This is a genomic window from Sphingobium sp. B7D2B (assembly GCF_025961895.1).
GTDB lineage: Bacteria > Pseudomonadota > Alphaproteobacteria > Sphingomonadales > Sphingomonadaceae > Sphingobium.
In genome coordinates, this window is the sequence record NZ_JAOQOM010000001.1 from 1482840 (window position 1) to 1711606 (window position 228767).

Here is a 228767-nt window from a genome sequence, read left to right on the forward strand (position 1 = left end):
GCGATCTTTCAGCAGTTCGTCGGCATCAATGTGGTCTTCTATTATGGCGCCACCTTGTGGGAGGCCGTCGGCTTCTCGGAGGATTATGCGCTGCAGACCAATATCCTCTCGGGCGTGCTCTCCATCGGGGCCTGCATCGCCACCATGTTCCTGGTGGACAAGATCGGCCGCAAGCCGCTGCTGCTTTTCGGATCGGCGGGCATGGCCGTCACACTGGCGATCGTGGCCTATGCCTTCTCCACGGCGGTCACGGGCGCCGATGGTGGCGTGATGCTGCCGGGCAGCAATGGCATCGTCGCGCTGATTTCGGCCAATCTCTACGTGATCTTCTTCAACCTGAGCTGGGGGCCGATCATGTGGGTGATGCTGGGCGAGATGTTCCCCAACCAGATCCGCGGCTCGGGCCTGGCGGTGGCGGGGCTGGCGCAGTGGCTGGCGAACGCCCTCGTTTCGGTGAGCTTCCCCTCGCTGGTGATCAGCCCTGGCCTTGCGGTGGCCTATTTCGGCTATGCCTTCTTTGCCGCCGTCTCCTTCTTCTTCGTCCGCGCCATGGTGCGCGAGACCAAGGGCCGGGAACTGGAGCAGATGGAAGGCTGATCGCTCACCCAATCATACGCTCGGCCCGGTCACGCTTATGCGTCGCCGGGCCGTTCGCTTTTCAGGGCTTGGGCTGGGGCGGGGGGCCGTCGCTCTCGCGCGCGATCAGCGTGTAGGGCGTCACGACATGGGGATGGTCCACGCCCTTCGATGAGGCGTTGCGCATCCGGATTTCCCGGGTCAGCAGCGCCACCGCCTGCTGCGCCATATCGGTGATCGGCTGGCGGATCGTGGTCAGCTCCGGCCAGCTTGTCAGCGCCAGAGCGGTATCGTCGAAGCCGCAGATGGTCAGCATTTGCGGCACATCGATGCCGCGCCGGTGCGCGATGGTCAGCGCAGCTGCGGCCATATCGTCGTTGGAAGCGAAGATCGCCGTTGGCGGCTCGGGCAGGTCGAGCAGGCGCGTGGCTGCCTCCAGGCCGGAGCGGAAGGTGAAGAAGCCCTGCTCTATCAGCTCGGGCTGCGGCGCGATGCCGTGCTTCTCCAGCGCGGAGCGATAGCCCTCCAGCCGTTCGGCGCTGGCCGTCTGGTTGGGGTGGCCGGTGATGAAGCCGATGCGCTGATGCCCGAGCAGGATCAGATGATCGGTCATGGCGTGGGCGGCCGCCTTGTCATCGATGCTCACCGAGAGCGCCCAGTCGGGCGCGCGCCCGGTGGCGACCGCGACGACCGGCACACCGGCGCCCTCCAGCACGGCGAGCACGGAGGGGGAATCGCTCAGCGGCGGAGGCAGGACGATCCCGTCCACCCGGCCCTTGAGCAGCGCCTCGATGGCCTTGTCCTCTGCGCCTTCCTCATTGCACTCCTTGACGATCAACTGCGCGCCGGTGCGGCTGGTCTCCGCCAATATGCCGACCAGAAACTCGCTGAGATAGGCAAAGCTCGGGTTGGAGTGGAGCAGCCCGATGCGCGTGTCCTCGCCACCCGCGAGGGTGCGGGCGGCGATGTTGGGCGCATAGTTCAGCTCGGCAATCGCGGCCTCGACCGCCAGGCGCTTGTCCTCACGGACATTGGTGCCCTTGTTGATCACGCGGCTCACGGTCATCGGCGAAACGCCGGCCAGGCGGGCGACATCCTCGATCTTGGGACCAGAGCTCTGCCGACGGGACGAGCGGGAACTGCGGTTGGTGACCATCGCCTGACTTGTTCGCCTTCCTATCCGGAGCTGGGCGAGACCTCTCCCAATATCGTGCGTTCATCGCAACAGATAAGATGAGGGGGCGATCTTGCTTTGGCTCCGCGCCGTTGTCGTCTCTTTGTGCCGATCTATGGGCACGGCAATTTCGGTTTCGTTAGCGCCTGGGCGAGAAGATAGCAAAAAAAGAGGTGGCCGCCGTAGCGACCACCTCATCAGTGACCTGACCCGGCGAAGAGGAAGCGCCCGGGTCCGGCATGGCTCAGATGAAGCGATTGACGAGATTTTCGATCCGCTCCTGCCTTCCGGAGGCAGGCTTGGGGTCGAGCGCGCGGGTCACGGCGAGGTCAGCGATCCCGGCGAGGTCGAGCGCAGCGATCTCCTTGCCCAGCGGACCATCCCAGCCCGCATAGCGCTGATTGCGCAGGGCATCGATGCGGCCATCCTCGATGATCGCGGCGGCATTCAACAGCCCGCGCGCCACCGTATCGATGCCGCCGATATGGCCGTAGAACAGGTCAACCGGGTCCATCGACTGGCGCCGGACCTTGGAATCGAAGTTGAACCCGCCGGTGGTGAAGCCGCCGGCGCGGATCACCTCGATCATCGCGACGGTGAGTTCTTCCACCGAATTGGGAAACTGGTCGGTGTCCCAGCCATTCTGGTGGTCGCCGCGATTGGCGTCGATCGAGCCGAAGATGCCCAGCGCGTTCGCCGTCGCCAGCTCATGCTCGAAGGTGTGGCCGGCGAGCGTGGCATGATTGGCTTCGATGTTCACGCGCACTTCGTTCTCCAGCCCGTAGCGCTTGAGGAAGCCGTAAACCGTGGCGGTGTCGAAATCATATTGATGCTTGGTCGGCTCGTGCGGCTTGGGCTCGATGAGGATGGTGCCGGAAAAGCCGATCTTGTGCTTGTGCTCGACCACCAGCGTCAGGAAGCGCCCGAAATTATCGAGCTCGCGCTTGAGATTGGTATTGTGCAGCGTCTCATAGCCCTCACGGCCGCCCCAGAGCACATAGTTGACGCCGCCCAGGCGATGCGTCGCCTCCAGCGCATCGCGCACCTGCATGGCGGCGAAGGCATAGACTTCCGGGTCCGGATTTGTCGCGGCGCCGGCAGCAAAGCGGGGATGGCCGAACAGATTGGCGGTGCCCCACAGCAGCTTGCGCCCGCTCGAAGCCTGCAGCTCTTCCAGATGATCGATGGCCTCGGCGAGGTAGCGGCGATGCTCGGCCACGCTTTCGGCCTGCGCCATCACGTCGACATCGTGGAAGCAGTAGAAGGGGACATCGAGCTTTTTGAAGAAATCGAAGGCGACTTCGCGCTTCTGGGCCGCAGCGGCGCCGTTATTGGCGCCAGCATGCCAGGGGCGGTTGAAGGTGCCGGCGCCGAACACGTCCGAGCCCGGCCAGCAGAATGTGTGCCAGAAGCATACGGCAAAGCGGAGATGATCCTCCATCCGCTTGCCGAGCACGACGCGATCCTTGTCATACCAGCGATAGGCCAGCTCGTCGTCGGTATCCGGGCCTTTATAGGTGATGGGGGCAATGTCTGCGAAATAGTCGGTGGCCATCAGGCGCTCCCTGTCGGTTTCAAGAATGTCAGCTCTGTGCGGCGCGAATGGCGGGGTAGGCGCGGCGGAAGGCCTCGCGCTTGGGGGCCAGTCGTTCGGCGGTCAGCGGGTCGGGCTCGATCACATGGGCGACCGGCGGCGTCGTGCAGATGTCGGCGGGTGCGCCGCCTGTCACGCCGATCTGGGCCAGGCGGGCCGCGCCCATTGCCGGGCCGACCTCTCCGCCCTTGAGGTAGTTGAGGCGCGTGCCGAGCGCAGCGGCGATGATCTGGCCCCAATAGCGCGACCGCGCGCCACCGCCGATCACGGCCAGTTCCTCCACATCGCTGCCGGCGTCGCGCAGCGCATCCAGCCCATCGGCAAAGGCAAAGGCAACGCCCTCCAGCACCGCCTGCGCCAGCCGCTCCGGCCCGCTATCATGATCGAGATTGAGGAAGGCGCCGCGCACCTGCGGGTCGTTATGCGGTGTGCGTTCGCCCGAGAGATAGGGGAGGAAGAGTTCCGGTCCGCACGCGGCGCCAACGGACTCCGCGCGGGAAAAGAGGTCGGCGGCGCCGGCTGCACCGGAGAGGCGTGCAGCAAAGTCTATGCACGACGCCGCCGACAGGTGCACGGCCATCTGATGCCAGTGTGCAGGCAGGCAGTGACAGAAGGCGTGCACGGTTCGGTCTGGATTGGGTTTGAACTGATCGTTGGCGATGAAGATCACGCCCGATGTGCCAAGGGAGAGCAGCCCGTCGCCATCGCTGACGATGCCGATGCCGGCCGCGCCGGCGGCATTGTCGCTCCCCCCGGCGGCGACCGGAACGGGAGACATGCCCCAGAGTTGCGCCACGTCCGGCCGCAACGTGCCGGTCAACGCGGTGCCCTCGTACAGTGCCGGCATGTGCGCAAGGCTGAGGCCGGTCGCGTCCAGCAGTGCTTCCGCCCAGCGCCGCGCGGCAACATCCAGCCACAGGGTGCCGGCGGCGTCGGACATGTCCGTGGCTTTGTCGCCGGTCATTTGCAGGCGGATATAGTCCTTGGGCAGCAACACGGTGCGTATGGCGGCGAAGATCTCCGGCTCGTGCCGGGCGACCCAGGCGAGCTTTGGTGCGGTGAAGCCGGGCATGACGATGTTGCCGCCGATCGTGCGGAAGGCGTCGGTCTTGTCTTCCAGCGCGATGCATTCCGCATGGCTGCGCCCGTCATTCCACAGGATCGCGGGACGCAGCGGCTGACCGTCCGCACCGAGCAGCGTGGCGCCATGCATCTGGCCGGCGAGCCCGACGCCCAGCACGGCGCGCCGCACGGCGGGGTCGATGGCCTGCACGGCTGCGGTGGTGGCGGCCCACCACGCCGCCGGGTCCTGTTCGGACCAGAGCGGTTGCGGCCGTTGCACGGTGAGCGCTGCCGTTCCCTGGCCGACAACGGCGCCATGCTGGTCGATGACGACCGCTTTCACGCCGGAGGTGCCGATGTCGATGCCGAGGAACATGCCGGTCAGTCGCGGAACGGATTGATCGTCTGGATCGTGCCGTCGGCGTTGAAGGTCAGCTCGGTGACCTTCACGTTGCGCAGGTGGTTTTTGCCGCTCAGCTGCGTGTCGTGGTAGAAGAGCCAGGTCTTGCCGCCCCAGTCCACAATCGAGTGGTGGGTAGTCCAGCCCTGCACCGGTTCCATGATCTTGCCGCGATAGGTGAACGGACCATAAGGCGTCTTGCCCGTGGCGTAGACGAGGAAGTGCGTGTCGCCGGTCGAGTAGGTCAGGTAGTAAGTGTCGCCGCGCTTGTACATCCATGTGCCCTCGAAGAAGCGGCGATCATGGTCGCCACCAAGCAGCGGCTTGCCTTTTTCGTCGAGGATCACGGCATCGCGCGGCGCTTCGGCATAGCTCCTCATATCGGCCGACATTTTAGCGACCTTGGGCATGAGGGCCGGCTGGTCGTCCGCCTTGAGGTCGGTCACGCCGACCGCGGCATCATATTTGCCCTTGGCCCAGTTCTGCAGCTGGCCGCCCCAGATGCCGCCGAAATACATGTAGCTGGTCCCGTCCGTGTCCGTGAACACATTGGGGTCCATGGAGAAGCTGCCGGCAATCGGCTTGGGCTCGGCCTTGAACGGACCCATGGGCGTGCTGCTGGTCGCCACGCCGATGTGGAAGATGCCGTCCTTGTCCTTGGCCGGGAAGTACAAATAGTAGGTGCCATTCTTGAACGCGGCGTCGGGTGCCCACATCTGCTTGGCTGCCCAGGGCACATCCTTCACGTCCAGCGCGACCGGGCCGATCTTCACCGGACCGCCGATCTTGTCCATCTCCAGCACGCGATAGTCGTGCATGGCGTATTGGTTGCCCAGGTCATCGTCCGGGATGCCGGCGTCGACATCATGGCTGGGATAGACGTAGATCTTGCCGTTGAAGACATGGGCCGAAGGATCGGCGGTGAAAATCTCCGTCACGAGCGGCTGGGAGAGGAAGCGCTTGCCGTCAGCTGAGATGCCATCCGATTCATGGGCCGCGCCAGTCGCGCCATTGTTTGCAGCGGCCGGTTCATCCGAGGAGCAGGCGGAAAGGGCGGTGGCGAGACCAAGCACGACAAGGCTGGTCCGGAGCATCGGGACTTTCGACAAGGGGGCTCTCCTTCGTTTATCTTGCGCGCCGCTTATGGTTGTGCGGCGTTGTTAAGGTAGCGCTACCATCATGGATGCGGGGCGGTCAAATGGATTCCGCTCGGGCATGAATTTGCCCTGTTTGGAGCAAGATACGCGCTCGCGTGCATAAAACAGGCTGGGCAAGGAGAAATGGGAGCGCTACCAATATGACGCAGGGCCGCGATTCCGCACAGGATCAGCGTGCCGTCAAACAGGAGAGGGATGATGAAGATCGCGGCGGGACTGTGGGCGCGTGGGTGGATGGCCGCAGCGCTGGCCTTGATGCCTGCCGCAGCATGGGCAGGGCCGGAGGCCCGCTTTGCCAGTTTCGATTATGACGGGCAGTCCATCGAGCAGGTAACGGTCAAGCCCGGCGCCTATCGCAACCCAATCCTTTCAGGCTATTATCCCGATCCCTCGATTACGCGGGTGGGGGAGGATTATTATCTCGTCACCTCATCCTTCGCGCATTTTCCGGGGCTTCCGGTTTGGCATTCCAGGGATCTGGTGAACTGGACGCAGATCGGCAATGCGATCGACCGGCCCGATCAGCTCAACCTTGCCGGCCGGGGCGTGTCCGAGGCCGTGTTCGCGCCGGACATCAGTTTTCATGATGGCATCTTCTACATCGTCAACACATGCGTGGGATGCCGGGACAATTTCGTCATCACCGCCAAGAACCCCGCCGGGCCGTGGTCCGATCCCATCTGGCTGCCGTTCGAGGGGATCGACCCGTCGATCTATTGGGAAGGCGACAAAGCCTATATCGTCAACAATCGCGGGCCGGATGAGACGCCGCGCTATGAGGGGCACCGCGCGATCTGGATTCAGGAATATGACTGGCGGGCCGGCAAGATGGTCGGGCCGAGCACCCAGCTCGTCAATGGCGGGGTGGACCTGAGCAAGAAGCCGATCTGGATCGAGGGGCCGCACATTCTGCGCAAGGATGGCTGGTATTATCTGACCGCGGCGGAAGGTGGCACCAGCGTCGATCACTCCCAGGTGGTGTTCCGCTCGCGCAAGCTGCGCGGACCTTATGTGCCGCACAAGGATAACCCCATCCTCACCCAGCGCGACCTCGACCCCGCGCGGCTCGATCCGATCACCTCCGCCGGCCATGCCAAGCTGGTCCAGACCCCGGCAGGCGACTGGTGGGCAACCTTTCTGGCGGTGCGGCCTTACGCCGACAATTATTACAATATCGGTCGCGAGACCTTCCTGCTGCCGGTGCAGTGGAAGGACGGCTGGCCGGTCATCCTGCCCCATGGCGAGACGATCCCGTTCGCGCCCAAGGCGCCCGCGCTGCCTCCACAGGTCCGGCCGCCGCTGCCGACCAGCGGCGATTTCGCGTATGCCGACAGCTTCGAGGGCGACCGGCTGACGATGCAATGGGTCGGCGTCCGCACGCCGGATCACCCGTTCTATCGGCTTGAGCGTGGCGATCTGGTGCTGGCCAGTGCCGCGCCGCTCGGTGACAAGGCCGGAACGCCCGCCTTCCTCGGGCGGCGCCAGCAGCATCATGTCGCGACGATGCGCACGGTCGTGACCTTCTCGCCGGAGCAGGAAGGCGACCGCGCCGGCCTTGCCGCGATGCAAAGCGACGACGCCTGGCTGTTCTTCGGCCTTACGCGGCTGAACGGGCAGGATGCAATTGCGCTGTATACTCGCGCCAAAGGGAAGGAGCAGCTGGTCGCCTCCGCGCCTATCGCCAACCGGAGCCCGATGACTTTGACGATCCGCGCGAACGGGGGGACCATGTCCTTCCACTATGCCGGGGCAGGGGGCATGGGCCGGCTCGCGGCGGATTTGGATGCCCGGTTCCTCAGCACACAGGATGCCGGCGGGTTCACCGGCACCATCGTGGGGCCTTATGTCTGGACCGCTAGCCGAAAGGACCGCTGAGCGATGGTCACGCGCCGCGATGTGCTCGAAGGCTCGCTGCTGCTCGCCGCCAATGCCTGTTTGCCGGGCGCCGCCGTGGCCGCGTCCGAGAGCGACAGACCCTTGCGCGACCGGCTTTGTTATCGGCGCCCGGCGACAGAATGGACGCAGGCCCTGCCGGTCGGCAATGGCCGGATCGGCGCGATGGTGTTCGGCGGCGTCGGCACCGAGCGGCTGCAACTCAACGAGGATACCTTATGGTCCGGCGGGCCTTATGATCCGGTCAATCCCGCTGCCCGTGCCGCCTTGCCGGAGGTGCGCAGGCTGATCGCGCAGGAGGATTACGCGCAGGCGCACGACCTCGCGAACCGCACGCTGATCGGCCAGCCGGTGCAGCAGATGGCCTATCAGAGCTTCGGCGATCTGTTGCTCAGCCTGCCGGGCATGGCGTCCGCTACAGTCCCTGAGGATTATAGGCGCGTGCTCGACCTCGACAGCGCCACGGCAACGACGACGTTCACGCTGGCGGGCACCCGGCATGAGCGCACGGTCTTTGCCTCGCCCGTGCGACAGGTGATCGTGCTGCGCCACGAGGTGGATGGCCCGGCATCGCTCGATCTCGATATCGGCTTCACGCCGGCGCAGGAGGCGCAGGTGGAGGCTCGCGGCGGGCTGCTGCTCATCCGGGGGCGCAATCGTGGCGCGCATGGCGTCGACGGTGCGCTGAAGCTGGCAGGGCTGGTGCGCGTGATCTCGGACGGCGGCTCGCTCACCGCGCAGGGCGATCATCTGGCGCTGCGCGGCGCGCGCGCGGTGACGGTGCTGGTCGCGATGGCGACGAGCTTCCGCCGTTTCGACGATGTCTCCGGCGATCCGGATGCGCTTGTGCGCGGCTGGATCGTCGATGCGATGGCGCGCAGTTCCGAGCAACTCCATGGTGAAGCGGTCGCCGCCCATCGCGCCCTGTACCGCCGCGTCGAGATCGACCTTGGCGATGACAGCGCCGCCGCGCTGCCCACCGATGAGCGCGTGATCGCCGCGCAAAGCCGCGACGACCCCGGCCTTGCTGCGCTCTATTTCAATTATGGACGCTATCTGCTGATTGCCTCGTCGCGCCCCGGCTCCCAGGCCGCGAACCTGCAGGGCATCTGGAATGAGAGCGTCGATCCGCCTTGGGGATCGAAATACACGATCAACATCAACACGCAGATGAATTACTGGCCGGCCAAGATCACGGCCTTGCCCGAATGCACCGAGCCGCTGGTCCGGATGGTGCGGGAGCTGGCGGAAAGCGGCGCCCGTACCGCGCGGGAGATGTATGGCGCGCGCGGCTGGGTGGCGCATCATAACAGCGATATCTGGCGCGCCACCGCGCCGGTGGATGGCGCGCGGTGGGGGATATGGCCGACCGGCGGGGCGTGGCTGTGCACCCATTTGTGGGATCGCTGGGATTATGGGCGCGACAAGACCTTCCTGCGCGATGTGTATCCGCTCATGCGCGGGGCGGCGCTGTTCTTTGTCGATACGCTGCAGGTCGATCCCGAGACCGGCGCCCTCGTTACCAGCCCGTCGCTCTCTCCCGAAAACGCTCATCATGGCGACATCGCGATCTGCGCCGGGCCGGCGATGGACCAGCAGATTTTGCGCGACCTGTTCGATCAAACGGCGCAGGCCGCCGATTTGCTCGGCATCGACAGCGCGTTCGCGGCGGAGCTTCGCGCCTTGCGCCGCCGCCTCGCGCCGGATCGCATCGGCGCGCAAGGGCAGTTGCAGGAATGGCAGCAGGATTGGGATGCGCAGGCGCCCGAGCCGGACCATCGCCACGTCTCGCATCTCTACGGGCTGTTCCCGAGCCAGCAGATCGATCTGGACGACACGCCAGCGCTCGCGGCGGCGGCGCGCCGCTCGCTGGAATTGCGCGGGGATCTCGGAACGGGCTGGGCGACGGCCTGGCGGATCAACCTGTGGGCGCGGCTTGGCGAGGGCGATCGCGCCCACCGCATCCTGCGCTTTTTGCTCGGGCCGGAGCGGACCTATCCCAATTTATTCGATGCCCATCCGCCTTTCCAGATCGACGGGAATTTCGGCGGCACCGCTGGCATCGCGCATATGCTCATGCGCAGCCGGGGTGATGAGATCCATCTCCTGCCGGCTCTGCCCTCGGCCTGGCCGACCGGCGCTGTGCGCGGGCTGCGGGCGCGGGGGGCCTGCAGCGTCGATCTCAGCTGGGCGCAGTCCCGGCCGCGCACGCTCACGCTCACCAGCGCGATCGATGCGGAGCGGACCATTCGCTTCGCCAGCCAGCGCCTGATCGTGCGGCTGAAGGCTGGCCGCCCACAGCAGGTCGACGTGAGCGGCTGGCTGGGCCTCCCGCCTATTTCGGCAGGGTGACGCCGGTGGCGATGGCGAAGTCCGCGCTCTGCACCGGCAGGCCGCTATCGGGCTGAGCCGAGCCGACCGACACGCGATACGCACCGGGGAAGACCTGCCGCACGCCCTCCAGCGACACCGCGCTCATATCGCGCGGCGAGAGATCGAAGCTGATTTGGCGGGATTCGCCCGGCTTCAGCTCCACGCGCTGAAAGCCACGCAAGGCGATACGCGGGGTGCCGGGCAGATCCGGGAAATCGAGATAGAGCTGCGCCACCTCTTCGCCCGCTCGCTGCCCGCTATTGCGCAGGGTGGTCGAGACCCGCACGCCTTGCGCAGCATCGCCCGAGGCCTGCACCTGCAGCGGCTCATAGGCGAATTGCGTGTAGCTCAGGCCATAGCCGAAGCCGTAAACCGGCGTGCCGGTGAAGTAGCGGTAGGTGCGCCCGGCCATGCTGTAGTCGCCGAACGGCGGCAACTCATCCACGCTGCGATAGAAGGTGAGGGGCAGGCGCCCTGAGGGATTGGTCTTGCCGGAGAGGACATTGGCGACCGCGAGGCCGCCATTCTGCCCCGGATACCAGGCCTCCACGATGCCCGCCGCATGGTCCTTCGCCCAGGCGAGGTTGATCGGACTGCCGTTCATCGCCACGATGACCAGCGGTTTACCCAGCGCGCGGGCCTTTTCCAGCATGGCAAGCTGCTCGGCCGGCAGATCGAGCGTGGTCTTGTCGCCACCCTCAAAGCCCGGCACCTTCACCGGCGTTTCCTCGGCTTCGAGATCCGAGGTGAGGCCCACGACCGCGACGACCACGTCCGATTGCGCCGCCGCAGCGGCAAGCGCCGCATCGGCATCGGGGGAGACGCGCTTCCACATCAGGTCGATGCCCGTGTTGATGTGCGAGGTCATGGTGATCTCGATCGGGTAGCGCTTGCCCTTCTCCAGCGTCAGCGTCTTCATCGTCGGCAGGCTGTTCCAGCGCGAGTTTTTGAGGTCCACGAACGGCTTGCCCTCGAGCAGCATCTCGCCGTTGGAGCCGGACAGGCCAAGCCGGTAGGTGCCGCTCTCCGGTGGGACGAGGAAGCCGGTCCAGACCACGCGGTGATGGTCGGAGACGTTCGCGAGATCGAGGCTGCGCCCGGCCACATCGGCCTCCCTGCGGGTCACGACCGGCTTGGTCTGGAAGGTCATCGCCTTGGTCGCGCTGTCGAACGTGCCCGGCGCGAAGCGGGCCGGCGGCGTCTGCGTGGGATTATAATAGCGCGCCAGCAGCCCGGGCTTGCCATCCGGCGCGACGAGCGCCGTCGTCGGCACGCGGTCGCCGTCGGTAAAGGTCTCGGCGAAGGGGGCATGGTGGATCGTCGCGCCGGGCATCGCCTGGCGCAGCCCCTCCAGCACGGATATCGGCGGGCCGGAGAGGGTGGAGGAATAATTGCCGCGCAGCACGCGGGTGGCGTCCGCCAGCGGGCCGATGACGGCGATGCGGGCATCGGGCTTGAGCGGCAGCGCGCCATCATTTTTGAGCAACACCAGGCTCTTTTCGGCGGCCTTCAACGCCAGCGCATTGTGGTCCGGCGCGCCGATGACGGATGGTGCGATGGCCGGCCGCGGCGCAAGACCAGGCAGGTCACCATTGCGCAGGCGGGCGGAGAACAGCCGCACGAGCGCGGTATCGACATCGCTCTGGGTGATGAGATTGCGGTTCAGCGCATCGAGATAGGGCTGGCCCAGCCCGGCGGTGTCGCTCAGCGTCGCGCCATTGCACTCGCTATCGACCCCGGCGCGCATCGCGGCGGCGACCGCCGTGGCGGCATCCGGCGCGTAATGGTGGTTGCGGTTGATATCGGTCACCGCATCGCAATCGGAGACGACATAGCCCTTGAAGCCCCAGGCATCGCGCAGGTGTGTCTTGAGCAACTCGTCACTGGCGCACGCCGGCTGCCCGTTCACGCGGTTATAGGCGCACATGATCGATCCCGCTTTGGCCTCCACGATGGCGGCACGGAACGCGGGCAGATAGGTGTCCTCCATATCATGGCGAGAGACATAGACATTGGCATGATGGCGCGTCGATTCCGGGCCGCTGTGCACGGCATAATGCTTGGGTGTGGCGATGATGTTAGGCCGCGCCGGGTCCGGCCCCTGCATGCCGGTGATGAACGCCTTGCCGATCTCGGCCGTGAGGAAGGGATCCTCGCCATAGGTTTCCTGCCCGCGCCCCCATCGCGGATCGCGGAAGATGTTGATGTTGGGCGACCATGTGTCCAGCCCCGTGCCGATGCGCCCCAGGCGTCCGGTCTGCCGCGCCAGCGTATGCAGCCCCCGCATCTCGACGCTGATGATGTTGGCGACTTCATGGACCAGCGGCGCATCGAAGGTGGCGGCAAGGCCGATCGGTTCGGGGAAATTGGTGGTCGGCAATGTGCCCATCGCGCCATGCAGCGACTCCGTCCACCAGTTGTAGCCGGGAATACCAAGGCGCGGGATGGCGGGCGCGACATTGAGAAGCTGGTCCGCTTTCTCCTGCGGCGTGAGCTTCGCCACGATCTCCGTCGCCTGCCGCTCGGACTGCGCCATGACCGTGCCGGCATCGCCCGTCTGAGCGGCCAATGGTAGGGCGAACATAGCGGCGCCGGCGAGAATGAGAGCGCGTAGGGAGGGGGCGGGGGTCATGGTCTGTCTCCAGCGTCTGAATCGGCGAAAGGATGGGGAAGGGTGGTCATGGCGGGGTGCCGTCCATCTGCACCCCGGCGCGTGAGATGACGGCGCGCGCCTCGGGCGGCCAGGCCTGCCCGTTGACGGCGATGTTATCGGCGAGGTGGTTGTTCAGATAGGCTGACCAATTGCCATTGGCCTTGCCGCTGTTGAACCAGTTGCCGGTCGCAATATTATCCAGATTGGTTCGACGTGGCCGGGCATCGTCCTGCGCATTGAGGTTCACCCACAGACCCACGCCGTCGATGACATTGTGGCGGACGGTGACGTAGCGCGAGCCTTCATCCAGATAGACGCCGATGCCGCCGGGGACATCGTAGATGTGGTTTTCCGCAATCAGCGCGCCCGGATCGGCGGAGAGATGGTAGATCGCGCCACCGTCCGGAAACCAGCGTTTCACGCCGTGAATGCGGTTGCCGAAGATCACCGTGTCGCGCAGGATCGTCGGCGTCTCATAGATGCGATTGCCGGGCTGATCATAATAGCCGCGCGCCCGAGTCATATAGGCGGTGTTGCCGCCGGGATCATTCGTCCCCCAGCCCCAACCGACATCGATGCCATCATAAGGCGCATCGGAAACATCATTGTGCAGGATGAGCGTGGCCGAGGCGTAGGTAACCAGAATGGCTGCCTGCTCGCGATAATCCTGCGATACCGTCTCGATGTGATTGTTGCGGATCAGTATGTCGCGGACGGCCATGTCCGGCGTTGAGGGATGGTGGGCATCGACGGTCGTTCCCCCAACCATGATCGCGCCGCCGGCCAGCGGGCCGAAGCGCGAGCCGCTGACCTCGATCGACTGCGCGGCAAGCCCCGGGCCGCGCACATTCGCCTCCGGATTATTGCCGATGCCAAGAGCGATCTGCCCCAGTTGCGCGAAGGTGACATTGCGGAACGTGATCCGGCGCGCGGCGGAAATCTGCACGGCGGCGGGCTGCTGGCGCCAGTGGTTGCGTTGCGCCTCGAACGCGGCACAGCCCCAGCTGCAATCGCGAATTGGATCGGCGGGATAATTGGCGATGTCGCCTGCGAGATAGCTCCCGCTCTGCTGGCTGGCATAGCCCTCGGCGCTGCTGGGCCCGCGCCAGCTTGTGTGGCGGAAGGCCAGTCCCTCGAAGAGAATGTCGGACACCGGCGCCTCCGCGCTCCCGGCGATCGTGATGAGCGCCTCCCGTCGCGGCACGACGATCTCATGGGCCTCGGGCGACTGGCCATCCTGCGGCTTGTAGTAGAGCACGCCTTTCGCCGGATCGGCGTACCAGTCCCCGGCTGCGCGCATGAAGGCCAGGGCATTGGCGATGAAGAAGCGGGCCTTGGTCCCGGAGACCGGCTTGGCGAAGGTATCGTAGCCGATCAGATTGTTCCGCCAGCCCGGCTGCTTGAGCAGGATGCGATCGCCCTCGATCCGGTCGATGACGGCCCGTCGATCGGTGAAAAAGCCGGTGTTCTCCACCTCCATGCGGCTCTGGTCGGGCAGGGTCGCAAGGAAGCGCCACGCCGAATCGACGATCTGAATGCCCCAATCGAAAAAGGCGAAGGCGCTCCGAGGCGCCTCGACAGCGGCGCGATGGGCGAGGCGGCCATCGACCCATAATTGGCGCGGATCGCTGCCCTTGCCGATCGACGCCGTCCAGATGTTGCGGTCGCGGTCGGCGAGCGTCCAACCCTGCACGATCGACCCGCCGGAGAGCGTCGGCTGCGCGCCCGGCGCGGCTTCCCAGCGGACGATATGGCCGGCATGACCGCCATCCTCCGCGCCAAAGTGCAAAGGCGCGTCGAGGGAATAGACGCCGTCGGCGAGCTGGACGGTAACCGGCCTGTCGCGGTTCAGCCGCCGCACCGCCGCCTGCGCCTGCACCAGCGTGCCGAACGGACGCGCGGCGCTACCATCGCCGATCTCGTTTCCGAGCGGCGCGACATAGAGCACCACCGGCTCGGCCTCCGGTCGGGGGGATATCTGCACATTGGCGAAGGCATCTTCCGAATTGGGTGCGCCTCGCGCAGGCATTGCGGGGATGACGGGCGCAGGCGGCAATTGCGCGGCGACGACGCACGGCCATCCGCAGGTCAATGCGATCAGGACGCGAAGTGGTGGAAGAAAGGCGCTACCCAATAAGCGTGGGACGTGGGGTCGAATGCCGGAAGCCTGTCTCATGCCCCCAAAGCTCAGACGGGCTGGAGGCCGTAGTCGCGAATCTTGCGCAGCAGTTCGCGATGGCGCGGGAGGCTGGTGCGCAGCCGGTCGGTCTGGCGGCTGTTCTCACGGATCGCCTGCATGGCGACGGCGGCCTCGGGCGTCAGCGCTTCGGGCGCGACCTCGGTGCGGAAGCCCATGCCGTACAGCACATATTGGTAGCTCGCGGCGGGGAAGACCTCCTCGATGCGGTCGAACTCGTCATGGAACCAGGGCGACTGGTAACGCCAGAGGTGCAGCAGGTCCTGCAATCGGTCCGGAATGGTCTCCGGCAGCAGATTGTCCCGCCAGAAGGCGCTGTCGGTGCGCTTGGTCAGCACATAATGCAGCTTGAGGAAATCGATGATCCGGCCCCAGCGATAGCTGGTGGTCTCGTTGAAGCGTCGGGCGATGATGTCCATCACCTCGCGGCAGGCCGGCATCTGCTCGGCGATCATCTTGGCGGAGAGTTCCACCAGCACGATGGCGGAGGCTTCCAGCGGCTCGAGGAAACCGGCGGCGAGGCCCACCGCGACGCAATTGCGCTTCCAGAAGATTTCGCGATGGCCCGAGCGGATGTCGAGCTTCCGCAACGGCAGGTCCGCGCCCGCCGGGCCGAGATAGGCGCGCAACTCGCGCTCGGCCTCCTCCTGCGTAATGTGGCGGCTTGAATAGACATGACCGATGCCCCGGCGGGAGGGCAGGCCGATGTCCCAGATCCAGCCGGCGCTTTGCGCGGTGGAGATGGTGTGCGTCGCGACCGGGCTGCTCTCGCTCTCATAGGGCAGTTGCACGGCCAGCGCGGTGTCGCAGAACAGGATGTCGCCGCAATCCTTGAACGGCACGCCCAGCGCATCGCCCAGCAGCAGGCTGCGAAAGCCTGTGCAGTCGATGAACAGATCCCCTTCGATTTCGCCGGCCTGCTCGGTGTCGATGGCGCGGATGTCGCCATCCTCCGCCAGCAGCACTTGCCGCACATCGGCCAGCACATGCCTCACGCCCAAGGTCTCGCAGCAATGGCGCTGCAGGAAGGGCGCGAACTTTCCGGCATCGAGATGATAGGCGTAGTTGGCGGCGCCTTCATATTCCGCCGTGGTGATGGATTTGGGCCCTAGATTCTCGTCGCAGATCACGCCCTGCGGACACACCGTGTCGCAAAAGCTCTGGCCTTTTCCGTTGGCGAGCCAGTGGGGGACGAGATTGACCCGGGCAAAACCCTCCGGGAGAACGAGCGGGTGATAATAGCCGTCATCGGCCGCGCCGGTGGTCCAGCGGTTGAAGCGCGCGCCCTGTTTGAACGCCGCATCGCATTCGCGGAAGAAGTCGGTTTCGGAGACGCCCATGGTCTTGAGCGTTGAGCGCAAGGTGGGCCAGGTACCTTCCCCAACACCGATGATCGGCGTGTTCGGCGATTCCACGAGCGTGACGGTGAAGCTGTGCGGGATGCGGCCGCGATGTCTCGCCGCGATGATCCCAGCCGTCAGCCACCCGGCGGTGCCGCCGCCGACGATCACGATATTCTTGACCGGATGAACCATGACCACTCACATGAACGATGCGGGGGAGCGCAGGAGTGCGCTCCCCCGGCAAGAAGTCAACCCGATCAGTACTTCACGCGGACACCGGCCGAGAAGCGGCGTCCGTAGGAGAAGACATCCAGCGTCTGATTGCTGAACCGCCCGTGCGTGCTGTAGGTCGAATTGTTGAGGTTGTTGGCCTCGACAAAGACCGTCGCGAAAGGCGTGACGTCATAGCTGGCCGAGGCATCGATCTGCAGTTGCTGATCGACATAGACCGGCTCCGCACCGAAGGTACCGCCCTGATCCTGACCGAGCCGGACCAGATATTCGTCACGCCAGTTGAGGGCGCCACGGATCTGGAAACCGTCCTTGTCATAGAAGGCGATCAAGTTGGCCGACTTGGCAAGGCCGGTGATCGAGAAGGCCGAGCCGTCCGTGCTGGTGGGATCGTAATTGCGGTTGCTCCACGGGAAGGTGGCATTGGCCTGGAAGCCGAAGCCGCTCTCGCCAAAGACGTGCTGCACCGCGATTTCCACGCCCTTCACGGTCGCTTCCGGCCCGTTGACCTGGCTGTTCACGTTGAAGCGCGCAATCCGGCCGGTGCTGGGATCGACCGCATCGTCAATCGACTGCACCGACACACCGCCGACCACGAAGTTGGTGATGTGCTTGAGGTAGAAGTTGGCCGAAACATAGGAGTTGCGCTGATAGTACCACTCCGCCGCCGCATCGAAGTTATCGGAGAGATATGGCTTCAAGTCGGGGTTACCGCCACTGGCCGAGAGGCTGCCCACGCGCAACGTTCCCAGCGTGACGGTGGGACGCAGCGCGGCGAGGCCCGGACGAGTGAGGGTCCGCGAGGCACTCATGCGCAGCAGCAGGTTGGGCATCACCTCCAGCTTCGCATCCAGGCTGGGCAGGAGGAAGGTGTAGTTGGAGCTGCGCGAGATGGTGGTGGGATCGGAGAAGCCGTTGGTCCCCAAGGCCGGGTTCGGCTGGATGAGGGTCGGATCGCCCGACGGGATCGACAGGCCTAGCAGACGGCGCCCGATTGCGTTGGACGTCAGATGCGTGCCCTCGTGCCGCAGACCGGCCGTCAGGCTGAACGGCATGCCGCCCAGATCGGTGTCGAAGGTCGCCCGGAAGAAGATGGCATAGGTCTTCTCGCGGATTTCATACACGCTGGCCGGATCGAGCGTGGGCGCCACTGATCCACCCGAGGCTTCGAGCAGCTTGTAGACCTGATACGGGTCATAGACGATGACCGAAGGCCCGAGATTACCCTGATAGCCCGGGATCCAGTTCGCGGTGCTGATGATGCCCTGATAGACGCTGGCCGGCAGTGGCGCGATGCCGCCGCTTGATCCGCCGGGGCGTCCGGAAGGCGTGCCATAGCCCGAGCGGCTGGCGAACACGCCATTGCTGAACGTGCTGGTGTTCTCGCCGTACAGCTTGTCTTCCATATACTGGCCACCGAAGGCCAGCTTGACGTTGTCCTGATCCCAGCGAAGAACGGCCCGCAATTGCTTGACGGTGTCGGCATTGTAGGGCGCGCCGCGCACGATCACGTGCGAACCGATCACGCTCGTGTCGGTAAAGCGCGAGACATTGCCTGCCGGACCGATGTCGTGGATCTGCGGCAGATAGTCCTTGCTGGGGCCGAGGATTGTGACGCCGGTATTGGCCCCCAGGATGGTCGTGCCGCCAGCATTGGTGCCACCGTAACCGATGTCCATGCTGTCATTATAGCCGTTCCGACCCGGATTGCGGGTGCTGCGGGAAATGAAGCCGTCAACATCCAGCTTCAGGTTTTCGCTAACATCCCATTTGACGTTCGCACCGACGGTGTTCGTTTCGAGAATGGTGCGGGTGTAGTTGGCGTTGAAGTCCATCGGCGTACCGAATTGCGAGAAATCGACGACCGTGCCGTTCTCGTCATACTTCACGTTGCGCAGGTCACTGCCGTTGAACCAGGCGGCATAGCCGAACGCATTGCTGTGCACGGTCTGACGGCTGAAATTGTCGTCGACTGTGATGAGCAGATTGTCCGAGGGCTGCCACTGAAGGGCAATTCGCGCATCGAGGCGCTCGTCCTTGGTATGGATCTGCTCGATCCCCGTTTGCTGCGGGAACCAGTTCAGCACCGAATTGCGATTTGAGGGCGTCGCCCAGGCGGCGCTGGTCGGATCGCTGGTCGGCGTGCAGGTCGGCACATTCGGGCCGGCCTGGCAGGGCGCGAAATTGGCGCCGATCCAGCCCGGTACGAACACGCGGTTGGAGGTGGTGTCCGTGCGCTTGTAGTTGACGTTGCCGAGGATGCCGATGGTGTCATCCGCGAAGGTGTTGGAGATCAGCAGGCCGGCAGACGGCGTCACATCCTTGCTGCGCGACTGGTACGAGCCGGAGGCGCGGCCGATGACCTGGAAACCCGGACGGTCGAACGGCTTGGGCATCTCCACATTGATGAAGCCGCCGATGGCGCTGGTGGAGAGTTCGACATTGGGCGTCTTGTAGACGTTCAGCCGGCCGACGAAGTCCGAGCCGATGGTGGTGAAGTCGACACCGCGGTTGCCGATGGCGGTCGAAATGTGGCGGCCATCGACCAGCGTGTCGATGAAGTCGCCGCCAAAGCCGCGGATAGTGACGCCGTCCGCCTCGCCACGGCGACCGTTGCGCTGCACGGAGACGCCGGGCAGGCGCTGCAGGGCGGCCGCGACGTTAGGATCGGGGAATTTGCCGATGTCCTCGGCCGAGATCGCTTCCACGACGCCTGCGGACTCGCGCTTGATGTCGAGATTCTGCTGGAGCGAGGCGCGGTAACCGGTGACGATGATGTCTTCAGTCGATACGCTCTGGGGCGCTGCGCTGCTTTGGGCCATCGCCGGTGCCGAGACGATCAGCGCCAGGGCACTGGGGGCGCCGAGCAGGACCGCCTTGAGAATTGCAGGACGATTGAGATAATCGAAGTTAGGCTGAATGCCTTTCATAACCCCCTCCACTTGTAATCATCGAACGGCTCCGCTGGCCGGTTTCCCGGACAGAAGACGCCACGAAACGGCATTGCTGCCGCCGGTTTTCACATGATGCGGATAAAGTGGTCCCTTGTCGGCGTGACACGTCACGCTTACACCCTCTCCAGACATCGTGTTTTTCTATGCTTGAACGTTAGTGCGAAAAGGTAGCGCTATCAAGCTCAAATTTTCGGTGTATATATGGCCCACCAAAGGGCTGGATTATCGACCGAAAACGTCCGATTCCTGCGGTGAATTGCAGCGATTGGACTTGCGGTGCGGAGAATGGCGTCAAGAAGCGCGCTCCCGCCATCGCAAGAAAAATGAGGAGAGGGATGGCATGGAAGCAGCACTCGAAATTCTGGATTCGCAGGCCCATCGGCACCTGCGTTTAGGCGCGATTTCGCCGGAAACGCGCAACTTCGTGCCGGTCCTGCCGTCGGAATTTGCGGCTGCTGCTGCGGTCTGCCCGATTCTCTTTGCGAAGAACCCGGAAACCGGCGCTTTCTATGTCGGTGCCCTGTTCGGCTTCAAGGAAGGCGAAAATCTGCTGGTCGACTCGCATTCCGGCAAGGCGCCTTTCCGCTCGCTCGATGAGCAGCGTGAGGCCTTTTTCGTCTCCGGCGAGAATATCGCGATCGACCGGGCCAGCCCGCGCCTGAGCGAAGTATCCGGCGAGCCTTTGTTCGATGAGGATGGCGGGGCGACATCGACCACGCGGCATATGCAGCGGTTGCTTGGGCAGATCGTCGCCGGCCAGCAGGAGGCCGAGCGCTTCATCGCCACGCTCAATCGCCTGGGCATCATTCAGCCGATCGACATCTCGCTGCGGTTCGACGATGGCGAAACCATCGAGCTGGCTGGGCTGTACACGGTCAGCCTCGATCGGTTGCACGATCTTGACGATGCCAGCGTGCTGGCGCTGTTCCGCAATGGCGATCTTCAACTGGCCTATTGCGTCGCCGCATCGCTCAAGCAGGTTCCGGTGCTGGCCGAGCGTCGCAACCAGATGCTGACCCGGGCCGGTTGATCGGAGAAGCTCGATGGCCGCTGCCATTGCCGAGCTGGACCGGGAGGCACTCACCGACGCCGGCGCGTTTCGGCGCCTGCTGGTCGAGCCCTGCCAGCCTGCGGTCGTTCGCGGTCTGTGCGCCGATTGGCCCGTCGTCCGCGCGGCCGCGCAGGCGGACGGTGCGCTCGCGGACTATCTGGACCGTTTCGCCACAGACCGGCCGGGAGAAATCTTCGTCGGCGCGCCGGACATTGCCGGGCGCTATTTTTACGACGATGGCCTGGAGGGCTTCAATTTCGAGCGGCGCGAGGTGCCTCTGCGTGAGGGCTTGCGGCAGATCCTCGCGCGCGCCGAGACCTCCGGCGATGGCACGGTGTATATGGGCTCTCTGCCGACCAGCAGCTATGTGCCGGGCTTTGAGGCGGACAATGCCCTGCCATTCATGCCGCAGGGCGTGGTGCCGCGCATCTGGCTGGGCAACGCATCCCATGTGAGCTGCCATTACGACACGTTCGAGAATCTGGCTTGCGTGGTGGCGGGCCGGCGGTGCTTCACGCTGTTTCCGCCCGATGCGATTGGCGACCTGTACGTCGGGCCGATCGATCGCACCTTGTCCGGTCCGCCCGTCAGTCTCGCTGCTTCGGCGTCGGAGGGCGATCCCCGTTACCCCCGCATGGCGCAGGCCCGCGCGCGGGCCATGACGGTCGAGCTTCTGCCGGGCGACGCGCTCTACCTCCCCAAATTGTGGTGGCATCAGGTGGAGGCGACCGCACCCTTCAACATGCTCGTCAATTACTGGTGGGATGCCTTCTCCGCCGGCCCGGATGCGCCGATGACGGCGATGATGCTGGCGATGATCGCCATCGCCGAGCGTCCGGCGGCTGAGCGGGAAGCATGGCGCGCCTATTTCGACCATTATGTCTTTCAGCGCGACGGGCATCCGCTTGCCCATCTGCCGGAGGCGCAGCGCGGGTTGTTGGGGCCGCTGCGGCAGGGGAATTACGCGCGCATCCGGGCGCTCGTCATGCAGCAACTGCGCGGTGGCTGACTGGCTGCCGCTGATAAACACCAAAACAGGAGGATGGGATGACTATGAAGACAAGCGCAATTCACGCGGCCCTGCTGGCAGGTCTGTGCCTGGCGATGCCTGCCGCGCCGGCTCTGGCGCAGGTTGCCACCAACGCGCCGGCGCCGGTGCCGGGTGCGCCGAAGGTGACGCTGGAGCGTATCAAGGTCCATTCCCCGGCCATCGCAGGGAATCTCGAAGGCGAGTCTGCCGATCGCGATGTCATCGTCGTCCTGCCGCCCAGTTATGCCGCCAATCGGGCCAAGCGATATCCGGTCGTCTACGCTCTGCACGGCTATTCCATCGGCGCTGAGCAGTGGATCGGCGAAATCCATGTGCCGCAAGTGATCGAGGGTGCGCTGGCCAAGGGCGCGCAGGAGATGATCCTGGTCTTCCCGGACAGCAAGACCATCCACAATGGCTCGATGTACTCAAGCTCGGCGACAACCGGCGACTTTGAGCGGTTCATCTCGCACGATCTCATCGCCTATATCGACAGTCACTATCGCACGCTGGCGAGCCCGCAGAGCCGGGGCCTCGTCGGCCATTCCATGGGCGGTTATGGCGCGGCGCGGATCGGCATGAAGCACGCCGATCAGTTTGGGGCGCTCTATCTGATGAGCCCTTGCTGCCTGTCCGCGCGCGATGCCTTTGCGCTGGATGAAGCCGGGTTGGCGCAGATCGCGGCGGTCAAAGCTCCCGCTGATTCGGCCAACCTGCCATTCCCGCTGCGGGCGCAACTCGCGGTCGGCGCGGCCTGGTCGCCCAATCCAAAGAAACCGCCGCTCTATCTCGATCTGCCAGGCGGCGATGAGGCGCAGCGCAACGCCATTCTGGCGAAATGGGCCGCCAATGCGCCCTTGGCCTTTGTCGACCAATATATCGGCGTGCTCAAAGGCTATGCCGCGATCGCGATGGACGTCGGTGATCAGGATAGTCTCAAGACCGACACCGAGACGCTGCACAAGATCCTCGATTCCTACGGCATCGCCAACAGCTTCACCCTCTATGAGGGCACGCACACCAGCCATGTCGCGTTCCGCTTCCAGGATCATGTGCTGCCGTTCTTCAGCACGCATCTGGTCGCCAAGTCCGGCGCGGCACGATGATGGTCCGGCGTGCGTCCCGTCTGTGGCTGGCGGTAGGTGCGGCAGCGGTGGCGCTGGCAGCGACGCAGGCCGTCGCCCAGACAGCCCCCGCCACACCGTCGGGTGCCGCCCGCAGCGCTACGGTTGATCCGCTGGCGCCAACGGGGCGCTGGAGCATCTATAGCGGCGGGCACGCCCCGCTGCCGCCAATGGGCTGGAACAGTTGGAACGCCTTCACCAGCGATATCGACGAAGCCAAGCTGATGGCCTCGGCGCGGGTAATCGTGGAGAGCGGCCTCGCCGCAAAAGGCTATCGCTACATCAACATCGATGATGGCTGGTGGCTCAAGCGCCGCCAGCCGGATGGCCGGATGCTCATCAGGACCGAGACTTTTCCCTCGGCGGCGACCGCAGGCGGCGGCAACAGCTTTCGGCCGCTCACCGACAAGCTGCACGCCATGGGCCTCAAGGCCGGCATTTATTCCGATATCGGCCGTAATTCCTGCGGACAGGTATTCACATCGACCTTCCCCAACCAGCCCGAAGGCACGGTGCTGGAGCGCGAGGTGGGCCTTTACGGCCATGTCGATCAAGACATCGCGCTCTACTTCAAGGAATGGGGCTTCGACCTCATCAAGGTCGACGCCTGCGGCATTCGCGGGCTGCCACCCAGCGACCCGCGCGTGAAGGCAGGGCAGTATCGCGGCCTCGATCCGCTGATCGACGTGGAGTCGCTCGGGCGTACCGACATTCCGGCCGTCAAGGCGCTGTATGACGACGTGCGGCAGGCGCTGGAGCGGCATAATCCCGACCAGGATTATGTCTATTCGCTGTGCCTGTGGGGATCGGCGGACTCGCGGGCATGGTCCCGGACGGTCGGCAACATGTCGCGCACCAGCGAGGATATCTTTCCCACCTGGACCCGGATGCTGCACAATCTCGACAGCGTCGCGCATCGCCCGCTTTATGCTCACCCCGGCTCCTGGAACGACCCCGACATGCTGTTCGTCGGCACCGGGGATTTCGACATGACCAACCCCGTCCGTGCGCGCTCGCACATGGCGCTGTGGGCCATGGTCAATGCGCCGCTGATCATCGGCTATGATCTGCGCAAGGCCTCGCCGCAGATGCTGGCGATCCTCGGCAATGAGCGGATTGTCGCGCTCAATCAGGACCCGGCCGGCAATCAGGCGGTGCTCGCCTTCGATTCGCAGGATGTGCAGATTTTCGTGAAGACGCTTGCCGATGGCGACAAGGCGGTCGCGGTTTTCAACCGCACGGCAGCGCTCGCCAAGGCGGTGCTGACGGCGGATCATCTGAAGTTTGCGACCAGTGCGCCGGTCAGGCTGACCGATCTCTGGCAGGGCGCAGACCGCCAGTTCACGGGCGAGCAAGCCCTCGACCTCGCGCCCTATGAGACACTGATCTTTCGCGCAAAGGGCGCGCGGCGGCTCGCTGGCGGGCTTTATCTTTCCGAGCAGCCGTCACGGGTCAATCCTGCGGAGGATGGCGTGGTCGTGCCGGAGGCGGACCCGCAGGTGCATCGCGGACTCCTCCCCTGGCGGGGGACCAAGGGTGGAGGCGAGCGCACGCAATATGGCGGCTGGGGCGGGGCACGGTTGGACCAGACGCCGTTCGGGCAGGCCCTGTCCATTGCAGGCACGCACTTCGAGACCGGTCTTGGCATTCTCGCCAATTCGCGGGTGGAGGTGCGCAATGAAGGGTTCCGGCGCTTCGTCGCCTCCGTGGGAGTGGATGACTCCGCGCGCTCCCGCCAGCAGCCGGTGACATTCTTGGTCTACGGCGATGGCAAGCTGCTCGCGCGCTCCAGGCCGGCCCAAGCGGGAGAAGCGGCGCAGTCGTTCGATGTCCCCGTTGACGGGGTCCGCATCATTGAGCTGGTCGCCCGGACGGCGCAGGCTGAGCGCTTTCCCGACCCGGTGACCTGGGGTGATGCGGCGCTGATGGAATAGGCGCCGACACGCTGCCATGAGGCATGCCTTCGCTGTCCTCGCCGAGCGAGGCGGACCCTGTTGCACGTTCGTCGGTCATCGCATTTCTGTGCGCCTGCATCGCCGAGTTGAGTCGGCGCAAAGTCGTCCTGCCGCATGATCCACTCTGGTTACCGGTGGTTAACGTGGGGGGAGGGGAACCGTTCATCTATGCGCAAGGTTCCCCTGAACACGCAGGAACTCGTGGTGCTTCCTGCGCCGCATTGAAAGGTTCGGAGAGTTCATGACGGAGGGGTTTCTGACAGTCGAATACGCACCTCGCGAGCGGCGGTCGGATGATGCTGCGATCCTGCAGACCCCGGCCGATCGACGAGTAGGAGAAACGCAATGAATACCCTTTCCACCAGTTCCAAGCTTCTTATGACGCTGGCCTTGATGACGGGCGTGGCGTCCGGCAGCGTGCTCGCGCAGACGGAAACCGCGCCTGAGGCGGATGTCTCGACGACGGTTTACACCGATTCCGCGCAGATGACGGCGGGCCCGGAGATCGAGGGGATTATCTCCGCGCGCAATGGCGACCAGCTGCAGATCACCTCGACCGATGGCACGCGCAATACGGTTACCGTTAACAGTTCGACCCGCATTACCGCCAGCGGCGGCTTCCTCGGCCTCAACCGCGATCAGCTGGGTGCCGATCAGCTCCTGAACGGCCTGCCGGTCAAGGTCGACACGCTGCAGGGCGGCGGCGGTCTCGTCGCCAGCAAGATCGACCTCAAGAACCGCGATCTGCGCACGGCGGAAATGATCCGCAATGGCACCTCGCAGCGCTTTGAGGAGCAGACGGCCGCGACGGACGCCCTGCGCGCCCGCATGGGTGATATCGACAAGTACAACATCAAGAGCACGACCAACGTGAACTTCGACACCGGCAAGGCGGTGCTCTCGCCGATGGCCAAGCAGAACCTCTGCGCCACTGCGGCGCAGGCTGAGGCCACCGAGAATGCCCTGCTGCTCGTGGTCGGCTATACGGACTCGACCGGCGACCCGGAATTCAACCAGACGCTGAGCGAGAAGCGTGCGGCGAGCGTGCTCAATTATCTGCAGCAGACCTGCAAGTGGAAGCCATACCGCATGCTCGCCCCGGCCGGCATGTCGCTTTCCGATCCGGTCGCTGATAACGCCACGCCGGAAGGCAAAGCCCAGAACCGTCGCGTGGAAGTCCATGTGCTGGTCAGCAAGGCGGTCGACGGCGCCTAAGTCAGGATCGCTCCGGCCCCGTCCATTTCTGGCTCAGGCGAGCCGGCGGTGGCGGGGCCGATCTGCGTTCGGAAGCGTTAGGTGAGGTCGCTTGGCTCGCCCTCCGCCGGACGCTGCATCGCCGCCCGTGTATCATCGAGGGCGAGCTGCACGAGAACCTGCATGGCCTCCGCCGCCGCATCTGCGTCCCCGGCGGCAATCGCATCGTACACGCGCATATGATCGGGCACCGGGTCGCGCGGAAGGCCGACGGACCGCTGCTTGAACTGCGTCGTCCAGTTGACCGCCGCACCGATACTGGCGCTGAGCGTCATCAACACGGCGTTGCCGGTGCAGGCAAGCAAGGCGCTGTGGAAATCCCGGTCCGCTTCCCGCCCTTGCTCGGTCGCCAGCGTGAAGCGGCGCATTCGGGTCAGCGCATCCTTCATCGCGGCAACATCATTGCGATCCCGCCGCTTGGCGGCGAGGCGCGCGGCCTCCGGCTCGACGATTGCCCGCAGCTCGAACAGGTCGCGCACATAATTCACATCCGGCTCGCCGCCGAAGGCCCAGGCCAGCACCATCGGATCGAGCAGGTTCCAGTGACTGCGCGGCAATACGCGCGTGCCGGCCTTGGGGCGGCTTTCCACCAGCCCTTTGGCGGTCAGCACCTGAATGGCCTCGCGATAGGCACTGCGAGAAACGTCCAGCGCCTCGGCATTCTCAATCTCGCCCGTCAGCCGCTCGCCCGGCGCGATCCGTCCGGAGACGATGGCCGAGCCGAGATAATGAGCCACAGCCCCGCGGAGCCGCCGGCCCGATCCCTTGGCCGAGCGGGGGAGCCCGGTCGGGGTCTCGCCTAAACCTCCGTTCCCGGCCGTGCTGTTGTCCTGCGTGCTGATAGTCATGCCCCTGTTGCCGCCAGATCGTCTGGACGTTGCTGGAGGCTCAATTAGCGGGACTTGGGGCCTTGTGGCAACAGGAGGGCTGGCGCGGGCGCGATCATGCGCGCCCGCGCGGCTTTTCCATCAGGGTTCCAGCGCGATCACCGCGACGGACTTGGCTGGCATGTCGATCGTCAGCTTGCCACCGCGCACGCTGCCCGCAATCGACTTGGGGCTGACGGTATTGGGGGCGGCGAAGCTGTTGATGCTGTCCACCTTTGGCGCGGTCAGCACCTCGCCGCGCGCCGAGCGCACGTTCAGCCCCGCGACGTTCACCGTCACCGGCGCGGCGCGCTGGGTGTCGACATTGGTCAGCGCCAGCCACAATTTGCCCTGCCTGTCCTTCGCTGCCACGGCATCGATGCGCGGCATGGTGATGTCTCCATGCTGGTACGTTCCGGCCTGGAAATTGACCGGAATGAAGGTCGCATCCTGGAAAGGCACATACATTTTGAAGACGTGATAGGTGGGCGTGAGCACCATCTTCTCTTCATCGGTGAGGATCATCGCCTGCAGCACGTTGATCATCTGTGCGATGGCGGTCAGCTTCACCCGGTCTGCATGGCGGGCGAAGATGTTGATGTTGAGCGCCGCGATGATGGCGTCGCGCAGCGAGTTCTGCTGCTGAAGGAAGCCGGGATTGGTGCCGGGCAGAGGCTTGAGCCACACGCCCCATTCATCGACGGCGAGCGAGACCTTCTTCTCGGGATCATATTTGTCCATCACCGCCGCATTGGCCTTGATAAAGCCGTCCATCCCAAGCGTTTCCTTGACCAGCCGGGCATAGGCACCCTCATCGAAGGCGTCGCTGGGGTAGGAGGGCGGCCAGCCGCCGGTCGTGTAGCGGTGGAGCGAAAGGCTCTCGATCGACCACGCCCAGTCGTGCTGCTTCCAGGTCTTCATCACCTCCTCGGTGTAGGCGGTATTGTCATCGCCCGGCCCGACGGCGACGCGCAGCATGGCATCGGGTTTTCCCTCGCCCTGTTCGGGGTGATAGTTGCGCACGAAGCGCGCATAGAGCTTCATCTGGTCGGCATAGAATTCCGGCCGCATCGCGCCGCCACAGCTCCAGCTCTCATTGCCGAGGCCGAGATACTTGATCTTGTAAGGCTCGCGATGGCCATTGTCGGCACGCTCCTTGCCGGCCGATGTGGTGGGATCGGCGGTCATATAGGCGACCCAATCTGCCGCTTCCTTCACCGTTCCGGAGCCGACATTGACGTTGAGATAGACCTCAGCGCCCACCTGGCCGACGAAATCCATGAACTCGTCGGTGCCGAATGCGCTGGTCTCGACCGAGCCGCCCCAGTTCGAATTGATCGAGCTGCGGCGGTTCTTGGCCGGGCCGACGCCGTCGCGCCAATGATATTCGTCCGCAAAGCAGCCGCCCGGCCAGCGCACCAGCGGGGTACGAATGGCGCGCAGGGCGTTGACGACATCGGTGCGGATGCCGCGGACATTGGGAATCTTGCTGTCCTTGCCGACCCATACGCCGCCATAGATGCCGGTGCCGAGATGTTCGGCAAACTGGCCGAAGATGTCGCGGCTGATCGTCGCGCCCGGCTTGGTGGCGTCGATCCGCACCTCGACCGGATCGCCGGCGCGAGCCTGCGCGGCGGCGGGCGTGGTCGCGGCGGTGAAAGCCGGGATGCTCATGGCTGTGGCCAGCAGGGCCAATGTTGGAAATCTCAAAGTCTCTCTCCCCTATTTGAATGTCTTGAGTGCGAATGATCTTTTGTCAGGGCTGCGCCTCGCTGCGGATCGGCAGTTCAAAGCCGGGAACGGGCAGCGCGCGGCCATCGAAGAGATTGACGACGGGGCTGTCGCCCCACGCATAGCGCACCCGGCTGGCGGCGCGGCCATCGTCCTCGAGCCACACGTCCGCTCCCGAGATGCGCGCCTGCGCATAGCGGCAGCTCTCCTGCGTATCGCCGCATAGCTCGAAGCCGATGGGCGCAGCGGCGCTCCATGCGGCGAGGCTGCCCTCGATCCCTGAGAAGCTGATCCTGATCCGCCCCCGCGTGCGCAAGGCTTGCATGGGCATCGGCAAAGGCGTTCCCTGCGCGGCCATGGCCAAGCGGGCGCCGAGCAGCGCCTTATTGGCAGGGTGGATATCGGTGCGCTCGCCGATGTCGATGGCGGTCACCAAGGCGGCATTGGCATCGCTGTTGACGAAGGCGCGCTGGTCTTCACGGACGGTCGCCCAACCGGACGCTGCCGGCGCCAGTTGTGCTGGCCCGTAATTGGCAAGCTGCACCACCAGCATCCGCATGTCCTTGCCAAACTGGTGGTGCCATCCTGCCGCAAGCGCGGTGAGGCGGCGGGCATAGCCGGGCACGTCCACGTCGCTCTCGCCCTGATACCATGCAGCGCCGCGCAGGGCGATCTGCCCCAAAGGCGCGACCATGGCATTGTGCATGACGCCCAGGCCGCCATTGCCGTCCCATGGCGGGCGCGGCGGGAAGCTGGGGACGGGGGCGATGCTGTAGCGCCAGCCTTGCGCGAGGGGGACCTCAGCACCGCCTGCGATCGTCAGCTTCAGCCGTTCCGGACCGGTGGTGAAACCGCCCTTGTCCCAGCTGTTGCTGATCGCGACCATGATCTCATTATCGCCCGCGTGGAGAAACGCAGGGGGGACGGCGTAGCGGCGCGCCTCGTCCCAGCTGAACGTATTGCCCACCGCGCGGCCATTGACGAAGGTCATGTCCATGTCGTCGATGATGCCCAGTTCCAGCGTCGCGCCGGCCCTGGCCTGTGCGCCGGTCAGCCGCACGGTGCGGCGCAGCCAGACGGTGCCGGTGGCATCCTTCGCGAGCCGCGTGCCTGTCCAGTCGTTCCACACGCCGATGGCGGGCACATCCTGCCAGCTGAGGATATCCGGCTTGCGCCAGGGCTCGCTCTTCTCGGCTTCGTCCCGATACCAGCGCTCCCATTGCGGGGCGAAGGCGGTGACGGCGCCGAGCGGATCGGTGGCATGTTGGCGCAGCATCGCGAGATCGGCCTTGCCGTCCAGGGCTTCGGCGGCATCCGGTGTGAGCCAGGGCCGCAGCCGCGAGCCGCCCCAGCTCGCATGGATGAGGCCGATGGGGATCTGTTGCTGCGCCCGCAACGCCTTGCCCATGAAGTAGCAGGCAGCGGAGAATTCCGGCGTCGATTGCGGCGCTGCGGCTGTCCATGCCGTCGGGCTGCCGAAGCGCGTTGCGGGCAGGCTGGCGGTCGCCTTGGGAATTTGCAGCAGGCGCAGGCCGGGGTCGCCCGACTGCATGACGACCATCGGGCCGTTCAATGCTCGCGCGACCGGGAACTCCATGTTGGACTGGCCCGAGCACAGCCACACATCGCCGACCAGCAGATCGCGCACTGTCACGGCGCTGCCATCTGCGCCCGAGAGCTGAAGCGTCAGCGGTGTTTCGCTGGCCGGGCGTGGAGGGAAGTGTAGGGTGAAGGCGCCATTGGCATCCGCCGTGGCTGCGGCCTGTTCACTGCCGAGAGTGGCGCGGATTGTCTCGCCTCGGGCGGCGGTTCCCACGATGACGATAGGCTCGTCGCGCTGGATGACGGCCTGATCCGTCCAGACCGGGGAAAGCTGAGGGGCGGCCAATGCGCCGCTGGCCGTAAGCAGACAGCCGAGCGCCAGAACAGGTCGGGCATATCCCAAGCCCCGCCTCGCGCCGCACACGCTCATCGTCCTCTCCCCACTCTTTGTTGGTAGCGTTATCATGATTGGCCGATCAGGATTCGGCAACCCCTTACAGTCAGATTTTCCGGCTCAATCCTCGAAGGCTTCCACCTGCACGCGTTGGCCGCGCAGGAAACTGTCGGCGACAATGCAGAGCGGCGCGGCGTCAACATCGCTGCGCCCATCGCGCACCAGTTCGGCGAATCGAGCATAGAGGCCGGGATATTCGACATCGGGGCTCTCGACCGTGCCCTTGGGCAGGGAGAGCACAGCGCCGCCCTTCGCCAGATGCACAGTCCCGGCGTCGGTCTCTATGATGATGTCCCAGCTCTGCGGCCCGGTCTGGCGCCAGTCGAGATCCATGTGGATCGGCGTGCCGAGCGTGTCGGACAAGCGCAGATCGGCGGCGATCGGCGCCGCCCGGTTCTCGGGAAATTGCAGCGTGGCATCCTTGAGGAACACCGGGTTGGGCAGGATCTGCGTGAGGATCGAGAGGGCATTGATGCCGGGATCGAACACCCCAAGGCCACCGGGTTGCCAGATCCAGTCCTGCCCCGGATGCCACACGCGCACATCCTCGCGCCAGATGATCGACACATGCTCGATCCGCCGCTCGGCCAGCCACTGGCGCGCCGGCTCCACGCCGGCGGCATAGCGCGAATGCCAGGAGGCGAAGAGGGTGACGCCTGCCGCCTCCGCCAGACCTTGCAGCGCAATGACTTCCGACAGGGTGGCGCCGGGCGGCTTCTCGAGGAACACATGCAGACCCGCCTCGATGGCGCGGGCGGCGAGCGCATAGCGTACCTGCGGCGGTGTGCAGAGCGCGACTGCATCCACCGCCGGGCCATGGGCGATCAGCGCCTCAAGATCGCTGAAATGGGGGATATCGTCCAGGCCGGCGGGATGGCGGCTGACGGTTGCGGTCAGGGCGAAATCGGGATTGGCGGCAATGGCGGGAAAATGCTGGTCGCGCGCGATCTTGCCCACGCCTTGCAGCGCGATGCGGATGGGGCTGGCGCTCATTACAGCACGCCCGGGCTGATGCGGGTTTCTGCCATGCGCGTAAGCGGGTTGGAGACCGGCAGCGTGAAGGGAGCCGCGCTGATCTCGAACACGTCACCTTCCTGCGCGCTCACGCCATCGCTGAAGGACAAAGTGGCCGTGCCGAAGAAATGCACGTGCAGGTCACCCGGCCGGCGGAACAGCGCATATTTGAAGTGATGATGCTCGAGATTGGCGATGCTGTGGGACATGTTCGCCTCGCCCGAGAGGAAAGGCTTCTCCCAGATCACCTCATTCCCCCGGCGAATGCGGCTGGTTCCCTCGATATGGGCTGGGGAAGGGCCGAGCAGCAATTCCGGCCCGAGCGCGGCCTTGCGGAGCTTGGAGTGGGCGAGCCAGAGATAATTGTGCCGCTCGGTCACATGATCGCTGAACTCGTTGGCAAGCGCGAAGCCGAGCCGCCACGGCTTTCCGTCTGCATCGATGATGTAGATGCCGGCCAGTTCCGGTTCTTCGCCGCCATCCTGCGCGAAGGCTGGCATGTCCAGGGGCTGGTGCGGGCCGAGGAGCTGGGAGCCATCGCCCTTATAGAACCATTCCGGCTGCTGGCCGATCTGACCGGGCGCTGGCTTGCCGCCTTCCAGCCCTTCCAGGAAGATGCGCATCGAGTCTGTCAGCGTTTCGGCCTGCAGCGCCTGCTTGTGCATCTTGTCCCGCCCTTCCGCGGAGCCGAGATGGGTAAGACCGGTGCCGGTCATCAGCAGATGGGCCGGGTCTTCATGATCGATCGGCGCGAGCAATTCGCCGGCCGAGAAGGCGGCGGCGAGATCCACAGAGGCACCTTTGGCATAATGCTGCACGGTCTCCAGCAGGGACTGACGCCGCGCGAGAGCGTCCTGAGCAAGTGCCCGGATGCTGCTGCTGCCCTGCAGCAGCCAGGCCTCATCATCCACGGCGAGGATCACGGATCGCGCGCCGGAAGGTGCCTGATGTTGCAGCAAACGCGTGGCCATTGGACGTCCTCTTCCATTCCTCATGCGCCGCGCGGGCGCCGGTTCGTGCTGTCTCGTCGGGGATTGCCGGCCTCAGCGACCGGCGAGCAAAGTGCCATCATACAGGCGCGGGATGCCATCCCCCAGCGCGGTATCGCGCAGCGGCTCTGGCAGCACCGACTGGGCGAGATTCTGGTAGCTCACCGGCCGCAGGAAGCGATCGATGGCGAGGCTCCCCACCGAGGTGGTGCGCCCGTCCGACGTGGCCGGGAAGGGGCCGCCATGGACCATGGCGTGGCAGACCTCCACACCGGTCGGCCAGCCATTGGCGAGGATACGCCCCACCTTGCGCTCCAGCACCGGCAACAGCCGCGCAGCAACCGGCTCATCCTCGGCGTCCATATGGAGCGTTGCGGTGAGCTGACCTTCGAGCGCCTTGAGGATCGCCATGACCTCGGCCTCATCGGCGCAGCGCACCAGAATGCCGCTCGCGCCGAACACCTCGTCGGCGAGATCGGGATTGGCGAGGAAAGCCTGCGCGCTGGTCTGGAACAAGATGGCGCCGCCGCTCGTGCCTTCACCGGGATCGCCACTGGCCAATGTCTCGACGGCCGCATGATCGGTTAGCGCCGCAACGCCTTTCCCATAGGCATCACGAATGCCGGTGGTGAGCATGGTCTGTGGGGCGGCCGTTGCCACGCCCTCGGTTGCGCTGGCAATGAAGGCATCGAGCCCGTCGCCCTCCATGGCGATCAGCAGGCCTGGATTGGTGCAGAACTGGCCGGCGCCCATCGTCAGCGAGCCGACGAAGGCGGTGCCCAGCGCCGCGCCGCGCGCCTTGAGGGCTTGCGGGAGAAGCAGAACCGGGTTGATGCTCGACATCTCTGCATAGACCGGAATCGGAACCGGGCGGGCCTGCGCCAACTTGACCAGCGCGAGGCCGCCAACGCGCGAGCCGGTGAAGCCGACCGCCGTGATGCGCGGGTCTTGGACGAGCGCGGCGCCGAGTTCGTGCGACGGCCCCATGATCTGGCTGAACACGCCCGCCGGCAGATCGCAGGCCTTCACCGCCGCCGTCAGCGCCTGTGCCATCAGCGAGGCCGTGACCGGGTGGGCCGGGTGGCCCTTGACGACGACCGGGCAACCCGCCGCGAGCGCAGAGGCCGTGTCGCCACCGGCAGTCGAGAAGGCGAGGGGGAAGTTGGAGGCGCCAAACACCGCGACGGGGCCGAGCGGGATCATCCGCATCCGCAGATCGGGGCGGGGCAGGGGTTGCCGCTCGGGCATCGCCGGATCGACGCGCAACTGCTGCCACCAGCCTTTGCGCACGACATCGGCGAACAAGCGCAGTTGGCCCACGGTGCGTCCACGCTCGCCTTCGAGCCGGGCGCGCGGCAGGCCGCTCTCGCGCATGGCGGTTTCGATCAGGCCATCGCCCAGCGCCACGATCTCCTCGCCGCAACGCTCAAGAAAACGCGCACGATCTTCGCGGCTCGTCGCGCGATAGACCCCGAAGGCCTCCTCGGCGGCCGCGCAGGCGGCGGCGACATCCTGCGGGCCGTGAACGGGCAGCGGGTCACCATAAGGCGCACCGGTTTCGGCAGTGATCGAGCGGAATTTGGTCATGAGGGACTCCCTTTATTACTCCGACATATGAGGCCGGGCGCGCAAAGGCAACGGGGCGCGGCTGCGCTCGGGAAGTTTTTGTATCGCCGAATTTCCGATGCCTCCCCAGCTCGCCGGGCAATCCATAGGCAGCGCATAGCCGCTTTTTTGTTGGGCCAGACGCGCCAGTTGGCCATTCACAGGCGCTGCAGTCCTCGCTTTCAATGATAACGCTACCATGGTAGCTTCCGATCAGGCGCGGGACAAGCGGGCCATCGGGGAGGACATATGGAGCAGGGCGCGATGCAGCAATCGCTTTGGGGTGAACTGGGCCGTGTCTTGACGCCCCACGGCCCCGCCGTTCAGTCCGCTTTGAGCTTTACACCATCCGACTACAGCGTGCACTTCTTCCTGCAGATCGCCGTCATCCTTGTGACCTGCCGGGTGGTTGGATGGCTCGGCCGCACCTTGTTCCGGCAACCGCAGGTGGTCGGGGAAATGATCGCCGGCGTCGTGCTGGGTCCGTCGCTCTTCGGCCTGTTTGCGCCGGATCTGCAGGCCGCCGTTTTCCCCAAGGAAACCAGCAACGTCCTTTATGTCGGCGCGCAGCTTGGCGTGGGCCTCTATATGTTTCTGGTCGGCTTGACGCTCCGGCTCGATCACGTCCGCTCAAAGGCGCGGGCGGCCGGCGCCGTGTCGGCGGCGGGCATCGCGGTGCCGTTCATGCTGGCGGCGGTGATCACCCCCTGGCTGTTGACGATCGACGGGCTGTTCACGGTCGGGGTGGGACGGGGGAGCGCCACCTTGTTCCTCGGCGCGTGCATCGCGCTCACAGCCTTTCCCATGCTGGCGCGGATCATCAACGAGCGCGGCCTCGCCAACACGTCGCTGGGCACGCTCTCGCTGACGGCGGGCGCCTTTGACGATGCCGCCTCCTGGTGCGTGCTCGCGGTCGTGCTGGCGACCTTCGGCGCCGGGCCGGGGGTCGCGGTGATCGCCATTGTCGGCGCGCTGCTCTATGCGGGGTTCATGCTGATCTGGGGCCGTCGGCTGCTCGTCCCGCTCGGGCGCCTCGTGGAGGCGGAGGGCGGGCTGAGCATGACGGTACTCGCCATCGTCCTTGCGCTGTTCAGCCTCTCGGCGTTTCTCATGGATGCAATCGGCATACACGCGATCTTCGGCGGTTTCCTCCTCGGCGCCTGTATGCCGCGCGGGCTGATTGCGCTGGAAATCAAGCGCAAGATCGAGCCGCTGGTGGTGGTGTTGCTGTTGCCGATGTTCTTTACTTATTCCGGCCTGAACACGCGGATGGACATGGTGAACTCCGTGCCGCTGCTCCTGACAGCGCTGGCGATTCTGCTCGTTTCGGTGATCGCCAAATTCGGGGCGTGCTGGGCCGCCGCGCGGCTGGCGGGGGAGGATCATCGCACGGCGCTGGGCATCGGCGCCCTGATGAATGCCCGGGGGCTGATGGAGCTCATCATCATCAACATCGGCCTGCAAAAGGGCATTATCGGTCCGACGCTGTTCGCGATGCTGGTGCTGATGGCCATCGTCACGACGGTGATGGCGGGTCCGCTGTTTGAACTGGTCTACGGTCGGCAGGCACGAGCACGCGGCGATCTGGCGGCGCTGGACGAGGCAAATGGTCCATCGACCGCCATGGCCCCGGCGGAGTGACGCTGGCGCGCCCAGAGGGGCTGCGCTTGATAATGTGGGAAAGTCTGAGTGGTGACCCCTACGGGAATCGAACCCGTGTTTCAGCCGTGAAAGGGCCGCGTCCTAACCGCTAGACGAAGGGGCCATCCATGTCGGTCCGTTGCGGAGCCGTCATCAGGTCCGGCGCCTATGCCGTGGGATGGCCGGAGTGGCAACCCCAAAAAGGCGGACCGGTCCACAGAAAATGCGTCTTCCCGCCGCGCGGCTTAAGCCGGGGAGGGAGCGATAGCGTGGCTGGAAGAAAAATCCCTGGTGGAGCTGAGCGGGATCGAACCGCTGACCTCGTCATTGCGAACGACGCGCTCTCCCAACTGAGCTACAGCCCCCAGGGAGGGCTGCCTATAGGCAAGGCCCGCGTCGATTGCAATCGGGTTTTGCGTGTTGGTGGCGCGTCGCGTTTCGATAGCGACGTGCGTGTCGGATAGCACCGAAATCGCCGGTTCGCGCATCGCCAGTTGGCAGGCATGGAGGCGCGCTGCCGCGTCCCCGAGTCTCCCGTTTGTATCGTCGGCAGGTTTAGTTGTTGAAGCCTACGGAGAGGAAATCCGGCATGGGGCCGTTCCATCCGTCATCCGGCTCCTGATCCGCGCGATTGCGCTGCTGCGGGGCCTTGGGACGCTCAGCGTCAGACCGGGCATCCTGGCGCCGTGGCTCGGGCTGGCGGTCCTCACGGGTCTCACGCGGCGGGCGCGCATCCTCACGGGCGGGGCGTGCCTCGCGAGCTGGCGATTCGGTTTCACGATCACCCTTGGCGTCGGCGCCACGCTCACGCCGAGCGGGTGCCTTGGCAGGACGCTTGGATGCGCCTTTCGCGCCACCGCGACGATCGCGTCCGCGCCCTTCGTCCTCATCATCGTCGACGGCCTGCGTGCCCATGTCGAGGCGCGGGATTTTCGTGCCGATCAGCTTTTCGATATTCTCGACAGCTTCGGCATCGCTGTTGGTGATGAAGGTGAATGCCTTGCCGGTCGCGCCGGCACGGCCCGTGCGGCCGATGCGGTGCACATAATCGTCCGGATGCCAGGGCGCATCGAAGTTGAAGACGTGACTGACGCCCTTGATATCCAGCCCGCGCGCGGCAACGTCGGAGGCGACCAGCAGGTTGATCTCGCCGGACTTGAAGCGATCCAGCTCCGCGATGCGCGCGGCTTGATCGATATCGCCGTGGATTTCACCGGAGCGGAAGCCGTGGCGCTTGAGGCTCTTGTTCAGCTCCCGCACCATCGTCTTGCGATTGCAGAAGATGATCGCGCTCTCGGCGCTCTCGCTCCGGAGCAGCGAGCGCAGCGTCTCGCGCTTGGCCCGCTCGGCGACGGGCACGAGCATCTGCGTGATGTTGGCGCTGGCGGTTGCCGGGCGCGCTACCTCGATGGACTTGGGATTGCTCAGGAAGCGATCCGAAAGCTTCTTGATCGGCGGCGGCATCGTCGCCGAGAACAGCAGCGTCTGCCGGTTCGCGGGGAGCTTGGTGCAGATATTCTCGATATCGGGGATGAATCCCATGTCGAGCATCCGGTCGGCCTCGTCGATGACCAGCAGTGAGCAGCCGGTCAGCAGGATATTGCCCCGCTCGAACAGGTCCATCAGGCGACCAGGCGTCGCGATCAGCACGTCGACGCCCTTTTCGAGCGCTTTGATCTGGTCGCCCATCGAGACGCCACCGATGAGCAACGCCATCGAGAGCTTGTGATATTTGCCGTATTTCTCGAAATTCTCGGCGACCTGCGCTGCGAGTTCGCGCGTCGGCTCGAGAATGAGGCTGCGCGGCATCCGCGCGCGGCTGCGGCCCTGCGCCAGAATGTCGATCATCGGGAGGACGAAACTGGCCGTCTTGCCGGTGCCGGTCTGCGCGATGCCGATGATGTCCCGCATCATCAGGACGGAGGGAATTGCCTGCGCTTGAATCGGAGTCGGCTCTGAATACCCCGCCTCGCCGACGGCTTGCAGCAATTCGTTCGAAAGGCCGAGATCGGCAAAGGGCATCAGAATTCCGTGAATAGAGGGCGCGTGACTCTTGTGGATCACACGGGCAACCGCTTGCGCCATGATGAAGGCGGGCGCGGATGTCAAGATTTTCTAGGGATGCGGGCGCTCTTCGAGGCTTTGTCACGGCCCGCGTCTGCGCGACCCTGGCCTGTCCGAGGCGAAGGAGGGGATCTGGCACCACCGGGCTAGCAGCATCTAAAATAGCCTGATGGTGCCAGATCTGCCCGTTAAACGAGCTATAGACGGGTTCGTTCCGGCCTTCGAAAACTTTCTCGCTTAATTTGGCAGAGAATGGTTTTCGCTTATTAACCCTCTGAATAATCGTCTGATTCTTCAGTGTCTCGCTGCGCGCGCCATGCGAGATATCCCACCGTCGCAGCGGTCAGTCCGACGGCAACGAGCAGGGCGGGGTGGCGGCGGACGAACCGGGCGGCCTGCGAAGCCGCGAGCCCTGAGGGTTTCATGCCGGGCACATGATCGCGCACATTCTCAACGAGCGATTTCGAGCCCTTCGAAACCTTGCGCGCTGTGTCCTTCCCCAACCGGGATGCCCGGCGGCCGGCCTCGTCCGCCAGCGTTGTTGCCCTGGCAAGACCACGCTCGGCAATATCCTCCGCGCGGGAGCGAAGCGTTATGATCACGTCGCGGCCGTCTTCCAGAGGCGTGGAACGGTTTGTGCGAATGTGCATGGCTTAACTCCTCGTGATAACCTTCCTGAACCCAACGGTGGTTCGGACGGATGGTTCCTCGCCGCGCGCGTACGGGCTCAGCAGAGGAAGGACGGGAGATAATGTGGGGTGGTTGACCGGTTTCCGCGCTTTGGGGGGGTGAGGAGGAGCGGAAACCGGTCAAGTGACGCTGACATTATCGGGGGCAGACTAATGTCAATGCTGATCCTCAAATGCACCTGAATCGCGTTGGTTCCCGAGGTTTGCAAAAATAAATTTCTTGTGGGGAACCCTGTCGAAACCGTACATTCCGCGCACTTTTGGTGCTCCACCGCGTCATGCGGTGTTCTTGGTTGTGGGCGCTGGCTGAAATGCAGGAGACACGTTCATATGGCTCTATCCGACCTTATCGCGCGGCAACTTCCTTATCTGCGGCGATATGCTCGAATTCTGACGGGGTCTCAGTCGCTGGGTGACAGTTTCGTGCGGGAGCTTCTGGAGGCGGCGTTGGCCGATTCCAGCCTTCGCGAGCAAATCTCCACGTCGCGGACCGGGCTGTTCAGTGCCTTCTCGCGCATCTACGCTTCAGCCGGCGCCGAGCTGTCGATGAGCGGCGGCCTTGGTTCGGATGAGGGCACGGCTGCCAGCAATCGCCTCGAACTGGTGACGCCACTGGCACGTCAGGCGCTGCTGCTGAACGCCGTGGAAGATTTTTCGGAAAGCGAGATCGCTGAGATTCTCGACTGCCCTGAGGACGATGTTCGCGAGATGATCGACAGCGCGCTGGCGGATATCGATTCCAGCAGCCGCCTCAACGTGCTGATTATCGAGGATGAGCCGCTCATCGCCTTCCAGATCGAGGAGATCGTGACCTCCATCGGCCATGTTGCGGTGGGCACCGCTGCGACGCACGCGCAGGCGGTCGCGCTGTTCGATCAGCACCGGCCGGATCTCGTGCTGGCCGATATTCAGCTGGCGGACGGCAGTTCGGGGATCGATGCGGTCAACGAGATCCTGGGCAAGTTCTCGGTCCCGGTGATCTTCATCACCGCTTTCCCGGAACGCCTGCTCACCGGCGAACGCCCAGAGCCGACCTATCTGATCACCAAGCCGTTTAGCGACGACTTCGTTCGCGCGACGATCGGGCAGGTTGCGTTCTTCGGATCAACGGCGCCGCTGCGTTAAGCGGCGCCATCCTTCCTGCGCAACTGGAACGATTTCGGTTTGCGCAGGGGGATATCGAACGTGCACATGAGGCCGCTCGACAAAAAGTCGATGCGGATCGGCGTCCCCAACTCGTGGGCCAAAGCCCGCTCGATCAGGTTCAGGCCAAAGCCGCGCTTGACCGGCTCCACGACCGGCGGACCGCCGCGCTCTTCCCACGATACCGAGATCTTCTCATCTCCCACCGACCAGTGCAGATGCACTTCGCCCTGATCGGCGGACAAGGCGCCATATCGTGTCGCGTTGGTGAGCAGTTCGTGCAGTGCCAGGCCGATGGACAGCGCGTCGTTGGGCGAGATCAGCACATTGGGGCCATCGGACACGATGCGACCGCGGGCGTGGCCATGCGATCCCAATTGCGTCTCGATCAACGCCTTAAGGTCCGTTGGCCCCCATTGCGCGCCATCCAGCAATGAGTGGCTGGCAGCCAGCGCGCGCACCCGCTCCATCAGATTGTCGGCAAAGCTATTGATGTCGGTCGCGTTTCGACGGGTGAGGGCGATGATTGACGTGACGTTGGAGAGCGAGTTCTTCACCCGGTGGTTGAGTTCGCGCACGAAGGCGGCGCGTTCCGCCTCGCGCTCGGCCTGCGCATTGACGAGCGCGACGAGATCCTCGTTGCGGCGCTGCACGAGCAGAATGTAGGCGAGCAGCAACATCGAAAAGGAGACGCCGCCGACCAGTACGACCAGTGTGAGGGGGTAGAGCCAGTGCTCACCGGCCGGATAGAAGCGCACGGACCATTGCTGATCGAACAGGGAAAAGCGCTGCTCCAGCGGCCTTTCCACTCTCTCGCTATCGCCGGCGGCAAAGATGCGCTCCTGCCCATCCGGTGTGGTATCGAAAATCTCGATCCGGCCGGTTTCCAGCAGGGATGGTTTCACAGCGGCGCGAATGAATTCCTCGACCCGGATGGCGCCATAGATGAAGCCATTGACTGGGCCCTCATCATTCTGCGCGACCGGGAGCAGAACGACGATGCCGGTGTTGTGGTCGGCATTCTCGTCGACCTTCAGCTTGACCGGGTCTGTTGCGGCCATCGAGCGGGTGCGCAGAGCCCGGTCGATGGCAGCAGCGCGCCGTGCGTCGCTGTGAATATCGAAGCCGAGAACGCGGCGATTGGCCAAGGAATTGGGCTCGACGATGGTGATGATATACATCGGCTGCTTGGATTGCGCGGGGGCCGGGTTGACGGCAAAGTTCTCATATCCCGCTTCCCGCATTCTTGAGGTCAGTTCCGGCAGTTCCGCGGCTGTGGTGTGGCGCGCCCAGCCAATGGCCACGACACCCGTAAAATCATAATCCTGGCGCAGCCGGGTGATGAAGTCGCGAAAGAACTCGGGGCTGACCCCGTCTGCGCTGAGAAAGAGCGCGCTGGTGGCCTGGAAATAGGCGGAACTGGCGGCTGCCTGCCGCTGCAGAGCGGCTACGATCTCCCCGGCCTGCATGACGGCGGCCGCTCGCCGCGTCCGCTCGGACGCGACTTCGACAGACCACGCGCTGGCCCCAACAAGCGTAAGCGAAAACAGGAAGACCCCGATCGGCGTCGCCCGGGGATACTCTCTTAACCAGCTATCGAAGCGTCGCTTGGCACGTTTGCCAATATCCCAATTCACCATGAACCCAAATTACCAAAGAGGTGCCAAAGCGCCGTGATCCGTTAGATCGGAACTCTTTCCCCTTGGGATCGTTCCCCCACTCGTACGCCCCCAGCGGAGATCAGTGATGGCGAATAGCGCCCTGAATGCAAAGCCCAAAGATGCGGCCTTCAACACCGGGATCGATCGGCAGAATGTCGATGCGATTGCCGACAAGCTTGCCGATGCTCTGGCTGACAGTTTCTCGCTGTATCTCAAGACGCTGGGTGTGCATTGGAACATCGTCGGGCCGAGCTTCTTTGGTCTGCACAAGCTGACCGAAGCCCAATATGAGGATCTGGCGCTGGCCATCGACGCGCTGGCGGAGCGCATTCGGGCGCTTGGCCACATCGCTCCTGCAGCCTTTGGCGACTACGCCGAGCGCAGCGTGGTGGAGAGCAGCAAGACGGTCCAGTCCTCCGCCGAGATGATTGATGCGCTGATCAAGGATAACGAAGCGGTCGCCAGGCGTCTTCGCGAGGCTGTCGCGGTCGCCGAAGAAGGCGACGATGTCTTTAGTGCAGACATGTTGACAGCTCGCATCGGAAAGCATGAGGAAAATGTCTGGATGTTGCGCGCTGTCGCGGCGTGAGCTGCGCTTCGGAACGCACATCAGTCACTTTACGAGGGGGCGGGAATTGGATTTCAGAGGTTTTGGGAACGGTTGTGCAGTCACATCTCAACAATTCTATATTCTGCGAGGCAAGTAGGGGCATGTCCAGCACGCCTGAAAAGCCCGGAAAGAACTCCGTGCAGCGCAGCGGTCGCGCAAAACCCGTTTGGGCCGAAGGCTTGAGGCGGATGTACGATGAAGTCGTCGACGAGCAATTGCCGGACGATTTCGTGGCGCTCCTCAAGAAGCTGGATAAAAGCGGTGACAGCCAGTAACATCCCGAAAAATTATGATTTTCGTACGGAGATGACCGGCGTTCTTCCGCACCTTCGCGCTTTCGCGAGAGGTTTGTGCGGTCGCCCGGACTATGCCGACGACCTCGTTCAGGAAACGATGCTCAAGGCTTGGGCCGCGCGGGATTCCTTCCAGCCCGGCACGAGCATGCGCAGCTGGACGTTCGTCATTCTGCGCAACGTCTATCTGAGCGAAGCGCGACGCAACCGGTTCCGCGGCGATTATGATCCCGACCTTGCCGAAAAGCTGCTGAGCCAGCCCGCCGGGCAGGAAGACGGCCTTCACATGGGCGATCTGCGGGCCGCGATGATGCGCCTGTCGCCCGAACGTCGCGAGGCCTTGCTGCTCGTCGGGGCCGGTGGCTTCAGCTATGAGGAAGCCGCGGACATCGCCCAATGTGCGGTCGGCACGATGAAAAGCCGCGTGGCCCGCGCGCGCCGGAGCCTGGAAGATATGCTCGGCGACGAGGGTGAGAAGGGCGGGCGCTCGAAGAGCCGCGCCGTCTCTCACACGGAGATGCTGGCGGATCTCGACAAGGTCGCCAGCCTTTAATCTCGAAACAAGCGTAAAGACCCGCACTTGGTTCGGTCCATCGCAACGCTATGGATCGCCTCGGGCGGGTGCGCATAATTAACCTGTCAATCCTTGCTAACAGGCTCGCCCTTGTCGCCACGCCCCCACGCCGTTCTTCTGGTCGAAGATAATCCGATCATCGCGATGAATACCGAAGCCCTGCTCGAAGACCTGGGCATCACGGATGTGCGGGTGGCCGCCAACCTCGCCGAGGCGCTGGCATTCGTGAACGAGGTCGCGTTCGATTTCGGGCTGCTCGATCTCAAGCTAGGCGATGAGGAAGACAGCCTTCCCGTCGCGGCGCGTCTCGCGGACAAGGGCATCCCGTTCGCTTTCGCGACGGGCGCGGGTGACGCGATGGACGGGGCGGAGCATCGGAACGCGGTCGCCATTCTCAAGAAGCCCTATCGCCTCGAAGACTTGCGGCGCGTGATCGAGGCGCAATTGGGCCTGTAACTTGTGTAAAGTTACGGCCGCAAGATGGGCCCATGTCGCACCCTGTACTTGATTAAAGATGACGGCCTTTGTCGACTATCCGTTCAGCAAGAACGGAACGAATTCCTCAGACAATTGTTTTGCCTTCAACATCACTGAGGGAGACGGAATATGGGCCTTATCATTCTTCTTATTGTCGGTGGCATTGTTGGTTGGCTTGCCAGCCTGATCATGCGCACCGATGCCCAGCAGGGCATTTTGCTGAATATCGTGGTGGGTATTGTCGGTGCGGTTCTTGCCGGCTTCCTGCTGTCGCCGATCCTCGGCGCCGCCCCGATCACGTCGGGCGTGATCAATCTGACCTCGATCATCGTTTCGCTGCTTGGCGCCATTGTGCTGCTCGCGATCGTCAATCTGGTTCGTCGCGGTTCGGTACGGTAAATAGACCGACATAAATGCCAAAAGGGCGCCGGGTCTCATGGCCCGGCGCCTTTTTCTTTGCCTGTTAGGCTGCGGAAAGGGCGCTCTTGCGGGCCCGGCTCGCAGCCTTGCGGTTCGCCGCCTGCAGATTGGCGAGAAAGTCGGGAAGCGCCACCGGGCGACCGATATGATAGCCTTGGATGATGTCGCATTCCATGGCGGCCAGTGCCTGCAGGACATTCTCGTCCTCCACGCCCTCGGCAACCACCTGCATGTCGAGCTCATGGGCCAGCTTGATGGTGGAATTGATCAACACAGCATCGCTGCGGCTGGTGAGGATTTGCCGCACGAAGCTCTGGTCGATCTTGAGTTCGGACGCCGGCAAGCGCTTGAGATAGGATAGCGTTGATTGGCCGGTGCCATAGTCATCGATGGAGATATGCACGCCCATCGCCCGGAGCGACTCCAGTTCGGCGATGCCCTGTTCGTCCGCCATGCTGGCCGATTCTGTAATCTCCAGCGTAAGATTTTCGGCAGGCATTCCGTAGGTATCCAGCAGCAGGCGAAGTGGCGCCTCCAGTTTGTTCTTGCCGACCATGCGCATGGAGAGATTGACTGCGACCGAGAGATTGAGCGGCGCGAAGTCGGCAATGGCGCGTTCGAGCACATAGAGCGTCAGCCGCTCGATCCGCCCTGCATCCTCGATGGCGCGGACGAACCGGTCCGGCCGGATAAAGCCGCGCTCGGGGTGAATCCAGCGGATCAGCGCTTCGGCGCTGGTGATGCGATTGCCGTGCAGGTCCAGCTTGGGCTGGTAAGCGACCCACACATCGCCGCGGCGCAATGCCTGCTCGAACTCGTTGAGGATGGAGAGCTTCCAGAACAGCTCGTCCTCCTCGGTCTCGTAGCGCTCCCACAAGATGCCGCGATTGGTGGCGTTGGTCGCCGCGAGGACTGCCTTGGGAATGGCTTCGGACACGCTCATGTCCGGCTTGTCGCAAAAGCCGGCGTGCAGGGTGATGTCGACCGTGAGCTGTTCGACCTGAACCCCCGGCGCGAACAGCGCTTCCAGACCCTCGAGACTGTCGACCACCTGCGGCACATCCTCCCGGCTCCGCCAGGCAAAGCTGTGATTGTCGATCTGGTAGATCCGCTCGTGGCCTGCGGCGAGGATGAGGCGGTCGCGAATCTTGGCGAGCAGCGTGCCCTGCGCCGCGAGGCCAAGCAGCGCCGTCGTTTCCACATAATTGCGCAGGCTGACAACGATCGTCACGCCTTCTTCGCCCTCGTTGAGAACCATGGCGGCCAGATTTGGGAGCCCCGCTTCAGCCGACTTGGTGCTGCGATCCAGCAAGGCCTGCGCGACACTGAGGAGCGACTGTGCGACCAGCGCCGCGACCAGCGTAAGGATCGCCGGGCCGACATCCGGCCGCCAGAGGGTCAGATGTTCCGTGTAAATCTGCGCGGGCACCAGCCCTATGGTTCCGGCCAGATAGAGCGGATAACGAAAGCGGGGCTTGAGCAGGAAGGAGAGGCCGATCAGCGCCAGCGCGAGTAGCATGGCCGGCCACGGCCCCACCTCGACCGGCAGTCCGGCGATCAGCGTTTCCGCTGCGGCGGCAAAGACATAAAGGCTGGAGAGCTTCTCGTGATAGGGGACGTTGAACTGGTCGCCGAAGCCGAAGGCATCGATACCGACCAGAACTTTCTTGCCCTTGAAAAAGTCCTTGGGGAATTTGCCGGCCAGCACGTCCGAATAGGAAATATGGTCGATCTGGTTCCACCAATAGGACCAGTCGATGGGGAAGGAGCCTTCACCCGGATAGCTGGTGCCGGCAAGCGCCTGGGAGATATCGCGCAATTCCGTCCCGAGGACCGGGGCATTGAGCACCAATCGCCGATAATATTGGTCGGGGTCGCTATGCAGCCACACGTTGACGGGCGTGACGTAGGGCAGCAACGCCTCCGTCGGCAACGCCTCGTAGGTTGCCCGCCCATTGGAGCGATTTTCCAGCAGCGCGGCCAGATAGACATCGGCCTTCGAGGCTGCGAGCGCCTTGATGAGCCGGTCGTCTTGTGCCGGGTCCGCTGCGGGTTGGTCGAAAATGATGTTGGAGACGATGCGCTCGGCGCCCGCGCGATTCAGGGCATCGATCAGCTCGCCATGGCGCCCGCGCGGCCAGGGCCACGTGCCCAGCGCCTTGATGCTGGGCGTGTCGATCTTAACGATAACCAGCTCGCCGCTCGGCTTCTTGGGGAAGTGCTGGTAGCGCTCGGTGCGGGTCAAGTTGTCCAGCGACGTGCCGGCGCCACTCATCATCACGATCATGCCAATGAGGCATGCCGCGGCGAGGATGAGGCTGCGAGCCGACCGGGTCAGTCTCGCAAGGAGGCGCAATCGCAACATTGGTCCACACTCGGGCGGTTCAGTCGCCAGTGGACGTCAATGTCAGGAAACTATGAACAAGTTGTTCACAAGAGATGGAAAGGCTTGCGAGAGTGGACAGGCCGCGAGATTGTTGCGGCGGTCTTCGATAGCTTGGGCCGACTGTCGTCGCGACGCGCTAGCGCACCGTCTGCGATATGAAACTGGCGTTATGCTTGCTCTAGCTTGTCGTCGACCGCGACTGACTATCGCTCGTGACCACCCCGTTCTCCACCCTGGTCACCCTGTCGGCGGCAGCAATCGTCTCTGGCCGATGCGCGATAATGAGCCGGGTGATGCCCAATGCAGCGACGGCGCGATTAACCATGGCCTCATGCTTCAGGTCGAGATGGGCGGTGCCTTCATCCAGCAGTAGGAGTGCCGGCTGACGGTAGAGCGCGCGGGCGAGCAGGATGCGCTGTTTCTGTCCGCCAGACAGGGTTGAGCCCATATCCCCAACCAGCGTCTCGGTCCGCATCGGCATCGCCTCGATGTCTTCCAGAATGGCGGCGGCTTTGAGGCAATCCCGCAGGCGATCCGGGTCGATCTCCCCAAATGCCGCGACATTATCGGCGATGGACCCGGCATAGAGCACGTCGTCCTGCAGCACCGCGGCGACATGCTGGCGAAAGGCGCGGCGGCCGAACTGCGGCAGTGGCTGGCCGTCGATCAGCACCTCCCCCTTGGTCGGATCGATCAGGCCAAGGATGATCTTGGCGAGCGTGGTCTTGCCGCTGCCGGAAGCGCCGGTGATCGCGACATGATCGCCCGGCTCGATGACGAGATCGACGCCCCGCAGCACCGGCGGATCGTGCGGGCCATAGGAGAAATGGACATCGCGCAGTTCTATTCGGCCGGAGAAATCGGCGTGGTTCAGCGGTTCGGCAAAGCCCGCATCCTCCTCGCTCTGCACAATGTCCGCGAGCTGATCGAGATGGAGTTCGAGCAGGCGAAGCTTGACACCTTCATCGAGAAGGGACTGGCCGGCCTGCACAAATTGCGTGCGAAAGGCGAGATAGGCGAACAGGGTGCCGAGCGTGAGGGCGCCGTCCATATTGGCGCGCACGGCGACGAAAATGACGATCACCAGCTCCAGCGCGGGGATCATCGTCTTGGCGGTCTCGTGCCAGGCCTTGACGCGCTCATGCTGGTAGCGCGCGCCGAGCGCCTCGGTCAGCCGGTTCTGCCAGTAGCTGTGGCGCATCGCTTCGCGGCCGGCGAGGCGCAGCGTGACCATGCCGCGCAATGTCTCGATGAGCGTGCCCTGTTCACGGGCGAGGGCCTTCACATATTCCGCCTCACGCTGCTTCTCGCGTGCGAGCAAGGCGAGCCGAACGCCGGAATAGAGGACGAGCCCGACCAGCGTGATCGGCGCAAGGTTGGGCGCGATCAGGAACATCATCACCAGGGTGAGGACCGAGAGCGTGCCGTCGATCAGCGCGAGCGGTGCGCTTTCGATGAGGAAGCGCTGGATCGGCAGCACGGATTGCACGCGGGTGAGAATGTCTCCCACCTTGCGTTTCTCGAACCAGGCGATGGGCAGGCGGAAGAGGTGGCGGACGATGTTGGAGGTGATGCCGAAGGACAGCAGAGCGCCTGACGACAGCAGCACATATTTCCGCAGCAGCGCCGCGCCGGCGCCGATGAGCGCAAGCGCGCCAAATCCCAGCGCCAGCGTGAGCAGCAGGCCGCCGTCCTGCGCAGGCAGAACCTCATCGACGGCGGTGCGCAGATAGAAGGGGCTGGCGAGAATGAAGACCTGCATGACGATGGAGAGGATGACCGTCTGCGCAAAGGTGCGGCGTGCGCCGGTCATGCCGCTCCACAGATCGCGAAAGCGCAGCCGCCGCCTAGCCCGGACGGACTGGAAGTCCTGCGAGGTGCGCAGTTCCAGCGCGACACCGCTGAAATGGCGTCCCAGCTCGTCGAACTTGTACCAACGCGAGATGCCCACCGGGTCGACGACATAGGCACGGCCCGGCTCGACGCGTTCGAGCACGACAAAGTGGTTCAGATCCCAATGGAGGATGGCGGGCAGATGCAGAAGATGCAGTCCGGCCAGATCGAGTTTTAGCGGGCGCGGCAGCAGCTGCATGTCATCCGCAGTCTGCATCAATTGGCGCAGGGTCATGCCCCGCGCGCTCACGCCAAAGCGCTGGCGCAGGGCATTGAGATCAAGCTCATGCCCGTGCCAGTTGGCGACCATTGCCAGCGAGGCGAGGCCGCATTCCGCCGCCTCGGTCTGCAGGATCGGGCGAATGCGCCGCCGGCCCGTAAGTTTGGCAATCAGCGCGTTCATCTAGGGCTCGCTGCGGGGAAGGACCGGCGCGAACAGCCAGCGCCACAGGCGGACCCGTTCGATGAGGAGGGTCGCGGTGACAGGCTGTCCGTCAATCGCCCTGACCCTGACGTTGCCCGGCTCTGCGCCTGGCGGTGTCAGGCGGATATCGACCGGCACCGTTGTTTCGCCGGGGTCCATGCGCGTCGCGATCGTCGTAATCGTGCCGCTCAGCATCGTCGCGTCGGCAGCGCTGCCGCCAGCAAGCGAGACCCGGGCTGGCTGGCCCTGCTGAACATCCTTGATCTGGGCGAGCGGGACGGTCACGCGGGCCGTCCACTCCGGCGAGGGGCGCGCTGCGGGTTGGGAAGGGGAGGGCGACTGCATGTCTGACATGTGCAGGCTTCCCTCGGCCTTGATGGTCCGGCTGAAGCTGCCGAACGCGAGACAGGCTACACCGGCACAGACCAGACCCAGCAACAGCCAGCCGATGGCCTGCCAGCGCAGTGGAGGGACGAGGAAAATGTCTCCGTGCAGCCGGTTGTGATGATCGAGTGCTTGTCGCCTGAAGAGTGGCATCCGGTCCCCCTGAGCGGCTTTCTAGGATGCTCTGCTGTCCCGAGGCGATGAAAAAATGCCGTGTCAGGTCATGGCAAATAAAAACCGGGCGGACGATCGCTTATTCGCGCGCGCCCCCCCGGCCATAGGATCAATCTGATCGTGGTGACCAGAAGCGACTGACAAATCAGCCGCGAATGCCACCGCTCGATTCGTGGCTCGGACCACCGCCCGCAACCAGATCGACTTCCTGCTCGCTGAGTTCTTCAACGATCACTTCGTTTACCATCGACGACTCCTGTATTTGGTCGGATCACCCGACCTCGACGACAATAAACTATGGTTAACAAGACGTAAACCAAGTTTACCTTTTTGCACTTAAGGAGGCGCTTGCGTGGCAATTCCACTAAAAATCACAGAAATTTAGATACTTAACGAAATTTTGACTGGCCTCGCTAATCGTTGGCCGTCTCAGGGTGAAACAGAGGCGGCCCTGGCGGCCGATTTCATGATTCGTTCTATCGCCTTGGCCTATGCAGGGCGCTGCCGGGCGCTATGTTGTGGCTGCAAGAGGAGAGAGGCCGGATGACCCAAGCAACGCTGGACGAGCGCGGACAAGGCTTCGCGGACGAAGCCCAGCGCGGTGCCCATGTCATCGCGCGCCTCCGCCAAGCCTTGGGCGCTGATATCGTGAAGGATCGGACGGACGGCGATTTCGCGCGCCATGTCTCTGATTTCACGAATGTCATGCCGGCGGACATTCCGCTCCCCGGCATCGCCTATCCGCGCACGACCGAGCAGGTCTCGCAGATCATGGCGATCTGCAATGAGGAGCGCTGGCCGGTCGTGCCACAGGGCGGCTTGACCAGCCTGTGCGCGGGCGGCCTCGCGGATCGGCCCTGCTTGTTGCTGTCCCTGGAACGGATGCGCGGCATCGAGGAACTGGACGAGGCTGGCCGCACGATGACCGTGCTGGCGGGGACCGTGCTGGAGACCGTTCAACGCGCCGCCGATGAGGCCGGCTTTCTGTTTCCGCTCGATCTTGGCGGACGCGGAACGGCGCAGGTCGGCGGCAATGCCGCGACCAATGCCGGCGGCAACCGCGTGCTGCGCTATGGCATGATGCGCGATCTCATTCTGGGTGTGGAAGCGGTGCTGCCGGATGGCACGATCATCTCGTCGCTCAATGTAATGATCAAGAACAACGCCGGTTACGATCTCAAGCATCTCTTCATCGGCAGCGAGGGTACGCTCGGTGTCATCACCCGGCTGGTGCTGCGGATGTTCCCCAAGCCGCGCAGCGCCTGCACCGCCGTGGTGGCGGTCGAGGATTATGCGGCCACGCTGGAGTTGCTCAAACAATGCAATTCGGCATTCGCGAGCACCTTGTCCGCCTTTGAGGTGATGTGGCCGGACTTCTACCAGATCGGCACGACGGCGCTCGGTCGCCAGCCGCCCTTGCCGCACGGTTACAGCGTCTATGCGCTGGTCGAGGTGCTTGGGACCGACCCGGAGCGCGATCCCGAGCGGTTTGAGGAAGTGCTCGGCGGCATGATCGAAGCCGGCCTGGTGAAGGATGCCGTCATCGCCCAGTCGGACAAGCAGCGGCAGGAGATCTGGGCGGTGCGCGATTGCCCGGGCGAGTGGCACAAGGGCGTGCACTGGCCGCAAGTGGCCTTCGATGTGAGCCTGCCGACGCGCAAGATCGGCGATTTCATCCCTTATGTGCGGAATCTGCTGCTGGAGCGCTGGCCGGACTGCGTGACGGTTTTCTTCGGCCACCTTGCCGATTCCAACCTCCACCTCTCCGCGCGCGTCCCGCGCGACCCGATGCCCGAGCATGAGATGGAGGCGCTGGTTTACAAGGCGGTCGGCGAATGGGGCGGCTCGATCACCGCCGAGCATGGCATCGGCAGCATCAAGCGCGAATTTCTCCACCACTGCCGCACGCCAGAAGAGCTGGCGCTGATGCGCACGCTCAAGCGCGCGATGGACCCGAACAATATCCTCAACCCCGGCAAGGTGATCTGAAGCGCTGGCCCGGCTGGGGGCGGCTTTGCGATTCCTTAAACGGAGAAGCCCAGTCTATAGGCCCGTTGAGGGCCGGAGCGAGTCGCGGCTGATCATCCATTATCCAGTCGAGAAGGACCGCAGCCGATGGTAAGCCCAACCCCCGCCGGTCATGCTCTGCTCGATGCGTTCGATGTCATCCGGATCATCAATCTTCCTCACCGGGCCGATCGGCGCCGCGAGATGGCCGCGCAGTTCAGGCGTCTGGGGCTGGACCTCGATCATCCGAAAATCGCGTTCTTCACGGCGAAGCGCTTTTCGGATGCCGCAGGGTTTCCGACCCCGGGGACGCGAGGGTGCTTCGATAGCCATATGAGCGTGCTGCGCGAGGTGGCGGAGGCGAGGCATCGATCCGTTCTGGTGCTGGAGGATGACTTCGATTTCCATGACCGGATCGAGACGGTTCTGCCGGCCGCTCTGGCCAAGCTGGGCGAGGTGGAATGGGACATCTTTTTCGGCAGCCTTCTGCCGGGGCAATATGAAGCGACCGAGCGCCCGCTTGAGCTGATCCCACCCGGCAAAGGGCTCGCCGGATGCCATTTCTACGCGGTGCGTGGAGACACGATCGGTTTTGCCGCTCACTATTTGGCAGCGATGCTGGAGCGCCCCGCAGGCGGGCGGCATCCGGATGGCGAGCCGATGCATTATGATGGGGCGCTGTCTGTCCTGCGCAACCGCCATCCGGAACTGCGCACCTATGTCGCCAACCCTGACCTTGGGCACCAGCGCCTCTCGCGCACGGACATCCACGATGTTCGCTTTTACGACCGCCTACCGGTCTTGCGCACCTTTGCATCCTTGCTGCGCCGCGCGATCCGCCTGAGCGGGCGGACCCGGCAAATGGGGCGCAAGTCCGTTTAAACCGCAGGGGTGGGGCGATCCTCCCTGCAACAGGCCTGGTAAATGGCCTTGGCGAGCTGGTGCTCGCCAAATGGTTTGCTCAGGCGATGGATCTGCCCTTCTGGCAAGACCAGCCCCTCGCCATATCCGCTTGCGATGATGATCGGCATGTCGCTCTGCACGGCGGTGATGGCCGCGGCGAGGTCCGTCCCGGTCATGCCGGGCATGGCCTGATCGGTGATGACCAAGTCGAAGCCGCCATCCTTGAATTTTGAAAGGGCATGAGCGCCGTTGACTGCGCTGACGACCTCGTGCCCCAGATCCTCCAGCAGCGCGACCGTGTTCATCAATACCAGTGCATCGTCATCCACGGCCAGCACTCGGCACTTGGTCTGCGGCGGCAGCGGAGGCTCCTGCACAGCGGGTGCGGGGGTTTGCGACTGCTCGGCGGCCTGCGGTAGCCACAATTGCGCGGATGTTCCCTTGCCCGGCGCGCTGGTGAGCGTGAACGCACCGCCGATCTGGCGTGCAAAGCCATGGATCATGGGCAGGCCAAGGCCCGTACCCTTGCCGACGCCCTTCGTCGTGAAAAAGGGTTCGGTCGCGCGCCTGAGCGTCTCGGCATCCATGCCGATGCCGCTGTCCACCACAGTCAGAACCACATAATGCCCCGCTTCCAGATCGGCGATCTCGTTGCTCCGCACGGTCTGGCGGTTCGCCTTGATGATGATCGCCCCGCCATCGGGCATCGCATCGCGCGCATTCACGGCCAGGTTGAGGATGGCCATTTCCAGCTGATTGGCATCCGCCTTCACAGCCTGCAGGCCTAGCGGGATGATCATGCTCACGGGCCATTCCGGCCCGATGGTGCGCTGGACCAGTTCGGTCATGCCGCGCAACAATTCGGGAATATGCACGCGGCCGATAGACAGCTCCTGCCGCCGCGCGAAGGCGAGCATGCGCTGGGTCAGCGTCGCGCCTCGATCGACTGCCTGCATGGCATTGTCGAGCAGGCGTTGCGTCTCGGCCTGTTCCGGAATCCGTCTGCGCAGCAGGATGAGGCTGCTGTTGATCGCCATCAGCAGATTGTTGAAATCATGCGCCACGCCGCCGGTGAGCTGGCCAAGCGCTTCCATCTTCTGAGCCTGGCCCAGCGCCTCGCGCGCTTCGTCCAGCGCGCGCTGGGCTGCCTCCCGCTCCGTGACGTCGCGGGTGATCTTGGCGAAGCCCACCAGCGCCCCTGTCTCATCGCGCAGCGCCTCGATAACGACGCTCGCGCGGAAGCGTTCGCCGCCCTTGCGGACGCGCCAGCCTTCCGCCGTGAAACGACCTTCCGACCGCGCGGTCTCCAGGGCACGTTGCGGCTCGCCGGCTGTGCGATCTTCTTCTTGATAGAATTGCGAGAAATGCTGCCCGAGCACTTCGTCCTTGCGATAGCCCTTGATCCGCTCCGCACCGGCATTCCAGCTGGAAACCATGCCCTCTGGGTCCAGCATGTAGATGGCGTAATCGGTGACCGACTGGACGAGCAGGGCGAACTGTTCTTCGCTTTTACGCAGCGCCTGCTCTGCGAGTTTGCGCTCGGTGAGGTCGCGAGTGATCCCGGCATAGCCGATCAGCGCGCCGTGTGCGTCCCGAACCGGATCGATGACGACATGCGCCCAGAAGCGCGAGCCATCCTTGCGCAGTCGCCAGCCCTCGGATTCGTGCTTGCCCTGCGTCGCGGCGATCTCCAGCGCGCGCTCGGGCATGCCCTTTTCCACGTCTTCGGCTGTGTAGAAGCGCGAAAAATGCACGCCGATAATGTCTTCCGGCCGGAAGCCCTTGAGCTTTTGCGCGCCTGCGTTCCAGTTCGTGATGTGGCCCGTGCGATCCAGCATGCACATGGCATAATCGGTGGTGCTTTCGACCAACTGCCGATAGCTCTCCAACGATGCTGCCCTGAGGTCTTCGGATGCCTGCACGTCTCGAACCCGCCGTCTGTTCCCAGTTATGCGCCACAACGCGCGAGCATCGACCCCTGTTCCTTCATTTCTTGGCGCAAGTCGAGCGTGGGGCGCGCAAGACAATTGCATCCGACGGTTCTGCAAGGCAGAGGAGAGCCGCGCCGCCGCACGCATTTGGTCTGATCATTGCCATCCGGCATCATGCGAGCGCGCGACACTGGTCTTGAGAGAGAGAACTGGAGGAACGCCATGGAGTTTAGCCGCAACAATCCGATGACGGGCGAGGTCGCATCCTCGGCTACTGCGATGAAGGCCGCCGATATCGCGCCGATCGCCGCCAAGGCTGCGGAAGGGTTCCAGAGCTGGTCGGTCATGGGGCCGAATGCGCGCCGCGCTGTGCTGATGAAAGCCGCCACCGCGCTGGAATCCAAGAAGGACGCGTTCGTCGAAGCGATGATGGGCGAGATTGGCGCCACGGCGGGCTGGGCGATGTTCAACCTCGGCCTTGCTGCCAGCATGATCCGTGAAGCGGCCGCGCTCACGACGCAGATCAATGGCGAGGTCATTCCCTCGGACAAGCCCGGCTGCCTCTCCATGGCGCTGCGCGAGCCGGTGGGCGTCATCCTCGGCATCGCGCCGTGGAACGCGCCGATCATTCTCGGCGTGCGCGCCATCGCCGTGCCGCTCGCCTGCGGGAACAGCGTCATCCTTAAGGCGTCCGAATCCTGCCCGCGTACCCACGCGCTCATCATCGAGGCGTTTGCCGAGGCCGGCTTCCCCGAGGGCGTGGTGAACGTCGTCACCAACGCACCGGAAGACGCGGCCGATGTCGTGGGCGCTCTGATCGACGCACCGCAGGTCCGCCGCATCAACTTCACCGGCTCCACCGCCGTCGGCAAGATCATCGCCAAGCGCGCTGCCGAGCACTTGAAGCCCGTTCTGCTCGAACTGGGCGGCAAGGCGCCGCTGGTCATTCTGGAGGATGCCGATCTCGATGAAGCGGTGAAGGCCGCGGCCTTCGGCGCATTCATGAATCAGGGCCAGATCTGCATGTCGACCGAGCGGATCATCGTGGTCGATGCTGTCGCTGATGCCTTCGCCGCCAAGTTCAAGGAGAAGGTCGCCTCCATGCCCGTGGGCGATCCGCGTCAGGGCAACACCCCGCTCGGCGCGGTGGTGGACGCCAAGACTGTGGCGCACTGCCAGAGCCTGATCGAGGACGCGCTGGCTAAGGGTGCGACGCAGCTCACCGGTGGCGAGACGACGCACAATGTGCTGATGCCCGCCCATGTCATCGACAAGGTGACGCAGGACATGAAGCTGTTCCGCGATGAGAGCTTCGGGCCGGTCGTCGGCATCATTCGCGCCCGCGACACCGAGCATGCGGTCGAACTGGCCAACGACACCGAGTATGGCCTCTCGGCGTCGGTGTTCACCAAGGATATCGCCAAGGGCCTCGGCATCGCGCGGCGCATTCAGTCCGGAATCTGCCACGTCAACGGTCCGACCGTGCATGACGAAGCGCAGATGCCCTTCGGCGGCGTCAAGGGTTCGGGCTACGGCCGCTTCGGCGGCAAGGCCGGCATCGACAGCTTCACCGAGCTGCGCTGGGTAACGGTGGAAACCCAGCCGGGCCACTTCCCGATCTGATCGGAGCGCGATCATAGCGCCAAAGAGCCCGCGCCTTCCGAAGGGGAGGGCGCGGGCTTCTTTCATTTAGGGCGCGCTGTTCGTCCATTCTTTCATTCCCGTTCGTGTCGAGCGAAGTCGAGACACGGCAAGCACAGGTCCTGAGTGCCTCGACTTCGCTCGACATGAAATGCGCGCTTGGTGCTGCGGAACGTCGCGCCGGTCCTGCTTCCTTCAGTGCTCCTGCGCAGGCAGGAGCCTAGGGCCCAGCCGCAGTGCCCTTGCGCCCTGGGTTCCTGCCTCCGCAGGAACACGGCAGGGGTGCGCGACAAGTCAAAGCCAGTGCTCGTGAGAAGGCAGGAGCCCAGGGCTCAGCCGCCCGACCATCGCGTCCTACTTTTGGCCGCCGCTACCCCGCAGCAGCCGGCATACGATTGATCCCACCACATTGCCACTGCGCCCCCACGACGGTACAGCGCTCCCCTCGGGCAGATGAGGCGCCGGCGCGGGTCGGCTGGGTTAGGCCCGCACGGAAAGGGCAATATTTTCGATGACGCACGACCATGTCTTGATCGCCGGTGGCGGCATTGGCGGCCTCGTCCTGGCGCTCACGCTTCATCAGATCGGTGTGCCTTGCACGGTGTTCGAGAGCGTGCGCGAATTGAAGCCGCTCGGTGTGGGCATCAACATCCAGCCCAATGCCATTCGCGAACTGGAAGATCTCGGCATAAGCGAGGCGGATCTGGACCAGGTCGGGATTCCCGCGCGGGAATGGGCGCTGGTCGGGCTGAATGGCCGCGAGATTTATTCCGAGCCGCGCGGCAAGGTCGCCGGCTATGACTGGCATCAATATGCTGTCCACCGGGGTGCCTTCCACCTGATGCTCTGCCGCAAGGTGGTCGAGCGGCTCGGCCCGGAGGCGCTGAAGCTCGGCCATAAGGTGACCGGCTATCGCAAGCGGGCGGAGGGTGGCGTCACCGCGCTGGTCGATCTCGCCGGCGGCGGCAAGGTCGAGGTCGATGGCACCCTGCTGTTCGGAGCCGATGGCATCCATTCCAGCGTCCGCGCCCAGATGCACCCGGATCAACCGCCGATCCACTGGGGCGGCACGATCATGTGGCGCGGCACCGCGCGCGGCGTGCCGATCCGCACCGGATCGTCCTTCGTGGGCCTAGGCACCAGCCGGCACCGCGTGGTGATCTACCCGATCTCGCATCCCGACGAGGAGGGGCTGGCCGATATCAACTGGATCGCCGAGAAGACCTACGATACCGATCATGACTGGCGCAAATCCGGTTGGTTCCGCCCGGTCGAACTCGCCGAATTCGCGCATGAGTTCGACGGGTTTGTCTATGACTGGCTGAATCTGCCGGAGCTGCTGGCCAAGTCGGATGTCGCCTATGAGAACCCGATGATCGACCGCGATCCGCTGCCGACCTGGGTCGATGGTCCGGTCGCGCTGATGGGGGATGCCGCGCATCCCATGTATCCGACCGGCTCAAACGGCGCGTCGCAGGCCATCGTCGATGCGCGGGTGATCGGCCGTGAATTGCTGGTGCATGGCGTAACGCCGGCCGCGCTGCGCGCCTTTGACGAGAAGCTCTGCGGTCCCATCGGGCAGGTCGCCATGCGCAATCGCGGCTCCGGCCCCTTCGGGCTGCTGGACCTGGTCGAGGAGCGCTGCGGCGGTGCGTTCGAGGACATTGAGGATGTGCTGCCCGCCGCCGAGCGCTCTGCCTTCATGCTCGCCTATCAGCAGGCGGCTGGCTTCGCGCGCGATACGCTCAACGCCGCGCCGCCCACCATTGAGCCGGGCGCGCTGGTCGCAGAGGTCGCAGCATGACGCTGCCCGCGCCGGGCCTCTCGCACGTCTGCGATTTCGAGATCCGGCTCGATCCTCCGCATGAGATGGGCATCACACCGGCTGGCACACGGCGGATCATCCCGGTGGTCGGCGGCACGGTGACAGGGCCGTTGCTCAATGGCACGCTGCTGAACGTCGGCGCGGACTGGCAAACCGTGCAACCCGGCGGCGTGGCGCAACTCGATGCCCGCTATGCCATGGAAACGCACGACGGCGCGGTCATCGAGATCGTGGGCGTCGGCATCCGCCATGCCTCGCCCGAGGTCGCGGCCCGCATCGCGTCCGGCGAACAGGTGCCGCCGTCCGACTATTACATGCGATCTTTTATTCGGCTGGAGACGGGCCATGGGGGGTACGACTGGGTAAACCGCGCCCTGTTTGTCGCGACAGGCGGCAAGGTCGGCCCGACGGTTCGGCTTTCGGTTTATCGGATCGATTGAGTAGCGCTGAACACCTCTCACGGATCATCGCATCTTATGCGATGAAACGAATGAATTTTTAATATCTGTTAACCTCCTGCCTCCACTTGCGGGATCACCATACCAGCAAGGGAATCGGGGATTTGCTAAACAATTTCAAACATGTTGCCTTCGGGGCAGCAGCGCTTCTGCTCGCCTCCGCGTCGACCAGCGCGATGGCGGCCGCGGGTGACGTCATTATTGTTACGAACAGCACGGGCCCGAATGTCAGTGCATCAAATGGCCTCAAAGAGCGTCTGGAGGCGGCCGGCTACTCGGTCACGATCCAGCAGGACGCCGCCAACATCAACGGCAGCAGCCCGATCGCGCAGGTATGGGACGTGCGTTACGATGCCGCGCTCTCGGGAGGTGAGCAGACCGATTATTTGACCTATCTGAGTAACGCGGGCGGGCTTTTTCTTCTGGGTGAAAACCCAGGTCAGGTCCTGCGGAACAATTCCATTTCAAGCTTCATCAGTGCTGCCGGTGGCGGCAATGTCACGGTCGACGCCACTGATGTGACAAACCAGTATGTAACCGATCTGTTCAACGGCAGTGGGTTGATCGTAGCTGATGCAGCCACGGAGTTCTTTGTGCCCTGGGCGGGCGCATTCACGAGTCCAGGCACCGGAACGTTCTTCACAACCACGGGCCCGAATGGGACCGGATTTGGCACTGGTCTAGCCTTTGGCGCCGGGTCGCTGGCTAATGCGCCTGCCGGTCGTTTGCTAAGCTATCTTGATGTGAACACGTTCCAGGCGGCTGCCTGGACGGATACGCCGGCTCTGCGCTCGCTGGTAGACCGGATGATTGGCTTCGTCGCCGGTGATTTCCAGATTGATCCCAACTTGCCGCCAGTCGGCGGCACCCCTGTCATCGATGACAGTCAGCCGAGCTTCAACTTGGGTGACAGCGCGGCGACCGGCAGCACGATCAGCTTCGATGGCGGCACGCTGGATCTGACCGGTGGTAGCGATCCGGCCAATCTGGTGACGGCGGACGTTTCGATCACCGACAATGGGGCGTTCATCGATACGGCCGGCAATAGCGGCACGTTTGCGGGCACCATCACCGGTGTCGGCGGGTTGATCGTTTCCGGGCAAGGCTCGCTCGCCTTGACCGGCACCAACACATTTGAGGGCGGCACGGTGATCACCGACAGCTCCACTGTCGAGATCGCCAGCGCGGATGCGCTGGGCACGGGTGGCGTGGTGCTGATGCAGGGTCGCCTGCGCTTCGGGGCGGACGGCACGGTCAATGTGCCCGTCACCCTTATGGCTGGCCTCAATGCGCTTGATACGGGCGCCAACGACGTCTCGATGGGCGGCGAAATCACCGGCAGCGGCAGCTTCGTGAAGACCGGAAGCGGCACGCTCGTGCTGACCGGCGCGAACAGCTACACCGGCGGCACCACGATCGCTGCCGGCACGCTGCAGGCCAGCAGCACGACCCTTGGCACGGGCAATGTGCTCAACGGCGGCACGTTGGTGATGGACCAGACCGTCGATGGTAGCTTCGGGGGTGCGGTGGCTGGCAACGGCAATCTCGTCAAGACTGGCAGCGGTACCCTGACTTTGACCGGTGCGAACAGCTACACTGGCGGCACCACGATCGCAGCCGGCACGCTGCAGGCCAGCAGCACGACGATCGGCACCGGCAATGTGCTTAACGCCGGCACGTTGGTGATGGACCAGTCTGTCGATGGCAGCTTCGGTGGCGCGGTGTCTGGCACTGGCAGCTTCGTCAAAACGGGCGAGGGCAAGTTGAACCTCACTGGGACCAGCAGCTACTCCGGCGCGACCATCGTGGAGGAGGGCCGGCTGGCCGTGAATGGCTCCATCGCCAACTCCGGCGTGATCGTCGAGAGCGGCGGGTCGATCGGCGGCAACGGCACAGTGGGCGGCCTCATCGTGCGCACCAACGCCACGGCAGCGCCTGGCAACTCGATCGGTCAGCTTCAAGCGGCTACCACTGTCCTGTTCGAGCAGGGCTCGGTGTTCGAGGTCGAGGTTGATGCCTCAGGCGCGAGCGACCGTGTTGTGGCCTCGGGCGTCGCGACGCTGCAAGGCGGCACCGTGCAGGTGCTGGCTGCCAATGGCGATTACCGCCCGCAGACCAGCTACCAGATCCTCACGGCGGCTGGTGGCGTTGTCGGCGAGTTCGAGGATGTGACCAGCAACCTCGCCTTCCTGCTCCCGAACCTGACCTATGGCGCCAATGCCGTGACGCTGACGCTGACCCGCAACGACGTGCAGTTCGCCGATGTCGCCGTGACGGCCAACCAGCGGGCCACCGCTGGGGCGCTCGGCACCAGCTTCTCGGCCGCGACTCCGGTCTATCTGGAGCTGGTCGGCGAGTCCGCTCAGGGTGCCCAGGCGGCGTTCGACAGCCTCTCGGGCGAGGTCCATGCCTCCACGCTGACCGTGGTCGCGCAGCAGGCGGACGAGATGCGGCGCGCGCTGCTCTCCCGCATGGCGGCGCCTGCCGGAGAAGGCCTGACCCTGTGGACGGATGTTCACCGCTCCTGGAACCAGCTCGATGGCAACCGCAACGTGGCGGACGTTTCGAGCGATGCCTATGGCTTCCAGGTCGGGCTGGAGACGCAGATGGGCGCCCTGCGCATCGGCGTGGCCGGCGGCTATGCGAATGGCGATACCTCGATCGGGGCGCGCCAGTCCCAAGCGGATACCGAAACCGTCAGCGGCGCGATCTATGCCGGCGGCGACGTCGGCCGCCTTGCCCTGCGGGCCGGCGCAAGCTATAGCGACTACGACTTCAAGACGCGTCGTACTGCTGTGGTTGGCGATATCGCCCAGACGCTGACCGCCAATTATGGCGGCCGCGCGATCCAGGCTTTCGGTGAAGCCGGCACGGCGGTTCCGCTCGGCATCGGCACGGTCGAGCCGTTCGTTGGCGTGAATGCAATCTGGCTGAAGAACGATGCGTTCACCGAGGCAGGTGGTTCGCTCGCGCTGACCGGTGAAGAGAAGGAGCGTCGCCGCGCCTGGGCCACGCTCGGCCTCAAGGCCAGCGTTCCGCTCAATGTCGGATCGCCGGTGAGCATCGGTGCGAAGCTGGGCTGGCAACATGCTCTGACCGGCCGGTCGGTTACGTCCGATCTCGCCTTCGTGGCGGGGGGAGCGGACTTCCGCATCGAGGGCGTGCCGCTCGCACGCAATGCGGCGCTGGTCGATGCGGGCATCCGCTGGTCGGCCACGCGCAACCTGAGCCTGGGCGTCACCTACACCGGCAGCATTGCCGACCAGGGCCAGTCCCACGCCGCGCGCGCCGTGCTGGCCGCCAGCTTCTGAAGACCAGACAAAGGATCGGGCGCGGCATCTTGCTGCGCCCGGTTCATCTCCTCGCGGGGCCGTTCATCAGATCGATGAGGTCTTGCGCATGGGCCATTCCGGCCGCCTGCACCGCCGTTTCGAGCTGCCGATAGGCTTCCAGGACCGCCCGACCGTGATTGGTGAGGCGCGATCCGCCGCCGCTGGCGCCACCCTTGGCGGTTTCAATCAACGCGGCGCCCCATCCCGTGTTGAGAATATCGACCATGTCGCGGGTGCGGCGATAGCTCGTGCCCACCGCCCGGCCTGCCGCCGCGATTGACCCTGTTCGCGCGATCTCCGCGAGCAACTGCGCCTTGCCCGGCCCGATGGCGATCACGCCATCGGCGATGACCTGCACCTTGATCTTCAGCGTCGTTCCGCCGTCCTCACTCACGCCTTGCCGACCTCCTCCGCGCGCCTCTTGCGCATTCAGGACACTTGACACAGCGCCCCGCAGACGTCGATGTGCGCAATGTTATACATCGATCGAAGGGCGGACCTCTCATGACTCATCTGCTGCGCCGTTGCGCCGTGCTGCTCGGCCTGCTGGCGCTCGTCGCATGCGGCAAGCCGGAGCCAGCGCCGCAGATCGCTGCCGCCGCCGACCTCCGTCTGGCCCTCACCGATGCGGCGGCCGCGTTCGAGAAAGAGACCGGTGAGAAGGTGGTGCTCAACTTCGGCGCCTCGGGAAATCTCACGCGGCAATTGCAGCAGGGCGCGCCGTTTCAGCTCTTTCTTTCCGCCGATGAAAGCTACGTGACGCAACTCGCCAAGGCCGGCAAAACCCGCGATGAAGGCCGGCTCTACGCCATCGGGCGCCTGGCGCTGATCGCGCCCAAGGGATCGCCGCTCAGGCTCGATTCCCAGCTTGCGGGTCTGCGTGAGGCGCTGGCGCGCGGGGACATCAGCCGCTTTGCCATCGCCAATCCCGAACATGCGCCTTATGGTCGCCGCGCGCAGGAGGCGCTGGATCATGCCGGCCTGTGGAAGCCGCTTCAGGATAAGCTCGTGCTGGGGGAAAATGTGTCGCAGGCGCTGCAGTTCGCCACGGAGGGCGGGGCGCAGGGCGGCATCGTCGCGCATTCGCTGGTGCTCGATCCTGCTGTGAAGGGCAGGGCGGCCTATGTGCTGATCCCCGCCAACTGGCACACACCGCTGCGCCAGCGCATGGTGCTGATGAAGGCAGCGGGGCCGGTGGCCGAGCGCTTCTATGCCTATCTGGCCGAGCCTGCTGCCAAGGCGATCTTCGCCAAATACGGCTTCACCCTGCCGGCCGGAGCACTTTGACCGGCGATGGACTGGCAAGCGCTCAATCTCTCGCTCCTGCTCGGCGCGTTCACCGTCGCGATCCTGCTGCCGCTGGCGCTGGTGCTCGGGCGCTGGCTGGCGCTGGCGCGCTTTCGCGGGCGAGCGGTGATCGAGGCGCTGGTGACGCTCCCGCTGGTCCTGCCACCCACGGTGATTGGCTTTTACCTGCTCTCCGCCATGGGGCCGCAAAGCTGGATCGGGCGGGTATGGAGTGCGCTATTCGGTAGCGGGCTGGCCTTCAGCTTCGAGGCGATCCTTGTCGCCTCGGTGTTGGTCAATCTCCCCTTTGCGGTTCAGCCGGTGCAGCGGGCCTTCGAGAGCATCGCCGGCGATCTGCGCGATGCCGCGGCGACCTGCGGCCATTCGCTCTGGCGCAGCCTGTGGCGGATCGAACTGCCGCTCGCCTGGCCGGGCATCCTCACCGGCGCCGTGCTGACCTTCGCTCATACGCTGGGGGAGTTCGGCGTGGTGCTGATGGTCGGCGGATCGATCCCCGGCAAGACTCGCACGCTAGCGCTCTCACTCTATGATCGCGTGCAGGCGTTCGACATGGCGTCAGCCAATGAGATGGCGCTGCTGCTGATGGCCGTCTCGCTGGTGGCGGTCAGCCTTGTCTTCCTGCTGGGGCAGAGGGGGCGCCGACATGGCTGAGGCGAGCAGCGAGGGCGTGACCCTGCATCTGCGCCATCATGCGCCAATCGCGCTGGACGTGGCACTCACTCTGGCGCGTGGACGGACCTTGGCGCTCGTCGGTCCTTCGGGCGCGGGGAAAACCTCTATCCTGCGCGCGATTGCGGGGTTGCTGACGCCTGCTACCGGGCGGATCAGCGTCAACGGCCAATGCTGGCTGGATACGCACACCGGCGTGCAGGTGCGCGCGCGGGACCGGCATGTCGGCTTCGTGTTCCAATCCTACGCTCTGTTCCCGCACATGAGCGCGCGGCAGAATGTGATGGAAGCGTTGCTGGATATCCCCGCGACGCAGCGGCAGGGGCGGGCGGATGCGCTGCTGGCGCAGGTCCATCTCGAAGGGCTTGAGGACCGGCGCCCCCGTGAACTCTCCGGCGGACAGCAACAGCGTGTCGCGCTGGCCCGGGCGCTCGCGCGCGATCCGCAGGTGCTGCTGCTCGATGAGCCTTTCTCGGCTGTCGATCACCCGACCCGCCGGGCGCTCCATCGCCTGCTGGTCGAATTGCGCGCCCGCTCGGACATTCCCATCATTCTCGTGTCCCATGATGTGCGCGATGCCGCCGACGCCGCCGACGAGGTCGCACTGGTGCTGGACGGCCGGATCGTTGAGCAGGGCGATCCGCATAGCCTCATGAGCGATCCGCAGCGCCGCTTGTCGCGCTGGCTTGCCGGCTAAGCTTGGCTGGCTACCTCCGGAAAGCCCGCCACCAGCGCATCCAGCCCCGGCTCAAAGCTCCCTTCAAAGTCCAATATGCGATCGAGGAAACTGTGCATCGGCCCGTTCGCCTCGAAGGCCGACCATCCCAGCACGAAGGAAATGACTGCGGCCTGCCGGGCAAGGACATGCTGCTGTGGCAGGCCCAGCGCCAATAGCGGCGCGGCGATGCGGTGCGCGTGGACCGCTGGATCGGCCTCCGCCGGCGGGCGAGACACTGCACAGAGCAGCGCGCCATCGCGATGGGCAAGGAAGCTGCGCCGCAGAGCCCGCCCGAACTGCCGCAGCCAGTCGCGCCAATCCTCGGCGTGGGTAACGTCCGCATAAGCCCGGCCATGAATGCGGCGGGCCATCAGACCCAGCAACTCGGCCTTGTCCTTGACATGCCAATAAATCGCCGGGGCTTGCACATTGAGGCGCGCGGCCAGCTTGCGCATGCTCAGCGCATCCAGCCCGTCAGCCTCCAGCTGGGCAAATGCCGCCTGCAGCAAGCGCTCGATATCCAGCGGGACGGAGATGGGGGAAGCCATAGAGGATCATTGACTCCTTAACACTGTTAAGTCAATTTGCGTGCAGTGTTTGAAACTGGAGAGGCGCCTGTCATGGCCTATGTTCGCAATGCCTGGTATGTCGCGGGATGGTCGCATGAACTGGAGGCGGAGAAGCCCTTCGCCATCTCGATCCTCGGCGAGCGGATCGTCCTCTGGCGCACGGCGTCCGGCGCGCTCCACGCATTGGAAGACCGCTGCGTCCACCGCCTCGCGCCTCTTTCGCTGGGGCGCTGCGAGGGGGAGCGGCTGCGCTGCATGTATCATGGCGTGCTGTTCGCTGCGGACGGGCAGGTCGTCGAGATCCCCGGTCAGGCGCAGATCCCGCCGCAGGCCCGCGTGCGCCGCTATGCCGTGGTCGAGCGGCATAGCTGGCTGTGGGTCTGGATGGGCGATGTCGACGCCGCCGATGAGCGCCTGATTCCGCCCGCAGTGGGGCTGGACCATCCCGATTACATCCTCGGCCACGGCCATCTCGATTATGCTGCGGAAGCGCGCCTCATCAACGACAATCTGCTCGATTTCAGCCATTTGACCTTCGTCCATGCAGAGAGCTTCGGCTCCGGGCCGCAATTTGCCGAGACGCCGGCGCGCATCACGCCGCTGGAGCGGGGAATCCGCTATGAGCGCTGGACGGAGAACGCCATCGGATCGGCCTCGCGCCGCAGTCCCGAGCCGATGGACAGTTTCATGAGCTATGATTTCCTCATTCCCGGGGTCCTGCTGATGACCGGCGGTGTCTTCCCGCTCGGCACCGCCAAGGCTTGCGACTATGGCCAGCCGGATCTCTCTCAGGCGGTGAGCGGCGTCACCTTCACCAGCCAGGCGGTGACGCCGATGCGCGACAAGAGCGCGCGCTATTTCTTCTCCTGGGGGCCGCATCGCAGCCACGGGGATGAGGCGCTGCGCGACGTTTTGATGCGCATGGCCGATCAGGCCTTCGCCGAGGACAAGGTGATGATCGAGGCCCAGCAGCGCGTGATCGATGACACGGAAGAGGTGCAAGTGATGCCCACCGTGCACGATCGCGGCGTGACCCTGTTTAATCGTCTGGTCGAGAAGCTGGCGCGGCAGGAGAGCGGGGCGGAGCGGGCGGCCGCCTGACGCGGTGCGTCTCACACGTTCTCACGCCGTTTCTCCAGGCCTGGTGCCCGTCCGGTCATCCGCTTGTAGAAGCGCGAGAAATAAGATGGGTCGTCGAAACCAAGCTCCGCCGCCACCTCGTAGCAGCCGGCATTGGTGAAGCGCAGCAACCGCCGCGCCTCGAACAGCAGCCGGCGGTTGATCATCTGCAGCGGCGTCATGCCGAAGCTGGCCTGCGTCTGGCGCGAGAGCGTGCGGACCGTGCAATGCAGCCGCTGCGCATAATGCTCGATCGGTCGATGCTCGCGATAAGTCGCTTCGACCATTACGCGAAAACGCTCGGCGCGGGTAGACCGCGCGGCATCCGGCGGTGCGCCTGCGGCAAGGGTCGTGCGTAGCCAGGCTTCGGCAAGCGCATGATGCAGCCGCTGGCCGTTGGGTGCGAACCGGTCCTGCTCGGCCTCGACCAGAGCGGTGCCCAAAGCTTCCAGACGCGCGGTCAGCGCTGCGTCCGGTCGCAGGATCGCCGACGTCCGGAGATGTTGCCCCAGCGCATCCTGCCGGGTGAGACTGTCCACAAAATCCTGTGAGGCCGTCACGACAAATCCCTCGACATCGGGCGAGAAGCCGAAGCCATGCACAATTCCGCTCGGCGCGCAGACCAGCAAAGGACCGGCCTCCCGCCGATCCTCCCCCGCAAGATGCAGCCGCACCTCGCCCCGTGCCACACACAGCATCTGCGTGAGCGAAGCATGGGTATGGGGCGCAATTTCCCAGTCATAGCGCCGGCTGCGCACGGCAATCGTCTCGGCGTGGAAAAAGTCCTCGCGCCGTGCCGCCTTGTCCTCGCCATAGAGATCGTAAGCTGGGATGATCGCTTCGCGGGAATGGCGTTGGGGATGGGGGAGGGCAGTCATGTCCGGAAAATACCAGAGCTTGTCGCAACTGTCCCTTCCCAAATGCGCGCGGCCATGCGGATATGAGGCCAAGAGTCTGCGAGGAGGATGGAATGACACAGGTGTGCATCGTTGGCGCCGGGCCGGCGGGTCTGCTGCTGGGGCATCTGCTGCGGGCTGAGGGCATCGACTGCGTGGTGCTGGAGCGCCAGACGCCGGACTATGTGCTCGGCCGCATCCGCGCCGGCGTGCTGGAGCGCGTCATCGTCGAGCTGATGGAACGCCTTGGCCTTGATGCGCGGCTGAAGGCCGAGGGTCTGGTGCACGATGGCTTCAACCTGGCCCATGGCGAGCGGCTGATCCGCATCGATATCGCCAAGCTCACCGGCGGCCATGTCGTCGTCTACGGCCAGACCGAGCTGACCAAGGATCTCATGGATGCCTGTGACGAGCGCGGGCTGGAGGTCATCTATGGCGCTGCCGATGTCGCCCTGCACGAGATCGAGAGCGACACGCCTTATGTTACCTATAGCAAGGACGGTCGCGAACACCGCGTGGATGCGCGCATCATCGTCGGTTGCGATGGCTATCATGGCCCCAGCCGTCAGGCGATCCCGGCCAGCGCCGGCCAGTCCTATGAGCGGGAATATCCCTTCGGCTGGCTCGGCATCCTCGCCGATGTGCCGCCCTGCAATCACGAGCTGATCTACGCCAATCACGAGCGCGGTTTCGCGCTGGCCTCCATGCGCAGCGAGACGCGCAGCCGCTATTATGTCGACGTGCCGCTGACCGAGAAGATCGAGGACTGGCCGGATGAGCGCGTGTGGGACGAGCTGGCGATCCGCCTCGGGCCGGATGCCGCCGCGCACATCACCCGGGGCCCGGCGTTGGAGAAGTCCATCGCGCCACTGCGCTCCTTCGTCTTCGCGCCGATGCGCCATGGCAGCCTGCTGCTCTGCGGCGACAGCGCCCATATTGTGCCGCCCACCGGCGCCAAGGGCCTTAACCTTGCCGCCAGCGACGTGCATTATGCCGCCTCAGCGCTCAGCGCCTTCTTCAAGCGCAACGATGCCGATGCCGTCGCTGGCTATTCGGACAAGGCTCTGGCCCGCGTCTGGAAGGCCGAGCGGTTCAGCTGGTCGCTGACGCGCCTCATGCACCGCTTCCCCGAAGACGGCCCCTTCGAGCGCGCCATGCAGGTCGCTGAGCTGGATTATATCGCCGGCAGCGTCGCCGCGCAGACCAGCATCGCCGAGAATTATGTAGGGCTGCCGGTGTAATCGGTAACGGCGTCATACGTGGGGAACCACGTGGCTGCATCAGCGCACGCTCCACCGCAATCATATTGTCAACTTAAACGTTAGACATTATACCGCAAGATGATCGGGACGTAGACCGAGCCGACTGATCTGCCCTGAGAACAGGAGTTTTGATCATGGATCATGTCACACCCACATCGTCGACCCCGCTGGTCCTCACCGTGCCGGGATTGGACAGCAGCGGCCCCGCCCATTGGCAGAGCATTTGGGAGCGTGAGAGCGACTATTGCGTCCGTGTCGACCTCGGCAATTGGGCGCGGCCCAACCGCACCCACTGGGTGAGTAAGCTCAATCTGGCGATCCGCAGCGCGGGCCGTCCGGTCATTCTGGCGGCGCACAGTCTGGGGTGCCACGCCGTCGCTGCCTGGGCTGCGATGGAGCGGCCGGACTTTGGCTATCCGGTTGTCGGCGCGCTGCTCGTTGCGCCGCCCGAGCTGGATCTGGCGCCGCTGGATGAGCGGCTGGAGCCGTTCGCTCCGGCCTCGCGCGCTCCATTGCCTTTCCCCTCGATTTTGGTGGCGAGCCGCGACGATCCATACATCCAGTACCACCGGGCAAGGCGTCTCGCCCAGTTCTGGGGCAGCCGCTTTGCCGATGCCGGCGCGGTCGGCCACATCAACGCGGCGTCTGGCCTCGGCAGCTGGGGATTTGGGCGCTTCCTCCTGGCCCGGCTCCACGGGGCAGGGCGCAAAGATAGGCACGGAACCGCCGCTTCGGTCTGGCCGATGGAAAGCGCAAGCGTCGATCTCTCGGCCTGATCCTGCTCGAAGGCCCGACTCCCGAGGCTAAAGCTCGACGCAGCCGCCGTCCACATACAGGTCGATGCCGGTGATGAAGCTGGCTTCGTCCGAGGCGAGGAACAGCACCGGGCGCGCAATCTCCTCTGGCGTGCCCATACGCTTCATCGGGATGGCGTCGGTCATCATCGCGCGCATGCCCGCCACGGCCTCGGGTGGCAGGCCGGAGCGGTTGATGATCGGCGTTTCGGTGGGGCCGGGGCTGACCATGTTGACGCGAATGCCCCGCCCGATCAGCTCAGCAGCGAGCGTACGCGCGACCGCGCGCAGCCCTGCCTTCGCAGCCGCATACATGGTATTGCCAGGCACTGCTGCGACCGACCCGATCGAGCCGGTGATGACGATAGCGCCGCCCGGTGTCTGCCCCATCAGCGGTAGGGCCTTCTGAACGGCAAAGAAGCAACCGCGCAGATTGACGTTGTGCACCTCGTCCCACTGCGCCGGCGTCACCTCTTCCACGGGAGCGAAGGCACCGATTCCGGCATTCACGAACAATATGTCGATCCGCCCATGCGCCGCGCGGATGGCATCCAGCACGGCATCGTTGCTGTCGATCTGAGCGATATCCGCCTGGAAGCCCTGTGCGCCGGGAATCGCCGCAACGGTCTCATCGATGGTCGCCTGCGACCGCCCGGTGAGGAACACATATGCACCCTCGGCAGCAAATCCTTGCGCAGCAGCACGCCCGATGCCGCTGTTGCCGCCAATGACGAGCACCACCTTGTCCTGAAACCGCATCGCTCTCTCCCGTTGATTTTGTCCGGAGCCTAAACGGATGAGGGCGAAAGGCAAATGAGGGATTTGAGGCTATCCCTCGGCGAGCATTGACCGCCTTCATTCGACCACTTTCAGCACCTGCATCCCCTTGGTCCGGCTGGTGAGGTGATATTGGCGGCAGAGAGCGCAGCGATAGGGGCGGAGCGTAATCGCTGCGCGGAGCGCCACCGCGCGGGCGTCCGCTTCGGTCGCATAGCGCTGCTTTTTCGCGCAAATCCCGGCTCTTGTTCGCATTCGTCCCTCGTTCCGGGTGGCTTGCAGGCTGACGGCAGCCCCGACGCAATTGCCAGCGCACGACTTCCCATGCAGTTTGGCGCGGATGAGCGAGAATCACCAGCCTGCCGCCACCAGCCTTCCCATCAGCCAGCGCGATCCCGAGACGCTGCCCTGGTGGCAGGGCGCGACGATCTACCAGATCTATCCGCGTAGCTTTGCCGATTCCAACGATGACGGCGTCGGTGATCTACCGGGGATCACCGCGCATCTGGATCATGTCGCCAGCCTGGGCGTGGACGCGATCTGGCTCTCGCCCTTCTTCACCTCGCCGATGCGGGACTTCGGGTATGACGTCGCGGATTATTGCGATGTCGACCCGATCTTCGGCACGCTCGCCGACTTCGATGCCCTGCTGGGCCGCGCCCATGAGCTCGGACTGCGGGTGATCATCGATCAGGTCTTTGCTCATACCTCCGATCGGCACCCCTGGTTCCAGGCCAGCCGATCCGATCGGCAGGGCGACCATGCCGGGTGGTACGTCTGGGCGGACCCTAAGGCGGACGGCTCGCCGCCTTCCAACTGGCAGAGCGTGTTCGGCGGACCGGCCTGGACGTGGGATGCCCGGCGGCGGCAATATTATTTCCACAATTTCTTGCGCGAACAGCCGCAGCTCAACGGGCATCATCCGCAGGTCCAGAAGGCCTTGCTCGATGTTTCGCGCTTCTGGCTGGAGCGCGGGGTGGACGGCTTCCGGCTGGATGCGCTCAACTTCCTGATGCACGATCCGCGCCTGCGCCCCAATCCGCCGCATCCGAACCAGGCCGGCCAGCGCACGCGGCCGTTCGACTATCAGCAGCGGCGCTACAATCAAGGGCACCGCCATATTCCGCGCTTCATCGAGCGGGTGCGCGCGCTGATGGACAGCTATGATGACCGGTTCACGGTCGCCGAGATCGGTGGGGACGAGGCCCTGCGCGAGATGAAGCTCTACACCAGCGGCGAGAACCGGCTGAACACCAGCTACGGCTTCGATTTTCTCTATGCCGACGCGCTGACCCCGCGCGTGGTGGCGGATGCGATCGGCCAGTGGCCGGACCGTGCCGGCATGGGCTGGCCGAGCTGGGCATTCGAGAACCATGATGCGCCCCGCGCCGTCACCCGCTGGCTGTCTGACGGCGCTGAGCCCGAGACGCGAGCGCGGTTCGCGGCGATGAAGATGCTGCTGCTCACCTGCTTGCGCGGCAACATCTTCCTCTATCAGGGCGAGGAACTCGGGCTGACGCAGGTGGATGTGGCGTTCGAGGATTTGCAGGATCCCGAGGCCATCGCCAACTGGCCGCTGACCCTCAGCCGCGACGGCGCCCGCACGCCGATGCCGTGGAAGGGGGACGCGCCTCATGCCGGCTTTTCAAGTGTGAAGCCATGGCTGCCGGTGGGGGCCGACCATCCGGCCTTGGCTGTCGACAAGCAGGAGGCAGAGGAGGGATCGTTGCTCCACCTCACCCGCGCGCTGTTCGCCTTCCGCAAGGGGCAGCCCGCTTTGCGCTGGGGCGCCATCCGCTTTCTGCAGGTCGATGAGCAGGTGCTGCTGTTCGAGCGGCGCTTTGGCGAGCAGCGCCGGCTTTGCCTGTTCAATCTGGGGGCTGAGCCTGCGCCTTGGCCAAAGCGGCTCGGTCGGGCGGCGCCATTGATGCAGGTCGGCGGCGCAGGACAGGGCGATCTGCCGGGCTATTCGGGCTGGGTCCTGGAATCCTGATCGCCTGCGCTTGGGGCGGGTCCGGGGAGATCGCTTGTCCGTCAGCCGGGGCAATCCGGTATCGCTGCAGCACGAAAACGGCCGGGAAGGCCGGGCTGACGGACAAGGCCATCGCTCTCATGCATGAATTAGCTTAACCGGAGCCTAACGGGAACTTTCGCGATAGAAAAATGTGCGAAAAGGCACGGCGACCCGCAGCAGAAGAGGCGGCGGCGTGCCTTCAATCCTTGCGGGAGACCATGCCGGTGTGATCCGGCATCGCCAGCGCTGCTGCCACGCCCGGGCGGGCCTTCATCCGCGCCATCCACGCCATGGCCTGCGGCGTGCGGGTCTCGCTCCACAGATCGGGGTAGCTGCGCGGCATGGAGACGGCCATGGCGAAGACGGCGATGTCCGCCAGCGTGAACATGCCGCCGACCAGCCAGTCATGGCCTGCCAAAGCCTTCTCCACCCGGTCGGTCACATCCTCCAGATTGGCCCGCCATCCCTCAAGCTCTCGCTCGGAAAAGCCGCCCTTGGCCGCCAGCTCCCATTTGTCGCGCTTTTCCTTGAGCGGGATGCGCTTGAGTCGCGCCTCGAACTCGCCCTCGGGCAGCGCCTTGGCCATGCCGGGGATCACCCGATGCCAGGCGAGGAAGGAGAGGGACGGGCGGAACACCTCATCGACATATTTGGTCCAGATTCGCATCTGCCCCTGCAGATAGGGATCGGCCGGCTTGAGCGGCGGGCCATCGAAGGCATCGTCAATATATTCGTTGATGACCGTCGATTCCGTCAGCACCCGGCCGTCGTGCACCAGCGTCGGCACCTGTCCCGCGGGGTTGATCGCGACATAGGCCGGCGCATGCTGCTCGAACTTCATCAGGTTGATGTAATGGCTGGTGAACGGCACGCCTTTCTCATGAATGGCCTGCAAGACCTTCAGGCTGTTGGAAGCCGGCTCGCCATGATAGAGGTCCACGGTCATTGGTTGTAAATCCCCATAATAAGAGTGGTAGCCATGAGGCGAGGAGAGGCATGAAGACAGTAGCAGGCACAATGGCCTTCATCACCGGCGGTGCGAGCGGCATCGGCCTTGGCATGGCGCGCGCGCTGGCGGCGCAGGGCGCCAGGATCGCGGTGTGCGATGTGCGCGCCGATCATCTGGCGCAGGCGGCGCAGGTCGCGGCGGACGAAGGCTGGGCGGATCGCTTCCGCGCGCTCCAACTCGATGTGCGCGACCGCGACGCCTTCGCCGCTGCGCTGGACGAGGCCGAGGCCGCGCTCGGCCCGCTGCAGATACTCATCAACAATGCCGGCATCGGCATCCAGGGCCCGGTCGATGAAGCGACCTATGCGGATTGGGATTGGGCCATCGGCGTCAATCTGATGGGCGTGGTCAACGGCCTCGTCTCGGGCCTCCCACGCATCAAGGCGCACGGGCTGGGCGGGCATGTCGTCAACACCGCCTCGCAGGGGGCGATCATGCAGGCGCGGGCCACGCGCGGCGTCTACGCGCCCACCAAGGCGGCGGTCATTTCCATGACCGAGCATCTCAAGCTGGAGCTCGATGTAAAGGGCGGCGCGATCGGCGCCACGGTGGTGTGCCCCGGCCCGGTCCGCACCAATATCGAGGAGACCGAGCAGCACCGCCCGGCGGAGTTTCAGGTGGATACGCCCTTCCGCCACCGGGACGAAACGCCGCCGCCCGGCGCCCTGCCGCCGACGGCACCGGGTTTCTGGCTCGATCCGCTGACCGTCGGGGAGATGACCGTGGACGCGATCCTCACCGGCAAGCTCTATGTCATCACCCACCCGGCCTTCATCGGCTCGGTGAAGGCCCGTCATGCCGGCATCGAGGCGGCGATGGCGGAGGATTATCTGCCGCGCTGAACCCTCGGCGCGCGCCGGGGCGCCAAGCCGGCCATTACCGGGCATGGCGCCAGTGAGCGCGCCGTTGAGGCCCAGACCGGCGCTCAGTGCGCCGCCTCGGCCTGACGCCGGCGGAACTCATAGGTGTCGCCTTCCTCGCCGCTCTCGTTGAGCGTCGCGCGGCGCATGTCGCGGCGATACTGGTCCGTCTCCAGCGGTGTCGCGGCGTGCAGCGCAAAGCGATTGTCCCAGATCACGATGTCGCCGACCGTCCACTGATGGCGATGGATATATTTGGGCTGGGTCACATGAGCGTACAGCTCTTCCACAAAGGCATGGCCCTCATCGTCGCTCATGCCGACCACGCCCACGCAATGCCCGCCCACGAACAGTGCCTTGCGCCCTAGCGGCGCCTCACGCACCAGCGGATGGTGCACCGGCGGCATCGGCATTGCGGCCTTCATTTCCTCGGTGACCTCAAGCCCGGCATATTGGCGGCCGCGCCAGAAATCGTGGATGCCGGTCATGCCATCCACTCTGTCCTTCATTGCCTGCGGCAGATCGTCATAAGCCGCGCGTAGATCGAGGAACAGTGTGTCGCCGCCAACCTCCGAGGGCGGACATTCGACGCCGCGTAGCATCGACCATTTGGAGGGCAGGGGGTTGAACGAGCTGTCCGCATGAAAGCGCTCGGCGCCCTTGGCGATGTTCGCATTGGCCGGGGTCAGCGGCTTGATATTGCCATCAGGATCGAGATTGCCGGCCGAGAACAGCTCCGGCGCGATCCGGCCCGCCGGGCGCTTGCCATAATTGGGCGGATATTCCAGCGGCCCGAACAGCCGGGCGAAGCGGATATGCTCCTCATCCGTAATCGGCCCCTGCCGCACGACGCAGACGATGTGCTTGTCCATCGCATCCTGCACAGCCTGGCGCAAATCCTCGGTCGGCTCGGCCTTGAGGTCCGCCCCGACGATCTCGCCGAAGAACAGGGGATGAAGCTGATTGACGGTGATCATGGGCGTCCTCTCTCGTATCTCCCGCCTGTGCTTGCTTGAGTCTGCGGCGGTTATCGGCGCGGAGTGTGAGCCGGTTGTGGCTCTGAGTCAATATGGTTGTAAAATACAACCATTGCATGTCTTGGTGTCATGTTCGGATTGGGAAACATTCCTCTCTCCGTCATTCCCGCGAAAGCGGGAATCCAGCAGCAACGCGGCAATGAGACCCGGCGTTGATCCCTATGTTTACCTGCAGGTATCCCCTCGCAACGGCACGCTCTATCTCGGCGTCACGTCCAATCTAGTGCAGCGCGTCGCCCAGCATCGCGCGGAAACTCTCGGCGGCTTCACCGAGCAACGCAGGGTCAAGCTGCTGGTCTGGTGCGAGCAGCGCGCAACGATGGAGCATGCGATCTTCCGGGAGGAGCAGGTCCAGATATGGCGCAGAGCGTGGAAACTCGATCTGATCGAGCAGGCGAACCCAGACTGGGAGGACCTTGCCATCAGCCTTGGCATCGCGTCGCTAGGCAGACTGGATTCCCGCGTTCGCGGGAATGACGGAGTAATTCTGGACGGTCAGCTAGTGCCGAGGCGAAGCGCACTCCGCCTCGGCTTAGATTGATCAGACGGCGAGACGCTCGATAAGATCCCGACCGCGCTTACCTGTGTTGATCTCAGACACTCGTCCCTGATTGACGCCGAACGCGGCGGCAATCTCATGCTGGAAATCACCACGTCGAAGGCGCCGCCAGATAATGATAATGTCTTCGTCTGAGAGTAGACGCCGCTGTCGGCGGCCTTGGTGTCGTGCTTTCATCGTTTCATCGCCTTTCTATCAAGACGACCGTTGACGATAAGGCCCGAGCAAGTGCACAAAGGCACCGCTCGGGGTAATACCGGCTCCGCTTCGGTCAAAAGGTTGCAGAGCTAATTCCGGCATGAAAGCTCGGCGTTGGCCCGCCGGGCTTTCGTTTTTTTGCCGAAACTGTTGTTAGTCATGAATGCCCTCGCATTCGGCGTAAAGCCCTTGACCACAAAAAAACTGCGGATTTCATCGATAAAAAGACTCGGTTGGCCGCCGATCTGCATCGCTGCGGCGCGGCGACCTGCGCCGGCTCCTTGCATGGCGCGAAGTCAATATTGAAAATGAATGGCTGCAAATATTCCTGTGGAAGAGTGCCGATCTGCGCGTTTTATTCGCACATGTCCAAATTGAGTTCCTTGACCAACGCATTGCTTCCCGAGTCGCGGCGCATTCTGACGAATTTTGCTAAGTCTTAGACCGACCGCGATTATTTCAGACAAAGTCAACATAACTGCCGGTTAAATACCGCTTTCCCCTTGCGCACCCGCCCGCAATCCTTAGCATCCGCGCCATCGAATCCGGCGGCGTGCAGGTCGCCAGAATCCGGGCAGTCCGCTCCCCAGAAGGCGGCGGCGCCGGGCTATGAATTGAAGGAGAGAGAGCGTGGCAGGACATAATCCCGAAGGCGTGTTCGTGAAGGAGCCGGGCAAGGTCTGGGTCAACGGGCAATGGCGCGCGCCCAATAGCGGGCGGTTCATCGAGCTGGTTTCGCCCAATACCGAGCAGGTTGTCGGTGCCGTGGCGGAAGCCGATGAGGCGGACATGGACGCTGCCGTTGCCGCCGCCCGCGCTGCCTTCGACCACGGTCCGTGGCCGCGCATGAGCGTTGCTGAGCGCAACGAGATCATGAAGAAGATCACTGCGCATCTGCAGAGCCGCGCGAGCGAGTTGGCCAAGGCCTGGACCGCGCAGATGGGTGGCCTCGCGAGCTTCGCGCCCGGCATGGTCGCCGGCGCAACCATGCAGTTCGATCAGACCCGCGAGGTGGGTGCCAATTTCCAATATGTCCAGCAGCGCGAGACGCAGGCCGCAGCCGCCGCCTATCTCGTCTATGAGCCGGTCGGCGTGGTCGCTTCCATCGCGCCGTGGAACGGGCCTTATGGCATCATGGCCTCCAAGGTCGCCAATGCGCTCATCACGGGCTGCACGGTCATCATGAAGCCCTCGCCGGAGACGCCGCTGGAGGCCTATATCATCGCTGAGGCGTGCGAGGCGGCGGGCGTGCCGGCGGGCGTCGTCAATCTCGTCTGCGGGCATCGCGAGGCGAGCGATTACCTCGTCTGCAATCCCGGCGTGGACAAGGTGAGCTTCACCGGCTCCACCGTGGCCGGCAAGCGCATTGCCAGCGTGTGCGGCGAGCGGATCGCGCGCTGCACGCTGGAGCTGGGCGGCAAGTCCGCTGCCATCGTGCGAGACGATTTTTCCGCCGAGGAGACCGCCAAGCTGATGACGCAAACGATCAGCCTGCTCTCCGGGCAGGTCTGCGCGATGCTCAGCCGGCTGATCGTCCCACGCGGCCGGCAGGACGAGATTGCCGATGCCATTGCGGCGGAAATGCAGAAGGTGAAGATTGGCTATTCGGACGATCCGACGACGCAGCTCGGCCCGCTCGCGATGAAGCGCCAGCTCGAGCGCGTGGAAAGCTATATCGAGGAAGGCAAGAAGACGGCCGATCTGGTGACCGGTGGCAACCGCCCCAAGCATCTCAACCAAGGCTATTTCATCGAGCCAACGCTGTTCAAGAATGTCGATAACAAGTCGAAGATCGCCCAGGAGGAAATCTTCGGCCCGGTCCTCAGCATCATCCCGGTGGATAATGAGGAGGAGGCCATCGCCGTCGCCAATGACAGCAATTACGGCCTCTCGGGCTCAGTGCTGACCAAGGATGCGCAGGCTGCTTTCGACGTCGCCCGGCGCATCCGCACCGGCGGCATCGGCCAGAACGGGCTGAAGGTCGATTGGGGCCTGCCCTTCGGCGGTTACAAGCAGTCCGGCATCGGCCGCGAAGGCGGCGTGGACGGGCTGATGGCCTATCTGGAGATCAAGGCCATGTACATGGACGCGCCGGTCAACGCGGCGTGAGCCAAAAGGGGATGAGCCGCGCGGCGCTGTATGTCTCGCTGGAGGCCTATCTCGCGGCGCTGGGGCGCAAAGACCCCGGCGCCGTGAACTGGGCGCCCGAGCCGTTCATCACCGAGAATAATGTCCGCCTGAAGCCGGACGATGGCCTGTGGGGCACCATCGAGCGGCTGGGCGACTATCGCCTCATGTTCGCCGACGAACAGACGCGACAGGTCGGCTTTTTCGGCACGGCGGTCGAGCCGCTGGACGAGAGCGCATACACCGTGCGCCTGGGGCTGGACGAGGCGGGCCGGGTAGCGGAGGTCGAGACCATCGTGGTGCGGCAGGTGGACAGCTCGCCGGTGTTCGAGAACCAGCGATTTGACGACAAGCCGATCCTCAACGCCACCGTTGAGGCGCCCGTCTCCCGCGCAGAAATGATCGCCTTGTCAGACGGTTATTTCGAGACCTTACAACTGAATGACGGCACGATCCGCACGAAATTCCATCCCGATTGCAACCGCGTCGAAAATGGCGTGCAGACCACCAACAACCCCGAGTTCGCCAAGCTGGTGCCGGTCGCCGGCCTGCCTTGCGAGGCGCAGTTCCGCACCGGCAATTACCGCTATGACGATCGCCTGCGCGGCCGCCGCTTTCCGCTGGTGGACGAGGAGCGGGGGCTGGTGCTGGCCTATGGTTTCATCGATCATTGCGGGCGGCTGGATCATTACACGCTGACCGACGGCACGCAGGTCCGCTCGCACATCCGCCGGCCGCATAGTTATTATCTCGCTGAGCTGTTCAAGATCGATCACGGCATGATCTGCCAGATCGAGGCCAATTTCATCACCGTGCCCTATCATATGCCCAGCCCGTGGGATGCCCGCCCGGAGGCGGGCGCCCGCGCCGCCTGATTACCCGCCGCCTGATCGCGCGCCATTTGATCGTCCAAGGAGCCGCCATGTCCTTCTCGACCCTCGACCAGCCCGTGCTTGAGTTCGCCTTCGAGTGCCGCCTCATGTTCACGCGGGTCTTCGGCGTGCCCAATGTCCACAATGGCGGCTTCCGTTCGGCGGTGCTCGTGGATGAAGGGCATTTCGAGGGGCCGCGGCTGCGGGGGCGGGCCGTGCCCAATTCCGGCGGCGATTACGCCCATTTCCGCGATGACGATACCGCCGTGTTCGATGCCCGCTATCTGCTGGAAACCGACGATGGCGAGATCATCTACATGCAGAACAAGGGCTATCTGTGGGGTCGCAAGCCGGACTCCATGGCCAGGCTGCGGGCCTGGGCCTTCGAGGGCGGCGAGCCGGTCGCGCATGAGGATTATTATCTGCGCGCGCAGCCGACCTTCGAGACGAGCAAGGGCAAATATGACTGGATGACCCGCCATGTCTTCGTAGGCGTGGGCGAGCGCAAGCCGGACGGCAATCTGGTGCGCTATTATGCGCTGACCTGATCCACGCGCGGTGCGCTGGGCCGTTGCCGGGGCGATTGCGTGCGACAGATGACACATTAGCTGCTAGGGCGGCGCCATTAGCGCGAACCCTGCTCGCAAGCTGTCGCGATAACTGAGAGACCGTCGTGCTCCCGCTTGCCGTGTCGGGAGACGCTCATGGAAGATTTCAATCGCCTTTTGCACGATCAGCAGCGCGCGCTGATCGACGCCCAGTTCGCTGGCTGCAGCCAGCGCCATCATGCCGCACGGGAAGCCGCATGCTCTGTGTCCGCCCGCATCAAGGCGCATCCCTATCCCTACCGTCTGCGCTCGGCCACGGCCATGCGCGCGGTGTTCGCGCAGCAGGGGAGCCTCGCCGCATGAGCCGCGTCGTCATCCTCGCCGCCCCGGAGGCGGATGTGCTGGCTTATTGTGCCAAGGCTGGCATCGGTCTTTCTGTGGTCGAGCCACTGCCGAGCGGCCAGACCCGCGCGGTTCTCAACAATGTCATCGATGCCGACAAGGTGCGCAAGGGCATGAAGGCGATGGTCGTCAGCGGCCCGGTCGCGCGCTCGCCGCTCTATGTGAGCCGCACGCAGTCGCCCTATCGCTAAAGCGGCTCGCCGCGCCGGTCAGTCGGGCGGCGGCGCCAGGGCGCAGGCCACGTCGGCAATCAGCCCATCGCGCAGGGTGTAGAAGATGAACTGCCGCATCTCCTGCACCTCGCCGGCCTTGATCGGGAACAACCCGCCCGCGCCATTGGCATCGAGCATTGCCCGGTCGAGGTCGCGATAGGCCTCGATGCGCACGATGGCGTCGACGGCCGTCAGGGTGTCGCTCGACGCGAAATTGAGCACCCGCACGCTCTCATGAACATGGGCGTGGAGAAAGCTGTAGAAGCGCTTCATGTCCTCGCGGGATCGCAGCGCGACGCCGAAGAAGCGCATGTCCATCGGCTCTGCGTAAAAGTCGCAGACCGCGTCATAATCCTTGGCATTGAACGCCGCGAGATAGCGCTCGTAATCGGCGCGGTTCATGCCGGTTGCGCCGCCGCCGCGCCACGGGCGGCCTCGACCAGCATCGCGCGATTTTCCTCGATCATCTGGCGGACGGAGCGGGCGGGGCGGCCGGTCAACGTCTGCACGTCATCGGTGCGCAATTCCAGATAGCGTTCGCGGATCGCGCGGCCGAAGGTCACCATATCGTCGCTGTTCCAGGGAATGCCGCTCACATATTGGTCGTCCACCGGGCGCCGCGGAATGCCCATGCTGTCGAAGATGGCATATTGCTGCGCGTCGTCGACGGGAATGTGCTCTACCGGACAGCCGGTGATCTGCGTGATGAGCGCGGCGACCTCGCCAAAGGTCTGCAGTTCCGGCCCGGTGATGTTGTAGACCTTGTTCTCATGGCCGGGCGTCGTCATCGCGGCGACCGCGCAGTCCACGCAATCGTCGCGCCACACCATCGCCTCGCGCCCATCGCCGGCATTGCTGAACCACTTGCCGGTGGCGAGCACATTCGGCCCGGCCATCAGGATCATGGCGTCGGCATAATGCGCGTCGCGCAGCGCCGTCCACGCCATGCCGGAGGCGCGCATCGCCTGTTCCGTCTCGATATGGTCGTGGCGCACTTCCGCCGGGTTGTTCGGGTCATCGATGCCGATGAAGCTGGTGTAGAGAATATGGCGGACGCCGGCGGCCGCTGCCGCATCGATCGCCGCCTTGTGCTGGACGACGCGGGCCCCGACCCGCGTGCCGGAGATGAGCAGCATTTTTTCCGCGCCCTGCACGGCGGCGGCCAGCGTTGCGGGCTTGTCATAATCGCCATAGCGCACCTCGCAGCCCTGCGCGGTACGGTCCGCCAGTCTGTCCGGCGAGCGGCTGATGAGGATGAGCCGGTCTGCCAGCCCTTTCTCGATCAGCCGATCCGTGGCGGCCCGGCCATATTGGCCCGAGGCACCGGTAATGACGATCTTGCCTGACATGCGTAGCCTCTCCTTATCCGGTCATGCTTGTTGCGACCGATTCAGAGCCAGTCTAGCGATCCTGCGGAGCAGGGCAACGGGTGGCCGGGCCGGGATCGAGATCGAGGCAGCGGCCATCGATCCGGTCTGCGGGCACGGTGACGCCGATCTGCGCCGCGAGGGTGGGGAGGATGTCTACCGTCTCGACTGCCTGGGGCTGTTCCATGTGCATCAGGCCCTTGCGCCAGAACAGCATCGGCACCCGGCGATCATAGCCCCACGGGCTGCCATGCGTCGAAACATAGCCCGGCGCCGGTGTGGCGATGGGCATGATGCGCGGCTTGAGCAGAAGGACGAGATCGCCCGACCGCTCCGGATCGTAGCTGGCCTTGGCGATCGTCGCGAGTGACCAGCTTTCCGGCGATCCGGCGGGGGCCGGCGCGGCCTCGATATCCTTGCGGATGAAGACGGCCTCGACTTGCCGGTGAGCGGCGTAGAACGCCTTGGCCTCGGCAATGACGCGGGTACGCTGGGCGGCGGTCAGAGCGGCATTCACATAGATGTCGCCAAAGGGATTGGTGCCGAGCAGCAAGGGACCCTGCGGCACGGTGATGCCGGTGCGCGCGCTGATCGCCGCACTCACCGCGCTCGGGTACAAGGCGGGGTCCGCGCGCTCGGCGTCGGTAACGGCCTGTTCGCGCAGCCGCTCGGGAATGTCCGGCCCGCCATGGTCGGCAGTGAGCATCACCATATAATCGAGGCCGGTCGCATCCAGCCGATCCAGGAAGCTGGCGAGGGCATCGTCCAGCGCGAACATCTGGATGCACATTTCCGCGCCGCGATTGCCATAGCTATGGCCGATATAGTCGGTGGCCGAGAGGCCGACGATCAGCAGGTCGGTGGTGTCGCCGCGCCCGAGCTGCTGCGCCTCCAGCTGCTTGACGGCGAGCGCCAGAACGGCGGCATCGGCTTCCGGCGAGGTGCGGAAGGCGCGGACGTCGCCACCGGCGCGAGCGAAATGCCCGTCACCGACGCTGAGCGTGTCGGTCAGGCGGACGGCGCGGTCATTGGCCTTGCAGAAGGCGGGCACGTCCATCGCCGGGCGGGGCTGGTCGAAGGTCTTGCGCACGCCGGCGTTCACCTGCTCGATCAAAGGGGTGAGCGGCGTCCCCCGATAGCTGGTGAAGCCATTGCCGCCCCACCACCAGATCTGATCGACCACCGGCCCGCCCATCATGATCGCCGAGCGATCCTTGCCGGAGACGGACACCACCTTGGCCGCCGGATTCTGCGCCTTCATATAGCCCCCGAGTGTCGGCACGCGGAGCATCTTCACGGACGGGGCATAATCCCGCGAGCTCGTGCCGGGCACGTCTGGGTCTTCGGCGCAGTAGACCGTCTTGTCGGCACGGGCGATCTTCTGGTCGATCCAGTCATTGCCGATGATGCCGGTGCGGGCGGGGCGGCTACCGGTCAGGATGGTCGAGTGGCCCGGGCAGGTCTCCGTGGCGGCGTGGCCCTGATAGCCATTGGGAAAGACGACGCCCTGCTGCAGGCGGGCCAAGCCGCCGGTGAAGGCGCTGCGATAGGCGCCGAACAGGTCGGTCGAGAACTGATCGACGGAGATGACGACGAGCAGCTTGGGTGGGCTCTGCGGCGCCTCGGATGCGGGAGCAGCGGGCGCGGCTGGAGTCTGCGCGGGCTGGGCCAGCGCCGGGCCACTCAGGGCCAGCGTTGCGGCAAGGCACAGGCAAGCAGGGAAACGCATAGATTCTCCTTGGGGTCGGGGCGGCGCGCGCTTACAGAACGGCCAATGATCCGTTTCATGGCTTTTCCTGTGCGCCGGCTCAATGGCGTTTTGATGACGCTATGGGTTCTTCTGGCAGCATTGCTGGTCAGCTCAGCCGCTTTTGCGCAATCTGCGGCCCCAGCCGATGGCGGTGCGTTCGGGCAGCGCGGGGCACCGAATATCACCGCGAGCCTTATCGCCGAGACGGATCGCCCGGCGGCCGGGAGCACCGTCACGCTCGCTATCGTGATGAAACCCAAAGCCGGCTGGCATGGCTATTGGGGCAATCCGGGCGATGCCGGGCAGGGGATGCAGGTCGCGTGGGATTTGCCGGCGGGCAGCGGCCTGAAGATCGGCGATTTCCGCTATCCGGTGCCGGATCGGCTGCTGATCGCCGGGCTGATGAACCATGTCTATGAGCATGACTATGCCGTGCTGGTCGATCTTTCGGTGCCCGCGGGCCTGTGGGCTGGCACCGTCTTGCCGGTGCGCGGCACGGCGCGCTGGCTCGCCTGCACGGACGCGATTTGCGTGCCGGAGCAGGGCGAGATCGCGACCACGCTGACCATTGGCGATGGTGCTACGACGGCGGCGTCCCGCAAGATCTTCGACGGATTTCGCGCGGCTCTCCCCCGTCCGCTCGATCAGCCTGCGCGATATGCTGTGGCCGGCGGGACGCTGAGCATCGCGGTGCCCTATCCGCAGGCGGCGCCAATGGGCGCGCCATGGTTCTTTGCGACGACACAGGACGTCGTGCGCTATGCGCAACCGCAGACCGTGCGTCGCGCGGGTGACTGGCTTGTGGTCGAGGTCGCGCTGGCCGAGGGCGCATCCGTCCCCGGCGCGGTGGAAGGGGTGCTCGCGGTTTCACCCGGCGTCGCGCTCGCGATCAGGGCCACACCCGGTGCTGTGCCCGAGGGTGGCGAGCGACTGACGGTGGCCCCGGACGGCGCCACGACGGCTGAGCCGGCCGAGAAGACCGGGCTTGGGGCGGTCCTGCTGATCCTCGGTGGCGCCTTTCTGGGCGGACTGATCCTCAATGTGATGCCGTGCGTTTTCCCGATTCTCAGCCTCAAGGCGATCAGCCTTGCCAAGGCGGGCGGGGATGAGCGGCAGGCCAGGCGCGACGCGCTGGCTTACACCGCCGGCATTCTCGTCACCTGCCTCGCGCTCGGGGCGCTGATGCTGGCGATCCGGGCCGGCGGCACGCAGGTCGGCTGGGCCTTCCAGTTGCAGGACCCGCGCGTGATCGCGGTGCTGCTGATGCTGATGGTGGCGATCACGCTCAATCTTCTCGGCGGGTTCGAGATCGCCTCGCTTTCGGTCGGGCAGGGGCGGGCCGGGCAAGGCGGGCAGGCGGGCGCGTTCTGGACTGGCGCGCTGGCCGCCTTCGTGGCGACGCCCTGCACCGGGCCGTTCATGGGCGCGGCCATGGGCGCCGCGCTGGTGCTGCCCTGGCCGCTGGCTCTGGCGGTGTTCGCAGGCCTCGGCCTCGGGCTGGCCTCGCCGTTCATCGCCATTGCCTGGGTTCCGGCACTGCGCCGGCTGATGCCCCGTCCCGGCGCCTGGATGACCCGCTTTAGGCGCATCATGGCAGTGCCGATGGGGCTGACGGCGCTCGCACTGCTCTGGCTGCTCTCCCGGCAGCTTGGTGCCGGTGGCGTGGTGCTGGGCGTGCTGCTGGCGGGCGGCGTGATCCTGGCCCTCCTGCTGCTGGGGCGTCGCCAGCGCGCCGGCGCTGGCGTCAACTGGGCCTTGGGCGGACTCGTAGCCCTGCTGCTGAGCGGCGCTGCAATCGCGGCGCCTGCGCTGGTCCGTGGGGATCGCCCGGTTGCGGGCGAGGGGCTGATGGGCGAGCCGTTCAGCGAGGCCCGGCTGGCCGCGCTGCGGGCGCAGAACAAGCCGGTTTTCCTCTATTTCACAGCCGACTGGTGCCTGACCTGCAAGGTCAATGAGGCCAATGCGATCGATACGCAGGCGGTGCGCGATGCCTTCGAGGCGGACGGAGTCACAGCGATGGTCGGCGACTGGACCAATGCCGACCCGGCGATCAGTCGCTTCCTCGAAGCGCATGGCCGCTCCGGCGTGCCGCTCTATCTCTTCTACGCACCCGGCGCCGCGACGCCACAGGTTCTCCCGCAAGTGCTGACATCCGGCACGCTCACCGCTTTGGCGAAACGCTGAGGATGGCCAAGAAGCGCCTCGATCAATTGCTCGTCGAGCGCGGCCTTGCCGAGAGCCGCACCCGCGCGCAGGCCCTCATCATGAGCGGCAATGTGCTGGTCGGCGACAAGCCGGTCGACAAGGCGGGGCAGGCGGTGCCGGAGGAGGCGGAGATCGTCCTCAAGGGGCGCGATCATCCCTGGGTCTCGCGTGGCGGACTCAAGTTGGCGCACGCGCTGGAGGCGTTCGACATCGATGTGACCGGACTGGTGGCAATGGACGTCGGCAGTTCCACGGGCGGCTTTACGGACGTGCTGCTGACCAACGGCGCGGCGCGGGTCTATGCCATCGATAGCGGCACCAACCAGCTTGCGTGGAAGCTGCGGCAAGACCCCCGCGTCATCGTTCACGAGCAGACCAGCGCGCGTATTCTGACTGCCACGCATGTGCCTGAGCCGGTCGACATCATCGTCTGCGATGCCAGCTTCATCAGCCTCGCCAAGGTGCTGGAGCGCCCGCTGACCTTCGCGGCGCCCGCCGCCCGGCTCGTTGCGCTCATCAAGCCGCAGTTCGAGGCCGGGCGCGAAGAGGTCGGCAAGGGCGGCGTGGTGCGGGATCCGGCGGTCCACGCCCGCGTCTGCGCGGAGGTGGAGGCCTGGCTGGCGGCACAGCCGGGCTGGCAGGTCACCGGCCTCACCACCAGCCCGATCACCGGGCCGGAGGGCAATGTGGAGTTCTTGATTGCCGGCGCACGCGTGCCAGGATGAAGCAGGCGCGATCCTCTCCCGTGCAATCGGCATGCGGGAAGGGCTGGCGCGGCGCAACGCCATCGTTAAAGTCATGTCAACGCTGTGGGGATTCGGCATGAAGTGGGAGCGCGCGTGAACCAGATTGCATCGCGAAGTCAGTTGCGGATGTCTTTCCTCCGCTGGGCGCTTGTCACCATCCCCGCCATCGAGTTTCTCGGCTTTGTGTCGGGCTATCTGTCCAACAGCGGTTATGACAATCGCTGGTTCGATGCGCTGAGCAAGCCGGCATTGGTGCCGCCCGGCTGGGTGTTCGGCACGGTGTGGCCGACCCTCTATCTGCTCATGGCCCTGGCGCTGGCGATGATCCTTCACGCGCGCGGCGCGAGGGGGCGGGGGCTCGCCATCACGCTCTTCATCGTCCAGCTCTGCATCAACCTCGTCTGGTCACCCTTGTTCTTCGGCGCACATCAGGCGACGTTGGCCTTCTATCTGATCCTCGTCATTCTCGCGCTGGCGACGATCACCACGATCCTCTTCGGGCGGATTCGGTCTGTCGCGGCGTGGCTGATGGTGCCCTATCTTTGCTGGTTGGGCTTTGCGAGCGGGCTTGCCTTCGATATCGACCGGATGAACCCGGATGCCGAAACCCTTGTTCCGGCCGCCGTGCGTACCCAAATCTAGGCGATGGCCGCCATCAGCGGCGGCGAAGGATCAGACCCATGCAAAGTGAAAACCGCTTTTTCGACGACCTGTCCAAGATCATTAACGGCGCGGCCGGGACCGTGGCCGGGGTGGGGCGCGAGTTTGAGAGCAACGCCCGGGAGCGCGCGCGCGAGTGGATCGGCGGGCTCGATTTCGTAAGCCGCGAAGAGTTCGAGGCGGTCAAGGCCATGGCGGCGCAGGCGCGTGAGCAGGTCGAAGCGCTCGAGGCGCGGCTGGCTGCGCTGGAGGGCGGTGCGCCGAAGACCGGCAAGCCGTCGGACAAGGCCGCAAGCTGAGTTTTCGACCGGTTATCCCGCATTTATCCACAACTTATTCACAGCACATAACGCATTCCGGACAGGTTGGGCGCGGCTTCGCCGCCGCCTGCCTTTCCGGTTGCGCTGTGTCGTGCTACGAAGGGCTGTCCAGCAGGGGCAGGACGGCGCTGGCCGTTACAGGAAGTGGACTGACGGTTTTTGAGTATGATCGACCGGGATGAATTTACAGGCGGCGAGCAGGAAGCCGAGCCGATCGACATGCTGGCGGCCTATTTCGAGGCGCATGACTGGCCCTTCGAGCATGTCGGCGAGGACGAGCTGGTCGCGCGGCATCGCGGCAGCTGGACCGAATACGAGGTTCGGGCGATCTGGCGTGACGATGACATGGTGCTGCAGCTTCTCGTGCTGCCGGACATTCGCGTCGCCGATGACAAGCGCCTTGCGATCTGCGAAACCATCGCGCTCATCAACGAGCAGCTCTGGCTCGGCCATTTCGAGCTGTGGTCGGCGAGTAGCACGCTGCTGTTCCGTCATGGCGCCTTGCTCGGCCCCAGCGGATCGCTGACGCTCGATCAGGCGCAGTTGCTGGTGGAAAGCGCAATCGACGAGTGCGAGCGCTTCTACCCCGTCTTCCAGTTCGTGCTGTGGGGCGGCAAGAATCCCGCTGAAGCCATGGCCGCCAGCCTGATCGAGACGCATGGCGAAGCCTGAGGCTGGCCCGATGTGGCCTTCGCACCTTCTTCTGCTGGGTTGCGGCAACATGGCCGGGGCCATGCTGCTGCGCTGGCTCGACGAGGGCCTGCCCGCGGAGCGCGTGACGGTCGTGCGCCCCAGCGGCAAGGCGGTTGCGCCGGGCGTGCGGGTTCTGACCGCGCTCGATGGGCCGGTGGAGGGTGACACGCTGGTGATGCTCGGCTGCAAGCCGCAGCAACTGGCAGACGTTGCCGGGACAACGGCACCGCTTCTTGGGCCTGAGACGAGACTGCTTTCGATCCTCGCGGGCGTACCGATCGCGCGCATTCGGGATGCTTTACCGGCCGTCCAGTCGATTGTCCGCTGCATGCCCAATCTGCCCGTTCGGGTCGGCAAGGGTGTCAGCATTCTCAAGGTGGAAGACGCGGCTGACGAACGCGCGCGCTATCTGATCGATGCCATGTGCAGTCGCCTTGGTCTGGTCGAATGGCTGGACAATGAGCAACTGTTCGATGCCGCGACGGCGCTCGCAGGCTGCGGCCCGGCCTTCGTCTATCGCTTCATCGATGCGTTGGCTGACGCCGGCGCCGAACTTGGCCTTGCGCCGGATGCGGCCGCGCGCATGGCGCTCAAGACCGTGGAAGGCGCCGCGTTGAGCGCAGCGGCGGCGGATCGCCCGCCTGCCGATCTGGCGGATGCAGTCGCCAGCAAGGGCGGCATGACCCGCGAAGGGCTGGACGTGCTGGATCGGTCCGACGGCCTCGCCCCGCTCGTCATGGAGACGCTGAAGGCTGCACGGGATCGAGGCGCGGTTCTTGCTGCCTTGTCCAGCAAGGCCAGCTGAACCGTCAGCGCGCGATCTGTAGGGCGGCGACCAGTCGCTGGGTTTCAGGATCGAGCAGACTTTCCAGCACCCGCCAGAAACCTGTGACGGAGGATTGGCCCGCTGCCGAATAGGCCGCTGCAAACCGCTCGCGCACGGCATCGAACAACGCCTGCTCGATGGCCTGCCCGGCAGGCGTCAGTTTCAGCAGCTTCTGCCGGCGGTCGCGGTCGCCTTTGTTGACGACGAGCAACTCGCGCTCGATCAGCTCATCGAGCACGCGCCCCAGCGACTGCTTGGTCACGCCCAGCAGCGCGATGAGCGCCGACACGCTGAGATTGGGCCGCCGCGCGATGAAGTAGAGCGCCCGTTGATGCGCGCGGCCGAGCCGATGCTCATCCAAAATCGGGTCCATGGCCTGCGCGAACGCCATATGACCAAATTGCAGCAGTTCGATCCCGCGACGAATCTCCTCCTCGCGCAGGAACAGGGGGGAAGCTGCGGGACTGGATGGGGCGTTGCTCATGCGCCGTTTCATAAGGCCTGTGGGCAGGCGATGGAACTTCGTTCCGCACCCCGCTCGCGGCTTTCGCAAGCAGGGCGCGCAAGGGAGGATGCTCACCGAAAGAGATCGCCAAACCACCGTTTCTCCGGCTTGGCATTTGCGCCCGGCCCTGTATATGGGCCGCTCGCAGCGCGAGATGCTGGGGCGTAGCCAAGCGGTAAGGCAGCGGTTTTTGGTACCGCCATGCGGAGGTTCGAATCCTCCCGCCCCAGCCAATATTCCTTCCTTAGACATCAGAACGGCAGAAATCTGCGTTTCCGCCCAAGCGAAAGCTTGGCTGGGTCGGCGCTGTATCAGGTCACTGTATTAAGTGCCTGTCGCGAGTATCGCATGTCCGGATTGCATAATCTGTTTCGCCGTGGTGCTACCTATTGGTGGCGTCGGACCCTCACCTTCTCGAATTTGCTCAACGAACCTATAACCTTGGGACTTAGCCTCCTCACGAAGGAGCTGAGGATCGCGCGCGGAGCAGACGCTGCGTCAGATCAAATGGGCGGCCTTCCTGTTTGAAAAGTCGCTGCCTGCCGGTACCCCGCTCTGGTGCGTAGATACCGAAGACATCAAGACGTTCGATAAATGGCTTGATAAGCTGCCAAATAACGTCGGCAAATCACCGGCCGACCGGCGAGACGATACGTCTCTGGAAGAGATCTGTGCGCGCGCAGAAGACCGCGTTGAGGCCGGAGAAATCGAGGCGGGCGAAATCGGCCTGATGGTACCGACCTCCAACAAGCATTACCGGAAGCTCGCGCAAATCCATGCCTATCTGCGCTCTAAGGTGCCGGGCCTCGCTGAGTTGCCTTGGCAGCGTTTCTTGCAGCCTGACAATCGGGATGATCGGGATCTACGGCAACGAATCTCGGTCGAGCAGGGTCGTGCGATTTTTACCTTGCCGCCATGGACGGGCTGTCAGTCGGAAAAGGAGCGTCTCGAAGCGGGCAGCGTCATCATTCACGATAGCCTTTTCTTCGTGTTGCTGTTGGTCTGGTACACCGGTGCGCGCCGAGAGGAGATCTGTAAGCTGCTGACGGCCGATGTCGACTGCCTTAACGACATCTGGTTCCTGCGCATTGACACTACCTCTAGGCTTTTGGCCATCCGCACCACGCGCGGCGAAGAAATGAATTGCCACGTCGACGGCCGGCAGGCGCTTCCGACGCACGGCTAACCGGACGCCAGACAACAGGTGGTCGCTATGACTTTCAATAATGACTTGGACACCAGCGGCGGCGAAGTGGGCCAATATGTGACCCATTGCCGACTGGGCGCTAGGATGCAAATGCGCTTCTGGGCTATCGACGATAAATATTTGCCCGGGCATCGCGCACATGAGCGCGACGAGGATCGGGAAAGCATAGCTTAGGCCGTAACCAACATTGGCCGGCCGCCGCCAGTCAGATCCTTTGCCGACGCGGAATTCAACTTTAGCGAGCGCCAACCCTTCAATTTCAGTGGCATTCACGCTGGCACCTGGAAACAGCTCTCCGAGCCATGCCTCCACTTGTGCTCTCACGGTTACGCGGCTGTCATGCGGGTGACGGCGAAGAAGGGGGACTTCTTCATCCGCCTGGCGCACAAACCAATAACCCGCGTATCGGCCGTCGACGCCCACGTCACCCATGACGAGTGAAGGGTTATCGGGATAAGGCTGCGCTTCATTGAACGGATCGCGAACAGCGCCGAGGAAAATAACGTCGCGGATTCCAGCGATGAGACTATTAGGCGCTACTGGAATCCAGTGCGGTTCGCGGCGCCCCTCCACAGGATATTGCGAGTACTTAAGCCGCAATTCCTGGCGCCCCAAGTCGCGGTCGTGCGCGAACGCCCAGGTCACGCTGTCGGTATTTTTGTCGGTGATGCGGATCATCAGGTCGCCGTTGACGTTCGCATTGACCACGTCGCCAGCACTACCCAGTCGCACCAGCGGGCCGCTCAAGGGCAAGACAGTATCGATGGGTAGTTGGCGCAGTGCCTGTGCGAGTAGCAACAGAGGTTGGATCGAGCTCGACTTGCCAGCAGCGTTGTAACCAGTCAGCAGCGTGAGCTGACCGAGCGCTAACTCAATCGCGTCGAAGCACTTGAAGCGCTCGATGTAAATTTTGCTGATCACACCATCATCCAGGGTTTGAGCGCCTCCATTAGCATCGTATAACGCGTACGAACTTGTACGGTGCTATTGGTGGAATAGGTTACCGCATAGCTAAATTCTTCATCTCCCAGGAGTTCGATCACTTCTTCTATGATACTATTCTTGTCTTTCTTCACGACATCATCGGGAATTCGAGAAAAGCAAACAGAGAAGGTGTCGAACATTGATATGTTGATGATCGATCGAGCGGCCTTGTCATCGCATTCGGCCAATGACTTCCTGAACGCATGTCGCCCAAACAATTTCTGATTGCGCCGCATGCTACCCTGAAAATCATTGGTGAGCGATTTGATACCGTTGGCGTCGAACGTATTTATCATCGATAGTGCCTTGGCCAAAAATTGGTCCATATCACCGTTGTAGTCTTCCCACCCCATAACCTCAAAAGCGGCAAAGCGATTAATCGCCTCACGGTCCCGCATGGTTAGTCGCGATAAGGATTCGCCTGTGGCGGACAAAAATGTGGGGTCTTGAGCCATCGTGGCAAGCCAACGCGTCGCTGGGCCGTTGTAAAGCGCGTTGCGCATTTGCTGACGGCTGAGCGCGATTCCGCTGTTCACTCTATCGAAAATGTCCAAGCGCGCCGCTTCGGGGGCATCCTTGTCCAAGATATATAGCGTCAGCTGCGTGTCTTCGATGCGCTCCTGCAGCTGCACGGACAAGTCCTTGTAACGCTTCCCTTCCAGCGGGTGCTCCTTGCCTAGTCCTGTTAGTTTCAGCTTGTTGGTCAAGAAAGCTTGGAATGTGCTGAGCCTCTGCAGTCCATCTACCACGGTGATCCGGCCATCTTCGCCCTCGGCGACATAGAGCACCGGCAGCGGTATACGCATGACACAGCTTTCGATAAGCTTCGACTGCTTATCGGGTTTCCAGACGAAATCACGCTGAAAATCAGGATTCATGGAGTAACGACCCGCAGTAATTCGGTTCACGACGTCGGCAACCGTCCTGGTGTCTTTACGGACCATGATGTCATCCAACGGATAGTTGGACATTTCTTCCGGCAATCGCTCCTTCTGCAGGCCTTCAATTTCTTCCTCGTCAAATGGTCCCGCCATTTTTTGCCCTCTAATTCCGATGCTTGAGCGTCTTGTGATGCATTGTCTTATCCCTCGCGAGTACGTCCGTCACCGGTCCAGATTTCGCGTGCACGACTGACTATGAGATCTTACTGCTGCCAGGGAGTTGGGTCTAACAGCAATAGTGTTTCAGGTCGCAGCGGCCACGCAAGCGACGGTCTGGGAAGCGCTTCCGTTGGTCAAGGTCGAAATGGAACGGATAAGGGCCAATCCGCCAAAACCAATCCTCTATTAGGTCAAACGTCCAGCGCCGCCCCGTTTGTCCTAAGCCATTCCTTCCGTTCCCTATAGCCTGGCACAATCTTATCGACTTCGTTCCAAAACGCATCGGAATGATCACGGTGTCGCAAAGCTTCGGCGATAGACGTTCACGTCATCCCATTGTAGCTTGCCTGTGTATCAACTTTCTGTAACAAGTTGCCGCCGACCGATCGGCGCCAATCGCAGATTTCTGCCATTTCTTATGCACGAAATTCTTGGCTGGGCCTCCTCCCGCCCCAGCCATATTTTTCAGATCAGTTCATATGTGAAGCGCCAATGCGGCAGGCGAGCGCCGCGCTGGCGTCATTGCGCGGCGCAAGCGCTCCGTCGGAGCTCAGCCCTGCAGTGCGGCCATGGCGAGCGCGATGGCGCCCATTGGGCCGGCTTCGTCGCCGAGGCCTGCGAGGCACAGACGTTGCTCGACCGTCTCATGCGTGAGGAAGGGCAGATAGCCGCCCAGATCCCGCAGCAACGTGGCGCGCACGGTGGGCAGGAGCGCAGCGCGGCTGGTGGCGACGGTTCCGCCGAGCAGGATGCGTTCTGCGGCCGTGGTAAGGAACAGCGTAGCGGCCAGTTGGGCGAGGTCGGACGCCACGAAATCCCAGCGCGGATCGTCATCGGCGACATGCTCTGGACTTGTGCCGAAGCGGGAGGCGAGGGCGGGGCCGCTCACCAGTCCTTCGATGCAGTCGCCATGGAACGGGCAGGCACCGGCAAAGCTGTCGCCCGCCGCGCGCCGCACATGGATGTGGCCGATTTCCGGGTGCATGGCGCCGTGCACCGGCTTGCCGTCAACGAGCAGACCGCCGCCGAGTCCGGTGCCGATGGTGATATACCAGAAGCAATCGAGATCGCGACCGGCACCCCAGCGATGCTCGGCCAGGGCCGCGCCGTTGACATCCGTGTCGATGGCCATCGGGCAATCAAGGCCGCGCGTCAGCCCGCCGGCAATGTCGGCGCCCGCCCAGCCGGGCTTGGGGGTGGGCAGCATATGGCCGAAATTATCGGATTTGCGGGACAGAGCGATGGGGCCGAAAGATGCGATGCCAATCGCGGCAATCGGCGCATCCGCGTGCCAAGCGCGCAATTGTTCGTTGGCGGCGGCCAGCGTCTCGTCAGGCTGCGTCGTCGGAATGCGAACCCGCTCGACGATGCGATCACCTTGAGCGAGCAGGACGAAGGTCTTCGTCCCACCCAGCTCGACCCCGGCAAGGCGCGCGCTCGACATGGCTCAGTCGATAATCCGCGTCGTCTCGCTATCCAAGGCGAGACGAAGGAACGGCCCGAAGGTGCCGGCAAAGCGCTTAGCACCCTCGGCAGCCTCGCCACGGCCCCAATCGTCCGCGAAGGCGGTGACGGAGAGATCGGGCAGCACCAGCCAGCTATAAGCCTGACGCGGCGCTTCCGGCGGGTTGGCGATGACGAGGCCGGAACCGTTCAAGGGTTTCCACCCGTGCGTGATCTGCTCGGACACCATGCCGTAGAGGCCCGTCGGGGCACGGGGGGCTTCCGGGTTGAACACATGGGTCTGTGTGGACCAGAACAGATAGTAAAGTCCATTGGCCAGCACGATGTGCGGCCGCTCCAGCTCATTGTTGAGGCCATCGGCGCTGATGATCGGCGCGGTCACCTCCCACTGGCCGAGGGCATCGGGCTTGGCCCGCGCCGCGCCGATCACGCCATTATAGGCAGATTGCGAGGTGGCCAGCGAGCCGGTGAATAGCAGCCAATGCTCGCCGCTCGCCGGATCGAGGAGATAGCCGGGATCGCGAAAGGCCTTGATGGTGCCGAGGCCGCCACCGGCTGACAGCGGATCGGCATAAAAGCGCGGGTCGCGCGGGAAGGATTCGCGCAGATTGCGGCAATTCTCGACGGACCAGCCGCCATCCTTGCCGACCAGATCGGCCTCGACCTCGAACAGGCGTTGCTCGAAGCTGAGTTCGCTCTCGCCGCGAAAGCCGGCGGCAGTGAAATAGAGCGTCAACCGGCGCCCGTCATTCTCCAGATAGGCCGAGCCGGACCATTCCCGGCTGCCGGGCGAGAAGCCATCGGGCATCACCGGGCCATAATGCCGCCAATCATCCCCCCGCCGCTCGAACAAATGAATGCGGGCATGACCGTGACGGTCATCCGGGTCGGCAAACCAGGGGGAGGCGAGCGCCATCCACAAATCGGCCGGCGCCGGCGAACCGTCGCGCTGCAGGATGGGCCAGGCATCCCACACGCACACATCCTCACTGATCCGTTCCACATCGGCCTCGCCGATGAGCGGCGCCACGCAGGATGGGGTCAGTTTGAGGTGATTAAGCTGTTCGATCGCCCAGCGGGTCGTGCTGATATCGTTCATGGAGAGCCAGTTAGGTCAGAGAAAGAAGAGGGCGCGAGTGCGCAGGAGGCCGGGGCAGGCGATGTCCGGAAAGGAGGCGTTCGCAACTGTGTTGCAAGGCCATGGGCTCCTCGCGCCATGCTGCAAATATGCGCGCGATTGCGCCTGAATTTCGATCATTGTCCCCGTTCCTCAAGTCCTCGCAACCAATACGCCATTGGCAATCGATTACAACCATTTTGGAATAGGGTGTCGCAGCGGAAAATCGGTCCGTCAGGTGGAGCCGCGCACCACCAGAGCGGGGTTGAGAATGATCGAACCGGTCTGTCGGCCCTCGATGCGCTTGAGCAGGCAATCGACCATCTGCGTGGCGCCGCTGGCGATATCCTGGTGGATCGTGGTCAGCGGCGGCACGATGCTTTGCGCAATCGGGAGGTCATCGAAGCCGACGATTCGCACATCGTCGGGGATCGACATGCCCCGGCTGATGACGGTCTGGACGGCGGCGAGGGCGATCATGTCCGAGGCCGCGAAAATGCCGTCGGGCAATTGATCCACCTGGTCGAGATAGGCGTTGATGTCCGGCGCGCTGAGTTCCGGCGCGAGATGGGTCGGCACTTCGGTCAGCATCACGTCCGCCGCGTGATCCTGCTGCACCGCGCGTGCGCCCTGTAAGCGCTGGGCGATCTCGATGGCGCGGGGATTGCCGAGGAACGCCACGCGCTTGCAACCGCGCTCGATCAGGTGGCGCATCGCCATCTGGCCGCCGAGGAAATTGTCGGTGCCGACCGAGCAATGGCTCTGCCCTTGGGTGAAGGCGCCCCAGGCGACCATCGGCAGATAATGACCGGCGGCGGCATTAAGGACCGCGGACTGGTCGGACTGGCCGATGATGATGAGGCCATCCACCCGAGCGGTTTTGATGATACCCTCCAGCCAGTCGTCCCGGTCCGGGATGACCCGCGACAGCATCAGGTCAAAGCCGCGCTCGGTGAGTTCATCGGCCAGAAAGCCGATGATCGTCATGAAGAAGGGGTCGGAGATATGCTGAGCGCGCTCATGGCCGAGCGGGATGACCACGCCGATCGCCCCGGTCTTGCGCGTGCGCAGGTTGCGGGCCAGCGGGCTCGGCTGAAAACCATGTTGTTGCGCCAGCTTGCGGATGCGCTCGGCAGTCTCGGAATTGACCACGGCCTTGCCGGCCAGCGCGCGGGAGACGGTCGCGGCGGAGACACCGGCGAGCTCTGCCAGATCGTAGATTGTCCGAACCTGCTTGGGTTTCAACGCTCCTGTGTCCTCTCGCATCCAAAGGCCAAACAAATGGCATCTCTAGGGCGCAGGCGGGTTTTGCCAAAGCATTTTTCCGGCGCGGGCCGCAGCGTCCGCGCCGGGAGAGCCCGTCAGGCGGTCGGGCCGGTGTCGCCGATGATGACTTCCTTGCGGTAATCGGCGCTGTTGCGCTCGGCGAGACGGCTCGCAAACGGCTGCTTACGCCAGTTCCAGATGCACTGGACGGCAAGGCCGGTCGCCATCAGCGCGCCAAGCGCGATGCTGTAGCGCGCGTCACCCAGCCCGTCGCCGATCAGCGCCATCGCAAGCGGGGCGACGACAGCGCTGAGGCAGGTGAAGAACAGCAGCAGCCCCGCAACCGAGCCGTGGCGCGCCTTCTCGAAGCAGCTGATGCCGGTCGAGTTGATTGTGGGGTAAAGCACGGACATGAACAGGCCGGTGGCGGGCAGGGCGTAGATGGCGACGCCCCGATCCCCCAGCACGGCGATCCAGAACAGGATCGTCATTGCGACGGTGCACACGGCGAGCACGGCGGTCCAATCGTAACGGGCGAGCAGCCACACGCCGAGGAAGCGACCGGCAGCGCGAAGCACGAAGAAGATCGAGACGGCATAGACCGCGAGCCACGCGTTCGAGCCCTCGTAACTGGCGAGGAATGTCGGCGTCCACACGTAGATCGCGGCTTCCGCGCCGACATACAGCATCAGGGCGGTGGCGAAGAACATGGCGGTGGGATCGGTCATCATCCGGGCAGCATCGCGCGGATCGGCAGGCTTTTCATCGGCCCGCACCGGGGTCGGGAAGCGCGCGCCGAATGCGCCCAGCACGAGCAGGGCGCAGATGCCTGCGGCGAGGAAGTAGACCCACTTCCAGCTTAACCCTTCCTGCAGCGACCAAGCGACGACGGCCGGGCCGACAATCGCGCCAGCGCCGAAGAAGCCCTCGACCAAGTTCATGATCGTCGAATGCTCGCGCGTCGAGCGGGAGATGTCGCCGATCAGCGCGAGCGCGCCGGCCTTGAAGATGCCGATGCCGATGCCGGAGATGAACAGCAAGGCGACGAAGAACAGAAAGTCATGCCCGGCTGCGAAGGCGACAGAACTGAGGCCAAAGAGCGTGAGGCCGATCAGGATCGTCGCCTTACGGCCGATGCGGTCTGCCAGAAAGCCGAGCGAAATGGCCGAAATAGCGATGCCGGACATCGTCGCATATTGGAACGATCCGGCCGCCGTCATGCCCAGATTGAACTCGCGGATGATCTGCGGAATCACCGTGCCGACCGAATCGGTGGTCATCGCGAACATCGCGAACATCAGGAAGACCAGCCATTTCAGCAGGGCCGATGCGTTGCTCGGCTGGATATGGGGGCGTTCCGTCACTTCGCGATCCTCTCGGCCTTATTGTTCCATCGCAGCGTCGGTCGAACCAGGCTGCCTGCAGATTATCATTCCGCAGCAAGGCGGCGGATGAGGCATGGCTGTAATCGATTGCTTCCGCAATGTCGATTGGCTCGGCGTCCGCAGATTTGGCAATTGGCTCTCACTAGCCGGACGGTTTGCAATGCAATCGATTACCGCTAGTGTCCGCGGCGATGTGAACATAAGCCGGCTCAGCGGCGACGATGATGGGACAGGACTGATGGCGAAGGAAGACGGCGCACTGGATCGCAGGGGCTTTCTGGCGGCAGCGGGCATTGCGGCAGCCGTGGCCGGTGCAGGAAGCGTGCCGATGGCCGCTGCCCAGCCGCCGGCCGGGATGCCGCCTCGCGTCATTCCGCCTTCCTGGACCGCCGCGCCGACCATCGACCTGTGGACAGGCGCGCCGCCCGAAAGCGGCTTTTCTGCACGTCCTCTGCCGATGGACAAGGCGCCGCCGGTCTTCATGCACAATGTCGACAAGCCCTATCTGCGCGTTTTCCGCCCGGCCAAGTCCAATGGCCGCGCGGTGCTGGTCATTCCCGGCGGTGCCTACATCTTCATTTCTATCGACAATGAAGGGGCGGAAGTCGGGCAGGCGCTCTCGGGGCAGGGCTATACCGTCTTCGTCCTCGTCCACCGGCTGCCGGGGGAAGGCTGGACGAACCGGTTCGACGTGCCACTGCAGGATGCCCAGCGGGCCATGCGGCTCATCAAGTCGATGGCCGGGACCTATGGCATCGATCGTGATCAGGTGTCGGTGCTCGGCTTCTCGGCCGGCGGGCATCTGGCGGCGACGCTCATCACCGATTTCGCGCAGCCGGTTTACGCCCCGCGCGATGCCATCGACCGGCTCGATGCGAGGCCGCGCACTGCCGGGCTGATCTATCCGGTCATCAGCATGCGCGTGCCGGATACCCACGCGGATTCGCGCAAATATCTGCTGGGCGAGAAGCCCGATCCCGCATTGGTCGCCCGGCGCTCGCCGGCCGCCCATGTCGGGTCGCAGACGCCGCCCACGTTCTTGATGCACGCGCTCGACGATCCGGCGGTGCCGCCCTCAAACAGTCTGGAGATGCTGCAGGCGCTGCGTGTCGCGGGGCGGCCGGTGGAGGCGCATTTCTTCGAGGAAGGCGGCCACGGCTTCGGGCTGGGCTGGCCGCAACTGCCGGTCCGCCAGTGGCTGGGGCTTTTCGTGGCCTTTCTGGATCGGCACGCCCGGCCGGAGGGCTGAGGAAGGCTCGCAGTTGGCCCCTCTTCTTCAGAGGAGGGGACCAGGGCTGGCGGGCTAAAAGACTGCGATGAGGCGCGCAATAAAACGCGTCCGGACACCACCATTCTCCCGCCAGACCTTGGCGGTGCGTACCGCTTTTGATATCGCTGCCGGCATGGCCATAAGCGACATCATCGATGCCAGTTCGACCGCAGCGGTGATCAGCAATCCCCGGCTGCCCGATAATCCCATCATCGCCTGCAATGAGGCGTTTCTGCGTCTTACCGGCTATAGCCGCGCGGAAATTCTCGGACGCAATTGCCGCTTCCTGCACGGGGCCGAAACGGAAGCCGCATCAAGCGAATTGCTGCGCTCGGCTATCCGGCAGAAGAAGCCGGCTATTGTGGAGATCACCAATTATCGCAAGGATGGCTCGCCGTTCCGCAATGCGGTGATGATCGCGCCGATGTTCGACACCGATGGCGGGCTGGAATATTTTCTGGGGTCTCAGGTCGAGGTTGCGGCCGTGGCATCCGCCGGGCCGGACAGCCGCAAGGGCATGGCCACCGCACGCGTCTCGGCACTCACCGAACGGCAAAGGCGAATCCTGGTGCTGATGTCTGCCGGAAAGCTCAACAAGCAGATCGCATTCGACCTTGGTCTCAGTGAGCGGACCGTGAAAATGCACCGCGCCGCGCTGTTTCAGGCGCTGGGCGTCCGAACCGGAGCGGATGCCATCCGACTGGCTGTCGAAGCCGGTTACTGATCTCGCGATCAGCCCCGGCTTCGAGAAAATCACCTAAACGCGCGGTCAGGCGCCCGCTTGGAAGACGCCGCACGCAATGCGCCCGCCGCTATCGCCAGACGGATCGGTGCGCTGGTCGTCCGTGCCTTCATGCACGACGATCGCCGAGCCATCGGTATCCATCAAGCCGGCCATCGTGGCGCCTTTGAGCGTGTATTCGAGCGTACCCCGGCCATCCTCGCCAATGTCGATGTTCGGCATGTCGCCGGCATGCTGACCCTGCGGGTTCTCCAGCCCATGCTTGGTGCTGGCAGGATTCCAGTGGCCACCCGCCGTGGTGAAGTCGGGCGCATCGCACTTGCCGGTCATATGCACATGGACGCCCTTGCTCCCCGAGGGCAGGCCCTGCAGGGCGAGCATGATCTGCAAGCCGCCATCCATGGCGCGGATAGTCGCGGTGCCGGCCGGCGCGCCCTGCGCGGTCTGCAGGGTCGCGGTGGCGCTTTCGCCGGCCGCCATGTTGCCCGTAGCATTGCCCATCATGGCATTGTCGGCAACATTATTGGCGGGCACGGCGTTGTTCTGCGTGTGATCGGGGCTGCTACAGGCTGCCAAACCCAGCGTGGCGATTGCGGCCACGGCGTAAATCCTTGCAGTCACGGCATTACTCCCATTGCTTACGGATATAGAGCGAACACGAGAGGGAAGCGGATCGTTCCCGAAAAGATTGGCAGCGCCCCCGGCGACCCCGCTCAATGCGCCTTGTTGGCGGCCCGATCGGCGTCGCGCCGGCGCTTCTTTTCGAGCAATATACGGCTGGCATCATTCACCGCCAGATTGTCTGCCATTACCGCGCCGCGATGGCCGATCGGGCGATCCGGCCCGATGGTGGAATCGACCATCGTCTGCCGCTCCATCTCGCTATTCACCTCAGCGCCGATCAGCACCGCAAAGGCGGAAAGGAACAGCCACATGAGGAAGATGACGACGGCGGCAAGCGAGCCATAGGTGGCGTTATAATTGGTCAGATTGGCGACGTAGAAGCCGAAGCCTAGCGTGATCCCCACCCACAGCAGGGTGGAGAGCACCGACCCCACAGAGAGCCAGCGCCATTTCGCGGCTCTGCGGTCCGGCGCATAGCGATAGAACACGGCGAAGGTAAGGCTGATCAAAAGGCCCGCGAAAATCCAGGTCGCCAACTGGATGATCAGCGCCGAACCGCTTCCGATATAATCGGAGAGCACGCGCCCGGCATAAGTGAACAGCGAGATCGCCAAGGTGCCGATCACACCCACCGCGACCATGCCGACGGTGATGCCGGCGGCCACGCCGGTGGTCCGGAAGAAATTGCGCGTCTCATGCTCTTCATAGATGATGTTGAGGGCCGCGATCATCGCCGTCGCCGAGCGCATGGCGCCATAGATCGAAAAGGCGAGGGCCAGCACCAGACCGAAGCCCTGCGCCGCCTTGCTGGTCGTCACAATGGCGAGAAGCTGCTCTTCCAGGATGGTGAGCACCTCCGGCGGCACGAAGCCGCGCAGAAGGTTCACGTTGCTGGCGACGATCTGCGGATCGCCGATGAGGCCGTAAAGCAGAACGATCGAGGCGATGAGCGGCACGAAAGCAAGGAAGGAGAAGAAAGCGACCCCGGCGGCGAGCAGGCTGAGATTATGGAAGCCGATCATCACGTAGATGCGCTTGAGGATCGCCCACCACGCTTTGGGCGGCAGAGAGAGCGGCGAATCGCCCTTCGCGCCGGGGATTTCTTCGGCAAGCACTTCGAGTTCCTGGGCAGAGATCGGGCGGTCCTCCTTGTCTTGGTCGGTGTCGGTCTGGCTGGTCATGGTTGGGCCGTGGCGTTGTCGGCCACATCATTTTCATCGATGGGGAGGGCGAGGCGGCCGGCCGCGGCAGAGGCATTGAGTTGCTCGTCGAGCTGCGCCTGCATATTGGCCGCCATGCCCTCGATCCGGTTGGATTCGGTAGCGTAGCGCTCATCGAAGCTCGGCTCCTTGCTGCACCCCGCCAGCCCGAGCGCTGCCAGCATCGACAGGATCATGGCCGCGCGCATCAATAATCCTTCCGGTAGCGCAGGTTCACGCCGGACCCGCCGAAGTTGCTGACCGAACTCAACACCGAGAGCGCTTTCGAGAGGCTGATTTCCAGCTGCGTGGCGGTATGGCCGCGCGCATCGGTGATGATCTCCACATAGACATCATTGCTGATATACTGACCCACCGCGAGCGACGTGCCCCGGCCCGTCTCCTCATCGGCCCCGAGCAGGCGCAGCCGGTCGATGCCACCGGCCGATTGCAGCACGCCCAGCGGATTGAGGCCGCCCGAGCCGCCACGCAGCGAGTTGAGCGAGGCGGCCAGCTGCACGGCCTGGATGGCGCTCAGCTCGCCCACCGAATTGCCGAACAGGATGCGCGCCATCAGTTCGTCCTGCGGCAGGCTGGGCGTGGAGGTGAACGCGATCTGCGGATCCTGAGCATTGCCGGTGATCGTGATGGTGATCGTCACGTCCTCGACCTCGCCGCTCGCGACGATGCGCAGCTGCGGGTTGGTCATCTCGGGTCCGCTGAAGGTGATCCGGCCCTGCTGAAGCTCGAACGAGCGCCCGGCAAAGCCCAGCGTGCCGCGCACGAGGTTGACGCCGCCGGTGATCTGCGGCGCTGCGCTGGTGCCGGCGACGCGCAAATCCGCCGCCCATTCGGACTCGAGCCCCATGCCGCTCACATAGATCTGGTTATCCGCCTGCACCCGCAGGTCCAGCCGCCAGTCAGAAGGTATGGTCTTCATCGGCTCGGGCGCGCCGGAGATGCGCTCGCGCTTGAGCGTCGGCTTGCGCCGCACGCCGGTCAGCGTCGGGACTTCCGCGCTGCCCTGGAAGACGATGCGATAGCGCGTCTCGGGCAGGGTGAGGCGCCCCGTGATCGTCGGTGGCTGGTTGGGGCCGTTGACCACCTGGATCTGGCCGGTCGCCCGCGCCTGCAGGCCATCGCTGCGCGCCAGCTGCGCATTGTTCATGTCGATGCCGAGCTGGATCGGGAAGCCCTGATCGGAATTGAGCGAGACCGATCCGCTGGCGCTGACCGTGCCATTGCCGGCATTGGCGGTGAGGCTCTCGACCTCCAGCCGGTCGTTGGTGAAGCGCCCGCGCACGGCCATGTTGGTGAGGCGGGTGCCGTAGCTGGTGTTCTCATAGGTGAGGTTGCTGGCCCGCACGACCCCCGTGAGTTGCGGCGACCGGACCCGTCCGCTGAAATCGGCGGCGACCCCGACTGGCCCCTTGAGACTCTGGTCCGGCAGCGCGGCTAGCGAGAAGAGCACGTCGGCCGGGCCGTTGTAGCGCAAGCCGCCGGACAGAGGCGCGGCGAGCAGGCGGGTCGACCAGCTACCCGCGCCCGGCCCGAGCGGCTGGAGGCTGACCTTCATGCGGCCGATCGCGGCGCCGCGCCGGCGGATGAGCGCATTCGCCTCACCACCTTGCGGGATCAGCCGGCCGGCGAACTGGATATCGACCGGTTCGGAGACGGCCGCGAGGCTGGTGCGGGTGAAATCATCGATCGTCAGGCGGGCGTCGGCGGCGGGGAAGGCCGTCTCGCTGGCCTGGGTGAAATCGAGGCTGCCGGTGGCCTTTCCGCCGAGGCCAAGGCCGGGCATGAAGGGGTTGGCGATGGCGAGGTTGAGATCCTGCATCCGCGCCTGCACGGCCATGCCGTCGCCATAATGGCCGGCGAGGTGCAAGGTGCCGCCGCCGACCGTGAGGCGCGTCGGAGCGAGTGTATAGCGTCCGTTCGATGGCACGATCCGCATCGGCGAGCTTGTCTTGACGTCGACGCCGTTGAAGCGACCGTCCAGCGCGAGCTGCCACAGGTCCCGCGCCATGCGGGCGTTGGCAGCCAGGCGGAACGGATAGCGCGTGCGCCCCTCGACCAGCAGCTTCGCCTGACCGCCCCCGTCGCGATAGTTCAGCGTGCCGCGCGCGACCGCGATGGTGAGATCGCCCATCCGCGTGCCGGCAAGCTGCGCATCGGCAACGACCTGCGGCTGCTCGGTCAACAGAATGTCCGCCTTGATGAGCGCCTGCTCCACAGTGAGGCCGGCCTTGCCGGGCAGGCTGGCGTTGCGCGCGGTGGCATCTACCAGCGCGCGCTGCACGGGGCCCTGCGCGGAAAGCGCAACCCGCCCATTGATGCCGGACCCATCGGCCAGCAATGTACCCTCGAACGGGCCGGCGCGGCTTTGCGAGATGCGCCCGGAGAGGCCGACGCCGCCGAAGCTCGTGCCTTGGCGCACATCGACGGTCAAAGGCCCGCGCGCAGTCATTACAGCCAGATTGAGGTCCAGCGGTCCGTAGTCGGAGGCGCCTTCGCCCTGCACCAGATAGGTGCCGTTGTCGCCCCGCACGGTCGCCGTCAGATTGGCGAGGCCAATGCCAAGGCCCGGCCGCTCGGCTGCCAGCCGGACCAGCGGGCGATTGACCGTGCCTGTGACCTCGACGCCCAGCGGGCCATATTGATCCGAGCTTCCGCGCCCGGAGAAGCGCACGCTGCCATCAGCGCCGTAGCGACCGCGCGCGCCGGTCATACGGAATTGTGGCGCCGAGACGTTCAGCCGCTCGACGCTGGCCACGCCATTGCTGTCATAGCCGACATCCGCGACGATCAATGCATTGCCGCCGAGGAAGCTTTGCAGCCCGTCGTTCAGCAGGCGTGTCGAGCGCGCGGTGACGCGGCCGCCGAGGCGGAAAGAACCGTTCTGGCCGGTTTTGAGGTCCATGTCGGTTTGGAGGTTGAAGATGCCCACGCTCTCGACCTGATAGCCATTCACCCGGCCATTCAGGGCGCCTGTGTAGAGCGCGGTGTTGAGGTCGGCCACGATCACGGCGGTGGCGTCGATCCGGTCGGACCGCAGCCGCATATTGTCCGAGAGGATGCGGCCATTGGCATAAGCCAGGTCGCCGTCCAGGCTGACATTGGTGAGCAGTGGCTCGATGCTGGCATTGACGCCGCTGATCCGCTGGGCGCGTCCCTCGACGGGGATCATCCAGCGGTCCTTGTCCAGCGTCGCGCTGCCCGAGACGGCGAGGCCTTCGATCAGCGTGGCGCCGAAGCCAATCTGGCGGGCGTTCACGCCATAGCGGATCGTGGGGGCGACGAAGGCGCCGTTGAGCGTGGCGTTCATCGCGATGTCCGCGCCGCGCAGGTTTTCGGCGATTACGCTGGGCTTGGTGAGCCGGAAGGCGAGATTGAGATTCTCCATGCGGCTGGCACCCAGATCGATGAGGCCTTGGGCACCGAAGGTGAAGTTGTCGCTGGCCAGTCCGCCACGAATCCGGGCGCGGCGGTCTGCGAGGGCAGCGGTCATGTCGATCTGCGTTACCGGCTCGAGCATGTTGCGAGCCGGGCCGGTGAGAAAAAGGCCGGGCCGGAAGGGTCCACGCACCGTGAAGGTGCCGTCGCGGCCCGTGATCGCGACATTGGCGAGGCTTTCGCTGCCCATCCGGCCCGTCAGCTTGCCGGTCCAGCTCTGCCAGTCACCCTTGCCCGCCAGCGCAATGGCTGTTGGCTGCGCGATGCCGGTGTAGCTCGCCAGCAACCCCTGCGCTGGCGCCGTCACGCGCAAATCGACCGCCAGGCGGTTGGTTTCCGGTACGGCATCGAGCAGCAGCGCGAGCCTGTCGCCACCCGCAACGCCCGGCGCCACAAGGGCGCGCCCGTCTGCCTTGATCCGCGCGCGGCGGTCCGCAATGTGGACCGTCCCGGCGAGGCCGAGCAGGTGCTTGCGGCCGGTCACCGGCGTGTCGATCTGCAGGCGCCCGATGTCGAGCCGGTTTACGTCGATGTCGAGATCGGGCAGCAGCGGCCCATCGCTGGATGGCGTCGGCTTGAATTCCGGCGAGCGATGCAGCCGGGCGGTAGGGATCAACAGGGAGCGGATGTCGACATGGCTGCGCGCATAGGCGAGCGGCCGCCAGTCCATCTCGATGAGCGGCGCGCTCAGGAATACGCCCTTTGTGTCCCGCACCTCTACATTGCGCAGGCGCATGGCGCCGAAGATCGAGCCATCGATCCGCCCGATGCCGATCGACATGCCGTTCTCGAACTTGAGCCCGGTGATCTGCCGGGTGACGAACCCCCGCCCACTGTCGCTGTTCAGCCAGGCATAGCCGCCAATGATGACGACCAGCAGCAAGGCGAGCAGTGCGCCGATGCCGATCAGCACGCGGCGCGGCCAATTCCGGCGGCGCACGATCACGGTTTCGGCAGTCGTCTCTTCCGGCAGATCCGGGGCGATCGGCGCGGGGGGCGGGGTCGGATCAGCCATCAGAAAGCCTGCCCGATGGAGACGTAGACGGAGATACGGGATTCTCCCGGCTGGCGGTTGATCGGTGTGGCGACATCGAGCCGCATCGGGCCGAAATTGGTGTAGAAGCGACCGCCTATGCCGACGCCGAAGCGCCAATCGTCAAAGCGTGGCACCTGGCTGGTATAGACCTGGCCGCCATCGATGAAGCCGACGATGCCATAATCGCCGAAGCGATAGCGCACTTCCGCTGCGGCCTCGACGAGGCTGCGGCCGCCGATCGGCCGGGCATCGGGATCCTTGGGGCCGAGTTCCTGATAGCCAAAGCCGCGCACCGATCCGCCGCCGCCGCCGTAGAAGCGCCGCGAGGGTGCGATCTGCTCACGCGCCGCGCCGCCGATCATACCGACGCGCGCGCGGCCGGCCAGCACGAAGCCGTCCGAGATGGGATAGTAGCCCGTGCCTTCCAGCAGCGCGCGGGCGTAGGTCTGTGCGCCGCTGCCCAGCGATGCCTCTGGGGAGAGCCAGGCCGAGATCCGGAAGCCACGGGTCGGGTCGAGCAGGGAGTTGGATGTGTCGAACGTCACCTGACCCGGCAGCGCCGCGACATAATAGGTCCGCCGCCGCAGCTCACCGGCGTCGAAATTATAATCCTGCTCGTTGGAGCCGAGCAGCTCGAAGCCGAAATTATAGGTCAGCCGCTTCTGCCAGATGGGCGTGCTTTCGTAGGCGATGCGGCCATAAAGACGGCCCGTGAACGCCTCGAACGCGTCGAAATTGCTGTGCCGGGCATCGATACCCAGTTCCACGCTGCGGTCCCGCTTGCCGGCATTCGAGCGACGGAAGGAGACGCCGAGGCCTTGCTCCAATGTGCCGGCCGTACCCTGAACAATGAGCGCGCCCTCGGGTGGGAACATGTTCCGGTGCGTCCAGCTCCCCTCGACCTTGACGCCCTGGCCCGTGCCATAGCCGGCTTGGGCGGCGAGGGTGCGGGCGGGGCCGGCCTCCTGATTGACGACGAGGGTCGCATAGTCCGTGCCGTCGCCCGCGGGCTCGCCGCTCGGGCGGGGCGTCACGGATCCCACGGAGAGCAGGCCGGTGGCGATCAGCGCCTGGCGAAGATCATCGATCTTGCGGCTGTCATACAGCTCCCCTTTGCGGAAGCGGGCGATCTTCTGGATATGGTCCGGCTCGAACACCGGCTTCTCGCCCTCGACCACGATGTCGCCGAAGCTGCTGCGGGGACCGGGGGTGATCGGCAGCGTGTAGTCGCCGGCCTCCGTCTCCGGATCGAGCACGATATCGCGCTGGCCGACATTCACGAACGGATAGCCGTTCTCGGGCAAGGTCACGGCGATATTGGCTTCCGCGCCGAGAATGCGTTCGGCCACGATGGGGTCGCCGCTGCGGGGCCGGAAGGCGCGCGTAATGAGGTCCTCGGGCTGTACTGGCGTCGCATCGAAACGGATCTCGCCAAGATGATAGCGCGGGCCGGGGGTGGCCTGCAGGATGACCGTGATCGGTCCCTTGCTGTCCTGCTCGGGAAGCTCTAGCGAACCCCGCACCGTGGCATCGAAAAAGCCCTGCGAGGAGAGGATATCGACCAGCAATTTCTGGTCTTCCTCCAGCCGGGCATTGATCATGGCGCCATTGTCGGCCTTGCCATCGCCATCTTCGAGGGCGGAGAGCGACTTGAACTGGCTGACAATGTCCCCGCCATCGACGGGCAGCACCGGGCCGGCACCGTCCAGCGCGGAGAGACCCTCGATCTTGTAGCTGTAGCGCAGCGAAGGGGCGGGCCCCTCGTCAGCCTCGGTATACTGGCTCTCATCGAAGGTTTCGACATCGAAGGCGTTGAGCGGGGTGAGAGGCCGGTCGAGCTCTTCATCCAGTTCCGGCGGAGCAGGCAGGCCCTCATCCGCCGTCGATTGTTCGGTGGGGGTCGGCTCGGCGCTCACGCTGGCATCTCGGCCGGTGCTGGCCGCGCGCCGGTCTGCCTCGGCTTCCCATGCCTGGACGCTGCCAAGGGGCGCGCTTTCATCGATCGGCGGAATGCTGGCGTCGAACTCTTCGTCTGAAATGACCGGCTCAACAGGAGCCCCGTCTGAACTCCGCATCGGCTGCGTCTGCTCGGTCGCTGGGGTCTGGGCCTGTGCGGGATGGGCGAGCAGGCACAGCATCCCGGCACTCGCCAGCAAGCTTCCACGCCAGGCTTTTCCAAAGTTCTGCGTGCTTGGCTTCAAGCCTGCCTTCGGTAATCTTAGTCGCAACGACGGCTCCCCTGTCGCGATTGACGCGACGTCCGCGAGCCTTGAGGCTCCCCGTCATGATAATGCTGCGGCGGCGATATGGTTTCTGGCCTCGAACGCGGGAAGCGAAATTCTGCCCCGCTTATCGGCAGTTATCGGTCAGACCGCGCGCGCCTTGGCTCGTCGTCAGGCTCGGCGTGCACAACCTGGGGCGTGAGGCGCGAGAAGCGCTCGATCTCGCAGGCGGAGCCATTGCGAGCATGCAGCATGTCCCGTCCGGCGCACAGCACCCCATCCTTGTCGGGCGAGATGTAGAAGCCGGAATAGAAGTCCGCCGCCCGGCAGGCCCGCCCCAGATGGGCGCGGTAGCGCTCGGTGTTGCTCACCACCATCGTCACGCCATCGGCATGCGTCACCACCGCTGCGCGGATCAGGTTGAGCGGCAGGCAACGCGGGCCGCGGCCTTCCTTCCACTGGATGACCGGCGGCGCCGGTGCGGCTGTCCGGGGTTGCGCCGGCATCGTCGGGATGCGGATGATCACTCGCTGTTCGATGGAGAGCTGGGCGAGCTGGACCTGCTCCATGCGCGCCATGCGGCTCATCTCCGGGCCCGCCAGGCGCTGCTCGGCCTCTACGGCCTGCGATGCTCCCAAAAGCAGGAGCGGCAGCAAAATGGTTGGCGACGATGCTGGCAATGAACTGACCCCAGGGTAGGAAAATGCCCTAACCCTTACCGCTTGAACAGCCGATTAATTGTATGATCAACAACGAAGACGCGCGCTTCGCAAGCATTTTTGCGCGCCGATGGTGGCCATACGGCGGCGCAGAGGGCATATAGGCGGGCATGATCTCCGAGACAGTTCTGGACGCCTTTCGTGCGATTGCCGGCCCCCGTGGCCTGATAGAGGATCGCGATCTGATCGTGCCTTGGCTGGGTGACTGGCGCGGCAAATATCATGGCGATGCGGTCGCCATTTTGACCCCGCGCTCCACGCAGGAGGTGGCCGCGATAGTCCGCTGCGCGCACGATCATGGCGTCCCCTTGGTACCGCAGGGCGGGAACACCTCCATGGTCGGCGGCGCGACGCCCCCGGCCGATGGCAGCGCCCTCATCCTCTCACTCCGCGCGATGAACCGGATTCGCGCGATCGATCCTGCCGCCAATCTTGCCGTGTGCGAGGCGGGCGTCATTCTCTCGACGCTGCATGAGGCGGCAGCGGCGGTCGGCCGGCGGTTTCCGCTGAGCCTGGGCGCCAAGGGATCGGCAACGGTTGGCGGGCTCGTCTCGACCAATGCCGGCGGGACGCAGGTGCTGCGGCACGGGACGATGCGCGCGCTGGTGGAGGGTATCGAGGCAGTGCTGCCGGATGGATCGATCCACGATGGGATTGCCGCGCTCAAGAAGGACAATCGCGGTTACGATCTCAAGCAGCTGCTCATCGGGGCGGAAGGAACGCTGGGGATCGTGACTGCTGCGAGTCTCCGTCTGGTGCCGGCCATTGCCGATCGGGCCGTGGCCTGGGCTGGTGTGGAAGACCCCGTGCAGGCGCTGGCGCTGCTGCGATTTCTCGAGCGGCGTCTGGGGTCCGTCGTCGAGGGATTCGAGGTCATGGCGCGCGATACGCTCGGCCATGTGCTCGATGTGATCCCCGATACCCGCGCGCCGATCGAAACCCGAACGCCGTGGAACGCGCTAATCGAGGTGGATCTGGACGCGGCCGACGAGGAAGAGAGCGCGGCTGCCCGGCTGGAGGCTGCTCTGGCCGAGGCCTTCGAGCAAGGTCTGGTCGTCGATGCGGCCATCGCCGCCAGCGAGGCGCAGGCCGAAGCGTTCTGGAAGCTGCGGGAAAGCGGATCGGAGGCGGAGCGGGCGCAGGGGCCTGCGCTGCAGTTCGATGTGAGCGTGCCGATTGCGGACATGCCCCGCTTCATGATCGAAGCGGCAGCGGCGTGCGAGGCGCGGTTCCCGGGGGCGACGGCTTCGTCCTTCGGGCACCTTGGCGACGGCAATGTGCACTTCCATGTCCGCGCGCCGGCCGGCACCGGCCCAGGGCAGGGGGCGGACTGGCTCGGCTCGCACGGAGAAGAGGCGACGCGCTTCGTCAACGACATCGTCGTCGCGATGCACGGATCCATCTCGGCCGAGCACGGGATCGGCCAGATGAAGATCGCGGAGTTTGCGCGTCTTACGCCACCCGCCCAGCTGAATGCGGTGCGGGCGATCAAGCGGGCGTTCGATCCACAGGGCCTATTCAATCCCGGCAAGCTTGTGCCCCTTGCCTAGGCCCGAGCGGCCCTTTATGGCCGGGCGTCATTCAGCCGGCCCATCGGGAACGGGCTGATCCATGTCCGTTTCAGGAGACCGATGTCATGGCCAGCGCGCCACAAGCCCAGAATTTGCCTCTGCTTTACAACGATCTGGTGCCGCTCAATGTGGAGCAGCACGGCAAGTACACGCTGCGCAACTATGACACCGCGCCGCATATCGTGGGCGTCCACGCCGTCCCGCTGACGCTCGACGAGTTCGCGCAGGCCCAGCGTTTCCTGCCGATCGTCTTCTCCAGCGGCCCCAATCCCGTGCCGCTGGCGCTGATGGGCCTCAACGAGGGCGTCAACACGCTGGTCGACAGCGAGGGCAAGCTGCGCCGCGAGGACGGCTATGTTCCCGCCTATATCCGTCGCTACCCCTGGATGCTGGTGCGCCTGCGTCCGGATTCCGACGAGCTGTCGCTGTGCTTCGATCCGACCAGCGAAATCGTCGGGGAGTATGAGGACGGTCGTCCGCTCATCGAAAATGGCGAGGCCAGCGAGCTGACCAAGGAATTGCTCGCCTTCTGCCAGCAGTTTGAGGAAGCGGCGATGCGCACCGGCCAGTTCGTCAAGGAACTGCAGGAGCAGGAGCTTCTGATGGACGGCGAGCTGAGCATCCAGATTCCCGATCAAGAGCAGCCCTTCGTTTATCGCGGCTTCCAGATGGTCAACGAGGAAAAGCTGCGCGAGCTGCGCGGCGATCAGCTGCGCAAGTTCAACCAGAGCGGTGCGCTTCCGCTCATCCATGCGCATCTGTTCTCGCTGCAGGGCATGCGCGAGCTGTTCTTCGCTCAGCGTGCCCTCGGCCTCGGGCCGGTGCCGGCCTACCAGATCAGCTAAATCACGCCCTTCGTTCAGCCGCTCGATTTTTTCGGCGGGGCGAGGCGATAAGTTGAAAAAATCATCTACCTCTTACGGCCCGGGCTTGAAAAGGCTCGGGCCGTGCCTTAACTTCAAAATACGTAATGGCTTGTTCCCCCTTTCGAGCCGTTGCGTGGGCGTCCCGCCCTTTCGGGACGTCTCCTCCCTGAACCTGGGCCACCCTGTGCATCGCACGGGGTGGTTTTTTATGGTTAAACGAAGATGGCTCGGGTTGCGCTATTCGGCCGCCAGCGGCCGGGCAAAGTCAATCAGCTCGCGCGAGAGATGCTCGGCCAATGTCACGAGAAGGGCCTGCACATCGGCAAGGCCAGGGCCGGGTTCGGCCATTGTCGCATTAAGATAGAGCGAGCGATCGAATTCGATCTGAATGGCGTGAACGTCCCGCTCGGGCCGGCCATGTCGCTCGAGAATATGGTTACCGGCATAGGGCGCGTTGATCGCAACCGGCAGCCGGTGCCGGCGAATGACGTCCGCACACAGGTCGGTCAGCCGATCCGTTGCGCTCCGCCCGAATCGGTCGCCGATCACCACGCGCGGAGTCGGTGTGTCGGCCGTGGTGGCCTTGAGCGGTGGCATGGAATGAATGTCGAGCAGCAGCGCGATGCCATAGCGCCGGCGCGTCACGTCAAGCGCAGCCGCCAGCGCGGCGTGGTAGGGGCGATGGACCTGCTCGATATGCTGGCACAGGGCGGCATAGGGCAGAGGATCGCGCCAGAGACCGCCCGTCGTCGCCAGCCGCTCAGGGATCAGGCCCAGGCCACCGCGCAATTTTGCGCTGCTTTGGCCACGAAAGCTCCATGGCGCCCCCTGGATGCCTCGCAGATCGACTTCCCGCTCGTCGCGATTGAGATCGATCAGGGCGCGCGGCTGGCGCGCGATCAGCACATGATGGGCTTGCTCGATGAGCCGTTCCACCAGCAGATCGGCATAGCGGTCCTCCAGCCCTTGCAACGCCTTTTGCGAAACGCGGGCCCGCGCGAGCAGGGCAGGGGAATAATCCCGCCCCGCGTGAGGGACGGCGAACACCAGAGGACCGCAATCACCGGCCACGCCGTAGTGATGAAACGCGTCATGACTCCGGGCAGGCTTGGGTCGCAATGGTCCTCCAAAGGGCCGCTTGCGGCTGCGAAATTTTCCGCAATTGGCCGCAACTGATGGAAATTCTTAATCGCTTTTCGCATAAAGCAAGGGGTGACGCCAAGGCCTATCAGGCTTTATGGCGGTGTGATCGACGAGTATCCCGGAGGCTTCGGCACGCGCATGTTTCGCATTTTGTTGGCGGAAGACGATGACTCGATGCGGCAGTATCTCGTCCGTGCGCTCGAACGTTCCGGCTATGAGGTCGTGGCGGTGGACCGGGGCACGGCGGCGGTGCCGATCATCGAGGCCGAGCATTTCGATCTGCTGCTGACCGACATCGTGATGCCGGAAATGGACGGCATTGAGCTGGCCCAGCATGTCGCGTCCGTCTCGCCGCATACGCGCGTGATGTTCATCACAGGCTTTGCAGCGGTGACCCTGCGCGCGGGGCGCGTCGCGCCGGAAGCCAAGGTTCTCTCCAAGCCGTTTCACTTGCGCGATCTGGTGATGGAGGTCGACCGAATGTTCAATCGCACCAGCGCGGAGAACCTTCTCTGATATTTGCGCTTGCGCCGCCCTCGCGCGTTGCGTAAGGGCCTCTCCTCTCAAGTGGGCGTGTAGCTCAGTGGTAGAGCACTGTGTTGACATCGCAGGGGTCGCAAGTTCAATCCTTGCCACGCCCACCATGGAAAACCCCGCCAGGTTCAACGACTTGGCGGGGTTTTTCTATGCTTGTCGCGCCGCTCCGAGAGGCGCTGCGACAGGAATGCTCCTTCGCTAAATGGTGACTCCGGCAACGGGGGCGGAATTGATCTCACCCACATCATTCGGCTCTGCGCCCTCGGTCGGCAGACGGTCTCCCAGGATCGCCTGCGGGGTGCCGATCCAGAGCGCGTCCTCCAGATGATCGAGCCGCTGGTTCAGCGTATTGGGATGAATGAGGATGCTCAGTCCGCCGTGGTTGAGCATCAGCCAGGGCACCAGCGTGTCGAACAGGCTGCAGGCGAAGGCGATCTGGAACATGGATTGCGTGTGCGGCCCGACCAGCCGATCGTGCCAACGCCCCAGCCGAACGGAAAATCGATCGGACAAGCCCGCGCGCAGGCGCTCCGCCACCGGGCGCGTCGCGGCATCATAATAAATATGCGCATGATAGCTGCCGATCTCGGCGATCTGGCGGGGGCGGGGCGTGGAGTCCTGAATGTGCATGGCGTGTCCTGTCTGTGGTGCCTAGTTGGCGATCGGGAGCGATCTCTGCAAGCAGGTGGAGGATCATCGGTCTGTGGGCGCGCGCTGGCGGTAGGCTTTGCGCCGGTGAGGCGCTAAGGAGCCTTTCTGTATGGCGGTCCATGCCGCTGTCGGTCACGCTTCGCGCAAAACAAAGGAGAGCAGCCCCGTGAGCCAGAAGATCGATACCCTCGCTGTCCATGCCGGAACCGAGCCCGACCCGACCACCAAGGCGCGGATCACGCCGATCTACCAGACCGCATCCTATGTGTTCGACGATGCTGATCACGCCGCGCGCCTGTTCGCGCTGCAGGAGTTCGGCAACATCTACACGCGAATCATGAACCCCACCAACGGTGCGCTGGAAGGCAAGATTGCCGCGCTTGAGGGCGGTGCTGCCGCGCTGGCCGTGGCCTCGGGTCATGCCGCGCAGTTCCTGGCGTTCCACACGCTGCTCGAAGCCGGCGATCACATCGTCGCGGCCAAGAAACTCTATGGCGGCTCGCTCAACCAGATCGGTCATAGCTTCAAGAAGATGAGCTGGGGCTCGACCTTCGTGGATGCGGACGATCCGGCCAATATCGCCGCGGCGATCACGGACCGCACGCGCGCCGTGTTCATCGAGAGCCTCGCCAATCCCGGCGGCGTGGTGCAGGATATCGGGGCGATCGCGAAGATCGCGCACGACGCCGGCATTCCACTGATCGTGGATAACACGCTGGCGACGCCTGTGCTGTGCCGCCCGATCGAGCATGGCGCAGACATCGTGGTGCATTCGGTCACCAAGTTCCTCAACGGCCATGGCAATTCCATCGGCGGCGTGATCGTGGACGCCGGCAAGTTCGATTGGGTGAAGTCCGGCAAGTTCCCTGCGCTGACCCAGCCGAACGACTCCTACCACGGCGCCGTGCTGAGCGACGCGGTAGGACCGATTGCCTTCATCATCGCCTGCCGGGTGCTGGGCCTGCGCGATCTGGGGCCTGCGCTGGCGCCGATGAATGCCTTCCTCGCGCTCACTGGCATGGAAACCCTGTCGCTGCGCATGGAGCGGCATTGCGATAACGCGCTGGCGCTGGCGCGGTGGCTCCAGAAGCATCCCAAGGTCGAGTGGGTGCGCTATGCCGGTCTGCCGGACGATCCCTATCATGCGCTCGCGCAGCGCTATCTGGGCGGCAAAGGCGGCGCCGTGTTCACCTTCGGCGTGAAGGGTGGGCGCGAGGCTGGCATCAAGCTCGTCTCCGGCGTCAAGCTGTTCAGCCATCTGGCCAACATCGGCGATACCCGCTCGCTGATTATCCACCCTGCTTCGACCACCCATAGCCAGCTGTCAGAGGCGGAACTGGTCGCAGCTGGCGCCGGGCCGGACGTGGTGCGCGTGTCGGTTGGCATCGAGCATATCGATGACATCATCGCGGACATGGCGCAGGCGCTGGACGCGCTCTGAGGATGGCAGCCGGGCACGGAGGCGGGGCGGCATGACGCTTGGCTTCTCCGTGCCCGATCTGCTGGCCGCCGCGCGAATGGGCCGGGCGATGACCATGGGCCTGCGCCGCGTGCCGGAGGAGGACTGGCTCTGGCCGGACTTCGACCGCGCCGCCCGCGCCGCCGTGTTCGATGCGCACCCGGCGGCGGTGCAGACGCTGCCCGGTGCCTATGGCGCCATCCGCGAACTCGGCGCGATGGTCGGCATTTCAGGAGAGCTGGTCGATATCGCGCGCGGCTGCTGGGAAGATCTGTGCATCATGCAGCAGGCGGAGCCTGGCGGGCCGTGGCAGCTTACCGCCGCTGCGGTGGGCTTCCCGACCGACTGGCGCATTGCGGACAAGATCCGCCGACCGATGGCGCAGATCCATGCGCCCATCCATGGCTATGCCGAGCAATTGGCGCCCGGTGTCGATCATTTCATGAATGGGCTGAAAGCGGGGCCAATTTTCGCGCGGGCCAACTGGTTCATCGTGCCGTCCATGGAGTGGCGCTATCTCCCGACCGTCGATGAGGCCGCCGCGTTTGCGCATGTCACGCCGGACAATGCCGGGCAGACGCTGATCGTCCGCTGCGAACGGCAAACGCTGAGGCGCCTGCCGGAGAGCCGTGCCATCCTCTTCACCATTGGCATCGCTCGAGAGCGGCTGGGCGATCTGCAGGGAGAATGGCCTGTGCGGCTGAGCGCGGCGCTTGCTGCGATGCCCGCCGACGAACAGGCGCGGCGGCTGGTCGGGCGTTATGCGGATGCGCTCAGGCGCTATGCGGATGCCGCCAATGGCAAGAGTGGCTTTTCAAGCGGCTCGGCCTAAGGCAGAGGGGCAGGCTATGACACAGCTTTCATCCGCAGCCGCGCCGGTGACCACCGCCCCCCGCACCGACTGGACGCGCGAGGAAATCGCCGCGCTGTTCGATCTGCCGTTCATGGATCTGCTCTATGAGGCGCAGGGCGTGCATCGGGCCAATCATCCGCGCAACGAGGTGCAGCTCTCGACGCTGCTCTCGATCAAGACCGGCGGCTGCCCGGAGGATTGCGGCTATTGCAACCAGTCCGTCCATGCAGAGACGGGCCTCAAGGCCACCAAGCTGATGGACGTGCGCGCCGTGCTGCAATCCGCCGCGCAGGCCAAGGATGCCGGCTCGGGCCGCTTCTGCATGGGGGCAGCCTGGCGCAACCCCAAGGACCGCGACATGCCCGCCCTCATCGAGATGGTAAAGGGCGTGCGCGAGATGGGCATGGAAACTTGCATGACGCTGGGGATGCTGACGCCCGGTCAGGCGCAGATGCTCGCCGAGGCAGGGCTGGATTATTACAATCACAACATCGACACCGCGCCGGAAAAATATGGCGAGGTGATCACGACGCGCAGCTTTGCCGACCGGATCGAGACGCTGGAAGCCGTGCGCTCTGCCGGGATCAACGTCTGCTGCGGCGGCATTGTGGGCATGGGCGAGACGCGAGAGGATCGCATCGGCTTCATCCACGCGCTGGCGACGATGCCGCATCCGGAGAGCGTGCCGATCAACGCGCTGGTCCCGGTGAAGGGCACCGTGCTCGGCGACATGCTCGCCGATACGCCGCTCGCCAAGATCGACGAGATCGAGTTCGTCCGCACGGTGGCGGTGGCGCGGCTCGCCATGCCGCAGGCGATGGTCCGCCTTTCAGCGGGGCGGGAGAGCATGAGCGAGGCCTGTCAGGCGCTCTGCTTCATGGCTGGGGCCAACAGTATCTTTACCGGCGACAAGCTGCTCACCACACCCAATGCCGGCGACGACAAGGATGGCGCGCTGCTCGCCAAGCTCGGCATCGCGGCGATGCAGGCTGCGCCGCATGGTCATCTGGAAGAGGCCGCCGAATAAAGCAGGCCCCGTTCGGCGCGGCGTCGTTTACCCGCGCCGGGCGTTGTCCGACCGGGACAGTTGACGGCCCGCAACGAGCGTCTGGCTGACGAACAGCACCACGAAAATCACACCCACGCCGCCCACAATCATGTCGAACGGCGAGATGGCCGGTGCCCGGGTGGGGTCGGTGAGCATCATCCCAATGGTCATACCGATCAGCACGAAGCGCAGCTCCGTCGGCCCGGCAATGCCGTAGGAGAGCTTGAACTCACCCATCACCCGCGCCGCGAGATAGGCGTGGATGGAGAGCAGCAAATAGCCGACGACCGCGAACATCGCGACATCCACCCGCACATAGGGGCTGAACCCCATGCCACCCAGAATGAGCAGCGTGACGATCCCGTCGCAGCTATGGTCGATGAAGTAACCGTAGGATGGCCGCTCAATGTGGCGATAGCGGGCGAGGCTGCCATCCAGCGAGTCGCCGAACCACTGCATCACATAGCCCGCCATGGCCAGCCACAGCCATTGGTCGCCAAAGCTGCTGCCGGCATAGCCGACGAAGGTCGCAAGCCCGCCCACCACGCCCAGCGTCGTGAGCATATCGGGCGTGACCCAGCGGGGCATGATGCTGCACAGCCAGTTCAGCAGACGTCTCTCCGGCGCCGCAAGCAGGTTGTTTTGAATCCTGTTCACGGCTGGCGCTGGTCTGTTGGGGCTATGCTGCATCATCTCTCCGCGGCGTTCTGGGGCGGCCGTCATAAAAGGGTCATACACGATATTCCAGCGATGATCCCGAATTCCTGCCCCGGCGCGGGACATATGTTGCTGGAACTGCGACGGATGCCACAGCGTCGCCCACGCACAATCTCGTTGACGGCCCCCGCGCAGGGGCATAGCGCGCGGCCATGGCAGCCAAACCAGCGCAGTCGAAGGAAGCAGCACGCCTGCGCCTCTATCTGCTGAGCATCATGCTCGACATGCTGGTGCTCGGGCTGGCCTTTGCCTTGGCCAATCTTCTGGTACTGGGGTCCCTCATCGGCGAGCCAGGCAAGCCGCATGGCTTGGTGATGGCGGCGATGATCGTGCCCGTCTACGTGCTCATTGCCGTGCATGGCGGCGTCTACGGGATAAGGATGATCGGCAATCGCCGGGCGAGCGCCGCCAAGGCGGTATGGTCGCTTGCGCAAGCGGTGATGCTGACCCTGTTCATCATCTACCTCGGCAAGATCGCCGAGCAGTTGTCGCGCCTGACCTTCATGGTCGGCCTGGCCTTGTCTGCCGGCGGGCTGATCGCGGTGCGTCCGCTGATCGACCGGCTGGCAATCTGGCTGGTCGGCGCGGTGCCGCACATCACGGTGCTGCTGGTGGATGGCGTCGAGATCGAAACGCCGCGCGAAGCCTGGCGGGTGGATGCGCAGGCGATCGGCTTCGATCCCACCGCGCGGGATGCCAAGATGGCCGAGCGCCTCGCCGATGGTGTCGGCGGCGCCGAGCGGGTGGTCGTCGCGTGCCCGGCCGAGCGGATCGCGGACTGGCGCATCGCGCTCACCTCCCTGTCCGCCAAGGGAGAAATCCTGGTGCCGGAAATGCGCCAGTTCGTGCCCGCGAAAGTGAGCGCCTTTGCCGATCATCCGACGCTGGTGGTGGCCGGTGGACCGCTGCTGTTCCGGGACCGGTTGTTGAAGCGGCTGTTCGATCTGGCGATCTGCGTGCCGGCGATCCTGGCGCTCTCGCCGATCCTGATTTTCGGCGCGTTGGCGGTGAAGCTCTCGGGGCCGGGGCCGATGTTCTTCCGCCAGCAGCGGCTGGGGCGCGATGCGCGACCGTTCATGATCCTCAAATTCCGCACTATGCATATGGCGCTGAGCGACCTCAAGGCGGACAAGCTCACCGAAAAGGACGATCCGCGCGTGACCCGCATCGGCGCCTTTTTGCGGCGCACGAGTATCGATGAACTGCCGCAGCTTTTCAATGTGTTGAAAGGCGACATGAGTATCGTCGGACCACGCCCTCACGCTCCGGCGGCGAAGGCGGCGCAGAGCCTCTATTGGGAGGTCGATGAGCGCTATTGGGCGCGCCATTGCATCAAACCGGGCATGACCGGCCTGGCGCAGGTGCGTGGCCATCGCGGCCCGACCGACCGGCACGAGGATCTCATCAATCGGCTCCAGTCCGATCTTGAATATGTGACCAACTGGTCGATCTGGCGGGATTTGCGGATAATTGTCGCGACGCTGCGGGTGCTGGCGCATGACAATGCATTCTGAGGATGGGCGTTTTGCAGAGGGGCGTTGTACTCCTGCGAAAGCAGGAGCCCAGGGCGGCAAAGTTCATCTGCTGCGCCCTGGACTCCTGCTTTCGCAGGAGAACAGGGAAGCCCGGAGGGGACACATACGATGACGCCCGTCGATGTGATCCTCGCCCTCATCATCGTGCTATGTGCGGTGCTGTTGGTCTGGCCGTTCCTCATCTATCCGCTCATCCTGCGGCTGCTGCCGACCAAGCCGGTCGAGCAGGCGGGCGGCGCGGCCCCACCCACCGTCTCGCTGCTCTTCTGCGCTTATAACGAGGCCGCATCGCTGCCCGCGAAGATCGAGAATTTGCGCCTGCTGAAGGCGCGGCATCCGGGTTTGCAGGTTCTCGCCTTCGACGATGGCTCAAGCGATGGGACGGGCGACCTGCTGGCACTGGCTCAGGACGTCCTCACCCTGCTGCGTGGGCCGGGTCGCAGCGGCAAGGCGCACGGGATGAAGCAGCTGGCGGCCATGGCCACGGGCGACATCCTCGTCTTCACCGACGCCAATGTGCTGCTCGATGCGGACGCCATCGATGCGCTGCTGCCTTATTATGCCGATCCGCAGGTCGGCGGCGTGCTCGGCTCGCTGCATTATGATGGCGCGGATCGCAGCGCTTCGGCGTCTGTGGGCGCGCTCTACTGGCGGCTTGAGGAGCATCTCAAGGATCTCGAGTCGCGCACCGGCAATGTGATGGGGGCGGACGGATCGATCTTCTCTATCCGGCGCGCGCTCTATCCTGATTTCCCCGACAGCGTGCTGGACGATCTCACCGTCTCCATGGCCGTGGTCTTCGCCGGCCGCCGACTCATCAAGGCCAAGGACGTGATCGCCCGCGAGGCGATGGTGGCCCAGCGCGCGGACGAATATCGCCGCAAGGTGCGCATCGCCGCCCGCAGTTGGCACACGCACCGGCATTTGCGGCCGGGATTGCGGCGGATGAGCCGGCTCGACCGGTTCAAATATGGCTCGCGCAAGATTGTGCGCTGGTTCGGTGGCCTGTGGATCGCTCTGGCGGTGCTGGCGGCGCTGGCACTGGCCTGGCGGATCACGCCCGTTGCCGCAGTCGCGCTGGTCGCGGCCGGGCTGGTGCTGGCGATGCTGGGCGCGATGGCAAGACGCGGGCCGCTCGCGGCGATCTTCGATCTTTTGCTGGCCTATATGGCGACTTTGAAGGGCGTGCTGCTCGCCATGCGCGGGCAGACCTTCACGCTGTGGACGCCCGCCAAGTCCCGCGACTGAGGCCGTGCACGCAAAGATGTGCGGTTCCTCTCGCTTTCGGGGTGCAGCATTGTATAGGCTCGCGCCATGATCACCATGCAACGCGTGCGCAAGGCCGCAGGTAAGCATCTCTCGAGAGCCGAACTGGCCGTGCGGTCAGCCTTCGGCGCTGCGCGTGACCGGCACTGCCCGGCCTGCCGGCACGATGTGGTGGGCTTTTTCCGCTATGGCGACGAAGCCGAGTGGGGGTGCCTCGATTGCGGCGCATCGCCGCGCGAACGGCTGATGCACCATCTCCTCGATGAAGGCGTCATCACCCTGCCGGCCTGGAGCGCGGTGCTGCATTGCGCGCCGGGCGAGGCGAGCCTGATCGAGCGGTTCCGTGCCCATGCCGGCGATTATGTGCCCGCCGATATCGACCCCTCCCGCTATGCCGTCCCCGGCGTCCAGCGCCTCGACCTGATGGCGATGACCGACGAGTCGCGATACGACCGCATTTATGCCAGCCATGTGATGGAGCATGTGCCAGACGACGCGGTGGTGCTGCGCAATCTGCTGCGGGCGCTCAAGCCCGGCGGCGAGGCCTGGCTGCTCGTGCCGCTGTGGGATCGCCCCAGCGAGGATGGCCCGCCGGATCTCTCCGGCCGCGAGCGGGAGCGGCGCTTCGGCCAGTGGGACCATGTCCGCCAATATGGCCGTGACTTTGCCGAGCGCATCCGCGCGGCCGGCTTCGAGGTGGACCTGATTGATGCCGCGTCCCGCCCGCCCGAGGCGGTGAGGCGGGAGGCGCTGGCAGACACGCTGTTCCGCGCCCGTCGTCCGGCATGATGAGCCTGCGGGGGTGATGGCCGGCCTGATTGCGCTGGCGGGGCGTCTTGAGCGTCATTCCGGGCTGCTCGGGCTGGTGAAGCTGGGCAATGTGGCCCTCGCCATGCTGTGGGGCTTCGTCGTCACCTTCGTGTTCGTGCGAATTCTCCCCCTTGAGGAGTTTCGCGGCTTTCTGCTGCTGGTCGCCTTCGCCAACTTCACCGTGTCCGCCGAGCTTGGCCTGAGCGCCATCGCCTATGCCCGGTTGCGGCGCTTGCGGGTGAGCGGGGAGGGCGCGTTCGATCCCGCCGAGCTGGTCGCCCTGCTGTGGATTCTTGCTGGTCTCGTGGCCTTGGGCGCCGTGCTGATCGGTGGCGCCATCGCGACGGGCTGGCTGAAGACCGACTATCCGGCGCTGTTCATCACCTTCTATCTCGTCGCCGCCTTCAATCTGCTCACCCTGCTGGCGCGGCGGGCGCTGGCGGCGGTCGATCACAATCTCTGGTGGGAAGCGCTCGACAGCATCCGCCGTATCTCGGGCCTCGCGCTGCTACTGGCCGCGCTCGGGCCGCTGCCGATCCTTGAGTCGGTGCTCATTCAACTGGTCGTCGCGCTCGGGGTGCTGTGCGCCGGGCTTGCGACCTTCCACGCGACATTGGCGATGCGGCGGCGCGACTGGATTGTGCTGGGGCCGGGGCTGGCGGCGGTGCGGGTGCATTATCTCTCCGATTTCGGCCACACCGGCCTTCTCACGCTGTGTGATGTCGGCGCCTATAACGCGCCCTATTTCACCATCGTCGCGGTGACGCCGGACCCACGGCCGCTGCTGCTCTTCGATCTGGTGTTTAAGCTGTCCCGCTCGCTGTCCGCCGTCATTCGCGCTCTTGCGGAGACGGTTCTGCCCGGCCTGACGCGCGCGGCCTATCAGGGCGATGGGGCCGGCGTGCGGCGCGCTGTCCTGCGCTGCCTTGGGTGGTCGCTGGGCGCCACGATGGCAGGCAGCATCGGACTGCTGATTGCGGGAAAGCTGGTCGCCCACATCATATTCGATGGCAATCTAGACCTGCAATATTCTGAAATTGCGATGATGATTGCGCTGCTCTTTGGCCTCAGCCTCATTTGCGTCTCGGTCTATCTGCAGTGGGGACTGGGGCGGTTCGGGGCCTTGCTGCGGCCGTCGATGCTGCTGTTGCTCGGCAGTGCGCTGGCGGTTCCGCTCGCCATACCCATGCATGAGAGCCTCGGCTGGACTCTCTCCGCCGGGTTTCTGGCTCTCTACGCCGCTGTTCATGTTTCGCTGGGGCTGGTTCATGGGCGTATGCTGATGCATCTGACGGTAGCGCGGGGCACAAAGGCGCAGGCAAGGGGCAGCGTGTGAAGATTTCGATGATCGATCCCTCGCTGTTCACGCCGCGCTATGATGATGGGCTGTGCGAGGCGCTGGCCGCGCGCGGCAATGACGTGACATTGATCGGCCGGCCGATGCGCGAGACGGATGCCATTGTGCCCAAGCGCTACCGCTATGAGCCCCGCTTCTTCCGCATCGGCGAGCGGCTGCGGCCGGTGCTGGGGGATGGCCGCGTCGGGCAGATCGCCAAGGCCGCCGATTATGCGCTGGATGCCCGGCTCGGCCGTCTAGGCTCGCTGGCGGGCGATGTGGCGCATTTCCAGTGGCTGCCACTGGCGATGGTGGACAAGATCCTGCTCGATCGGCTGGCGGGGCGGACAGCGCTGGTCCACACCGTCCACAATGCGCGCCCGTTTCATGGCGAGGATCGCTCGGGCGTACAGGGGCGCGGCTATGAGGCGCTGCTGCGGCAGTTCGATCTGCTGATCGTCCATGGCGAGCAGACGCGCGAGACGCTGCTCAAGCAGGGGATCGACCCTGCCGACATCGCGCTGGTGCCGCATCCGCCGATGACCTTGCGAGAGGCAACGGCGGAGGATCTGGCCGCCGTCCCGCGCGGAACCGTGCCACGCATTCTCTTCTTCGGCACGATTCGGCCCTATAAGGGCTTGGATCTGCTCGTGCAGGCCTGTCTCGATCTCTGGCGGGACGGGCTCGTCTTCGAGCTGGCGATTGCCGGCAAGCCGTTCATGCCGGTCGAGGCGTTTCTGCAGGCCATTCATGGCGGCGGCTTTAGCGAGCGGCTGGTGACCGATCTCGGCTTCCTCACCGAGCATCGGCTCGATGCGCATCTGCGTGCGGCGGACATTCTGGCTTTTCCCTATCGCGAGATCGATTCGAGCGGTGCCTTCCTCTCCGCGCTGCGCTATGGCGCCGCCATGGTGACCAGCGATGCCGGCATGTTCGGCGATCTTCCCGATGCCGTGGCGACGCGCTTTCCGGCGGGCAATGCCCCGGCGCTGGCCGTGGCCCTGCGCCAGCTCATCGTCGATGCGCGCCGTCGGCAGGAAGCGGGCGAGGCCGCGCGCGCTCATGGTCAGGTGATGACCGGATGGGATGTCGCCGCCGCGCAGACGCAAGAGGCCTACCAGATCGCGCGTGAGCGCTTCGCGGCCAGAACCGGCCGCTCGACCGCGGAGAGCGCGGCATGATCGACCTGCGCCGCTACCGCCGCGAACTGCGCGACCGCTGGCTGGCCGTGCGGCTGGGCCTTGTCGGCCGCCAGCATCAATATGGCGAGATCGTCTCGCTGCGCCGGCTCATTGCGCATTTCGGCATCGATTGCGTGATCGATGTCGGCGCCAATGCCGGGCAATATGCCACCATGTTGCGCAAGGATGTCGGCTTTCGCGGCACGATCCTCTCGTTCGAGCCGCACCCCGAGGTCTGCGCGAAGCTGGTGGAGATCGCCGGCAAGGATGCACGGTGGCACGTCCATAATATCGCCCTGTCGGATCGAGACGGGGAGGCGACCTTCCACCTGATGGCGGCGGACCAGTTCAGCTCGCTCAATGCTCCGCAGGATGGCCTTGAGCAGATTTTTGCCGAGCGCAACAAGGTCACGCGCACCGTCCATGTGCCCTGCGCCCGGCTGGATACGCTGCTGCCCGATCTGGAGCCGGCGCGCGATGCCAAGGCAATTCTGCTCAAGATGGATACGCAGGGGCACGACGCGCAGGTCTGGTCCGGGGCCAGCGCGGTTGCTGCGCGCATCACCGCCGCGCAGACCGAATTGTCGGTGCGCCCGCTCTACGATGGCGCGACGGACTATCGCACGATGATCGCGCTTCTGGAGCGCGGCGGCTTCGTGCCCAATGCCGTGTTCGCCAATAATAAAGGCCATTTCCCGTTGCTGGTGGAAATGGACGGCCTGTTCATTCGCGCAGATCTGGCGCGTGAGGGCAATGTCCCGATCGTCTGACCCGCAGCGCGGGCGCCCGCTGGCTCTCGCAACGGCGCTGGTGGCGGGCGGTCTGCTGTGCCTCGCGCTGAGCTGGGGCACCTGGATGTGGCATTTGCGCGGCCAGCCCGGCCGGAGCATTTCCGAATATCTGTTCGCCCGGCAGGATATGTGGATGCTGGACGCGCAGGCATTTGGCCTTTTGGTCGCGGGTTTTATCGTCGGTCTTCGGGTGCCGCGCGGTCGGCTGGCTGACCAGCGCGTAAGTGGCGGCACCTTTGCCGGGAGGGCGCTCGTTCCCGCCGGCATCCTCCTCGTCGTTCTGCTCGCCTGGCTGGGGCGGACGTGGGTTTTCCATGGCTACAGCGTTTCGCGCGACGAGGTGATGGTCGAGCTGACGGCAGGCGCGCTCGCCCACGGTATGATCGGCTGGCCGATTCCCGAAGCCTGGCTGGAATTCCGCCATGCCATGCAGCCGGAATTCTACAGTCCCTACGGTTCGGATACGCATTGGACGTCGATCTATTTGCCGGTCCATGCCGCAATCCGCAGCCTGTTTCAGCGCGTCGGGCTGGCCGATCTCGCCGCCCCGGTGACCCTCGGCGCGGGCCTCGTCGCGCTCTGGCATATCGCGCGGCGCCTCAACCCGGATCGGCGCGATGCTGCGCTGGTGACGATGGTTATGGCGCTCACCTCCGCGCAATTGCTCGTCACCGGCATGACGCCTTATGCGATGACGAGCCATTTCGCGTTCAACATGATCTGGCTGGCGCTGGTGTTGCGCGGCGGTGCATTGGGACATGGACTGGCCGCATTGGTCGCGATTCTGGCCGCCGGGCTGCATCAATGGCACTTCCCGCTGCTGTTCATCGCGCCGTTCATCCTGTGGATGGCCGCCAATCGCCGCTGGGGTCCGGCGCTGTTCCATATCTGTGTCGCGCTCGCTCTGATGGTGATCTGGGCCCGGCTCTGGCCGATGGCGCTGGCCGAGCTGGTCGGCCCCGCGCCGCCAAGCGATGTCCACCGCACCAACAGCATCGTCGACAAGCTGATCAGCCTGTTCGGCCGGCTCGATGATCTACAGCCGCTGCTGAACATTTCGCGGCTGATCGCCTGGAACAATCTGCTGCTCCTGCCGCTCGCCGGCCTAGCAGTGTTGGGCGTGCGCTGGCGGAGTGTGTGGCGTGACGTGCCGGTGACTGTACCATTGCTGCTGGGCGTGGTCGCCGGGCTGTGCCTCGCGCTCTATCAGGGCTATGGCTGGGGCTTCCGATACATGCACGGGCAGATCGGTGCGCTCTGCCTCCTCGCCGGGCTGGGCTGGCGCGCCGTCGTACCGCGCGATGCGCGCTATGGCCGGGTGCTGCTGGTGGCCGGTGCTCTGTTCGCGCTGCTAGGTACGCTCTGGCAGGCGCGCGATACGGAGCGCTATGTGCGGGGCTATGCCAAGACGATGGCCGCCATTCGTGCGTCTGACGCCGATGTGGTGCTCGTCGATATTCGCGGCGGCTATTTCATGACCGACCTTGTGCGCTTTGGCGCCGATGGCGCGCCGGGCAAGCCGGTGGTGATGGCGCTGCAAATGCTGAAGGGCACCGATCTGGCGGCCCTGTGCGCACACTATGATGTGGCGGTGATGGATTTCCGGCAGTTCCAGCCGCTCGGCGTCTATCCGCTCTCCCCAATCTTCAAGGGCGATGACGGGATCGTCGCGCGGCGCGCCCATCTTGCGCGCATGGGCTGTGACCGGCCGGTGATCGACTCACCGGCCGGATAGTCTCAGCGCTTACTTGGTGAAGCCGGCGACGATCTCGAGCTTAACCTCGTCACCCACCATCGGCAGGCCGTAAGCAACGCCAAAGTCGCTGCGCTTGATCGAGCCGGTGGCGGTGAAGCCGACATTTTCCTTGTTACCCATGCCCATGCCGGCGCCATAGAAGCGTGCGTCGAGCGTCACCGGCTTGGTCACGCCGTTCAGCGTGAAGTTGCCGGTGATCTTGGCAGCCTGACCGTCCACGACGACGCTTGTCGAGACAAAGCGGGCGTCGGCCGGCGTCGGGCCGAAGAAGTCGGCGGCCTTGCCGTCCTTGCCGGCGCGCAGCAGGTGAGCCGTCAGGCCCGCGCTGGCAGTGGTGACCTTGGAGACGGGAATGGTCACATCCACCTTGGCCGCTGCAGGATTTTTGGGGTCGAGCTGGAGCGTGCCGGTGATGTCACCGAAAATGCCGAAATAGGGCGTGAAGCCCAGATGATCGACCTCCCACTTCACCAGCGTGTGGCCGGGATCGGCGGTGTAGGTGCCGCCGGAAATCGCGGCGGGGTCCGGCTTGCCGGGCTGTGCGACCAGCCCGCCGGTGATGCCGGCAAGAAGAAGAGCGGGAAGGGCAGCGTGAATGAGGCGCATATCTGTGTCTCCTGATCGTCTGCGAGGGGGATTGAGAACGATACGCCTTAGCATAGCGTACCGCTCGCCGCTGTCATCAGGGGAATGCAAGGGTGCGGCCCGGAGCGCGCCGGATTTACATCAGCGCATCGGCGAGCAGTTTCACGCCGAGCAGGATCATCAAGACATAGATCAGCACATAGAAGCGCTCGGGATCGACCTTGCGGACCAGCTTCACGCCCAGCATCGTGGAGATGAGGGCGAGTGGGATCAGCGTAGCGGTTGCGAGCAGATTGGCGTGGGTGAACTGGCCGAGCGCGGCATAGGCCGGCACCTTGATCCAGTTCATCACCGCAAAGGCGATGGCTGTTGTGCCGACGAGCGTATCGCGCGGCAGCTTGCGCGGTAGCACCCACATCTGGAAGGGCGGCGAACCGGCATGGGCGACGTGGCTGGTGAAGCCCGATGCGACGCCGAACAGCACGCCCAGCCATGCCGGGGAATTGGAGGGCAGGGTGATCGCATGGCCTCGCTCGACCCACAGGCGCTGCAGCCCGAACAGGATCGAGATCGCGCCGAGCACGCCCAGCACCACATCCGCCGAGACCTGCGCGGAGAAGAAATAGCCCAGCGCCACGCCAATGGTCATGCCGGGGATCATCACCGCGAGCACATGCCCATCCCAGGTGCGGCGGAACGCCCAGACGCCCACCACGTCCTGCACGATCAGGATCGGCAGCAGGATGGCCGCGGCGCGCACCGGATCGATGGCGAGCGCAAGAATGGGCATGGCCAGCGAGCCCGCACCGGAAAAGCCACCCTTGGCAAGGCCGGAAATCACCACGGCGACCACCGCGCACAGAATGTAGAGGGGATCGAGTGGCATGGGGATCGAGACCTCGGGCTTCGCGGCCCGGCAGGCGCGATGTGATCTGGCATAGCGCCTCGGTCGCCGCTCGACGCAAGTTTTTTCGCATCGCCCTCTTGAAACCTGCCGGGATATCTCCAAAATGCCGCCTGCGGACCGGGCCCCTCTGGCGCAGCGCTCAAACATGAGCGCCTCGCGATGTCGGACCGCATCGGGTGATACCGGTGCAGGTTCGGTTTTTCAGGCTCAGGCATCCAGTCATCCGATCACGTGCAAAGCACTTTGGAGGATGACGTTCATGAATATCTTCACGTTCAATCTGATGGTCCTGCTGCAACGCGTCGATGATGCGCTGTCCAGTGAACGCGGCAAGGCGCGGCCCGATGGTCGCCTCGTCGCGCGCTTGCGTCTGCGCCGCGATGTGCTGATGAGCCGGCTGCGGCGCTCGCTGGCCGGTCCCCGGGTACTGGGGGCCTAACGCATGGAAGTTCTGGATATTCTCTGGCTCGGCAAGCCGGCGTGGATGTGGCTCATGTTCATGGGCCTTGTGCTGGCCCTGCTGGTCTTCGATCTGGGCGTGCTGCACAAGGAGGAGAAGGAAATCGGCGTGCGCGAGAGCCTCGCCATGTCCGCCTTCTACATCACGCTTGGTCTGGCCTTTGGCGGCTGGATCTGGTGGCAGCTTGGGCCGACGGCGGGCCTGAATTACGTCACGGGCTTCGTGGTCGAGAAGAGCCTGGCGATGGACAATGTCTTCGTCATCGCGATGATCTTCACCTATTTCGGCATTCCGCGCCTGTACCAGCACCGCGTGCTGTTCTGGGGCATTCTCGGCGTCATCATCCTGCGCGCGATCATGATCGGCTTCGGTGCCGCCGCCGTGCAGCGCTGGGATTGGGTGCTGTATGTCTTTGCGGCCTTCCTCATCTTCACCGGCATCAAGATGTGGCGCAATGCAGAAGCCGAGTATGAGGTCGGCAACTCGCCCGTGCTGCGGTGGATCAAGCGCCGCTTCCGGGTGACGGAGGAACTGCACGGCAATCACTTCTGGGTGAAGCTGCCCGATGGCGCGACCGGGCGGACGGTGCGCTACATGACGCCGCTGTTCCTGGCGCTGCTGATGGTCGAGTTCGTCGACGTGGTGTTCGCGGTAGACTCGGTGCCGGCGATCTTCGCCATCACCACCGATCCGTTCATCGTCTACACCTCGAACATCTTCGCTATTCTGGGCCTGCGCGCGCTGTATTTCGCCCTGGCGGCGATGGTGCATCGCTTCCATTACCTCAAATATGCGCTCAGCCTGTTGCTGGTGTTCATCGGCTCCAAGATCGTCCTGGCCGATGCGCTCGGCATCGCCAAGATCCCGCCGGTGGTGTCGCTCAGCGTCACCTTCGTCATTCTGGCAGGCGGCGTGTTCTACTCCTTGTGGAAGACGCGCGGCGAGCCGGTGGTGGTGCCCAATCCGAGCATTACGAACGCGTGATGCGAACCAAAAAAACGCCTCTCCGCATGACGGGGAGGCGTTTTTGGTCTTATACCCCCTCAGCGCACGCTTACATGAGAGCCATGACGCTACTGCCGAGATCAGGTCCGTTACCGGAAGACTTCACCGTGCCGGACCTGTTGGCACCGGGCTTGCGGCTGGTCTTCTGCGGAACGGCGCTCGGACGCCAGTCTGCACAGGCGCGCGCTTATTATGCCAATCCGACCAATTTGTTCTGGCGCACGCTGCACGAGGTCGGGCTGACGCCGGAGCGGATCTCGCCGCGCGATTATCCGCGATTGCTGGATCTGGGCATCGGCCTCACCGATCTTGCCAAAGGCCATTTCGGCAATGATGCCGAGCTGCCGGCCGACGCGCTGGATGGGGCGGTGCTGCGCGAAAAAATGCTGCGCTATCAGCCCGCTGTCCTCGCCTTAACCAGCAAGGCCGGCGCCAGCCGTCTGCTCGATCGCCCGACGGGCCGGATCGCGCTGGGCGAACAGAGTGAGCGCATTGGGAGGACGCGGCTGTTCGTGCTGCCTTCGCCATCCGGCTCGGCGCGGCGCTATTGGAATATCGCGCCATGGCAGGCGCTGGCCGATCTGGTGAAGGACAGCGCGTAACAGAAAGGGCGGCGAACCAACGGTCCGCCGCCCCATCTCTGGACTGATTCCGGAAAAGGCTCAGTTCTTGGCCTGATCCACCAGCTTGTTGGCGCCGATCCAGGGCATCATGGCGCGCAGCTGGGCGCCGGTCTGCTCGATCGGGTGGGCGGCGGCGGCCTTGCGGCTGGCCTTCAGCTCCGGCTGGCCGGCGCGGTTGTCGAGCACGAAGTTCTTGACGAAGCGGCCGGACTGGATGTCCTCCAGCACCTTCTTCATCTCCCACTTGGTCTCTTCGGTGATGATGCGCGGACCGGTGGTGATGTCGCCATATTCGGCCGTGTTCGAGATCGAGTAGCGCATGTTGGCGATGCCGCCCTCATACATCAGGTCGACGATCAGCTTCACCTCGTGGAGGCACTCGAAATAGGCCATTTCCGGCGCGTAACCGGCTTCCACCAGCGTCTCGAAACCGGCCTGGATGAGGTGGGTCAAGCCACCGCACAGCACAGCCTGCTCGCCGAACAGGTCGGTCTCGCACTCTTCCTTGAAGTTGGTCTCGATGATGCCCGAGCGACCGCCGCCAACGCCCGAGGCGTAGGAGAGGGCGATGTCATGGGCATTGCCGGTCGCGTCCTGATGGACGGCGATGAGGCACGGCACGCCGCCGCCCTTCACATATTCGCCGCGCACGGTGTGACCCGGGCCCTTGGGCGCGATCATGATCACGTCGACATCTGCCGGCGGCTCGATGAGGCCGAAGTGGACGTTGAGGCCGTGCGCGAACGCCAGCGCGGCGCCGGGGCGCAGATTGCCCTTGATGTCGTTCTCGTAGATGGCGGCCTGATGCTCGTCGGGCGCGAGGATCATCAGCACGTCGGCCCACTTGGCAGCATCCGCATTCGCGAGCACCTTGAAGCCCGCGCCTTCTGCCTTGGTAGCCGAGGGCGAGCCGGGACGCAGCGCGATCGCGACTTCAGCAACGCCCGAATCGCGCAGGTTCTGCGCATGGGCATGGCCTTGGCTGCCATAGCCGAGGATGGCGACCTTCTTGCCCTTGATGAGGCCGATATCGGCATCGCGATCGTAATAAACACGCATTTCCCAGAACCCTTCTCTTTCAGTTCGTCGGGCCGACCTGTGTCGGCATCCATGTAAAAAATTTCGTGTCGGCCCCCGCCGGCGGACCGCTCCTGCACCTTTCAGCCGGCAAAGCCAAGCCGGTGTCGCGGTTTTCTGCGGGGTGGACTGGCTAAATTCAGGCGGCGGCGCCCCGCAGCATCCCGACAACGCCGGTGCGGCCCACTTCAACGAGCCCCAGCTCGCGCATCAGGCCGACGAACGTATCGACCTTGCTGCTCGGCCCGGTGATCTCGAAGACGAAGCTCTCCAGCGTGGTGTCGACCACCTTGGCGCGGAACACGTCCGCCAGCCGCAGCGCCTCGATGCGCGCCTCGCCAGTGCCGGCGACCTTCACCAGCGCCAGCTCGCGCTCCACGAAGGGGCCGATCTCGGTGAGGTCGGTCACCTTGTGCACCGGCACGAGTCGCTCGAGCTGGGCAATGATCTGGTCGATCACGCGCGGCGGCCCGTTGGTCACGATGGTGATGCGGCTGACCTTATGGTCCGCGCTCACGTCCGCGACGGTCAGGCTCTCGATATTGTAGCCGCGTGCCGAAAACAGACCCGCGATCCGCGCGAGAATGCCTGCCTCGTTGGTGACCGTGACGGACAGCACATGGCGTTCGCTGTCCTCCTGGCGGATGTGCATCACTCTTCGTCCTCGTCAAGAAATCGCAATGGGTTCAAAATCAGGTCGGTCAGAGACCGGTTGGATTGTCTGGCGTCCCGGCCGGGCCGTCACTGGCTGGCGGCGCGACCGAGAGCATGCCCGTCATCGCATAATGCCAGCCCTCGGGCGTGCGGTGGGCAATGCGCACCGGTTCGCCCAGCATCGCATCGAACACCCGGCGCAGCGGCTCTCCAACATAGCGGGGCGACACCAGAACGCTGTCATAATCCTGCTCGTTGAATTGAAACCGGCTTTCCAGTTCGATCACCCACTCGCCCGCATCCTCGTCGCCATGGTCGCGCGTCGTGCCGAACAGGTCGGCACTCTCATTGTGCCGCTCGAAATCGAACGGCTCGCTGACATGGAGGCGAAGGCGGACGGGCTGGGTCATCAGACCAGTGCCCTGGCCTCGTCGTCCATCGTCCCGGAGACCTGGCTGGGGTCGAGCAGCATATCGGTATGCGCCGCGCCAGACGGGATCATCGGGAAGCAGTTGGAGAGCTTGGCCACCCGGCAATCGACAATGACCGGGCCCGGCGTGTCGATCATCCGGAGGATGCCGGGGATCAGCTCGTCCATCGTCTCGATGCGAATGCCGGTCGCGCCATAAGCTTCGGCCAGCTTCACGAAATCGGGCAGGCTGTCCGAATAGCTGTGCGAATAGCGGCTCTCATACGTCAGTTCCTGCCACTGGCGGACCATGCCCATATATTCGTTGTTCAGGATGAAGATCTTGACCGGCAGGCGATACTGGATCGCCGTGCCAAGCTCCTGGATGTTCATCTGGATCGAGGCATCGCCGGCCACGTCGATCACCAGCGAATCGGGGTTGCCCAGCTGGGCGCCGATCGCGGCCGGGAAGCCATAACCCATCGTGCCGAGCCCGCCCGAGGTGAGCCACTTGTTCGGCTCCTCGAAATGATAGTGCTGGGCCGCCCACATCTGGTGCTGGCCGACTTCGGTCGTGATGATCGTGTCGCGGTCGCGGGTCGCGTTATAGAGCTCGGCGATGGCCCGCTGGGGCATGATCTCCTCGCCGGTCTCGACATAATCGAGGCTCTTGCGTGCGCGCCACTCGTCGATCTGCGACCACCAGCCGCTGTAATCGGGCTTCTTGAACCCGCGCGCCTTGAGGCCAGCGATGATCGCCTCGATCGCGCGGCCGACATCGGCGACAACGGGCACGTCCACCGGCACGATCTTGTTGATCGAGCCGCGGTCGATGTCGACATGGATCTTCTTGCTGAGCGGGGCGAACGCATCCAGCCGGCCGGTCACGCGGTCATCGAACCGCGAACCCAGCGCCAGGATGAGATCGGCCTTGTTCATCGCGAAATTGGCTTCGTAGGTGCCATGCATCCCCAGCATGCCCAGCCATTGCGACGAGGAGGCGGGGTAGGCGCCCAGGCCCATGAGCGTCGAGGTGACCGGTGCGCCGAGCATGTCGGCCAGCGCCCGCAGCGCTTCGCTGGCCGCGGGGCCGGAATTGATGACGCCGCCGCCCGTGTAGAGGACTGGCTGCTTGGCATCGAGAATGAGCGCAATGGCCTTGTCGATCATCTCCGCGTCCGGCTCGGTTTGCGGCCGGTAGCTGGGATGGGCGTTCAGGGAGGGCTTCTCATAGCCGGCGGTGGCAACCTGCACGTCCTTGGGAATATCGATCACGACCGGGCCGGGGCGGCCGGAGGTCGCGATGTGGAACGCCTCGTGCACCGTCGCGGCCAGATCGGCCGGGCTCTTCACCAGATAATTATGCTTGGTGCAGTGGCGCGTGAGGCCGACGGTATCGGCTTCCTGGAACGCATCCGTGCCGATCAGCGTCGTCGGCACCTGCCCGGTGATGACGACCATCGGGATGGAATCCATCAGCGCGTCGGTGATGCCGGTGATCGCGTTGGTCGCGCCGGGGCCGGATGTGACGAGCACGACGCCGGGCTTGCCGGTCGAACGAGCATAGCCCTCGGCGGCGTGGGCCGCAGCCTGTTCGTGGCGGACGAGAATGTGCTGGATCTTCGGGTGATCGTAGATCGTGTCATAGATCGGCAGCACCGCGCCGCCGGGATAGCCGAACACGGTGTCGACCCCCAGATCGAGCAGGCATTGAACCAGAATGTCGGCGCCGCTTCTCTCGGCCACGGGAAACTCCTTGAAAACCATTAGCAGCGCCCTTGGTCGAAAGGATCTGCCCTGACAAGGTTGGTGCCTCTATGAATTATAAAATGCCGTGTCAAATCAATATTGAGTAATAAAATTACAATAACGGAAAAATTTGCAACATTTTATTGGACGGGCATGCTCTCGCCAGCGGCCCAAATGGAAACGGCGCCGACCGAAGTCAGCGCCGTTCCAGCTTTTCAAGGATGATGAAGATCGTGGCCGTCAGGCGAAGGCGACGGTCTTCGCGCGGCGACGCATCGCCAGACCGGTCAGGCCCAGGCCCATGATCATCATCGCCCAGGTGGAGGGCTCGGGCACGGGGACCAGATTGAGGTTGCCGTTGAAGGTGCCGAGGTGGATCTCGCCGCCATTGCCATCAGTATAGCGCCCGACCACGACCGAACCTTCGATCGGGGTGTGGATCAGCAGGCTGGCGCTGGGCGCCAGGACCGAGCCATAAAAGATGTTGCCGGAGAAGTTGAGCGTCTCCGCGTTCACGAAGTTCCAGATGACCTGCTGGTTGTTCGCTTGATTTGCGCCGTCGGAGTTGAAGCCCAGGTTCACATCGGTGCCGAACACATTGATGATGACGGGCGTCGTGCCCGAGAAGTTGTACTTCAGGCTGTTGATCGATGCGAAGTCGGCCGCATTGAAGGAGAACAGCGCATAGCCGGCGCCATTGTCCACGGCGTTCAGCGTCATGGCCGTGCCGGTGATGTCGAAGCCGCTCGGGTTGCTCGCCATGTTGAGCGAGGCGAGTGCGGTCGAGAGCGCGCGCACATCGTTGGAAACCTTGGTCACGGTCGCCGTGATGGGTGCCGAGACCGAGGCCGCATAGCCGGAATTGCCGGAGGCGAGATTGAAGTTGCGCGTGCCACCGTTGAAGTTGCCAGACGCGGTGCCGCCGACATTCAGCGAGCCGCCACTCTGGTTGATCGTCCCGCCGGAGAAGCTGCCGCCGATCGTATAGACGTCCCCGTTGCCGATGTTGGGATTGCTGCCGGTGAAGTTGCCGCCGACCGTCACGGTGCGGGGCGTCGAGTTCATCGTCAGCCAGCTGTTGCTGACATTGCCGGCGACCGAGGCACTGCCGCCGCTGGCGATGGTGCCGACGCCGCCATTGGATCCGTTATGCACCTTGATATCGGCATTGGAGATATTGCCGCCTACTGTCAGAACGGGAATACCGGCATTCTTTGTCTGGCCCTGGCTCGAATTGCCGATGCCGACTTGGCTCGCGCCGGTCAGGTTGCCGCCGACCAGCATCTTGCCCTCGACATCATGCTTCAGGTTCACGTCACCCAGCACGATGAGATTATAGTTCTTGAGCGCTTCAAGGCCCGCAGCGGCATCGCCGGATGCGAGGGCGGGGGCGCTGGCAAACGCGGCGAGGCCGAGCGCGATGGCAAGGGACGAACGCTTGAGCATGAAACAGGTCTCCGTCGGTGCGGGATGGCGAAAGATGAACGGCCTTTATACCATTTGTCAGAGCGTTGAAGCGTTCATCTTGCACGTCGAAAGCCGTGTCCGGTTTTGGCACAGGCGAGCAGGTGGCCGTTAATGGGCCTCCGGCGCGATGATGTTGAAGTCTTCGATGGTCACCTCAGCCTGCGGATCGATGGTCGTCCAGGCGGCTTGCCGGCCCCGAGCCCATGTCCGCTGCCGCTTCTGATAAGCGATGGTCTGCTGGAGGATAGCCGCCCGTGCTGTCGCCCGGTCGATTTGGCCCGCCAGCATCGCGGCGAGTTCCCGGACTCCGAGTGCGCGAAGCACCGGTCGATCAGGCGGAATGTCCCGGCGAACGAGCGCTTCGACCTCCTCGATGGCGCCATGCGCCAGCATGAGATCCAGCCGTTGCTCGGCGCGTTCGGCGAGCACCTCGCGCGGCAACATCACCACCGCGCCGTGAAAACGCATGTGTCCCGCAAGGCCGCCTTCCCGCCGGGCCTGCCATTGGGGGAGCGGCGTCCCGGTCGAGCGGACGACCTCCAGCGCGCGCGCGACGCGCGAGGTATCCGCCGGATTGAGCCGCGCCGCGCTGACCGGGTCTTCCCGTTCCAGCGCGGCATAGCTTTGTGCCACCGGCAGCGCGCGCACGGCATCGCGAATCGCGGGGTCGATCGCCGGCACCGGTGCGATGCCGTGCAGCAGCGTGTGCAGATAAAGCCCGGTGCCGCCCACGAGAATAGCCGGAACGTCCTGTGCATGGGCGGCATGGATTTCTGCCTTGGCCTCCTGCGCCCAGCGCGCGGCTGAGCAATCCTCCATGCCGTCGATATGGCCGAAGAGGCGGTGCGGAGCCTGGGCGAGATCCTCCTCGGGCGGGCGGGCGGTCAGCACATTGAGGTCCGCATAGACCTGGCTGGCATCGGCATTGATGATGATGCCGCCCGTCGCGAGCGCGAGCCGCATTGCGACTGCGCTCTTGCCGCTGGCGGTCGGCCCGGCAATAAGCGCCACCGGCGGCCGCTCCCGGTCGCGCATTTCGGGCAGGGAATCAGGATTAGGCATGGCTGGCGGCATTTCGGACGGACGGGACATGGTTGCGACCTTAGTCGCGCATGACGGACTTGGGCAGGGGGACGTGACCGCCGCGCGCGATGCGCTGGCGCAGGCGGGTCTCGATGTCGCCGCGCCGGTCTGGATCGAGGCGGGTGAGGCTGTGGACTTGCCCTTCGCTGGCGACCGGGCCGTTGCGCGCGCGGCGCTGGAAGCGCTGGCGCCGCCCGCCGACCTGTTCGTGCTCGCGGCGGCGAACCGCGACTGCCGTCTGTTCGTGGCGGATATGGATTCGACGATGATCACCGTCGAGTGCATCGACGAGCTGGCCGATTATGCAGGGCTCAAGGACGAGATCGCGGCGGTCACAGAGCGAGCAATGCGCGGGGAACTGGATTTCGCGCAGGCGCTGACCGGGCGGGTCGCGCTGCTCAAGGGGCTCGATGCGACGATGATCGATCGCTGCCGTGCCGAGCGGGTGCGGCTGATGCCCGGCGCGCGGGCGCTGGTGCAGACCCTGCGGTCACGCGGCGCGCGCACGATCCTGGTGTCCGGCGGCTTCGTGCCGTTCGCGCAGCCGGTCGCGCAGGAGATCGGGTTCGATGTCGCCATTGCCAACACCCTGCACATCGCGGACGGCAAGCTTGCCGGCACGGTCGGCGAACCGATTGTCGATGCCGCACGCAAGCGCGCCGAACTGCTCGGGGCGGCGCAGCAGGGCGGATTGGCGCCCGCGCAGTCCATCGCCATCGGTGACGGCGCGAACGATATTCCGATGATCGAGGCGGCCGGGCTAGGCGTTGCCTACCATGCCAAGCCCAAGACGCGCGCCGCTGCCGATGCCGCCATCGAGCGGGGTGACCTCAGCGTTCTGCTGCATGCTTTGGGCATCGCTCGGGCGCAGTGGGTGACGGGTTAGCCCTGTCTCTCCCGCGCGGCGGGTAGCGCACTTAACCGAATCTTAGAGGGAAGCGTGAGATTTCCTTGCCCGATCCATGATCGAGCGGGGGAATGTCGTGCGGATATTGGCGCTAGCATCTCAGAAGGGCGGTTCCGGAAAGACCACGCTGTCTGGCCATCTTGCGGTTCAGGCGCAGCGCGCTGGCGCGGGGCCGGTCGTCCTTATCGATATCGATCCGCAGGGTTCGCTCTCCGATTGGTGGAACGAGCGCAGCGACGATTATCCGGCCTTTGCTCAGACAAGCGTCGCGCGTCTCGCCGGCGATCTTGAGGCGCTGCGCCAGCAGGGCTTCAAGCTGGCGGTCATCGACACGCCGCCCGCCATTACCATGGCCATTCAGAGCGTCATCGGCGTCGCCGAGCTGATCGTGGTGCCGACCCGGCCCAGCCCGCACGATCTGCGTGCCGTGGGCGCGACGGTCGACCTGTGCGAACGCGCCGGCAAGCCGCTTATCTTCGTGGTCAATGCGGCAACGCCGCGGGCGCGCATCACCTCGGAAGCCGCGATTGCGCTTTCGCAGCACGGCACGGTGGCACCGGTCACCATTCACCAGCGCACCGATTTTGCGTCCTCGATGATCGATGGGCGCACGGTGATGGACTTCGATCCCAAGGGGCGCTCGGCGCAGGAGGTCGAGCAGCTGTGGAGCTATGTGGCCGATCGGCTCGAGCGGAATTTCCGGCGGACAGTGTTTTCGCCCAGCCATGTCGCAGCGGCCATGTCGCGCCAGACGGGCTTCGGTCGTCGGGTGGTGCAGGGATGAATCGCGATAATTCCATGACCGAGCCGCGCCCTGCGGCATCGCTGACGGCGAGCCTGCTCGCGCGGCGGGGCACTGCGCGCCCGGCCATGCGTCGCCCGGCGCTGCCGGGTCTTTCGACCGCCCCGACCGTCCATGATGACCTTGGCTGGAATGACATGGGGGAGGGCGCTGTCCCTCACATGACAGCGCCGACCACCGGGACGGACGCTGCGGTGCCGATCAACGCCAATGTGTCCGTGGCTGAGAGCGACCCGGCGCCGGTCTCCCCGGCCAAGCAGCAGATGCTGGCCCTCGCCGAGCAAATCAGCCTGCGCGTCACGCCGCCGAAAGTCCCTTCCAAGCGCCCGGCCAGTCTGGCGGGCGTCGGCCGCAAGGCGGCGTTCACGCTGCGGATCGATAGCGAGAGGCACCTGCGTCTGCGCTTGCTGAGCGCGGTCTCGAAGCGCTCCGCCCAGCAGCTTCTCATCGAGGCGCTGGACCGGATGATTGCCGCCGACGCGCATGTGCAGGCGCTCGCCGAAGAGATCGAATCCAGCTCGGGACTGGAGGCGTGAAGCATATGGCGCGCTCCGTAAAAATGCCTTTGCTGCTGGTGACGGTGGCGCTCTCCAGCGTGACGCTGGGCGGCTGCGCGCAGCTGGGTCTCCAGTCCCATAGCGCGCGCGCGACGCCCTCGGTTGCGCAACTTTCGCCCAAGATCGAGTCAGCGCTCGCGGATCGCAAGTTCGCCCATGCGCTCGACCTGGCCGAGGCGCTGGTCGCCGCCGACCCGGCTACTGCAGACCATCGCGTCTTGCTGGGCCGTGCCTATCTTGCCAATGGCCGCTATCGCTCGGCGCAGGCGGCGTTCACGGACGCCATGGCGCTGGGCAACAGCGATGTCCGCACGATCATCAGCCTGGCCTTGTGCGAGACCGCGCTGGGCAATGACAGCACGGCCCAGGCTTTGCTCGCCGACAACGCTGCCACGCTGCCTGCCTCGGACTACGGTCTCGCCATGGCCATGGCAGGCGACGTGCAGGAGGGCGTGCGCGCGCTCGTTTACGCCGCGCGCCAGCCCGATGCCTCGGCACAGACACGGCAGAACCTCGCCTTTGCCTTGGCGCTGGGTGGCGCCTGGGGGCAGGCGCGGCTGATCGCCGGGCAGGACCTGCCCGCCAAAGACGCCGAGCAGCGCATCGGGCGCTGGTCTCAGGCCGTGGCGCAGGCTGAACCCGGCGCGCGGGTGGCTGCCCTGACTGGCGTTGCGCCCCGTGCCGATGATGTCGGGATGCCGTCTCGCCTCGCGCTGCGCAGCTTCGAGCTTCCCGCCGTTGCGGAACTGGCACCTCCAAAGGATGTCGCCCCGTCGCCGGCGAAGACGGCTGAAGCGGCTGCACCAGCGGCAGCGCCCGATGCTGCGCGCGCAGCACCCGCCGTTCAATCGGTCGCGATCCCGCCCTCGAGCCGGTCCTCAGACCCGGCTGCCCCGCCGAAAGCCAATCCTCCCGTCGCGTCCTCGGCGAACCCAACCTTTGGCGGGCCGTCCGCTGAGATTCTCTCAGCAGCGCCTTTGCTGGTCCTGCAGCCAGCGCCAAGGGCGCCCGACATCGCTCAGATTGCCTTTGCGCCGGCTGCATCCAGCCCGTCGATGGGGGTAAAGATCGCCGCCGCGTCTCGCGCGGTGCCGGTCCTGCTGGCCAGGCCGGGTCGCGCTTCGGGCGACTGGGTGATCCAGCTCGGCGCCTTTGACAGCGCAACGATGGCGCGGGTGAAATGGCAGGATATGCGCCGTAACCCGCGTCTGGCTGGCTATCGCGAGATCGTTACCGCCGCGAGTGTCAATGGGCGCACCTTCCATCGCGTGGCGGTGGGTGGCTTTGCCAGCCGGGGCGCGGCCGGTTCCCTGTGCCAGACTTTGCGCGGCGAAGGGCAGGCCTGTTACGTGCGCCGCGATGACAGCAATGCATCGCGCATGGCGCGCGCTGGCGCCTCGGCCGGCGGGTCGCAATTCGCATCGCGGTGATGGGGCCGGTGGGCGATCCGCTCAGCGGATCACGCCGCCTTTCATGATCATCCGCGCCCGGCCCTGAACCGGCAGCTTGTCGAACGGCGTGTTGCCGGCCGCAGCTGCCATTTTGGCCGAATCGACGATCCAGGGCGTATCAGGCGCGATGAGGATGAGGTCCGCCGGCGCGCCCGGCGCCAGTCGTCCCGCGTCGAGGCCGAGGATCGCGGCGGGGTTGGCCGCGAGCAGGGCCATCATTCGGGTTTCGGTGATCTTGCCTTCACGCACCAGATTGAGCGCGAGCGGCAGCAGCGTCTCGGCGCCGGCGATGCCAGGCAGGGCGTCCGCGAAGGGCAGGCGCTTGTCTTCCGGGCCGCGCGGATCGTGGCCCGAGCACAGCACGTCGACGGTGCCATCCGCGACCGCCTCAATCGTGGCAAGCCGATCCCGCTCATCGCGCAGTGGCGGGGAGAGGCGTGCGAAGGTGCGGAAATCGCTCACCGCCGCATCGTTGAGGAAGAGGTAGGAGGGGCTGGTGCCGCAGGTCACCTTCAACCCTTCGGCCTTCGCCGCGCGAATGAGCGCGAAGCCCGCCGCGGTGGTGACGAGGCGGACATGCAGGCGTGCGCCCGCCTCCCGCGCCAGCGCGATGTCTCGCGCAATAGCCATCGCTTCGGCACTGGCCGGGGCACTGGGCAGGCCGAGGCGCGAGGCCGTTTCGCCATCCGTCGCCACGGCATTGGCCGTCAGCCCGCCATCCTCGGCATGGGTAATGACCACCAAGTCGAGCGCAGCGGCATAATGCAGGACGCGCAGCATCACGCCCGAGTCGGCAATCCAGCGCCGGCCGGTCGCGATGGCCCGGGCGCCAGCGGACTTCATCAGCGCCATTTCCGCCAGTTCGCGCCCCTCCAGGCCGCGCGTCGCGGCGCCGAGCGGATGCACCCAGAAGTCCGGCTTGCCGGCCCGGGCGGCGTGCTGGATCAGCCCCGGCTCATCGAGAACGGGCGACTGGTCCGGCATCAGCGCGGCCCGGGTGATGCCGGCGAAGTGGAAGGCCGGCTTGTCGGTGCGGAACACGCCCAGATCGATGATGCCCGGCGCGAGGATCATGCCCTTGGCATCGACGATCTCGGCGCCTTCAGGCACATCCGCTGCGCCGACCGCAGCGATTGTCGCGTCTTCAACGAGCAGCGTGCCTTCGGAGAGGGCGCTGGCGGTCGGATCGCACAAGCGTGCGTTGATGATCGCGGTCAGGCCCATCCTTCGACTCCCCGGGCTGTGCGGGTGAGGACATCGAGGCAGGCCATGCGCATAGCGACCCCCATCTCGACCTGCTCGGTGATCGCCGAGCGATCCGGGTCGTCCGCGACGCTGCTGACGATTTCCACGCCCCTGTTCATCGGCCCGGGGTGCATGATGATCGCGTCCGGCTTGGCGCGCTTCAGCCGCTCGGGCGTGAGGCCGTAGAGCGCGTTGAATTCGCGCGCGGAGGGGATGAAGGCGCCATCCATCCGTTCATTTTGAATGCGCAGCATCATCACCACGTCGGCGCCATCCAGCGCGGCATTGAAATCATGGAAGGGCGTCACCCGATAGCGCTCGACTGCGGGCGGCATCAGCGTCGGCGGCGCGCAGACGCGCACCTGCGCGCCCAAGGCGGTGAGGCAGAGCATGTTGGAGCGGGCGACGCGGCTGTGGAGAATGTCGCCGCAAATGGTGACGATCAGCCCCTCGAAGCTGCCCTTGCGCCGCCTTATGGTCAGCGCATCGAGCAGCGCCTGCGTCGGGTGCTCGTGGCGGCCATCGCCGGCATTGAGCACGGGGCAATCCACCATGTCGGCGATCAACTGCACGGCGCCCGAGCTCATATGGCGGATCACCATAACGTCGGCGCGCATCGAGTTGAGCGTCACGGCGGTGTCGATCAGCGTCTCGCCCTTTTTCACGCTCGATTGGGCGGCGTGCATGTTCACCACGTCCGCGCCCAGCCGTTTGCCCGCCACCTCGAAGGAGAGCAGCGTGCGCGTGCTGTTCTCGAAGAAGGCGTTCATCTGCGTGAGGCCGGCGAGGCGCCCGTCATGCTTGCGACTGCCGGCACGGTTGAGCGAGGCCCATTGCTCGGCTTCATCCAGCAGAAAGCGGATTTCATGCGGCGCCAGATTGGCGATTCCCACCAGATGCCGGTGCGGGAAATTGTCCCGGCCGATGAGGCCGGTGGCGGGAGAGGGCGATATTGTCATTAAAGCGCCTCGTTAGTGGAGCGGCAGGGCGGACTCAAGCGCTGATGTATCAGGCGCTGACCGTCCAGGCATTGAGATCGAACAGGATGATGAGCGCGCACTGCGCGGCGGCGATGAGGAACAGCGCGCGGGAGAAATCCCGCTTGCGGGTCTTGTGCCGGAAGAGCCGCATGGCGAGCCAGGCGCCGATCGTGCCACCGATCGCCGCCAGGGTCAGGAGATCGCGCTCCCGCACGCGCGGTCCCCCGGCAATGGCGCGCTGCCTGTCATGGCGGAAGGCGGCGAGGGTGATGAGGTTGATCAGCACCAGCCAGCCCCAGATGATGTGCGTTTCCGTCATGCGCAGGTCAGCCCATCGTCAGGCCGTCAATGGCCCCCTGCAGGATGAGGGCGGCGGCGTGGGCGTCGATCTTTTCAGCGCGCTTGGCCCGGCTCATGTCCTGCGCGATCATCGCCCGCTCGGCAGCGACGGTCGACCAGCGCTCGTCCCACAGCAGCACGGGCAGGCCGAGCACGGCGATGTTGCGGGCAAAGGCGCGTGCAGCCTGGCTGCGCGGGCTCTCGCTGCCATCCATATTGAGCGGCAGGCCGATGACGAGGCCCTTGACCGACTGCTGGGCGATGAACTGGGCGAGCACGTCCCGGTCCTTGCTGAACTTGCCGCGCTTGTGCGTATGGGCGGGGCTGGCGATGCTCCAGCCGGCATCGCACAGGGCAAGGCCGATGGTCTGGGTGCCAAGGTCCATGCCGAGCAGGCGTCCGCCCGCCGGCAGCGCCTGCGCGAAGGACGCCTTGTCGAGCGTGATCAGCGTTTCCCCGACCATCAGCGCTGCCATGCCGCCAGTCGGCCGAGCGCATCGGCACGGATGTTCGCCCAGAACAGGGGATAGTCGTAGACGTGGTAATTGTTGCCCGGGAGCACGAAGGTGCCGAGCTTGGGCGCGCTGTCCAGCATCAGGAAGCCACGGCCAGCGCAGCGCGCGCCGATCTCGCCGGGCGTGAGCAGCACGGTCGACGCCGCCTCGCCATCGCCGCGCAACACGCCCAGATTGGCATCGCCCGGCGCATCGGGCGCCGCGCCGCCATTCAGGGGATTGGTGCAGAGCATGGCCGACCCGGCGCGCGATTGGCCGTCCAGTCCGCGCTCGCGGTCGAACGACGCTTCCACGGCTGACGTGTCTGCCGGCGCGGCAAAGCTCTGCCAGCTCATCACGCAGCCGGTCGTCTCCGGGCCGGTGCAGGCCGGCAGGCCCAGCGCGGGCAGATCGTGCTCCACCGACACCGGCCATCCGACGACATAAGCCGCGACCAGCCGCGCCTTGAGCGCAGTGTTGCCAGCCTCCTCATGGAGCAGGCGCAGCAGATGGCGACTGCCCTGACTGTGCGCCGCAAGCATGATCGGCCCTTGCGGATTGGCGGCGAGGAACTGCGCGAAGGCGGCCTTCACGTCCGCATAGGCTCGCTCCAGCGCCAGCGCGGCGTCTGCCTTTTCGGTGAGGAAGGCACCGAACACGGCCTGCCGGTAGCGCGGCGCCCAGATGTCGCCCGCCGCGGCGAAGGCGCTGGCTTGAATGCGCACGAACCGCCCGGCCTGCGCCTTTGCGATGCGGTCGTTGATCGGGGCGTTCCAGTGGAGCGTCTCGAACGAGCTGGTGGGGTGGACGAAGAAGATCGCCGCCTTCTGGGCAGGCGCTGCCTCGGCAAGCTTCGCGGCCGGTTGCCAGCGGGCAGGATCGTCGCGGCGCCCGTCCGGCCGGCTGATCCACCCATCGCTGCCCGAATAGAAATTGGCGGGGAGGCCAGGTGGTTCGCTGAACCCGACATGCGGCACCAGCGCGCTCTGCATCAGCCGGGGGCCGAAGAAGGAGAAGGCGATCATTCCCGCGATCGCCAGGGCTGTGAAAAACGCGACGACATACAGGAACTTCCGGGCCAAAGGGGCACGACTCCATCTCTGTGGCAAGCTGGGCAGTGGCATGGCTCATGCCCGCTTGGGTTCCGCGAGGCAAGCAAAGGCAGCAGGCGAAGGTCCAACAGGCGAAGGTCCAATTTGCCTTGCGGGCGGATCGTGATAGGTCGGACCGGTTCAGGATCGGACGCGGCGGGGAGCAGGATGATGGCCAGCAACGCATCGACGGCGCAGACGGTATGGCCGCTGCGCACCTGGGTGCTGTGTGTGCTCGGCGCGCTTGTCGGTCTGGCGATCGACCGGTTTTCCGATCCCGCGCCCATCGAGCCCGAGTTTCTGCGGCGGGTGATCGCGGCGCTGCCCATGTTCCTTTCGACCGCCGCTCTCGCCTTTGGCCTCGGTTGGCGCCGGCGGCGACCGGTCGCGGCTCTTGTCGTGGCGCTGATCTGCGGCCTCCTCGGCGGCGGCGTCTTTGTGTGGAACGGGGTGCCCGGCCATGGATCGAGCGTCGATCTCTGGCATCTCGTCTGCGGCGCCATCGCCGCGGCTGCGCTGCTGGTGCTGTTTCAGGCAGCGCAGGATCGCAGTCTGGCCGGCGGCGCGCCCTCCGCGCCGGCCGGTGTGTCGCCGCGCGCGGTGCGGGCATGGTCGCGACAGGCCATCCATTATGAGGATGTTCACGGCCATTTGTGGACGAATGCGCTGCTGATCGGCGCAAGCGCGCTGTTCATGCTGCTCAGCTTCGGCATCGCGCATTTGCTGGCGCAGATGTTCATGCTGGTGAAGCTCCACTTCCTGCGCGATGCCCTGCGCGAGTCTGCGGTGGTCGCCATGCTGTGCGGGGCGGCTTTCGGCGCGGCGCTCGGGTTGTTGCAGGATCGCGGGGCGATCATCGCCGCCCTGCAGCGCGTCGCCATGCTGGTGCTGCGCGTGCTGGCGCCGGTGGTGGCGCTGGCGATCGGCATCTTCCTGGCGGCCTTGCCTGTCACCGGCCTGGCGCCGCTCTGGGCGACGGGCGGCACGACGCCGATCATGCTGGCCGGAGCGGTGCTGGCGCTGTTTCTCGCCAATGCGGTGGTGGGCGATACGGCGCTTGAGGAAACCCGCTCGGTGTTGCTGGGTGCCAGCGCGGCGGCGCTCGGCCTGTTCCTGCTGCCGATGGTGGGTATTGCGGTCTTCTCCTCGGGCCTGCGCATCCATCAACATGGCCTGACGCCAGAGCGGCTGTGGGCGCTGGCCTTTCTGATCGTGGCGAGCATCACCGCCATTGCCTATGCCGTCGCCATCCTCGGCGCACGCGGCTGGTTCGCCCGGCTGCGGCGGACCAATCGCATGCTCGTATTCGTGATCGCCGGCATCGCGCTGCTGCTCTCCACGCCGATCTTCGGCTTCGAGCGGATCGCGACCGCGCACCAGCTCCAGCGCCTCGCGGGCGGGCAGGTGGCGCCAGACAAGTTCGACTACCGTGCCTTGTGGTTCGATTTCGGGCCGGAGGGGCGGGCTGCGATTCGACGGCTGGCGAGCGGCTCGGCGGACGCGACGATCCGCCGTCATGCCGCCGAGACGATGAAGCTGACCGACCGCTGGGCCGTGCCGCCTATGGTCGTCGCCGCGCGCAGTGGCGAATTGCTGGACGAGCGGCTGACGATCCTGCCCATCCCGGTCGAAATGCCGCCAGCGCTGCGCAAGCGGCTGGTGCAATATGATGCCTGCGAGGAGACCGGCCCGTGCCTGCTGCACTATGTGCCCGGCGAGGATCTGGCGATTGTTGTGAAGCTGCCCGCTCCGGAATGCGGCGATTGTGCCCCAACCGTGCGCCTCATCCGGCAGGAGAATGGCGAATGGAGCAATGACAGCCGCTATCTCGCCCAGGGTGACGCGGCCCGCCGGCTGGTCGCGCAGATCCGCGCCGGCGCCGTGGACCTCCGCCCCGTGATGGCGCGACAACTCTACATCGGTGGCGAACCGGTCGGCGAACCGCTGTCGACGGCCGCCAATGGGGCCGAAACGGCGGAAGCGCCTTGATGACCGCCGGAGCCAGTGCTAGCGCGCGCTCCCATGAGCGTAGACCTGACAACCGTAAAAAAGATCGCCAGCCTCGCGCGCCTCGCTGTCAGCGAGGATGAAGCGCAGGCGTTGGTGCCCGAACTCAACGGCATTCTCCACTGGGTGGAGCAGCTGGGCGAAGTGGACGTGACCGGCGTCGAGCCGATGACCGCCGTCATCCCCAACACGTTGCGCCTGCGAGAGGACGCCGTGACCGACGGCAATGTCCGCGACAAGGTGCTGGCCAATGCGCCTCAGGCCGAACATGGCTTTTTCGCCGTGCCGAAGGTGATCGAATGATGACCGATCTGACCAACCTCACTGTCTCGCAGATCCGCGATGGCTTCCGTGCTGGTGACTTCTCCGCGCGAGAAGTCGCCGAGGCCTTCAACGCCAATGTCGCCGCCGCCAAGGCGCTCAACGCCTTCATCGTCGAGACGCCCGAGCATGCGCTGTCTGCCGCCGATCAGGCGGACAAGGACCGCGCCGCCGGCACGCTCAAGCCGCTTTCCGGCGTGCCCATCGGCATGAAGGACCTGTTCTGCACCGAGGGCGTGCAGACGACCGCCGCCAGCCACATGCTGGAAGGCTTCACGCCGACCTACGAGTCCACCGTCTCGCAGAAGCTGTGGGATGCCGGCGCGGGGATGCTCGGCAAGCTCAATCTCGATCAGTTCGCCATGGGGTCTTCCAACGAGACGAGCTATTTCGGCAATGTGATCTCGCCCTGGCGGCGCAATGACGGCAGCAATGCCGCGCTGGCACCGGGCGGTTCCTCGGGCGGCAGCTCGGCGGCGATTGCCGCGCGGCTCTGCCCCGCGGCGACCGGTACGGACACCGGCGGGTCGATCCGCCAGCCGGCGGCCTTCACCGGCATTTCCGGCATCAAGCCGACCTATGGCCGCTGCTCGCGCTGGGGCATCATCGCCTTTGCCAGCTCGCTCGATCAGGCCGGGCCGATGGCGCAGGACGTGCGCGACTGCGCGATCCTGCTGGAGAATATGGCGGGATTCGACGCGAAGGACTCCACATCGCTCAACCTGCCGGTGCCGCAGTGGGAAGCTGGATTATCCAGCGATCTCAAGGGCAAGCGCATCGGCATTCCCAAGGAATATCGCGTCGAGGGTCTCGATGCCGATGTCGCGCGGGTGTGGGACGATGGCATTGCCTGGCTGAAGGACGCCGGCGCCGAGATCGTCGAGGTCTCGCTGCCGCACAGCAAATATGCCCTGCCGGCTTATTACATCATCGCCCCGGCGGAAGCCTCGTCGAATCTCGCGCGCTATGACGGCGTACGCTACGGCCTGCGTGATCTGCCCGATGGCGCGAACCTGCAGGATATGTATGCCGCGACGCGCGCCGCCGGCTTCGGCCCGGAGGTCAAGCGCCGCATCATCATCGGCACCTATGTGCTCTCGGCGGGCTTCTACGACGCCTATTACACGCAGGCGCAGAAGGTGCGGGCGCTGATCGCGCAGGATTTCGCCAAGGCTTTCGAGGCCTGCGACGTCATCCTTGCGCCCACCGCGCCCAGCGCGGCCTTCGGTCTCGGCGAGAATGTCGACGATCCGCTGAAAATGTATCTGAACGACGTGTTCGCGGTGCCGGCCTCGCTGGCGGGTCTCCCCGCCATGTCCGTGCCCGGCGGGCTAAGTAAGGACGGGCTGCCGCTCGGCCTGCAGATCATCGGCCCGGCCTTCGATGAGCAATCCGTGCTGAATGCCGGCTTTGCCATCGAGCAACGGGCGGGCTTCACCGCCCGGCCTGAGGCGTGGTGGTAAGTGTTTCGTGCTCCTGCGCAGGCAGGAGCCCAGGGCAGCCAAGGGCTGCACTCCCCTGGATTCCTGCCTTCGCGGGAATACTGTAAGGACTGAAGAATGACTGAGACGAGCTATCGCATTCGTGGCGCCACCGGGGACTGGGAGGTCGTCATCGGCCTTGAGGTTCACGCGCAGGTGGTGAGCCAGGCCAAGCTGTTCTCCGGTGCGGCGACGGCCTTCGGCGCGGAGCCGAACACGCAGGTGAGCCTTGTCGATGCCGCGATGCCCGGCATGCTGCCGGTGCCCAATCGGGAGTGCATCCGTCAGGCAGTGCGCACCGGCCTTGCGATCAATGCGCAGATCAACAAGTGGAGCCGGTTCGACCGGAAGAATTATTTCTATGCGGACTTGCCGCAGGGCTACCAGATATCCCAGCTTTATCATCCGCTTGTGGGTGAAGGTTCGCTGACGATCGAAGCCGATGAGAAGGCCGGCATTCCCGCCGACAAGGCCATCGGTATCGAGCGCATCCATGTCGAGCAGGATGCCGGCAAGCTGATGCACGATCAGCACCCGACGCGCTCCTATGTCGATCTCAATCGCTCGGGCGTGGCGCTGATGGAGATCGTCAGCCGCCCGGACATGCGCTCGCCTGCCGAGGCCGGGGCCTATCTGCGCAAGCTGCGCGCGATCCTGCGCTATGTTGGCTCGTGCGATGGCAATATGGAGGAAGGCTCCATGCGCGCGGACGTGAACGTCTCCGTGCGCAAGCCCGGCGAGGAATTCGGGACGCGGACCGAGACGAAGAACGTCAATTCCGTGCGCTTCGTCATGCAGGCCATCGAATATGAAGCCCAGCGCCAGGTCGATGTGATCGAGGGCGGCGGGCGGATCGTGCAGGAAACGCGGCTGTTCAATCCGGATACCGGCACCACGCGGTCGATGCGCTCCAAGGAAGACGCGCATGATTATCGCTACTTCCCGGACCCGGACCTGCTCCCGCTGGTGCTGGAGGACAGCTTCATCGAGGATTGCCTGCACTCGCTGCCCGAACTGCCGGATGCCAAGCGCACCCGTTATGTCGAGGTGCTGGGGCTCTCCGATTACAACGCCCGCGTGCTGACCGCCGAGGCGGAAACGGCCCGCTGGTTCGAGGCTCTGCTCGCGGAAAGCGCGCGCATCCAGAAGAAGAGCGAAGGTGAGGTGGCCAAGGCCAGCGCCAACTGGCTGCTCTCGGAGCTTTACGGTGCGCTCAATCGCCTCGGCAAGACGCTTGAGGACAGCCCGGTCAACCCCGAGCGCGGCGCGGAATTGCTTGCCCTGGTGGCCGATGGCACGATTTCCGGTAGTATCGCCAAGCAGGTGTTCGAGATCATGCTCGAAACCGGCGAAGCCCCTGCCGAGATTGTCGAGACGCGCGGCCTCAAGCAGACCACGGATACTGGTGCGATCGAGGCGGTCGTTGCGAAGATTCTCGCCGACAATGCCGATAAGGTCGAACAGTATAAGGCTGGAAAGGAAGCGCTGTTCGGTTTCTTCGTCGGTCAGACGATGAAGGCCATGCAGGGCAAGGCCAATCCGCAGATGGTCAATGAGTTGATCAAGAAGGCATTGGGCTGATCGGATCCCGGCCGCACTCAGAAGGCGAGGCCGGGAAGCAGGGATCAGTCGGGTGGCGGCGCGATGGACGGCAGTTCGTCGGGGCCGCGGCCGGGTTCATCGATATTGGGCGTTTCCGGCGCGATTTCCGGCGGTTCGCGAAACGGCGTCTCGTCCGGCGATTCCATGGGCGGAAGCTCGTCAGGTGACTGCGGGGTGATGGTATCGGGGGGCGGAATTTCCGGCTGGCTGGCCATGGCTTTGCGTCCTTTCGTTGCTCTTTTCAACGGGCGGCGAGAGGGATCGTTCCGGATCGACACGGCAAGGCGCGCACAGCCTTGCCCTTTCCCAGGCTTTGCACTATGGCCCGCCGACCGGCGACCGATGCGGGCGTGGCGAAACTGGTAGACGCGCCAGATTTAGGTTCTGGTATCGCAAGATGTGGGGGTTCGAGTCCCTTCGCCCGCACCAGTTGCGCAGCCTGGCCCCGGTCGTTCCAAGAGATTTCATCCTAGCCTGGAAAGCGTCGAGTTAGAGATATGCAGATTGTCGAGACATTGAATGAGGGCCTCAAGCGCGCCTATACGCTGACCGTCACGGCCAAGGACATCGACGCCCGCGTCGAAGAGGAAGTGAAGTCGATTGCGCCGCAGGTGCGGATGCCCGGTTTCCGGCCCGGCAAGGTGCCTGCCAACCTCGTCCGCAAGATGCACGGCCCGGCCCTGCAGCGCGAGGCGCTGGACAAGTCCATCCGTGAGGGCGTCGAGAAGGTCATCGCCGAGAACAAGCTGCGTCCCGCGATGCAGCCGAGCGTCGAGCTGACGGCCGACTATGAGGACGGCAAAGACGCCGAGGTCAAGGTCGCTCTGGAAATCCTGCCGGAGGTTCCCGCGCCCAAGATCGAGGGCATCAAGCTGGAGCGGCTCGTCGTCGACGTGACTGACGAGCAGATCGACGAGGCGGTTGGCCGTCTCGCCGCGCAGAGCCAGCGTTATGAGGACGCCCCCAAGACCGCCAAGGCGAAGGAAGGCGATCAGGTCGTCATGGATTTCGTCGGCAAGGTCGACGGCGTGCCGTTCGAGGGCGGCACCGGTTCGGACATGGCGATCGCCATCGGCTCGGGCAATCTGATCCCCGGCTTCGAGGATCAGCTGGTTGGCGTGAAGACCGGCGACGAGAAGACCATCAACGTGACCTTCCCCGCCGAATATGGCTCCAAGGAGCTGGCCGGCAAGGATGCGACGTTCGATCTCGTCATCAAGGCGGTCAAGAACCCCGTCGAGAAGCCCGCTGACGACGAGTTCGCCAAGCAACTCGGTCTCGAGAGCCTCGAGAAGCTGCGCGAGCTGTTCAAGGCGCAGATCGAGCAGGAGCACGGCAATCTGACGCGCACCTACATGAAGCGCCAGTTGCTCGATCAGCTGGCTGCGGGCCATGATTTCGAGGTGCCCCCGGGCATGGTCGAGGCCGAGTTCGGCCAGATCTGGCAGCAGCTTGAGCATGAAGCCGGTCACGAGGAAGATCCCGAGGCGGCGCTCAAGGAAATGGAAGCCGACCGCGACGATTATCGCAAGATCGCCGAGCGTCGCGTCCGTCTGGGCCTGCTCCTCTCGGAAATCGGCCAGGCTAATGGCGTGGAGATCACGCAGGCGGAAATGAACCGCCTCGTTGCTCAGGCCGCGCAGCAGTACGCCCCGCAGGACCGCGAGCGGTTCGTCGAATATGTCCGCAACGAGCCGATGGCCGCCGCGCAGCTGCGTGCCCCGCTCTATGAAGACAAGGTCGTCGATTATCTCTTCGAGAAGGCCGATGTGAGCGAGCGCACCGTTGCGCGCGCCGATCTGGAAGCGGCGATCGAGAGCGAAGAGGGCGGTCACGTCCACGGACCGGATTGCGGCCACGATCACAGCCACGACGCCAAGCCGGCCAAGAAGGCTGCCGCCAAGAAGCCGGCTGCCAAGAAGGCTGATGCCGAGGTAGAGGCCGCTCCGGCAGAAGAGGCCAAGGCCCCTGCCAAGAAGGCTCCGGCCAAGAAGGCCGCGGCTGCCAAGGCTGACGAGGGCGAGGCGGCCGAGAAGCCGGCCAAGAAGCCCGCTGCCAAGAAGGCCAAGACTGCCGAGGCCTGAGGCCTCACTGCAGATCGCATGAACTGATCAGAGCGAGCCGGAGCGGGATGCCGTTCCGGCTCGCTTTTTCTTCGGATGCATGGCGGCGGGCTCGTGCAGAAGGTGCCGCCGGGCGCTGGGGTCGCAAAAGACCATTGCAACCATGCGATCTGTTGCCATAAGCCCGCAGTCCCATGCATCCAGACCCGTCCAGCCCGATGACAGGCGTGCGCATCGCCGTCCTGCTGCCTTGTTATAACGAGGCGGTCGCCATCGGGCAGACCGTCACCGCGTTCTCGCAGGCCTTGCCGCAGGCGGCCATCTACGTGTTCGACAATAACAGCTCCGATGATAGCGTCGCCGTGGCGCGCGCCGCCGGGGCGATCGTCTACAGCGTGCGGCAACAGGGCAAGGGCCATGTCGTGCGGCGGATGTTCGCGGACGTCGATGCGGACATCTACGTGCTCGCCGATGGCGATGCGACCTATGATGCGAGCGCGGCGCCGGCGCTGGTCACCGCGATGCTGGACGGGCCGCTCGACATGGTCGTCGGCGCCCGCAAGTCGGAGGTGGAGGCGGCTTACCGTCCGGGGCACCGGCTCGGCAATTTGCTGCTCACCGGGCTGCTGCGGCAGCTTTTCGGGCGCAGTTTCACCGATATTCTCTCCGGCTATCGGGTGTTCTCCCGGCGGTTCGTGAAGAGCTTCCCGATCCTCTCGGAGGGCTTCGAGATCGAGACGGAAATGTCCGTCCACGCGCTCGAACTGCGCATGCCTGTTGGCGAGGTGATGACCGCCTATGCGGCGCGGGCGGAGGGCTCGCTCTCCAAGCTTAACACCTTCCGCGACGGCTGGCGTATCCTGCGCACGATGATCCAGCTTTACCGCGTGGAGCGGCCTTTGTGGTTCTTCGGTTTCATCGCGCTGGTGATTGCGCTGGTGGCCGGGCTGATGGGCGTGCCGGTCATCCTGACCTATCTGGAGACGGGGCTGGTGCCCCGCTTCCCGACCCTCATCACCATTGTGGGAATGGGCGTCTTGTCAGCCTTGTGCCTGCTTACCGGCCTCATCCTCGATACAGTGACGCGCGGCCGGCAGGAAATGAAGCGCCTTGCCTATCTGGCGCATACCGCGCCGGGGATGGCGCGTTAAATTTCATTAACCCAGTTGATCATGAATAATTGAGTCCATAAACTTTCCCGACAGGCTCGGGGGGGCAGGTATGGAGGGGGTTGGTTCAGCGCCGCATCGCTATGAGGTGCTTGATAGCTTGCGCGGCATTTGCGCGTGCATGGTCCTCCTTCTGCATGTGAAGACGCAGGGAAGGATTTCGAACGCAGCGCTGGTTGAGCATGCGTCCCTTTTCGTCGATTTCTTTTTCGTGCTTTCCGGCTTTGTCATCGGCGTGAGCTACGGGAAAAGGCTCGTGGACGGTTATTCCGTCGGCCATTTCATGCGCAAGCGGATCGCCCGCGTCTATCCGCTGCATTTTGCCATGCTGGTCTGCTTCGTCCTGTTCGAGCTGTGTCTCCTGATCTTCGGTGGGGATAGGTCAGGCAGGCCGGCCTTCGAGGGCCTGCAATCGCCCAAGAATCTGATCGACGCCCTGCTGTTAATCCAGATTTTCCCGGGCGGCGATCCGACAGCGTGGAATTTCCCCAGCTGGTCGATCGCAGCGGAAGTCTGGATTTATCTGGCCTTTGCATTGGTTCTGCGAACCGCTGGGCGTCACTTGGTGCCGATTTGTGTCGGCGTTGCGGTCGCCGTTCCGTTGCTGCTCCTTAGCCAGCCGGATTTCAGTCCGGTCATGTACCAGAACGCGCTGCTGCGCTGCGCGATGGGCTTCGCGCTCGGCCTGGTCGGTTGGCGCTGCATGGATCGGATCAGGGCGATGCAGCTTCCTGGTTGGGCTGATCAGGGACTGGAACTGGTGACGGTGATTGCGCTGCTTGCCTTCATATCCTGCCTGGGAGGGGGGAGGCTGTCCGTTCTGTCACCCTTTCTCTTTTTGATCGCGGTACTCGTGTTTGCGCGTGAAAAAGGGGTGGTGAGCGACTGCTTGAAAAGGCCCAAGGTCGTGAAAATCGGAGCGCTCTCCTATTCGATCTACCTTATCCACATCTTTCTATATTACCGCCTGCTCAACTTGTTATCGGTCATCGAGCGTCATGCCGGTGTCGATCTGGTGGTCGATACGCAGGCCGGGAAAGCCATCGGCGGCGGGGTCTGGATCGGCGATGCGATCAGTATCCTCTTTCTGATCTTCGTCATGGGTTGTGCCTCTCTGAGCCGGCGACTGATCGAAGGGCCTGGGCGCGCGCTTTTAGAAACGCACCTGTCCGCACCCGGTGCCCAGCCTGCGCATCTTGAAGTCAGTGCCCAAACGTCCGATGTAGTGGCCGCAGACGGCCAGTAAGAAAGAGAATCATGACCGATAATTTTGATCCGCTCGGGGCACTTGTTCCTATCGTTATCGAACAGTCCAACCGGGGCGAGCGCAGCTTCGATATCTACTCGCGCCTGTTGCGGGAGCGGATCATTTTCGTGACCGGTCAGGTCGAGGATCACATGGCCTCGCTGATCGTCGCCCAGCTGCTCTTTCTGGAATCGGAGAACCCGAAGAAGGACATCTGGATGTACATCAACTCGCCGGGCGGCGTGGTGACCAGCGGCATGGCGATCCATGACACCATGCAGTATATCCGCCCCAAGGTCGGCACGGTGTGCATCGGTCAGGCCGCATCGATGGGCAGCTTCCTGCTCGCGGCCGGCGAGCCGGGCATGCGCTTTGCGCTCAGCAACGCGCGGATCATGATCCACCAGCCGTCTGGCGGCGCGCAGGGCATGGCGTCGGATATCGAGATCCAGGCCAAGGAAATCCTTCGTATCCGCCGTCGCCTGAACGATCTGTACGTGAAGTACACCGGCCAGCCGCTGGAGAAGATCGAGGCCGCCATGGATCGCGACACCTTCCTGGAAGCGGAAGAAGCGCTCGCGTTCGGCCTTGTGGACAAGGTGTACGACAAGCGTCCCGGCACCAGCGAAGAAACGCCGGCTTGATAGGGTCGGGCCGGCCGCTCACGCGGTCGGCCTTTGCATCCCGGCGGCGCCGTGCATCGTCGCCGGACTTTGGGCTGTGCCGTGGTCGAGTGAGCGGCCAGCTTGTTTCCGCCGCTAAAATCTCTCTGTTCGCAGCCTGGCCGGGTGCGGCCAGCATCTCCCATTGCAAAGCCGGGCCAGCCCTCCCATCTTCTTTCCATTATGGCTTTTGAGCCGGCAATGTCTGGTTTACGCTATTTGGCGACATTTTCGGCACTTGTGATGCTGCAAGAAGGCGGTCTAGGATGACCGACGGAAAGAGCATCTGGGCAATTGGCGCGAGACGGCGCCAGACCAAGGAAGAGATTGAATGACAAAGCTCACAGGATCGGATTCGAAGAGCACGCTCTACTGCTCGTTCTGCGGAAAGTCGCAGCACGAAGTGCGTAAGCTCATCGCCGGCCCAACCGTGTTCATCTGCGATGAATGCGTCGAATTGTGCAACGATATCATTCGTGAAGAGACCAAGGGTGGTCTGGTCGGCCGCAAGGAAGGCGGCGTGCCGACGCCGCAGCAGATTTGCGATGTGCTCAGCGATTATGTGATCGGCCAGCAGCGCGCCAAGCGCGTGCTCTCGGTCGCCGTGCACAATCACTACAAGCGGCTGGAGCATGGCGGCAAGGCGGGCGATGTCGAGCTGGCCAAGTCCAACATCCTGCTCATCGGGCCCACCGGCTGCGGCAAGACGCTGCTGGCCCAGACGCTCGCCAAAACCTTCGACGTGCCGTTCACCATGGCGGATGCGACGACGCTGACCGAAGCTGGCTATGTCGGTGAGGATGTCGAGAACATCATCCTCAAGCTGCTCCAGGCGTCCGACTATAATGTCGAGAAGGCGCAGCGCGGCATCGTGTATATCGACGAGATCGACAAGATCAGCCGCAAGGCGGAGAATCCCTCCATCACCCGCGACGTGTCGGGCGAGGGCGTACAGCAGGCGCTGCTCAAGCTGATGGAGGGCACCACCGCCTCGGTGCCGCCGCAGGGCGGGCGCAAGCATCCGCAGCAGGAATTCCTGCAGGTTGATACGACGAACATCCTGTTCATCGCCGGCGGTGCCTTTGCGGGACTCGAGAAGATCATCGGCGACCGGCTTGAGGGCAAGTCGATCGGCTTTGGCGCGCATGTCGCAGCGCCGGACGAACGGCGTACGGGTCAGCTGCTCAAGCAGACCGAACCGGAAGATCTGCTCAAATTCGGCCTGATCCCCGAGTTTGTCGGGCGTCTGCCGGTCATCGCGACGCTGGAAGATCTCGACATCGCCGCGCTGGTCCAGATTCTCACCGAGCCCAAGAACGCGCTGGTGAAGCAGTATCGCAAGCTGTTCGAGCTGGAAGACGTCGAGCTGACGTTCACGGACGAAGCGCTGACTGCGATTGCCCAGCGCGCCATCGAGCGCAAAACCGGCGCGCGTGGCCTGCGGTCGATCATCGAGGCGATCCTGCTCGACACCATGTTCGATCTGCCGACGATGGAAGGCGTGACCGAAGTCGTGGTGGACAAGGATGTGGTTGAGGGCCGTAAGGACCCCGTCCGCGTCTTCGGCGCGGAAAAGCGCCAGGCGGGTGACGCGGCCTGATCGGATAATCTGACCGGCATGAAAAACGCCGCCGCCGGGGCCTGAGGGCTCCAGCGGCGGCGTTTTCGCTTGTTCAGTCAAATGCTCAGTCGAGCGTCTGCTTCACCGCATAATAAGTGAAGATGGAGTGGTCGGGGTTGGACCGGCGGCTGCCGGTGCCGATGACCAGCGTCTTGCCCATCCAGTCATGCGGCCCCTCGGGCACCACGAATGTGGGCGAGAAGCAGAAATAGGCCGGTTGCGGGGTGCCGTCATCCAGTCGCGCTTCGCCGGGCTTGGCCGGGATGAGATAGCCATTGTTATTGATGTAGATTTTGGTGCCGTCATCGGCCTGCAGCATATAGTGCGATTTGATGACGATGGTGCCATCGCCCCGCACGGTGGCATAATCCGCGCCGCTGTCCGGAATGATGATGCCGGACAGGCGCGGGCCGTAAATCGTGCCGCTGGCGCAGGGCGTGTAGCCCTGATAGCCGCCACCCGGCAGCGGGCCGACAGTGCAGCGTTCGGGGCGGAAATTCACCCGCATCTCGAACACATATTCGAGATGGGCGGGGACTTGCGGATCGTTCATCGCATGCTCTCCTCTTGGCTGGATAAGGCACTGCCGCCGCCCTGCGGAAAGTGCAAGGCGGCGGCAGCTGGTTTTGTTTGGAAGGCGTCAGCCGTCAGAGCAGCATGAAATAGTGGATGCGGTTAGCCTTCGGGATCTTCTCGGCAACGCCGACGAAGATGTGCTTGCCCAGCCATTCGTGCGGGCCTTCCGGCACGTCGAACTTGGGGCTCACCCGCATATAATATTCGTCCGGCCCCACATCTTCGTTGCGGGCCATGCGCTCCATGGCGTCACCTTCGGCCCAGCGATAGCCGCGGCTCTGCAGGTAGATCGGCGTGCCGTCATCGGCTTCCAGCATGTAGCGCGCGTCGAAATCGATCACGCCATTGGGACGGGACAGCGGATAGTCGCCGCCGCTCATCGGGATGACCCGGCCGCGAATGCGGGGGCCTTCGAAGGTGCCTTGGGCTGCCCACACGGCAGCGCGGGTCGCGCCCATGCTGGTGGGGGAAATCCACACCGCCGGTGTCAGGTCGATCGACACCGTGAAGGCGAATTCGAACTTCGGCGCGAAGGGATGGGGGGCAATCTCGGGCGTTACCATGAAGTGCAATCTCCTTTTTCGATGACTATCAAACAGCAGCTGTGGCGGGCAGCGTCTTGTACCGCGCGCCGAGAATCTGCGCGAACTTGCCGTCGCGCAGATAATAGAAGCCAAGGCTCTCGATGTTGAGGGTTTGCCCCTTCATCAAGGGGCCGGCGATGAAATCGGGCCAGTCTTCCAGGCCGTAGAATTCGGTGCGAACATGGCAGGCGAGGGTGTCCGGACCGGCCGCGACGGCGAGAATGTCGAGCGTTTCGCGGACCTTGGACTTCACGTCGCGGTAGAAATCCAGAATGGCGGAACGTCCTATGATCTGGCGCTTCTCGCCCAGGTTGAACACCACGTCATCGCAATAATAGCGGCCGAAACCTTCGAAATCGTTCGCATTGAAGCGGGCGATGTAGTCGGCATAGTCGTCCTCGGTCATCCTGCGCTCCAAGAAAATTCTTGTTGTTGATTCTTCAACAGCTAAGCGGGTGGCCGCTTGGGTTCAACTGAAAAACGTCGACCCACTCGACCGATATGCTTGCCAAGCCCCGGAATCTGGCCGATTGTTGCGCATGATAACATTGCCCATCACGGGGTCCGCCTGTTTGTGACGATGCCTGCAAAACAAATTGCCATTGCTGCACCTGAGATTGATTGGGCCGTAGAAAGACCGCGTGTTCCGCTCGATCAGGTCATGCGGGTGTTCCTGCGCAAGCCGGGGTTTCTGCTCAACCGCATCGATCAGATCGCCAATGCCCTGTACGGATCGGTGGCCTGCGGGGGCGAGACCTTGTCGCAGGCGGAAATGATGCTGGCGATTGCCGAGCGTCCGGGGAGCGACCAGGTTCGCCTCGCGCGGGCCTGCGGCAGCGACACGTCGACCACGGCGATCGTGCTGCAAAATCTCGAACTGACCGGCCTCATTGCCCGCCAACAGGATGAGCGGGATCGGCGGCGCAGTCTGCCCGTGCTGACGGCGGCCGGGGAAGCCCGCATGGACGAAATCCGGTCGTCCTTCGCCCAACTGCAGGCGTTGCTGCTCGATCCGCTGAGCGATGACGAGCGCGCGGTGGCCATGGCGCAGCTCTCCAGCCTGGTGGAGGCCGGCAACGACGGCGCGCCGCGGTGGGACAGGCAGGACTCCTATCTGGCCAATGTGCCCAGCATGCTGTTCCGTCGCGCGCTGCAGATTCTCCATGCGCATTTCAGTGAGCAGGTCGCGCCGATGGCGGTGACCCTGCGCCAGTTCTCCGCGATGGTGATTCTGGATCTGCATGGCGGCCTGAGTCAGGTCGAGTTCGCGCGGGTCTACGGGCTTGATCCCTCCACCTGCGCGATCGTTCTCAAGAAGCTGGCCCAGCGGGGGTGGTTGCAGGCAGTGCCGTCTCCGCAGGATCGTCGCAAGACGCTCTATTTCGTCACCGATGAGGGCCGGCACCAGATCGACCGCCTCCAGGCCAGCGCGGATGCGACGGAAGATGCGGTGCGATCCAACATATCCGCGCGCGCCTTCGAAGCGCTGCTCCCGCCCTTGCAATCCGTGGTGCGCGCGCACTCGGCGATCCTGCGCTATCCGGGCTTTTTCCCTTGGGATCATGAACCGCCGCAATCCTGTTGATTGCGCGTTCAACATCGATATACAACGACGTCTGACTAATTGAGGCGAGTCTCTCGCCTTTGGGGAGGACGTTCATGGCGGATATCGAACGGCGCAGCGTGCCCGTGCACAACCCACGCAGCGGCGCGATCGACTTTATGATGGAAATTGCGACGGCGGAGGACGTGGCGGCGAAGGCTGACCGTCTCCGGCGCAACCAGCAGGCTTGGGGTGCCAAGCCGCTCGCAGAGCGCATCGGCGTCATGCAGCGCTGGCTGGGCGAGGTCGCCAAGCGCGCCAGCGCCATCGCCGAGGCCGACGCAATCGATACAGGCGGGTGCCACACCTCCTATCTCCAGGGCTTCATCACCATGGGCAATATCGGCGGCTGGATCGAGGATGCGCAGGCCGCGCTCGATGCGGCAAGCTATACCGGTCCCTCCAAGGCCATGCCGCAGGTGGAGGTGCGCACGCAGTTCGTGCCCTATCCGCTGGTCGGCGTGATTGGTCCCTGGAACGCGCCGATGATGCTGGTGCTGCTCGATGCCATTCCCGCCCTGTTCGCGGGTTGCGCCGTGCTCATCAAGCCCTCGGAAGTGACGCCGCGCTGGGTACAGCCGCTGTTCGAGGCCGTGGCCCAGGTGCCGGAACTGGCTGGCGTGTTCGATTATGTTCAGGGCGATGGCGAGACGGGCCGGGCGATCATCGACACGGTCGATCTCCTATGCTTCACCGGCAGCGTGCCGACCGGCCGCAAGATCGCCGTGCAGAGCGCCGAGCGCCTGATCCCCTGCTATCTGGAACTGGGCGGCAAGGACCCGGTGATCGTCACTGAAACCGCCGATTTGGAGCGGGCGACCACAGCCGTCCTGCGCGGCGCGGTTCATGCCAATGGAATGGTCTGCTTCTCGGTCGAGCGCATCTACGTCGCCGAGGCCATCCACGATGCCTTCGTCGCGCTTCTCGTTGAGAAGGCGCAGAAGGTTCGCCTCAACAGCGACGATCCGCGCGCCGGGCATCTCCATCCCTTCACCTTCGCGCCGCAGGCGCAGATCGTCGAGCGGCATATCGCCGACGCGGTCGGGAAGGGGGCGAAGGTCCTCACCGGCGGGGCGGTCGAGCAGATCGACGGCGGGCTCTACATGCGCCCGACCGTGCTGACCGGCGTCACCCATGACATGCTGGTCATGCGGGACGAAACCTTCGGGCCGATCCTGCCGGTCATGCCGTTCAAGACGGTAGAAGAGGCGATTGCCCTCGCCAACGACACCATTTTCGGCCTTACGGCGAACGTCGTCGCCGGAAGCCCGGAAGAAGCGATGGCGATCGGCTTGCAGATCAATGCCGGCTCGGTATTCATGCAGGATACCTTCCTGACCTTCGCCAAGAACCGCACGGTTGGCAGCAATGCCTTTGGGGCGTCCGGCGTGGGCGGCGGCGCGCGCACCGGCCCGGAGGCGATCCTGCGCTATGTGCGCCGCAAGGCCCTGCTCACCAATCATGGCGAGCCGGCTGATATCCAGAACGATCACCATCTTGGAAAACCGGGAGGACACTGACATGGCATGGGAACTGAGCGCACTCGACCGGCTCGAAATTCAGGAGCTTTATTCGCGCTACGCCTGGGGCATCGACCTCGCCGATGAAGAGACGGCGATGTCGACCTTCGCGCAGGACGCCTGGTTCGATCATCTCTGGCAGGGCCGGGTGCAGGGCCATGAGGCGATCCTGGAGAATCTGCGCTCGCTGTGGAACGACCGGCAGAGCTGGTGGTACGGGCGCCAGCACATCATGAACACGCTGATCATGGACCCACGCCCGGAGCAGGGCGAGGTGGACGTGCGCTGCTTCTTCCAGATTCTCCAGTTTCAGACCGATTATCACACCAACTTCGTGTTCGGCATCGGCACACGGCAGGACCATGTGACCAAGAAGGAAGGCGTGTGGCGGTTCCAGTCGCTGCACGTCAACGCCTGGACGGCGGCCGATCAGGTGCCGTGGAAAGGCGAGATCCTGCTCAAGAAAAAGCCGAGCCATCAGGCGCCGCCGGTCGCGGGGAAGAAGTGATGCAGATCACCGCTGCCGTCAGTCGCGGCAATCAGCCGGCGCCGGTGCTTGAAACGCTGGAGCTGGAAGCGCCGCGCGCGGGCGAGATGCTCGTGCGTATGGTCGCTGTCGGCATCTGCCATACCGATCTGCATGAGCATCCCGGACGTCACGCGCCGCATCCCATCGTGCTCGGCCATGAGGGCGCGGGCGTGGTCGAGGCTCTGGGTGAGGGCGTGCGCGGGTTCGCCGTGGGCGACCATGTGCTCCTCTCGGGCAGCAGCTGCGGGGTGTGCCCCAGTTGCGTTGCCGGACGTCCGACCTATTGCGATCTCGCGATGCCGATGAACTTCGGCGGCAAGCGCCTCGATGGCTCGACGGCGCTAGCGTGTGGGGATGAGCGCATCCACTCGCATTTCTTCGGCCAGTCTTCGTTCGCGACGCACAGCATCGTGCCGGAGCGCACGGCGGTGAAGGTGGACAAGGATATTCCGCTGGAATTACTGGCCCCGCTCGGCTGCGGAGTCATCACTGGCGCCGGATCGGTGATCGAGGCGCTGAAGGTGGGGGCAGGGGATACCATCGCCATCTTCGGGGTCGGTGGCGTCGGCCTCTCTGCGGTGATGGCCGCCAAGCTGGTGGGCGCGAAGCGGATCGTCGCGGTGGACATCAACCCGGGCCGGCTGGAGCTTGCGCGCGAACTGGGCGCGACCGATGCGATCCGCTCCGACGGCGAGGACGTCGCCAAGCAGATTCGCGCGGTTACCGGTCGCGGCGTGGACTTCACCTTCAACACCACCACCGTGCCAGCCGTCCACACCATGGCGCTGGAATGCCTCGCAATGAACGGCACTGCCGGCTTCGTCGCGGCGCCTCGTGGGGAGTGGGCGCCGGCCATGTTCCTCATGCTGGCCGGTGGCAAGCAGTTGCGCGGCATCCTCGGCGGCGACGCCAATCCGCGCACCTTCCTGCCGATGCTGATCGATTACTGGCGGCAAGGGCGCTTCCCGTTCGATCGGCTGATCGAGACCTACGCCTTCGATGAGATCGGCAAGGCGTTTCATGATTGTGAGGCGGGCACGGTGATCAAGCCGGTGCTCAAGGTTGGAGATGCTGCATGACTCCCGAAATCCGCAAACAACTTAAAGCATTCGGCACGGAACTGACCCCGGACATGATGGGCGGCACGCAGGGAATCTACCGCGCCCTGCAGCCGGGCTTGCCGGCGGGCGCAAGGGTGACGCGCGACCATCAATATGGTCCCGATGCGCGCAATCGGCTGGATATCTTCACGCGGGACGGGCTTTCCGGCGCGCCGGTGCTGGTGTTCGTCCATGGCGGCGGCTTCGTGATGGGCGACAAGACCACCGAAGGCTCGCCCTTTTACGACAATATCGGCAGCTTCGCCGTGGATGAGGGTTATGTCGGCGTCACCATGACCTACCGCCTCGCGCCTGCCGCCACCTGGCCGGCCAGCGGTGAGGACGTGGCCAATGCCGTCATCTGGCTGCGCGAGAATGTGGCGCAATTTGGCGGCGATCCGGATCGCATCTTCGTGATGGGGCAGTCGGCGGGCGCGGTGCACGTGGCCGATTGCGTTGCGCGCTTCTCGCCGCAGATTGCCGGCGCGCTGATGTGCTCGGGGATTTACGACGTGGCCGCGGCCGAGCCGAACCAGTTCCAGAAATCCTATTATGGCGAGGACCCGGCCGGCTGGGCGCAGGCGTCCACCGTGGCCGGGCTGCTCACCAGCAAGATCCCGCTGTTCTTCTCGGTCTGCGAGTTCGATCCGGTGCCGTTCCAGCAGCAGGCCGCGAGCCTGGCTGCCCGCTACGCCATAACCAACAAGGCCTTTCCAAGGCTGCATTGGCTGGGAGGCCACAACCACCTGTCACCTGTGCTCGAGATCGGGACGCCAGACAGCGACCTTGAGCATCACATCATGAACTTCATCGCCACCGTCTGAGGCAGATTCTTCAGGAGGACCCCATGGTCGAACCCATTCAATTTCCCGATGTCGAGTTGTATCGCGGCTGGGGGGAGCCGATGCGCGCCAATATCGAGCTGCGTGGGCTGGAGCTGATTTCCGGCGCCATCCCCGATGGGCTGGAAGGCGGCCTGTATCGCGTCGGCGCCGACCGGCAATATCCCTCCGGCCGCACCGATGACATCTTCATCGATGGCGAAGGCCAGATGCACATGATCCGCTTCAAGGACAATCAGGCGGATTATGTCGTCAAATGGGTCGAGACGGATCGCTACAAGGCGCAGAAAGCCGCCCGTCGCGGGCTCTTCGGCAGCTACCGCAACCGCTATACGGCCGATGAAAGCGCGAAGGACATCCATCTCGGCACGGCCAACACCACAGCGATGTTCCATGCCGGCCATCTCTATGCGTTGAAGGAAGATGACCTCCCTTACGAGATCGACCCCGACACGCTGGAAACCAAGGGCCGCGTCGACTTCGACGGACAGATATTGTCCGAGACGTTTACGGCGCATCCCAAGGTAGACCCGATCACCAACGAGCTGCTGGCGTTCGGCTATCAGGCCAAGGGCGATGCGACCAAGGATTTCGTGTTCTACGTCTTCGGGCCGGATCGCAAGATTAAGACCGAGATCTGGTTCGAGATGCCCTATGCAGCCTGCGTCCATGATTTCGCGATCACCGATGAATGGGTGGTCGTGCCGTTCTTCCCGCTGATCACCGATCTCGACGTGGTGAAGCAGGGCGGGCCTTATTATCAGTGGCATCCCGACCAGCCGGTGCATGTCGCGCTGGTGCCGCGTTATGGCAAAGCGGAGGATATTCGCTGGTTCAAGGGGCCAACCGGCAGCGCCGGTCACATGATGAACGCCTATCGCGAGGGCACGAAAGTCCACCTCGACCTGTGCTATTATGATGGCAACTGCTTCCCCTTCTTCACCACGCCGCAGGGCGAGGAGACGGCGCCGGTTCCGCCTTTCCTGACGCGCATGACGTTCGACCTCGCTAGCAATGAGGACAGCTTCACCACGCAGCGTCTGCTGAACATTCCGGGCGAGATGCCGCGCACGGACGATCGCTATCAGGGGCGGCCCTATCGCTATGGCTTCCTGCTCGCACGCGCACAGGATGGATCGAGCGGCACGGCGCGGTTCGACAACCAGACCGGCGAGTTCCAGATCTGGAAGCCGGGCCCGGGCGATAGCGTGCAAGAGGCGCAGTTCGTTCCGCGCACGCCGGATGCGCCGGAAGGCGATGGATGGCTGCTCGTGCTGGTCGCACGCGGCTCGAAGAACCGCAGCGATCTGGCCATTCTCGATGCGCAGAATTTGGCGGCTGGGCCGGTTGCGCTGCTCAAGCTGCCCGTCCGCGTCCGCTCGACCTTCCACGGCACCTGGGTGCCGGAGGAGACGCTCAAGAGCGGCCAGTATAATATGAAGCTCAGCTCGGCGGCCTGATCGCTTACACCTATCGGCCGACCGGTTCCCTGTAGACCGGGCGGGCCTCAAACAGAAAGGGCGGCCCTCGCATCATCGCGAGGCCGCCCTTTTCCGTTTCGCCCGACAACCGTCGAGCACGCATATCAATGCGCGAGCGTGACGGGCTCTCTATCCTTCGCCTCTTCCTGGCGGCGGATATAGGCGAGGGCGAACATCAAGATCGCTGTGCCCAGCGGGAGCGCCGCCGTCAGCGCCAGGGTGAGTTGCAGCGAATAATGCTGGGCGAGCGCGAAGCCGCCCGCAATCGGCGCTACGATGCCGCCAATGCGCCCGGCGCCACCGGCCCAGCCCAATGCCGTGCTGCGCATCCGGGGCGGATAGACTTGGGCGATCATCGTGTTGAGGCCGGACTGTCCACCGGTCTGGAAGAACTGCCAGGTGAGCAGCGCGACCACGAAGAAGGCGGAGTAGAAGGGCACCCAGCCCAGCAGGTTGATGGTCACGGCCAGCATGACATAGAAGCAGGCGATGAGCAGGGCAGGGCGCATCCGGTCCATCAGCCAGCCGATGGAGAGCGTGCCCGCGACCCCGCCGAGATAGCCGATCATGGCGACCTTCGCGAAATCCTGGATGGGGACGCCCGCCATTTCGAGGAAGAAGGTCGGCATCCATGCACTGAGCAGGGCCGTATTGGTCATGCTGAGGGTGCAGGCAGCCCAGACCAGTGCCGTCATGGTCAGGCGACCCTCGGAGAACACGTCGGACAGCTTGGCCTTGCGCCCCTTGGCGCCACCGCTCTCGATCACGAACAGTTCGTCGCCCCGCAGGTCGACATTGCGGTCGATCTTGCGGATCGTGGTCGCGATCCGCTGGTCGGATGGGTTGCGCTCGGCCCGGAACTTAAGCGATTCCGGCACGATCAGGAAGAGCAGCACCGCGCAGGTAATCGGCACGAGGCCGCCGATCCAGAAGCCGCTTTCCCAGCCATAGCTGTCCAGCAGCCACGCCGCGACGACGCCGCTGGCGGCACTGCCGGTCGAGAAGCCGACAAGCGCCAGAGAGATCAGCGTCGAGCGCTTGCGCTTGGGCGTCAGTTCCGAGATCAGCGCCATGGCCATGGGCAGGCCCGCCGCCATGAACACGCCGGCAATGCCGCGCAGAACAGCCAACTGCGTGAGCGTCTGGGCATGGATGCTGCCGATGGTGATCGTGCCGAAGATAAGGCAGGAGACCATGAGCATGAACCGCCGTCCGAACCGGTCCGCCAGCGGGGCGATGCTGAAGGCACCAATGGCGAGGCCGATCTGCTGGTAGACGAACACCTTGGTCATCGCCTCGGAGGTTTCTCCGAAATCCGCAGCGATGGCCGGCGCGATCTTGCCGATCATGAAGATATCGAACCCGTCGATGAAGCAGACCAGAACGCAGACGAGCAGCGCCATGATCTGGGTGGCGCTGATCCGCGACCGATCGATGAAGTCTTCGACGTCAAACCTGTTCATATTCAGCCATCCCGCATCCATCCGGCCGACCAGCCGGGCTTTTTATCGGACTGCACCAAAACACGGCATTGATGGGGAATCAACATCCTTGTAGGGCAAAGCTGCAGATTAGCGGTTGTGATGGGCGGCAATGTCGCCCATGGGCGCCGCGTAAGAGCGGGCGCGACGCGGCTTCGACGTGATCGGAACAAGAGGCGCCACCGGCCCGCAGGTCAGGGTCCATCGTGGCATGGATGCGACACTTTCTGACAAAGTCATCAATATTTCCTGCTCGATGAGAAATTTTCTTGTTTTCTCATCGGTGCTCTTCCAATGGCGCAGGCTGGAGTATCGGGCAAAGTCAATATCTCGGAGTATTGGCGATGCTCGGCTGGTCTTATGCCAGCGGGAGAAGGATGCAGTACAGGCGAAGCCCGTGGCTTCGATCAGGCCCTCATCATGCCTGGTCGGCTCACAAGCCAAGGCGATCTCGTTCGTCTTGGCGCATAGGTCCACTCCCTGCTGATCACTCCAATAACGCGGTGAAGCTGCGTGGTGTCCTGGCCTGTTCGCGGGCGGCGCTGTCTCCGGGCGGCGCGGGGATGCGGCGAGGCATTCACCCATCGATCAATGGGCCTGCGCCCGCGTTTTGGGAGATTTGGAATGTCGTTTTCGTTGAGGAACAAGCTTCTGGGCATGGCGGGTGCGTCCGTCTTTGCCATGAGCATCGCAGCGCCCGCACAGGCGCAGGACGATGCCGCTGCCCAGGCGCAGCCCCAGCGCGCCGGTGTCGAAGAGATCGTCGTGACCGCGACGCGCTCGGCCACCAACCTGCAGGAAACGCCGCTGGCCATCACCGCCGTAACCGCTAATGCGCTGACCGATCGGGCGATCAACAACATTCAGGACGTTGCGGCCATCGTGCCGAACGCCAGCTTTGCAGCAGCGAACGCCTCTTTTGGCCGCGCCGTGCAGGCCTATATCCGCGGCATCGGCCAGTATGACTTCAATCTGGCGTTCGAGCCGGGCGTGGCCTTCTATGTCGATGACCAATATTATGCACTGCTCGCCGGCTCGACCTTCGATCTGCTCGACCTTGAGCGCGTCGAAGTGCTGCGCGGTCCGCAGGGTACGGTGTTCGGCCGCAACGCCATTGGTGGCGCCGTCAACCTGATTTCCAAGGCACCTGACGCGACGCCTTCGGCCTATGTCGAAGCAACCGTGGGCAGCTACAACCGCACCGACTTGCGCGCCGGTTTCAACGTGCCGCTTTCTGAGAACCTCTTCTTCCGCGTTTCGGGCGTGTCGAAGAAGCGCAAGGGCTACCAGAAGCTGCTCGACTTCCGTTGTGACATGGTGCGTCAGGGCACGCCCGGCCTCGCCGGAAGGTTCCCCTCGCTCGATCCCTCGGACGGCTTCCTCTCCGGCGCCTCGCAGACCGATTGCGAACTGGGCCGTTATGGCGGTGAAAGCGTCGTCGCCCTGCGCGGTGCGCTGCGTTACGCCGGCACCGGCATCGACCTGACGCTCTCGGCGGACTACACCAACGATGATTCCCCGGCGGTGGCGAACAAGCAACTGCGCATCGTGCCGAGTGCAGCCACGCAGGCGCTTGATGCGGCCGTTTATCAGCCGCTGTGGGGTGTCAGCTATGACAGCCGCTTCCTCACCAACAGCCCTTACACCACCTATGCCACCTATTGCGATCCGATCCCGGCTGGGACCAACATCGCCGGCACTTATTATAACGGTGGGTCGGACCGTGGCGGCCAGTGCTTCGATCGCAAGGCTGTGATCGAGAATTACGGCTTCAGCGGCAAGGCCGTGGTCGATCTGACGCAGGACCTGACGCTCACCGTGCTGGGCAGCTATCGCAATGTCTTCACGACGGCCATCAACGATACCGACGGGTCGCCGCTGAGCCTGCAGACCACCAAGTCCATCATCACGCATGAGCAGTGGACGGTCGAACCGCGCCTCAACTACACCAGCCCGCTGTTCGATGTGACCGCCGGTCTGTTCTACTACAAGGGCAAGGGCCTCACGACGTCCAACGTCTCGATTCCGTTCCTCAACTTCCAGCAGAACGCCCGCATCAGCGTGGATAGCGAGGCGAAGGCCGCTTATGCCCAGGCGCAGGTTCGTCCGCTCGATCGCCTGCAGCTCACCGCTGGCCTGCGTTACTCGGAGGATACCAAGGACACGCTGTTCAACAACGGCCAGGGCGGCATCATTCGCCCCGTGCTCGTCAAGGACGACCGCATCGATTACCGCTTCGGCGCGGACTACAAGCTGACCGATTCCATGATGGTCTATGGCTCGATCGCGTCGGGCTATCGTCCCGGTGCGTTCAACCCGCGTCCGTTCCAGGCCTCGCAGCTCGTGCCCGTCGCGGCCGAGGAAATGGTCGCCTATGAACTCGGCTTCAAGGGTGACTTCTTCGACCGTCGTCTGCGCCTGAACGTGGCCGGCTTCTATTCGGACTACTCCTCTCGCATCGTCTCGCAGAGCGGTTCGGAATGCATCAACAACGGCACGACCGGTGTCTGCACGCTCGCCGGGACGCAGGTCGATCCGGCTGTGACCGGCGGCAATGAGCTGTGCCGCGCCTATAATCCGGCGACGGACGGTGCGGTCAACCTGGCGCAGGGCATTGGCGTGGCTTGCATCTCCAAGACCAACTACGTCAATTCTCCGGGCAAGGTGAAGGGCTTCGAGGTCGAGCTGGAGGCCCGTCCGGTCGATGGCCTGACGTTCAATCTCGCGGGCGGTTACACGCACTTCGATGCGCCGGAACTGCGCAACGATCCGCTCGTGGTGAACCAGACGCCGGTTTATGTGCCGCAGTGGACGGGTTCGGCTGGCATCCAGTACGAGATCCCGGTCGAGCAGCTGGGCGGCTCCATCACGCCGCGGATCGACGGCTTCTATCAGTCGAAGATCTCGTTCAACTCGCGCAGCCCGATCGCCCAGATCCCCGGCCGCGCCGTGTTCAACGGGCGCATCAGCTACCAGAACGATGCGGGCGACCTGACCGTTGCGGTCGGTGCGACCAACCTGTTCAACAAGCAGTACTACTACAACATCTTCGATCTGGTGCCCTTCGGCCAGCCCACCACGGAAGCCCAGCCGGGCCGTCCCCGCGAGTGGTATCTTTCGGTTCGCAAGAGCTTCTGACGAGCGCCTGACAGCGTCAGGCTGACATAAGGAAAGGCCGCGCCGGAGACATCCGGAGCGGCCTTTCTCTTTTGTTGCGTGAGAGAGCAGCGGGCAGGGCGGCCGCGCCGCCCCGTCCTTGCGCCTCAGCGGCTAGCGACGGGCGTGACGCCCATTTCCTTGAGCAGCCGCTGCGCGCCGTCGACCTTGTCCATCGTCCAGAGCATGAAGCGGCTGTCGACGTGGATCGTGCGGTTGCGCTCGGCCACGTAGGCCCAGTCGGAGATCACGCCTTCCAGCGTGCCGTCGAACGCCAGGCCAACGAATTCGCCGCGCGCATTCAGCGTCGAGGAGCCCGAGTTGCCGTTGGTGATGTCGACATTGGACATGAAGTCCACCGGCAGCGTGCCCAGCTCCGGCGCGGCATAGGGGCCGTAGTCCTTGGCCCTGATCGCATCGATTGCGCCCTGCGGGGCATTAAACTCGCCCTTGCCGGTCTGCTTGGCGAGAAGGCCCTCGGCGGTGGTGAAGGCGGTCCAGATCTGGCCGTCCTTCTCCTTGCCCATGACCTTGCCCCAGGTCAGGCGCAGCGAGCTGTTGGCATCGGGATAGAGGGGCAGGCCGGCCGCCTGCTTGTAGGCCATCAGACCCTTCATATAGCCCGCCCGCGCAGCCTGCGTGCGACCCGAGCGAGCCTTGGCGGCCTGCTCGCTTTCCATGTCGCCGGCATAGAGCGCGATGGCGAGCTTGATGAAGGGATCGTCCGATGTCTCGAAGGCGGAGGCGGGCTTATCCAGCCAGCCCAGCCGGGTCGGCGTGTCGCCCAGCTTGGTCTCGCCATAGAGCCGGTCGAAGCCGATCTGTGTGAGCGCGGCCTCGAACTTGGCATCGCGATCGGCGGCGTCGAGCTGGCGATATTCGACGAGCGCAGCCTCGAACAATTGACGATCGATCTTGGGCAGGAAGCGGCGCTCAACCTGACGGAGCCGGTCGACAATGCTCTCGCGGTCGCGCTGCTGGAAGCCGCTCTCGCGCTGGGCGTCGGGCTTTTCCTGCTCCTTGGCCCAGCGATACAGGGTGCGGGCCGCGCCGAGCAGTTGCGCGCGGTTGAGCAGGGAGGTGCGCAGGCCGGTGAGGGAAGCCTTGTTATTCTCGATGACCACCGCATCCAGCGCCGCAATGTCCGCGCCATAGCGCGCCTGACGGGCCGCGTCGGCAGCGACCCAGTCGCGGAAGGCCTTTTCCTCGGCCGGCTTGCGCTCATCGAGGCGGATGGCGTCGGCACCGACGAGGTCGCCGGCGAGCTTCTTCTCGTAATTCTCGGCCCCCGCGAGGATCGAGGCGTAACGGATCTGGGCTTCGCGGTCGCCCGCCGTCACCTTGTCGATCTGCGTCGCGTAATCGCTCAGCAGGCGCTGCCAGAGCGGCTCATATTCCGCGAAGTTGAACAGCACTTCATCGCTGGTGCGCAGGCGGTTCGTGGTGCCGGGGAAGCCGGCGACCATCACGAAATCGCCTTCCTTCACACCCTGCGAGGCAATGCGCAGCCAGGACTTCGGGCGGTAGGGGACGTTCTCCTTCGCGAAAGGCTTTGAGCTGCCGTCCGGCCCGACATAGGCGCGATAGAAGCCGAAGTCGCCGGTGTGGCGCGGCCACATCCAGTTGTCTGTCTCGCCGCCGAAATTGCCGAGCCCTTCGGCCGGCGCATAGACGAGGCGGACGTCCTGAATCTCGAGTTGCTGCTGGAGATAATAGGCCGCGCCGCCATAATAAGGCCGCACGTCGCAGCGGCGGTTGGCCTGCTTCTCGCAGGCCGAGATCAGTGCCTTGCGATTGGCGTCCAGCTTCTCGTACCGGGCGAGGCCATCGAGGCGGGGCGTCACGCCGCGCATCATCGCGCTGGTCACGTCGCGCAGATCCTCGATCACATAGATGCGCGATCCGGGCGCGGCGGGCAGTTCCTCGCCCAGCTCCTTGGCGAGAAAGCCATTGGTCAGATAATCCCGGCCTTCGCCGCTGTTATACTGGATGGACCCTTGCACGCAGTGATGGTTGGTCGCGACCAGCCCTTCGGGGCTGAGGAATGCAGCCGAGCAGCCGCCGAGCGAAACGATGGCGTTCAGCGGCGCGGCATCCAGCCGTCCCAGCTGATCGGGTGAGAGCGCCAGACCGTCGGCCTTGAGCGCGGCGCCAATGTCCTTGATCTGGCCCGGCATCCACATGCCTTCATTGGCAGCGGCCGGAGCGGCAAGGGCGAGGAGGGCGGTGCAGCCCGCGAGAGAAACGATATGATGGACACGCCGAGGCATGAGGCAAGGCTCCTGCAAATTTTGAGGTTGCCCTGCCTATCGCGCCATGAATGGGTGAACGCAAGCCGGGGCAGCCCGTTCGACCGGACCACCCTGAGCTGACGCTACGTCACCGGCAAGCTCGCCTCAGGCCTGCAGGCCGTTGTCCGCCTTGATCATGTCGGCTGCCTTCTCGCCGATCATGATGCTTGCGGCATTGGTGTTGCCACCCACGATTCGCGGCATGATGGCGGCATCGGCCACGCGCAGGCCCTGGAGGCCGTGGACGCGCAGGCGCGGATCGACCACCGCCATGTCATCCTGCCCCATGGCGCAGGTGCCGACGGGGTGCAGGGCGGTGTTAATGGCGCTGCGCACCCAGGCATCGATCTCCGCATCGCTCTTCACATTCGGGCCGGGCATCACCTCGCCGCGCAAGACGTCGCTCAGCGGTGCGGTGGAGAATATCTCGCGCAGTTGCGGCACGAGGCGGCGGAAGAAGGCCCGGTCGTTCTCAGTGGAGAGAACGTTGGAGAGGATGCGCGGCTTGTCCGTCGGGTCTGCCGAGCGCAGCTTCACCCAGCCGCGACCCTCGGGCCGCAGCAGCACGCAGGCCATGGCCACCACGTCCGCCTTGGGCTTGCGCCAGCCGGGGAACCAGGTCTGCGCGCCGATCATGGTCGGCTGGAACAGGCACTGCGCATCCGGGCGCTCAAGCTCGGGCCGGGTCTTGATGAAGCCGTTGGCGGTCACCGGCATATCCGCGATCATGCCGCCGCGCGTCAGCAGCCACTGCAGCGCGGCAAGCGCCGAGCGGTCGATGCGCAGGCTGTTGGTCAGCGTCACGCTGCGCGCCGCTGCATTGACCATCGCGACCGAAGGGTGGTCCTGCAGGTTCATGCCGACGCCGGGAAGGTGATGCACTACATCGATGGCTTGCTCGGCCAGATGCTCGGCCGGACCGATGCCGGAGAGCAGCAGCACCTGCGGCGAATTATAGGCACCGCCCGAAAGGATGATTTCCTGCGCGGCGGCGACCCGTTTGTCCCGGCCTTCGCTGTCGCGATAGTGAACCGCGACGGCGCGGCCGTTGGCGACCTCGATGCGGGTGACCAGCGCGCCGGTTTCCACGGTCAGATTGGGCCGCGACATCGCCGGAATGAGGAAGCGCGCGGCGGTGCTGGCGCGCGTGCCCTCATGGATGTTGAGCGGCGGCGGTCCCCAGCCTTCCTGCTCGGCGCGGTGGAAACTGTCGCGCTCGTCATAGCCGAGCGATTTTACTGTGCTGATGAACCGTTGGTAGAGATCGTTGGTCTTGGGCTGCTGCTTGACGCTCAGCGGGCCGCCCTTGCCATGCCAATGGTCCTCAGGGCCCCAATGATTTTCCGATTTCTTGAAGTAGGGTAGCACATCGTCATAGCTCCAGCCCTCGTTGCCGAGCTGGCGCCACTCGTCATAATCCCGCGCATGGCCGCGCGCGTAGAGCATGCCGTTGATCATCGATGAGCCGCCCAGCGCCTTGCCGCGCGGCTGGCGGATCTGGCGGTTATCGGCGAAGGGCTCCGGCTCGCCCATATAGCTCCAGTTGAACTTGGGATCGGCCATGACGAACGGGAAGAGGATCGGCATTGTGAGGCGGATGTCGCGCTCGCGACGGCCGGCCTCCAGCACGAGGACCTTGGCATTGGGGTCTTCCGACAGGCGGGCGGCGATGACTGCGCCGGCCGAGCCGGAGCCGATGACGATGAAGTCGGGCGTGGAGCTGTTGGCCAAGTCTCAGAGTTCCTTGAAGCGGGCGGATTTGATGTGGGTGAACTTGCCGTTCGCGATGCGGTACAGGATGATGCTCTCGATCTCGCGCACATCGCCCTTCTTGGTCGGCCACATTTCGAACTCAGGCCAGTCCTTGATCGTCTCGAAGCGCGTGTGGACCCGCAGCGCGGCGCCGTCATCGGCGAGAATGAGGTCGAGGATCGTCAGCGTCTCCTCGAAATGCGCCTTCACGCCGCGATAGAACTCGCCGATCTTCTCCCGGCCGACGATGTGCATCCGGTCCCCCAGCTGAAAGTCTACGTCATCTGCGTAGAAGCTGGTGAAGCCATCGAAATCATTGGCGTTGAAGGCGCCGATATAGCGCTCGAAGTCCTCGCGGGTCATGCGGCATACTCTCCTGTGTGAACCAGTTCGTCGGCGGGCAGGACCTTGCCCTTGAGGATGTCCGCCGCCCGCTCGGCGAGCATGATGGTGGGCGCATTGATGTTGCCGCCGGTCTCGTCCGGCATCACCGAGGCATCGATGACCCGCAGGCCCTCCATACCGATCACCCGCAGCTGCGGATCGACCACCGCCATCGGGCCGGTGCCCATCCGGCAGGTGCCGAGCGGATGCTGCGTGGTCGTCGTCGTGGCGCGGATATGCTCATCCAGCGCTTCATCGCTCACCACATCGGCGCCGGGCGAGATTTCCTTGCCGGTGATCTCGGCTTGCGGCGAAGTGGCATAGATCTTCCGCGCAATGCGGATGCCCGCGCGCGCCGTCGCGAAATCGGCCGGCGCGCTGAACAGGTTGAGGAAAATGCCGACATGATCGTCGGCCTTGGGCGATTTTAGGAACACCCGGCCGCGGCTCTCCGGGTGGAGCAGGATGACGTCGGCGGTCAGCTTGTGCGGCGGACGCTTCTTGATGCCGGGGAACCACAGATGCGCGTCCAGCGTCACGGGGTTGCACCAGAGCTGAATGTCCGGCTGGGCGAGGCGCGGGTCTGTGCGCAGCACCGGGTTGGCGCTGTTCACCTGCCGTGCAAAGGGGCCGGTGCCCATGAAGTACCAGCGCAGCACGGAGAGCGTTGCCCTGTCGAAGCGCAACTCATTGACGAAGGTGACCGGCGCGGCCTCGAACAGTACCGGCGTGCGCGGATGCTCCGAGAGGTTCTCGCCGACGCCGGGCAGGTCATGCACAACCTCGATATCCATCTCGCGCAGATGCTGCGCCGGGCCGATGCCGGAGAGCATGAGCAACTGCGGCGAATTGTAGCTGCCGCCCGAAAGGATGACCTCGCGGCGGGCGAGGGCAGTCTTGAGGGTGCCGTCGTGGCGATACTCCACGCCGGTCGCCCGCTTGCCTTCGGTCAGCACGCGCTGGGTCATCGCGTTGGTCAGAACCGTCAGATTGGGCCGGTCCATGGCGGGCTTGAGATAGGCGGCATAGGTCGAGGCACGACGGCCGTGTTTGTCGATGGTCAGCTCGACGCGGCCGACGCCTTCCTCGTCGCCATCGTGAATATCGTCGGTGATCGGGAAGCCGGCGTTCTTCGCGGCGGCCATGAGTTCATCGTGGAGCAGCCATTTGGTGGCGTTGGGCGTCACGCTCAGCGGGCCTTCGGCGCCGTGCAGATCGGACGCGCCGCGCCAGCTGCGCTCCATCTTGCGGAAATAGGGGAGCACATCGGCGTAGCTCCAGCCCTTGCAGCCCATCTGCGCCCAGCGATCGAAATCGGCGCTGTGACCGCGCATGAACACCATGCCGTTGATCGAGCTGGAGCCGCCGAGCAGCCTGCCACGCGGCAGGATCAGCTTGCGGTTGTTCATGTGCGGCTCGGGCTCGGTCCAATAGGGCCAAGTGTAGCCGGGCTTGAACAGCGCCTTGAGGAAGCCGAGCGGCATCCGAATCAGCCAGTCATCGCCACCGCCGCCTGCCTCCAGCAGCAGGACGCGCACATTCGGGTCCTCGGTGAGTCGCGCCGCGAGCACCGACCCGGCGGACCCCGCGCCGACGATCACATAATCAAAGGAATTTTCGGACAAAGTCACTCTCCATGGACTTCCGGCGCGCTAGAGTTGGCGTGGACGCATGTCTGCTGTTATTGAGGAGATCATGATGATTCAACATGATCTCTGCCGTCAGGGTGCCGACGGCTGCTGGAAAGGATGTCTGTTTCGATGAATGCGCCTTATAATCCCGGTCTGCTTGAGCAACTGCGTATGCGCTACGCTAACGGCCCGGTCAAAATGTTGATCGGCGGGCAGTGGGTCGAGGCCGCATCCGGCGAAACCTTCGAAACGCTCAATCCCTCGACCGGCGAACTCATCGCAAATGTCGCCAGCGCCGGCGAGGTCGATGTGGACCGGGCCGTTGCCGCCGCGCGCAAGGCGTTCGAGGGTGCCTGGTCGGGCGTGAAGCCCACCGAGCGGACCAATTTGCTGCTCAAGCTCGCCGATCTGCTCGAAGCCAATGCCGAGGAACTGGCGCTGCTTGAGACGCTGGACGTAGGCCGCCCCATCCAGTTCTCGCGGATGATCGACGTTGCGGGCGCCGTTGGCCAGCTGCGCTACAATGCCGGCTGGGCGACCAAGATTTTCGGTGAGACCGCAGAGATCAGCGCACCGGGCGAATGGCTCTCCTACGTGCTGCGCGAGCCGGTTGGTGTGTGCGCGCAGATCGTGCCGTGGAACTTCCCGCTGGTGATGGCGATGGGCAAGCTCGCCCCTGCGATCGCAGCGGGCTGCACCGTCGTGCTCAAGCCGGCCGAGCAGACCCCGCTCAGCACGCTGCGGCTGGGCGAGCTGGTGCTTGAGGCGGGCTTCCCGGAGGGCGTGATCAACATCGTCTCGGGCTTCGGCCGGACCGCTGGCGCGGCGCTGGCTGCGCACCGCGATGTCGACAAGGTCTCGTTCACCGGTTCGACGGTGACCGGCAAGGCGATCATCGAAGCCTCCAAGACGAACTTCAAGCGCGTGCAGCTCGAACTGGGCGGCAAGTCGCCCACCTATATCTTTGCGGATGCGGACCTCTCCAAGGCCATTCCGGCAGCGGCGATGGGTATCTTCTTCAATGCCGGTCAGGTCTGCGCGGCGGGATCGCGCCTGTTCGTGCATGAGAAGGTGGCTGATGCCGTGCTGGAAGGCGTGGTGAACATGGCGCGGGGCATGAAGGTCGGCCAGACCCTCGATGCCTCGACCATGATCGGCCCGCTGGTCAGCGCGGCGCAGCTTGACCGCGTGACCGGTTATATCGAGTCCGGCCGCCAGGAAGGCGCCAGCGTGCTTGCCGGCGGCGATCGCCTCTCCGGCGAGGGCTATGAGGGCGGCTATTTCGTCCAGCCCACCGTGCTGGTGGATACCAAGCCCGACATGCGCGTGCGCGCCGAGGAAATCTTCGGCCCGGTGCTCTGCGCGATGCGTTTCAATGATGAGGACGATGTCGCGGCGCTGGCCGCGCGGGGCAATGAGACGGAGTTCGGCCTGTCCGCATCCATCTACACCCAGAATATCTCCACTGCACACAAGCTGGCCCGGCGCCTCAAATCCGGCACCATCCGCATCAACGGTTCGGGCGGCGTCGATCCCGCGCTTCCGCTCGGCGGCTACAAGGCCTCCGGCTGGGGCCGTGAGAATGGCAAGGCCGGCGTCGAGGCCTATACCGAGCTCAAGGCGGTCAGCGTCGCCCTCTAAGGGCGCGCTGCGAATTATAGTGCCGCCTCGGGTCTAACCGGGGCGGCCCGAGGAGAGGGGGAGCGCAATTGAGCGCAAAGGATAACAATAACGGGGCGGCGGGTCCTCTCGAAGAAGCCTGGCGCATCTTCGATTCCCGCCACCTTCCTTATCGTCTGCTGATGCTCGGCAAGATGCTGGACCGGCTTTCGGTCCAGCACATCCGGGACAATGCGGGTGTCTCGCTGGCGGAGTGGCGCGTGTTGGCCCATCTCGCGGTGATGGGCACCAAAAGTGCCAGTGAAGTGTCGGCCGCAGCGCTGGTGGACCGGGCGGAAGTCAGCCGCGCGGTGCGGGTTCTGGAAGAAGAAGGCTTTCTGCGGCGCGAGGAAAACCCCCGAAACCGCAAGAGCAGCCTGCTGGTACTGACCGAAAAGGGGCAGGACAGCTACAAGCGGGTCCATATGGACCGGCGCAAGTTCTTCAGCATGTTGACGGCCGATTTCAGCGAGTCCGAACTGTCGGACCTGGACGGCATGTTGCTGCGCATGGCCAAAAGGGCCGACCAAATGGGGCGTGAAGGCGTTCCTTCAGCGAGGAAAAAGCCTTGAATTACGACGATTATGTCGCCGACTTCAACGAAGGTCAGGATGATCGCCTTGTCGAGCGATGGTTCGCGCCGGATTGCGTGATGTACAGCAGCACCCGCGTCTGCCGTGGGCGCGATGGCCTGCTCGATTTCCTCGACTGGGCCCATGACGGCGTACGCGAGGTCATCCGGCCCCGGCTGGTACTGCGGGAGGGCAACCGGCTGTTCGTCGATGTGGACATGGATTTCATCTGCCACGCGCCGCGCCCCGATTTCCCCTTCGCGCCCTTGCTGCCGGGCGATATTCTGACGGTGCGGTTCTTCGTGACCTATCTGTTGAACGAGGCCGGGCAAATCCAGGAACTGTGCTCCATGACCTGGCCGGCGGAGCAGGGCGTCACCAAGGCGCCGATGCTCTCATCCCATGCGGGCGGGCGTGCGGCCTATCATGCCTATGCGGCGGCGTTCAGCGCTGGCGATATGGAGCGGGCAGGGCGTTACTACACAGAGGACTGTGTGCTGCGGCTACCCTCAGTGCCTGTCATCAACGGACGCGATGGCATCTGCGACTTCTATCGCACCATGTTCCAGACGGTACGGGAAGATCTCACCATCCATGGGCTGGTGATCGACGATAATGGAATTGCGGTGGATTGCACCAGCACCTTCACGGCGCAGCAGGACGCGCCCGATTTCGTGGTCGCGCCGCTCAAGCAAGGCGAGAGCATTCAGGTGCGCGTGTTCGTGGTCTACGGATTGCGCAATGGGCAGATCGCGACGATCGACGTGGCGCGGGCAGGCGCCGTGGCACCGCCCGCGTCCGCCTGATCGTCAAGTTATCGACGGCTGGAATGCCGGCGGGTCGCTGGCGGGAAAGGATTCGTCCGAGGCTTCGTCAATCTCGTCCCATTTGCCCGGGGCGGGCTTGTGCTTCATCGCATCCGGCCCGGCATCGCGGACCTCGGGGTTTTCGTCCGTCTCGGTGTTCGTTTTGGGATCTTCGGGCATCGACATCTCAAATCCTTTCGTGATTTCCTTGTCGTCTGATTGATCAACGCCTGCGTGCGCCAGCAGTTGCATGGCCCTGTCGGAAGCGGAACGCGTCCTGCCGCGTTAGGCAGCTATGAAGGCATCCGGTTTTTATCGCGCGATCCGCTGGCTCGTCTGGGCGGGCGCTCTGGTTCTGGCAGCGTTGCTGGCGTTCGCGCTGTTCCGTTCGGCCCCGCAGGATCTCCCCTGGACGCCGCTTTCGCTGGATCAGCCGATCGGCCTGTTCACGCGACACAAGCTTTCGGGATTGCGGGATGATGCGCCGCGATGTCGCGCCTTGCTGCATCGCGCCGGGTTGGAGACGACGGCGGTGCCGGCTTTCGGCAGCGACCAATGCCGAGTCACGACCGCCACCCGCCTTGCGGCTGGGCAGGACATGCTCGCCCTTTCGCCGACGGACGTGGCCCCGGCCTGTACCGTTATGGCCGCCACCGCGCTCTGGACCTGGCAGGTTGTCCAGCCTGCCGCGCAGCAAGTCCTCGGGGCGTCTGTGGTGCGCATCGAGCATCTCGGCAGCTATAGTTGCCGGCGCATGTACGGCCGAGGCGAAGGTGCGTGGAGCGAACATGCCACCGCCAATGCGCTGGACATCGCCGGCTTCGTGCTGAGCGACGGCCGCCGGATCTCGGTGCTGCGGGATTGGGACGGGGAGGGCGAAGAGGCCGCCTTCCTGCGAACCGTGCGCGATGGCGCATGCCGCGTGTTTTCGACCGTGCTCTCGCCGGATTATAACCGCCAGCATGCCGATCACTTCCACTTCGATCAGGCGGATCGGGGCGGGGTCAGCTGGGGTGTTTGCCGCTGATCAGCCTGCCTCGACCTGCTGCTCCTCCAGCCAGGCGATCAGGCCGCGTTCGGGGCGGCTGAGCCATTTGGTCTGGCGCGGCAGGTGCGTCTGCTTGCGGAATTCGCCTGCCCCATCGCGCGCCAAGGCGACGAGATTGGGGTGGATGTAGGATTTGCGAGCGATGGCTGGCGTATTGCCGAGATGTTCCGAGACATGGGTCAGCATCGCCGTGAGGGTGGAGACCTCCTGCTCGTGCAGCAGCCAGTCGAACGCGAGCACGCTCGCCCGCCATGTCCGGAAGTGCTTGGCGGTGAAGTCCGCGCCCATCGTCTCGCGCAGATAGCCGTTCACATCCGATGATGAGACCGGCGAGGCGGTGCCATCGTCGCGCAGATACTGGAAGAGGTGCTGGCCCGGCAGGTCCTGCATCTGGCGAACGAAGCGAATGAGGCGGCGGTCCGTCATGCTGACTTCGCTCAGCTTGCCCGACTTGGCCTTGAACCGCAGGGTGAGGCGGCTGCCGGTGACCTTGGCATGGCGCCGGCGCAGGGTGGTGGCGCCAAAGCTGCGATTGCTCTTGGCATAGGCCTCGTTGCCCACGCGGATGCGGCCGCTGTCGAGCAGCTGCACGACGGAGGCGATGGCCCGCTCGGCCGTCAGACTGCGCCCGGCCAGATCATCCTCCACCCGGCGGCGCAGCAATGGCAACAATGCGCCGAAAGCGGCGCAACCCTCATATTTGCGGGCGTCCCGCTCGGCTGTGAAATCCGGATGGTAGCGATATTGCTTGCGCCCGCGGGCATCGATGCCCGTTGCCAGAATATGGGCATGGGCATTGGGCGCGAACCAGGCATCCGTATAAGCCGGCGGCAGGCCGATGCGGTTGAGCCGGCCGATCTCTGCCCGCTCGGTGATGCGCGCGCCTTCCGCATCGAAATAGGCCCAGCCGCGTTTTCCACTCGGTCGGCGGCGGATGCCCGGCATGCTGTCGTCGACGAAAATCAGCGCGTGTATCATGCTCGGGGCCGCTCCTTGCCTATCCACGGGGCCTATCCACGGGACTTGTCCATGGGCATGGACGAGCGCACAACGCGCAAGCTGCGGGTTTGGAGCCAGCCGGCAGCGCACGCAGACAGGCCCGGCAGATGGCAGTGGAGAAACCGGTGACGAAGATGCGGGAAGAACGCGACAGCCTGGGTCCCATCGACGTGCCTGACGCGGCCTATTGGGGCGCCCAGACCCAGCGCAGCATCGAGAATTTCCCGTTCGGCCCGGCCGAGCGAATGCCGATCGGCATCGTCCATGCACTGGCCATCGTGAAAAGCGCCGCCGCGCATGTGAACCGCGCGCACGGACTGGCCCCGGACATCGCCGATGCCATCGAGACGGCAGCGGCGGAGATCGTGGCCGGCAAGCTGGACGATCAGTTCCCCCTGGTCATCTGGCAGACCGGCAGCGGCACCCAGACCAACATGAATGTGAACGAGGTGATCGCCGGCCGGGCCAACGAGGCGCTGACGGGCCAGCGTGGCGGCAAGGCACCGGTCCATCCCAACGATCATGTCAATATGAGCCAGTCGTCCAACGACAGCTTCCCGACGGCGCTGCACATCGCAGCCGCCCGCGCGCTGGTCGAACGGCTGCTGCCCGCGCTCGATCATCTTGCCGATCTGCTCGGCGCGATGGCGAAGGCTTGGTCCGGCATCGTCAAGATCGGCCGGACGCATCTGCAGGACGCGACACCGCTTACGCTCGGGCAGGAGTTTTCCGGCTATGCTCAGCAACTGCTCAACTGCCGCAACCGTCTCTCCCGCGCCCTAGAAGAGGAGCTGATGCCGTTGGCGCAGGGCGGCACGGCGGTCGGCACAGGCCTGAATGCGCCGCAAGGGTTCGGCGAGGCGGTGGCGAAGCAGATCGCGGCGTTGACCGATCTTCCGTTCAGGACCGCGCCCAACAAGTTCGAGGCCTTGGCCTCCAACGATCCGCTGGTCCAGCTCTCCGGGTCTCTGGCGACACTCGCTGTCGCGCTGACCAAGATCGCCAATGATATCCGCCTGCTCGGCTCGGGGCCGCGTTCGGGGCTGGGCGAACTGGAATTGCCGGCCAATGAGCCAGGCAGCTCGATCATGCCCGGCAAGGTCAACCCCACCCAGTGCGAGATGCTGACGATGGTTGCCGCGCAGGTGATCGGCAATCATCAGGCCGTGACGGTCGGCGGCTTGCAGGGGCATCTCGAACTTAACGTCTTCAAGCCGATGATCGGTGCGGCGATCCTGCGTTCCATCGATCTGCTGAGCACGGGAATGGAGAGCTTTGCCGAGCGCTGCGTGGAAGGCATCGTGCCCAATGAGGCGCGCATCGCGGACTTGGTCGAGCGCTCGCTGATGCTGGTCACCGCCCTCGCGCCTGAGGTCGGCTACGACAACGCCGCCAAGATTGCCAAATATGCCCATGAGCAGGGCCTGAGCCTGCGCGAGGCGGCCTCTGCGCTCGGGCTTGTCGATGCGGCGACCTTCGATCGTCTGGTGCAGCCGCAGTCCATGATCTGACCGAACCGGCCTCTTGACCGCCGATGCGACACGGCGTGACTCGCTGTCGATCGGTTTGCCGCTTTACCCGGAACCCCTGCGCTATCTGGCCGTTGGTTTGGTAGATGGCGTCGCGCTGACGCGCCGCCTCAAGACCCAGGGCCGGCATAGTCCGGCATTGGCACCTTGGTCCCGGTTGGATCGGCAAAACCCTTCCGCGGATTGAGGCCCACCTTCAACAGGAAGAGGACCAGGCTCATGGCTACCGAAATCGCAATTGACGAAACTCAGCGCCTCATCTCCTCCGACAAGGTCGAGGGCACGACAGTGTATAACCGACAGGGCGAAAAGCTCGGAACGGTGCGCAACTTCATGGTCGATAAGCGCAGCGGCAAGGCTGAATATGCCGTGATGTCGTTCGGCGGGCTGTTCGGCCTCGGCAGCGATTATTATCCGCTGCCGTGGGACATGCTCGATTATGATACCGAATATGGCGGCTATGTCGTCGATATCGAGAAATCCCGTCTCGAAGGCGCGCCGCGATATGCGCAGGAAGACCCCGTCTACGACCATGGCTACGGCCGGCAGGTCTACGGATATTGGGGGATCCCTTATCCCTTCGTCTGATCGACAGGCACAGGCCGCCCGGCACGAACGGGCGGCCTTTTAATTTGGAGGCTTACTCATGCCAGCCAAATCCAAAGCGCAGCAGAAAGCCGCCGGGGCAGCCTTGTCTGCCAAACGCGGTGACAGCGCCAAATCCGACCTCAAGGGCGCCTCACGCGAGATGTATGACTCGATGAGCAAAAGCCAGCTTGAGGATTTTGCCTCCGGCAGTCGCAAGGGCAAGCCGGACCACGTCAAGTGACGTGCTGAACGGAAGAATGATCCATGACTGACACAATCGACATGATCCACGAAGACAATCTGCCTGGTGACGAGCATAAGCTCGATCCCCAGCCGGAGTTCATGCCGCGCTACCCCGGATCGGGCCGACTGAAAGGCAAGGTCGCGGTCGTGACCGGGGCGGATAGCGGCATCGGCCGGGCGGTCGCGGTGCTGTTCGCGCGTGAAGGCGCGGATGTCGCCATCGCCTATTTGTGCGAGCATGAAGACGCCGCCAAGACGCAAAAGCTGGTCGAGCAGGAAGGCGCTCGCGCGCTCGTGTTCGCGGGCGATCTGGGCGACAAAGCTGTCTGTCAGGACCTGATCGACCGCACAATAGGCGCGTTCGGGCGTCTCGACATCATCGTCAACAATGCGGGCGAACAGCACCCGGACAAGTCGATCGAGGACATCACCGAGGAACAGCTCAAGCGGACCTTCCAGACGAACATTTACTCGATGTTCTTCGTGGTACAGGCGGCGATGCCGCATCTTCGCCAGGGCGCGGCGATCGTCAACTGCACGTCCGTCACGATGTATCAGGGCTCCAAGGAACTGCTCGATTATTCGAGCACCAAGGGCGCGATCACGGCGTTCACCCGCTCGCTCAGCGAAAATCTCATCGAAAAGGGCATTCGCGTCAACGCCGTGGCGCCGGGGCCGATCTGGACGCCGCTCAACCCGTTCGGCGGTGCCAGCAAGGAGAAACTCGCGCATTTCGGCGAGAGTACGCCAATGGGTCGCCCGGGCCAGCCGAACGAAGTCGCGCCGTGCTTCCTGTTCCTCGCCTGCGAGGATTCCAGCTATATGAGCGGGCAGGTGCTCCACCCCAATGGCGGGATGGTCGTCGGCTCCTGAGTTCAGCGCCTCTGCCTGTCCGTTCGCGCCGCTGTGAGCAAAGCCTTGTCCACAGCGTCGTGACGGCCGGCAGCGTCCTGCTCAAGGGCAGCGCAGATGGCGCTGCTCGCCATCGGCGCTGCTTCCATCAACTTGCCCATCTGGGCCGGCAATCTGGCCACAGTGATGCCGGCATACCAACAGGTCTGGGCAAGACTGACGTGACCCATCAAATCCGGCTTGGCATCATAGAGCGCCATCTCATGAAAGCGAGGCGCGATATCCAGCGTGTCGGCATAGACCGCCATGGTCGCGGCGCTGGCGAGCGCGACCTGATCCCCGATCATGAGTGTGCCATATTGATGGCCCATCGCCGCATCGGCAAGCAGCGTGGGCGCCGCTCGGCAGGCGGCCAAGGCGTCGCCCCAGCGGAACGCTTTCGCGCCGATAACCTTATCCGGGCGGATGCGCAGGATGAGATCGAACTCGTCGCCTCGGGCCGTCGCCATGTCCGATGCGGCCTTGAGCTTGTAATGCATCTTGCGGGGGTTGGACCAACCCGCAAAATCCGGGCCGCTATCGTCCTCTAGCACCACATGTTCCGTGCCGTAGAAGGCTTCGAGGTCCGCCTTGCTGACAATCCCGCCATCCGCCAGCGCGGCGACCAGTGCGGGGTATCGCTCGGCCATGCCGGGCATCCCAAGCCGCCCGGCGTGCAGGCGCCATGCGTCGCAAAAGGCCTTGCCAGCGAAAGGCAGATAGGCGCGGAACGGCTCGGCGCCGGAGCGCCCGATCTTGCTCCAGCTATGGACGAAGAAATGGCAGTCCGTGTCCCGTAGCAAGCCGGCCTGCCAGGTCGGCAAGGCCGCGCGGTGGCCACGTAGCTGGCCCGAAACGCACACGGCAATGCGCGGACGGCGCCGCCCGAGCTTGAGGAAAGGCGCCTTGACCGTGACCTTGTCTTCCACGAAAGCGGCGGCCTGCCACGGCCTGGAAGCCAGCCGGGCAAGCGCTGCGTTCGACCGCGCGCGATCAGCAGTCGAGCGCAGCTTGAGGCCCGGCTGCGCCAGCGCGGCCAGGTCCGGACCGAGGGCCGTCGTGACTGCCGCTGCGCTCGTGGGGCCGTCCGGCGAAACCGCCCAGCGCAGCGCCAGAGAGCGCACCGCCGCGCCATCGTCCTCATCGGTTGCACCGCCCGGATATGCGCTGCGATAGGCCGCCAGCCATGCGGCAATTTGCGCGTCTGCACGGCGTGATCCCGTAATCCACAGGAAGAGCAGCAATTGCCAGGCGGGGAACCGACGTACCAGCGCATCGGGCGGCGTGTTCTCCGCGAGACCGGCCAGATCGGCGATGTTGCGCTGAAAATGCACCGCATCGAACATGCCATTATAGGGCAGGCTGAGTTCGTGCCGATCCAATTGCGGCAGCAGGTCGAGATGCCAGCGCGAGATCGCGGCTTCGTCCTGCCAGCCCTGCAGGGGGTGGCGCAGCAGCAGCACGGCGATCAAAAAGCCGCGGTCGCGCGCGCCCTCATCCCACAAAGCTGTCAGAACGGGCCGAAGAAGCTCGGCCGCCTTCTTGAGCACGCGCTGATTGCCGCCCGCGTGGGCTGCTGCGATCCGCGCGCACAGGGCAGGGGGCGTGCCGTCGCGATCGCGCTCAAGGACGAGGATGCGGAGGAGATCGTCCAGCCGCTCCCGACCCCAGTCCGTCGGCAAAGCCTCGTCCATAAGCGCGCCGGTCACCGCGCGCCCGGCGCCCTCAAAGGCGCGGTGGGCCGTTATGCCCTCCTTAAATATTGCCTCGTAAATCTCCAGGGCAGGGGTATAGTTTGAGGCCTCGGTCAATTCTTTGGCTGCGGCAAGCCGATCGTCGAGGAACTCGCTTGCAGGTTTTCCATTTACAGACTTCACGGGTTTTCCTCGATGGCCAATGGCGCGCGCGTTCAACCTAGCAAGATTTCGGATTAAGAATTCAACCCATTTCCACATTCGCATGACGGCCAGCTGAGAGAATGCTCGCCAGCGCGATAGATGTGCGTCGATTGCAGGGGGTTATTTGAGGGTCGATGGTCGTTTTAGTTAAGTCGCGGGGCGGGAAATGACGCCGGACGTGTCCGTGGAGCCATGGCCGCTCGGCGTGGACCTCTCCGCCTATGACGCCCTGCTGTTCGATCTGGATGGCACGCTGGTCGATACCATGCCGCTCCACGGGCTCGCCTACGCAGCCGTGTTCGATGCGCGCGGCTATCGCTTCACCATGGATGATTATCTTGCAAATGTCGGTCCGCCCGCCCGGATCGCGATCCCGTCTTTTGCGGCAGCGGCGGGCATGGGTGAGATCGACGATGCGATGATCGCCGCCCTCCATGCCGAGAAGAAGGCGCATTTCAAGACCGTGCTGCGGCAGGAGAAGGCGCCGGCCCTGACCGCCTCACACTTGCTGGCGCGTCATGCCGGCACGATCCCCATGGCGTTGGTGTCGTCGGGCAACCGGGACGGCGTGGAAGCGATCTTGGAAACGATGGCGTGGCGCCCCCATTTCGGCGCCGTGGTGAGCGGCGATGATGTGGCGCAAGGCAAGCCGCATGCCGAACCTTATCTCACCGGCGCGGCGTTACTGGGCGTGGCGCCCGCACGCTGCCTCGTGTTCGAGGATACGCCGGTCGGGATCGCGTCCGGCCTTGCCGCGGGCATGACTGTCATCGACGTGACCCAAGCCGGCGTCATCCATCGGCCGGGCAAATCATGACAGGACCAGAGTTGACCCTCGACAGCCACCCGGCTTTGCGGATGTTCCGCGAGGTCATTCCGCTCTCCGGCTTTTCCGGCGCGACCGTGGCGCTGGTCCGTGATGGCGGGCAGCCCTTCGTGCGCAAGGCAGCCAATCTTGTCGATGCCAACGGGTCGTTGCGCGATCAGGCGGTGCGGCAGCAGGCGCTGGCCGGGCTTGTGGAAGGCTGTGCCGGGATGCCCGAGGTGCTCGACATGGGCGAGCAGGACGGACTGTTCTATTTCGACATGGCCTTCATCCCGTCGCGCGATGCGGTCAATTTTCTCTCCAATGGCACCTTTGATAATGTCGCCGATTTCGCCGACCGCGTGGAGCGGCTGATGAGCCGCCTGGCGGTTTCGGTGCCGGTGAGCCAGCCGCCACTCGCCCCGCGCAAGAGCCTGCTGGTGGAGAAACTGCAGCAGATCGCCGACAAGACTGGCGCGATGCACGAGGCAGCGCTCGCCCCTCTGGTGGAGGCGGCGCGGCGCATGGATGTGCTGGTGGCGGACGAGAAGCCCACGGCTGCGCATGGCGATCTGACCTTCGAGAACATCCTCGTCGACCGGCGCGGCGCCTTGTGGCTGATCGACACGATCACATCGCCCTTCGACCATGTCTGGATCGACTGGTCCAAGCTGTTTCAGGAGTGCGAGGGGCTTTGGCACGCCCATCGCGGCCGGCCGCTGGCACGGGGCGTGACATGGTGGCTGCGCCAACGCTTCCATGCCGCCGCGACCGCGCTGGACCCGGCCTATCCTGCACGCCATTACATCCTGCTCGGCCTCACCTTCGCGCGCATCCTGCCTTATGCGAAGACCAACGAGGACCGGGCCTTCGTTGCCCGGCGGGTGGCCGAATGCGGCCGCGCTGCCCTGGACAATCTTTGACGCGAGAGAGAAGACCCATGAAGATCATCGTACCCTGCGCCGGCCGCTCCTCCCGCTTCCCCAACATGGCGCCCAAGTGGATGCTGCCCGACAATGATGGCCTGCCTATGGTCTTCAAGGCGGTGCAGGGGCTCGGCGCCAATGTTGATGATTTCATCTTCACGATCCTGCGCGAGCATGAAGAGCGCTTCCAGGCTCAGGAAGGTCTGCGCGCCGCCTTTGGGCAGAAGGTCAATTGCGTCATTCTGGACGAGCCGACGCGCAGCCAGTCGGAAACGGTTGCCCAGACGCTGCTCAAGAGCGGCATCGACGAACCCTTCATGGTGAAGGACAGCGACAATTATTTCGAGGTGCCGCACCTCTATCAGTCGTACAACTACGTCTGCGTCGCGTCGCTCAGCAGCTTCAGCCAGGTCAACCCGCAGAACAAGAGCTATGTTCAGGTCGATCAGGAAGATGTGATCGTCAATTTCCGCGAAAAGCAGGTCATCTCCGATCTGTTCAGCGTCGGCGGCTATTATTTTTCCAGTCCGCGCGAGTTCCTGGCGGCTTATGACGAGCTGATGGGCCAGCCGCGCCTGTCCGCCGGCGAGCTCTATCTCTCCGAGATTATCGGCTATCTGGCGATGCAGGGCTCGGTGTTCCGCATCCAGCGGATCAAGCAGTATCAGGACTGGGGGACGGTCCACGAGTGGCGGGAATATCTGCAGGGCCACCGGGTGTTCTTCATCAGCGTCGATGGCTTCCTATTCGAGCAGGGGTCGCTGTTCTTCAAACCGGGTTTCGAGGAAGTGAAGCCCAATCCGGTGGCGATCGAGACGGTGCAGAAGCTGGCGGCGGAGGGGCAGAAGATCTTCTATCTCTCGATCCGTCCGCAGGAGCTGGAAGCGCTGACCAAGAGCCAGCTCGCCGCCGCCGGCCTGCCTGAGCGGCCGTTGCTGCTCGGTTGCGATCTGGCGCAATGGACGCTGCTGACTGCGCCGCATTCCAACCAGCCGTTCCGCACCTCGCATGCTGTCGAGATCGCTGCGGACGACCCGAATATGGCGGAAAAGCTGGCCGTTGATCGCTGACGTCGGGAAACCCGGCGCTGGTCTCTTGCCTTTGTCCGGCTTGACCCTAAGAACAGGCTCTTAGAACAGGCAAAGTCAATTTGGGTGTCGCGGGCGAGCCGCGCGATCTGCCCGATAAGAGAGGAATGCAGGCATGAAGATCGCAATCATGGGTGCCACTGGCAATGCAGGCCAGCGTCTGGTCGATGAGGCCGTGAGTCGCGGGCACAGTGTCACCGGCATTTCGCGCAGCGCAGACACCCAAGCGCCGCGCGAGGGCGTGACGTGGGTGAAGGCCGACATCAATGATGTCGACGACATGGCGAGCAAGATTGCCGGCCATGATGCGGTCATTCTCTCCATGCCGTTCAAGTCGCTGGATGCGGACAATGTGTTCGCTGTGGCGCGCAAGGCCGGGTGCTGGCTGCTGGTGGTCGGCGGCGCGGCGAGCCTGCAGACCGAGGATGGCGTGGTGCTGCTCGATACGCCGGGTTTCCCGGACTTCATCAAGGTCGAGGCCGCGCCAGCGCGCGATTTCCTCAACCAGCTGAAGGCAGGACCGGGCTTTGACTGGACGTTCCTGTCGCCGGCCATGATGTTCGGACCGGGCGAGCGCACCGGCACCTTCCGCCTCGGCACCGAGACGCTGCTGACGGCCCCGGACGGTAAAAGCTCGATCAGCTATGAGGATTTCGCCGTCGCGATGATCGACGAGATCGAGACGCCCAAGCACAAGAACATGCGGTTCACCGTCGGCTACTGACGGCGGTGTCATCCATGAACGGCGAGGGCCGGGGCTTCCAATATGCCTTTGGTATGCACGGCCTGCTTAGGCCGTTGGAAAGTCTCGACGACTGCTGTAAAGAGTCGCGGTGACTAGCTGCCAACAATGTGTCGTGCGGAACCGCGCGATCTGTTCATCTTTGGATACCTCCGAGCTGGAGGTACTCAACAAGATCGGTCGTCGCGTGCCCGTGCATCGCGGGCAGACGCTGATGTGGGAAGGCGATGACAGCTTGCTGGTCGCCAATGTGATCGACGGCGTGCTCAAACTGTCGACCTCAACAGCGGATGGCCGCGAGCAGATCGTCGGCGTTGTCTATCCGTCCGATTTCATCGGGCGTCCGTTTGGCAGCACGACTCAGCACAGCGTCACGGCGCTGTGCGATGCGCAGGTGTGCCTGTTCACGCGCTCCTCGTTCGACGATTTTGCCCGCACGCATCCGGAGCTGGAGCACAAGCTGCTCCAGCGGACCCTCACCGAACTGGATCGCGCCCGCCACTGGATGCTGCTGCTCGGGCGCAAGAGCGCCGGAGAGCGTGTCGCGACCTTCCTGCTCGAAATGGCGCAGCGGCTTGCGGATGCAAGCTGTAGTGGCAGCGATCTTGTCGAGCGCTTCGAACTGCCGCTCACCCGCCAGCAGATGGCCGATCTGCTGGGCCTGACCATCGAGACCGTGAGTCGTCAGCTCACTCGGTTGCGCCAGGCCGGGATCATCGATCTGCCGGATCGGCGGACTGTCGTCATCCTCGATCATGACGCCATGGAGGCCGAAGCCGGCAACGGCTGAGGACTGCCTCCTCATCCGCGCGCATCGTGGCGCGCCGGCCACCCCGCAGACCGCATGCTTCCCGTTGACCCATGTCAATGATGCCGAGCCCCCGCTGATCCACAGCGACAGCACAGTCCCAGGACTGTGCTGCTCAAGGGGTTTCTATGACCGGTCTAACAATGAAGGCGGGAGGCTGGCTTCTGCTCGCCATTCTCGCGATGCTCGCCTCCGCGCTCGCCGTGGATTCCGGATTTGCCATCCACATGGTCATTGCGTCGCTTGCGGCGCTGCTCGCCATGATGGGGACGCTTCGCTCCGCCGATTGGGGCGGCATGGCGCGCGGCATTCTGCGCATGCCCGATCAGGGGCATTATGATGACGATCCGGTGCGCTGGGGCGTGATCGCCACGGTGTTCTGGGGCATGGCCGGTTTTCTCGCCGGGCTCTACATTGCCTTGCAGCTCGCCTTTCCGGCGCTCAACCTGGGGCTGGAATATACCAGCTTCGGGCGCTTGCGGCCGCTGCACACCTCGGCGGTGATCTTTGCCTTCGGTGGCAATGCCCTGATCGCAACGAGCTTCTATGTCGTGCAGCGCACCTGCCGCGCCCGGCTTGCCTTCCCCTCGCTCGCGCGCTTCGTCTTCTGGGGCTACCAGCTGTTCATCGTGCTCGCCGCGACCGGCTATCTCCTCGGCATCACCGAGGCGAAGGAATATGCCGAGCCCGAATGGTATGTCGACCTGTGGCTCACCACCGTTTGGGTCGCCTATCTCGCGGTCTTCGTTGGCACGATCGTCAAGCGCAGCGAGCCGCACATCTATGTGGCGAACTGGTTTTACCTGAGCTTCATCCTCACCATCGCGATGCTCCACATCGTCAACAACCTGTCGATGCCGGTCAGCCTGCTGGGTTCCAAGAGCTACAGCGCCTTTGCGGGCGTGCAGGATGCGCTGACCCAGTGGTGGTATGGCCATAACGCGGTGGGCTTCTTCCTCACCGCCGGCTTCCTGGCGATGATGTACTATTTCGTGCCCAAGCAGGCCGAGCGGCCGATCTACAGCTATCGCCTGTCGATCATCCACTTCTGGTCGCTGATCTTCCTCTACATCTGGGCCGGCCCGCACCACCTCCACTACACCGCGCTGCCCGACTGGGCGCAGACGCTGGGCATGGTCTTCTCGGTCATGCTGTGGATGCCGAGCTGGGGCGGCATGATCAACGGCCTGATGACGCTGAATGGGGCATGGGACAAGGTCCGCACCGATCCGATCATCCGCATGATGGTGATGGCGCTCGCCTTCTACGGCATGAGCACCTTCGAAGGGCCGATGCTCTCGATCAAGAGCGTGAACAGTCTCTCGCACTATACGGACTGGACCATCGGCCACGTTCACTCGGGCGCGCTCGGCTGGAACGGCATGATCACCTTCGCGGCGATCTATTACCTGACGCCGCGCCTGTGGGGCCGCAACCGGCTCTACTCGCTGCGCATGGTCAACTGGCACTTCTGGCTCGCGACCGTCGGCATCGTCTTCTACGCCTCGGCCATGTGGGTCGCTGGCATCATGCAGGGCCTGATGTGGCGGGAATATGGGGCGGACGGCTACCTCGTCTACGCCTTCTCGGACACCGTCCGTGCGATGTTCCCGATGTACGTGCTGCGCGCCTTCGGCGGACTGCTCTACCTCTCGGGCGCCGTGTGCATGACCATCAATGTGTGGCGCACCATCCTCGGCCACCAGCGCGTCGAAGCGCCGATGAGCGACGCTGCCTATGACGCCGCAAAGGACCGGCCGATCACCCACAAACCTGCTGCGGTTCCCGCGGAATAAGGACGGAAAACCATGTCGAGCTTTGCACAGAAGCACAAGAAGCTGGAGCGCAACGTCACGCTCCTTGCCGTCGCTGCCTTCGCCGCGGTTACCGTGGGCGGCATCGTGGAGATCGCACCGCTCTTCTGGATCGACAACACGATCGAGAAGGTGGAGGGAATGCGTCCCTACACGCCGCTGGAGCTGGCGGGCCGGAACATCTACATGCGGGAGGGCTGCTACAACTGCCACTCGCAGATGATCCGCCCTTTCCGCGACGAGGTGGAGCGCTACGGCCATTACAGCCTCGCCGCCGAGAGCATGTATGACCACCCATTCCAGTGGGGCTCCAAGCGGACTGGGCCGGACCTGGCCCGCGTCGGCAAGCGCTACTCGGATGAGTGGCACGTCCAGCACCTCATCGATCCGCGTAGCGTCGTGCCGGAATCGGTTATGCCGACCTATGCCTTCCTCACCAAGCGTGAGTTGAAGGCAGGCGACATGACGGCCCATCTCACGGCGCAGCGCCGGGTGGGCGTGCCCTATAGCGATGAGGACATCGAGAAGGCGAATGCCGATCTGCTGGCGCAGGCCGACCCCGAGGCCGACACCGCTGATCTCCTCACGCGCTACCCCAAGGCGCAGGCCCGCGATTTCGACGGCAACCCGGCCAAGCTGACCGAGATGGACGCGCTCGTCGCCTATCTCCAGATGCTCGGCACGCTTGTCGATCTGGATAGCGCCGCCCCGCAGGAGGTGGAGCGATGAGCTATAATGATCTGCGCCATTTCGCGGACAGCTACGGGCTTTCGGCAATGGTGGTGCTCTATTTTGGCCTGTGCGCATGGGCGTTTCGTCCCGGCTCGCGCCGGAGCAACCAGGACGCCGCGCACCTGATCTTCGCCGAAGATGGCGAGGCCGCAGCCCATGACAGGAAGAACAACCATGGCTGAGAAGAAACGCATCGACGCGCCGACCGGCACCCAGACCGTCGGCCATGAATGGGACGGGATCGAGGAGCTCGATACCCCCATGCCGCGCTGGTGGGTCTGGACTTTCTACGCAACGATCGTGTTCGCGATCGGCTATGTGGTGGTTTATCCTGCTATTCCATTCGCGCATGAAGCCAGCAAGGGGCTGTTCGGCTGGTCCAGCCGCGGGCAGCTCCAACAGGTGATGGATGCCGAGACCGCGCGCCGCACGCCGATCCTCTCGGCCATCGCTGCCACGCCCATCGAGAAGCTGGTCGCCCAGCCAAAGCTGATGGAAGCGGCGATGCAGGGCGGCGCCGCAGCCTTCAAGGTGCATTGCGTGCAATGCCATGGCTCGGGCGCTGCCGGCGCCAAGGGCTATCCAAATCTGGTGGATGACGACTGGCTGTGGGGCGGCGACCTGCAATCGATCGAATACACGATCACCCATGGCGTCCGGAACCCGGATGAAGCGCAGACCCGCATGAGCCTGATGCCCGCCTTCGGCAAGGACGGCATCCTCACGGGCACGCAGGTTCAGGATGTAGTGAGCCATGTTCGGGTGATCAGCGGGCAGGAGAAGGCCAGCGCCTCCTCGCGGCGCGGCGACGTGCTGTTCCAGCAGAATTGCGCGGTGTGCCACGGCCCTGCGGGCAAGGGACTGCGTGAATTCGGTGCGCCGAACCTGACCGACCCGATCTGGCTCTATGGCGGCGATCGCGAGACGCTGACCCAGACGGTGACGAACAGCCGTCGGGGTGTGATGCCCGCCTGGGGCCATGCGCTCGACAAGGCGACGATCCGCATGCTGGCCGTCTACGTCCACGGCCTTGGCGGCGGCGAGGCGACGCCCGTCGCAGCGCAGATTGCCGCTCAGGCTGCCGGGGCACCGGAGGCGCAGGCCAACGCCGCGACACCATAAGGCGGAGCCGGCCCTTCCTCCGCTCGACGGGGGAGGGGCCGGCCCGCTCATTTCGTTGATCCTGCTCAATGTCGTTTGAGCTGACTGCGCCTAAGCGAAGATCGATCGGAGGCAATCTGATGCCGAAGACGCCAACAACGGACGCTGCCATGTCCCCCGTGAATGATGTTACCGCGCCAGCGGAAAGCCTCTACGCCAAGCGCAAGTCGGTCTTCCCCAAGCAGGTCGATGGGCCGTTCCGCCGCTTCAAGTGGCTGGTGATGGCCGTCACCCTGACGATCTATTGGGCCACGCCCTGGATCCGCTGGGACCGCGGGCCGCACGCGCCCAATCAGGCGGTGCTGGTCGATCTCGCCAATCGCCGCTTCTTCATGTTCGGCATCGAGATCTGGCCGCACGAATTCTATTATGTCGCCGGCCTGCTCATCATGGCGGGCGTCGGCCTGTTTCTGGTGACCTCGGCCGTCGGCCGCGCCTGGTGCGGCTATGCCTGCCCGCAGACCGTCTGGACCGATCTGTTCCAGCATGTCGAGCGCTTCCTCGATGGCGATCGCAACGCGCAGATCAGGCTGGAGAAAGCGCCCTGGACCCCGATGAAGGTCTGGAAGCGGCTGCGCAAATGGGCGGTTTGGCTGGTCATCTCGTTCCTCACCGGCGGCGCGTGGATCTTCTACTTTGCCGATGCGCCGACGCTGCAACACCAGTTCTGGACCGGGCAGGCGCCGTTCGTCGCCTATGGCACCACCTTCGTGCTGACCATGACGACCTTCATCTTCGGCGGCTTCATGCGCGAGCAGGTGTGCATCTACATGTGCCCCTGGCCGCGCATCCAGACCGCGATGACGGATGAGAAATCGCTCATCGTGACCTACAAGCACTGGCGCGGCGAGCCCCGCACCAAGGGGCTGAAGAAGGCGCAGGATGAAGGGCTGCCGACCGGCGACTGCATCGACTGTCTGCAATGTGTGCAGGTCTGCCCGACCGGGATCGACATTCGCGAGGGGCCGCAGATCGGGTGCATCACCTGCGCTTTGTGCATCGATGCCTGTGACAAGGTGATGGCGCAGATCGGCCGTCCGCGCGGCCTGATCGATTATGCGACAGAGATCGACTGCGAGGCCGAGATGAAGGGCGAGGCGCCGGCGCCCGTGCGCAAGCGCCTCTTCCGTCCGCGCACAATTGCCTATTTCGCGATCTGGGCGAGCATTGGCCTCGCCATGCTGTTCGCGCTGGGCGTGCGTTCGCGCATCGACATCGCGGCCAATGCGGAGCGCAATCCGGTCTATGTCCGCCTGTCCGACGGGTCGATCCGCAACAGCTATCTGATCAAGGTGCGCAACATGCAGAGCCGCGCGCGCCCGATGGCCATCGGCCTCGATGGGCTGGACGGCGCGCTGATGTGGCGTGAGGGGCAGACCCGCGATCAGGCGAGCCGGACCCTGCAAATCAACGTGCCGCCCGATCAGGTGCTCAAGGAACGCGTGCATGTGGTTGCGCCGGCGCAGGGCATTGCCCGCCAGGATTTCGCCTTCACGCTGCGCACGCTCGACGAGCAGAAAGAGGCGGCGCAGGATGATGAGAGCTTTGTTCGACCGGAGGTAGGCCAATGACCCGCAAGTTCACCGGACGGCACATCACCGTCATTCTCGTCAGCTTTTTCGGCGTGGTCATGGCGGTCAATTTCACCATGGCCTTCCTCGCAAGCTCCACATTCGGCGGGCTGGTGGTGCAGAACAGTTATGTCGCCAGCCAGGAGTTCAACAAATGGCTGGCGCAGGCCCGCGCCGAAAATGCGCTGGGCTGGGCGCTCACGCTGAATCGAACCGCAGAGACACGGCTGAGCGCGACGCTGCGCAGTGCGAATGCGCCCATGAACGATGTCGCGCTGACCGCCACCGCCCGTCACCCGCTTGGCCGCAAGCCGGATATCGCGCTGCAGTTCCGGGCGCTCGGCGATGGCGTGTATGAGAGCCTGCAGCCTTTGCCGCAGGGCCGCTGGATCGTCCATGTGCGGGCCCGCGCCCATGGGCGGGAGATCAACCGGGTGGTCGATCTGTCATGACCTATGTGGCGCCAAGGCCCGATTGGTCGGCGGATGCGGTGGAAACCCGCCTCGCCGTGCCGGACATGCATTGCGCCGGCTGCATTTCCAAGATCGAGCGGCTGTTGCCATTGCAGCCGGGGGTCCACGCGGCCCGCGTGAACTTCTCGGCCAAGACGGTGATCGTCTCGCATGCCGCCGATCTGGCCGAGCCTGACCTGCTACGCGCCTTCGATGCGATCGGGTTCGAGGCGCAACCGCTGCACAGCGCGGCGGCGCATGAGCGCAGCCAGGCGCTGCGCAAGCTCATTCGGGCGCTTGCCGTCGCGGCCTTTGCGGCGATGAACGTCATGCTGCTCTCGGTCTCGGTCTGGTCCGGGGCAGATGGCAGCGCGCGCGAATTGTTCCACTGGATCTCGGCGCTGATCGCCATCCCGGCGATCAGCTTTGCGGGACAGCCCTTCTTCCGCTCGGCCTTCAAGGCGCTGCGGGCGGGCACGACCAACATGGATGTGCCGATCTCCATCGGCGTCATTCTGGCGACCTCGATGAGCCTCTACGAGACGATCATCGGCGGTCGCCATGCCTGGTTCGATGGCGCGTTGATGCTGCTCACCTTCCTGCTCGCCGGCCGGGTGCTGGATGAAATGATGCGCGCGCGCGCCGCCAGCGGAGCCGAAGCGCTGGTACGCCGCACCGCGCCCGGTGCCATGCGGCTCGCCGAGGATGGCGCGAGCCAGTGGGTTGCCGCCGATGCGCTGGCCGTAGGCGACCGCGTTCTGGTTGCCGCCGGCGAGCGGCTCGCGGCAGATGGCATAATCGAGCAGGGCAGCAGCCGGTTCGATCTCTCCTTGCTGACCGGCGAAAGTGCGCCTGTCACGCTGCGCGCGGGCGACATGGCGACCGCCGGCACGCTCAATCTCGACGGCCCGGTGACGCTGCGCGTGACCGCTGTGGGCGAGGGGCGAGCGATTGCCGAGATTGCCCGACTGATGGAAAGCGCCGGCCAGGCCAAGTCGCGCTATGTCCGCCTCGCCGACAAATGCTCGCGGCTTTACGCGCCGGTGGTGCATCTGCTCGCTGCCATCACCTTTGCCGGCTGGATGATCGCCGGGGCGGGCTGGCACCAGTCGCTACTGGTCGCCATCGCCGTGCTGATCATCACCTGCCCCTGCGCGCTGGGCCTCGCCGTCCCGGTGGCGCAGGTGGTGGTCTGCGGCGCGATGATGCGCGCGGGGCTGCTGGTCAAGGATGGCAGCGCGCTGGAACGCCTCGCGCAGGCCGATCAGGCGCTGTTCGACAAGACCGGCACCCTCACGCTCGGTCGCCCGCGCGCCTTCGGTGTCGAGGCGCTGGACGAGGAGGAGCGGAGCATTGCCCGCGCGCTGGCCATGACCAGCCGCCATCCTCTCGCAGTGGCGCTCCGGCAGGCGCTGGGCGGCGAGGATGTCGGCCCGGCGGTTCTCACTGACGTCGAGGATATTCCGGGCGAGGGCGTGCGCGCGCTCTGGCAGGGGCAGCCCGTCGCGATGGTCAAGCCGACGCCACAGGATCTGAGGGATCAGGCCAGCGTGAGCAACGATCCGACCATGGCGGTCGCGTTGGGGCTGGGGAATGGGCGCCGCCACATCATCCACTTCGCTGACGCGCTGCGTCCCGATGCGGCGCGGGCGCTGGCGGACCTCTGCGCCCTTGGTCTCCCGCCGGCAATCATGTCGGGCGATCGGGAGGAGGCGGTCCAATCGTTGGCCGATCAACTCGGCGTGCCGGCAGAGGGCGGGATGCGCCCGGCCGACAAGCTGGCGCGGCTGCAGGCGCTGGCCGAGGCGGGGCACAAGCCTTTGATGGTGGGCGACGGACTGAACGACGGCCCGGCACTTGCTGCAGCCCATGTCTCCCTGGCGCCCTGTTCGGCGAGCGATGTCGGCCAGCAGGCGGCGGACATCGTGTTTCTGGGCGACAGCCTCTCGGGTATCCCGAAGTCGGTGCGGGCCTCGCGCGCCACCATGCGCATTGTCCGGCAGAATATCGGTCTAGCGATCGGCTATAATGCGCTCGCCGTGCCGCTGGCGATTGCCGGCTATGTCACGCCGCTGATTGCCGCCGTCGCGATGTCGAGCAGCTCGCTCATCGTTGTGGCCAATTCCCTCCGTCTGCGCTGGGCTGTCAAATGAACGGATTGATCTTCCTCATCCCCGTGGCCCTGCTGCTCGGCCTGACCGGCCTCGTCGCGTTCATGTGGTCGCTGCGCAATGGCCAGTTCGATGATCCGGACGGCGCTGCCATGCGCATTCTGATCGAGGATCAGGATAAGCCGGCGTCGTAGCGAACCTGTGACGTCAAGGACAGTGACCGCCGTTCGTCCTGAGTAGCTGCTGAGCTTGTCGAAGCGGCGTATCGAAGGACTAGCCCGTGCGCTGCGATGCTTCGATACGGCTCTTCGATACGCGCCTGCGGCTCACCTCAGACCCTACTCAGCACGAACGGCCGGGATTCGAACACCAAAAAAAACGGGCCTGCTCCGGGAGAGGGAGGAGCAGACCCGCCTTGCCGGCGCGTGCCGGTAACTGGGCTTAGAAGCGGTAGCTGACGCCGCCGCTGACCACCCAGGGATCGAGTTCGTGCCGGGTCGCCAGCACGGTGGCGCCGGAGGCATTGTAGAATTCGGCAGTCGGCCGGACGAAGTAGCGCTTGGCGTCGAACGAGATACCAAGGCCCGTATCATTCACCGGAATGTCGATGCCGGCCTGCAGCGCGAAGCCGACCTTGCTCTTGAGCTTGGCGCTCGCGGCGCCCAGCGCGGCAGTGCCGCCCGCGCCCACCTTGGAGTCCACCACCCAGAAGTAGCTCGGCCCGGCGCCGATATAGGGTTTGATGGGGCCGGCATTGAGGTGATATTTCAGCGTCACCGTCGCCGGCACGATCTTGATGTCATCGAGCAGCCGGTTGACGCCCTTGATCGCGCCCGCGCCATCCACATGGTGCGCGGTCATGCAGCAGATCGTCTCCACCGAGACGGCATCGCTCAGGAAATATTCGATTGCGACGGTCGGCACCCAATTGTCGCTGGCGGCGGTGTCCGTGCCGGCAGGCAGCGTCACCGTGGCGGATTTCACCGTGTCGATCTTGCCATTCGGCAGCACGCCGGTTGCCATCAGCTTGACCTGCACCTTGCCTTGCTGCGCCTGCGCGACCCCGGGGGCAGCGAGCATCGCAAGACCGGCGACACAGCTGAATAAACGAGCATTCATGGGTTCTTTCCTTTCTTTCCCTGAACCTGCATCGCTCATTAGGATTGGGGTGGGCGCCGCTCATTGACCCAGCGCAAGACTTGGCTTGATCGAGGTCAAGGGCAGCCAAGGCCCGACAAAGTAGAGCCATTTCCATGTGGTCCTATTATCCCGATCTGCTCGCCCGGCCGGTGCCGCGCTACACCAGCTATCCGACGGCGGCCGAGTTCACGGACCGGGTGGGGGAGGCCTATCTCGGCCATGCGCTGGATGCGGTGCAGCCGGGGCAACCCGTCTCGCTTTATGTGCACATCCCCTTTTGCGAGGAGATCTGCTGGTATTGCGGGTGCAACACCGGGCGCTCCAACAAGGCGCAGCGGCTGACCAGCTATCTCGATGCGCTTCATGCCGAAATTCGCACTGTCGCCCAGCGCCTCGGCGGACGCGCCCGCGTCGAGCGCATCGCCTTTGGGGGCGGCAGCCCCAATGCCATCCCGCCGCTGGAGTTTGCCCGGCTGGTCGATGAGATGATGCTGGCCTTCAACTGCGGCGCGCCGGTGCTCTCGGTCGAGATCGATCCGCGCGGGTTCGACCAGCGCTGGGCCATGACGCTGGGCGTCTCCGGCACCAAACGCGCCAGCCTTGGCGTGCAGACCTTCGATCCCGCCATCCAGGCCGCAATCGGGCGGGTCCAGCCGCGCGATCTCGTCGTCAGCGCGGTTGATCGCCTGCGCAGCAACGGCGTGCGATCCATCAATTTCGATCTGATGTACGGCCTGCCGGGGCAGGATCGCGCGTTGCTCGAGCAGACGCTGGACGAGGCCATCGCCATGCGTCCAGACCGGATCGCCCTGTTCGGCTATGCGCATGTGCCGCATATGCTGCCCCGCCAGAAGCGGATCGATGCCACCCATCTGCCTGATCAGGCCGAGCGTTTCGCCATGGCGGCGCTGGGGCATGATCAGCTCGTTGCGGCTGGCTATGTGCCGGTGGGCTTCGATCATTTCGCGCTGCCCCATGACGATCTCGCCAAGGCGCAGCTGCAGGGCACGCTGCGCCGCAATTTTCAGGGCTTCACCGAGGATCGGGCCGATGTGCTGATCGGCATCGGCGCGACGGCCATCGGTCAGTTTCCGCATCTCATCGTGCAGAATGACAAGAATAGCGGCCGCTACCGGATGCGCGCCGGCGCCGGCCGCCTGACCGGCGAGCGCGGCATCCTGCGCGACGCGGATGATCAGCGGCGCGGCGCGATCATCGAGGATCTGCTCTGTGGCCGGGCCGCTAACGTCGGCACCGATCTGCACCGGACCGACCTGCGTGCCGGGCTCGCGCCCTTCCTGGAGCGAGGCCTCGCTACGCTGGAGGGCAATAGCTTGCGCATCACCGAACAGGGGCGGCCTTATGGACGCGCCGTCGCAGTGTTGTTCGACCGCCATCGCGCCCTATCGCAGCAGCGGTTCAGCAGCGCGATCTGAGCGATGGCCGATCCGTGGACCTTTGGCGGCGGATTTCTGCTCGGCTTTGCCTCCAGCCTGCACTGCGTCGGCATGTGTGGCGGCATTGCGCTCCTGCTCGGCCAGGCGCGGAGCGAGGGTGACCATCCCGCGGCCTTCGCGGCCCGGCTTCATGCCGGTCGCATCGGGGCCTATATGGTGATGGGTGGCGCGGCGGGGGCGCTGGGCGCACTGGCGCTGGGCGGGCTGGATGCGACACTCGGCCATCTGCTCCTGCGCTGGGCGGCGGCGATGAGCCTCGCGTGGGTCGGCTTCTCGATGCTGGGTCTCATGCCGAGCCCCGCTGTGGTCGGTCACGCAATCAGGGGGCAGGTGCATGTGCCGGCTTCCGTCGCAGGCGCGGCGCGATCGATGCTGCCGCCGCGCCTGCGCATGGTTGCTACCGGCTTTGGCTGGGGCATGATGCCGTGCGGAATGGTCTACGGTGCGTTGCTATATGCGGCCTTTGCCGGGTCGCTCACCGGCGGACTGCTGGTCATGGCGGGCTTTGGCATCGGCACACTGCCGGCGCTGCTCGCGGTGCAGGGGGGCGCCACGATGCTTGCCGGGCTGGCCCGCAAGCCCGGCGTGCGGACGCTCGCCGCCCTCGCAATCCTGCTCTGCGCGCTGCTCAGCCTCGGCGCCGGGGAGGCCGGCCTGCTGGCCGTGTGCCGCGCGAAATAAGCGTTCGACCGGCTTGGGCGGGGTTGCAAGAATCAGTCTCAGGTTCCAACAAGCGGCAACTGGCGCGCGAGCGCCGTTCCTTGCTGGAGAGATGGGGCATGAAAACGCGGGCTGCGGTAGCATTTGAGGCAAAGAAGCCGCTGGAGATCGTCGAGCTGGATCTGGAAGGCCCCAAGGTGGGCGAGGTTCTGGTCGAGATCATGGCGACGGGCATCTGCCATACCGATGCATACACGCTCGACGGCCTCGACAGCGAAGGCATCTTCCCCAGCGTGCTCGGCCATGAAGGCGCGGGCATTGTGCGCGAGGTCGGCGCGGGCGTCACCTCCGTGGTGCCGGGCGACCATGTCATCCCGCTTTACACGCCGGAATGCCGCCAGTGTAAGTCCTGCCTCTCGGGCAAGACCAACCTGTGCACCGCGATCCGCGCGACGCAGGGCAAGGGCCTGATGCCAGACGGCACGACGCGCTTTTCCTACAAGGGCCAGCCGATCTACCATTATATGGGCTGCTCGACCTTCTCGAACTTCACCGTGCTGCCCGAGATCGCCGTTGCCAAGATCCGTGAAGACGCGCCGTTCAAGACGAGCTGCTACATCGGCTGCGGCGTGACGACCGGCGTGGGCGCGGTCATCAATACCGCCAAGGTTCAGGTCGGCGACAATGTCGTGATCTTTGGCCTCGGCGGCATCGGCCTCAACGTGATCCAGGGTGCGCGCCTGGCTGGCGCCAACAAGATCATCGGCGTCGACATCAACCCGGATCGCGAGGAATGGGGCCGCAAGTTCGGCATGACCGACTTCCTCAATTCCAAGGGCATGAGCCGCGAGGATGTGGTGGCGAAGATCGTGGCGATGACCGACGGCGGCGCGGACTATACCTTCGACGCGACCGGCAACACCGAAGTGATGCGCACGGCACTTGAGGCCTGTCACCGCGGCTGGGGTACCTCGATCATCATCGGCGTTGCGGAGGCCGGCAAGGAGATCGCGACGCGGCCATTCCAGCTCGTAACCGGCCGCAACTGGCGCGGCACGGCGTTCGGTGGGGCCAAGGGCCGCACGGACGTGCCCAAGATCGTCGACATGTACATGACCGGCAAGATCGAGATCGATCCCATGATCACCCACGTCATGGGCCTTGAAGAGATCAACACCGCCTTCGACCTGATGCATGCCGGCAAGAGCATCCGCTCCGTGGTGGTGTTCTAAGGTCCGCAGGGCGGCGGTTGCGCTGAGGAGCGGCATCCATGTTCAGGCATCTAGTTCTCGGCACCAACGACATCGAGCGCGCGCGCGTCTTCTATGATGCGACGTTCGCGGCGATGGGCATCGCGTCGGCGCAGGCCGATGCGAAGGGGCGGCTGCTCTATCGGGATGGTGGTGGTTTGTTCATCGTTGACCATCCCATCGATGGCCAACCGGCCTCCCATGCCAATGGCGGGACCGTCGGCTTTCTGGCGCCCTCACCGGAGGCGGTGAAGGCCTGGCATGCAGCCGGCCTGGCGCATGGAGGCCAGGCGTGCGAGGGAGAGCCGGAGAACCGGATTTCGCCCGCCACGGGGCGGGGTATATGGGTCGCATATCTGCGCGATCCGGATGGCAACAAGCTTTGCGCGGCCTGGGACGAACCCCAGTGATGCTCCGGCGCGCGCAGGATTTTGAGTAACCAAGAGGAGAGTTACAATGTTTACGCATATCATGGTTGGCGCGAAGGACCTCGCGCAGAGCGCGAAATTCTATGACGCCGTGCTCGGCGCACTGGGCGCTGGTGCCGGCCACAACATCGGCGATCGCGCTTTCTACTCGCACAATGGCGGCACCTTCGGCATCATCTCGCCGATCAACGGCGAGCCGGCCACCCATGCCAATGGCGGCACCATCGGCTTTGCCGCTGCCGATAAGGATCAGGTCGACGCGTTCCATGCTGCCGGTGTAGCCAATGGCGGCACCAGCGAAGGCGAGCCGGGCAAGCGCCCGCAGGCGCCGGGCAATGCCTATGGCGCCTATCTGCGCGACCCGACCGGCAACAAGATCTGCGTCTTCTGCCAGCTGCCTGAAGGCGCCTGATCGATGACGCTGGAGACGCTCTCGACGAATAAGGCCTATGGCGGCGTCCAGGGCGTCTACCGGCACACATCTTCGGAGACGGGGACGGCGATGACATTCGCCGTCTTCGTCCCCGAGCATGAGCCGGGCGAAACCTTGCCGGTGCTCTTCTACCTCTCCGGCCTCACCTGCACCCATGCGAACGTCATGGAGAAGGGCGAGTATCGCGCGGCCTGCGCGGCGGAGAAGATCATCTTCGTGGCGCCGGATACCAGCCCGCGCGGCGAAGATGTGCCCGACGATGCGGAGGGCAAATATGATTTCGGGCTGGGCGCCGGCTTTTATGTCGATGCGACCCAGGCGCCCTTCGCGACCCATTATCGCATGAAAAGCTATATCGAGCAGGAACTGCCAGCGCTGATCGCCGCGAATTTCCCTGTCGATATGGCGCGGCAGGGTATCACCGGACACAGCATGGGCGGCCATGGCGCGCTGACCATCGCTTTGCGCAATCCCGAGCGCTTCCGGTCCGTCTCCGCCTTCGCGCCCATCGTTGCGCCGAGCCAGGTGCCCTGGGGCCAGAAGGCGCTCGGCGGCTATTTGGGTGACGATGCATCGGCCTGGGCGCAGCATGATGCTGTCGCGCTGATCGAAGGCGGTGCGCGACTGCCCGACCTGCTGGTCGACCAGGGCGGTGCGGACAATTTCCTCGAGCAGGAGTTGCGCACGCATCTGCTGGAAGCCGCCTGTGCCAAGGCCAGTCAGCCCGCGACAATCCGCATGCAGCCCGGCTATGACCACAGCTATTATTTCATCTCGACCTTCATGGCCGAGCATATCCGCTGGCACGCCGAGCGCCTCAAGGCCTGATCTTCGCGGCCTCTTCGGCGCGCAGGCTTAGACGGAGTGTGCGCGTCCTTGGGTGAGGGCGGCCTCTTGCCGCTTGAGATAGGGATCGTTGAGGAACGTGCCGAACGGGAAGAACGCCGCCAGCGTCGTCCGAAGCCAGCCCATGACTCCAAAGCCCTTGCCCGGCAGCACGAACAGCATCGCGCCGATGTAGAGCAGGAACGCGATGCCGTGGGTCATCCCGACCGGACGGATCAGCGCGGGATTGTCGAAGCCATATTTGAGGGGCATCGCGATCAGGAACAGCGCGAGGGTCGTGATGCCTTCCACCAGGGCGATATAGCGGAAAATCCTGAGCATGGTGTCTCCTGAGCGGTCGATGACCTGTCGCGTCGCGATCACAACCATGTCGCAAGACTCACACGATAGCGTCGCGCCGGTTGCCTGATCGGGTTCGATGGGCTTTATCATGCAGATGACAGCATGCCAGGGGCGAGGAGCAAAAATATCGTGACGCAAGAGGCGGATATCGGTCCCGCCCAGCTCGATGCCGGGCTTCTGGGGATGCGCCTCATGCTGCTCATGCGCGCGATCCGCGAGGGCGGCCTGCCGCTGTTCGAGGCGGAGGTGGGCTATAAGGAAATCCATCGCCATTTGCTGCTGCTGCTCGGCCTTTCCGGCGGCATGACCTCTCAGGACATCGTCGGTTTTGCCGGCTACGAAAAGGCGCAGGTCAGTCGCGCGATCAAGCCGCTGGAGCGGGACGGGCTGATCGTGCGCGAAAAGCTGCGCGCCAAGCTGACCCTCTCCCCGGCGGGGCGGGTGCTCTTCGAAAAGATTCGCGCCATCGTCCGCGCCCGTGACGGCCAGCTGGTAAGCGGTCTGGGGCGCGACGAGCTCGAACGCTTCGGCCTGCTCACCGACCAGTTGGCGCAGAAGGCCGCCCGCATCTACAATCACGAGCGCTGCCTGAGTGTCGAGGCGGGGATCATTGGTGCGGCACCGGGCGGGGCCGGCACGCCCTCATGGCCTGTGGGACCGGAGGGCAAGAAGATCGAGCCGCCGCCGGACCTCATCGCGCCCAAGCTGGTCGGACTGGTCGCCTATCTCAAGCGGAGCGCGATGCTCTCCTGCCAGCGGATGCACGGCCTGTCGAACTTTCAGGGTCAGGTTCTCGCGCTCATCGGCCTGTATGCGCCGCTGCCGATGGCGCAGCTGATCAAAGCGATGGGGCGGGACAAGAGCCAGATCGGGCGGACGGTCTCGGCGCTGGAAGAGAGCGGGCTGATCGAGCGATTCAGGCCGACCCGCCGCCGCGATATCGTCCTGCAACCGACCGAGGCCGGTGCCGTGGTGTACAAGGCGCTCCATCGCGAGGCCTCGGTGCGGGATGCCAGCCTCTGGAGTGAGGCGAGCGCCGAGGATCGGGCATTCTATCAGGCCATTGTGAGCCGTCTCATGGTCCGCGCCCGGGCATTGAGCGGCGAGAGTTCGGCTGCGGCGTGAACGCCGGTCTGCTATCCCAGCATGTCGAGCGAGGCCTGCTCCTGATCGAGATATAATCCGAAAGGGTCGAGGCACGGGACGCCGAGCGCGGCCTCAAACTCATCCTGCGATGAGGCGCCAGCGTGGGGTCCAGCTTCCGCATCGGCGAGATTGGAGCGAAAGATGCCGGCGGCACTGACCGGCAGGAAGTCCTCATAGGTGATCGGGCTCGCTTCCAGCCAGCCATCGGTGATCAGCTCGTTCGGCGCGCCGGATGGCAGCTGACGTCCCGCAGGAAGCATAGCGGCCTTGGGCGTCGGCGCATAAGTGAAATAGGCCAGCCCCTGTTCGCGGATCGTATCCAGATCGTCGGGAAAGCGCTGGAAGATCTCCGTCAGGCGCGCTTCATAGCCTTTGCCGCCCAGGCTGCGGGCCTGCTCGGCTTCCGCGAGGATCGCATCGTAAAGCGCGCGGCCATGTGGCGTCAGCGCAATCCCGCGTTGCTCGATCTCGCCGAACCGTGCGGTGTGGACGCCGGCTACGGTCTCATCGGCATTGCGGAACAGGATGGCCTCTTCCAGCGCCTGAAAACTCGTCTGACGCAGCAGGATCGGGACAGACCGGCGCGGCGGGCCTTCGATCACGGCCTTGGCCTTGATGCCGCACGCGATCATCTCTGCCTGAACCGCATCGATGTCGAGCGCGCGGGGCGTCAGGTGATTGATGTGCGGACCGCGGAAGCACACAATGTCGGCGATCAGCCGGTGCGCGCGACTGAAGGCTTCATAGGTTGCATGGTCCACCAGCGCTTCGCCATGCCAGCGGAAGGTTTCCAACGCCTCCAGCACGAAGGCTTCTGCCTCTTCGGTACCCAGACCGCCCTCCCGCTCGGAGCGGTCGATCAGCGCCAGCGCGCCATCTGTGACGATGCTGCGTCGGGCGAGCAGCGCCTGGGCCTGCTCGCGCAAGGCTGCATCCTCGATCAGCTCAAGCCGGAGCAGCGAGCAGAAGATACGGAAGGCGCAGCGGTTCAGCGATGCCGTGTCGATCGGCCGAAACGCTGTCGAATGCACCGGCAGCCCGGCCACACCGAGATCGTAATAGCCGACCGGCACCATGCCCATCACGGCGAACAGCCGCTGCATCAGGTGCAGTTCTTGCGGCGTGCCGACCCGGATGGCGCCGTGCCGCTCGGCGCTGAGCCGGTCGAGTTCGCCCTGCGCTGCGAGCCGTCCGTTCAAAGCGGGATTGTCACGCAGCACGCGAGCATTGCTCGTGGCGACGATCTCCAGCAGCGTGCCGTAGAGCGGCACCTCGGCCCGGTACATCGCGGACATCGCCTCTGAAAAGGCGAGGCGAATGTCGGCAGGGTCGACGAAGCGGGTCATGGCAAGGCTTGCTCCAGTGCATGGCGCAAGGCCGTCCGCGCGGCCTGACCCTGCGCCCAGAGGTCGGGCAGGCCGAGATCGGACGGGGCGAGGCGCTCGGGCCAGTGATTGCCGACGATCGTCTCCAGGCGGTCCAGTCCGCGCTCGTCGAGCAGATGGGCAGGGTGAACCGCCTGTTCCGCCTCGCGCGAGAGCAGCACGCGCAGGCGCAGGCAGGCAGGGCCTCCGCCATTGTGCATGGATTCGCGCACATCGACGAAATGAGCGGCGTGGATCGGGCCGTTGGCGCCGACATTGCTGTCCAGCCAGACTTTGACGGCAGGGGTTTCCCGGCACTCCATCGGGAGAATCAGCGCTCGCTGACGATCCGGCAGCGTCACCAGTTGGGAATTGAACAAATAGGAGGCGATGGCGGCTTCCAGCGAGACTTCGCTGGCCGGCACCTCCAGGATGATCAGATCCGGGCAGCGCTGCGCCAGCGCGGCATAGAAGGCCGCCTTGTCCGCAAAGGCTTGTTCATGCGCAAAAAGGATGTTCTCGTGCGCGACGGCCACGACATCATTGTGGAACGCGCCGGCCGCGAGGGCCTCGGCGGATTGCTGTACGGTCAGGCCGTCCTCAATGCCGTGCCGACGGAAGATCGCGCGGCAGGCTTCGGCCGATTGGCGGGCAGGAAAGCGCCCGCCCGGTTCGCCATAGACCATGACCTCGACGCCGGGGCCGTTCACGGGGGAGGCCAGCCGCATGAAGTTCGCGGCACCCTCATCGCCGAAGCGGGCGGGGACCGGATCATGGACCGCGAAATAGCGTTCATCCGCGAAGATGTGCCGCAACTGCCGCAGCGTTTCGGGCCATTCATGGCTGCGGTGCGCCATGGTCGCGAGATTGGCGACGGTGAAGTGCGTCCGCCCGTCCGCCGTGTCCGGGGCGGGGGAGACGGTCGCCGCATTGGCCGCCCACATCGCGGATGCGCTGGCGGCTTGGGCGAACAGCAGCGGTTCTTCCGTCCAGGCACGGGCACAAACCTGCGCGTCCGATCCATCGAAGCCGAATTGGCGCAACCAGCCCGCGTTCGGGCGATCATGGGGCAGGAAAAAGCCCTGTCCCAGCCCCAGCCCGTGCAGCGTGCGCATCTTGGCGATGCCTTGCAGGGCTGCCTTGCGGGGCTGGGAGAGCTCGCCGGCGTGGAGCGCGGCGGCCAGATTGCCGAGGCTGAGGCCCGCATAATTGTGGGTCGGGCCGATCAGGCCGTCGAAATTGACCTCGCGAAAGGCGGGCGCGGTGCTCATGCGCGCAGTCCGGTGGAAAGCGTACCGTCCAGCGCCGGGGCCTCCATGCCCGCTACGGGGAAGGCGCAATAATCGGCCGCATAATAAGCGCTGGGGCGCAGGTTGCCGCTGTCGCCGATGCCGCCAAAGGGCATGGCGGAGCTGGCGCCGTTGGTGGGCCGGTTCCAGTTGACGACGCCGGCGCGGGTGGCGGCGCGAAACTGCTCGAACTGTGCCCGGCTTCCACCCAGCATGGCGGCGGAGAGGCCAAAGCGCGTCGCATTGGCGCGGGCGATGGCGCGGTCGAAATGCGTCTCGTGCCAGAGCTGGACCACCGGGCCGAAAATTTCCTCGTCAGGGGCAGTCTCGATACCGGTCATGTCGATCAGCGCCGGGGAGAGGAAGGGCAAGCCGGGATCTCGTCGGACCAGCGGACGGATCGGGCGCCCGCCGAGCGCAAGCAGATCCGCGACGCGCGCCTCGACCAGATCGGCGGCGCGATTATCTACCACCGGTCCCATGAAGGGCTGCGGATCGTCAAAGGGCGCGCCGACGATCAGCCTGTCCAGTGTCGCCGCGACCCGCTCGATGAGCGCATCCGCGATCTCGTCCTGCACGATCAGTCGGCGCGCGCAGGTGCAGCGTTGCCCGGCGGAAAGCCAGCCGGACTGGACGATGAGCGCAACGGCAGCGTCCATGTCGGCCTCGCCGATCTCCCAGGCGAGCAGCGGATTGTTGCCGCCCATCTCCAGCGCGAGAATGCGGCCTGGCGTGTCGGCGAATGCGCGGGCGAGGAGCTTCCCGGTGGTCGAGCTGCCCGTGAACAGCAGGCCATCCGTGCCCGGATGCGCGGCCACTGCCTTGCCGGTCTCGCCGCCGCCCTGCACGATCTGCAGCACGCCGTCGGGCAGGCCAGCTTCCCGCCAAAGCTGGCCCATCAATTCCGCCGTGGCAGGCGTCAGTTCGCTGGGCTTGAAGACGACCGCATTGCCCGCCAGCAGCGCCGGAACGATGTGCCCGTTGGGCAGATGCGCCGGGAAATTATAAGGCCCGAGCACCGCCAGCACGCCATGGGGCCGGTGACGCAGCGCCAGCGCGAATCCGTCTCCATCCCGCAGCGTCTCGCCCGCCCGCTCCGCCTGCGCAGCGATGGAAATCTCCACCTTGGCAGCGACGCTGGCCGCCTCGGTCCTGGTTTCCCAGAAGGGCTTGCCCGTCTCGCGCGAGATCACCCGCGCGACCTCATCGGCATGGGCCTTCACCGCCGCGGCATAGGCGCGCAGGATGGCGATGCGCTCTTCCAGCGCCGTGCGCTCCCAGCCCGGTTGGGCGGCGCGGGCCAGCGCGACGGCGGCATTGACGGCAGCGGCATCCGCAGCAACGCCCCGCCAGACGACGTCTCCCGTGCACGGATCGGTGGAAATCAGGTCGGTCATGGCTCTTCCGCTCGTTTCGTCTTTGGTCTGTTCGGTCAGTCGGTCGTCAGATAACGGGCCGTTGCGCCCTCGCTCAGCCTGCCGAGCGCCATCGCATCCGCTGGCAGGGTCAGGCGCTCTGCTTCGGCATCAATCTGCCCGGCGGCGCGCCAGGCGCGAAAATCGAGCAAATCTCCGGCGGCCAGCAACATCGGGCGGGCCGGGGTCTGAGATGCAGGTGCATCGCTGAATGCAGCCGCCTCGCGGCTTTCCTTCACCGCCCGCAAATCATCGACATCGGCCTGCATGGTTGGCCCGGCGTCGAAGAGGTCGACATAGCCATCATAGCGGAAGCCTTCTGCCGCGAGCAGCTTCATGGCTGCAGCGCCGCTGGCGTGCGGCTTGCCGATAGCTGCCTGCGCCTCGGGTGGCAGCAGGGTGGTGTAGATCGGGTGCTTGGGCATCAGATCGGCGATGAACTGGTTGCCGTTGAGGGCGTGAAAGCGGTCGGCATCGGCAAACTCCAGGTCGAAGAAGCGCCGGGTCAGCCCTTCCCAAAATGGCGACACGCCTTCGGGCTCCTGCCAGCCCCGCAATTCGGTGAGCACCTGCTGGCCGAAGCGGGTGCGGTGCATCGCCATGAACAGATAGCGGCTGCGCGCGAGTAGCACGCCAAGCCCGCTGCGCCGCAGTTCGGGCACCAGAAACAGGCCGCCGACCTCGCTCGCGCCGGCAAAGTCGTTGACCAGATTGAGCACGCTCGTCGTCACGATCCGGTCCAGCTGGCGCGAGTGCTGAGAGAGGCGGGTGAGCTTATAGGAATAAAAGGGCTTCTTGGTGCCGACGCTGGAGAAGATGAGCGCCGTCCCGCCGATCCGCCCGGTGCCGCCTTCTTCCAGCGCGAACATGTAAAGCTCGTCATCGGGCTGGCTCAACTGCGCCTCAAAGCTGCGCTGGGATCGTTCGAGGCGTGCGAACAGGGCCTCGCGATCATGGGGCAGATTGGTGAAGCCCGGCCCGGTCTGGCCGGCGAGCGTGTAGATAGCGTCGATGTCTGCGGTCGTCGCGGGGCGGACGAACCAGTTGTTGAAAGAGCCGTCAGTCATGGGCGACCCCTGCCATATCCGGCGCGGAACCGAGGACGTGGTCGAGCCGTCCTTGCGCGATCCGCAGCATGGTGATGGCGGCAAGCGCGGCGCGTTCGCTCAGTGAACTCAGAATCATGAACTCCTCATCGGTATGGATGGCACCCCCGCGCACGCCCATCGTGTCCACCACCGCAACGTTCTGGGCGGCGATGTTGTTGCCATCGCAAACGCCGCCGCTGGACTGCCAGTCGATGGCGAGGCCCAGGTCCGCGCCGGTCTCCCGGACCAGTCCGAACAGCGCCTGATGCTTCGCGTCGAAGGGCTTGGGCGGTCGCGCAAAGCTGCCTGCGAGCGCGATCGTCACGGCATGATCCGCACTGACCTGCGCAATGATCTGGGCGATGGCCTGCTCGGCGGCCTGCTGGCCGGCCAGGTCCACGGGCCGCATGTTCCAGCTCAGCAGCGCCCGATCGGGCACAACATTGTTGGCGCCGCCGCCGGACAGGCGCGCGACATTGACGGAAAGCCCCTCGATCTCATGCTTAAGTGCGTCCAGCCGCACCGCGAGATCGGCTGCGGCCACCACGGCATTGCGGCCATCCAGCGGATTGCGGCCAGCATGGGCGGATCGGCCAGTCACAGCGACGGTGAAATTGCCGCTGCCCCGCCGGGCGCTCGCCAGGGTGCCATCCACCGTGACGGAAGGCTCGAAGGTCATGCCGGTCTGGCAGCGCCGCGCCGTCTCGCGCAGCAGGGCTGCCGAACCCAACGAGGAAACTTCCTCATCGGCATTGACCACCACATCCCAGCCGAAATCGGGAATGGCATTCGCCGCCTCCAGCGCAGCCAGCGCCTCGATCATCACGAGGAGCCCGCCTTTCATATCGGCGGTGCCGGGGCCGTTGAGGCGGTCGTCATCGATCAGGCGGCAGGTCTGGAAGGGGTGATCGGGCGGGAAGACCGTATCCATATGCCCGGTGAGGATCATGCGGCGGGCGCAGGCGACACGCTTGCGGGCGAGCAGATTGGCGCCATGAGCGAGCGCAACGGTGCGGCCTGCCTCATCCAGCGTTTCAGCGGGCCCTGGCGCAACGGTTGCGACCGTATCGGCAATCTCCGTCAGTCGGGCCGCGAGATGCTGGTGCATCTGCTCCAGCCCGGCGAGATTGCGGCTACCTGAGTTGACCTGCGCCCAGTCGACGACTTGCGCCGCCATGTCCGCCTGTCGTCTCCTAAGATGCTCCACGATCCCGATTTCGGTCGGTGAGAGTCCTGTCATGGCCTAATGCTAGACCAACTGGCCGCCCGGGGCTAGGGGCGCGCCGGATCGATAGTCAAAGGACGTCGCCGAACATCAGCCACAGCATGACCAGCCAGGCGATCAGGCCACCCGTGCCGATGACGATATGCAGCCGCTCGCGCAGCCAGTGGAGAAGGCCGCCGGGCGTCTCGTCGTCCGGATTCATGCAGCGAAACCCATAGCTCAGCGCCCCTCCGGCCGATCGACGCCGAACGTCGCCCATTCGGTGTCGCCGCCCGGCTCAGGCAAGGCATCCCGTACACCGTCCATTGGCTCCACGTCGGTATTGGTCCGCTGCCGGTGCAGATGCGCCTTGGCAATGAGGTTGGCGGACACCGGCGCCGTGATGAACAGGAACAGGGTGATGAGCAGTTCGTGCGCGGACCAGGTCCCGTCCCGGAACGGAAAGTAAATCATGGATGCGACGAGGCAGCTTCCGACGCCGAGGGTGGTTGCCTTGGTCGGGCCATGCAGCCGCGTCATCAGGCTGGGCAACCGGGCAAGGCCCCAGCTGCCGATCAGCGCGAAGGCGCCACCGAGGACGATGAGAGCGGCGATCAGGATTTCTGCGATCACTGCCATGGCCTACTCCACAATGTCGCCGCGCAGGAGGAACTTGCAGTAAGCCACCGTGCCGACGAAGCCGACCATTGCGAGGAGCAGCGCCGCCTCGAAATAGGTGGTGCTGGTTTCGTAGATGCCGAACAGCACGATCAGCGCGATGGCGTTGATGACCATGGTATCCAGCGCCAATATCCGGTCGCACCGCGTCGGGCCGCGCAGCAGCCGGTAGAGGTTGAGCAGCACGGCCAGTGCAATGGAGGCGAAAGCGAAGGTCAGCGCGAGCGCGATCATCGGAAAATCCTCTGCAGCCGGGCCTCATAGCGCGCCTTGATATGGGCAATCTCGTGCGCGACATCGCCCGTGTCGAGCGTGTGGACGAGCAGATAGCGCCCGTCCGCCGACACGTCGGCAGAGACGGTGCCGGGCGTGAGGCTGATGGTGCCGGCCAGCACGGTGATGGCTTCTGCCGAATGCAGGTCGAGCGGGATGGTCATCCAGCGGGAATTCAGATCACGGTTGCGCCGGAACAGGATGAGCTTGGCGACATGGAAGTTCGCCACGACAATATCGTAGAGCACGATCCCGAGATAATCGAGCATCGCCCAGCCGAAGCGCAGGCGCGGGCGATTGGGCCAGAATGGCGCGGTAAAGACCGGAATGACGGTCGCCAGGAGGAGGCCGAGGAGAAAGCCGCCGGCCGTCAGGCTGTTCTGGATCAGGATCCAGACGATGAGCAGCATCACCGTCAGACCGGGATGGGGGAAGAGCTTGGTCAGCATTGCCTCACCCTCCAGCTGCCGGGCCGAGAACGGCCTCGATCGTGTGCGTCGGCGCGAAAAGCTGCTGGGCCGTTGCGTCCATGTAGCGCGTGACCGGCCCCGCCGCGACGGTGAGCACGACCAGCGTTGCGAGCAAGGCGCAGGCGGGTAGCAATTCGACCAGACGGGCATCGGGCTTTGCTGTCGCGGCATCTTCCCGGGGATTGTCGGGGTGCGCGGCGCTCTTCCAGAAGATGGCGCTGCCGGCGCGGGCGAGGCCGAGAATGGCGAGGAGCGTGGTGCCGAGAATGACTGCCCAGATCCATGCCACCCAAGGATCCGGCAATGTCGCCTGCAGGATCAGCAATTTGCCGATGAAGCCCGAAAGCGGCGGGAGGCCCGCGAGGGCCATGGCCGCCAGCAGGTAGAGCGCGGACAGTGGCTCGATGCCGGCAAAGCGTGGGGAGGGGACGATCGTGTCGCCGTAACGACCGCGCCGCAGCCGGATGAGATCGACGACGAGGAAGAGCAAGGCCGCAGCCAATGTGGTGTGCGCCAGATAATAAAGCCCCGCCGTCAGCACCGTGCGGTCGAACGCCGCAATGGCGACCAGCAATGTGGCGGTGGAGCCGAGCAGCCCGAATGCGGCAAGATCGCGTAGGGAGCGCGCTGCCAGCAGGCCCGCAAAACCGATCACCATCGTCGCCAGTGCGGCCGGCATCATCCACACCTCCGGCGCCCACGCCGCCGCGCCGGCCTGATCGCCGAAGATCAGCGAGGATGTGCGGATGATCGCATAAGCGCCGACCTTGGTCATGATTGCGAACAAAGCCGCCACGGGCGCGGCGGTGCCGGCATAGGTGCGCGGCAGCCAGAGTTGCAGCGGCAGCAGCGCGGCCTTGAGCGCAAAGACCAGCGTCAGCAGATGCGCGCCGGCCCGCAGCAGGCCCTGATCGGCCGCCGGCAGGGCCGGGATGCGGGCGGCCATGTCTGCCATGTTGAGCGTGCCGGTGATGCCGTAGAGCAGCCCGATCGCGAAAAGGAACAGCGTCGAGCCGATGAGGTTGACGATTACATATTGCACGCCGGCTTTCAGCCGCTCCGGGCCCTGGCCGTGCAGCATCAGGCCGTAGGAGGCGATCAGCAAGACCTCGAAAAAGACGAAGAGGTTGAACAGGTCGCCTGTCAGGAACGCGCCGTTGATGCCGAGCAACTGGAACTGGAACAGCGGGTGGAAATGCCAGCCCTTGCGGTCCAGCCCGGTCAGCACCGCGTGGCACAGCACGGGCAGGGCGAGCAGGGCGGTAATCAGCAGCATCATCGCCGAGAGCCGATCCAGCACCAGCACGATGCCGAAGGGCGCGGCCCAGTCACCCAGTGCGTAGACGGAGATCGTGCCGCGGCTGGCGACGCTCAGCAGATACACAGCGAGGGCCAGAAGGCCGGTCGCGCCGGCAATGGAAATCGCCGCGCCAATCCAGCGGTGGCGGCGCATGAAGATCAGCGTGGCTGCGGCCATGAGCGCGGGCAATAGCAGGGGAGCGGCGATCAGCGCGGTCATGGCACGATGTCCTCCGGCTCGTCATCCGGTTTGCCGTCGACCTGGTCCGTGCCCGTCTCGAGGAAGCTGCGCAGGGAAAGGACCACCACCAGCGCCGTCATGCCAAAGGCGATGACGATGGCGGTGAGGACCAGCGCCTGCGGCAGAGGGTCCGTATAATCCGTGATGCCTTTCTCGTAGATCGGCGGGCGGTCCACGACCAGCCGCCCCATCGCGAAGAGAAACACGTTGATGGCGTAGGACAGCATGGCAAGGCCGAGCACCACCGGGAAGGTCCGCCCGCGCAGGCACAGGTAGATGCCGGCCGCCGTGAGGATGCCAATGGCGCTGGCGACGAGCATTTCCATGCTGATCATGCCTTGGCCTCCAGGTTGCGCGCAGGGTCGACATCCATGGGCGCGTCGTCGCTGTGATCTTCCTTGTCGGCACGCTGGGCGATGTGGCTGAGTTCGGCCAGCGCGAGCATGACCGCGCCGATCACGGTCATCGCCACGCCGATGTCGAACAGCATGGCGGTCGCCAGCTCGAAGGTGCCGATGACGGGCAGGGTGACATAGCCAAAGGCACTGGTGAACAACGGCGCGCCGAAGACGAGCGAGCCAATGCCCGTGAGCGCGGCGATGATGACCCCGAGGCCGATCATCAGATGCTCGTCGAACTTGCGGCGCTGTTCGGCCCATTCGAAGCCCGACGCCATATATTGCATCAGCACGGCAATGGAGATGATGAGCCCGGCGATGAAACCGCCGCCCGGCAGATTATGCCCGCGCAGGAAGATGTAGATGCCGACCATCATCGCAAGCGGCAGCAGGAGGCGCGTGGCGACGACGAACATCATCGGGTGCCGTTCGGGCGAGCGAATGAGGTCCGGGAGCCAGGCCCGCAACCGCGCGCCGGCCGCGCCGCGCGTCGCGGGCTGCAGCAGGGCGAAGATGGTCAGCGCGGCAATGCCGAGCACGATGATCTCGCCGAAGGTGTCGAAGGCGCGGAAATCCACCAGCGTCACGTTCACGACATTGGTACCGCCCCCGCCCGAATAGCTGTTCTCCCAGTGGAAGGTCGAGATGGGCTGGTTCGGCTCGCGGGTGAGCACGGCCCACGCCCCGAGCCCGGCCACGGTGCCGCCCACCAGACCGAGCAAGCCGTCACGCAGGCGCAGTCCATTGCTGGAGAGGCGGGCAGGCTTCTTGGGCAGCAGGTTGAGCGCCAGCAGCAGCAGCAGGATCGTGACCGTCTCGACGGAAATCTGCGTCAGGGCCAGGTCGGGCGCGGAGAGATAGACAAAGCCCAGCGAGACGATGAGGCCGATGACGCTGATAAAGACAAGCGTGAGGTAACGCTCGCGCTGGGAGATGACGACCGCCACCGTCGCGCCGACCAGCAGCAGCCAGCCGATGATAGCGAGCGGCGAGGCCGGCAGCGTTGCGCGCGGACCGGTGCCGCTGCCGCCGCCGACCAGCACCCCCTCAATCGCCAGCGCAATGGCAAGCACGAAGATCAGCGCAAGCTGCCGCTGCAGCGAACCGTTGTGCACGGCATGGATGAAGCCGCGGGCGGCGTCCACCAGCGTCGCAATCCCGCTGTCGAACAGGCGCTTGGCTTCCGGCAGCGGGAGCGCTTGCCAGATGCGCTCGGCGAGGCCGAACCGCCAGAGCATCAGCGCGCCGACCGCCACGGCAAACAGGCTCATCAGCAGCGCGGTATTCACGCCATGCCAGAGGGCGGGCGCGAATGTCCCGGCGGTGCCTGCGGTGACGGTATCGGCCACCGGTTGCACAAGCCATGTCGTCAGCGTGGCGGGGAACAGGCCGACAAGGATGACCAGAAGGACGAGCAGCCCAGAGGGCGCCCAAAGGCCGAAGGGCGGATCATGCGGCGCATGGGGATAGTCATCCCGCTGGCGGCCCAGATAGACATGGAAAGCGTAGCGGAGCGCGTAAGCGACCGAGAGCGTCGCGGCGACCACCGCGATGGCTGGCACCAGCCAGCCCATCCCCAGCCAGGCGGTATGCGCCGCCTCGTCGAGCATCATTTCCTTGGAGAGGAAGCCGTTGAACGGGGGCAGGCCCGCCATCGATCCCGCAGCGATCATGCCCAGCGTCGCGGTGATCGGCATCAGCGTCGCGAGGCCGCCCAGCCGACGGATATCCCGCATGCCGGCCTCATGGTCGACAATGCCGGCATTCATGAACAGCGCCGCCTTGAAGATGGCGTGGTTCAGGATGTGGAAGACGCCGACCATCGCCGCCGTGCCGGTACCAAAGCCGAAGAGCATGGTCAGCAGCCCGAGATGGCTGACGGTCGAATAAGCGAGGATGGCCTTGAGGTCGGTCTTGAACAGCGCGATGGCCGCGCCGATCAGCATGGTGACGAGGCCGGTCGTCGCAACGAGATAGAACCACAGTTCCGTACCCGCCAGCGCCGGCCATAGGCGCGCGATCAGGAAAATGCCGGCCTTCACCATCGTCGCGGAATGGAGATAGGCGCTGACCGGCGTGGGCGCGGCCATGGCGTGCGGCAGCCAGAAGTGGAACGGGAATTGCGCGGACTTGGTGAAGCAGCCGAGCAGGATCAGGACCAGCGCGACCGGATAGAGCGGCGAGGCCTGAATGAGGTCGCCGCTGGCCATGATGGTGCGGATATCGGTGGAGCCGGCAATGCTGCCCAGCAGCAACAGCCCGGCGATGAGCGCGAGCCCGCCGCCGCCCGTCACCACCAGCGCCATGCGGGCGCCCTGCCGGGCCTCGGCTCTATCGCGCCAGAAGCCAATCAGCAGGAAGGAGGAGAGGCTCGTCATTTCCCAGAAGACGAGCAGCAGCAGCACATTGTCGGAGAGGGCGATGCCCAGCATGGCGCCCTGGAACAGCAGCAGAAAGGCCAGAAAGCGCCCCATCGGGTCTTCCGCTGCCAAATAGAAACGGGCGTAGACGATGATGAGCAGGCCGATGCCGAGGATCAGCCCCGCGAACATCGCGCCCAACGGATCGAGGAAGAAGCCGAGGGAGAGCCCGAGAGCCGGCACCCAGTCGATTTGCATCGCAGGCGTCTGCCCGGCGAGCGCGGCCGGGGTGAGCGCGATGAGGATCGCGAGCGCCGCGCCGGTCGTGCCGGCAGCAATCCACGCCTGAAGGTTTCGGCTGGTGCCGCTGAGTATCGCCAACAGCAACGCGCCAACAAATGGCAGCAAGGCGAGTATCAGCAACAAAAATCCGCAGCTCCCGTGGTGCGTAGACAGGTGATGGACGATCGGATGGCGATCAGGATCTGGCGATCCTCAAAAGGTGTGCTCACCTTATCCAGACAATGCGGCATGAGGACAACCCGAAAGCGCCGAATTTTCGGCTTTCGCTGCCGATTTATAGCCGTCGGGGCGCGGGGCTGACGGTCTGTCAGAGCAATCTTCAGTCAGGCGCCGTGGCCATCAAAAAGGCGCCAGCCCGTGCAAGAGCTGGCGCCTGTGATGAGGGTCGGTGATGAGGATATGTGTGGCTTAGCGCTCGACGCACATGGCGATGCCCATGCCACCGCCGATGCAGAGCGTTGCGAGCCCCTTCTTGCCGTCGCGGCGGGCGAGTTCGTAGAGCAGCGTGGTGAGCACCCGCGCGCCCGAGGCGCCGATGGGGTGGCCAAGCGCGATCGCGCCGCCATTCACGTTCACGATGTCCGGGTTCCAGCCAAGCTCCTTGCCGACCGAGAGGGCTTGCGCCGCGAAGGCTTCGTTCGCCTCGATCAGATCGAGGTCGGCGAGCGACCAGCCGGCCTTGTCCAGCGCGATGCGGCTGGCCGGGGCCGGGCCGATGCCCATGATCGAGGGATCGACACCGCAGGTCGCCCAGCTGGCGATGCGCGCCAGCACCGGCGCGCCGCGACGGGCGGCCTCTTCGGCGGTCATCAGCACCAGCGCCGCGGCACCATCGTTCACGCCGCTGGCATTGCCGGCGGTGACCGTGCCGTCCTTCTTGAACGCAGCGCGCAGTCCCGCCATCGCCTCGACGGTGGCGCCGGCGCGGATATACTCGTCGGCATCGACGATGGTGTCACCCTTGCGGCCCTTGACCGTGACAGGCGCGATCTCATCGACAAAGCGCCCGGCCGCGCGGGCGGCTTCCGCCTTGTTCTGGCTCCCCGCCGCGAAGGCGTCCTGCTCTTCGCGGGTGATGCCGTACTTTTCGGCAAGATTCTCCGCCGTGATGCCCATGTGGTAGCCGTTGAAGGCATCGGTCAGGCCATCGTTCACCATGGTGTCGATCAGCGTGATCGACCCCATCTTGGTGCCCGCGCGCATCATCTGGGCGTGGGGCGAGAGCGACATATTCTCCTGTCCGCCGGCCACCATGATGCTGGCATCGCCGCAGCGGATCGCCTGCGCGGCGAGCGCGACGGCGCGCAGGCCCGAGCCGCAGACCTGATTGATGGTGATCGCTGTGCGGTCGATCGGGATGCCGGCGTTCACCGCTGCCTGCCGTGCCGGGTTCTGGCCCTGCGCCGTGGTGAGCACCTGGCCGAAGATCAGCTCGTTCACCTCATCGGGGGAAACGCCGGCCTGCTCTAGTGCCGCGACGATGGCAACGCGACCGAGTTCATGGGCGGGGGTGTTGGCGAAGCTGCCCAGAAAGCTGCCGACCGGCGTGCGCTTGGCGGCGGTGATGACGATATCGGTCATGGATTGGCAAGTCCCTCGATTGCGGCGCCAGGGGCGCAGGTTGCTCTCTCGTGCCGGGCCTCTAGCATCACCCGCCACAGCGCGAAAGCCAGTCGCTCAATCCTCTCCAAAGTTGCGCTTCCGCACGGCTGCCGATCATCATGCCGACATGGCCGAGCGCAAGGTCGATCCGTTCCGCCGCAGGTGGCACGGCGGAGGCGGGCACGATCCGGTCCGTGGTCGAGGCGATTGCGAGCGTCGGACAATCCAGCGCTTTCGGGTCCGCGACGGTGCCATGGATGGACCATTGGCCGCTCGCCGTCATATTGGCGCCATAGCACCGCTCGGCAAGGTCTCGTCCGCTCGCCAGCGTGAGTGGCGCGCCTTCATTGGCCCAGTCCTCCAGCGCGATGAAGGCCTCGAAGGCCGGGCTGCCAGCCTCCATCTCGCCGAAGGCGGCATATTTGCGAATGGTGCGATCGGGATCGAGCGACCAGAAGCCGGTCTGGAACACTTCCATGGGAACAAGCCCCAGCGCCTCGCAACCGGGCTTAGCCTTGGCCCAGATTTCCGCAAGCTGGGACTGAAAGGGGGCGTCATAGGCCGAGAAGTCCCAGGGCGCGGCGATGGTCGCGACGGCGGCGACCGGCTTGCCCAGCGCGTGCAGCCGCGCCGCCGCGCCAATGGCGAGCGTCCCGCCCAGGCAATAGCCGACGAGCAGGGGCGGGCGATCCAGTTGCTGCAACAGGGGTAGCAGCAGGCGCTCGACATGATCGGCCAGATCGACGTCGCGCTCGCCTTCATCCGGCGTCCCCCAGTCCAGCAGCAGGGCATTATGGCCTTGCTGTCCAAGATAGCGCAGCAACGAGCGTTGTTCGGAGAGGTCGAGGACGTGGGGCGGGTTGATCAGCGACGGGATGAGGATGACCGGCGCCCGGTCTCCGCCGGGGCCCCTCATGCTGCGTTGTGCATTGCCGTTTCGCGTGAGCAAAGCCGCGCGGCCATTTTGCGCAGCAATTTCCGGCAGGTCACTCGGCGCAGGTCGCGATGCTGTCTGAAAACGGCGCAATCCCGTCAATGCCTTGCGCCGTAATTGGGCATCTTGTGCCGTAACTTGCCACAATATGGAAAGAAACAGCGGCAGCGGACGCGGCCCATGTTGCGGTGCAGAAAGAAACGATGCTATGTTGCGCCCAACGGAGGGTGGAGCATCATCTATGGCACGATCGAAATCAGGTGGCGAATCAGGGACCATTGTCATCAAGAAGTACGCCAATCGGCGTCTCTATGACACGGAAACCTCCAGCTATATCACACTTGAATTGCTCTCGCAGATGACGCGCGAAGGGCGCGATTTCGTGGTGGTCGATGCCAAGTCCGGCGAAGACATCACGCACAATGTGCTCACTCAGATCATCATGGAAGAAGAACAGCGCGGCGAGAATATGCTGCCGGTCAGCTTCCTGCGCCAGCTCATTTCGCTCTACGGCGACTCGATGCAGTCCATGGTGCCGCAGTATCTTGAGGCGAGCATGGAAGCATTCCGCAAGAACCAGCAGCAATTCCAGGAAGCCATGCAGGGCGCATTCGCCGGCGGACCCTTTGCCGAGATCGCCAAGCGCAACATGGAAATGCTCAACGCCGCAGCGAACGCCTTCAAGCCCGCTGCACCTGCCGCACCCGCGAAGGCTGGCGACTCTGCCGATGAAGTGTCCGAGCTCAAGGCACAACTCGCCGCGCTCAATGCCAAGATTGACAAGCTGGGCGGCTGAGCTGCGCCAGAGTGACGCGCGCGTCTGGGCTCCGGCCTTATATGATAAAGGGGCGGGCCTCCAGCTGGAGGCCCGCCCCTTTAGTAACGTGATTGCGCGGTCAGGCGAACTGGACGCCTGGGGTCCGACGGCGCATTCCGGCGCCGATCATCGCAAAGCCGACGATCAGCATGGCCCATGTCGCAGGCTCCGGAACGGGAGCCGGCAGTTCGAAATTGTAGGTCGTGCTGCCGCTGGTCGTGCTCAACGTGACATTGTCGGCATAGGCATGATAGCCGGTGCCGACGCCGCTGCCGGCACCGACACTGATGCCCGCAACGAACGACCCCTGCGCCAGCTCCGATGCCCAGTCCGCAATGGACTTGCCGGCAAGCTCGCTTCCTCCGGAAATGTAGAATTTGTCGGTCGCCGACGTGCTGTACCACTCGCCCTTCACGGTGTTGCCATAGGTATCGTTATAGGCGCCTTCCCAGATCAGCTCCTTGCGGGCGCCAGCGCCGTTGTTCGCGCCTGCGTCCCAGATGTGGAGGCGGAGCGCTGGCGTGTAGTCCGCACTGTAGTTGCTCAGCGAGTCGACCGCGATGCTCCAGTCGAAGGTGAGGGCCGTGACGTCGGCGAGGGACGCAATGGACGTCGTTGCTGCGCCGGGATAGATTTCTCCCGTAGCAAATCGCAGCCGATCACCGATCAGTTCCAGCGAGCCGTTGCCCGAACGGGGCGCCGTATCGGTAATTGCAGCCGTCGCGCCCAACCTGGCTTCGCCCGGCAAATTCTGCCAATTCGTGTCGGTCGGGTAGACGTCCACAACAGCGGCAACAGCCGGTGTGGCACTGGCGAACAAAATTGCCGCCGACAGTGTAAGTGATTTGAAATGCATCGATGTTCTCCCCACTTGAACCATGGGGATTAGTTACCGAATGGATATTTTGGTCAACAAAAGATTAACCATCTATAATCATCTGCCAGCGCAATTGTCCCGAAATGACACAGGCCGCTATTGTCCCACCGCCCGAGCGATTAGCGCCGCGCAATTGGCATCCGGTGCGGTTTCCGCGCGACCACCGATCGCTCGACCGACTGCCTTCAGGATATTGCCGACCGAGCGCGTGTTTTCCGGCACGACCAGATTGGGATTGCGCAATGTGCCGCGCAGATGGGCATTGCCGGGAAGCTGCAGCGCATGTTCGTTCTTGGCGAGGCCCTTGAGGGTCAGTTCGAGACGTTCGGCGGGGAAGCTGACTGTGCCGGTGCCACGTGACTGGCTGACCGGCGTGTCGACGACCAAGGTGCGCACCACGCCGCGTCCGCCTCGCATATCGAGCTGGACCACGCCGCAGCGCAGCGCTTCCCGCCTGTCCTCATCCGCAAACAGGCCCTTGCCGATGTCAAAGCCGAGCAGGCCGGCCAACCGCGCCGGCATCGATCCGCCGCGGGTGACCGCGCCTACGGTTCCGTTCGATTGCCCGACAGCCTCGCGGATCGTGTCGCCCACGCCGGTCAGGCGCGCGCGGGCGTCGACGCGGCCCTGCACGTCGCCCTCGCTGTTGCCGTCCCCGCCCGCCAGCGCCGCGATGCTGCTGTTGCGCATGTCGAGCGCCAGCGTGACCGTCGGCTTGGGCTGGCCATCCCGCTGATTGACCACGGCCCGCCCGGTCATCACGCCCTGCGTCAAGCCGATGCGCAGCGGATCGACGGTGAGGATGCGGTTGTCGAGATTCAGCACCGCGCTGGCATTGGTGAGGGAGGAGGGGCGCCGCCCGCCCAAAATCCGGTCGACGCGCACCGATATGCGCCCGTCCGTCTTGTCGATCTTGCGGATATTGATCCGCGTGTTGGGCACCAGCCGCTGGCCCTGCGCCCGCTCCAGCGCGACTGCCTGCGCATTGCCCTTGTCGTCGGCCAGATCCTCGAAATCCAGCTGGCTGAAGCGCGCCTCGCCATCCAGCTTGGTGCGGCCATCCACCTTGCGAACCGTGAGCGCGCCCGTGAACCGGCTACGGCCGACGGTGCCGCCCAGATCGGCCACGCTCCACACGCCCTCGCGCCGTTGGACATTGGCAGCGATATCAACCGGCTGCGTGCCGAACAGCCCGGCCTCGATGATCCGGTCCACCAGTTTGAGCGTGCTGGCACGGGTGGAGACCTTGAACGTCATGTCGTCCGTGCGCATCGGTCCGGCCATCGTGCCGCGCGCGTGCATGGTGAGGGCGTCACCCATGATGCGCGCATCAAAGGGCCAGCTTTGCCCGGCGCGCATCGGCGCGCCGGTGAGCCGCAATGTGACCGGTTCCCCTTCGACGGTGCCGGTGCCGCTGCCGCGCAGGCCCTGCTGCGGATCGACCGACAGGTTGACCTTGAACTGCCGTCTCTGGAACGCATCGCGATAATCGATCACGGCATCATCGACGCGGACCAAAGGCGTTTCCGAGCTGCCCTGGTCGTCCTTGTTGGAGTTGTTGCCGAGCGCGTCCCAGCTCTTGCGGCGATTCTCGTCGCGCACCAGCGTCAGCCGCACGCCACGGGCGGAGAGCAACTGCGGCCCGCCGCGCCCGAGCAGCAGTCCGATCACGGGCAGACGCAACCGCAACGCCTCGATCCGCGCCAGATCGCCTTCGCCGGCCCAGGCCGGCTGGGGCACACGGATATCCCGCACCTGAATCACGGGGCTGAACGAAAATGCGCTTTCCCGCGTCATCGATCCGATGGTGGCTTTCGTGCCGATCTGGTCGGACAGGCGCCGCTCGGCGGCCTCCTTGAACCAGGAAGCGGGGAAGGTGGCAGCCAGAACCAGCAGGGCCAGCAGCAGAACCAGCAGCGCGGCCGCGATCATCGCGATGATCCGAGTGCGGCGGGGGATAGTGCGAATCATCGACGAGAAGTGGGCCATTGGAGACGGGACGAGTGAGGTCAGGGAAAGTTCCCGTTTGTCTCCCCACGTCAGCGCGCGAACGTCTTGGTATTTTTCCGCGCGGCCACTAAAGACCGCTGCAATCTCCTTCCTGACCCGGAAAGCAAGACATTGTCCAACATCAAGCACGCGCTGCCCGTCACCCGAGCCAAGGATTTCGCTGCCTGGTATCAGGCCGTGATCAGCGAGGCCGATCTGGCCGAGGAAAGCGGCGTGCGCGGGTGCATGGTCATCCGTCCGTGGGGCTATGGCATCTGGGAGCGCATCCAGAAGCTGATGGATGCGCGCATCAAGGCAGCTGGGGTGGAGAACTGCTATTTCCCGCTGTTCATCCCGCTGTCCTTCTTCGCCGAGGAAGCGGACCATGTCGAAGGCTTCGCCAAGGAAATGGCGGTGGTCACCCACCATCGCCTCAAGAACATCGACGGCAAGCTACAGACCGATCCGGACAGCAAGCTGGAGGAGCCGCTGGTCGTGCGCCCCACGTCCGAGACGGTGATCGGCAAGGCGATGGCGCGCTGGGTGCAGAGCTGGCGCGATCTGCCGCTGCTCACCAACCAGTGGGCCAATGTCGTGCGCTGGGAGATGCGCACGCGCATGTTCCTGCGCACCAGCGAGTTTCTCTGGCAGGAAGGGCATACCGCCCATGCCGACGAAGCCGATGCACGGACCGAGACGATGCGCGCGCTCGAAATGTACCGTGACTTTGCGGAAACCGAGTTGGCCATGCCGGTGGTCGCGGGCGAAAAGCCGGAGAATGAGCGCTTCCCCGGCGCGGTCGCGACTTATTCCATCGAGGCGATGATGCAGGATGGCAAGGCGCTGCAGGCCGGCACCTCGCATTACCTGGGCACGGGCTTCGCCAAGGCGGCGGGCATCCAATATCAGAATCAGGACGGCCAGCAGGCCCTGTGCCACACGACGAGCTGGGGCGTTTCGACCCGCATGATCGGCGGCGTCATCATGGTCCATGGTGATGACGACGGGCTGCGCTGCCCGCCGATGATCGCCCCGCATCAGGTGGTGATCGTGCCGATGCTGCGCGATACGGACGAGGATGCGGCGGTCATCGATTATTGCGACGCGCTTGCCAAGGATCTGGGCGCGGTCGACGTGTTCCGCGAGCCGCTGCGGGTGCTGTTCGACAAGAAGCCGATCAAGGCCGCCCCCAAGCGCTGGGGCTGGGTGAAGAAGGGCGCGCCGGTCATCGTCGAGGTCGGCGGGCGCGATGTCGCGGGCGGCAATGTTTCGGTCGTGCGGCGGGACCGGCTCTATAATGAGGCAGGCAAGCTGGCGAGCGAGGTCATGGCGCGGGATGCTTTCGTGGGGGCGGTCGCGGACATGCTGCGCGGCGTTCAGGACAGCCTGCACAGCGGGGCGCGCGCGCGGCTGGAGGCGAACATCCGCCGCGACGTGAGCGAGCTGACGGCGCTGGCGGGTGCGTTCGGCGGCGACAAGCCCGGCTGGGTCGAAGTCGAATGGAGCAAGCCCACGGGACCCGCGCTGGACAAGGTGGTCGCTTGGCTGAAGGGCGAGAAGCTGACGCTGCGCAACGTGCCGATGGATGCGACGCCGGCGAGCGGGACGTGCATCTTTACCGGCGAGAAGGCTGTAGAGCGGGTTCTGGTCGGCCGCGCTTATTGAGATTTTAGGAGGTTTAGGGGCACCTCCCATCTCCCGTTCGTGTCGAGCGAAGTCGAGACACATGAGCGCCGTGCTAGGCGTGTCTCGACTTCGCTCGACACGAACGGGATGTGGATTTCCTGAGCCTACTTCTCCAGCAACCGCGGCATCAATTCCACGAAGTTGCACGGCCGAAAGCGGCTATCCAGCTGGTGGACCAAAATCTGGTCCCACCCGTCCTTCACCGCGCCGGTCGAGCCGGGCAGGGCGAAAATGTAGGTTCCGCGCGCCACACAGGCACAGGCGCGGGATTGGATGGTCGAGGTGCCGATCGACTGGAAGCTGAGCCAGCGGAATAGCTCGCCAAAGCCTGGAATGGCCTTGTCCTGCACCTTTTCCAGCGCTTCGGGGGTCACGTCGCGCCCGGTCACGCCGGTGCCGCCGGTGGTGAGGATGACATCGATCTGCGGGTCGTCGATCCACCGGTGCAGATGGCCAAGGATGGTCTCGACCGAATCCTTGCTGATCTCGCGGGCCTTCAGCACATGGCCGGCAGCGGTAACGCGCTCGGCGAGCGTATCGCCGGATCGGTCGTCTGCCAGCGTCCGCGTGTCGGAGATGGTGAGCAGGGCGATCTGAATCGGGGTGAAGACGCGGCTCTCGTCAATAGGCACCGGCAGCAGTCCCATGCGGGGTGACGCGGACGGCGACGTCCTTGCTGCCATCCGGGAAGCGGACCCACAGGCCCTGCGCCATGGCCGAGAGTGCCGGTGAGCGGCCGCCTTGCTCATCCATCTGGTAGATCCAGTAATTGCGCAGCACGGCGTTCAGATAGGCGCGGGTCTCGTAATAAGGCACGGATTCGATGAAGAGCAGCGGATCGCCCTCATCACGGATCTGCACGTTCCAGCGCTCGATCGGAGTGGGGCCGGCATTATAGGCCGCGACGACCTTGGGTAGCAGTCCGCCCGTGGCCGGCATCTGGCTGAGCTTGCGCAGATAGGCCTGGCCGAGCGCGAGGCTGACGGCCGGATCGTAAAGCTGATCGGGCGTGACCGCCATGCCGCTGGAGCGGGCAAGCTGCGCGCCCGTGCCTGGTAGGACCTGCATCAAGCCGCGCGCATCGGCCGGGCTGCGGGCATCGGTCTGGAAGCGGGATTCCTGCAGGGCGTGGGCGAAGACCAGCGCGCGCTCGACTTGCCAGCCATTGCTCGGTGACCATTCCGGGCGCGGATAGCGCGCATAGGCCGCCGACTTGCGCCCGCTTGGCGAGCGTTGCGCCAGCCAGAGCTGGGTGGTGGGCAGCGAGAGGTCGCTGGCGAGATGTACCAGCGCGCTATACCGCGTGTCGTCGCTCAGCGCAGCCTCATGGCGCAGCACGGCATCGGCCTGCGCACTGCGGCCCAGCGTGGCGAGGATCACGGCGTTGCGGACATTGCCGCTGCCCGCGAGCAGTGACCAATCCTGCGACGACACATTCTCCCGCTTGAGCGCGGTGCTGAAGCCGAGGCCGAGCGTTTCGCGGGCCAGCAGGCCGTAAAAGCTCTCTTCATCGCGCGCCGCGCTGCGCAGCAGGGCATTGACCCGCTCGGGCTTCCGGTCGGCCATCATGGCGCGCGCCGCCCAGAAATAGCTGCGGCTGCGCAGGTCCGCATCGGAGGTGCTCATCGCGGCATGATAGAAAGAGTCGGCGGCGGCGGCCCATTGCTTCTCGCGCCAGGCGGCGAGGCCCATCACCCAGTAAGACGGTGCCACGAAGTCGCCGGTGCCGCCATTGACGGCCAGTGCGCCCATGCGGCGGGCATTGGCGGTATCGCCGCAGATGAAATAGGACCAGGCGAGGCGCTGACGCAATTCGGTGCGGCCATCCATGCCGAGCCCGGCCTCGGCAGAGGCGAGCAGGGCCTCGCCCTGATTGGGCTGATCGTCTTTGATGTACTGGAGCAGCGTGCCGCGCAGCTGATCGGCTGCGGCATCGCCCTTCACCGAGCGGAGCATCTGCCGCTGGGGTGAGGTGCCGGTCCACATGAGTTGGCGCGTGGCCGGCCGGTCCGGCAGCGTCTGCGCGCCCCGCTTGCGGGCCAGCGAGGCGATGCGGTCGTTCTGCGGAAGGTTGGGCGTCTTGTGCAGCAGGTCGAGCAGGTCGAACAGCTCGACGCGGGGGCTATCCTTGGCGAGATACAGCTCGGCAAGCAGATGCGGGCGCATACTGTCCGCCTCGGAGAGGCCGAGAATGGCACTGCGCGCCTCGTCCCAGCGCTTGCCTTCCAGCATGGCGAGAATGGCGCCATATCGGCCTTGCTCATCCTGGCTCGGCGTCGGGATGGCGGAGGCTGCCGCCGCCGGCTGGGCTACCGCCAGTGGGCCAGCGAGCGCGCACAGCGACAGGGCCATGAGCAGCGACCGGCGCACACGGGATCGGGAAGGGGACCTGTTCATTGCGTCAACAATCCATGGAGCATACGCACGCTCTGCCAGCTTCTGGCCTTGGCAAGCGGCCGGTTCATCAGCAGATCAGGCCCCGCGAGGGCGACCGTATCCACGCTGCGATGCGGCAGGTCAATCTTTTCAAGTCCCACGAGGCCGGGTCGCCAGCGCTCGCCGAGCATGGCGCGACCGATCCGGTCACCCAGCAGGATGATCGCGCCCGGCTGGACCAGATCGAGATAGCGGGTCATCCGCGCGGCAAGCTGGGGGAGCAAGGCGGCATCGAGATGACCGCCCGGCGGGCGGCGCAGAGCCAGCGGCAGGCACGGCACCTGTGTGGGCTCAAGGCCGAGCGTGCCGAGCATCGAGACGATAAACCGCTGCTGTTGCGGCTCGAGAAGCTGGGCCAGATCGGTTGCACCGGCGGCCGGCATCTCGACGAGGAGAACGAGGCGCGGCGCGTGCAGGGCGGGGAGGGCGGTCCGCTCGCCATGCCAATCGGCTTCTGGCTGGCCGGCATCCTGCGCAATCCACTCGAGGAAGCCGGGCAAATCTGCCGGCATCGTCTTCGGCGCCTGATCCGGCGTGCGAGCCTGCACGGGGGCGGGCGGCGGCGCTGGCGCGGGGTTTTGAGCGAGCGCATCAATGGCCGGTCGTGCGGCACCTTCCGCAGTACTGGAGGCCGGCGAAGAGCGTCGCCAGAATGGAACGGGTTCGCCATCCCGCCAGCGCCGGGGCGCCTCGTCGGTGGCGCAGTCCAGCCCCGCTTCCCGCCACCAATGCGCATAGGCATAGGCCGCCTGCTCCGGCGTCATCATGTCCTGCTCACCCATGGGTTTACAGAGACAGAGGTTGACGGCGCGGTCAACTCTGCCGCATCGCTGGCGACTGTAAAGCGTGAAAATATTGCGGCGACCGGACGGAACTCCAGCGCGTCCGCCGCCTAGGGAGGTAGACATGTCCGAACGGGAATCCATGCCCTATGACGTGGTGATCGTAGGCGGAGGCCCTGCGGGATTGAGCGCGGCGATCCGCCTCAAGCAGCGCGCCCAGGCGGCGGGCAGCGAGATCAGCGTCTGCGTGCTGGAAAAAGGCTCGGAGATTGGCGCGCATATTCTCTCCGGCGCAGTGATCGATCCCCGGGCGCTTGATGAGCTGCTGCCGGAGTGGCGGACCAGCGACTGCCCGCTGGCGCAGGTGCCGGTCACCGAGAACCATCACTGGATGCTCAGCCGCTCGGGCAAATTCGCAGTGCCGCATCTGCTGACGCCGGGGTTCATGCACAATAAGGGCACGTATACCGGCTCGCTGGGCTCGCTGTGCCGGTGGCTCGCCGAACAGGCGGAGGGGCTGGGTGTGGAAATCTTCCCCGGCTTTCCTGCAGCCGAGATCCTGTACGATGAAAATGGCGCCGTGAAGGGCGTCGCGACCGGCGACATGGGCGTGGCCCGCGATGGCAGTCGCAAGCCGGATTATCA

At 64.7% G+C, this 228767-nt stretch carries 205 protein-coding genes and 5 tRNA genes (2 of these 210 cut by a window edge); 113 read left to right on the plus strand and 97 right to left on the minus strand.

Annotation, left to right across the window (positions count from 1 at the left end; translation table 11 throughout):
• A protein-coding gene (locus M2341_RS06730; RefSeq protein ID WP_264584700.1) for a sugar porter family MFS transporter crosses the window boundary here: on the plus strand, positions 1 to 597 show its final stretch. It extends 822 nt beyond the left edge of the window; only the last 597 of its 1419 coding nucleotides appear in the window; the start codon falls outside the window, past its left edge; the stop codon is at positions 595 to 597.
• Between the two features lie 61 nt (positions 598 to 658).
• On the opposite strand, the gene M2341_RS06735 is transcribed toward M2341_RS06730, so the two are convergent.
• The 4 genes from M2341_RS06735 to M2341_RS06750 all read right to left on the minus strand — a co-directional run bounded on the left by M2341_RS06735 (position 659) and on the right by M2341_RS06750 (position 5900).
• Entirely contained in the window at positions 659 to 1732 is a 1074-nt protein-coding gene (locus M2341_RS06735) for a LacI family DNA-binding transcriptional regulator (protein ID WP_264584701.1), read from the minus strand.
• 262 nt (positions 1733 to 1994) lie between these two features.
• Positions 1995 to 3305, minus strand: a complete 1311-nt coding sequence (gene xylA, locus M2341_RS06740) for a xylose isomerase (RefSeq protein ID WP_264584702.1) — start codon at positions 3303 to 3305, stop codon at positions 1995 to 1997.
• Between the two features lie 28 nt (positions 3306 to 3333).
• On the minus strand, positions 3334 to 4782 hold the full coding sequence (xylB, locus tag M2341_RS06745) for a xylulokinase (RefSeq protein ID WP_264584703.1): 1449 nt from the start codon (positions 4780 to 4782) through the stop codon (positions 3334 to 3336).
• Positions 4783 to 4787: 5 nt separating this feature from the next.
• The gene (locus tag M2341_RS06750) at positions 4788 to 5900 is read right to left on the minus strand and encodes a glycoside hydrolase family 43 protein (RefSeq protein ID WP_264585997.1); all 1113 of its coding nucleotides are present in this window, start codon (positions 5898 to 5900) and stop codon (positions 4788 to 4790) included.
• A 258-nt stretch (positions 5901 to 6158) separates the two neighbouring features.
• Between M2341_RS06750 and M2341_RS06755 the strand changes: the two genes are divergently transcribed.
• Positions 6159 to 7838, plus strand: a complete 1680-nt coding sequence (locus M2341_RS06755; RefSeq protein ID WP_413715301.1) for a glycoside hydrolase family 43 protein — start codon at positions 6159 to 6161, stop codon at positions 7836 to 7838.
• 3 nt (positions 7839 to 7841) lie between these two features.
• Positions 7842 to 10208: a glycoside hydrolase family 95 protein gene (locus tag M2341_RS06760; RefSeq protein ID WP_264584704.1), complete on the plus strand. Its 2367-nt coding sequence runs from the start codon at positions 7842 to 7844 to the stop codon at positions 10206 to 10208.
• Here the strand turns inward: M2341_RS06760 and M2341_RS06765 are convergent.
• The 4 genes from M2341_RS06765 to M2341_RS06780 form a co-directional block, all read right to left on the minus strand.
• Positions 10192 to 12861 carry a glycoside hydrolase family 3 C-terminal domain-containing protein gene (locus M2341_RS06765; RefSeq protein ID WP_264584705.1) on the minus strand — a complete coding sequence of 890 codons (2670 nt, stop codon included), beginning with the start codon at positions 12859 to 12861 and terminating at the stop codon, positions 10192 to 10194. The genes M2341_RS06760 and M2341_RS06765 overlap by 17 nt on opposite strands.
• Positions 12862 to 12907: 46 nt before the next feature.
• Positions 12908 to 14866 carry a right-handed parallel beta-helix repeat-containing protein gene (locus M2341_RS06770; protein WP_264584706.1) on the minus strand — a complete coding sequence of 653 codons (1959 nt, stop codon included), beginning with the start codon at positions 14864 to 14866 and terminating at the stop codon, positions 12908 to 12910.
• 203 nt (positions 14867 to 15069) lie between these two features.
• The gene (locus M2341_RS06775) at positions 15070 to 16614 is read right to left on the minus strand and encodes a tryptophan halogenase family protein (RefSeq protein ID WP_264584707.1); all 1545 of its coding nucleotides are present in this window, start codon (positions 16612 to 16614) and stop codon (positions 15070 to 15072) included.
• A 65-nt stretch (positions 16615 to 16679) separates the two neighbouring features.
• Positions 16680 to 19583, minus strand: a complete 2904-nt coding sequence (locus M2341_RS06780; protein WP_264584708.1) for a TonB-dependent receptor — start codon at positions 19581 to 19583, stop codon at positions 16680 to 16682.
• A 364-nt stretch (positions 19584 to 19947) separates the two neighbouring features.
• Here M2341_RS06780 and M2341_RS06785 point away from each other — a divergent pair, with 364 nt between their 5' ends.
• The 5 genes from M2341_RS06785 to M2341_RS06805 all read left to right on the plus strand — a co-directional run bounded on the left by M2341_RS06785 (position 19948) and on the right by M2341_RS06805 (position 25982).
• On the plus strand, positions 19948 to 20637 hold the full coding sequence (locus M2341_RS06785; RefSeq protein ID WP_264584709.1) for a SapC family protein: 690 nt from the start codon (positions 19948 to 19950) through the stop codon (positions 20635 to 20637).
• A gap of 13 nt (positions 20638 to 20650) precedes the next feature.
• Positions 20651 to 21667 carry a cupin-like domain-containing protein gene (locus M2341_RS06790; protein ID WP_264584710.1) on the plus strand — a complete coding sequence of 339 codons (1017 nt, stop codon included), beginning with the start codon at positions 20651 to 20653 and terminating at the stop codon, positions 21665 to 21667.
• 38 nt (positions 21668 to 21705) lie between these two features.
• Positions 21706 to 22794: an alpha/beta hydrolase gene (locus M2341_RS06795; protein WP_319801042.1), complete on the plus strand. Its 1089-nt coding sequence runs from the start codon at positions 21706 to 21708 to the stop codon at positions 22792 to 22794.
• A complete protein-coding gene (locus M2341_RS06800) occupies positions 22791 to 24746 on the plus strand; it encodes an NPCBM/NEW2 domain-containing protein (protein ID WP_264584711.1) in 1956 nt (651 codons plus the stop codon). Before M2341_RS06795 ends, M2341_RS06800 begins: the two co-directional genes overlap by 4 nt.
• A gap of 366 nt (positions 24747 to 25112) precedes the next feature.
• Positions 25113 to 25982, plus strand: a complete 870-nt coding sequence (locus tag M2341_RS06805) for an OmpA family protein (RefSeq protein ID WP_264584712.1) — start codon at positions 25113 to 25115, stop codon at positions 25980 to 25982.
• 77 nt (positions 25983 to 26059) lie between these two features.
• Here the strand turns inward: M2341_RS06805 and M2341_RS06810 are convergent, their stop codons facing one another.
• From M2341_RS06810 to M2341_RS06835, 6 genes are all read right to left on the minus strand, one after another.
• Positions 26060 to 26869, minus strand: a complete 810-nt coding sequence (locus M2341_RS06810) for a FadR/GntR family transcriptional regulator (RefSeq protein ID WP_264584713.1) — start codon at positions 26867 to 26869, stop codon at positions 26060 to 26062.
• Between the two features lie 120 nt (positions 26870 to 26989).
• A complete protein-coding gene (locus tag M2341_RS06815) occupies positions 26990 to 28561 on the minus strand; it encodes an alpha-N-arabinofuranosidase (protein WP_264584714.1) in 1572 nt (523 codons plus the stop codon).
• Between the two features lie 82 nt (positions 28562 to 28643).
• Positions 28644 to 30590 (minus strand): sialate O-acetylesterase, encoded by a 1947-nt coding sequence (locus M2341_RS06820; RefSeq protein ID WP_264584715.1) that lies wholly within the window; start codon positions 30588 to 30590, stop codon positions 28644 to 28646.
• A gap of 84 nt (positions 30591 to 30674) precedes the next feature.
• Positions 30675 to 31607 carry a Gfo/Idh/MocA family protein gene (locus M2341_RS06825; RefSeq protein WP_264584716.1) on the minus strand — a complete coding sequence of 311 codons (933 nt, stop codon included), beginning with the start codon at positions 31605 to 31607 and terminating at the stop codon, positions 30675 to 30677.
• A complete protein-coding gene (araD1, locus tag M2341_RS06830; RefSeq protein ID WP_264584717.1) occupies positions 31607 to 32599 on the minus strand; it encodes an AraD1 family protein in 993 nt (330 codons plus the stop codon). Before araD1 ends, M2341_RS06825 begins: the two co-directional genes overlap by 1 nt.
• 72 nt (positions 32600 to 32671) lie before the next feature.
• Positions 32672 to 34204, minus strand: coding sequence for an aldehyde dehydrogenase (NADP(+)) (locus M2341_RS06835; RefSeq protein WP_264584718.1), 1533 nt, complete (start codon positions 34202 to 34204; stop codon positions 32672 to 32674).
• Positions 34205 to 34486: 282 nt separating this feature from the next.
• On the opposite strand from M2341_RS06835, the gene M2341_RS06840 reads away from it, so the two are divergent.
• Positions 34487 to 35863 carry a cation:proton antiporter gene (locus M2341_RS06840; protein WP_264584719.1) on the plus strand — a complete coding sequence of 459 codons (1377 nt, stop codon included), beginning with the start codon at positions 34487 to 34489 and terminating at the stop codon, positions 35861 to 35863.
• A 49-nt stretch (positions 35864 to 35912) separates the two neighbouring features.
• On the opposite strand, the gene M2341_RS06845 is transcribed toward M2341_RS06840, so the two are convergent.
• From M2341_RS06845 to M2341_RS06860, 4 genes are all read right to left on the minus strand, one after another.
• Positions 35913 to 35987: transfer RNA gene (locus M2341_RS06845), tRNA-Glu, on the minus strand.
• A 165-nt stretch (positions 35988 to 36152) separates the two neighbouring features.
• Positions 36153 to 36228 (minus strand) — tRNA-Ala (locus tag M2341_RS06850).
• A gap of 190 nt (positions 36229 to 36418) precedes the next feature.
• Positions 36419 to 37885, minus strand: coding sequence for a DEAD/DEAH box helicase (locus M2341_RS06855; protein WP_264586000.1), 1467 nt, complete (start codon positions 37883 to 37885; stop codon positions 36419 to 36421).
• A 308-nt stretch (positions 37886 to 38193) separates the two neighbouring features.
• Positions 38194 to 38577, minus strand: coding sequence for a hypothetical protein (locus M2341_RS06860; RefSeq protein ID WP_264584720.1), 384 nt, complete (start codon positions 38575 to 38577; stop codon positions 38194 to 38196).
• A 369-nt stretch (positions 38578 to 38946) separates the two neighbouring features.
• Here M2341_RS06860 and M2341_RS06865 point away from each other — a divergent pair, with 369 nt between their 5' ends.
• The gene (locus M2341_RS06865) at positions 38947 to 39741 is read left to right on the plus strand and encodes a response regulator (RefSeq protein WP_181559218.1); all 795 of its coding nucleotides are present in this window, start codon (positions 38947 to 38949) and stop codon (positions 39739 to 39741) included.
• Here M2341_RS06865 and M2341_RS06870 read toward each other — a convergent pair.
• Complete coding sequence (locus tag M2341_RS06870) at positions 39738 to 41228, minus strand: CHASE domain-containing protein (RefSeq protein ID WP_184117239.1); 1491 nt, start codon at positions 41226 to 41228, stop codon at positions 39738 to 39740. The genes M2341_RS06865 and M2341_RS06870 overlap by 4 nt on opposite strands.
• Before the next feature lie 277 nt (positions 41229 to 41505).
• On the opposite strand from M2341_RS06870, the gene M2341_RS06875 reads away from it, so the two are divergent.
• The 5 genes from M2341_RS06875 (at position 41506) to M2341_RS06895 (ending at position 43773) form a co-directional block, all read left to right on the plus strand.
• Positions 41506 to 42009 carry a Dps family protein gene (locus M2341_RS06875; RefSeq protein WP_264569908.1) on the plus strand — a complete coding sequence of 168 codons (504 nt, stop codon included), beginning with the start codon at positions 41506 to 41508 and terminating at the stop codon, positions 42007 to 42009.
• A gap of 122 nt (positions 42010 to 42131) precedes the next feature.
• Positions 42132 to 42305 carry a NepR family anti-sigma factor gene (locus M2341_RS06880; RefSeq protein ID WP_264569909.1) on the plus strand — a complete coding sequence of 58 codons (174 nt, stop codon included), beginning with the start codon at positions 42132 to 42134 and terminating at the stop codon, positions 42303 to 42305.
• A 31-nt stretch (positions 42306 to 42336) separates the two neighbouring features.
• Positions 42337 to 42876 carry a sigma-70 family RNA polymerase sigma factor gene (locus tag M2341_RS06885; protein ID WP_264572220.1) on the plus strand — a complete coding sequence of 180 codons (540 nt, stop codon included), beginning with the start codon at positions 42337 to 42339 and terminating at the stop codon, positions 42874 to 42876.
• A 111-nt stretch (positions 42877 to 42987) separates the two neighbouring features.
• On the plus strand, positions 42988 to 43353 hold the full coding sequence (locus tag M2341_RS06890) for a response regulator (RefSeq protein WP_264584721.1): 366 nt from the start codon (positions 42988 to 42990) through the stop codon (positions 43351 to 43353).
• 150 nt (positions 43354 to 43503) lie between these two features.
• Positions 43504 to 43773 (plus strand): GlsB/YeaQ/YmgE family stress response membrane protein, encoded by a 270-nt coding sequence (locus tag M2341_RS06895; protein ID WP_181559224.1) that lies wholly within the window; start codon positions 43504 to 43506, stop codon positions 43771 to 43773.
• Between the two features lie 64 nt (positions 43774 to 43837).
• Here M2341_RS06895 and M2341_RS06900 read toward each other — a convergent pair whose 3' ends face one another.
• The 3 genes from M2341_RS06900 to M2341_RS06910 all read right to left on the minus strand — a co-directional run bounded on the left by M2341_RS06900 (position 43838) and on the right by M2341_RS06910 (position 49034).
• Positions 43838 to 46081 carry an EAL domain-containing protein gene (locus tag M2341_RS06900; protein ID WP_264584722.1) on the minus strand — a complete coding sequence of 748 codons (2244 nt, stop codon included), beginning with the start codon at positions 46079 to 46081 and terminating at the stop codon, positions 43838 to 43840.
• A gap of 277 nt (positions 46082 to 46358) precedes the next feature.
• A complete protein-coding gene (locus tag M2341_RS06905) occupies positions 46359 to 48476 on the minus strand; it encodes a peptidase domain-containing ABC transporter (protein WP_264584723.1) in 2118 nt (705 codons plus the stop codon).
• Positions 48477 to 49034, minus strand: coding sequence for an HlyD family secretion protein (locus tag M2341_RS06910; RefSeq protein ID WP_264584724.1), 558 nt, complete (start codon positions 49032 to 49034; stop codon positions 48477 to 48479). It lies immediately after the preceding gene.
• Positions 49035 to 49598: 564 nt separating this feature from the next.
• Here M2341_RS06910 and M2341_RS06915 point away from each other — a divergent pair.
• The gene (locus M2341_RS06915; protein ID WP_264584725.1) at positions 49599 to 51044 is read left to right on the plus strand and encodes an FAD-binding oxidoreductase; all 1446 of its coding nucleotides are present in this window, start codon (positions 49599 to 49601) and stop codon (positions 51042 to 51044) included.
• 126 nt (positions 51045 to 51170) lie between these two features.
• Entirely contained in the window at positions 51171 to 51944 is a 774-nt protein-coding gene (locus M2341_RS06920; protein ID WP_264584726.1) for a glycosyltransferase family 25 protein, read from the plus strand.
• Here the strand turns inward: M2341_RS06920 and M2341_RS06925 are convergent.
• Positions 51941 to 53854 carry a PAS domain-containing sensor histidine kinase gene (locus M2341_RS06925; protein WP_264584727.1) on the minus strand — a complete coding sequence of 638 codons (1914 nt, stop codon included), beginning with the start codon at positions 53852 to 53854 and terminating at the stop codon, positions 51941 to 51943. The genes M2341_RS06920 and M2341_RS06925 overlap by 4 nt on opposite strands.
• A 264-nt stretch (positions 53855 to 54118) precedes the next feature.
• Between M2341_RS06925 and M2341_RS06930 the strand changes: the two genes are divergently transcribed.
• The 4 genes from M2341_RS06930 to M2341_RS06945 all read left to right on the plus strand — a co-directional run bounded on the left by M2341_RS06930 (position 54119) and on the right by M2341_RS06945 (position 61131).
• Entirely contained in the window at positions 54119 to 55519 is a 1401-nt protein-coding gene (locus M2341_RS06930) for an aldehyde dehydrogenase (RefSeq protein WP_264584728.1), read from the plus strand.
• 529 nt (positions 55520 to 56048) lie between these two features.
• Positions 56049 to 57341: a flavin-dependent oxidoreductase gene (locus tag M2341_RS06935; protein ID WP_264584729.1), complete on the plus strand. Its 1293-nt coding sequence runs from the start codon at positions 56049 to 56051 to the stop codon at positions 57339 to 57341.
• Positions 57338 to 57802, plus strand: coding sequence for a DUF3237 domain-containing protein (locus tag M2341_RS06940; RefSeq protein ID WP_264584730.1), 465 nt, complete (start codon positions 57338 to 57340; stop codon positions 57800 to 57802). The genes M2341_RS06935 and M2341_RS06940 overlap by 4 nt, the downstream gene beginning before the upstream one ends.
• A 122-nt stretch (positions 57803 to 57924) precedes the next feature.
• A complete protein-coding gene (locus tag M2341_RS06945) occupies positions 57925 to 61131 on the plus strand; it encodes an autotransporter domain-containing protein (RefSeq protein WP_264584731.1) in 3207 nt (1068 codons plus the stop codon).
• 43 nt (positions 61132 to 61174) lie between these two features.
• Here M2341_RS06945 and M2341_RS06950 read toward each other — a convergent pair whose 3' ends face one another.
• A complete protein-coding gene (locus M2341_RS06950) occupies positions 61175 to 61546 on the minus strand; it encodes a winged helix-turn-helix domain-containing protein (protein WP_264584732.1) in 372 nt (123 codons plus the stop codon).
• A 110-nt stretch (positions 61547 to 61656) separates the two neighbouring features.
• On the opposite strand from M2341_RS06950, the gene modA reads away from it, so the two are divergent.
• Genes modA through M2341_RS06965 form a run of 3 tightly spaced genes read left to right on the plus strand, consistent with a single transcriptional unit; the run spans position 61657 to position 63826 of the window.
• Positions 61657 to 62439 (plus strand): molybdate ABC transporter substrate-binding protein, encoded by a 783-nt coding sequence (modA, locus tag M2341_RS06955; RefSeq protein ID WP_264584733.1) that lies wholly within the window; start codon positions 61657 to 61659, stop codon positions 62437 to 62439.
• A 6-nt stretch (positions 62440 to 62445) separates the two neighbouring features.
• Positions 62446 to 63111, plus strand: a complete 666-nt coding sequence (modB, locus tag M2341_RS06960) for a molybdate ABC transporter permease subunit (protein WP_264584734.1) — start codon at positions 62446 to 62448, stop codon at positions 63109 to 63111.
• Positions 63104 to 63826, plus strand: coding sequence for an ABC transporter ATP-binding protein (locus tag M2341_RS06965; protein WP_264584735.1), 723 nt, complete (start codon positions 63104 to 63106; stop codon positions 63824 to 63826). The genes modB and M2341_RS06965 overlap by 8 nt, the downstream gene beginning before the upstream one ends.
• On the opposite strand, the gene M2341_RS06970 is transcribed toward M2341_RS06965, so the two are convergent.
• The gene (locus tag M2341_RS06970) at positions 63823 to 64395 is read right to left on the minus strand and encodes a TetR family transcriptional regulator (protein ID WP_264584736.1); all 573 of its coding nucleotides are present in this window, start codon (positions 64393 to 64395) and stop codon (positions 63823 to 63825) included. The two genes, M2341_RS06965 and M2341_RS06970, sit on opposite strands and share 4 nt — an antisense overlap.
• A 72-nt stretch (positions 64396 to 64467) precedes the next feature.
• Here M2341_RS06970 and M2341_RS06975 point away from each other — a divergent pair, with 72 nt between their 5' ends.
• Positions 64468 to 65517 carry an aromatic ring-hydroxylating dioxygenase subunit alpha gene (locus M2341_RS06975; protein WP_264584737.1) on the plus strand — a complete coding sequence of 350 codons (1050 nt, stop codon included), beginning with the start codon at positions 64468 to 64470 and terminating at the stop codon, positions 65515 to 65517.
• Positions 65518 to 65528: 11 nt separating this feature from the next.
• On the opposite strand, the gene M2341_RS06980 is transcribed toward M2341_RS06975, so the two are convergent.
• The gene (locus tag M2341_RS06980; RefSeq protein ID WP_264584738.1) at positions 65529 to 66413 is read right to left on the minus strand and encodes a helix-turn-helix domain-containing protein; all 885 of its coding nucleotides are present in this window, start codon (positions 66411 to 66413) and stop codon (positions 65529 to 65531) included.
• A 92-nt stretch (positions 66414 to 66505) separates the two neighbouring features.
• Here M2341_RS06980 and pobA point away from each other — a divergent pair, with 92 nt between their 5' ends.
• Together pobA and M2341_RS06990 are read left to right on the plus strand one after the other, a co-directional pair.
• The gene (gene pobA / locus M2341_RS06985) at positions 66506 to 67672 is read left to right on the plus strand and encodes a 4-hydroxybenzoate 3-monooxygenase (RefSeq protein ID WP_264584739.1); all 1167 of its coding nucleotides are present in this window, start codon (positions 66506 to 66508) and stop codon (positions 67670 to 67672) included.
• A 155-nt stretch (positions 67673 to 67827) separates the two neighbouring features.
• The gene (locus M2341_RS06990; RefSeq protein WP_264584740.1) at positions 67828 to 68469 is read left to right on the plus strand and encodes an RBBP9/YdeN family alpha/beta hydrolase; all 642 of its coding nucleotides are present in this window, start codon (positions 67828 to 67830) and stop codon (positions 68467 to 68469) included.
• Positions 68470 to 68496: 27 nt separating this feature from the next.
• On the opposite strand, the gene M2341_RS06995 is transcribed toward M2341_RS06990, so the two are convergent.
• On the minus strand, positions 68497 to 69246 hold the full coding sequence (locus M2341_RS06995; protein ID WP_264584741.1) for an SDR family NAD(P)-dependent oxidoreductase: 750 nt from the start codon (positions 69244 to 69246) through the stop codon (positions 68497 to 68499).
• A 96-nt stretch (positions 69247 to 69342) separates the two neighbouring features.
• The gene (locus M2341_RS07000; protein ID WP_264584742.1) at positions 69343 to 69519 is read right to left on the minus strand and encodes a hypothetical protein; all 177 of its coding nucleotides are present in this window, start codon (positions 69517 to 69519) and stop codon (positions 69343 to 69345) included.
• Positions 69520 to 69604: 85 nt separating this feature from the next.
• On the opposite strand from M2341_RS07000, the gene M2341_RS07005 reads away from it, so the two are divergent.
• Positions 69605 to 71257, plus strand: a complete 1653-nt coding sequence (locus tag M2341_RS07005) for an alpha-glucosidase (protein WP_264584743.1) — start codon at positions 69605 to 69607, stop codon at positions 71255 to 71257.
• Positions 71258 to 71477: 220 nt separating this feature from the next.
• Here M2341_RS07005 and M2341_RS07010 read toward each other — a convergent pair whose 3' ends face one another.
• A complete protein-coding gene (locus tag M2341_RS07010; RefSeq protein ID WP_264584744.1) occupies positions 71478 to 72224 on the minus strand; it encodes a glutathione S-transferase family protein in 747 nt (248 codons plus the stop codon).
• A 50-nt stretch (positions 72225 to 72274) separates the two neighbouring features.
• Here M2341_RS07010 and M2341_RS07015 point away from each other — a divergent pair, with 50 nt between their 5' ends.
• Entirely contained in the window at positions 72275 to 73129 is an 855-nt protein-coding gene (locus M2341_RS07015) for an SDR family NAD(P)-dependent oxidoreductase (protein WP_264584745.1), read from the plus strand.
• 83 nt (positions 73130 to 73212) lie between these two features.
• Here the strand turns inward: M2341_RS07015 and M2341_RS07020 are convergent, their stop codons facing one another.
• Positions 73213 to 74124, minus strand: coding sequence for a TauD/TfdA dioxygenase family protein (locus M2341_RS07020; protein WP_264584746.1), 912 nt, complete (start codon positions 74122 to 74124; stop codon positions 73213 to 73215).
• Here M2341_RS07020 and M2341_RS16440 point away from each other — a divergent pair.
• On the plus strand, positions 74117 to 74725 hold the full coding sequence (locus M2341_RS16440; RefSeq protein ID WP_319801064.1) for a GIY-YIG nuclease family protein: 609 nt from the start codon (positions 74117 to 74119) through the stop codon (positions 74723 to 74725). The genes M2341_RS07020 and M2341_RS16440 overlap by 8 nt on opposite strands.
• 305 nt (positions 74726 to 75030) lie before the next feature.
• Here M2341_RS16440 and M2341_RS07030 read toward each other — a convergent pair whose 3' ends face one another.
• On the minus strand, positions 75031 to 75228 hold the full coding sequence (locus M2341_RS07030; protein WP_264584747.1) for a hypothetical protein: 198 nt from the start codon (positions 75226 to 75228) through the stop codon (positions 75031 to 75033).
• 343 nt (positions 75229 to 75571) lie between these two features.
• Here M2341_RS07030 and M2341_RS07035 point away from each other — a divergent pair, with 343 nt between their 5' ends.
• The 5 genes from M2341_RS07035 (at position 75572) to M2341_RS07055 (ending at position 79081) form a co-directional block, all read left to right on the plus strand.
• Entirely contained in the window at positions 75572 to 77050 is a 1479-nt protein-coding gene (locus M2341_RS07035; RefSeq protein ID WP_264584748.1) for an aldehyde dehydrogenase, read from the plus strand.
• 11 nt (positions 77051 to 77061) lie between these two features.
• Complete coding sequence (locus tag M2341_RS07040) at positions 77062 to 77943, plus strand: hypothetical protein (RefSeq protein ID WP_264584749.1); 882 nt, start codon at positions 77062 to 77064, stop codon at positions 77941 to 77943.
• A 47-nt stretch (positions 77944 to 77990) separates the two neighbouring features.
• A complete protein-coding gene (locus M2341_RS07045; protein ID WP_181559250.1) occupies positions 77991 to 78488 on the plus strand; it encodes a DUF3237 domain-containing protein in 498 nt (165 codons plus the stop codon).
• A gap of 156 nt (positions 78489 to 78644) precedes the next feature.
• The gene (locus M2341_RS07050) at positions 78645 to 78851 is read left to right on the plus strand and encodes a hypothetical protein (protein WP_264572475.1); all 207 of its coding nucleotides are present in this window, start codon (positions 78645 to 78647) and stop codon (positions 78849 to 78851) included.
• On the plus strand, positions 78848 to 79081 hold the full coding sequence (locus tag M2341_RS07055) for a hypothetical protein (protein ID WP_181559252.1): 234 nt from the start codon (positions 78848 to 78850) through the stop codon (positions 79079 to 79081). Before M2341_RS07050 ends, M2341_RS07055 begins: the two co-directional genes overlap by 4 nt.
• An 18-nt stretch (positions 79082 to 79099) precedes the next feature.
• On the opposite strand, the gene M2341_RS07060 is transcribed toward M2341_RS07055, so the two are convergent.
• From M2341_RS07060 to M2341_RS07070, 3 genes are read right to left on the minus strand one after another with little or no spacing between them, the layout of a single operon-like run.
• A complete protein-coding gene (locus M2341_RS07060; RefSeq protein WP_264584750.1) occupies positions 79100 to 79504 on the minus strand; it encodes a nuclear transport factor 2 family protein in 405 nt (134 codons plus the stop codon).
• Positions 79501 to 80451, minus strand: coding sequence for an SDR family oxidoreductase (locus M2341_RS07065; RefSeq protein WP_264584751.1), 951 nt, complete (start codon positions 80449 to 80451; stop codon positions 79501 to 79503). Before M2341_RS07065 ends, M2341_RS07060 begins: the two co-directional genes overlap by 4 nt.
• 52 nt (positions 80452 to 80503) lie before the next feature.
• Positions 80504 to 82198 (minus strand): alkaline phosphatase family protein, encoded by a 1695-nt coding sequence (locus tag M2341_RS07070; RefSeq protein ID WP_264584752.1) that lies wholly within the window; start codon positions 82196 to 82198, stop codon positions 80504 to 80506.
• A gap of 57 nt (positions 82199 to 82255) precedes the next feature.
• Here M2341_RS07070 and M2341_RS07075 point away from each other — a divergent pair, with 57 nt between their 5' ends.
• From M2341_RS07075 to M2341_RS07100, 6 genes are all read left to right on the plus strand, one after another.
• A complete protein-coding gene (locus tag M2341_RS07075) occupies positions 82256 to 84403 on the plus strand; it encodes a protein-disulfide reductase DsbD family protein (RefSeq protein WP_264584753.1) in 2148 nt (715 codons plus the stop codon).
• A 2-nt stretch (positions 84404 to 84405) separates the two neighbouring features.
• Positions 84406 to 85149: a TlyA family RNA methyltransferase gene (locus tag M2341_RS07080; protein WP_264584754.1), complete on the plus strand. Its 744-nt coding sequence runs from the start codon at positions 84406 to 84408 to the stop codon at positions 85147 to 85149.
• A gap of 114 nt (positions 85150 to 85263) precedes the next feature.
• On the plus strand, positions 85264 to 85812 hold the full coding sequence (locus M2341_RS07085; protein WP_181559258.1) for a TspO/MBR family protein: 549 nt from the start codon (positions 85264 to 85266) through the stop codon (positions 85810 to 85812).
• 38 nt (positions 85813 to 85850) lie between these two features.
• The gene (locus M2341_RS07090) at positions 85851 to 86129 is read left to right on the plus strand and encodes an accessory factor UbiK family protein (RefSeq protein ID WP_264576099.1); all 279 of its coding nucleotides are present in this window, start codon (positions 85851 to 85853) and stop codon (positions 86127 to 86129) included.
• Positions 86130 to 86315: 186 nt separating this feature from the next.
• Positions 86316 to 86822 (plus strand): YbjN domain-containing protein, encoded by a 507-nt coding sequence (locus M2341_RS07095; protein ID WP_181559260.1) that lies wholly within the window; start codon positions 86316 to 86318, stop codon positions 86820 to 86822.
• 10 nt (positions 86823 to 86832) lie between these two features.
• Positions 86833 to 87648 (plus strand): pyrroline-5-carboxylate reductase family protein, encoded by an 816-nt coding sequence (locus tag M2341_RS07100; RefSeq protein ID WP_264584755.1) that lies wholly within the window; start codon positions 86833 to 86835, stop codon positions 87646 to 87648.
• Between the two features lie 4 nt (positions 87649 to 87652).
• On the opposite strand, the gene M2341_RS07105 is transcribed toward M2341_RS07100, so the two are convergent.
• Positions 87653 to 88153, minus strand: a complete 501-nt coding sequence (locus M2341_RS07105; protein WP_264584756.1) for a MarR family winged helix-turn-helix transcriptional regulator — start codon at positions 88151 to 88153, stop codon at positions 87653 to 87655.
• Positions 88154 to 88332: 179 nt separating this feature from the next.
• Between M2341_RS07105 and M2341_RS07110 the strand changes: the two genes are divergently transcribed.
• Positions 88333 to 88407 (plus strand) — tRNA-Gln (locus M2341_RS07110).
• A gap of 629 nt (positions 88408 to 89036) precedes the next feature.
• Here M2341_RS07110 and M2341_RS07115 read toward each other — a convergent pair.
• The 7 genes from M2341_RS07115 to M2341_RS07140 form a co-directional block, all read right to left on the minus strand.
• Positions 89037 to 90302 (minus strand): AAA family ATPase, encoded by a 1266-nt coding sequence (locus M2341_RS07115; protein ID WP_264584757.1) that lies wholly within the window; start codon positions 90300 to 90302, stop codon positions 89037 to 89039.
• Positions 90299 to 91399 (minus strand): DUF262 domain-containing protein, encoded by a 1101-nt coding sequence (locus M2341_RS07120; protein ID WP_264584758.1) that lies wholly within the window; start codon positions 91397 to 91399, stop codon positions 90299 to 90301. The genes M2341_RS07115 and M2341_RS07120 overlap by 4 nt, the downstream gene beginning before the upstream one ends.
• Positions 91400 to 91656: 257 nt before the next feature.
• On the minus strand, positions 91657 to 91770 hold the full coding sequence (locus M2341_RS16485) for a YgjP-like metallopeptidase domain-containing protein (RefSeq protein ID WP_413715313.1): 114 nt from the start codon (positions 91768 to 91770) through the stop codon (positions 91657 to 91659).
• A gap of 245 nt (positions 91771 to 92015) precedes the next feature.
• On the minus strand, positions 92016 to 92909 hold the full coding sequence (locus M2341_RS07125; RefSeq protein ID WP_264584759.1) for an ROK family protein: 894 nt from the start codon (positions 92907 to 92909) through the stop codon (positions 92016 to 92018).
• A gap of 3 nt (positions 92910 to 92912) precedes the next feature.
• Complete coding sequence (locus tag M2341_RS07130; protein WP_264584760.1) at positions 92913 to 94028, minus strand: glycoside hydrolase family 68 protein; 1116 nt, start codon at positions 94026 to 94028, stop codon at positions 92913 to 92915.
• 252 nt (positions 94029 to 94280) lie between these two features.
• A complete protein-coding gene (locus tag M2341_RS07135; RefSeq protein ID WP_264576094.1) occupies positions 94281 to 95291 on the minus strand; it encodes a LacI family DNA-binding transcriptional regulator in 1011 nt (336 codons plus the stop codon).
• 116 nt (positions 95292 to 95407) lie between these two features.
• Positions 95408 to 96676, minus strand: a complete 1269-nt coding sequence (locus M2341_RS07140; RefSeq protein ID WP_264584761.1) for an MFS transporter — start codon at positions 96674 to 96676, stop codon at positions 95408 to 95410.
• 259 nt (positions 96677 to 96935) lie between these two features.
• On the opposite strand from M2341_RS07140, the gene M2341_RS07145 reads away from it, so the two are divergent.
• Together M2341_RS07145 and M2341_RS07150 are read left to right on the plus strand one after the other, a co-directional pair.
• On the plus strand, positions 96936 to 97946 hold the full coding sequence (locus M2341_RS07145) for an alpha/beta hydrolase (RefSeq protein WP_264584762.1): 1011 nt from the start codon (positions 96936 to 96938) through the stop codon (positions 97944 to 97946).
• Between the two features lie 154 nt (positions 97947 to 98100).
• Entirely contained in the window at positions 98101 to 98691 is a 591-nt protein-coding gene (locus M2341_RS07150; protein ID WP_264572221.1) for a PAS domain-containing protein, read from the plus strand.
• Positions 98692 to 98736: 45 nt separating this feature from the next.
• Here the strand turns inward: M2341_RS07150 and M2341_RS07155 are convergent, their stop codons facing one another.
• The 6 genes from M2341_RS07155 to M2341_RS07180 form a co-directional block, all read right to left on the minus strand.
• The gene (locus tag M2341_RS07155) at positions 98737 to 99330 is read right to left on the minus strand and encodes a superoxide dismutase family protein (RefSeq protein WP_264584763.1); all 594 of its coding nucleotides are present in this window, start codon (positions 99328 to 99330) and stop codon (positions 98737 to 98739) included.
• Between the two features lie 92 nt (positions 99331 to 99422).
• Positions 99423 to 100514: a YihY/virulence factor BrkB family protein gene (locus tag M2341_RS07160; RefSeq protein WP_264584764.1), complete on the minus strand. Its 1092-nt coding sequence runs from the start codon at positions 100512 to 100514 to the stop codon at positions 99423 to 99425.
• Positions 100511 to 100741, minus strand: a complete 231-nt coding sequence (locus tag M2341_RS07165; protein WP_264584765.1) for a hypothetical protein — start codon at positions 100739 to 100741, stop codon at positions 100511 to 100513. The genes M2341_RS07160 and M2341_RS07165 overlap by 4 nt, the downstream gene beginning before the upstream one ends.
• Positions 100741 to 105003 carry a translocation/assembly module TamB domain-containing protein gene (locus tag M2341_RS07170; protein ID WP_264584766.1) on the minus strand — a complete coding sequence of 1421 codons (4263 nt, stop codon included), beginning with the start codon at positions 105001 to 105003 and terminating at the stop codon, positions 100741 to 100743. The genes M2341_RS07165 and M2341_RS07170 overlap by 1 nt, the downstream gene beginning before the upstream one ends.
• A complete protein-coding gene (locus M2341_RS07175) occupies positions 105003 to 107180 on the minus strand; it encodes an autotransporter assembly complex protein TamA (protein WP_264584767.1) in 2178 nt (725 codons plus the stop codon). Before M2341_RS07175 ends, M2341_RS07170 begins: the two co-directional genes overlap by 1 nt.
• Before the next feature lie 203 nt (positions 107181 to 107383).
• Entirely contained in the window at positions 107384 to 107824 is a 441-nt protein-coding gene (locus tag M2341_RS07180; RefSeq protein WP_264584768.1) for a hypothetical protein, read from the minus strand.
• A 251-nt stretch (positions 107825 to 108075) separates the two neighbouring features.
• Between M2341_RS07180 and M2341_RS07185 the strand changes: the two genes are divergently transcribed.
• Both M2341_RS07185 and M2341_RS07190 read left to right on the plus strand, forming a co-directional pair.
• Positions 108076 to 109515 (plus strand): FAD-binding oxidoreductase, encoded by a 1440-nt coding sequence (locus tag M2341_RS07185; RefSeq protein WP_264584769.1) that lies wholly within the window; start codon positions 108076 to 108078, stop codon positions 109513 to 109515.
• A gap of 86 nt (positions 109516 to 109601) precedes the next feature.
• Positions 109602 to 110381 carry a SapC family protein gene (locus M2341_RS07190; protein ID WP_181559273.1) on the plus strand — a complete coding sequence of 260 codons (780 nt, stop codon included), beginning with the start codon at positions 109602 to 109604 and terminating at the stop codon, positions 110379 to 110381.
• Positions 110382 to 110639: 258 nt separating this feature from the next.
• Here the strand turns inward: M2341_RS07190 and M2341_RS07195 are convergent, their stop codons facing one another.
• The gene (locus M2341_RS07195) at positions 110640 to 111449 is read right to left on the minus strand and encodes an N-formylglutamate amidohydrolase (RefSeq protein WP_264584770.1); all 810 of its coding nucleotides are present in this window, start codon (positions 111447 to 111449) and stop codon (positions 110640 to 110642) included.
• Positions 111450 to 111683: 234 nt separating this feature from the next.
• Here M2341_RS07195 and cpdR point away from each other — a divergent pair, with 234 nt between their 5' ends.
• A complete protein-coding gene (gene cpdR, locus M2341_RS07200; protein WP_181561372.1) occupies positions 111684 to 112061 on the plus strand; it encodes a cell cycle two-component system response regulator CpdR in 378 nt (125 codons plus the stop codon).
• A 53-nt stretch (positions 112062 to 112114) separates the two neighbouring features.
• A tRNA-Val gene (locus M2341_RS07205) sits at positions 112115 to 112189 on the plus strand.
• 91 nt (positions 112190 to 112280) lie between these two features.
• Here M2341_RS07205 and M2341_RS07210 read toward each other — a convergent pair.
• Complete coding sequence (locus M2341_RS07210; RefSeq protein ID WP_264584771.1) at positions 112281 to 112712, minus strand: DOPA 4,5-dioxygenase family protein; 432 nt, start codon at positions 112710 to 112712, stop codon at positions 112281 to 112283.
• 187 nt (positions 112713 to 112899) lie between these two features.
• On the opposite strand from M2341_RS07210, the gene M2341_RS07215 reads away from it, so the two are divergent.
• Genes M2341_RS07215 through bioB form a run of 3 tightly spaced genes read left to right on the plus strand, consistent with a single transcriptional unit; the run spans position 112900 to position 116072 of the window.
• Positions 112900 to 114174 (plus strand): O-acetylhomoserine aminocarboxypropyltransferase, encoded by a 1275-nt coding sequence (locus tag M2341_RS07215; RefSeq protein WP_264584772.1) that lies wholly within the window; start codon positions 112900 to 112902, stop codon positions 114172 to 114174.
• 31 nt (positions 114175 to 114205) lie between these two features.
• Positions 114206 to 115024 (plus strand): heme-dependent oxidative N-demethylase subunit alpha family protein, encoded by an 819-nt coding sequence (locus tag M2341_RS07220; RefSeq protein ID WP_181559276.1) that lies wholly within the window; start codon positions 114206 to 114208, stop codon positions 115022 to 115024.
• A 16-nt stretch (positions 115025 to 115040) separates the two neighbouring features.
• Complete coding sequence (gene bioB, locus M2341_RS07225) at positions 115041 to 116072, plus strand: biotin synthase BioB (protein ID WP_264569965.1); 1032 nt, start codon at positions 115041 to 115043, stop codon at positions 116070 to 116072.
• Between the two features lie 27 nt (positions 116073 to 116099).
• On the opposite strand, the gene M2341_RS07230 is transcribed toward bioB, so the two are convergent.
• Positions 116100 to 116783 carry a CDP-alcohol phosphatidyltransferase family protein gene (locus tag M2341_RS07230; RefSeq protein WP_264569966.1) on the minus strand — a complete coding sequence of 228 codons (684 nt, stop codon included), beginning with the start codon at positions 116781 to 116783 and terminating at the stop codon, positions 116100 to 116102.
• 179 nt (positions 116784 to 116962) lie between these two features.
• On the opposite strand from M2341_RS07230, the gene M2341_RS07235 reads away from it, so the two are divergent.
• The 7 genes from M2341_RS07235 (at position 116963) to M2341_RS07265 (ending at position 125464) form a co-directional block, all read left to right on the plus strand.
• Positions 116963 to 118324 carry an exopolysaccharide biosynthesis polyprenyl glycosylphosphotransferase gene (locus tag M2341_RS07235; RefSeq protein ID WP_264584773.1) on the plus strand — a complete coding sequence of 454 codons (1362 nt, stop codon included), beginning with the start codon at positions 116963 to 116965 and terminating at the stop codon, positions 118322 to 118324.
• A 129-nt stretch (positions 118325 to 118453) separates the two neighbouring features.
• A complete protein-coding gene (locus tag M2341_RS07240; RefSeq protein WP_264584774.1) occupies positions 118454 to 119593 on the plus strand; it encodes a glycosyltransferase family 2 protein in 1140 nt (379 codons plus the stop codon).
• Positions 119594 to 119659: 66 nt separating this feature from the next.
• Positions 119660 to 120400 (plus strand): class I SAM-dependent methyltransferase, encoded by a 741-nt coding sequence (locus M2341_RS07245; protein ID WP_264584775.1) that lies wholly within the window; start codon positions 119660 to 119662, stop codon positions 120398 to 120400.
• Between the two features lie 16 nt (positions 120401 to 120416).
• Positions 120417 to 121757 carry a hypothetical protein gene (locus M2341_RS07250; protein WP_264584776.1) on the plus strand — a complete coding sequence of 447 codons (1341 nt, stop codon included), beginning with the start codon at positions 120417 to 120419 and terminating at the stop codon, positions 121755 to 121757.
• Entirely contained in the window at positions 121754 to 122938 is a 1185-nt protein-coding gene (locus M2341_RS07255; RefSeq protein WP_264584777.1) for a glycosyltransferase family 4 protein, read from the plus strand. Before M2341_RS07250 ends, M2341_RS07255 begins: the two co-directional genes overlap by 4 nt.
• 5 nt (positions 122939 to 122943) lie before the next feature.
• The gene (locus M2341_RS07260; RefSeq protein ID WP_264586001.1) at positions 122944 to 123708 is read left to right on the plus strand and encodes an FkbM family methyltransferase; all 765 of its coding nucleotides are present in this window, start codon (positions 122944 to 122946) and stop codon (positions 123706 to 123708) included.
• The gene (locus tag M2341_RS07265) at positions 123692 to 125464 is read left to right on the plus strand and encodes an MFS transporter (protein ID WP_264584778.1); all 1773 of its coding nucleotides are present in this window, start codon (positions 123692 to 123694) and stop codon (positions 125462 to 125464) included. Before M2341_RS07260 ends, M2341_RS07265 begins: the two co-directional genes overlap by 17 nt.
• 9 nt (positions 125465 to 125473) lie before the next feature.
• On the opposite strand, the gene M2341_RS07270 is transcribed toward M2341_RS07265, so the two are convergent.
• Positions 125474 to 126091, minus strand: a complete 618-nt coding sequence (locus M2341_RS07270; protein WP_264584779.1) for a YceI family protein — start codon at positions 126089 to 126091, stop codon at positions 125474 to 125476.
• A gap of 115 nt (positions 126092 to 126206) precedes the next feature.
• Entirely contained in the window at positions 126207 to 126956 is a 750-nt protein-coding gene (locus M2341_RS07275) for a sulfite exporter TauE/SafE family protein (RefSeq protein WP_264584780.1), read from the minus strand.
• A 280-nt stretch (positions 126957 to 127236) separates the two neighbouring features.
• Between M2341_RS07275 and M2341_RS07280 the strand changes: the two genes are divergently transcribed.
• From M2341_RS07280 to M2341_RS07290, 3 genes are all read left to right on the plus strand, one after another.
• Positions 127237 to 127416 (plus strand): hypothetical protein, encoded by a 180-nt coding sequence (locus M2341_RS07280; RefSeq protein WP_264579215.1) that lies wholly within the window; start codon positions 127237 to 127239, stop codon positions 127414 to 127416.
• A 3-nt stretch (positions 127417 to 127419) separates the two neighbouring features.
• Positions 127420 to 128421: a TerC family protein gene (locus M2341_RS07285; RefSeq protein WP_264584781.1), complete on the plus strand. Its 1002-nt coding sequence runs from the start codon at positions 127420 to 127422 to the stop codon at positions 128419 to 128421.
• An 83-nt stretch (positions 128422 to 128504) separates the two neighbouring features.
• The gene (locus tag M2341_RS07290) at positions 128505 to 129044 is read left to right on the plus strand and encodes a mismatch-specific DNA-glycosylase (protein ID WP_264584782.1); all 540 of its coding nucleotides are present in this window, start codon (positions 128505 to 128507) and stop codon (positions 129042 to 129044) included.
• Between the two features lie 60 nt (positions 129045 to 129104).
• Here M2341_RS07290 and ilvC read toward each other — a convergent pair whose 3' ends face one another.
• From ilvC to miaA, 6 genes are all read right to left on the minus strand, one after another.
• Positions 129105 to 130124, minus strand: coding sequence for a ketol-acid reductoisomerase (ilvC, locus tag M2341_RS07295; protein ID WP_181559289.1), 1020 nt, complete (start codon positions 130122 to 130124; stop codon positions 129105 to 129107).
• Between the two features lie 157 nt (positions 130125 to 130281).
• Entirely contained in the window at positions 130282 to 130794 is a 513-nt protein-coding gene (gene ilvN / locus M2341_RS07300) for an acetolactate synthase small subunit (RefSeq protein WP_181559290.1), read from the minus strand.
• Between the two features lie 49 nt (positions 130795 to 130843).
• Positions 130844 to 131206 (minus strand): hypothetical protein, encoded by a 363-nt coding sequence (locus tag M2341_RS07305; RefSeq protein WP_264584783.1) that lies wholly within the window; start codon positions 131204 to 131206, stop codon positions 130844 to 130846.
• Positions 131206 to 132951, minus strand: a complete 1746-nt coding sequence (locus M2341_RS07310; protein ID WP_264584784.1) for an acetolactate synthase 3 large subunit — start codon at positions 132949 to 132951, stop codon at positions 131206 to 131208. The genes M2341_RS07305 and M2341_RS07310 overlap by 1 nt, the downstream gene beginning before the upstream one ends.
• Before the next feature lie 243 nt (positions 132952 to 133194).
• On the minus strand, positions 133195 to 134400 hold the full coding sequence (locus tag M2341_RS07315; RefSeq protein ID WP_264584785.1) for a collagen-binding domain-containing protein: 1206 nt from the start codon (positions 134398 to 134400) through the stop codon (positions 133195 to 133197).
• A 129-nt stretch (positions 134401 to 134529) separates the two neighbouring features.
• Positions 134530 to 135456, minus strand: a complete 927-nt coding sequence (gene miaA, locus M2341_RS07320) for a tRNA (adenosine(37)-N6)-dimethylallyltransferase MiaA (RefSeq protein WP_413715693.1) — start codon at positions 135454 to 135456, stop codon at positions 134530 to 134532.
• 25 nt (positions 135457 to 135481) lie between these two features.
• Here miaA and serB point away from each other — a divergent pair, with 25 nt between their 5' ends.
• The 4 genes from serB (at position 135482) to M2341_RS07340 (ending at position 139200) form a co-directional block, all read left to right on the plus strand.
• The gene (gene serB, locus M2341_RS07325; protein WP_264584787.1) at positions 135482 to 136390 is read left to right on the plus strand and encodes a phosphoserine phosphatase SerB; all 909 of its coding nucleotides are present in this window, start codon (positions 135482 to 135484) and stop codon (positions 136388 to 136390) included.
• 97 nt (positions 136391 to 136487) lie between these two features.
• The gene (locus M2341_RS07330; protein WP_264574857.1) at positions 136488 to 137195 is read left to right on the plus strand and encodes a ParA family protein; all 708 of its coding nucleotides are present in this window, start codon (positions 136488 to 136490) and stop codon (positions 137193 to 137195) included.
• Positions 137192 to 137749, plus strand: coding sequence for a hypothetical protein (locus tag M2341_RS07335; protein WP_264584788.1), 558 nt, complete (start codon positions 137192 to 137194; stop codon positions 137747 to 137749). The genes M2341_RS07330 and M2341_RS07335 overlap by 4 nt, the downstream gene beginning before the upstream one ends.
• 5 nt (positions 137750 to 137754) lie before the next feature.
• Positions 137755 to 139200 carry an SPOR domain-containing protein gene (locus M2341_RS07340; RefSeq protein ID WP_264584789.1) on the plus strand — a complete coding sequence of 482 codons (1446 nt, stop codon included), beginning with the start codon at positions 137755 to 137757 and terminating at the stop codon, positions 139198 to 139200.
• Positions 139201 to 139221: 21 nt separating this feature from the next.
• Here M2341_RS07340 and M2341_RS07345 read toward each other — a convergent pair whose 3' ends face one another.
• From M2341_RS07345 to M2341_RS07365, 5 genes are read right to left on the minus strand one after another with little or no spacing between them, the layout of a single operon-like run.
• Positions 139222 to 140445 carry a dihydroorotase gene (locus M2341_RS07345; RefSeq protein ID WP_264584790.1) on the minus strand — a complete coding sequence of 408 codons (1224 nt, stop codon included), beginning with the start codon at positions 140443 to 140445 and terminating at the stop codon, positions 139222 to 139224.
• Entirely contained in the window at positions 140436 to 141425 is a 990-nt protein-coding gene (locus tag M2341_RS07350; protein ID WP_264584791.1) for an aspartate carbamoyltransferase catalytic subunit, read from the minus strand. Before M2341_RS07350 ends, M2341_RS07345 begins: the two co-directional genes overlap by 10 nt.
• Positions 141426 to 141474: 49 nt before the next feature.
• Positions 141475 to 141765 (minus strand): DUF1294 domain-containing protein, encoded by a 291-nt coding sequence (locus tag M2341_RS07355; protein ID WP_264584792.1) that lies wholly within the window; start codon positions 141763 to 141765, stop codon positions 141475 to 141477.
• Positions 141766 to 141772: 7 nt separating this feature from the next.
• Entirely contained in the window at positions 141773 to 142249 is a 477-nt protein-coding gene (gene ruvX / locus M2341_RS07360; protein ID WP_181561379.1) for a Holliday junction resolvase RuvX, read from the minus strand.
• Entirely contained in the window at positions 142249 to 143361 is a 1113-nt protein-coding gene (locus tag M2341_RS07365) for a DUF3089 domain-containing protein (protein ID WP_264584794.1), read from the minus strand. Before M2341_RS07365 ends, ruvX begins: the two co-directional genes overlap by 1 nt.
• 180 nt (positions 143362 to 143541) lie before the next feature.
• Here M2341_RS07365 and M2341_RS07370 point away from each other — a divergent pair, with 180 nt between their 5' ends.
• The 4 genes from M2341_RS07370 to gatB all read left to right on the plus strand — a co-directional run bounded on the left by M2341_RS07370 (position 143542) and on the right by gatB (position 148760).
• Positions 143542 to 145359, plus strand: a complete 1818-nt coding sequence (locus M2341_RS07370) for a DUF4153 domain-containing protein (protein WP_264584795.1) — start codon at positions 143542 to 143544, stop codon at positions 145357 to 145359.
• Between the two features lie 33 nt (positions 145360 to 145392).
• Positions 145393 to 145680 (plus strand): Asp-tRNA(Asn)/Glu-tRNA(Gln) amidotransferase subunit GatC, encoded by a 288-nt coding sequence (gene gatC / locus M2341_RS07375; RefSeq protein WP_264572525.1) that lies wholly within the window; start codon positions 145393 to 145395, stop codon positions 145678 to 145680.
• Positions 145680 to 147161: an Asp-tRNA(Asn)/Glu-tRNA(Gln) amidotransferase subunit GatA gene (gatA, locus tag M2341_RS07380; protein ID WP_264586002.1), complete on the plus strand. Its 1482-nt coding sequence runs from the start codon at positions 145680 to 145682 to the stop codon at positions 147159 to 147161. Before gatC ends, gatA begins: the two co-directional genes overlap by 1 nt.
• Positions 147162 to 147257: 96 nt before the next feature.
• Positions 147258 to 148760, plus strand: a complete 1503-nt coding sequence (gene gatB, locus M2341_RS07385) for an Asp-tRNA(Asn)/Glu-tRNA(Gln) amidotransferase subunit GatB (protein WP_264584796.1) — start codon at positions 147258 to 147260, stop codon at positions 148758 to 148760.
• Between the two features lie 44 nt (positions 148761 to 148804).
• Here the strand turns inward: gatB and M2341_RS07390 are convergent, their stop codons facing one another.
• Positions 148805 to 148996, minus strand: a complete 192-nt coding sequence (locus tag M2341_RS07390; RefSeq protein WP_181559302.1) for a hypothetical protein — start codon at positions 148994 to 148996, stop codon at positions 148805 to 148807.
• A 129-nt stretch (positions 148997 to 149125) separates the two neighbouring features.
• Here M2341_RS07390 and M2341_RS07395 point away from each other — a divergent pair.
• The 6 genes from M2341_RS07395 to clpX all read left to right on the plus strand — a co-directional run bounded on the left by M2341_RS07395 (position 149126) and on the right by clpX (position 155521).
• Positions 149126 to 149210 (plus strand) — tRNA-Leu (locus tag M2341_RS07395).
• A 68-nt stretch (positions 149211 to 149278) separates the two neighbouring features.
• Positions 149279 to 150865 carry a trigger factor gene (gene tig, locus M2341_RS07400; protein WP_264584797.1) on the plus strand — a complete coding sequence of 529 codons (1587 nt, stop codon included), beginning with the start codon at positions 149279 to 149281 and terminating at the stop codon, positions 150863 to 150865.
• A gap of 173 nt (positions 150866 to 151038) precedes the next feature.
• The gene (locus tag M2341_RS07405) at positions 151039 to 151995 is read left to right on the plus strand and encodes a glycosyltransferase family 2 protein (RefSeq protein WP_264584798.1); all 957 of its coding nucleotides are present in this window, start codon (positions 151039 to 151041) and stop codon (positions 151993 to 151995) included.
• 70 nt (positions 151996 to 152065) lie between these two features.
• Positions 152066 to 153259, plus strand: coding sequence for an acyltransferase family protein (locus M2341_RS07410; RefSeq protein ID WP_264584799.1), 1194 nt, complete (start codon positions 152066 to 152068; stop codon positions 153257 to 153259).
• 11 nt (positions 153260 to 153270) lie between these two features.
• Positions 153271 to 153903 carry an ATP-dependent Clp endopeptidase proteolytic subunit ClpP gene (clpP, locus tag M2341_RS07415; RefSeq protein WP_181559305.1) on the plus strand — a complete coding sequence of 211 codons (633 nt, stop codon included), beginning with the start codon at positions 153271 to 153273 and terminating at the stop codon, positions 153901 to 153903.
• A 349-nt stretch (positions 153904 to 154252) separates the two neighbouring features.
• Positions 154253 to 155521: an ATP-dependent Clp protease ATP-binding subunit ClpX gene (gene clpX, locus M2341_RS07420; protein ID WP_181559306.1), complete on the plus strand. Its 1269-nt coding sequence runs from the start codon at positions 154253 to 154255 to the stop codon at positions 155519 to 155521.
• An 85-nt stretch (positions 155522 to 155606) separates the two neighbouring features.
• On the opposite strand, the gene M2341_RS07425 is transcribed toward clpX, so the two are convergent.
• The 3 genes from M2341_RS07425 to M2341_RS07435 form a co-directional block, all read right to left on the minus strand.
• Positions 155607 to 156095: a DUF3237 domain-containing protein gene (locus tag M2341_RS07425; protein WP_264584800.1), complete on the minus strand. Its 489-nt coding sequence runs from the start codon at positions 156093 to 156095 to the stop codon at positions 155607 to 155609.
• A 94-nt stretch (positions 156096 to 156189) separates the two neighbouring features.
• On the minus strand, positions 156190 to 156681 hold the full coding sequence (locus M2341_RS07430) for a DUF3237 domain-containing protein (protein WP_264572533.1): 492 nt from the start codon (positions 156679 to 156681) through the stop codon (positions 156190 to 156192).
• Positions 156682 to 156709: 28 nt separating this feature from the next.
• Positions 156710 to 157108 carry a nuclear transport factor 2 family protein gene (locus M2341_RS07435; RefSeq protein WP_264569994.1) on the minus strand — a complete coding sequence of 133 codons (399 nt, stop codon included), beginning with the start codon at positions 157106 to 157108 and terminating at the stop codon, positions 156710 to 156712.
• Positions 157109 to 157363: 255 nt separating this feature from the next.
• On the opposite strand from M2341_RS07435, the gene M2341_RS07440 reads away from it, so the two are divergent.
• From M2341_RS07440 to M2341_RS07465, 6 genes are all read left to right on the plus strand, one after another.
• Positions 157364 to 158287 (plus strand): MarR family winged helix-turn-helix transcriptional regulator, encoded by a 924-nt coding sequence (locus tag M2341_RS07440; protein WP_264584801.1) that lies wholly within the window; start codon positions 157364 to 157366, stop codon positions 158285 to 158287.
• Positions 158288 to 158361: 74 nt separating this feature from the next.
• Entirely contained in the window at positions 158362 to 159825 is a 1464-nt protein-coding gene (locus tag M2341_RS07445) for an aldehyde dehydrogenase family protein (protein ID WP_264584802.1), read from the plus strand.
• Position 159826: 1 nt separating this feature from the next.
• Complete coding sequence (locus M2341_RS07450) at positions 159827 to 160333, plus strand: nuclear transport factor 2 family protein (protein WP_181559312.1); 507 nt, start codon at positions 159827 to 159829, stop codon at positions 160331 to 160333.
• Complete coding sequence (locus M2341_RS07455) at positions 160333 to 161433, plus strand: NAD(P)-dependent alcohol dehydrogenase (RefSeq protein WP_264584803.1); 1101 nt, start codon at positions 160333 to 160335, stop codon at positions 161431 to 161433. Before M2341_RS07450 ends, M2341_RS07455 begins: the two co-directional genes overlap by 1 nt.
• Complete coding sequence (locus M2341_RS07460) at positions 161430 to 162278, plus strand: alpha/beta hydrolase (protein ID WP_264584804.1); 849 nt, start codon at positions 161430 to 161432, stop codon at positions 162276 to 162278. The genes M2341_RS07455 and M2341_RS07460 overlap by 4 nt, the downstream gene beginning before the upstream one ends.
• A 23-nt stretch (positions 162279 to 162301) precedes the next feature.
• Positions 162302 to 163756 (plus strand): carotenoid oxygenase family protein, encoded by a 1455-nt coding sequence (locus M2341_RS07465; RefSeq protein ID WP_181559315.1) that lies wholly within the window; start codon positions 162302 to 162304, stop codon positions 163754 to 163756.
• A gap of 125 nt (positions 163757 to 163881) precedes the next feature.
• On the opposite strand, the gene M2341_RS07470 is transcribed toward M2341_RS07465, so the two are convergent.
• Positions 163882 to 165240, minus strand: coding sequence for an MFS transporter (locus M2341_RS07470; protein WP_264570000.1), 1359 nt, complete (start codon positions 165238 to 165240; stop codon positions 163882 to 163884).
• A gap of 642 nt (positions 165241 to 165882) precedes the next feature.
• Between M2341_RS07470 and M2341_RS07475 the strand changes: the two genes are divergently transcribed.
• Positions 165883 to 168396 carry a TonB-dependent receptor gene (locus M2341_RS07475; protein WP_264584805.1) on the plus strand — a complete coding sequence of 838 codons (2514 nt, stop codon included), beginning with the start codon at positions 165883 to 165885 and terminating at the stop codon, positions 168394 to 168396.
• Positions 168397 to 168521: 125 nt separating this feature from the next.
• Here the strand turns inward: M2341_RS07475 and M2341_RS07480 are convergent, their stop codons facing one another.
• The 4 genes from M2341_RS07480 to M2341_RS07495 form a co-directional block, all read right to left on the minus strand.
• Positions 168522 to 170684 (minus strand): S46 family peptidase, encoded by a 2163-nt coding sequence (locus M2341_RS07480; RefSeq protein WP_264584806.1) that lies wholly within the window; start codon positions 170682 to 170684, stop codon positions 168522 to 168524.
• A 126-nt stretch (positions 170685 to 170810) separates the two neighbouring features.
• Positions 170811 to 172436 (minus strand): GMC family oxidoreductase, encoded by a 1626-nt coding sequence (locus tag M2341_RS07485; RefSeq protein ID WP_264584807.1) that lies wholly within the window; start codon positions 172434 to 172436, stop codon positions 170811 to 170813.
• 3 nt (positions 172437 to 172439) lie between these two features.
• Positions 172440 to 172820, minus strand: coding sequence for a nuclear transport factor 2 family protein (locus M2341_RS07490; RefSeq protein WP_264570004.1), 381 nt, complete (start codon positions 172818 to 172820; stop codon positions 172440 to 172442).
• Entirely contained in the window at positions 172817 to 174466 is a 1650-nt protein-coding gene (locus M2341_RS07495) for a GMC family oxidoreductase (RefSeq protein ID WP_264576049.1), read from the minus strand. Before M2341_RS07495 ends, M2341_RS07490 begins: the two co-directional genes overlap by 4 nt.
• Positions 174467 to 174601: 135 nt before the next feature.
• Between M2341_RS07495 and M2341_RS07500 the strand changes: the two genes are divergently transcribed.
• The 3 genes from M2341_RS07500 to M2341_RS07510 all read left to right on the plus strand — a co-directional run bounded on the left by M2341_RS07500 (position 174602) and on the right by M2341_RS07510 (position 177509).
• Positions 174602 to 176113 carry an aldehyde dehydrogenase family protein gene (locus M2341_RS07500; protein ID WP_319799394.1) on the plus strand — a complete coding sequence of 504 codons (1512 nt, stop codon included), beginning with the start codon at positions 174602 to 174604 and terminating at the stop codon, positions 176111 to 176113.
• 161 nt (positions 176114 to 176274) lie between these two features.
• Positions 176275 to 176703: a MarR family winged helix-turn-helix transcriptional regulator gene (locus M2341_RS07505; RefSeq protein ID WP_264572545.1), complete on the plus strand. Its 429-nt coding sequence runs from the start codon at positions 176275 to 176277 to the stop codon at positions 176701 to 176703.
• A complete protein-coding gene (locus tag M2341_RS07510) occupies positions 176700 to 177509 on the plus strand; it encodes a nuclear transport factor 2 family protein (protein WP_264576048.1) in 810 nt (269 codons plus the stop codon). Before M2341_RS07505 ends, M2341_RS07510 begins: the two co-directional genes overlap by 4 nt.
• A 3-nt stretch (positions 177510 to 177512) precedes the next feature.
• Here the strand turns inward: M2341_RS07510 and M2341_RS07515 are convergent, their stop codons facing one another.
• The gene (locus M2341_RS07515; protein ID WP_264586003.1) at positions 177513 to 177695 is read right to left on the minus strand and encodes a hypothetical protein; all 183 of its coding nucleotides are present in this window, start codon (positions 177693 to 177695) and stop codon (positions 177513 to 177515) included.
• Positions 177696 to 177804: 109 nt separating this feature from the next.
• On the opposite strand from M2341_RS07515, the gene M2341_RS07520 reads away from it, so the two are divergent.
• A complete protein-coding gene (locus M2341_RS07520) occupies positions 177805 to 178536 on the plus strand; it encodes an extensin family protein (RefSeq protein ID WP_264584808.1) in 732 nt (243 codons plus the stop codon).
• Here M2341_RS07520 and M2341_RS07525 read toward each other — a convergent pair whose 3' ends face one another.
• A complete protein-coding gene (locus M2341_RS07525) occupies positions 178537 to 179535 on the minus strand; it encodes a DNA topoisomerase IB (protein WP_264584809.1) in 999 nt (332 codons plus the stop codon).
• Positions 179536 to 179663: 128 nt separating this feature from the next.
• Between M2341_RS07525 and fumC the strand changes: the two genes are divergently transcribed.
• The 4 genes from fumC to M2341_RS07545 all read left to right on the plus strand — a co-directional run bounded on the left by fumC (position 179664) and on the right by M2341_RS07545 (position 182789).
• Entirely contained in the window at positions 179664 to 181067 is a 1404-nt protein-coding gene (fumC, locus tag M2341_RS07530; RefSeq protein ID WP_413715321.1) for a class II fumarate hydratase, read from the plus strand.
• A 237-nt stretch (positions 181068 to 181304) separates the two neighbouring features.
• Positions 181305 to 181673, plus strand: a complete 369-nt coding sequence (locus M2341_RS07535) for a PRC-barrel domain-containing protein (protein WP_181559327.1) — start codon at positions 181305 to 181307, stop codon at positions 181671 to 181673.
• A 58-nt stretch (positions 181674 to 181731) separates the two neighbouring features.
• A complete protein-coding gene (locus M2341_RS07540) occupies positions 181732 to 181914 on the plus strand; it encodes a DUF3008 family protein (protein WP_264572550.1) in 183 nt (60 codons plus the stop codon).
• Between the two features lie 23 nt (positions 181915 to 181937).
• Positions 181938 to 182789, plus strand: coding sequence for an SDR family oxidoreductase (locus M2341_RS07545; protein ID WP_264584810.1), 852 nt, complete (start codon positions 181938 to 181940; stop codon positions 182787 to 182789).
• 2 nt (positions 182790 to 182791) lie between these two features.
• Here the strand turns inward: M2341_RS07545 and M2341_RS07550 are convergent, their stop codons facing one another.
• Positions 182792 to 184684, minus strand: a complete 1893-nt coding sequence (locus tag M2341_RS07550) for a hypothetical protein (protein WP_264584811.1) — start codon at positions 184682 to 184684, stop codon at positions 182792 to 182794.
• 187 nt (positions 184685 to 184871) lie between these two features.
• Here M2341_RS07550 and M2341_RS07555 point away from each other — a divergent pair, with 187 nt between their 5' ends.
• The 13 genes from M2341_RS07555 to ccoS all read left to right on the plus strand — a co-directional run bounded on the left by M2341_RS07555 (position 184872) and on the right by ccoS (position 197109).
• Positions 184872 to 185522 (plus strand): HAD family hydrolase, encoded by a 651-nt coding sequence (locus M2341_RS07555; protein WP_264584812.1) that lies wholly within the window; start codon positions 184872 to 184874, stop codon positions 185520 to 185522.
• A gap of 11 nt (positions 185523 to 185533) precedes the next feature.
• Complete coding sequence (locus M2341_RS07560) at positions 185534 to 186433, plus strand: phosphotransferase (RefSeq protein WP_264584813.1); 900 nt, start codon at positions 185534 to 185536, stop codon at positions 186431 to 186433.
• Positions 186434 to 186450: 17 nt separating this feature from the next.
• Positions 186451 to 187506, plus strand: a complete 1056-nt coding sequence (locus M2341_RS07565; RefSeq protein ID WP_264584814.1) for a hypothetical protein — start codon at positions 186451 to 186453, stop codon at positions 187504 to 187506.
• Positions 187507 to 187639: 133 nt separating this feature from the next.
• Entirely contained in the window at positions 187640 to 188248 is a 609-nt protein-coding gene (locus M2341_RS07570; protein ID WP_181559334.1) for an NAD(P)-dependent oxidoreductase, read from the plus strand.
• 109 nt (positions 188249 to 188357) lie between these two features.
• On the plus strand, positions 188358 to 189056 hold the full coding sequence (locus M2341_RS07575; protein ID WP_181559335.1) for a Crp/Fnr family transcriptional regulator: 699 nt from the start codon (positions 188358 to 188360) through the stop codon (positions 189054 to 189056).
• A 146-nt stretch (positions 189057 to 189202) separates the two neighbouring features.
• Positions 189203 to 190870, plus strand: coding sequence for a cytochrome-c oxidase, cbb3-type subunit I (ccoN, locus tag M2341_RS07580; RefSeq protein ID WP_264584815.1), 1668 nt, complete (start codon positions 189203 to 189205; stop codon positions 190868 to 190870).
• 12 nt (positions 190871 to 190882) lie between these two features.
• Positions 190883 to 191617, plus strand: a complete 735-nt coding sequence (ccoO, locus tag M2341_RS07585) for a cytochrome-c oxidase, cbb3-type subunit II (protein WP_264584816.1) — start codon at positions 190883 to 190885, stop codon at positions 191615 to 191617.
• Positions 191614 to 191802 carry a cbb3-type cytochrome oxidase subunit 3 gene (locus tag M2341_RS07590; protein ID WP_181559338.1) on the plus strand — a complete coding sequence of 63 codons (189 nt, stop codon included), beginning with the start codon at positions 191614 to 191616 and terminating at the stop codon, positions 191800 to 191802. The genes ccoO and M2341_RS07590 overlap by 4 nt, the downstream gene beginning before the upstream one ends.
• Complete coding sequence (ccoP, locus tag M2341_RS07595; RefSeq protein ID WP_264584817.1) at positions 191795 to 192742, plus strand: cytochrome-c oxidase, cbb3-type subunit III; 948 nt, start codon at positions 191795 to 191797, stop codon at positions 192740 to 192742. Before M2341_RS07590 ends, ccoP begins: the two co-directional genes overlap by 8 nt.
• A gap of 149 nt (positions 192743 to 192891) precedes the next feature.
• Positions 192892 to 194352 carry a cytochrome c oxidase accessory protein CcoG gene (ccoG, locus tag M2341_RS07600; protein WP_264586004.1) on the plus strand — a complete coding sequence of 487 codons (1461 nt, stop codon included), beginning with the start codon at positions 192892 to 192894 and terminating at the stop codon, positions 194350 to 194352.
• A complete protein-coding gene (locus M2341_RS07605; protein WP_264570021.1) occupies positions 194349 to 194804 on the plus strand; it encodes a FixH family protein in 456 nt (151 codons plus the stop codon). The genes ccoG and M2341_RS07605 overlap by 4 nt, the downstream gene beginning before the upstream one ends.
• Positions 194801 to 196957: a heavy metal translocating P-type ATPase gene (locus tag M2341_RS07610; RefSeq protein WP_264584818.1), complete on the plus strand. Its 2157-nt coding sequence runs from the start codon at positions 194801 to 194803 to the stop codon at positions 196955 to 196957. Before M2341_RS07605 ends, M2341_RS07610 begins: the two co-directional genes overlap by 4 nt.
• Positions 196954 to 197109 carry a cbb3-type cytochrome oxidase assembly protein CcoS gene (ccoS, locus tag M2341_RS07615; RefSeq protein WP_181559343.1) on the plus strand — a complete coding sequence of 52 codons (156 nt, stop codon included), beginning with the start codon at positions 196954 to 196956 and terminating at the stop codon, positions 197107 to 197109. The genes M2341_RS07610 and ccoS overlap by 4 nt, the downstream gene beginning before the upstream one ends.
• A 247-nt stretch (positions 197110 to 197356) precedes the next feature.
• Here ccoS and M2341_RS07620 read toward each other — a convergent pair whose 3' ends face one another.
• A complete protein-coding gene (locus M2341_RS07620; protein WP_181559344.1) occupies positions 197357 to 198034 on the minus strand; it encodes an OmpW/AlkL family protein in 678 nt (225 codons plus the stop codon).
• A gap of 134 nt (positions 198035 to 198168) precedes the next feature.
• Here M2341_RS07620 and hemN point away from each other — a divergent pair, with 134 nt between their 5' ends.
• From hemN to fghA, 6 genes are all read left to right on the plus strand, one after another.
• The gene (hemN, locus tag M2341_RS07625) at positions 198169 to 199491 is read left to right on the plus strand and encodes an oxygen-independent coproporphyrinogen III oxidase (RefSeq protein WP_264584819.1); all 1323 of its coding nucleotides are present in this window, start codon (positions 198169 to 198171) and stop codon (positions 199489 to 199491) included.
• 3 nt (positions 199492 to 199494) lie between these two features.
• Positions 199495 to 200193: a sulfite exporter TauE/SafE family protein gene (locus M2341_RS07630; RefSeq protein WP_264584820.1), complete on the plus strand. Its 699-nt coding sequence runs from the start codon at positions 199495 to 199497 to the stop codon at positions 200191 to 200193.
• Positions 200194 to 200291: 98 nt separating this feature from the next.
• Complete coding sequence (locus M2341_RS07635; protein ID WP_264584821.1) at positions 200292 to 201404, plus strand: S-(hydroxymethyl)glutathione dehydrogenase/class III alcohol dehydrogenase; 1113 nt, start codon at positions 200292 to 200294, stop codon at positions 201402 to 201404.
• Positions 201405 to 201442: 38 nt separating this feature from the next.
• A complete protein-coding gene (locus M2341_RS07640; RefSeq protein ID WP_264584822.1) occupies positions 201443 to 201832 on the plus strand; it encodes a VOC family protein in 390 nt (129 codons plus the stop codon).
• 46 nt (positions 201833 to 201878) lie between these two features.
• Positions 201879 to 202262, plus strand: coding sequence for a VOC family protein (locus M2341_RS07645; protein ID WP_181559349.1), 384 nt, complete (start codon positions 201879 to 201881; stop codon positions 202260 to 202262).
• Positions 202263 to 202265: 3 nt separating this feature from the next.
• On the plus strand, positions 202266 to 203111 hold the full coding sequence (gene fghA, locus M2341_RS07650; protein WP_264570029.1) for an S-formylglutathione hydrolase: 846 nt from the start codon (positions 202266 to 202268) through the stop codon (positions 203109 to 203111).
• A gap of 27 nt (positions 203112 to 203138) precedes the next feature.
• Here fghA and M2341_RS07655 read toward each other — a convergent pair whose 3' ends face one another.
• The gene (locus M2341_RS07655; protein ID WP_264584823.1) at positions 203139 to 203450 is read right to left on the minus strand and encodes a DUF3817 domain-containing protein; all 312 of its coding nucleotides are present in this window, start codon (positions 203448 to 203450) and stop codon (positions 203139 to 203141) included.
• A 150-nt stretch (positions 203451 to 203600) separates the two neighbouring features.
• Between M2341_RS07655 and M2341_RS07660 the strand changes: the two genes are divergently transcribed.
• Positions 203601 to 204596 (plus strand): MarR family transcriptional regulator, encoded by a 996-nt coding sequence (locus tag M2341_RS07660; RefSeq protein WP_264584824.1) that lies wholly within the window; start codon positions 203601 to 203603, stop codon positions 204594 to 204596.
• Positions 204597 to 204607: 11 nt separating this feature from the next.
• Here M2341_RS07660 and M2341_RS07665 read toward each other — a convergent pair whose 3' ends face one another.
• The 14 genes from M2341_RS07665 to M2341_RS07730 all read right to left on the minus strand — a co-directional run bounded on the left by M2341_RS07665 (position 204608) and on the right by M2341_RS07730 (position 219517).
• Positions 204608 to 205963 carry a VOC family protein gene (locus tag M2341_RS07665; protein WP_264584825.1) on the minus strand — a complete coding sequence of 452 codons (1356 nt, stop codon included), beginning with the start codon at positions 205961 to 205963 and terminating at the stop codon, positions 204608 to 204610.
• Positions 205960 to 207252: an N-succinylarginine dihydrolase gene (locus M2341_RS07670; RefSeq protein ID WP_264584826.1), complete on the minus strand. Its 1293-nt coding sequence runs from the start codon at positions 207250 to 207252 to the stop codon at positions 205960 to 205962. Before M2341_RS07670 ends, M2341_RS07665 begins: the two co-directional genes overlap by 4 nt.
• The gene (astD, locus tag M2341_RS07675) at positions 207249 to 208667 is read right to left on the minus strand and encodes a succinylglutamate-semialdehyde dehydrogenase (RefSeq protein WP_264584827.1); all 1419 of its coding nucleotides are present in this window, start codon (positions 208665 to 208667) and stop codon (positions 207249 to 207251) included. Before astD ends, M2341_RS07670 begins: the two co-directional genes overlap by 4 nt.
• A 35-nt stretch (positions 208668 to 208702) precedes the next feature.
• Positions 208703 to 209752, minus strand: a complete 1050-nt coding sequence (locus M2341_RS07680) for an arginine N-succinyltransferase (RefSeq protein ID WP_264584828.1) — start codon at positions 209750 to 209752, stop codon at positions 208703 to 208705.
• Positions 209745 to 211013 carry a hydrolase gene (locus M2341_RS07685; protein WP_264584829.1) on the minus strand — a complete coding sequence of 423 codons (1269 nt, stop codon included), beginning with the start codon at positions 211011 to 211013 and terminating at the stop codon, positions 209745 to 209747. The genes M2341_RS07680 and M2341_RS07685 overlap by 8 nt, the downstream gene beginning before the upstream one ends.
• Before the next feature lie 55 nt (positions 211014 to 211068).
• On the minus strand, positions 211069 to 211200 hold the full coding sequence (locus M2341_RS07690; protein WP_264576023.1) for a hypothetical protein: 132 nt from the start codon (positions 211198 to 211200) through the stop codon (positions 211069 to 211071).
• A gap of 17 nt (positions 211201 to 211217) precedes the next feature.
• Positions 211218 to 211616 carry a Na+/H+ antiporter subunit G gene (locus M2341_RS07695; protein ID WP_264584830.1) on the minus strand — a complete coding sequence of 133 codons (399 nt, stop codon included), beginning with the start codon at positions 211614 to 211616 and terminating at the stop codon, positions 211218 to 211220.
• A gap of 3 nt (positions 211617 to 211619) precedes the next feature.
• The gene (locus M2341_RS07700; protein WP_181559357.1) at positions 211620 to 211889 is read right to left on the minus strand and encodes a K+/H+ antiporter subunit F; all 270 of its coding nucleotides are present in this window, start codon (positions 211887 to 211889) and stop codon (positions 211620 to 211622) included.
• Positions 211886 to 212377, minus strand: coding sequence for a Na+/H+ antiporter subunit E (locus M2341_RS07705; protein ID WP_181559358.1), 492 nt, complete (start codon positions 212375 to 212377; stop codon positions 211886 to 211888). The genes M2341_RS07700 and M2341_RS07705 overlap by 4 nt, the downstream gene beginning before the upstream one ends.
• Positions 212378 to 212381: 4 nt before the next feature.
• Positions 212382 to 213917 carry a monovalent cation/H+ antiporter subunit D gene (locus M2341_RS07710; protein WP_264584831.1) on the minus strand — a complete coding sequence of 512 codons (1536 nt, stop codon included), beginning with the start codon at positions 213915 to 213917 and terminating at the stop codon, positions 212382 to 212384.
• Positions 213914 to 214264: a Na+/H+ antiporter subunit C gene (locus M2341_RS07715; RefSeq protein WP_181561385.1), complete on the minus strand. Its 351-nt coding sequence runs from the start codon at positions 214262 to 214264 to the stop codon at positions 213914 to 213916. Before M2341_RS07715 ends, M2341_RS07710 begins: the two co-directional genes overlap by 4 nt.
• A 5-nt stretch (positions 214265 to 214269) precedes the next feature.
• Entirely contained in the window at positions 214270 to 217122 is a 2853-nt protein-coding gene (locus M2341_RS07720) for a monovalent cation/H+ antiporter subunit A (RefSeq protein WP_264584832.1), read from the minus strand.
• Positions 217123 to 217407: 285 nt separating this feature from the next.
• A complete protein-coding gene (locus tag M2341_RS07725) occupies positions 217408 to 218580 on the minus strand; it encodes an acetyl-CoA C-acetyltransferase (protein WP_181559361.1) in 1173 nt (390 codons plus the stop codon).
• Positions 218581 to 218647: 67 nt separating this feature from the next.
• Positions 218648 to 219517: an alpha/beta fold hydrolase gene (locus M2341_RS07730; RefSeq protein ID WP_319801043.1), complete on the minus strand. Its 870-nt coding sequence runs from the start codon at positions 219515 to 219517 to the stop codon at positions 218648 to 218650.
• 259 nt (positions 219518 to 219776) lie between these two features.
• Here M2341_RS07730 and phaR point away from each other — a divergent pair, with 259 nt between their 5' ends.
• Complete coding sequence (gene phaR, locus M2341_RS07735) at positions 219777 to 220331, plus strand: polyhydroxyalkanoate synthesis repressor PhaR (RefSeq protein WP_181559362.1); 555 nt, start codon at positions 219777 to 219779, stop codon at positions 220329 to 220331.
• Positions 220332 to 220431: 100 nt separating this feature from the next.
• Here phaR and M2341_RS07740 read toward each other — a convergent pair whose 3' ends face one another.
• Complete coding sequence (locus M2341_RS07740; protein ID WP_264584833.1) at positions 220432 to 221208, minus strand: PEPxxWA-CTERM sorting domain-containing protein; 777 nt, start codon at positions 221206 to 221208, stop codon at positions 220432 to 220434.
• Between the two features lie 117 nt (positions 221209 to 221325).
• The gene (locus M2341_RS07745; RefSeq protein WP_264584834.1) at positions 221326 to 223200 is read right to left on the minus strand and encodes an AsmA family protein; all 1875 of its coding nucleotides are present in this window, start codon (positions 223198 to 223200) and stop codon (positions 221326 to 221328) included.
• Between the two features lie 159 nt (positions 223201 to 223359).
• On the opposite strand from M2341_RS07745, the gene M2341_RS07750 reads away from it, so the two are divergent.
• Positions 223360 to 224883 (plus strand): proline--tRNA ligase, encoded by a 1524-nt coding sequence (locus M2341_RS07750; protein WP_264586006.1) that lies wholly within the window; start codon positions 223360 to 223362, stop codon positions 224881 to 224883.
• A 125-nt stretch (positions 224884 to 225008) separates the two neighbouring features.
• Here M2341_RS07750 and moaB read toward each other — a convergent pair whose 3' ends face one another.
• From moaB to M2341_RS07765, 3 genes are read right to left on the minus strand one after another with little or no spacing between them, the layout of a single operon-like run.
• A complete protein-coding gene (gene moaB / locus M2341_RS07755) occupies positions 225009 to 225536 on the minus strand; it encodes a molybdenum cofactor biosynthesis protein B (RefSeq protein ID WP_264584835.1) in 528 nt (175 codons plus the stop codon).
• Positions 225526 to 227301, minus strand: a complete 1776-nt coding sequence (locus M2341_RS07760) for a lytic transglycosylase domain-containing protein (RefSeq protein WP_264584836.1) — start codon at positions 227299 to 227301, stop codon at positions 225526 to 225528. The genes moaB and M2341_RS07760 overlap by 11 nt, the downstream gene beginning before the upstream one ends.
• The gene (locus M2341_RS07765) at positions 227298 to 228107 is read right to left on the minus strand and encodes a hypothetical protein (RefSeq protein ID WP_264584837.1); all 810 of its coding nucleotides are present in this window, start codon (positions 228105 to 228107) and stop codon (positions 227298 to 227300) included. The genes M2341_RS07760 and M2341_RS07765 overlap by 4 nt, the downstream gene beginning before the upstream one ends.
• A 139-nt stretch (positions 228108 to 228246) precedes the next feature.
• On the opposite strand from M2341_RS07765, the gene M2341_RS07770 reads away from it, so the two are divergent.
• On the plus strand, positions 228247 to 228767 hold the 5' end (the start) of the coding sequence (locus M2341_RS07770; protein WP_264584838.1) for an electron transfer flavoprotein-ubiquinone oxidoreductase. Its footprint extends 1132 nt past the window's final position; only the first 521 of its 1653 coding nucleotides appear in the window; it begins with the start codon at positions 228247 to 228249; its stop codon lies beyond the right edge, outside the window.

Coding starts and splice junctions, on each gene's coding strand:
- M2341_RS07405 (WP_264584798.1), top strand. CDS start 151,039: ATGCATCCAGACCCGTCCAGCCCGATGACAGGCGTGCGCATCGCCGTC.
- M2341_RS07060 (WP_264584750.1), bottom strand. CDS start 79,504: ATGAACCGCGCCGATTACGAGCGCTATCTCGCGGCGTTCAATGCCAAG.
- M2341_RS06775 (WP_264584707.1), bottom strand. CDS start 16,614: ATGGTTCATCCGGTCAAGAATATCGTGATCGTCGGCGGCGGCACCGCC.
- M2341_RS07535 (WP_181559327.1), top strand. CDS start 181,305: ATGGCTACCGAAATCGCAATTGACGAAACTCAGCGCCTCATCTCCTCC.
- M2341_RS06760 (WP_264584704.1), top strand. CDS start 7,842: ATGGTCACGCGCCGCGATGTGCTCGAAGGCTCGCTGCTGCTCGCCGCC.
- M2341_RS06935 (WP_264584729.1), top strand. CDS start 56,049: ATGACGCACGACCATGTCTTGATCGCCGGTGGCGGCATTGGCGGCCTC.
- M2341_RS06800 (WP_264584711.1), top strand. CDS start 22,791: ATGATGGTCCGGCGTGCGTCCCGTCTGTGGCTGGCGGTAGGTGCGGCA.
- M2341_RS06750 (WP_264585997.1), bottom strand. CDS start 5,900: ATGCTCCGGACCAGCCTTGTCGTGCTTGGTCTCGCCACCGCCCTTTCC.
- M2341_RS07690 (WP_264576023.1), bottom strand. CDS start 211,200: ATGAATCCGGACGACGAGACGCCCGGCGGCCTTCTCCACTGGCTGCGC.
- M2341_RS07050 (WP_264572475.1), top strand. CDS start 78,645: ATGGAAGATTTCAATCGCCTTTTGCACGATCAGCAGCGCGCGCTGATC.
- M2341_RS07220 (WP_181559276.1), top strand. CDS start 114,206: ATGACGCTTGGCTTCTCCGTGCCCGATCTGCTGGCCGCCGCGCGAATG.
- astD (WP_264584827.1), bottom strand. CDS start 208,667: ATGACCGACCTGATTTCCACCGATCCGTGCACGGGAGACGTCGTCTGG.
- M2341_RS07350 (WP_264584791.1), bottom strand. CDS start 141,425: ATGACAATATCGCCCTCTCCCGCCACCGGCCTCATCGGCCGGGACAAT.
- M2341_RS07130 (WP_264584760.1), bottom strand. CDS start 94,028: ATGAACGATATCAGCACGACCCGCTGGGCGATCGAACAGCTTAATCAC.
- M2341_RS07440 (WP_264584801.1), top strand. CDS start 157,364: ATGCGGGTGTTCCTGCGCAAGCCGGGGTTTCTGCTCAACCGCATCGAT.
- M2341_RS07475 (WP_264584805.1), top strand. CDS start 165,883: ATGTCGTTTTCGTTGAGGAACAAGCTTCTGGGCATGGCGGGTGCGTCC.
- M2341_RS07245 (WP_264584775.1), top strand. CDS start 119,660: ATGATCACCATGCAACGCGTGCGCAAGGCCGCAGGTAAGCATCTCTCG.
- ruvX (WP_181561379.1), bottom strand. CDS start 142,249: ATGGTCGGGGAAACGCTGATCACGCTCGACAAGGCGTCCTTCGCGCAG.
- M2341_RS06930 (WP_264584728.1), top strand. CDS start 54,119: ATGGAGTTTAGCCGCAACAATCCGATGACGGGCGAGGTCGCATCCTCG.
- M2341_RS07190 (WP_181559273.1), top strand. CDS start 109,602: ATGGCCAGCGCGCCACAAGCCCAGAATTTGCCTCTGCTTTACAACGAT.
- clpP (WP_181559305.1), top strand. CDS start 153,271: ATGACCGATAATTTTGATCCGCTCGGGGCACTTGTTCCTATCGTTATC.
- M2341_RS07670 (WP_264584826.1), bottom strand. CDS start 207,252: ATGAGCACCGCGCCCGCCTTTCGCGAGGTCAATTTCGACGGCCTGATC.
- M2341_RS07125 (WP_264584759.1), bottom strand. CDS start 92,909: ATGTCGAGCGCGCGCCTTGCCGGGGTCGAGCTGGGTGGGACGAAGACC.
- M2341_RS07605 (WP_264570021.1), top strand. CDS start 194,349: ATGACCCGCAAGTTCACCGGACGGCACATCACCGTCATTCTCGTCAGC.
- M2341_RS06820 (WP_264584715.1), bottom strand. CDS start 30,590: ATGAGCGTGTGCGGCGCGAGGCGGGGCTTGGGATATGCCCGACCTGTT.
- M2341_RS07170 (WP_264584766.1), bottom strand. CDS start 105,003: ATGGCTGATCCGACCCCGCCCCCCGCGCCGATCGCCCCGGATCTGCCG.
- M2341_RS06880 (WP_264569909.1), top strand. CDS start 42,132: ATGTCCAGCACGCCTGAAAAGCCCGGAAAGAACTCCGTGCAGCGCAGC.
- ccoP (WP_264584817.1), top strand. CDS start 191,795: ATGGCTGAGAAGAAACGCATCGACGCGCCGACCGGCACCCAGACCGTC.
- M2341_RS07335 (WP_264584788.1), top strand. CDS start 137,192: ATGAATCGCGATAATTCCATGACCGAGCCGCGCCCTGCGGCATCGCTG.
- fumC (WP_413715321.1), top strand. CDS start 179,664: ATGGCAGTGGAGAAACCGGTGACGAAGATGCGGGAAGAACGCGACAGC.
- M2341_RS06885 (WP_264572220.1), top strand. CDS start 42,337: ATGACCGGCGTTCTTCCGCACCTTCGCGCTTTCGCGAGAGGTTTGTGC.
- M2341_RS07165 (WP_264584765.1), bottom strand. CDS start 100,741: ATGCGCGCGGCCATGATCCTGTCGATGCTGGCAGCGCTCGGGCTGGCG.
- M2341_RS07590 (WP_181559338.1), top strand. CDS start 191,614: ATGAGCTATAATGATCTGCGCCATTTCGCGGACAGCTACGGGCTTTCG.
- M2341_RS07645 (WP_181559349.1), top strand. CDS start 201,879: ATGTTTACGCATATCATGGTTGGCGCGAAGGACCTCGCGCAGAGCGCG.
- M2341_RS07340 (WP_264584789.1), top strand. CDS start 137,755: ATGGCGCGCTCCGTAAAAATGCCTTTGCTGCTGGTGACGGTGGCGCTC.
- M2341_RS07425 (WP_264584800.1), bottom strand. CDS start 156,095: ATGAACGATCCGCAAGTCCCCGCCCATCTCGAATATGTGTTCGAGATG.
- M2341_RS06910 (WP_264584724.1), bottom strand. CDS start 49,034: ATGCCACTCTTCAGGCGACAAGCACTCGATCATCACAACCGGCTGCAC.
- M2341_RS07680 (WP_264584828.1), bottom strand. CDS start 209,752: ATGACTGACGGCTCTTTCAACAACTGGTTCGTCCGCCCCGCGACGACC.
- gatB (WP_264584796.1), top strand. CDS start 147,258: ATGACTGAGACGAGCTATCGCATTCGTGGCGCCACCGGGGACTGGGAG.
- modA (WP_264584733.1), top strand. CDS start 61,657: ATGACTCATCTGCTGCGCCGTTGCGCCGTGCTGCTCGGCCTGCTGGCG.
- M2341_RS06900 (WP_264584722.1), bottom strand. CDS start 46,081: ATGATCGTGATGATGAGTGGCGCCGGCACGTCGCTGGACAACTTGACC.
- bioB (WP_264569965.1), top strand. CDS start 115,041: ATGACACAGCTTTCATCCGCAGCCGCGCCGGTGACCACCGCCCCCCGC.
- M2341_RS07665 (WP_264584825.1), bottom strand. CDS start 205,963: ATGACCCGCTTCGTCGACCCTGCCGACATTCGCCTCGCCTTTTCAGAG.
- M2341_RS07045 (WP_181559250.1), top strand. CDS start 77,991: ATGTCCTTCTCGACCCTCGACCAGCCCGTGCTTGAGTTCGCCTTCGAG.
- M2341_RS07620 (WP_181559344.1), bottom strand. CDS start 198,034: ATGAATGCTCGTTTATTCAGCTGTGTCGCCGGTCTTGCGATGCTCGCT.
- M2341_RS07090 (WP_264576099.1), top strand. CDS start 85,851: ATGCAAAGTGAAAACCGCTTTTTCGACGACCTGTCCAAGATCATTAAC.
- M2341_RS06980 (WP_264584738.1), bottom strand. CDS start 66,413: ATGACTGCCCTCCCCCATCCCCAACGCCATTCCCGCGAAGCGATCATC.
- M2341_RS07150 (WP_264572221.1), top strand. CDS start 98,101: ATGGCCATAAGCGACATCATCGATGCCAGTTCGACCGCAGCGGTGATC.
- M2341_RS07525 (WP_264584809.1), bottom strand. CDS start 179,535: ATGATACACGCGCTGATTTTCGTCGACGACAGCATGCCGGGCATCCGC.
- pobA (WP_264584739.1), top strand. CDS start 66,506: ATGACACAGGTGTGCATCGTTGGCGCCGGGCCGGCGGGTCTGCTGCTG.
- ccoG (WP_264586004.1), top strand. CDS start 192,892: ATGTCCCCCGTGAATGATGTTACCGCGCCAGCGGAAAGCCTCTACGCC.
- M2341_RS07020 (WP_264584746.1), bottom strand. CDS start 74,124: ATGATCACCGTCAATCAGCTTCATCCCCTGTTCTTCGGCGAGATCGTC.
- M2341_RS07370 (WP_264584795.1), top strand. CDS start 143,542: ATGGCCAGCAACGCATCGACGGCGCAGACGGTATGGCCGCTGCGCACC.
- modB (WP_264584734.1), top strand. CDS start 62,446: ATGGACTGGCAAGCGCTCAATCTCTCGCTCCTGCTCGGCGCGTTCACC.
- M2341_RS07555 (WP_264584812.1), top strand. CDS start 184,872: ATGACGCCGGACGTGTCCGTGGAGCCATGGCCGCTCGGCGTGGACCTC.
- M2341_RS07290 (WP_264584782.1), top strand. CDS start 128,505: ATGACGCTACTGCCGAGATCAGGTCCGTTACCGGAAGACTTCACCGTG.
- M2341_RS07235 (WP_264584773.1), top strand. CDS start 116,963: ATGGCAGCCAAACCAGCGCAGTCGAAGGAAGCAGCACGCCTGCGCCTC.
- M2341_RS07010 (WP_264584744.1), bottom strand. CDS start 72,224: ATGACCGTGGACCTCTATCATGGCGAGCCGGCTTCCAACAGCCTGAAG.
- M2341_RS07070 (WP_264584752.1), bottom strand. CDS start 82,198: ATGCGTTTCCCTGCTTGCCTGTGCCTTGCCGCAACGCTGGCCCTGAGT.
- serB (WP_264584787.1), top strand. CDS start 135,482: ATGGCTGGCGGCATTTCGGACGGACGGGACATGGTTGCGACCTTAGTC.
- M2341_RS06795 (WP_319801042.1), top strand. CDS start 21,706: ATGACTATGAAGACAAGCGCAATTCACGCGGCCCTGCTGGCAGGTCTG.
- M2341_RS07345 (WP_264584790.1), bottom strand. CDS start 140,445: ATGGGCCTGACCGCGATCATCAACGCACGCTTGTGCGATCCGACCGCC.
- M2341_RS07640 (WP_264584822.1), top strand. CDS start 201,443: ATGTTCAGGCATCTAGTTCTCGGCACCAACGACATCGAGCGCGCGCGC.
- M2341_RS07445 (WP_264584802.1), top strand. CDS start 158,362: ATGGCGGATATCGAACGGCGCAGCGTGCCCGTGCACAACCCACGCAGC.
- clpX (WP_181559306.1), top strand. CDS start 154,253: ATGACAAAGCTCACAGGATCGGATTCGAAGAGCACGCTCTACTGCTCG.
- M2341_RS06870 (WP_184117239.1), bottom strand. CDS start 41,228: ATGCAGGCCGGGGAGATCGTAGCCGCTCTGCAGCGGCAGGCAGCCGCC.
- M2341_RS06765 (WP_264584705.1), bottom strand. CDS start 12,861: ATGACCCCCGCCCCCTCCCTACGCGCTCTCATTCTCGCCGGCGCCGCT.
- M2341_RS07180 (WP_264584768.1), bottom strand. CDS start 107,824: ATGGCGCGCATGGAGCAGGTCCAGCTCGCCCAGCTCTCCATCGAACAG.
- M2341_RS06835 (WP_264584718.1), bottom strand. CDS start 34,204: ATGACCAAATTCCGCTCGATCACTGCCGAAACCGGTGCGCCTTATGGT.
- M2341_RS07240 (WP_264584774.1), top strand. CDS start 118,454: ATGACGCCCGTCGATGTGATCCTCGCCCTCATCATCGTGCTATGTGCG.
- M2341_RS07275 (WP_264584780.1), bottom strand. CDS start 126,956: ATGCCACTCGATCCCCTCTACATTCTGTGCGCGGTGGTCGCCGTGGTG.
- gatC (WP_264572525.1), top strand. CDS start 145,393: ATGAGCGTAGACCTGACAACCGTAAAAAAGATCGCCAGCCTCGCGCGC.
- M2341_RS06755 (WP_413715301.1), top strand. CDS start 6,159: ATGATGAAGATCGCGGCGGGACTGTGGGCGCGTGGGTGGATGGCCGCA.
- M2341_RS06915 (WP_264584725.1), top strand. CDS start 49,599: ATGACCCAAGCAACGCTGGACGAGCGCGGACAAGGCTTCGCGGACGAA.
- M2341_RS07120 (WP_264584758.1), bottom strand. CDS start 91,399: ATGGCGGGACCATTTGACGAGGAAGAAATTGAAGGCCTGCAGAAGGAG.
- M2341_RS07505 (WP_264572545.1), top strand. CDS start 176,275: ATGCTCGGCAAGATGCTGGACCGGCTTTCGGTCCAGCACATCCGGGAC.
- M2341_RS06785 (WP_264584709.1), top strand. CDS start 19,948: ATGGAAGCAGCACTCGAAATTCTGGATTCGCAGGCCCATCGGCACCTG.
- M2341_RS07685 (WP_264584829.1), bottom strand. CDS start 211,013: ATGACAGGACTCTCACCGACCGAAATCGGGATCGTGGAGCATCTTAGG.
- M2341_RS07500 (WP_319799394.1), top strand. CDS start 174,602: ATGAATGCGCCTTATAATCCCGGTCTGCTTGAGCAACTGCGTATGCGC.
- M2341_RS06825 (WP_264584716.1), bottom strand. CDS start 31,607: ATGAGCGCCAGCCCCATCCGCATCGCGCTGCAAGGCGTGGGCAAGATC.
- M2341_RS06815 (WP_264584714.1), bottom strand. CDS start 28,561: ATGAGCATCCCGGCTTTCACCGCCGCGACCACGCCCGCCGCCGCGCAG.
- M2341_RS07105 (WP_264584756.1), bottom strand. CDS start 88,153: ATGAGCAACGCCCCATCCAGTCCCGCAGCTTCCCCCCTGTTCCTGCGC.
- M2341_RS07210 (WP_264584771.1), bottom strand. CDS start 112,712: ATGCACATTCAGGACTCCACGCCCCGCCCCCGCCAGATCGCCGAGATC.
- M2341_RS06940 (WP_264584730.1), top strand. CDS start 57,338: ATGACGCTGCCCGCGCCGGGCCTCTCGCACGTCTGCGATTTCGAGATC.
- M2341_RS07005 (WP_264584743.1), top strand. CDS start 69,605: ATGAGCGAGAATCACCAGCCTGCCGCCACCAGCCTTCCCATCAGCCAG.
- M2341_RS06990 (WP_264584740.1), top strand. CDS start 67,828: ATGGATCATGTCACACCCACATCGTCGACCCCGCTGGTCCTCACCGTG.
- M2341_RS07280 (WP_264579215.1), top strand. CDS start 127,237: ATGAATATCTTCACGTTCAATCTGATGGTCCTGCTGCAACGCGTCGAT.
- M2341_RS07080 (WP_264584754.1), top strand. CDS start 84,406: ATGGCCAAGAAGCGCCTCGATCAATTGCTCGTCGAGCGCGGCCTTGCC.
- M2341_RS07630 (WP_264584820.1), top strand. CDS start 199,495: ATGGCCGATCCGTGGACCTTTGGCGGCGGATTTCTGCTCGGCTTTGCC.
- M2341_RS07480 (WP_264584806.1), bottom strand. CDS start 170,684: ATGCCTCGGCGTGTCCATCATATCGTTTCTCTCGCGGGCTGCACCGCC.
- cpdR (WP_181561372.1), top strand. CDS start 111,684: ATGTTTCGCATTTTGTTGGCGGAAGACGATGACTCGATGCGGCAGTAT.
- phaR (WP_181559362.1), top strand. CDS start 219,777: ATGGCACGATCGAAATCAGGTGGCGAATCAGGGACCATTGTCATCAAG.
- M2341_RS07700 (WP_181559357.1), bottom strand. CDS start 211,889: ATGATCGCGCTCGCGCTGACCTTCGCTTTCGCCTCCATTGCACTGGCC.
- M2341_RS07470 (WP_264570000.1), bottom strand. CDS start 165,240: ATGAACAGGTTTGACGTCGAAGACTTCATCGATCGGTCGCGGATCAGC.
- M2341_RS07270 (WP_264584779.1), bottom strand. CDS start 126,091: ATGCGCCTCATTCACGCTGCCCTTCCCGCTCTTCTTCTTGCCGGCATC.
- M2341_RS07725 (WP_181559361.1), bottom strand. CDS start 218,580: ATGACCGATATCGTCATCACCGCCGCCAAGCGCACGCCGGTCGGCAGC.
- gatA (WP_264586002.1), top strand. CDS start 145,680: ATGACCGATCTGACCAACCTCACTGTCTCGCAGATCCGCGATGGCTTC.
- M2341_RS07030 (WP_264584747.1), bottom strand. CDS start 75,228: ATGCAAGGAGCCGGCGCAGGTCGCCGCGCCGCAGCGATGCAGATCGGC.
- M2341_RS06810 (WP_264584713.1), bottom strand. CDS start 26,869: ATGACTATCAGCACGCAGGACAACAGCACGGCCGGGAACGGAGGTTTA.
- M2341_RS06860 (WP_264584720.1), bottom strand. CDS start 38,577: ATGCACATTCGCACAAACCGTTCCACGCCTCTGGAAGACGGCCGCGAC.
- M2341_RS06805 (WP_264584712.1), top strand. CDS start 25,113: ATGAATACCCTTTCCACCAGTTCCAAGCTTCTTATGACGCTGGCCTTG.
- M2341_RS07540 (WP_264572550.1), top strand. CDS start 181,732: ATGCCAGCCAAATCCAAAGCGCAGCAGAAAGCCGCCGGGGCAGCCTTG.
- M2341_RS07765 (WP_264584837.1), bottom strand. CDS start 228,107: ATGATGACGCCGGAGCAGGCGGCCTATGCCTATGCGCATTGGTGGCGG.
- M2341_RS07610 (WP_264584818.1), top strand. CDS start 194,801: ATGACCTATGTGGCGCCAAGGCCCGATTGGTCGGCGGATGCGGTGGAA.
- M2341_RS07040 (WP_264584749.1), top strand. CDS start 77,062: ATGAGCCGCGCGGCGCTGTATGTCTCGCTGGAGGCCTATCTCGCGGCG.
- M2341_RS07015 (WP_264584745.1), top strand. CDS start 72,275: ATGAAGACAGTAGCAGGCACAATGGCCTTCATCACCGGCGGTGCGAGC.
- M2341_RS06855 (WP_264586000.1), bottom strand. CDS start 37,885: ATGCCCTTTGCCGATCTCGGCCTTTCGAACGAATTGCTGCAAGCCGTC.
- araD1 (WP_264584717.1), bottom strand. CDS start 32,599: ATGGCCACGCGTTTGCTGCAACATCAGGCACCTTCCGGCGCGCGATCC.
- M2341_RS07185 (WP_264584769.1), top strand. CDS start 108,076: ATGATCTCCGAGACAGTTCTGGACGCCTTTCGTGCGATTGCCGGCCCC.
- M2341_RS07390 (WP_181559302.1), bottom strand. CDS start 148,996: ATGGCCAGCCAGCCGGAAATTCCGCCCCCCGATACCATCACCCCGCAG.
- M2341_RS07655 (WP_264584823.1), bottom strand. CDS start 203,450: ATGCTCAGGATTTTCCGCTATATCGCCCTGGTGGAAGGCATCACGACC.
- M2341_RS07430 (WP_264572533.1), bottom strand. CDS start 156,681: ATGGTAACGCCCGAGATTGCCCCCCATCCCTTCGCGCCGAAGTTCGAA.
- M2341_RS06865 (WP_181559218.1), top strand. CDS start 38,947: ATGGCTCTATCCGACCTTATCGCGCGGCAACTTCCTTATCTGCGGCGA.
- M2341_RS07565 (WP_264584814.1), top strand. CDS start 186,451: ATGAAGATCATCGTACCCTGCGCCGGCCGCTCCTCCCGCTTCCCCAAC.
- M2341_RS07095 (WP_181559260.1), top strand. CDS start 86,316: ATGATCGACCGGGATGAATTTACAGGCGGCGAGCAGGAAGCCGAGCCG.
- M2341_RS07710 (WP_264584831.1), bottom strand. CDS start 213,917: ATGACCGCGCTGATCGCCGCTCCCCTGCTATTGCCCGCGCTCATGGCC.
- M2341_RS07740 (WP_264584833.1), bottom strand. CDS start 221,208: ATGCATTTCAAATCACTTACACTGTCGGCGGCAATTTTGTTCGCCAGT.
- ilvC (WP_181559289.1), bottom strand. CDS start 130,124: ATGCGTGTTTATTACGATCGCGATGCCGATATCGGCCTCATCAAGGGC.
- ccoO (WP_264584816.1), top strand. CDS start 190,883: ATGTCGAGCTTTGCACAGAAGCACAAGAAGCTGGAGCGCAACGTCACG.
- ilvN (WP_181559290.1), bottom strand. CDS start 130,794: ATGCACATCCGCCAGGAGGACAGCGAACGCCATGTGCTGTCCGTCACG.
- M2341_RS07355 (WP_264584792.1), bottom strand. CDS start 141,765: ATGACGGAAACGCACATCATCTGGGGCTGGCTGGTGCTGATCAACCTC.
- M2341_RS07435 (WP_264569994.1), bottom strand. CDS start 157,108: ATGACCGAGGACGACTATGCCGACTACATCGCCCGCTTCAATGCGAAC.
- M2341_RS07100 (WP_264584755.1), top strand. CDS start 86,833: ATGTGGCCTTCGCACCTTCTTCTGCTGGGTTGCGGCAACATGGCCGGG.
- M2341_RS07145 (WP_264584762.1), top strand. CDS start 96,936: ATGGCGAAGGAAGACGGCGCACTGGATCGCAGGGGCTTTCTGGCGGCA.
- ccoN (WP_264584815.1), top strand. CDS start 189,203: ATGACCGGTCTAACAATGAAGGCGGGAGGCTGGCTTCTGCTCGCCATT.
- M2341_RS06790 (WP_264584710.1), top strand. CDS start 20,651: ATGGCCGCTGCCATTGCCGAGCTGGACCGGGAGGCACTCACCGACGCC.
- M2341_RS06970 (WP_264584736.1), bottom strand. CDS start 64,395: ATGGCTTCCCCCATCTCCGTCCCGCTGGATATCGAGCGCTTGCTGCAG.
- M2341_RS07410 (WP_264584799.1), top strand. CDS start 152,066: ATGGAGGGGGTTGGTTCAGCGCCGCATCGCTATGAGGTGCTTGATAGC.
- M2341_RS07635 (WP_264584821.1), top strand. CDS start 200,292: ATGAAAACGCGGGCTGCGGTAGCATTTGAGGCAAAGAAGCCGCTGGAG.
- M2341_RS07460 (WP_264584804.1), top strand. CDS start 161,430: ATGACTCCCGAAATCCGCAAACAACTTAAAGCATTCGGCACGGAACTG.
- M2341_RS07000 (WP_264584742.1), bottom strand. CDS start 69,519: ATGCGAACAAGAGCCGGGATTTGCGCGAAAAAGCAGCGCTATGCGACC.
- M2341_RS07695 (WP_264584830.1), bottom strand. CDS start 211,616: ATGGCAGTGATCGCAGAAATCCTGATCGCCGCTCTCATCGTCCTCGGT.
- M2341_RS07230 (WP_264569966.1), bottom strand. CDS start 116,783: ATGCAGCATAGCCCCAACAGACCAGCGCCAGCCGTGAACAGGATTCAA.
- M2341_RS07705 (WP_181559358.1), bottom strand. CDS start 212,377: ATGCTGACCAAGCTCTTCCCCCATCCCGGTCTGACGGTGATGCTGCTC.
- xylA (WP_264584702.1), bottom strand. CDS start 3,305: ATGGCCACCGACTATTTCGCAGACATTGCCCCCATCACCTATAAAGGC.
- fghA (WP_264570029.1), top strand. CDS start 202,266: ATGACGCTGGAGACGCTCTCGACGAATAAGGCCTATGGCGGCGTCCAG.
- M2341_RS07465 (WP_181559315.1), top strand. CDS start 162,302: ATGGTCGAACCCATTCAATTTCCCGATGTCGAGTTGTATCGCGGCTGG.
- M2341_RS06975 (WP_264584737.1), top strand. CDS start 64,468: ATGGCCTATGTTCGCAATGCCTGGTATGTCGCGGGATGGTCGCATGAA.
- M2341_RS07305 (WP_264584783.1), bottom strand. CDS start 131,206: ATGACCCAGCCCGTCCGCCTTCGCCTCCATGTCAGCGAGCCGTTCGAT.
- M2341_RS07515 (WP_264586003.1), bottom strand. CDS start 177,695: ATGTCGATGCCCGAAGATCCCAAAACGAACACCGAGACGGACGAAAAC.
- M2341_RS07265 (WP_264584778.1), top strand. CDS start 123,692: ATGTCCCGATCGTCTGACCCGCAGCGCGGGCGCCCGCTGGCTCTCGCA.
- M2341_RS07075 (WP_264584753.1), top strand. CDS start 82,256: ATGGCTTTTCCTGTGCGCCGGCTCAATGGCGTTTTGATGACGCTATGG.
- M2341_RS07455 (WP_264584803.1), top strand. CDS start 160,333: ATGCAGATCACCGCTGCCGTCAGTCGCGGCAATCAGCCGGCGCCGGTG.
- M2341_RS07250 (WP_264584776.1), top strand. CDS start 120,417: ATGGCCGGCCTGATTGCGCTGGCGGGGCGTCTTGAGCGTCATTCCGGG.
- M2341_RS07745 (WP_264584834.1), bottom strand. CDS start 223,200: ATGATTCGCACTATCCCCCGCCGCACTCGGATCATCGCGATGATCGCG.
- hemN (WP_264584819.1), top strand. CDS start 198,169: ATGTGGTCCTATTATCCCGATCTGCTCGCCCGGCCGGTGCCGCGCTAC.
- M2341_RS06840 (WP_264584719.1), top strand. CDS start 34,487: ATGCAGCAATCGCTTTGGGGTGAACTGGGCCGTGTCTTGACGCCCCAC.
- M2341_RS07065 (WP_264584751.1), bottom strand. CDS start 80,451: ATGTCAGGCAAGATCGTCATTACCGGTGCCTCGGGCCAATATGGCCGG.
- M2341_RS07520 (WP_264584808.1), top strand. CDS start 177,805: ATGAAGGCATCCGGTTTTTATCGCGCGATCCGCTGGCTCGTCTGGGCG.
- M2341_RS07055 (WP_181559252.1), top strand. CDS start 78,848: ATGAGCCGCGTCGTCATCCTCGCCGCCCCGGAGGCGGATGTGCTGGCT.
- M2341_RS07760 (WP_264584836.1), bottom strand. CDS start 227,301: ATGAACAGGTCCCCTTCCCGATCCCGTGTGCGCCGGTCGCTGCTCATG.
- M2341_RS06965 (WP_264584735.1), top strand. CDS start 63,104: ATGGCTGAGGCGAGCAGCGAGGGCGTGACCCTGCATCTGCGCCATCAT.
- M2341_RS07715 (WP_181561385.1), bottom strand. CDS start 214,264: ATGGAAATGCTCGTCGCCAGCGCCATTGGCATCCTCACGGCGGCCGGC.
- M2341_RS06735 (WP_264584701.1), bottom strand. CDS start 1,732: ATGGTCACCAACCGCAGTTCCCGCTCGTCCCGTCGGCAGAGCTCTGGT.
- M2341_RS07160 (WP_264584764.1), bottom strand. CDS start 100,514: ATGACCAGCCAGACCGACACCGACCAAGACAAGGAGGACCGCCCGATC.
- M2341_RS07545 (WP_264584810.1), top strand. CDS start 181,938: ATGACTGACACAATCGACATGATCCACGAAGACAATCTGCCTGGTGAC.
- M2341_RS07570 (WP_181559334.1), top strand. CDS start 187,640: ATGAAGATCGCAATCATGGGTGCCACTGGCAATGCAGGCCAGCGTCTG.
- M2341_RS06995 (WP_264584741.1), bottom strand. CDS start 69,246: ATGCGGTTTCAGGACAAGGTGGTGCTCGTCATTGGCGGCAACAGCGGC.
- miaA (WP_413715693.1), bottom strand. CDS start 135,456: ATGCGCGACCGGGAGCGGCCGCCGGTGGCGCTTATTGCCGGGCCGACC.
- M2341_RS07490 (WP_264570004.1), bottom strand. CDS start 172,820: ATGACCCGCGAGGACTTCGAGCGCTATATCGGCGCCTTCAACGCCAAT.
- M2341_RS07730 (WP_319801043.1), bottom strand. CDS start 219,517: ATGAGGGGCCCCGGCGGAGACCGGGCGCCGGTCATCCTCATCCCGTCG.
- M2341_RS06875 (WP_264569908.1), top strand. CDS start 41,506: ATGGCGAATAGCGCCCTGAATGCAAAGCCCAAAGATGCGGCCTTCAAC.
- M2341_RS07450 (WP_181559312.1), top strand. CDS start 159,827: ATGGCATGGGAACTGAGCGCACTCGACCGGCTCGAAATTCAGGAGCTT.
- M2341_RS06780 (WP_264584708.1), bottom strand. CDS start 19,583: ATGAAAGGCATTCAGCCTAACTTCGATTATCTCAATCGTCCTGCAATT.
- M2341_RS06920 (WP_264584726.1), top strand. CDS start 51,171: ATGGTAAGCCCAACCCCCGCCGGTCATGCTCTGCTCGATGCGTTCGAT.
- M2341_RS06895 (WP_181559224.1), top strand. CDS start 43,504: ATGGGCCTTATCATTCTTCTTATTGTCGGTGGCATTGTTGGTTGGCTT.
- tig (WP_264584797.1), top strand. CDS start 149,279: ATGCAGATTGTCGAGACATTGAATGAGGGCCTCAAGCGCGCCTATACG.
- M2341_RS07315 (WP_264584785.1), bottom strand. CDS start 134,400: ATGCTCAAGCGTTCGTCCCTTGCCATCGCGCTCGGCCTCGCCGCGTTT.
- M2341_RS07285 (WP_264584781.1), top strand. CDS start 127,420: ATGGAAGTTCTGGATATTCTCTGGCTCGGCAAGCCGGCGTGGATGTGG.
- xylB (WP_264584703.1), bottom strand. CDS start 4,782: ATGTTCCTCGGCATCGACATCGGCACCTCCGGCGTGAAAGCGGTCGTC.
- M2341_RS06905 (WP_264584723.1), bottom strand. CDS start 48,476: ATGAACGCGCTGATTGCCAAACTTACGGGCCGGCGGCGCATTCGCCCG.
- ccoS (WP_181559343.1), top strand. CDS start 196,954: ATGAACGGATTGATCTTCCTCATCCCCGTGGCCCTGCTGCTCGGCCTG.